At 46.2% G+C, this 223,134-nt stretch carries 242 protein-coding genes, 7 tRNA genes and 1 riboswitch (2 of these 250 running past the window's edge); of the genes, 116 read left to right on the top strand and 133 right to left on the bottom strand.

Annotated features, from left to right (window positions below):
* Window positions 1–15, bottom strand: the beginning of a protein-coding gene (locus tag AC0S1O_RS01910; RefSeq protein ID WP_475394077.1) for an HAD family hydrolase. 552 nt of this gene lie to the left of the window's left edge; the window shows 15 of its 567 coding nt (coding positions 1–15); the start codon lies at window positions 13–15; its stop codon lies off the left edge, out of view.
* A 63-nt stretch (window positions 16–78) separates the two neighbouring features.
* Here AC0S1O_RS01910 and AC0S1O_RS01905 point away from each other — a divergent pair, with 63 nt between their 5' ends.
* Both AC0S1O_RS01905 and AC0S1O_RS01900 read left to right on the top strand, forming a co-directional pair.
* The gene (locus AC0S1O_RS01905) at window positions 79–882 is read left to right on the top strand and encodes a glycosyltransferase (protein WP_475394076.1); all 804 of its coding nucleotides are present in this window, start codon (window positions 79–81) and stop codon (window positions 880–882) included.
* The gene (locus AC0S1O_RS01900; RefSeq protein ID WP_475394075.1) at window positions 879–1,547 is read left to right on the top strand and encodes a glycosyltransferase family 2 protein; all 669 of its coding nucleotides are present in this window, start codon (window positions 879–881) and stop codon (window positions 1,545–1,547) included. Before AC0S1O_RS01905 ends, AC0S1O_RS01900 begins: the two co-directional genes overlap by 4 nt.
* A 5-nt stretch (window positions 1,548–1,552) precedes the next feature.
* Here the strand turns inward: AC0S1O_RS01900 and AC0S1O_RS01895 are convergent, their stop codons facing one another.
* From AC0S1O_RS01895 to thyX, 3 genes are all read right to left on the bottom strand, one after another.
* Complete coding sequence (locus tag AC0S1O_RS01895) at window positions 1,553–2,269, bottom strand: DNA polymerase sliding clamp (RefSeq protein ID WP_475394074.1); 717 nt, start codon at window positions 2,267–2,269, stop codon at window positions 1,553–1,555.
* Window positions 2,270–2,375: 106 nt separating this feature from the next.
* Entirely contained in the window at window positions 2,376–3,209 is an 834-nt protein-coding gene (locus AC0S1O_RS01890; protein WP_475394073.1) for an Mrp/NBP35 family ATP-binding protein, read from the bottom strand.
* Window positions 3,210–3,246: 37 nt separating this feature from the next.
* On the bottom strand, window positions 3,247–3,909 hold the full coding sequence (gene thyX / locus AC0S1O_RS01885; RefSeq protein ID WP_475394072.1) for an FAD-dependent thymidylate synthase: 663 nt from the start codon (window positions 3,907–3,909) through the stop codon (window positions 3,247–3,249).
* Window positions 3,910–3,979: 70 nt separating this feature from the next.
* On the opposite strand from thyX, the gene AC0S1O_RS01880 reads away from it, so the two are divergent.
* Window positions 3,980–4,810: a DNA-binding protein gene (locus tag AC0S1O_RS01880; protein WP_475394071.1), complete on the top strand. Its 831-nt coding sequence runs from the start codon at window positions 3,980–3,982 to the stop codon at window positions 4,808–4,810.
* A gap of 31 nt (window positions 4,811–4,841) precedes the next feature.
* Window positions 4,842–5,459, top strand: a complete 618-nt coding sequence (locus AC0S1O_RS01875; RefSeq protein WP_475394070.1) for a phospholipase D-like domain-containing protein — start codon at window positions 4,842–4,844, stop codon at window positions 5,457–5,459.
* On the opposite strand, the gene AC0S1O_RS01870 is transcribed toward AC0S1O_RS01875, so the two are convergent.
* Complete coding sequence (locus tag AC0S1O_RS01870) at window positions 5,460–6,941, bottom strand: DUF2139 domain-containing protein (RefSeq protein WP_475394069.1); 1,482 nt, start codon at window positions 6,939–6,941, stop codon at window positions 5,460–5,462.
* Window positions 6,942–7,026: 85 nt separating this feature from the next.
* Between AC0S1O_RS01870 and AC0S1O_RS01865 the strand changes: the two genes are divergently transcribed.
* Complete coding sequence (locus AC0S1O_RS01865; protein ID WP_475394068.1) at window positions 7,027–7,824, top strand: ROK family protein; 798 nt, start codon at window positions 7,027–7,029, stop codon at window positions 7,822–7,824.
* On the opposite strand, the gene AC0S1O_RS01860 is transcribed toward AC0S1O_RS01865, so the two are convergent.
* Window positions 7,816–8,757: a 2-hydroxyacid dehydrogenase gene (locus tag AC0S1O_RS01860; RefSeq protein ID WP_475394067.1), complete on the bottom strand. Its 942-nt coding sequence runs from the start codon at window positions 8,755–8,757 to the stop codon at window positions 7,816–7,818. The two genes, AC0S1O_RS01865 and AC0S1O_RS01860, sit on opposite strands and share 9 nt — an antisense overlap.
* Before the next feature lie 75 nt (window positions 8,758–8,832).
* On the opposite strand from AC0S1O_RS01860, the gene AC0S1O_RS01855 reads away from it, so the two are divergent.
* Together AC0S1O_RS01855 and AC0S1O_RS01850 are read left to right on the top strand one after the other, a co-directional pair.
* Window positions 8,833–9,690 carry a tetratricopeptide repeat protein gene (locus tag AC0S1O_RS01855; protein ID WP_475394066.1) on the top strand — a complete coding sequence of 286 codons (858 nt, stop codon included), beginning with the start codon at window positions 8,833–8,835 and terminating at the stop codon, window positions 9,688–9,690.
* The gene (locus AC0S1O_RS01850; RefSeq protein ID WP_475394065.1) at window positions 9,687–11,528 is read left to right on the top strand and encodes a tetratricopeptide repeat protein; all 1,842 of its coding nucleotides are present in this window, start codon (window positions 9,687–9,689) and stop codon (window positions 11,526–11,528) included. Before AC0S1O_RS01855 ends, AC0S1O_RS01850 begins: the two co-directional genes overlap by 4 nt.
* Here the strand turns inward: AC0S1O_RS01850 and AC0S1O_RS01845 are convergent, their stop codons facing one another.
* Window positions 11,529–11,969: a ferritin family protein gene (locus tag AC0S1O_RS01845; protein WP_475394064.1), complete on the bottom strand. Its 441-nt coding sequence runs from the start codon at window positions 11,967–11,969 to the stop codon at window positions 11,529–11,531.
* A 94-nt stretch (window positions 11,970–12,063) separates the two neighbouring features.
* On the opposite strand from AC0S1O_RS01845, the gene AC0S1O_RS01840 reads away from it, so the two are divergent.
* Genes AC0S1O_RS01840 through AC0S1O_RS01830 form a run of 3 tightly spaced genes read left to right on the top strand, consistent with a single transcriptional unit; the run spans window position 12,064 to window position 14,746 of the window.
* Window positions 12,064–13,119: an NAD(P)-dependent glycerol-1-phosphate dehydrogenase gene (locus AC0S1O_RS01840; RefSeq protein ID WP_475394063.1), complete on the top strand. Its 1,056-nt coding sequence runs from the start codon at window positions 12,064–12,066 to the stop codon at window positions 13,117–13,119.
* 5 nt (window positions 13,120–13,124) lie between these two features.
* Window positions 13,125–13,550, top strand: coding sequence for a UPF0179 family protein (locus AC0S1O_RS01835; RefSeq protein ID WP_475394062.1), 426 nt, complete (start codon window positions 13,125–13,127; stop codon window positions 13,548–13,550).
* Window positions 13,544–14,746, top strand: a complete 1,203-nt coding sequence (locus AC0S1O_RS01830) for a redox-regulated ATPase YchF (protein ID WP_475394061.1) — start codon at window positions 13,544–13,546, stop codon at window positions 14,744–14,746. Before AC0S1O_RS01835 ends, AC0S1O_RS01830 begins: the two co-directional genes overlap by 7 nt.
* A gap of 10 nt (window positions 14,747–14,756) precedes the next feature.
* Here the strand turns inward: AC0S1O_RS01830 and AC0S1O_RS01825 are convergent, their stop codons facing one another.
* The 4 genes from AC0S1O_RS01825 to AC0S1O_RS01810 form a co-directional block, all read right to left on the bottom strand.
* Window positions 14,757–15,017 carry a type II toxin-antitoxin system RelE family toxin gene (locus AC0S1O_RS01825; RefSeq protein ID WP_475394060.1) on the bottom strand — a complete coding sequence of 87 codons (261 nt, stop codon included), beginning with the start codon at window positions 15,015–15,017 and terminating at the stop codon, window positions 14,757–14,759.
* On the bottom strand, window positions 15,017–15,205 hold the full coding sequence (locus AC0S1O_RS01820; protein WP_475394059.1) for a hypothetical protein: 189 nt from the start codon (window positions 15,203–15,205) through the stop codon (window positions 15,017–15,019). The genes AC0S1O_RS01825 and AC0S1O_RS01820 overlap by 1 nt, the downstream gene beginning before the upstream one ends.
* A gap of 222 nt (window positions 15,206–15,427) precedes the next feature.
* Window positions 15,428–15,907 (bottom strand): type IV pilin domain-containing protein, encoded by a 480-nt coding sequence (locus AC0S1O_RS01815; protein ID WP_475394058.1) that lies wholly within the window; start codon window positions 15,905–15,907, stop codon window positions 15,428–15,430.
* Window positions 15,908–15,982: 75 nt separating this feature from the next.
* Window positions 15,983–16,492: an archaellin/type IV pilin N-terminal domain-containing protein gene (locus tag AC0S1O_RS01810; protein WP_475394057.1), complete on the bottom strand. Its 510-nt coding sequence runs from the start codon at window positions 16,490–16,492 to the stop codon at window positions 15,983–15,985.
* Between the two features lie 198 nt (window positions 16,493–16,690).
* On the opposite strand from AC0S1O_RS01810, the gene AC0S1O_RS01805 reads away from it, so the two are divergent.
* Both AC0S1O_RS01805 and AC0S1O_RS01800 read left to right on the top strand, forming a co-directional pair.
* Window positions 16,691–17,338 carry an NAD-binding protein gene (locus tag AC0S1O_RS01805; protein ID WP_475394056.1) on the top strand — a complete coding sequence of 216 codons (648 nt, stop codon included), beginning with the start codon at window positions 16,691–16,693 and terminating at the stop codon, window positions 17,336–17,338.
* A gap of 4 nt (window positions 17,339–17,342) precedes the next feature.
* The gene (locus AC0S1O_RS01800) at window positions 17,343–18,746 is read left to right on the top strand and encodes a TrkH family potassium uptake protein (RefSeq protein ID WP_475394055.1); all 1,404 of its coding nucleotides are present in this window, start codon (window positions 17,343–17,345) and stop codon (window positions 18,744–18,746) included.
* A 189-nt stretch (window positions 18,747–18,935) separates the two neighbouring features.
* On the opposite strand, the gene AC0S1O_RS01795 is transcribed toward AC0S1O_RS01800, so the two are convergent.
* From AC0S1O_RS01795 to AC0S1O_RS01785, 3 genes are read right to left on the bottom strand one after another with little or no spacing between them, the layout of a single operon-like run.
* A complete protein-coding gene (locus AC0S1O_RS01795) occupies window positions 18,936–20,966 on the bottom strand; it encodes a PEF-CTERM sorting domain-containing protein (protein WP_475394054.1) in 2,031 nt (676 codons plus the stop codon).
* Between the two features lie 37 nt (window positions 20,967–21,003).
* A complete protein-coding gene (locus AC0S1O_RS01790) occupies window positions 21,004–21,276 on the bottom strand; it encodes a transcriptional regulator (protein ID WP_475394053.1) in 273 nt (90 codons plus the stop codon).
* Complete coding sequence (locus AC0S1O_RS01785) at window positions 21,273–21,818, bottom strand: epoxyqueuosine reductase QueH (protein ID WP_475394052.1); 546 nt, start codon at window positions 21,816–21,818, stop codon at window positions 21,273–21,275. The genes AC0S1O_RS01790 and AC0S1O_RS01785 overlap by 4 nt, the downstream gene beginning before the upstream one ends.
* Window positions 21,819–21,933: 115 nt before the next feature.
* Between AC0S1O_RS01785 and AC0S1O_RS01780 the strand changes: the two genes are divergently transcribed.
* Window positions 21,934–22,296: a MarR family transcriptional regulator gene (locus tag AC0S1O_RS01780; protein ID WP_475394501.1), complete on the top strand. Its 363-nt coding sequence runs from the start codon at window positions 21,934–21,936 to the stop codon at window positions 22,294–22,296.
* Here the strand turns inward: AC0S1O_RS01780 and rpiA are convergent.
* Genes rpiA through AC0S1O_RS01765 form a run of 3 tightly spaced genes read right to left on the bottom strand, consistent with a single transcriptional unit; the run spans window position 22,280 to window position 24,485 of the window.
* The gene (gene rpiA, locus AC0S1O_RS01775; protein WP_475394051.1) at window positions 22,280–22,954 is read right to left on the bottom strand and encodes a ribose-5-phosphate isomerase RpiA; all 675 of its coding nucleotides are present in this window, start codon (window positions 22,952–22,954) and stop codon (window positions 22,280–22,282) included. The two genes, AC0S1O_RS01780 and rpiA, sit on opposite strands and share 17 nt — an antisense overlap.
* A complete protein-coding gene (locus AC0S1O_RS01770) occupies window positions 22,951–23,622 on the bottom strand; it encodes a helix-turn-helix domain-containing protein (protein ID WP_475394050.1) in 672 nt (223 codons plus the stop codon). Before AC0S1O_RS01770 ends, rpiA begins: the two co-directional genes overlap by 4 nt.
* Window positions 23,619–24,485, bottom strand: a complete 867-nt coding sequence (locus tag AC0S1O_RS01765) for an RAD55 family ATPase (RefSeq protein WP_475394049.1) — start codon at window positions 24,483–24,485, stop codon at window positions 23,619–23,621. The genes AC0S1O_RS01770 and AC0S1O_RS01765 overlap by 4 nt, the downstream gene beginning before the upstream one ends.
* 84 nt (window positions 24,486–24,569) lie before the next feature.
* Between AC0S1O_RS01765 and AC0S1O_RS01760 the strand changes: the two genes are divergently transcribed.
* Genes AC0S1O_RS01760 through AC0S1O_RS01745 form a run of 4 tightly spaced genes read left to right on the top strand, consistent with a single transcriptional unit; the run spans window position 24,570 to window position 26,706 of the window.
* Complete coding sequence (locus tag AC0S1O_RS01760) at window positions 24,570–25,385, top strand: RAD55 family ATPase (protein WP_475394048.1); 816 nt, start codon at window positions 24,570–24,572, stop codon at window positions 25,383–25,385.
* A gap of 5 nt (window positions 25,386–25,390) precedes the next feature.
* Window positions 25,391–26,080: a KaiC domain-containing protein gene (locus tag AC0S1O_RS01755; protein WP_475394046.1), complete on the top strand. Its 690-nt coding sequence runs from the start codon at window positions 25,391–25,393 to the stop codon at window positions 26,078–26,080.
* A 9-nt stretch (window positions 26,081–26,089) separates the two neighbouring features.
* On the top strand, window positions 26,090–26,431 hold the full coding sequence (locus AC0S1O_RS01750) for a hypothetical protein (protein WP_475394045.1): 342 nt from the start codon (window positions 26,090–26,092) through the stop codon (window positions 26,429–26,431).
* Window positions 26,428–26,706 (top strand): hypothetical protein, encoded by a 279-nt coding sequence (locus tag AC0S1O_RS01745; RefSeq protein WP_475394044.1) that lies wholly within the window; start codon window positions 26,428–26,430, stop codon window positions 26,704–26,706. The genes AC0S1O_RS01750 and AC0S1O_RS01745 overlap by 4 nt, the downstream gene beginning before the upstream one ends.
* On the opposite strand, the gene AC0S1O_RS01740 is transcribed toward AC0S1O_RS01745, so the two are convergent.
* Together AC0S1O_RS01740 and AC0S1O_RS01735 are read right to left on the bottom strand one after the other, a co-directional pair.
* The gene (locus tag AC0S1O_RS01740; protein ID WP_475394043.1) at window positions 26,703–27,308 is read right to left on the bottom strand and encodes a hypothetical protein; all 606 of its coding nucleotides are present in this window, start codon (window positions 27,306–27,308) and stop codon (window positions 26,703–26,705) included. The genes AC0S1O_RS01745 and AC0S1O_RS01740 overlap by 4 nt on opposite strands.
* A gap of 54 nt (window positions 27,309–27,362) precedes the next feature.
* Window positions 27,363–28,622, bottom strand: a complete 1,260-nt coding sequence (locus tag AC0S1O_RS01735; RefSeq protein ID WP_475394042.1) for a tripartite tricarboxylate transporter permease — start codon at window positions 28,620–28,622, stop codon at window positions 27,363–27,365.
* A 119-nt stretch (window positions 28,623–28,741) separates the two neighbouring features.
* On the opposite strand from AC0S1O_RS01735, the gene AC0S1O_RS01730 reads away from it, so the two are divergent.
* Entirely contained in the window at window positions 28,742–31,726 is a 2,985-nt protein-coding gene (locus tag AC0S1O_RS01730; RefSeq protein ID WP_475394041.1) for a CARDB domain-containing protein, read from the top strand.
* Window positions 31,727–31,734: 8 nt separating this feature from the next.
* On the opposite strand, the gene argS is transcribed toward AC0S1O_RS01730, so the two are convergent.
* The 7 genes from argS to AC0S1O_RS01695 form a co-directional block, all read right to left on the bottom strand.
* On the bottom strand, window positions 31,735–33,390 hold the full coding sequence (gene argS, locus AC0S1O_RS01725; RefSeq protein WP_475394040.1) for an arginine--tRNA ligase: 1,656 nt from the start codon (window positions 33,388–33,390) through the stop codon (window positions 31,735–31,737).
* Between the two features lie 74 nt (window positions 33,391–33,464).
* Window positions 33,465–33,588: transfer RNA gene (locus AC0S1O_RS01720), tRNA-Arg, on the bottom strand.
* 1 nt (window position 33,589) lies between these two features.
* Window positions 33,590–33,742, bottom strand: a complete 153-nt coding sequence (locus AC0S1O_RS01715) for a 30S ribosomal protein S27ae (protein WP_015282997.1) — start codon at window positions 33,740–33,742, stop codon at window positions 33,590–33,592.
* Between the two features lie 2 nt (window positions 33,743–33,744).
* The gene (locus AC0S1O_RS01710; RefSeq protein WP_475394039.1) at window positions 33,745–34,044 is read right to left on the bottom strand and encodes a 30S ribosomal protein S24e; all 300 of its coding nucleotides are present in this window, start codon (window positions 34,042–34,044) and stop codon (window positions 33,745–33,747) included.
* A 2-nt stretch (window positions 34,045–34,046) separates the two neighbouring features.
* Complete coding sequence (locus AC0S1O_RS01705) at window positions 34,047–34,559, bottom strand: GTP-dependent dephospho-CoA kinase family protein (RefSeq protein ID WP_475394038.1); 513 nt, start codon at window positions 34,557–34,559, stop codon at window positions 34,047–34,049.
* Complete coding sequence (spt4, locus tag AC0S1O_RS01700) at window positions 34,531–34,716, bottom strand: transcription elongation factor subunit Spt4 (RefSeq protein ID WP_475394037.1); 186 nt, start codon at window positions 34,714–34,716, stop codon at window positions 34,531–34,533. Before spt4 ends, AC0S1O_RS01705 begins: the two co-directional genes overlap by 29 nt.
* Window positions 34,713–35,303, bottom strand: a complete 591-nt coding sequence (locus tag AC0S1O_RS01695; protein ID WP_475394036.1) for a DNA-directed RNA polymerase — start codon at window positions 35,301–35,303, stop codon at window positions 34,713–34,715. Before AC0S1O_RS01695 ends, spt4 begins: the two co-directional genes overlap by 4 nt.
* A 74-nt stretch (window positions 35,304–35,377) precedes the next feature.
* Between AC0S1O_RS01695 and AC0S1O_RS01690 the strand changes: the two genes are divergently transcribed.
* Genes AC0S1O_RS01690 through AC0S1O_RS01645 form a run of 10 tightly spaced genes read left to right on the top strand, consistent with a single transcriptional unit; the run spans window position 35,378 to window position 48,130 of the window.
* Window positions 35,378–36,019 carry an HAD family hydrolase gene (locus tag AC0S1O_RS01690; RefSeq protein ID WP_475394035.1) on the top strand — a complete coding sequence of 214 codons (642 nt, stop codon included), beginning with the start codon at window positions 35,378–35,380 and terminating at the stop codon, window positions 36,017–36,019.
* Between the two features lie 27 nt (window positions 36,020–36,046).
* A complete protein-coding gene (locus tag AC0S1O_RS01685; RefSeq protein ID WP_475394034.1) occupies window positions 36,047–37,408 on the top strand; it encodes a PAS domain-containing protein in 1,362 nt (453 codons plus the stop codon).
* A gap of 39 nt (window positions 37,409–37,447) precedes the next feature.
* Window positions 37,448–39,280, top strand: a complete 1,833-nt coding sequence (gene tgtA, locus AC0S1O_RS01680; protein ID WP_475394033.1) for a tRNA guanosine(15) transglycosylase TgtA — start codon at window positions 37,448–37,450, stop codon at window positions 39,278–39,280.
* A 24-nt stretch (window positions 39,281–39,304) separates the two neighbouring features.
* On the top strand, window positions 39,305–39,781 hold the full coding sequence (locus AC0S1O_RS01675; RefSeq protein WP_475394032.1) for a Rab family GTPase: 477 nt from the start codon (window positions 39,305–39,307) through the stop codon (window positions 39,779–39,781).
* Complete coding sequence (endA, locus tag AC0S1O_RS01670; RefSeq protein ID WP_475394031.1) at window positions 39,778–40,647, top strand: tRNA-intron lyase; 870 nt, start codon at window positions 39,778–39,780, stop codon at window positions 40,645–40,647. Before AC0S1O_RS01675 ends, endA begins: the two co-directional genes overlap by 4 nt.
* Window positions 40,648–40,680: 33 nt before the next feature.
* Window positions 40,681–43,590, top strand: a complete 2,910-nt coding sequence (locus AC0S1O_RS01665) for a PKD domain-containing protein (RefSeq protein WP_475394030.1) — start codon at window positions 40,681–40,683, stop codon at window positions 43,588–43,590.
* Complete coding sequence (locus AC0S1O_RS01660) at window positions 43,542–44,348, top strand: zinc ribbon domain-containing protein (RefSeq protein WP_475394029.1); 807 nt, start codon at window positions 43,542–43,544, stop codon at window positions 44,346–44,348. The genes AC0S1O_RS01665 and AC0S1O_RS01660 overlap by 49 nt, the downstream gene beginning before the upstream one ends.
* Window positions 44,345–45,676 carry a zinc ribbon domain-containing protein gene (locus tag AC0S1O_RS01655; protein ID WP_475394028.1) on the top strand — a complete coding sequence of 444 codons (1,332 nt, stop codon included), beginning with the start codon at window positions 44,345–44,347 and terminating at the stop codon, window positions 45,674–45,676. The genes AC0S1O_RS01660 and AC0S1O_RS01655 overlap by 4 nt, the downstream gene beginning before the upstream one ends.
* On the top strand, window positions 45,673–46,995 hold the full coding sequence (locus tag AC0S1O_RS01650; RefSeq protein ID WP_475394027.1) for a tripartite tricarboxylate transporter permease: 1,323 nt from the start codon (window positions 45,673–45,675) through the stop codon (window positions 46,993–46,995). The genes AC0S1O_RS01655 and AC0S1O_RS01650 overlap by 4 nt, the downstream gene beginning before the upstream one ends.
* 1 nt (window position 46,996) lies before the next feature.
* Window positions 46,997–48,130: a metal-dependent hydrolase gene (locus AC0S1O_RS01645; protein ID WP_475394026.1), complete on the top strand. Its 1,134-nt coding sequence runs from the start codon at window positions 46,997–46,999 to the stop codon at window positions 48,128–48,130.
* 4 nt (window positions 48,131–48,134) lie between these two features.
* Here the strand turns inward: AC0S1O_RS01645 and AC0S1O_RS01640 are convergent, their stop codons facing one another.
* The 4 genes from AC0S1O_RS01640 to AC0S1O_RS01625 are packed head-to-tail and all read right to left on the bottom strand — an operon-like array spanning window position 48,135 to window position 52,042.
* On the bottom strand, window positions 48,135–49,322 hold the full coding sequence (locus AC0S1O_RS01640; RefSeq protein ID WP_475394025.1) for an NAD(P)/FAD-dependent oxidoreductase: 1,188 nt from the start codon (window positions 49,320–49,322) through the stop codon (window positions 48,135–48,137).
* Window positions 49,319–49,501 carry a DUF362 domain-containing protein gene (locus AC0S1O_RS01635; RefSeq protein ID WP_475394024.1) on the bottom strand — a complete coding sequence of 61 codons (183 nt, stop codon included), beginning with the start codon at window positions 49,499–49,501 and terminating at the stop codon, window positions 49,319–49,321. The genes AC0S1O_RS01640 and AC0S1O_RS01635 overlap by 4 nt, the downstream gene beginning before the upstream one ends.
* 2 nt (window positions 49,502–49,503) lie before the next feature.
* Window positions 49,504–51,045, bottom strand: a complete 1,542-nt coding sequence (gene tes / locus AC0S1O_RS01630) for a tetraether lipid synthase Tes (RefSeq protein WP_475394023.1) — start codon at window positions 51,043–51,045, stop codon at window positions 49,504–49,506.
* 58 nt (window positions 51,046–51,103) lie between these two features.
* Window positions 51,104–52,042 (bottom strand): hypothetical protein, encoded by a 939-nt coding sequence (locus AC0S1O_RS01625; protein ID WP_475394022.1) that lies wholly within the window; start codon window positions 52,040–52,042, stop codon window positions 51,104–51,106.
* 134 nt (window positions 52,043–52,176) lie between these two features.
* Here AC0S1O_RS01625 and AC0S1O_RS01620 point away from each other — a divergent pair, with 134 nt between their 5' ends.
* Window positions 52,177–53,388, top strand: coding sequence for a hypothetical protein (locus AC0S1O_RS01620; RefSeq protein WP_475394021.1), 1,212 nt, complete (start codon window positions 52,177–52,179; stop codon window positions 53,386–53,388).
* Here AC0S1O_RS01620 and AC0S1O_RS01615 read toward each other — a convergent pair.
* Genes AC0S1O_RS01615 through AC0S1O_RS01605 form a run of 3 tightly spaced genes read right to left on the bottom strand, consistent with a single transcriptional unit; the run spans window position 53,385 to window position 55,369 of the window.
* Complete coding sequence (locus AC0S1O_RS01615; RefSeq protein WP_475394020.1) at window positions 53,385–53,906, bottom strand: winged helix-turn-helix transcriptional regulator; 522 nt, start codon at window positions 53,904–53,906, stop codon at window positions 53,385–53,387. The genes AC0S1O_RS01620 and AC0S1O_RS01615 overlap by 4 nt on opposite strands.
* Window positions 53,907–53,910: 4 nt before the next feature.
* Window positions 53,911–54,177, bottom strand: a complete 267-nt coding sequence (locus tag AC0S1O_RS01610; protein WP_475394019.1) for a hypothetical protein — start codon at window positions 54,175–54,177, stop codon at window positions 53,911–53,913.
* Window positions 54,178–54,214: 37 nt separating this feature from the next.
* Entirely contained in the window at window positions 54,215–55,369 is a 1,155-nt protein-coding gene (locus AC0S1O_RS01605; RefSeq protein WP_475394018.1) for a pyridoxal phosphate-dependent aminotransferase, read from the bottom strand.
* A 98-nt stretch (window positions 55,370–55,467) separates the two neighbouring features.
* Here AC0S1O_RS01605 and AC0S1O_RS01600 point away from each other — a divergent pair, with 98 nt between their 5' ends.
* Both AC0S1O_RS01600 and AC0S1O_RS01595 read left to right on the top strand, forming a co-directional pair.
* Window positions 55,468–56,370, top strand: coding sequence for a zinc ribbon domain-containing protein (locus AC0S1O_RS01600; RefSeq protein ID WP_475394017.1), 903 nt, complete (start codon window positions 55,468–55,470; stop codon window positions 56,368–56,370).
* A gap of 6 nt (window positions 56,371–56,376) precedes the next feature.
* Entirely contained in the window at window positions 56,377–56,781 is a 405-nt protein-coding gene (locus tag AC0S1O_RS01595; RefSeq protein ID WP_475394016.1) for a TIGR00304 family membrane protein, read from the top strand.
* Here the strand turns inward: AC0S1O_RS01595 and AC0S1O_RS01590 are convergent.
* The 5 genes from AC0S1O_RS01590 to AC0S1O_RS01570 are packed head-to-tail and all read right to left on the bottom strand — an operon-like array spanning window position 56,772 to window position 60,470.
* Complete coding sequence (locus tag AC0S1O_RS01590; protein ID WP_475394015.1) at window positions 56,772–57,620, bottom strand: coiled-coil protein; 849 nt, start codon at window positions 57,618–57,620, stop codon at window positions 56,772–56,774. The two genes, AC0S1O_RS01595 and AC0S1O_RS01590, sit on opposite strands and share 10 nt — an antisense overlap.
* A gap of 8 nt (window positions 57,621–57,628) precedes the next feature.
* Window positions 57,629–58,744, bottom strand: a complete 1,116-nt coding sequence (gene ftsZ, locus AC0S1O_RS01585) for a cell division protein FtsZ (protein ID WP_475394014.1) — start codon at window positions 58,742–58,744, stop codon at window positions 57,629–57,631.
* Between the two features lie 60 nt (window positions 58,745–58,804).
* Window positions 58,805–59,353 carry a glucose-6-phosphate isomerase gene (locus AC0S1O_RS01580; protein ID WP_475394013.1) on the bottom strand — a complete coding sequence of 183 codons (549 nt, stop codon included), beginning with the start codon at window positions 59,351–59,353 and terminating at the stop codon, window positions 58,805–58,807.
* Between the two features lie 36 nt (window positions 59,354–59,389).
* A complete protein-coding gene (dph5, locus tag AC0S1O_RS01575; RefSeq protein ID WP_475394012.1) occupies window positions 59,390–60,163 on the bottom strand; it encodes a diphthine synthase in 774 nt (257 codons plus the stop codon).
* A 22-nt stretch (window positions 60,164–60,185) separates the two neighbouring features.
* Window positions 60,186–60,470: a hypothetical protein gene (locus AC0S1O_RS01570; RefSeq protein ID WP_475394011.1), complete on the bottom strand. Its 285-nt coding sequence runs from the start codon at window positions 60,468–60,470 to the stop codon at window positions 60,186–60,188.
* A gap of 580 nt (window positions 60,471–61,050) precedes the next feature.
* Between AC0S1O_RS01570 and AC0S1O_RS01565 the strand changes: the two genes are divergently transcribed.
* The gene (locus AC0S1O_RS01565) at window positions 61,051–61,260 is read left to right on the top strand and encodes a hypothetical protein (protein ID WP_475394010.1); all 210 of its coding nucleotides are present in this window, start codon (window positions 61,051–61,053) and stop codon (window positions 61,258–61,260) included.
* On the opposite strand, the gene AC0S1O_RS01560 is transcribed toward AC0S1O_RS01565, so the two are convergent.
* The gene (locus AC0S1O_RS01560; protein ID WP_475394009.1) at window positions 61,236–61,640 is read right to left on the bottom strand and encodes an OsmC family protein; all 405 of its coding nucleotides are present in this window, start codon (window positions 61,638–61,640) and stop codon (window positions 61,236–61,238) included. The two genes, AC0S1O_RS01565 and AC0S1O_RS01560, sit on opposite strands and share 25 nt — an antisense overlap.
* A 73-nt stretch (window positions 61,641–61,713) precedes the next feature.
* On the opposite strand from AC0S1O_RS01560, the gene udp reads away from it, so the two are divergent.
* From udp to AC0S1O_RS01545, 3 genes are read left to right on the top strand one after another with little or no spacing between them, the layout of a single operon-like run.
* Window positions 61,714–62,544 carry a uridine phosphorylase gene (gene udp / locus AC0S1O_RS01555; protein WP_475394008.1) on the top strand — a complete coding sequence of 277 codons (831 nt, stop codon included), beginning with the start codon at window positions 61,714–61,716 and terminating at the stop codon, window positions 62,542–62,544.
* A complete protein-coding gene (locus AC0S1O_RS01550) occupies window positions 62,541–62,993 on the top strand; it encodes a COG2426 family protein (RefSeq protein WP_475394007.1) in 453 nt (150 codons plus the stop codon). The genes udp and AC0S1O_RS01550 overlap by 4 nt, the downstream gene beginning before the upstream one ends.
* A gap of 40 nt (window positions 62,994–63,033) precedes the next feature.
* A complete protein-coding gene (locus AC0S1O_RS01545) occupies window positions 63,034–64,128 on the top strand; it encodes an Ldh family oxidoreductase (RefSeq protein ID WP_475394006.1) in 1,095 nt (364 codons plus the stop codon).
* Between the two features lie 12 nt (window positions 64,129–64,140).
* Here AC0S1O_RS01545 and queF read toward each other — a convergent pair whose 3' ends face one another.
* Together queF and AC0S1O_RS01535 are read right to left on the bottom strand one after the other, a co-directional pair.
* Window positions 64,141–64,548 (bottom strand): preQ(1) synthase, encoded by a 408-nt coding sequence (gene queF / locus AC0S1O_RS01540; RefSeq protein WP_475394005.1) that lies wholly within the window; start codon window positions 64,546–64,548, stop codon window positions 64,141–64,143.
* 34 nt (window positions 64,549–64,582) lie between these two features.
* On the bottom strand, window positions 64,583–65,617 hold the full coding sequence (locus tag AC0S1O_RS01535; RefSeq protein ID WP_475394004.1) for a TDT family transporter: 1,035 nt from the start codon (window positions 65,615–65,617) through the stop codon (window positions 64,583–64,585).
* A gap of 83 nt (window positions 65,618–65,700) precedes the next feature.
* Between AC0S1O_RS01535 and AC0S1O_RS01530 the strand changes: the two genes are divergently transcribed.
* Window positions 65,701–66,057: a cupin domain-containing protein gene (locus AC0S1O_RS01530; protein WP_475394500.1), complete on the top strand. Its 357-nt coding sequence runs from the start codon at window positions 65,701–65,703 to the stop codon at window positions 66,055–66,057.
* Between the two features lie 113 nt (window positions 66,058–66,170).
* Here the strand turns inward: AC0S1O_RS01530 and AC0S1O_RS01525 are convergent, their stop codons facing one another.
* Window positions 66,171–67,343 (bottom strand): glycerate kinase type-2 family protein, encoded by a 1,173-nt coding sequence (locus tag AC0S1O_RS01525; RefSeq protein WP_475394003.1) that lies wholly within the window; start codon window positions 67,341–67,343, stop codon window positions 66,171–66,173.
* A gap of 79 nt (window positions 67,344–67,422) precedes the next feature.
* Between AC0S1O_RS01525 and AC0S1O_RS01520 the strand changes: the two genes are divergently transcribed.
* Complete coding sequence (locus AC0S1O_RS01520; RefSeq protein ID WP_475394002.1) at window positions 67,423–67,836, top strand: 4Fe-4S dicluster domain-containing protein; 414 nt, start codon at window positions 67,423–67,425, stop codon at window positions 67,834–67,836.
* Here AC0S1O_RS01520 and AC0S1O_RS01515 read toward each other — a convergent pair.
* The 5 genes from AC0S1O_RS01515 to AC0S1O_RS01495 form a co-directional block, all read right to left on the bottom strand.
* Window positions 67,831–68,181 (bottom strand): ArsR/SmtB family transcription factor, encoded by a 351-nt coding sequence (locus AC0S1O_RS01515; protein ID WP_475394001.1) that lies wholly within the window; start codon window positions 68,179–68,181, stop codon window positions 67,831–67,833. The two genes, AC0S1O_RS01520 and AC0S1O_RS01515, sit on opposite strands and share 6 nt — an antisense overlap.
* A 69-nt stretch (window positions 68,182–68,250) precedes the next feature.
* Window positions 68,251–69,261 carry an arsenic resistance protein gene (locus tag AC0S1O_RS01510; RefSeq protein WP_475394000.1) on the bottom strand — a complete coding sequence of 337 codons (1,011 nt, stop codon included), beginning with the start codon at window positions 69,259–69,261 and terminating at the stop codon, window positions 68,251–68,253.
* 1 nt (window position 69,262) lies between these two features.
* Window positions 69,263–69,721, bottom strand: coding sequence for a universal stress protein (locus AC0S1O_RS01505; RefSeq protein WP_475393999.1), 459 nt, complete (start codon window positions 69,719–69,721; stop codon window positions 69,263–69,265).
* 88 nt (window positions 69,722–69,809) lie between these two features.
* Complete coding sequence (locus tag AC0S1O_RS01500) at window positions 69,810–70,811, bottom strand: arsenic resistance protein (protein WP_475393998.1); 1,002 nt, start codon at window positions 70,809–70,811, stop codon at window positions 69,810–69,812.
* Between the two features lies 1 nt (window position 70,812).
* Complete coding sequence (locus AC0S1O_RS01495; protein ID WP_475393997.1) at window positions 70,813–71,286, bottom strand: universal stress protein; 474 nt, start codon at window positions 71,284–71,286, stop codon at window positions 70,813–70,815.
* A 140-nt stretch (window positions 71,287–71,426) separates the two neighbouring features.
* Here AC0S1O_RS01495 and AC0S1O_RS01490 point away from each other — a divergent pair, with 140 nt between their 5' ends.
* From AC0S1O_RS01490 to AC0S1O_RS01480, 3 genes are read left to right on the top strand one after another with little or no spacing between them, the layout of a single operon-like run.
* Window positions 71,427–71,840 (top strand): helix-turn-helix domain-containing protein, encoded by a 414-nt coding sequence (locus tag AC0S1O_RS01490; RefSeq protein WP_475393996.1) that lies wholly within the window; start codon window positions 71,427–71,429, stop codon window positions 71,838–71,840.
* Between the two features lie 2 nt (window positions 71,841–71,842).
* A complete protein-coding gene (locus AC0S1O_RS01485) occupies window positions 71,843–73,336 on the top strand; it encodes a radical SAM protein (RefSeq protein ID WP_475393995.1) in 1,494 nt (497 codons plus the stop codon).
* Between the two features lie 10 nt (window positions 73,337–73,346).
* Window positions 73,347–74,732 carry a B12-binding domain-containing radical SAM protein gene (locus AC0S1O_RS01480; RefSeq protein WP_475393994.1) on the top strand — a complete coding sequence of 462 codons (1,386 nt, stop codon included), beginning with the start codon at window positions 73,347–73,349 and terminating at the stop codon, window positions 74,730–74,732.
* On the opposite strand, the gene AC0S1O_RS01475 is transcribed toward AC0S1O_RS01480, so the two are convergent.
* Window positions 74,729–75,100 carry a NifB/NifX family molybdenum-iron cluster-binding protein gene (locus tag AC0S1O_RS01475; protein ID WP_475393993.1) on the bottom strand — a complete coding sequence of 124 codons (372 nt, stop codon included), beginning with the start codon at window positions 75,098–75,100 and terminating at the stop codon, window positions 74,729–74,731. The two genes, AC0S1O_RS01480 and AC0S1O_RS01475, sit on opposite strands and share 4 nt — an antisense overlap.
* Window positions 75,101–75,175: 75 nt before the next feature.
* On the opposite strand from AC0S1O_RS01475, the gene AC0S1O_RS01470 reads away from it, so the two are divergent.
* The 5 genes from AC0S1O_RS01470 to AC0S1O_RS01450 all read left to right on the top strand — a co-directional run bounded on the left by AC0S1O_RS01470 (window position 75,176) and on the right by AC0S1O_RS01450 (window position 79,675).
* On the top strand, window positions 75,176–76,993 hold the full coding sequence (locus AC0S1O_RS01470; protein ID WP_475393992.1) for an oxidoreductase: 1,818 nt from the start codon (window positions 75,176–75,178) through the stop codon (window positions 76,991–76,993).
* A gap of 42 nt (window positions 76,994–77,035) precedes the next feature.
* Window positions 77,036–77,272 (top strand): hypothetical protein, encoded by a 237-nt coding sequence (locus AC0S1O_RS01465; RefSeq protein WP_475393991.1) that lies wholly within the window; start codon window positions 77,036–77,038, stop codon window positions 77,270–77,272.
* 112 nt (window positions 77,273–77,384) lie between these two features.
* Window positions 77,385–78,326, top strand: coding sequence for a transcription initiation factor IIB (locus AC0S1O_RS01460; RefSeq protein ID WP_475393990.1), 942 nt, complete (start codon window positions 77,385–77,387; stop codon window positions 78,324–78,326).
* Window positions 78,327–78,332: 6 nt separating this feature from the next.
* A complete protein-coding gene (locus AC0S1O_RS01455) occupies window positions 78,333–78,899 on the top strand; it encodes a GMP synthase subunit A (RefSeq protein WP_475393989.1) in 567 nt (188 codons plus the stop codon).
* A gap of 32 nt (window positions 78,900–78,931) precedes the next feature.
* Window positions 78,932–79,675: a CorA family divalent cation transporter gene (locus AC0S1O_RS01450; protein ID WP_475393988.1), complete on the top strand. Its 744-nt coding sequence runs from the start codon at window positions 78,932–78,934 to the stop codon at window positions 79,673–79,675.
* Here the strand turns inward: AC0S1O_RS01450 and AC0S1O_RS01445 are convergent.
* Window positions 79,667–80,893: a phosphoglycerate kinase gene (locus tag AC0S1O_RS01445; RefSeq protein WP_475393987.1), complete on the bottom strand. Its 1,227-nt coding sequence runs from the start codon at window positions 80,891–80,893 to the stop codon at window positions 79,667–79,669. The genes AC0S1O_RS01450 and AC0S1O_RS01445 overlap by 9 nt on opposite strands.
* A 60-nt stretch (window positions 80,894–80,953) precedes the next feature.
* On the opposite strand from AC0S1O_RS01445, the gene AC0S1O_RS01440 reads away from it, so the two are divergent.
* The 3 genes from AC0S1O_RS01440 to AC0S1O_RS01430 are packed head-to-tail and all read left to right on the top strand — an operon-like array spanning window position 80,954 to window position 84,077.
* Entirely contained in the window at window positions 80,954–81,790 is an 837-nt protein-coding gene (locus AC0S1O_RS01440) for a universal stress protein (RefSeq protein WP_475393986.1), read from the top strand.
* Window positions 81,772–83,061, top strand: a complete 1,290-nt coding sequence (locus AC0S1O_RS01435) for an ArsB/NhaD family transporter (RefSeq protein WP_475393985.1) — start codon at window positions 81,772–81,774, stop codon at window positions 83,059–83,061. The genes AC0S1O_RS01440 and AC0S1O_RS01435 overlap by 19 nt, the downstream gene beginning before the upstream one ends.
* A 35-nt stretch (window positions 83,062–83,096) precedes the next feature.
* Entirely contained in the window at window positions 83,097–84,077 is a 981-nt protein-coding gene (locus AC0S1O_RS01430) for an amidohydrolase family protein (RefSeq protein WP_475393984.1), read from the top strand.
* Here the strand turns inward: AC0S1O_RS01430 and AC0S1O_RS01425 are convergent.
* Window positions 84,058–85,494: a DNA-directed DNA polymerase II small subunit gene (locus AC0S1O_RS01425; RefSeq protein ID WP_475393983.1), complete on the bottom strand. Its 1,437-nt coding sequence runs from the start codon at window positions 85,492–85,494 to the stop codon at window positions 84,058–84,060. The genes AC0S1O_RS01430 and AC0S1O_RS01425 overlap by 20 nt on opposite strands.
* Before the next feature lie 160 nt (window positions 85,495–85,654).
* On the opposite strand from AC0S1O_RS01425, the gene AC0S1O_RS01420 reads away from it, so the two are divergent.
* Genes AC0S1O_RS01420 through AC0S1O_RS01405 form a run of 4 tightly spaced genes read left to right on the top strand, consistent with a single transcriptional unit; the run spans window position 85,655 to window position 89,368 of the window.
* Window positions 85,655–87,397: a carbon starvation CstA family protein gene (locus tag AC0S1O_RS01420; protein WP_475393982.1), complete on the top strand. Its 1,743-nt coding sequence runs from the start codon at window positions 85,655–85,657 to the stop codon at window positions 87,395–87,397.
* Window positions 87,398–87,430: 33 nt separating this feature from the next.
* A complete protein-coding gene (locus tag AC0S1O_RS01415; protein WP_475393981.1) occupies window positions 87,431–87,700 on the top strand; it encodes a DUF7990 family protein in 270 nt (89 codons plus the stop codon).
* Between the two features lie 9 nt (window positions 87,701–87,709).
* On the top strand, window positions 87,710–88,702 hold the full coding sequence (locus AC0S1O_RS01410; protein ID WP_475393980.1) for an ArsA family ATPase: 993 nt from the start codon (window positions 87,710–87,712) through the stop codon (window positions 88,700–88,702).
* A gap of 3 nt (window positions 88,703–88,705) precedes the next feature.
* Window positions 88,706–89,368, top strand: coding sequence for a hypothetical protein (locus AC0S1O_RS01405; protein ID WP_475393979.1), 663 nt, complete (start codon window positions 88,706–88,708; stop codon window positions 89,366–89,368).
* On the opposite strand, the gene AC0S1O_RS01400 is transcribed toward AC0S1O_RS01405, so the two are convergent.
* The 3 genes from AC0S1O_RS01400 to AC0S1O_RS01390 all read right to left on the bottom strand — a co-directional run bounded on the left by AC0S1O_RS01400 (window position 89,343) and on the right by AC0S1O_RS01390 (window position 91,875).
* Window positions 89,343–90,092, bottom strand: a complete 750-nt coding sequence (locus AC0S1O_RS01400; protein WP_475393978.1) for a GHMP family kinase ATP-binding protein — start codon at window positions 90,090–90,092, stop codon at window positions 89,343–89,345. The genes AC0S1O_RS01405 and AC0S1O_RS01400 overlap by 26 nt on opposite strands.
* 86 nt (window positions 90,093–90,178) lie before the next feature.
* Window positions 90,179–91,348 (bottom strand): bifunctional phosphopantothenoylcysteine decarboxylase/phosphopantothenate--cysteine ligase CoaBC, encoded by a 1,170-nt coding sequence (gene coaBC / locus AC0S1O_RS01395; protein WP_475393977.1) that lies wholly within the window; start codon window positions 91,346–91,348, stop codon window positions 90,179–90,181.
* A 35-nt stretch (window positions 91,349–91,383) separates the two neighbouring features.
* The gene (locus tag AC0S1O_RS01390; RefSeq protein ID WP_475393976.1) at window positions 91,384–91,875 is read right to left on the bottom strand and encodes a hypothetical protein; all 492 of its coding nucleotides are present in this window, start codon (window positions 91,873–91,875) and stop codon (window positions 91,384–91,386) included.
* Window positions 91,876–91,955: 80 nt separating this feature from the next.
* Here AC0S1O_RS01390 and AC0S1O_RS01385 point away from each other — a divergent pair, with 80 nt between their 5' ends.
* Entirely contained in the window at window positions 91,956–93,287 is a 1,332-nt protein-coding gene (locus tag AC0S1O_RS01385) for an MFS transporter (protein WP_475393975.1), read from the top strand.
* A 3-nt stretch (window positions 93,288–93,290) separates the two neighbouring features.
* Window positions 93,291–94,133 (top strand): alpha/beta hydrolase, encoded by an 843-nt coding sequence (locus AC0S1O_RS01380; RefSeq protein WP_475393974.1) that lies wholly within the window; start codon window positions 93,291–93,293, stop codon window positions 94,131–94,133.
* On the opposite strand, the gene lysS is transcribed toward AC0S1O_RS01380, so the two are convergent.
* Genes lysS through AC0S1O_RS01365 form a run of 3 tightly spaced genes read right to left on the bottom strand, consistent with a single transcriptional unit; the run spans window position 94,130 to window position 99,045 of the window.
* Window positions 94,130–95,575, bottom strand: a complete 1,446-nt coding sequence (gene lysS, locus AC0S1O_RS01375; protein ID WP_475393973.1) for a lysine--tRNA ligase — start codon at window positions 95,573–95,575, stop codon at window positions 94,130–94,132. The genes AC0S1O_RS01380 and lysS overlap by 4 nt on opposite strands.
* A gap of 33 nt (window positions 95,576–95,608) precedes the next feature.
* Entirely contained in the window at window positions 95,609–97,465 is a 1,857-nt protein-coding gene (locus tag AC0S1O_RS01370; protein WP_475393972.1) for an ABC transporter permease, read from the bottom strand.
* On the bottom strand, window positions 97,462–99,045 hold the full coding sequence (locus AC0S1O_RS01365; protein WP_475393971.1) for an ABC transporter permease subunit: 1,584 nt from the start codon (window positions 99,043–99,045) through the stop codon (window positions 97,462–97,464). The genes AC0S1O_RS01370 and AC0S1O_RS01365 overlap by 4 nt, the downstream gene beginning before the upstream one ends.
* A 76-nt stretch (window positions 99,046–99,121) precedes the next feature.
* Here AC0S1O_RS01365 and AC0S1O_RS01360 point away from each other — a divergent pair, with 76 nt between their 5' ends.
* Window positions 99,122–100,915, top strand: coding sequence for an ATPase, T2SS/T4P/T4SS family (locus AC0S1O_RS01360; protein WP_475393970.1), 1,794 nt, complete (start codon window positions 99,122–99,124; stop codon window positions 100,913–100,915).
* Here the strand turns inward: AC0S1O_RS01360 and AC0S1O_RS01355 are convergent.
* From AC0S1O_RS01355 to ppa, 4 genes are read right to left on the bottom strand one after another with little or no spacing between them, the layout of a single operon-like run.
* On the bottom strand, window positions 100,897–102,006 hold the full coding sequence (locus tag AC0S1O_RS01355) for a hypothetical protein (protein ID WP_475393969.1): 1,110 nt from the start codon (window positions 102,004–102,006) through the stop codon (window positions 100,897–100,899). The genes AC0S1O_RS01360 and AC0S1O_RS01355 overlap by 19 nt on opposite strands.
* Window positions 102,007–102,016: 10 nt before the next feature.
* On the bottom strand, window positions 102,017–102,523 hold the full coding sequence (cyaB, locus tag AC0S1O_RS01350) for a class IV adenylate cyclase (RefSeq protein ID WP_475393968.1): 507 nt from the start codon (window positions 102,521–102,523) through the stop codon (window positions 102,017–102,019).
* Window positions 102,495–102,692 (bottom strand): hypothetical protein, encoded by a 198-nt coding sequence (locus AC0S1O_RS01345; RefSeq protein ID WP_475393967.1) that lies wholly within the window; start codon window positions 102,690–102,692, stop codon window positions 102,495–102,497. The genes cyaB and AC0S1O_RS01345 overlap by 29 nt, the downstream gene beginning before the upstream one ends.
* A gap of 25 nt (window positions 102,693–102,717) precedes the next feature.
* Window positions 102,718–103,230 carry an inorganic diphosphatase gene (gene ppa / locus AC0S1O_RS01340; protein WP_475393966.1) on the bottom strand — a complete coding sequence of 171 codons (513 nt, stop codon included), beginning with the start codon at window positions 103,228–103,230 and terminating at the stop codon, window positions 102,718–102,720.
* 70 nt (window positions 103,231–103,300) lie between these two features.
* Window positions 103,301–103,362: riboswitch (Fluoride riboswitch) on the top strand.
* A 9-nt stretch (window positions 103,363–103,371) separates the two neighbouring features.
* Here ppa and AC0S1O_RS01335 point away from each other — a divergent pair.
* Genes AC0S1O_RS01335 through AC0S1O_RS01315 form a run of 5 tightly spaced genes read left to right on the top strand, consistent with a single transcriptional unit; the run spans window position 103,372 to window position 106,917 of the window.
* Window positions 103,372–103,725, top strand: coding sequence for a hypothetical protein (locus AC0S1O_RS01335; protein ID WP_475393965.1), 354 nt, complete (start codon window positions 103,372–103,374; stop codon window positions 103,723–103,725).
* Window positions 103,670–104,068 (top strand): hypothetical protein, encoded by a 399-nt coding sequence (locus tag AC0S1O_RS01330; RefSeq protein ID WP_475393964.1) that lies wholly within the window; start codon window positions 103,670–103,672, stop codon window positions 104,066–104,068. The genes AC0S1O_RS01335 and AC0S1O_RS01330 overlap by 56 nt, the downstream gene beginning before the upstream one ends.
* 37 nt (window positions 104,069–104,105) lie before the next feature.
* On the top strand, window positions 104,106–105,338 hold the full coding sequence (locus AC0S1O_RS01325) for an MFS transporter (protein WP_475393963.1): 1,233 nt from the start codon (window positions 104,106–104,108) through the stop codon (window positions 105,336–105,338).
* A 44-nt stretch (window positions 105,339–105,382) separates the two neighbouring features.
* Window positions 105,383–106,534, top strand: a complete 1,152-nt coding sequence (locus tag AC0S1O_RS01320) for a cation diffusion facilitator family transporter (RefSeq protein WP_475393962.1) — start codon at window positions 105,383–105,385, stop codon at window positions 106,532–106,534.
* Window positions 106,535–106,581: 47 nt separating this feature from the next.
* On the top strand, window positions 106,582–106,917 hold the full coding sequence (locus AC0S1O_RS01315; RefSeq protein ID WP_475393961.1) for a hypothetical protein: 336 nt from the start codon (window positions 106,582–106,584) through the stop codon (window positions 106,915–106,917).
* A gap of 1 nt (window position 106,918) precedes the next feature.
* On the opposite strand, the gene AC0S1O_RS01310 is transcribed toward AC0S1O_RS01315, so the two are convergent.
* Both AC0S1O_RS01310 and AC0S1O_RS01305 read right to left on the bottom strand, forming a co-directional pair.
* Window positions 106,919–107,024: transfer RNA gene (locus AC0S1O_RS01310), tRNA-Met, on the bottom strand.
* 2 nt (window positions 107,025–107,026) lie between these two features.
* Complete coding sequence (locus AC0S1O_RS01305; RefSeq protein ID WP_475393960.1) at window positions 107,027–107,725, bottom strand: 30S ribosomal protein S3ae; 699 nt, start codon at window positions 107,723–107,725, stop codon at window positions 107,027–107,029.
* 85 nt (window positions 107,726–107,810) lie between these two features.
* Between AC0S1O_RS01305 and AC0S1O_RS01300 the strand changes: the two genes are divergently transcribed.
* Genes AC0S1O_RS01300 through AC0S1O_RS01290 form a run of 3 tightly spaced genes read left to right on the top strand, consistent with a single transcriptional unit; the run spans window position 107,811 to window position 110,787 of the window.
* Complete coding sequence (locus AC0S1O_RS01300) at window positions 107,811–108,419, top strand: hypothetical protein (protein WP_475393959.1); 609 nt, start codon at window positions 107,811–107,813, stop codon at window positions 108,417–108,419.
* Between the two features lie 36 nt (window positions 108,420–108,455).
* Window positions 108,456–109,607 (top strand): pyridoxal-phosphate dependent enzyme, encoded by a 1,152-nt coding sequence (locus AC0S1O_RS01295; protein WP_475393958.1) that lies wholly within the window; start codon window positions 108,456–108,458, stop codon window positions 109,605–109,607.
* Window positions 109,597–110,787 (top strand): PLP-dependent aminotransferase family protein, encoded by a 1,191-nt coding sequence (locus AC0S1O_RS01290; RefSeq protein ID WP_475393957.1) that lies wholly within the window; start codon window positions 109,597–109,599, stop codon window positions 110,785–110,787. Before AC0S1O_RS01295 ends, AC0S1O_RS01290 begins: the two co-directional genes overlap by 11 nt.
* Here the strand turns inward: AC0S1O_RS01290 and AC0S1O_RS01285 are convergent.
* Window positions 110,774–111,505: an isopentenyl phosphate kinase gene (locus AC0S1O_RS01285; protein WP_475393956.1), complete on the bottom strand. Its 732-nt coding sequence runs from the start codon at window positions 111,503–111,505 to the stop codon at window positions 110,774–110,776. The two genes, AC0S1O_RS01290 and AC0S1O_RS01285, sit on opposite strands and share 14 nt — an antisense overlap.
* Window positions 111,506–111,599: 94 nt before the next feature.
* Here AC0S1O_RS01285 and AC0S1O_RS01280 point away from each other — a divergent pair, with 94 nt between their 5' ends.
* The 4 genes from AC0S1O_RS01280 to AC0S1O_RS01265 are packed head-to-tail and all read left to right on the top strand — an operon-like array spanning window position 111,600 to window position 115,181.
* A complete protein-coding gene (locus tag AC0S1O_RS01280) occupies window positions 111,600–113,210 on the top strand; it encodes a formate--tetrahydrofolate ligase (RefSeq protein WP_475393955.1) in 1,611 nt (536 codons plus the stop codon).
* Between the two features lie 53 nt (window positions 113,211–113,263).
* Entirely contained in the window at window positions 113,264–114,268 is a 1,005-nt protein-coding gene (locus tag AC0S1O_RS01275) for a TIM barrel protein (protein WP_475393954.1), read from the top strand.
* 5 nt (window positions 114,269–114,273) lie between these two features.
* Entirely contained in the window at window positions 114,274–114,810 is a 537-nt protein-coding gene (locus AC0S1O_RS01270) for an SIS domain-containing protein (protein ID WP_475393953.1), read from the top strand.
* Window positions 114,801–115,181: an RNA-binding domain-containing protein gene (locus tag AC0S1O_RS01265; RefSeq protein WP_475393952.1), complete on the top strand. Its 381-nt coding sequence runs from the start codon at window positions 114,801–114,803 to the stop codon at window positions 115,179–115,181. The genes AC0S1O_RS01270 and AC0S1O_RS01265 overlap by 10 nt, the downstream gene beginning before the upstream one ends.
* Here AC0S1O_RS01265 and AC0S1O_RS01260 read toward each other — a convergent pair.
* The gene (locus tag AC0S1O_RS01260) at window positions 115,174–116,283 is read right to left on the bottom strand and encodes a CPBP family glutamic-type intramembrane protease (RefSeq protein WP_475393951.1); all 1,110 of its coding nucleotides are present in this window, start codon (window positions 116,281–116,283) and stop codon (window positions 115,174–115,176) included. The genes AC0S1O_RS01265 and AC0S1O_RS01260 overlap by 8 nt on opposite strands.
* Window positions 116,284–116,455: 172 nt before the next feature.
* Between AC0S1O_RS01260 and AC0S1O_RS01255 the strand changes: the two genes are divergently transcribed.
* Window positions 116,456–117,325, top strand: coding sequence for an archaellin/type IV pilin N-terminal domain-containing protein (locus tag AC0S1O_RS01255; protein ID WP_475393950.1), 870 nt, complete (start codon window positions 116,456–116,458; stop codon window positions 117,323–117,325).
* A gap of 11 nt (window positions 117,326–117,336) precedes the next feature.
* Entirely contained in the window at window positions 117,337–117,681 is a 345-nt protein-coding gene (locus tag AC0S1O_RS01250; RefSeq protein WP_475393949.1) for a FlaD/FlaE family flagellar protein, read from the top strand.
* On the opposite strand, the gene AC0S1O_RS01245 is transcribed toward AC0S1O_RS01250, so the two are convergent.
* From AC0S1O_RS01245 to AC0S1O_RS01225, 5 genes are all read right to left on the bottom strand, one after another.
* The gene (locus AC0S1O_RS01245) at window positions 117,673–118,821 is read right to left on the bottom strand and encodes a tRNA pseudouridine(54/55) synthase Pus10 (RefSeq protein ID WP_475393948.1); all 1,149 of its coding nucleotides are present in this window, start codon (window positions 118,819–118,821) and stop codon (window positions 117,673–117,675) included. The genes AC0S1O_RS01250 and AC0S1O_RS01245 overlap by 9 nt on opposite strands.
* Window positions 118,822–118,922: 101 nt before the next feature.
* The gene (locus AC0S1O_RS01240) at window positions 118,923–119,537 is read right to left on the bottom strand and encodes a MarC family protein (protein WP_475393947.1); all 615 of its coding nucleotides are present in this window, start codon (window positions 119,535–119,537) and stop codon (window positions 118,923–118,925) included.
* 14 nt (window positions 119,538–119,551) lie between these two features.
* The gene (locus tag AC0S1O_RS01235; protein ID WP_015282902.1) at window positions 119,552–119,824 is read right to left on the bottom strand and encodes a UPF0147 family protein; all 273 of its coding nucleotides are present in this window, start codon (window positions 119,822–119,824) and stop codon (window positions 119,552–119,554) included.
* A gap of 10 nt (window positions 119,825–119,834) precedes the next feature.
* Window positions 119,835–120,137, bottom strand: coding sequence for an Lrp/AsnC family transcriptional regulator (locus tag AC0S1O_RS01230; protein ID WP_475393946.1), 303 nt, complete (start codon window positions 120,135–120,137; stop codon window positions 119,835–119,837).
* 50 nt (window positions 120,138–120,187) lie between these two features.
* Window positions 120,188–121,015, bottom strand: a complete 828-nt coding sequence (locus AC0S1O_RS01225; protein ID WP_475393945.1) for a radical SAM protein — start codon at window positions 121,013–121,015, stop codon at window positions 120,188–120,190.
* Between the two features lie 82 nt (window positions 121,016–121,097).
* Between AC0S1O_RS01225 and AC0S1O_RS01220 the strand changes: the two genes are divergently transcribed.
* From AC0S1O_RS01220 to AC0S1O_RS01190, 7 genes are read left to right on the top strand one after another with little or no spacing between them, the layout of a single operon-like run.
* Entirely contained in the window at window positions 121,098–121,379 is a 282-nt protein-coding gene (locus AC0S1O_RS01220) for a hypothetical protein (protein ID WP_048103962.1), read from the top strand.
* Window positions 121,376–121,981 (top strand): METTL5 family protein, encoded by a 606-nt coding sequence (locus AC0S1O_RS01215; RefSeq protein WP_475393944.1) that lies wholly within the window; start codon window positions 121,376–121,378, stop codon window positions 121,979–121,981. The genes AC0S1O_RS01220 and AC0S1O_RS01215 overlap by 4 nt, the downstream gene beginning before the upstream one ends.
* A gap of 21 nt (window positions 121,982–122,002) precedes the next feature.
* Window positions 122,003–122,176, top strand: coding sequence for a hypothetical protein (locus AC0S1O_RS01210; protein WP_475393943.1), 174 nt, complete (start codon window positions 122,003–122,005; stop codon window positions 122,174–122,176).
* A gap of 44 nt (window positions 122,177–122,220) precedes the next feature.
* Complete coding sequence (locus tag AC0S1O_RS01205; protein WP_015282896.1) at window positions 122,221–122,439, top strand: LSM domain-containing protein; 219 nt, start codon at window positions 122,221–122,223, stop codon at window positions 122,437–122,439.
* Window positions 122,440–122,441: 2 nt separating this feature from the next.
* Window positions 122,442–124,220: an RAD55 family ATPase gene (locus AC0S1O_RS01200; protein WP_475393942.1), complete on the top strand. Its 1,779-nt coding sequence runs from the start codon at window positions 122,442–122,444 to the stop codon at window positions 124,218–124,220.
* Window positions 124,221–124,225: 5 nt separating this feature from the next.
* Window positions 124,226–125,818 (top strand): bifunctional N(6)-L-threonylcarbamoyladenine synthase/serine/threonine protein kinase, encoded by a 1,593-nt coding sequence (locus AC0S1O_RS01195; RefSeq protein ID WP_475393941.1) that lies wholly within the window; start codon window positions 124,226–124,228, stop codon window positions 125,816–125,818.
* The gene (locus tag AC0S1O_RS01190) at window positions 125,811–126,374 is read left to right on the top strand and encodes an XTP/dITP diphosphatase (protein WP_475393940.1); all 564 of its coding nucleotides are present in this window, start codon (window positions 125,811–125,813) and stop codon (window positions 126,372–126,374) included. The genes AC0S1O_RS01195 and AC0S1O_RS01190 overlap by 8 nt, the downstream gene beginning before the upstream one ends.
* A gap of 92 nt (window positions 126,375–126,466) precedes the next feature.
* On the opposite strand, the gene queC is transcribed toward AC0S1O_RS01190, so the two are convergent.
* The 3 genes from queC to AC0S1O_RS01175 are packed head-to-tail and all read right to left on the bottom strand — an operon-like array spanning window position 126,467 to window position 128,245.
* Window positions 126,467–127,174, bottom strand: a complete 708-nt coding sequence (gene queC, locus AC0S1O_RS01185; RefSeq protein WP_475393939.1) for a 7-cyano-7-deazaguanine synthase QueC — start codon at window positions 127,172–127,174, stop codon at window positions 126,467–126,469.
* Entirely contained in the window at window positions 127,171–127,647 is a 477-nt protein-coding gene (locus tag AC0S1O_RS01180) for a 6-pyruvoyl trahydropterin synthase family protein (protein WP_475393938.1), read from the bottom strand. Before AC0S1O_RS01180 ends, queC begins: the two co-directional genes overlap by 4 nt.
* A 22-nt stretch (window positions 127,648–127,669) precedes the next feature.
* Entirely contained in the window at window positions 127,670–128,245 is a 576-nt protein-coding gene (locus AC0S1O_RS01175) for a hypothetical protein (RefSeq protein WP_475393937.1), read from the bottom strand.
* A gap of 108 nt (window positions 128,246–128,353) precedes the next feature.
* Between AC0S1O_RS01175 and xerA the strand changes: the two genes are divergently transcribed.
* Window positions 128,354–129,208: a site-specific tyrosine recombinase/integron integrase gene (xerA, locus tag AC0S1O_RS01170; protein WP_475393936.1), complete on the top strand. Its 855-nt coding sequence runs from the start codon at window positions 128,354–128,356 to the stop codon at window positions 129,206–129,208.
* Here xerA and AC0S1O_RS01165 read toward each other — a convergent pair.
* A complete protein-coding gene (locus AC0S1O_RS01165) occupies window positions 129,171–130,301 on the bottom strand; it encodes a geranylgeranyl reductase family protein (RefSeq protein WP_475393935.1) in 1,131 nt (376 codons plus the stop codon). The genes xerA and AC0S1O_RS01165 overlap by 38 nt on opposite strands.
* Window positions 130,302–130,384: 83 nt before the next feature.
* Between AC0S1O_RS01165 and rqcH the strand changes: the two genes are divergently transcribed.
* Entirely contained in the window at window positions 130,385–132,175 is a 1,791-nt protein-coding gene (gene rqcH, locus AC0S1O_RS01160; protein ID WP_475394499.1) for a ribosome rescue protein RqcH, read from the top strand.
* Window positions 132,176–132,230: 55 nt separating this feature from the next.
* Complete coding sequence (locus AC0S1O_RS01155; RefSeq protein ID WP_475393934.1) at window positions 132,231–132,734, top strand: Lrp/AsnC family transcriptional regulator; 504 nt, start codon at window positions 132,231–132,233, stop codon at window positions 132,732–132,734.
* Window positions 132,735–132,738: 4 nt separating this feature from the next.
* On the opposite strand, the gene AC0S1O_RS01150 is transcribed toward AC0S1O_RS01155, so the two are convergent.
* Window positions 132,739–133,965, bottom strand: a complete 1,227-nt coding sequence (locus AC0S1O_RS01150; protein ID WP_475393933.1) for a 3-isopropylmalate dehydratase large subunit — start codon at window positions 133,963–133,965, stop codon at window positions 132,739–132,741.
* Between the two features lie 74 nt (window positions 133,966–134,039).
* On the opposite strand from AC0S1O_RS01150, the gene AC0S1O_RS01145 reads away from it, so the two are divergent.
* The gene (locus AC0S1O_RS01145) at window positions 134,040–134,426 is read left to right on the top strand and encodes a thioesterase family protein (RefSeq protein ID WP_475393932.1); all 387 of its coding nucleotides are present in this window, start codon (window positions 134,040–134,042) and stop codon (window positions 134,424–134,426) included.
* On the top strand, window positions 134,423–135,196 hold the full coding sequence (locus AC0S1O_RS01140) for a carbon-nitrogen hydrolase family protein (RefSeq protein ID WP_475393931.1): 774 nt from the start codon (window positions 134,423–134,425) through the stop codon (window positions 135,194–135,196). The genes AC0S1O_RS01145 and AC0S1O_RS01140 overlap by 4 nt, the downstream gene beginning before the upstream one ends.
* Here AC0S1O_RS01140 and AC0S1O_RS01135 read toward each other — a convergent pair.
* On the bottom strand, window positions 135,177–136,385 hold the full coding sequence (locus tag AC0S1O_RS01135; RefSeq protein WP_475393930.1) for an MFS transporter: 1,209 nt from the start codon (window positions 136,383–136,385) through the stop codon (window positions 135,177–135,179). The two genes, AC0S1O_RS01140 and AC0S1O_RS01135, sit on opposite strands and share 20 nt — an antisense overlap.
* 80 nt (window positions 136,386–136,465) lie before the next feature.
* On the opposite strand from AC0S1O_RS01135, the gene gcvPA reads away from it, so the two are divergent.
* Entirely contained in the window at window positions 136,466–137,785 is a 1,320-nt protein-coding gene (gene gcvPA / locus AC0S1O_RS01130; protein WP_475393929.1) for an aminomethyl-transferring glycine dehydrogenase subunit GcvPA, read from the top strand.
* A complete protein-coding gene (gene gcvPB, locus AC0S1O_RS01125) occupies window positions 137,786–139,225 on the top strand; it encodes an aminomethyl-transferring glycine dehydrogenase subunit GcvPB (RefSeq protein ID WP_475393928.1) in 1,440 nt (479 codons plus the stop codon).
* Here the strand turns inward: gcvPB and AC0S1O_RS01120 are convergent.
* Entirely contained in the window at window positions 139,219–139,767 is a 549-nt protein-coding gene (locus AC0S1O_RS01120) for a UbiX family flavin prenyltransferase (protein ID WP_475393927.1), read from the bottom strand. The two genes, gcvPB and AC0S1O_RS01120, sit on opposite strands and share 7 nt — an antisense overlap.
* A gap of 81 nt (window positions 139,768–139,848) precedes the next feature.
* Between AC0S1O_RS01120 and AC0S1O_RS01115 the strand changes: the two genes are divergently transcribed.
* From AC0S1O_RS01115 to AC0S1O_RS01100, 4 genes are all read left to right on the top strand, one after another.
* Complete coding sequence (locus AC0S1O_RS01115) at window positions 139,849–140,613, top strand: TrkA C-terminal domain-containing protein (RefSeq protein ID WP_475393926.1); 765 nt, start codon at window positions 139,849–139,851, stop codon at window positions 140,611–140,613.
* Window positions 140,614–140,676: 63 nt separating this feature from the next.
* The gene (locus tag AC0S1O_RS01110; protein WP_475393925.1) at window positions 140,677–141,993 is read left to right on the top strand and encodes a cation:proton antiporter; all 1,317 of its coding nucleotides are present in this window, start codon (window positions 140,677–140,679) and stop codon (window positions 141,991–141,993) included.
* A gap of 52 nt (window positions 141,994–142,045) precedes the next feature.
* Window positions 142,046–142,819: an S-methyl-5'-thioadenosine phosphorylase gene (locus AC0S1O_RS01105; RefSeq protein ID WP_475393924.1), complete on the top strand. Its 774-nt coding sequence runs from the start codon at window positions 142,046–142,048 to the stop codon at window positions 142,817–142,819.
* A complete protein-coding gene (locus tag AC0S1O_RS01100; protein ID WP_475393923.1) occupies window positions 142,816–144,348 on the top strand; it encodes an oligosaccharide flippase family protein in 1,533 nt (510 codons plus the stop codon). The genes AC0S1O_RS01105 and AC0S1O_RS01100 overlap by 4 nt, the downstream gene beginning before the upstream one ends.
* A gap of 3 nt (window positions 144,349–144,351) precedes the next feature.
* Here the strand turns inward: AC0S1O_RS01100 and AC0S1O_RS01095 are convergent, their stop codons facing one another.
* From AC0S1O_RS01095 to AC0S1O_RS01060, 8 genes are read right to left on the bottom strand one after another with little or no spacing between them, the layout of a single operon-like run.
* Window positions 144,352–145,155, bottom strand: a complete 804-nt coding sequence (locus AC0S1O_RS01095; RefSeq protein ID WP_475393922.1) for a transaldolase family protein — start codon at window positions 145,153–145,155, stop codon at window positions 144,352–144,354.
* Window positions 145,152–146,093 carry a transketolase family protein gene (locus tag AC0S1O_RS01090; protein WP_475393921.1) on the bottom strand — a complete coding sequence of 314 codons (942 nt, stop codon included), beginning with the start codon at window positions 146,091–146,093 and terminating at the stop codon, window positions 145,152–145,154. The genes AC0S1O_RS01095 and AC0S1O_RS01090 overlap by 4 nt, the downstream gene beginning before the upstream one ends.
* Window positions 146,090–146,935: a transketolase gene (locus tag AC0S1O_RS01085; protein WP_475393920.1), complete on the bottom strand. Its 846-nt coding sequence runs from the start codon at window positions 146,933–146,935 to the stop codon at window positions 146,090–146,092. The genes AC0S1O_RS01090 and AC0S1O_RS01085 overlap by 4 nt, the downstream gene beginning before the upstream one ends.
* Window positions 146,936–146,974: 39 nt before the next feature.
* Window positions 146,975–148,060 carry a DUF763 domain-containing protein gene (locus AC0S1O_RS01080; RefSeq protein ID WP_475393919.1) on the bottom strand — a complete coding sequence of 362 codons (1,086 nt, stop codon included), beginning with the start codon at window positions 148,058–148,060 and terminating at the stop codon, window positions 146,975–146,977.
* A gap of 4 nt (window positions 148,061–148,064) precedes the next feature.
* Window positions 148,065–148,808 (bottom strand): RAD55 family ATPase, encoded by a 744-nt coding sequence (locus AC0S1O_RS01075; protein WP_475393918.1) that lies wholly within the window; start codon window positions 148,806–148,808, stop codon window positions 148,065–148,067.
* The gene (locus AC0S1O_RS01070; protein WP_015282864.1) at window positions 148,805–149,380 is read right to left on the bottom strand and encodes a hypothetical protein; all 576 of its coding nucleotides are present in this window, start codon (window positions 149,378–149,380) and stop codon (window positions 148,805–148,807) included. Before AC0S1O_RS01070 ends, AC0S1O_RS01075 begins: the two co-directional genes overlap by 4 nt.
* 1 nt (window position 149,381) lies before the next feature.
* Window positions 149,382–150,149, bottom strand: a complete 768-nt coding sequence (locus tag AC0S1O_RS01065; RefSeq protein ID WP_475393916.1) for an RAD55 family ATPase — start codon at window positions 150,147–150,149, stop codon at window positions 149,382–149,384.
* Between the two features lie 24 nt (window positions 150,150–150,173).
* Complete coding sequence (locus AC0S1O_RS01060; protein WP_475393915.1) at window positions 150,174–151,358, bottom strand: MFS transporter; 1,185 nt, start codon at window positions 151,356–151,358, stop codon at window positions 150,174–150,176.
* 75 nt (window positions 151,359–151,433) lie between these two features.
* Between AC0S1O_RS01060 and AC0S1O_RS01055 the strand changes: the two genes are divergently transcribed.
* Window positions 151,434–152,111, top strand: a complete 678-nt coding sequence (locus AC0S1O_RS01055) for a helix-turn-helix domain-containing protein (RefSeq protein ID WP_475393914.1) — start codon at window positions 151,434–151,436, stop codon at window positions 152,109–152,111.
* On the opposite strand, the gene hutH is transcribed toward AC0S1O_RS01055, so the two are convergent.
* From hutH to AC0S1O_RS01035, 4 genes are read right to left on the bottom strand one after another with little or no spacing between them, the layout of a single operon-like run.
* Window positions 152,095–153,594 carry a histidine ammonia-lyase gene (gene hutH, locus AC0S1O_RS01050; protein ID WP_475393913.1) on the bottom strand — a complete coding sequence of 500 codons (1,500 nt, stop codon included), beginning with the start codon at window positions 153,592–153,594 and terminating at the stop codon, window positions 152,095–152,097. The two genes, AC0S1O_RS01055 and hutH, sit on opposite strands and share 17 nt — an antisense overlap.
* Before the next feature lie 32 nt (window positions 153,595–153,626).
* Window positions 153,627–154,241 (bottom strand): hypothetical protein, encoded by a 615-nt coding sequence (locus AC0S1O_RS01045; RefSeq protein WP_475393912.1) that lies wholly within the window; start codon window positions 154,239–154,241, stop codon window positions 153,627–153,629.
* Window positions 154,238–155,569, bottom strand: a complete 1,332-nt coding sequence (locus tag AC0S1O_RS01040) for a TldD/PmbA family protein (protein WP_475393911.1) — start codon at window positions 155,567–155,569, stop codon at window positions 154,238–154,240. The genes AC0S1O_RS01045 and AC0S1O_RS01040 overlap by 4 nt, the downstream gene beginning before the upstream one ends.
* Window positions 155,566–156,936: a metallopeptidase TldD-related protein gene (locus tag AC0S1O_RS01035; RefSeq protein WP_475393910.1), complete on the bottom strand. Its 1,371-nt coding sequence runs from the start codon at window positions 156,934–156,936 to the stop codon at window positions 155,566–155,568. Before AC0S1O_RS01035 ends, AC0S1O_RS01040 begins: the two co-directional genes overlap by 4 nt.
* A gap of 114 nt (window positions 156,937–157,050) precedes the next feature.
* On the opposite strand from AC0S1O_RS01035, the gene AC0S1O_RS01030 reads away from it, so the two are divergent.
* Genes AC0S1O_RS01030 through AC0S1O_RS01010 form a run of 5 tightly spaced genes read left to right on the top strand, consistent with a single transcriptional unit; the run spans window position 157,051 to window position 161,098 of the window.
* The gene (locus AC0S1O_RS01030) at window positions 157,051–157,746 is read left to right on the top strand and encodes a hypothetical protein (protein WP_475393909.1); all 696 of its coding nucleotides are present in this window, start codon (window positions 157,051–157,053) and stop codon (window positions 157,744–157,746) included.
* Between the two features lie 42 nt (window positions 157,747–157,788).
* Window positions 157,789–158,757: a TIGR00341 family protein gene (locus AC0S1O_RS01025; RefSeq protein ID WP_475393908.1), complete on the top strand. Its 969-nt coding sequence runs from the start codon at window positions 157,789–157,791 to the stop codon at window positions 158,755–158,757.
* 39 nt (window positions 158,758–158,796) lie between these two features.
* Window positions 158,797–159,531, top strand: a complete 735-nt coding sequence (locus tag AC0S1O_RS01020) for an isopentenyl phosphate kinase (RefSeq protein WP_475393906.1) — start codon at window positions 158,797–158,799, stop codon at window positions 159,529–159,531.
* Window positions 159,528–160,541, top strand: a complete 1,014-nt coding sequence (gene fni / locus AC0S1O_RS01015) for a type 2 isopentenyl-diphosphate Delta-isomerase (RefSeq protein WP_475393905.1) — start codon at window positions 159,528–159,530, stop codon at window positions 160,539–160,541. Before AC0S1O_RS01020 ends, fni begins: the two co-directional genes overlap by 4 nt.
* Complete coding sequence (locus tag AC0S1O_RS01010; protein ID WP_475393903.1) at window positions 160,523–161,098, top strand: ZPR1 zinc finger domain-containing protein; 576 nt, start codon at window positions 160,523–160,525, stop codon at window positions 161,096–161,098. Before fni ends, AC0S1O_RS01010 begins: the two co-directional genes overlap by 19 nt.
* Here the strand turns inward: AC0S1O_RS01010 and AC0S1O_RS01005 are convergent.
* Window positions 161,090–162,295, bottom strand: a complete 1,206-nt coding sequence (locus AC0S1O_RS01005; RefSeq protein ID WP_475393902.1) for a serpin family protein — start codon at window positions 162,293–162,295, stop codon at window positions 161,090–161,092. The genes AC0S1O_RS01010 and AC0S1O_RS01005 overlap by 9 nt on opposite strands.
* Window positions 162,296–162,370: 75 nt before the next feature.
* Here AC0S1O_RS01005 and proS point away from each other — a divergent pair, with 75 nt between their 5' ends.
* Window positions 162,371–163,771 carry a proline--tRNA ligase gene (proS, locus tag AC0S1O_RS01000; RefSeq protein WP_475393901.1) on the top strand — a complete coding sequence of 467 codons (1,401 nt, stop codon included), beginning with the start codon at window positions 162,371–162,373 and terminating at the stop codon, window positions 163,769–163,771.
* Here proS and AC0S1O_RS00995 read toward each other — a convergent pair.
* Window positions 163,765–163,941, bottom strand: coding sequence for a hypothetical protein (locus AC0S1O_RS00995; RefSeq protein ID WP_475393900.1), 177 nt, complete (start codon window positions 163,939–163,941; stop codon window positions 163,765–163,767). The genes proS and AC0S1O_RS00995 overlap by 7 nt on opposite strands.
* A 20-nt stretch (window positions 163,942–163,961) precedes the next feature.
* The gene (locus tag AC0S1O_RS00990; protein ID WP_475393899.1) at window positions 163,962–164,603 is read right to left on the bottom strand and encodes an HAD family hydrolase; all 642 of its coding nucleotides are present in this window, start codon (window positions 164,601–164,603) and stop codon (window positions 163,962–163,964) included.
* 59 nt (window positions 164,604–164,662) lie between these two features.
* Between AC0S1O_RS00990 and AC0S1O_RS00985 the strand changes: the two genes are divergently transcribed.
* From AC0S1O_RS00985 to AC0S1O_RS00975, 3 genes are all read left to right on the top strand, one after another.
* Window positions 164,663–165,841: an aminotransferase class I/II-fold pyridoxal phosphate-dependent enzyme gene (locus AC0S1O_RS00985; protein ID WP_475393898.1), complete on the top strand. Its 1,179-nt coding sequence runs from the start codon at window positions 164,663–164,665 to the stop codon at window positions 165,839–165,841.
* A 108-nt stretch (window positions 165,842–165,949) separates the two neighbouring features.
* Window positions 165,950–166,291: a hypothetical protein gene (locus AC0S1O_RS00980; protein ID WP_475393897.1), complete on the top strand. Its 342-nt coding sequence runs from the start codon at window positions 165,950–165,952 to the stop codon at window positions 166,289–166,291.
* Window positions 166,292–166,325: 34 nt separating this feature from the next.
* Window positions 166,326–167,279: an NAD-dependent epimerase/dehydratase family protein gene (locus AC0S1O_RS00975; protein WP_475393896.1), complete on the top strand. Its 954-nt coding sequence runs from the start codon at window positions 166,326–166,328 to the stop codon at window positions 167,277–167,279.
* Here AC0S1O_RS00975 and AC0S1O_RS00970 read toward each other — a convergent pair.
* Genes AC0S1O_RS00970 through AC0S1O_RS00955 form a run of 4 tightly spaced genes read right to left on the bottom strand, consistent with a single transcriptional unit; the run spans window position 167,274 to window position 171,276 of the window.
* Window positions 167,274–168,014 carry an asparagine synthase C-terminal domain-containing protein gene (locus tag AC0S1O_RS00970; RefSeq protein WP_475393895.1) on the bottom strand — a complete coding sequence of 247 codons (741 nt, stop codon included), beginning with the start codon at window positions 168,012–168,014 and terminating at the stop codon, window positions 167,274–167,276. The two genes, AC0S1O_RS00975 and AC0S1O_RS00970, sit on opposite strands and share 6 nt — an antisense overlap.
* A gap of 32 nt (window positions 168,015–168,046) precedes the next feature.
* Window positions 168,047–169,720: a glycine--tRNA ligase gene (glyS, locus tag AC0S1O_RS00965; RefSeq protein WP_475393894.1), complete on the bottom strand. Its 1,674-nt coding sequence runs from the start codon at window positions 169,718–169,720 to the stop codon at window positions 168,047–168,049.
* Window positions 169,713–170,579, bottom strand: a complete 867-nt coding sequence (locus AC0S1O_RS00960; protein WP_475393893.1) for a CBS domain-containing protein — start codon at window positions 170,577–170,579, stop codon at window positions 169,713–169,715. Before AC0S1O_RS00960 ends, glyS begins: the two co-directional genes overlap by 8 nt.
* A 34-nt stretch (window positions 170,580–170,613) precedes the next feature.
* Window positions 170,614–171,276 carry a haloacid dehalogenase type II gene (locus AC0S1O_RS00955; RefSeq protein WP_475393892.1) on the bottom strand — a complete coding sequence of 221 codons (663 nt, stop codon included), beginning with the start codon at window positions 171,274–171,276 and terminating at the stop codon, window positions 170,614–170,616.
* A 40-nt stretch (window positions 171,277–171,316) separates the two neighbouring features.
* Between AC0S1O_RS00955 and AC0S1O_RS00950 the strand changes: the two genes are divergently transcribed.
* Both AC0S1O_RS00950 and AC0S1O_RS00945 read left to right on the top strand, forming a co-directional pair.
* Window positions 171,317–172,255 carry a radical SAM protein gene (locus AC0S1O_RS00950; RefSeq protein ID WP_475393891.1) on the top strand — a complete coding sequence of 313 codons (939 nt, stop codon included), beginning with the start codon at window positions 171,317–171,319 and terminating at the stop codon, window positions 172,253–172,255.
* 1 nt (window position 172,256) lies between these two features.
* Window positions 172,257–173,261 carry a sugar phosphate nucleotidyltransferase gene (locus AC0S1O_RS00945; RefSeq protein ID WP_475393890.1) on the top strand — a complete coding sequence of 335 codons (1,005 nt, stop codon included), beginning with the start codon at window positions 172,257–172,259 and terminating at the stop codon, window positions 173,259–173,261.
* Here AC0S1O_RS00945 and AC0S1O_RS00940 read toward each other — a convergent pair whose 3' ends face one another.
* The 3 genes from AC0S1O_RS00940 to AC0S1O_RS00930 are packed head-to-tail and all read right to left on the bottom strand — an operon-like array spanning window position 173,262 to window position 176,353.
* On the bottom strand, window positions 173,262–173,993 hold the full coding sequence (locus AC0S1O_RS00940; protein WP_475393889.1) for an SPL family radical SAM protein: 732 nt from the start codon (window positions 173,991–173,993) through the stop codon (window positions 173,262–173,264).
* Window positions 173,980–175,230, bottom strand: a complete 1,251-nt coding sequence (locus AC0S1O_RS00935; RefSeq protein WP_475393888.1) for an Nre family DNA repair protein — start codon at window positions 175,228–175,230, stop codon at window positions 173,980–173,982. The genes AC0S1O_RS00940 and AC0S1O_RS00935 overlap by 14 nt, the downstream gene beginning before the upstream one ends.
* A gap of 34 nt (window positions 175,231–175,264) precedes the next feature.
* Window positions 175,265–176,353 (bottom strand): ATP-binding protein, encoded by a 1,089-nt coding sequence (locus AC0S1O_RS00930; RefSeq protein ID WP_475393887.1) that lies wholly within the window; start codon window positions 176,351–176,353, stop codon window positions 175,265–175,267.
* Window positions 176,354–176,430: 77 nt separating this feature from the next.
* On the opposite strand from AC0S1O_RS00930, the gene AC0S1O_RS00925 reads away from it, so the two are divergent.
* The 6 genes from AC0S1O_RS00925 to AC0S1O_RS00900 all read left to right on the top strand — a co-directional run bounded on the left by AC0S1O_RS00925 (window position 176,431) and on the right by AC0S1O_RS00900 (window position 182,887).
* Window positions 176,431–176,503: transfer RNA gene (locus AC0S1O_RS00925), tRNA-Val, on the top strand.
* Window positions 176,504–176,599: 96 nt separating this feature from the next.
* The gene (locus AC0S1O_RS00920) at window positions 176,600–178,549 is read left to right on the top strand and encodes a DNA topoisomerase VI subunit B (RefSeq protein ID WP_475393886.1); all 1,950 of its coding nucleotides are present in this window, start codon (window positions 176,600–176,602) and stop codon (window positions 178,547–178,549) included.
* Window positions 178,542–179,630 carry a DNA topoisomerase IV subunit A gene (locus tag AC0S1O_RS00915; protein WP_475393885.1) on the top strand — a complete coding sequence of 363 codons (1,089 nt, stop codon included), beginning with the start codon at window positions 178,542–178,544 and terminating at the stop codon, window positions 179,628–179,630. Before AC0S1O_RS00920 ends, AC0S1O_RS00915 begins: the two co-directional genes overlap by 8 nt.
* Before the next feature lie 145 nt (window positions 179,631–179,775).
* Window positions 179,776–181,692, top strand: coding sequence for a hypothetical protein (locus AC0S1O_RS00910; protein WP_475393884.1), 1,917 nt, complete (start codon window positions 179,776–179,778; stop codon window positions 181,690–181,692).
* Window positions 181,676–182,194, top strand: a complete 519-nt coding sequence (locus AC0S1O_RS00905) for a hypothetical protein (protein WP_475393883.1) — start codon at window positions 181,676–181,678, stop codon at window positions 182,192–182,194. The genes AC0S1O_RS00910 and AC0S1O_RS00905 overlap by 17 nt, the downstream gene beginning before the upstream one ends.
* A gap of 279 nt (window positions 182,195–182,473) precedes the next feature.
* A complete protein-coding gene (locus tag AC0S1O_RS00900) occupies window positions 182,474–182,887 on the top strand; it encodes a hypothetical protein (RefSeq protein ID WP_475393882.1) in 414 nt (137 codons plus the stop codon).
* 224 nt (window positions 182,888–183,111) lie between these two features.
* Here the strand turns inward: AC0S1O_RS00900 and ribH are convergent, their stop codons facing one another.
* The 6 genes from ribH to AC0S1O_RS00870 form a co-directional block, all read right to left on the bottom strand.
* Window positions 183,112–183,531, bottom strand: coding sequence for a 6,7-dimethyl-8-ribityllumazine synthase (ribH, locus tag AC0S1O_RS00895; RefSeq protein WP_475393881.1), 420 nt, complete (start codon window positions 183,529–183,531; stop codon window positions 183,112–183,114).
* A gap of 11 nt (window positions 183,532–183,542) precedes the next feature.
* Window positions 183,543–184,031, bottom strand: coding sequence for a riboflavin synthase (gene ribC / locus AC0S1O_RS00890; protein WP_475393880.1), 489 nt, complete (start codon window positions 184,029–184,031; stop codon window positions 183,543–183,545).
* A complete protein-coding gene (locus tag AC0S1O_RS00885) occupies window positions 184,009–184,458 on the bottom strand; it encodes an FAD synthase family protein (RefSeq protein ID WP_475393879.1) in 450 nt (149 codons plus the stop codon). Before AC0S1O_RS00885 ends, ribC begins: the two co-directional genes overlap by 23 nt.
* The gene (gene ribB / locus AC0S1O_RS00880) at window positions 184,446–185,117 is read right to left on the bottom strand and encodes a 3,4-dihydroxy-2-butanone-4-phosphate synthase (protein WP_475393878.1); all 672 of its coding nucleotides are present in this window, start codon (window positions 185,115–185,117) and stop codon (window positions 184,446–184,448) included. Before ribB ends, AC0S1O_RS00885 begins: the two co-directional genes overlap by 13 nt.
* A gap of 70 nt (window positions 185,118–185,187) precedes the next feature.
* Window positions 185,188–185,595: a hypothetical protein gene (locus tag AC0S1O_RS00875; protein WP_475393877.1), complete on the bottom strand. Its 408-nt coding sequence runs from the start codon at window positions 185,593–185,595 to the stop codon at window positions 185,188–185,190.
* A 79-nt stretch (window positions 185,596–185,674) separates the two neighbouring features.
* On the bottom strand, window positions 185,675–185,932 hold the full coding sequence (locus tag AC0S1O_RS00870; protein ID WP_475393876.1) for a hypothetical protein: 258 nt from the start codon (window positions 185,930–185,932) through the stop codon (window positions 185,675–185,677).
* Between AC0S1O_RS00870 and AC0S1O_RS00865 the strand changes: the two genes are divergently transcribed.
* A complete protein-coding gene (locus AC0S1O_RS00865) occupies window positions 185,856–187,469 on the top strand; it encodes a clostripain-related cysteine peptidase (RefSeq protein ID WP_475394498.1) in 1,614 nt (537 codons plus the stop codon). The two genes, AC0S1O_RS00870 and AC0S1O_RS00865, sit on opposite strands and share 77 nt — an antisense overlap.
* Here AC0S1O_RS00865 and AC0S1O_RS00860 read toward each other — a convergent pair.
* The 6 genes from AC0S1O_RS00860 to AC0S1O_RS00835 all read right to left on the bottom strand — a co-directional run bounded on the left by AC0S1O_RS00860 (window position 187,431) and on the right by AC0S1O_RS00835 (window position 191,624).
* Window positions 187,431–187,504: transfer RNA gene (locus AC0S1O_RS00860), tRNA-Lys, on the bottom strand. The two genes, AC0S1O_RS00865 and AC0S1O_RS00860, sit on opposite strands and share 39 nt — an antisense overlap.
* Before the next feature lie 2 nt (window positions 187,505–187,506).
* Window positions 187,507–187,628 (bottom strand) — tRNA-Ile (locus tag AC0S1O_RS00855).
* Window positions 187,629–187,672: 44 nt separating this feature from the next.
* Window positions 187,673–189,172 (bottom strand): ATP-binding protein, encoded by a 1,500-nt coding sequence (locus AC0S1O_RS00850; protein WP_475393875.1) that lies wholly within the window; start codon window positions 189,170–189,172, stop codon window positions 187,673–187,675.
* Window positions 189,173–190,147, bottom strand: coding sequence for a hypothetical protein (locus tag AC0S1O_RS00845; RefSeq protein WP_475393874.1), 975 nt, complete (start codon window positions 190,145–190,147; stop codon window positions 189,173–189,175).
* A gap of 42 nt (window positions 190,148–190,189) precedes the next feature.
* Window positions 190,190–191,053 (bottom strand): type II methionyl aminopeptidase, encoded by an 864-nt coding sequence (gene map, locus AC0S1O_RS00840; RefSeq protein WP_475393873.1) that lies wholly within the window; start codon window positions 191,051–191,053, stop codon window positions 190,190–190,192.
* The gene (locus AC0S1O_RS00835; RefSeq protein WP_475393872.1) at window positions 191,043–191,624 is read right to left on the bottom strand and encodes an L-threonylcarbamoyladenylate synthase; all 582 of its coding nucleotides are present in this window, start codon (window positions 191,622–191,624) and stop codon (window positions 191,043–191,045) included. The genes map and AC0S1O_RS00835 overlap by 11 nt, the downstream gene beginning before the upstream one ends.
* Window positions 191,625–191,696: 72 nt before the next feature.
* On the opposite strand from AC0S1O_RS00835, the gene AC0S1O_RS00830 reads away from it, so the two are divergent.
* Complete coding sequence (locus tag AC0S1O_RS00830; protein WP_475393871.1) at window positions 191,697–192,911, top strand: tRNA (N(6)-L-threonylcarbamoyladenosine(37)-C(2))-methylthiotransferase; 1,215 nt, start codon at window positions 191,697–191,699, stop codon at window positions 192,909–192,911.
* A 56-nt stretch (window positions 192,912–192,967) separates the two neighbouring features.
* Window positions 192,968–193,339, top strand: coding sequence for a cell division protein SepF (locus tag AC0S1O_RS00825; RefSeq protein ID WP_475393870.1), 372 nt, complete (start codon window positions 192,968–192,970; stop codon window positions 193,337–193,339).
* On the opposite strand, the gene AC0S1O_RS00820 is transcribed toward AC0S1O_RS00825, so the two are convergent.
* The 3 genes from AC0S1O_RS00820 to AC0S1O_RS00810 form a co-directional block, all read right to left on the bottom strand.
* Window positions 193,340–194,419, bottom strand: a complete 1,080-nt coding sequence (locus AC0S1O_RS00820; protein WP_475393869.1) for an ATP-NAD kinase family protein — start codon at window positions 194,417–194,419, stop codon at window positions 193,340–193,342.
* A complete protein-coding gene (rsmA, locus tag AC0S1O_RS00815) occupies window positions 194,397–195,113 on the bottom strand; it encodes a 16S rRNA (adenine(1518)-N(6)/adenine(1519)-N(6))-dimethyltransferase RsmA (protein ID WP_475393868.1) in 717 nt (238 codons plus the stop codon). The genes AC0S1O_RS00820 and rsmA overlap by 23 nt, the downstream gene beginning before the upstream one ends.
* Before the next feature lie 64 nt (window positions 195,114–195,177).
* Window positions 195,178–196,053, bottom strand: coding sequence for a PPC domain-containing protein (locus tag AC0S1O_RS00810; RefSeq protein WP_475393867.1), 876 nt, complete (start codon window positions 196,051–196,053; stop codon window positions 195,178–195,180).
* 94 nt (window positions 196,054–196,147) lie between these two features.
* Between AC0S1O_RS00810 and AC0S1O_RS00805 the strand changes: the two genes are divergently transcribed.
* Complete coding sequence (locus AC0S1O_RS00805) at window positions 196,148–196,318, top strand: AbrB/MazE/SpoVT family DNA-binding domain-containing protein (RefSeq protein WP_475393866.1); 171 nt, start codon at window positions 196,148–196,150, stop codon at window positions 196,316–196,318.
* Between the two features lie 19 nt (window positions 196,319–196,337).
* Here the strand turns inward: AC0S1O_RS00805 and AC0S1O_RS00800 are convergent, their stop codons facing one another.
* The 11 genes from AC0S1O_RS00800 to AC0S1O_RS00750 form a co-directional block, all read right to left on the bottom strand.
* Window positions 196,338–196,886, bottom strand: a complete 549-nt coding sequence (locus AC0S1O_RS00800) for a DUF655 domain-containing protein (RefSeq protein WP_475393865.1) — start codon at window positions 196,884–196,886, stop codon at window positions 196,338–196,340.
* Between the two features lie 12 nt (window positions 196,887–196,898).
* Complete coding sequence (locus tag AC0S1O_RS00795; protein ID WP_475393864.1) at window positions 196,899–197,213, bottom strand: RNA polymerase Rpb4 family protein; 315 nt, start codon at window positions 197,211–197,213, stop codon at window positions 196,899–196,901.
* A complete protein-coding gene (locus AC0S1O_RS00790; protein WP_475394497.1) occupies window positions 197,213–197,503 on the bottom strand; it encodes a 50S ribosomal protein L21e in 291 nt (96 codons plus the stop codon). Before AC0S1O_RS00790 ends, AC0S1O_RS00795 begins: the two co-directional genes overlap by 1 nt.
* A gap of 54 nt (window positions 197,504–197,557) precedes the next feature.
* Window positions 197,558–197,809, bottom strand: a complete 252-nt coding sequence (locus AC0S1O_RS00785) for a hypothetical protein (RefSeq protein WP_475393863.1) — start codon at window positions 197,807–197,809, stop codon at window positions 197,558–197,560.
* Window positions 197,810–197,972: 163 nt separating this feature from the next.
* Window positions 197,973–199,556 carry a DEAD/DEAH box helicase gene (locus tag AC0S1O_RS00780; protein ID WP_475393862.1) on the bottom strand — a complete coding sequence of 528 codons (1,584 nt, stop codon included), beginning with the start codon at window positions 199,554–199,556 and terminating at the stop codon, window positions 197,973–197,975.
* A 1-nt stretch (window position 199,557) separates the two neighbouring features.
* Window positions 199,558–200,856 (bottom strand): BREX system ATP-binding domain-containing protein, encoded by a 1,299-nt coding sequence (locus AC0S1O_RS00775; protein WP_475393861.1) that lies wholly within the window; start codon window positions 200,854–200,856, stop codon window positions 199,558–199,560.
* Between the two features lie 13 nt (window positions 200,857–200,869).
* Complete coding sequence (locus AC0S1O_RS00770) at window positions 200,870–202,117, bottom strand: BREX system ATP-binding domain-containing protein (protein WP_475393860.1); 1,248 nt, start codon at window positions 202,115–202,117, stop codon at window positions 200,870–200,872.
* Complete coding sequence (locus AC0S1O_RS00765) at window positions 202,114–202,959, bottom strand: hypothetical protein (protein ID WP_475393859.1); 846 nt, start codon at window positions 202,957–202,959, stop codon at window positions 202,114–202,116. Before AC0S1O_RS00765 ends, AC0S1O_RS00770 begins: the two co-directional genes overlap by 4 nt.
* 160 nt (window positions 202,960–203,119) lie before the next feature.
* Window positions 203,120–204,373 (bottom strand): UbiD family decarboxylase, encoded by a 1,254-nt coding sequence (locus tag AC0S1O_RS00760; RefSeq protein ID WP_475393858.1) that lies wholly within the window; start codon window positions 204,371–204,373, stop codon window positions 203,120–203,122.
* 15 nt (window positions 204,374–204,388) lie between these two features.
* A complete protein-coding gene (locus AC0S1O_RS00755; protein ID WP_475393857.1) occupies window positions 204,389–205,150 on the bottom strand; it encodes a PP-loop family protein in 762 nt (253 codons plus the stop codon).
* Window positions 205,151–205,259: 109 nt separating this feature from the next.
* Window positions 205,260–205,344 (bottom strand) — tRNA-Leu (locus AC0S1O_RS00750).
* Between the two features lie 49 nt (window positions 205,345–205,393).
* On the opposite strand from AC0S1O_RS00750, the gene AC0S1O_RS00745 reads away from it, so the two are divergent.
* Window positions 205,394–205,657 carry a hypothetical protein gene (locus tag AC0S1O_RS00745; RefSeq protein WP_475393856.1) on the top strand — a complete coding sequence of 88 codons (264 nt, stop codon included), beginning with the start codon at window positions 205,394–205,396 and terminating at the stop codon, window positions 205,655–205,657.
* Here AC0S1O_RS00745 and AC0S1O_RS00740 read toward each other — a convergent pair.
* The 7 genes from AC0S1O_RS00740 to mptA all read right to left on the bottom strand — a co-directional run bounded on the left by AC0S1O_RS00740 (window position 205,647) and on the right by mptA (window position 214,115).
* Complete coding sequence (locus AC0S1O_RS00740) at window positions 205,647–206,381, bottom strand: phosphoglycerol geranylgeranyltransferase (protein WP_475393855.1); 735 nt, start codon at window positions 206,379–206,381, stop codon at window positions 205,647–205,649. The genes AC0S1O_RS00745 and AC0S1O_RS00740 overlap by 11 nt on opposite strands.
* 8 nt (window positions 206,382–206,389) lie before the next feature.
* The gene (locus AC0S1O_RS00735; RefSeq protein ID WP_475393854.1) at window positions 206,390–207,205 is read right to left on the bottom strand and encodes a UbiA family prenyltransferase; all 816 of its coding nucleotides are present in this window, start codon (window positions 207,203–207,205) and stop codon (window positions 206,390–206,392) included.
* A gap of 35 nt (window positions 207,206–207,240) precedes the next feature.
* Window positions 207,241–208,302, bottom strand: coding sequence for a radical SAM protein (locus AC0S1O_RS00730; protein ID WP_475393853.1), 1,062 nt, complete (start codon window positions 208,300–208,302; stop codon window positions 207,241–207,243).
* Between the two features lie 41 nt (window positions 208,303–208,343).
* Window positions 208,344–208,460 (bottom strand) — tRNA-Pro (locus AC0S1O_RS00725).
* A gap of 57 nt (window positions 208,461–208,517) precedes the next feature.
* Window positions 208,518–212,516, bottom strand: coding sequence for an Ig-like domain-containing protein (locus AC0S1O_RS00720; protein ID WP_475393852.1), 3,999 nt, complete (start codon window positions 212,514–212,516; stop codon window positions 208,518–208,520).
* A gap of 61 nt (window positions 212,517–212,577) precedes the next feature.
* Window positions 212,578–213,246 (bottom strand): MTAP family purine nucleoside phosphorylase, encoded by a 669-nt coding sequence (locus AC0S1O_RS00715; protein WP_475393851.1) that lies wholly within the window; start codon window positions 213,244–213,246, stop codon window positions 212,578–212,580.
* Entirely contained in the window at window positions 213,243–214,115 is an 873-nt protein-coding gene (gene mptA / locus AC0S1O_RS00710; RefSeq protein ID WP_475393850.1) for a GTP cyclohydrolase MptA, read from the bottom strand. Before mptA ends, AC0S1O_RS00715 begins: the two co-directional genes overlap by 4 nt.
* Before the next feature lie 59 nt (window positions 214,116–214,174).
* Between mptA and AC0S1O_RS00705 the strand changes: the two genes are divergently transcribed.
* The 4 genes from AC0S1O_RS00705 (at window position 214,175) to rtcA (ending at window position 218,502) form a co-directional block, all read left to right on the top strand.
* Entirely contained in the window at window positions 214,175–215,284 is a 1,110-nt protein-coding gene (locus AC0S1O_RS00705) for a M16 family metallopeptidase (protein WP_475393849.1), read from the top strand.
* 61 nt (window positions 215,285–215,345) lie between these two features.
* Window positions 215,346–216,626 (top strand): phosphomethylpyrimidine synthase ThiC, encoded by a 1,281-nt coding sequence (gene thiC, locus AC0S1O_RS00700; RefSeq protein ID WP_475393848.1) that lies wholly within the window; start codon window positions 215,346–215,348, stop codon window positions 216,624–216,626.
* A gap of 24 nt (window positions 216,627–216,650) precedes the next feature.
* Complete coding sequence (locus tag AC0S1O_RS00695) at window positions 216,651–217,523, top strand: rhomboid family intramembrane serine protease (RefSeq protein WP_475393847.1); 873 nt, start codon at window positions 216,651–216,653, stop codon at window positions 217,521–217,523.
* 4 nt (window positions 217,524–217,527) lie between these two features.
* On the top strand, window positions 217,528–218,502 hold the full coding sequence (gene rtcA, locus AC0S1O_RS00690) for an RNA 3'-terminal phosphate cyclase (protein ID WP_475393846.1): 975 nt from the start codon (window positions 217,528–217,530) through the stop codon (window positions 218,500–218,502).
* On the opposite strand, the gene AC0S1O_RS00685 is transcribed toward rtcA, so the two are convergent.
* Window positions 218,493–219,224 (bottom strand): proteasome assembly chaperone family protein, encoded by a 732-nt coding sequence (locus tag AC0S1O_RS00685; protein ID WP_475393845.1) that lies wholly within the window; start codon window positions 219,222–219,224, stop codon window positions 218,493–218,495. The genes rtcA and AC0S1O_RS00685 overlap by 10 nt on opposite strands.
* An 82-nt stretch (window positions 219,225–219,306) precedes the next feature.
* Here AC0S1O_RS00685 and pyrG point away from each other — a divergent pair, with 82 nt between their 5' ends.
* Complete coding sequence (pyrG, locus tag AC0S1O_RS00680) at window positions 219,307–220,911, top strand: glutamine hydrolyzing CTP synthase (protein ID WP_475393844.1); 1,605 nt, start codon at window positions 219,307–219,309, stop codon at window positions 220,909–220,911.
* Here the strand turns inward: pyrG and AC0S1O_RS00675 are convergent.
* On the bottom strand, window positions 220,900–222,027 hold the full coding sequence (locus AC0S1O_RS00675; RefSeq protein ID WP_475393843.1) for a glycosyltransferase family 4 protein: 1,128 nt from the start codon (window positions 222,025–222,027) through the stop codon (window positions 220,900–220,902). The two genes, pyrG and AC0S1O_RS00675, sit on opposite strands and share 12 nt — an antisense overlap.
* A gap of 184 nt (window positions 222,028–222,211) precedes the next feature.
* Here AC0S1O_RS00675 and AC0S1O_RS00670 point away from each other — a divergent pair, with 184 nt between their 5' ends.
* On the top strand, window positions 222,212–223,134 hold the 5' portion of the coding sequence (locus tag AC0S1O_RS00670) for an ABC transporter substrate-binding protein (RefSeq protein ID WP_475393842.1). Its footprint extends 3,337 nt past the window's final position; only the first 923 of its 4,260 coding nucleotides appear in the window; its start codon is at window positions 222,212–222,214; its stop codon lies beyond the right edge, outside the window.

Genomic DNA, 223,134 nt, shown 5'->3' with positions numbered 1-223,134 from the left:
GAGTTTTATGGGCACGGGGGTTAATGGGATTTGAGGATTAAATATTTGGGGAGGAAATTTATTAAATATGAATGGGATATGGGACCCGTGTTCATAAGCATCGTTATAACCGTCAGAAACGAGGAGAGGCACATATCCGATTTGCTCGATTCTCTCATAATTCAGGAGCCCCCCTTTGAAATTGTTATAGTTGACGCCCACAGTGAGGACAGGACTGTGGATATAATAAAGAGGTATCAGGAAGAGTACGATTTCATCCACCTTTATGTCAAGGGGGGAACCCGAGGTGAGGGGCGCAATTACGGGGTTAAAATGGCGCAGGCCGATTATGTGGCCTTCACCGATGGAGATGATATAGTCAACCCGTTCTGGCTCTCGGAGATAAGGAAGAGTTTCAGGGAGGGGGCGGATATAGTTGCAGGAAGGACGATGTACATCGGTTACGGCCCCTGGGAGAAACTTGAACGGGTGGAACTGTATTATAGGGGATTTGACGTGACCTTTCCCAGCTGCAATCTCGCCTATCGCAAGGAGCTTTTTGAGAGGATTGGCGGATTTGACCCATGGTTCATGACTGCCGAGGATATTGACCTGAACATAAGGGCCATTGATTCTGGAGGAAACATCGTTTACAATCCCCGGGCCATTGTGTATCATCGCACCCGAGACTCCTTTTACTCATTTGCCAAGCAGGCGTTCTGGAACGGGTACGGAAGAAAGCAGTTGACAATGAAGCATGGGAACCTGTGGAACAGGTACAAGCCCGAAAGGATGTTCAACCCCTCCCAGTTATCGCTATGGGGGCTTATACGCCTTGGTTTTGCCCTGATGGGTTATCTGGCATGCAAATTGTATGGAGAGAGGTACGGTGATAGGAGATGAAGGTTAGCGTGATCATACCAACCCTAAACGAGGAAGAGAGCATTGGACACGTGCTTGATAAGATTCCAAGGGATCCCAGGTACGAGTGGGAGATAATAATTGTGGATGGAAACTCTAAAGATAGAACAAGGGAAATAGCCAGGGAAAAGGGTGCAAGGGTCATAGTGGAGAACCGCAAGGGCTATGGTCGTGCCTACAAGACGGGATTTGCAGAGGCCAAGGGGGACATAATAGTGACCCTGGACGGGGACGATACCTATCCGGCAGAGCGCATACCCGAACTGGTGGATTATCTGATCAAGAACAATCTGGATTTCATATCCTGCGAGAGGTTCAGCAGGATGCAGAGGGGTGCAATGTCCCTGACCCACAAATTTGGAAACTGGGTTCTCACTCTCACCACGCGTCTTTTATTTGGAGTGAAGATTAGGGACTCACAGAGCGGGATGTGGATTTTTCGCCGCAAAATATTGAAGGATCTTAATCTAACGAGCGATGGTATGCCCTTCAGCGAAGAGATAAAAATAGAGGCTTGGAAGAGATTCAAATGTGAGGAGGTACCCATTGAGTACCGCGAACGCAAGGGCGAGGTTAAACTCAACACATGGAACGATGGACTGAGAAACCTAAAATTCCTTTTCAAAAAGAGATTTGGAAAGAAGTAATAATTTTACTCTCCCTCAATTCTCGGGGCAAGCAGGTACTCACCCTTACCCGCACCGCCAGTTATATCAAACTCTATTTTTATTGGATAATCCGTGCCCATGTAGATGGTGAGATCGTTGGCAGAGTCCATGGCCTTCACAAGTTTAACGAGGTAATCCACGGGATACATGCTCTTCACAGGCTCGTCGCATGATAGTTCCTTTAGCATGTCCTTTGGTATGTTCAATCGGGCCTCGTCCTGATCGCCCTGGGTGTACATCTCAAACTCGGTTGGTGTGATGCGCAGGGTTATGTTATCAGATATGCTCTCTGCGGCCTTTATTCCGTGCTCAAACTCCTTGATTGGAAGCACGACCTTCGCGGGAAGCACGAGATTTGGAACCTTGGGAACGGTTAGTGCACTTGTATCGATGAGGGGCATACTTCTCGTGAGATTTCCCATGAGGAAGGTGAGTTTGCTGCCATCCTTCGAAATCTCAACCACATCCCCTGATGATGCGAGTTTTAGAATGTCCCTGACCTTATCAAGGTCCACCCCCAGTTCTTCCTCTTCCGTATCAAACTCCAGAAAGGCGTCCTTGTTCACATTCAGTACGATCATTGCAACGTGGGCAGGATCCACAGCCTTCACGCTGATCCCGCTGGGATTTACCTCGAATTTCGCCTCGGATACCAGCGTGAGAAGAAGGTTCGTAATCTCTTTCAAATCCTTAATGTTCATTTTTAGCCGCATGTTCATCCCTAAAAGTGATATTGATTTTCACATTATAAATTTTTGGTCTTTAAACTGCTATGATCTGTAAAAATACTTTGCAAAAGAAAGGGGGTTATTTCTCCCCGAGAACCTCGAGGAGTTTATCAACCGCGTCGTGGAACGCCTTTGCTGCCTCAGAATCCGGATACTTCATAACGAAGGGTTCGCCCGTATCACCGCATTTGACGATGCGTGCATCCATGGGTATGCTTCCAATGAAGGGCACGTTGTACTTCTCTGCAGCCTTCTTTCCTCCACCCTGCCCGAAGATCTCTCCGGTCATGTTCTCGATTATTCCCACAACCCTCTTCTGCATCTGCCTTGCAAAGTTTATGGCCTTTGTGGCATCGAGCAAAGCGACCTCCTGGGGCGTGGCCACTATAAGCACACCGTCCATATCAGGTATGAGCTGAGATATGCTCAGGGATTCATCTCCCGTGCCGGGTGGCATATCAATTATGAGAAAATCAAGATCTCCCCATGCAACCTCATCCAATAACTGCTGTATGGCCTTGTGCTTCAACGGACCTCTCCATATTATTGGAGCATCGTCCTGGGGTAGTGCCATCTGGAGGGATATGGCCTTGAGATTTGGTACAGGCTCCACGGGCACGAGCATGCCATCATCGTTAACCGTGAGTTTGGCATTCTGCACCCCGAGCATCTTTGGCACATTTGGACCATGAATGTCGGCATCCAGAAGTCCGACCTTGTAGCCCTTCAAAGCCAGGGTAACTGCTAGATTAACAGCCACCGTTGTCTTGCCCACTCCACCTTTGCCGCTGAGTACCATCAACTTGTGCTTTATCTTCTTCATCTTCTCCGCTATACGCTTTTCTGTCTCCTTGGCCTGCCTTATCCTTTCAAGCTGGGATTGACCTTTTCTCAATGCTTCCTGATCCACCATTTAAATCACCTTGCGTGAGCCATGAAATCCTCATATTTTATAATTGCTGGTCAGATCTGTCCAGGATAAATCTCTCATAGAGGTCATCAAAAAGAATAGGGGCCCTCTCGTGGGCCAGTTTTAGCATTTCCTTTGCCATGGCACGTATCTCCCACTGGGCACTTGGATCGCACCTCAACTCTATGAAATGCCTCAATTCCCGGGCGTTCATGGTTATGATTATCTTCGTCTCAATGCCCTGGGGGAGGATAAATCTGGCATCCTCTTTTCTGACCCTCTTACTCTTCACCATCCTCCTGTATAGACTGGCAGCCCTTTCCAGGAGCTCAAGGTACTCTTCCTCAAACTCACTTCCAAATATGCTCTCCGGAACGATGAATTTTGGGTTTTTCAAACTCACGTATCTCTGGCTCTGCTGGGTATAACTGGCCAGGCGATGCCTCACAAGCTGGTGAGAGCAAACGCGGGATATGCCCTCCACCCGGAAGGTGAAGCAGGCGTGCTCAAAAACGCTCTCGTGCCCCAGTTTTTTCAGGAGATTTATAAGGTGCCTTACCCTTTCTTCATTCAGGGTCCTGAATTCTGGAGCGTGGGATATGGCGGCGCTTTCCGCTATTAATTTGTCCACACCTCCCTCTCGAGGCAGGGAGTAGGCAACAAGTTCAACATTCAGACATTGTGAGCCCCTGCAAATTTCCATGGTGTGTAATGGTATTCGGGATTTAATTGTTTTTGCAGGTACCAATATTTAAATACAAAAACGGAGATTCATGGGCGTGGAGCTGGGCAGGGACGAGAAGATCGTGCTGGCGATAGCACTGGCAGTAATGATTTTCCTTGCATCACTCTTTGCCTATATGTCCCTGATAACACCCAAGAGGGTGAGCGTATCCGATATTGGCAATAACGTGGGAAATTTTGTTGAGATCTCGGGCATTGTGGGAAATATAAGGCAAACACATAGGGGAGAGATCTTAAAAATTTACGATAAGACCTTCAAAAACAGCACAGAAGCGTATCTCCTATTTCATTCCACCCTTTATCCAGGAGAGCGTGTGGTTTTGAGGGGAGTGGTCTCGAAGTACAGGGGCATGGTGGAGATTCTGGTCAAGAGCCAGGATGACTTGAAGATCCTGGACAGGTACCTGAATCTGAATATTAGGGAACTGCTCTTAAATCCAGAGTTTTTCGTGGGCATGAGGGTGAGGGTTAGTGGAGAATTGAATGTTATGTGGATATCCCGTTATATTGAGGTTTCGGACGGGTTCAATTTCACTAAGATATACACTCAGTCGGGTTATTTTGGAGAGAGGGACATTTATGTTCATGGAACTTACTCCCACGGGATAATTTACGAGGATAATATAACCCTCAACTACACCGGTCCCTGCGTGAGCATAGGAGATTTGAAGGATTATGAGGGTGAGAAGGTATGGATCCATGGCACGGTGGTCTCCTATTTTTACTATGGATACTTGGTAAATGGGGGTTACACCCTGAAGGTTTTGGCGGATAGAAGGATTGGAGGTGGAAAGGTAACACTTGAGGGAAAATTTGTGTACATCAATTATTCTGGTCAGTACGGACTCGTGGTGGAATAAGATTAAATAAAATAAGTAGATTTATGGCGCTATGAACAATCGTGCCATTCTTGTTATTGCTGTGACCCTTGCGTTCATCGCGGGTTTCATGTCCGCCGAGATGCTAGTTCAGCGTGAGAATGTGCAGGGATTGCATTACACGGTCATTGAGGGAAACAATACGAAAATAATACCCATTGAGGACAGGCAGTACTATCCCATAGTGATAAACAAGATAAATCAGGCCAATGTGAGCATTCATATAGTGATGTACGAGATGAAATGGTACGGCAATCCGGATAAGGACACCCACAAGGTATCCGCCCTGGGCAGGGCCCTCGTTGCTGCGGAGAAAAGAGGAGTGGATGTGAAGATAATCCTGGACGATGGTAAGGGCTATGGCTTTGAGAATCCGCAGATGGTTGAGTGGGCCAAGGACTGGAGAGGTTATTTTGAATCCCACGGAATAAAGGTGAAATTTGACTGGAGCAATCAAACCACACATGATAAACTTGTGATAATAGATGATTACATAGTTATCGTGGGCTCAACGAACTGGAGCACAAGCGCCCTTGATTACAATCACGAAGCCGACGCACTCATAGAGAGCAAGGCGGTGGCCCAGCAGTACGAGGACTATTTCTCACAACTCTGGAATGTTTATCAATGATCATTTCAACTCAATTCTTATTTTTCCCTGGTAATCCTCTCTTCTCAATTTGAAGGACACAATCCCGGAGAAGGAAGATAGGGCAATCACATTCTTTCCTGCGGTGAGGTTGAATTTATCCTCGTGCGCCTCATTCAGGGGCAGAGCCAGGTCGTATTCGTACACCTTCAACTCGTTGCTCTTGGATGCGTATATTATCATTCTGGGCTCCCTGTATCCATCAAGGGGTATGCCTCCAAACACGCTGTGTTTTGTTTTCTTTTTGGCAAGGGAGGGGATTGCAATCGGGATGGATACACTCACTGCAGGTGGGTCTCTCTGAAGAGAATCGTGGCTGAGCATGGAGAATCCCCTGTGTCCGGAATCGTAGGGAAGTGCATCCTCTGCCCCTAGATTCGGTGCGGTGTTTGTTCCGATCAGTATCTTATCCCCAAGATTTTCCATGCTTGTTATCCTCGCTCCAAATGCTCCCACGATTTTCACCATTGGGGGAGAGATGTAAAGAAGAAGGGTTGGCGCAACAATCGTGTTCGTGAATGTGTATTTTATCCTTTCCTCTACATTTTTTGCGTGGTATATTGCATCGTGCTGCGCGTTATACGCTATCAATATTCCTCCATTCATGTAAAGGGCGTTTGATCTCATTGGGGCCCTGAATGTGAAGAAATCGAGGAGCCTTGCGTATTTGAAACCCTCTCCGTTGGAGGGGTTTCCTATGAGCACGCCACCCCGCGTGAATGCGAATATGCGATTGTACAGGCTTGCCACGTCCCCCAGGGAAGGTATTATGAGATCCTCACCATCAACGGCCTTTACGTTTTTCACGTCGTACTCCTCCCATTTATCCTCCAGCAGATCCAGTTTAAGAATTTTAAGAAGCCCTGTCTTGAAATTATCCGCAGAGCCGAAGAACACCTCATCGTGCATTACATCCCCCTTTAGGGCAGGGGTGCTGGTTAACCTCTCTGTCTCTCCGGAAGAGCGGTCTATTGCGTAAATGCCCAGATTCTCGTGACCATCCTCTCTGGCTATGAGCAGCCTGTCGTTGTAGGGATCGTATATTATGTCGCTTACCTCTCCTGCCCATTTTTCGCTGTGGTGTATGGAATCCTTCCAGATGAGTTTGAGATAATCATCGTCAATGTTGTACTCGTGCACGTGGGAGTACTTGTTTTTGAAATCTATGCGTCCATTTTGAAAACTTGCAGGTGCGTGAACCCAACCACCAAAGTACAGGTACTCATCAACCGTTTCAACGGCGTTATATGTATCTCCCCCAGAGGTTGGAGCCTTGCCCACCATCTGAAAATTGTAAATCTGCTCATCGTAATCCTTCACAAAATGGGCTTCTGCGTCAAACGAAAGCGTGTAGTAGAGCATCTTCCTGTGGTATTTCAGGCCGAATATTCCTCCGCTGCCCCATTCCGGGCCGTAGCTCGGAGGGTAGGAGTGCAAATGGGACACTATCTTTGCCACGGTCATTTTCAATCCCCTCCAGCCCCATATTGTTCCAGGGCTATTAATTTTTTCCCATCAAGTTAATTTACTTTGTGGAGCATGGTGTGTTATGGCCCTGGGCATTGATGTGGGAGGTACGAAAATCCTCGCTGCAAGGGTTGAGGATGGCAAAATTTTGGAGAGGTGGAAGATCGGCACGAGGAACGGGGAGGTGCTAAACACGCTCAAATCCATAATCTCACAGGCGGGAGAGTTGAGGGTTGGCATCGGTGTGCCCTGCTATTTGAGAGATGGCGTGTGCGTTAAATCACCCAATATACCAGAACTCAACGGAAAGTTTCTGCAGGATCGTCTTCCAGGCGTCGTGATGAACGACTGCACGGCCATGGCCTACGGGGAGTACTTTCTGCGCGGAGGAAAATACGATCCTCTACTGCTTGTGGCTCTTGGCACTGGTGTGGGGGCAGGTCTTGTTTACAGGGCATCCCCCTATGTGGGCAGGGGAAGCGCAATGGAGATCGGTCATTTGAAGGGATTTTCAGGGAGGAAATGCTTCTGTGGAAGGCGAGGATGTATGGAAACCGTTCTGGGCGGAAGGTACAACGATCTCCCTTACATGGAAAAAATGGCAAGAATGGGAGAGAGGGAGGGATTGAGGTTCATGGAAGAATACGGGAGGACACTGGCAAGGGGAATTGCAGCGGCAATTCAACTAATTGATCCTGAAATTGTGGTTATTGGTGGAAGCGCTGCCAGGGCCTATGACCTATTTGAAAGCTCCATGAGGGAAGAGCTGCGCAACCTGCTGAGTTTCATCACGCCGGATGATATCATATTTGAGAGGGCCAGGTCCGATGAATCCGGAGCGCTTGGTGCTGCCCTGATTGCGGAGGGAGAGTTAATCTAGGTAATCTTCCCTTCTCACCACATTCTCAGGACTTCCCTCGATGAATCTCTTTATGTTCTCTGCAGCGGAGATGGTTAGTTCTCTCCAGAAACCCTCGTATGAACCCGCGCAGTGGGGGCTGAGTATCACATTCGGTAATTTTTCAAAGGGGTAGTCCTGCCTGAATGCATCGCCGTAGTGCCACCAAGCATCTATTGCTGCCGTGAATTGTGGATGCTCCTTAAGATGCTCATACAGATCTCTCTCAACAACTATCCTTCCCCTGGCCACATTCACAAGAATGGCATCATCCTTCATCATTCTCAATTTTTTTCCATCGATAAGTCCCCTCGTATCCCTCGTGAGGGGCAATGCCAGAACAACAATGTCCGAGTTGGCGAGGAGAAAATCGATCTGCTCGATTGAGCCCACGAAAATGAAATTTTCACAGAATTTGCATCTTCCACTTCTATTCACACCCATCAGGTTCGTGTGAAAGCACCTGAGCATGGAGGCAAGATCCCTGGCTATGTGTCCCAATCCAACGAGTCCCACCGTCTTTCCGCGAAGCAATCTGCTCTCAAGCATCTGCGGGAAATTGCCTCTAAGCATCTCGTTGTGTCTGTAAATCGTGTGTTTTAAGGCCGCAAATATGAGAGATAGGGCATGCTCTGCCACACCCCAAGAGTTTGAGCCAGAGTTTGTGCAGACCATCACATTCTCCGGAATCTTTGAAAAATCAAAATGGTCCACACCTGCGCTGAAGGATTGGATCATCCGCAGATTTTTCAATTTTGGAAGGATCGCAGCCAATTTTCTCCAACTGTGGGCGAGCACGATCTCCACTTCCCCAAGAAACTCGTCATCCGCATCCTCGGGACATCTCACATCGTGTCCAGCAAGGTGCCTTTTGAGCAGTTCAAATTCTCTGCACTGCAGGGCGAGGATTCTCATAAAAAAGCATGCGATGGGGAATACAAAAATCTTCCGATAAGAAAATTTTTATTTCATAACGTGCTATATTGCAGTGTGAATTGCATAATATGTGGGCGGGAATCCGAGCGTCCCGTTTGCAGGGAATGCTCACTGAAAATTATGGAAGAGCATCCCTTCTTGCTCAGGAAATCCCTTCTGTGCAGCGCCTACGAGGAAGATCTCCGCATGGAAATTGAAAGGGGCATGCCCACGGATATGGGCGTTGAAAAACTGAACAGCATGGCGAGGGAGGCGCTTAAGGGAAGCAAACAGGATAATGCACTTCTCGCCAGGGCTGCCCTTCTATTTCACAGAAAATTCTCCTTCTACCTTGAAAATTTTGAAATTGATCAGGAGTATTATCTTCATCTTGCTGAAAGATTTGCCAAGATGGCCGGTGGCGAGGAGGGAGATTATCTTCTTTACCTCATTGAGAGGGAACGTGGGAATTTGAAGGGGGCGCTCAAATTGGTTGATGCCCTCATAAGAAAATACGGGGACAGGTACAAGATTCACAAGGCACGTCTTCTCTTGGAGATGGGGGATAGGGATGCGGCCTTCCTGATCTACGAGGAAATTATAAAAGATGATGGCAATGGGTGGAAGGACCTCGCCGATGCATTTTTTGATTTGGGGGAGTACGGGGATGCAGTGAAGATATACGAGAGGGTCATTGAGAGCGAGCCCGATAGCATGGAAGCCATGTACAATCTCGCCCTCTCCCTGTTTAAATTGAAAAAATATCACGAGGCCTCCGAAATCCTGAAAAAGGTGGTGGAGAAGGATAAATATAATCTTGACGCTTACCTTCTTCTTCTGAAAATCTACGATGAGGAAGGGCTCGAGGGGGAGAAAAGAACTCTCATTGGAAGGTTGAAGCGCCTTGGCTTTCCTGGGGAGGTGCTCCAATGAGAGAGAAAATTGAGAATATGGGCATGGACGAATTTTTCAAACTCTGCAATCGGCTGGTTGTGGAAATGGGATTCAAGATTCGCAACAGCGTCTATCGTGATGATACCGTTGTTTTTGACGCCTATATGCCCGTGCCCGGCAAGAGTTTGCACTACGTGGTTATATTTCTGAAAAGACCCAAGGTCACGAGGAAAGATGTGCTGGATTTAATTGATCTTGAAACCGTTGAGATCAGGTGGATGCTCATAACAACTGGCGTGTTTGAGGGTGTGGATGATCTTAGGAGCAGGGAAGATCTGACCTTCATGGACTGGAACGATTTTGAGAGGCTCATCGTTGAGTTTGGCCTAGAGGAAGAACTAACGAGGGAGGAGAGGGGCAAAGAGGCCAGGGAGGGGCGCTATCTTCCAAGTGCTGGGGAGCTGGCATCTCTTTTGCAGTGGGCCCGCGATTTTCTGGAGAAGGGAAACTACGATAAGGCGCTGGAATATGTGGAAAATGCACTCCGTATAAAGTCCACAACGGAGGGAAGGAAACTCAAGGCAAGGATTTTGGCGGCCCTTGGGAGGAGTGAAGAGGCCATATCCCTTCTCACCTCCATACTTGAGGACAACGTAAAGGACGATGAGGCGTGGCTAATCCTAGGACAGATTCTTGAGAACGAGGGTGATCTGCAGGAGGCTGGAGAGGCCTACTCACAATGCGTGCGTTTCAATTCCCGGAATCTGGCCTGCTGGATCAACAGGGGAAACGTGATGCTCTCAATGAAGAAGTACAGTGAGGCCTTGCTATGTTACGAGAAGGCCCTTGAGATAAGGAGGGATCTGCCTGCACTATGGAACAACAGAGGTGTTGCGCTGAAGTACATGGGCAAGTACGATGAAGCGATGCGCAGTTACAACGCAGCACTTAAAATTGATAGGAATTTTGCAGATGCCCATCTCAACAAGGCCCATCTCTATTTTGATCTGAAGAGGTACGAGGAGGCCAGGAACTCGGTTATGGAGTACCTGAGACTCAGAAGAGACTCCCGTGGGCTCATCCTCCTTGCCAGAATATACATACGGAGGAGCATGAAGAAGGATGCCCGTGAGATTCTGCAGGAGGTTCTTGATATTGAGCCCGGAAATCAGGAGGCAAGGGAACTCCTTGATAAACTGGAGGGTAGAACGCGGGAAGTTAAGGAGTATGAGAGAATTAAGACCATCCTTGCCAAAGAACTCTCTGCCCTGGAAGAGGCACAAAAAACAGCACTTGCGGAGGATAGAAATCTCGCATCCCTTTTTGATAGTGTGAAAAAGGAAATTGAAAATGGAAACATATCCGGGGCTTGTGAGGGCATTATGAGAATCCGTGATGGAATCCACGGACGGGAGTTAAAAAATTTCAAGGATGTTCTGCATCTCAACACCAAAAGATTGCTGGAGATTGCAGGTATGGAGATACCGGAGAATATGGATGAGTTGAGCCCCAAGGAACTTGATATTTTGGGAGAGGAGGCTGTAAAGAGAGTTATGCTCACCGAAGAAAAAACAACGCGGGGACAAGATGTACCAGAGGGCTTTGCGCATCTGCTCTTTGAGGAGTCCAGATGGAAGGATTTGAAGGGCATTGATGATAAGTACGCCCACAATGCCCTGGGGTTGAGGTATTTACGTGCGAGGAAGTATGAATTGGCCGAGGAGCACTTCAAGCGTGCCTGGCTGTTGGATAGGGGATTCAGGGAGGCGGAACTGAACCTTGGTTACGTTTACTACAAACGCGGAGATAGGAGGAGGGCCATGGCCCTGCTCAAGCATCTGGGCTATGAGGAATATATCAAAAAATGGGAAAAATGATTATTTGTATTTGGCAATCAGCTCACCAAGCAATTTGTGGTGCTCCTTCTCGTTCTCCACAAGTCCCAGGGCAAGTTGCTTCAAAAGGGGATGGTTCATCTTTTCCGCCATCTTCTCGTACATGCCTATCATGTCCTTCTCAATTTCAAGGTGCATCTCCGCAAAGCGCTTGACAAGGGCTCTCTGCTCCCCATTTAGTTCAATGTCCTTTATCTCCTTGATTGGCTCGCCCGTTCCCAGTTTTGCAAGTTCCTTCTGCGCATCCACGATCGCCTGCATTAGGTGCTTGTGTATTATTGTGTCAATGGCAATTCTTCCCACGATCTCCTCAACCTTCGTGTATTTGAGCCCCTGTCCCCTTATGAGACCGAGGCCATCCACATAACTGCTCGCTGCCTTTTTCTCAATTTCCGCAGCCTTCTTGACCAGAGTTTCTACCATTTTGATTACCCCCGAAAACAAATAGTTCTCATTCCTTATTAATCTTTGGAATTTATCGCAATTTTAATATGCGAAAAGAGTTTAAGGTGAGTAAATGAGCTTTGAAAAATCAAAGTGGACTCAACTGCCCAGGGAAATATACGCGGGTCATAGGGTCCTGGAGCAGATTGGGCCAATGTGCAGGAGGTTCGGTTTTGGGGAAAATGCTCTTATTGTAACGGGCTCCACCAGTTATGATGTGGCCGGCAAGCGTGTTAAAGAACTTCTTGAGGATTCTGGCTTCAATGTGGAGGTGCACATTACCGATAGGGCCAGCGTTGAGAACCTTGAAAGGCTCAAGCTTCATGCCCAGGATGTGAATTTTCTGGTAGGTGTGGGGGGAGGAAGCAAGATAGATCTGGCGAAGAAGGCCTCCTATGATCTGGGAATGCATTTCATAAGCGTTCCCACCATAGCCACCCATGATGGGATTGCAAGTCCCAGGGCATCAATAAGGGAGAACGGAACAACGGTGTCCATGGATGCCCAGGAGCCCATGGGTATAGTTGCAGATACGGAGATTCTGATTCAGGCACCCTACAGGTATCTTGCCGCGGGTGCTGCGGACGTGATAGGCAACATAACGGCCATAAAGGACTGGGAACTGGCACACAAACTGCGCAACGAGGAGTTCAGCAGCACGGCCTACGGGATGGCCAAGTACTCTGCCGAGTTCATACTTGAAAGTGCCGATACAATAAAACCCAACCTGGAGGAAAGTGCCTGGATAGTGGTGAAGTCCATAATGGCCTCGGGTATGGCCATGAGCATGGCTCACTCTTCCAGACCTGCAAGCGGCAGTGAGCATCTATTTGCCCATGCCCTGGAGAAGATAGCTCCGGGAAAGGCGCTGCACGGCGAGATGGTGGGTGTGGGCACGGTAATGATGATGTACCTGCATGGGGGGGACTGGATGCGGGTTAGGAATGCGCTCAAGGCCATAGGTGCACCCGTAACTGCCCGGGAACTGGGGGTTGAGGAGGAGGACATAATTGAAGCACTAACTAAAGCTCACAGGATGAGAAACAGATATACAATTCTGGGGACGAGGGGTCTGACTAAGGAGGCGGCCAGAAATCTGGCCAGAATAACCGGAGTAATAGGGAGGTGATAGGAATGATTACTCTGATAGGTAAGGATCTGGCAAAGGAGGGTCTCGAATTTCAGTATCTTGGCCCGTTGCTGGAGTGCAGGAGTTGCAAGTTGAAGAACGTGTGCTTCAACCTAGATGAGGGCAAGTGGTACAGGATAACCAAGATCCGCGATAAGGAGCACGACTGCAAGGTCCACGATGAGGGCAAGGTTGTAACGGTTGAGGTTGAGGAGATACCCGTGCCCCTTGCGGTTGAGGCCAAAAGCGTGGTTGAGGGTGAGAGCATAACCTTCAAGCCGGTGAACTGCAAGGAGTACGGCTGTGAGTTCTACGAACTGTGCCATCCCCTGGGCCTAAGAGAGGGGACCAAGGTCAAGATCACCAAGGTTGAAGGGGAAATAGACTGTCCCAAGAAGAAGGGCATAAAGAAGGTTCTGGTTACATGGTAGAGATAGGGCTCGTGGGCAAGCCCAATGTGGGGAAGAGCACCTTCTTCGCCGCTGCCACCATGCACACTGTTGAGATTGGAAACTATCCGTTCACCACAATTGAGGCCAATCGCGCCTTTGCCCACGTTCGCAGGCCCTGCCCCCACGTGGAGATAGGCAGGCCTTGCGCTCCGAAAAAGTCCCTGTGCATTGAGGGCACGAGGTTCATTCCTGTTGAACTCATAGATGTTGCGGGCCTCGTACCAGGAGCCCACGAGGGGCGTGGCCTTGGCAACAAGTTTCTGGACGATTTGAGGCACGCCGACGCGCTTATCCATGTGGTTGATGCCTCGGGCTCCACGGATGCCGAGGGAAATCCCGTTTCTCCGGGTAAGGGAGATCCCTACGGGGACGTGGAATTTCTGGATAGGGAGATTGCCTTCTGGATAGCGGATATAATCTCCCGGGGCTGGATTCGCATTGCCAGAAGATTGGAAGCGGAGAAGGTGAAGATAGAGGTTGCACTTGCAGAGAGATTATCAGGATTGAACATTGGGGAGAAGGATGTGCATCTTGCCTTATCGCACCTTGATCTTGATGAGAAGCCCAGCATGTGGAGCCAGGAGGATATTCTTAATTTAGCGTTTGAGATAAGGAGAATAGCGAAGCCCATAGTCATTGCTGCAAACAAGGCGGATATTGCCCCGGAGGATTACCTGCACAAGTTCATTGAGAGGTGCAGGGATATGGGCTATGAGGCCATACCCGTGTCTGCGGATTACGAACTGGCATTGAGACGTGCCGCCAAGGCGGGGCTTGTTGAGTATTTGCCCGGCGCTGCGGATTTTGAGATTGCCAGAGAGGCCAAACTGAGCGATGCGCAGATAAAGGCCCTTGAGAAGATCCGGGATTTTATGCAAAAATTCGGAGGTACCGGGGTGCAGCGTGTCATCGAGCACACGGTTTTCAATGTTCTGCGAATGATATCCGTTTACCCCGTTGAGGATGAGAACAAATGGACCGACAAGGATGGGAACGTCCTGCCAGATGTGTTCCTAATGCCCCAGGGCTCAACGGCACGGGACCTCGCCTACAGGGTGCACACGGATCTGGGTGAGAATTTCATACGCGCCGTGGATGGGCGAACCAAGAGAATACTGGGCCACGATTACGAACTTAGGGATGGGGACGTGATAAAGATAATTGCGAGGAAATGAGAGGTGAAAATCAATCACTCTCATATATTCTTTCCCGTTTATCTATCTTCAGGATAATTATCTGTCTGTTGGTTTTATTTATTTCGTATAAAATGCGATACTTCCCAACGCGTATTCTATAAATATTGCTCTCTCCCCTTATCTTTTTGTAGGGATGAGCGTAGGGGTTTTGCCTCAGTGCCATAAGGGTGTTTTTTATTTTATTTTTATAGTCCTCAGGCAATTCCAATATGAATTTTGCTGCCTTTCTGGAAAATATGATTTCATACATTAATGCTCACCGAATAACTCATCAAAACTCACATAGTTTCCGTTTTTTATCTCCTTCCTGAGCTCTTCTATCTCCTTTTTCTCCTCCTCTGTGAGTTCTTCATAACCCAGAAAATTGTCGATTTTCGTGTTCAGTTCCCTTATCATCTCCTCAATCTCGTTTAGTTTCTCAAGCACAGCATCTGGCATATTTCTCACCTTCGGTGTTTCATATGCAAAACTCATTTTTAAAGGTTTTCAGTATTTGGAACTTTACAATCCAGTCGAGGGATACGATGTTTGGGGGATCGGGGTTATAGAAAAATTAAGAAGTATGCCGGCACCAGGTAGGAAACCGGGTTCTGGACGTGATATTTCAGAATTCAGAACTCCACGAGCCCGCCGGCGGAGGAGCCAGAATTTGAGGGATAATCAAAAACTAAGGTACGCTTTTGCGTTTCCGTTGTAGCCTTCTAAACTCAAAATTATTTCGTCTCCGGCGTGGAATACCGGTGCGCTGGCTGATGGAGAAACCTTAACTATTCTCACATAGAGCTGGTCTCCGCTATCAAGTTTGTCATTTTTGTTCACATCTATAATCTTTGCCTCATAGTACCATGTCGCTCCTGCAGAGTAATTGCTCCAGGTGTTGTCCCCCACGTATTTCAGGCCTGTTGGAACGCCGTTGTGCATTATTGATATCTTGGCCATATTTATTGCTATTCTCTCGGGCGAACTCATCTCAATGGTCAGATTTATGTTGCGCTCGTTGGAATGCTGCGGATCCACGGTTAGCGTGGCCACGAACTGGGCGGTTGCATAGGGAGTGTTTATCATATTGCTGAAAACCATCAGATATATGGAAGCCACTAATACCACGGTTATTGCAACCATCAATATCGTGCCGATCACGGGCGAAACTCCACACTCCGGTCTCATGAGCAATCACTAAAGATAACAAAAATAAAAAAGGAGATTTTTGGTGGTTTAGGAAGGCACAGTTGCCTGTGCGTTGCCGCTGTAGCCTGTTACGTATATGTATATAGTGAGCCCTGACACGCTATTTGAGCCACCATCTATTACGATCTGATCCCCTGTATCAAGTTTGCCGTTGCCATTTAGGTCAACCATCTTCACAGTATACCCAATTTTATTACTACCCGTACCAAGCGTTATAGTGGCCGAATATCCCGTGGTATTTGATTGAAGAGTTCCACTTCCTGTCACTCCTGTTCCATTCTTGATAGTTATCTTCACATTTGTAGGATTTACCTGGCTTGGCTGTGAAAGCGTGACATCAAACACTGCGATTGTGGAATTGCTCTGCTGTGCATTGTAAGTCAAACTCATTGTCAGGGGTGTATTGGTTGTTCCACCCATGTACCCCGAAACCATCAGCCATACCGTCGCTGCAAGCACTACCGTTATAGCCACCATCAGGATGGTTGCTATAACCGGGCTCACGCCCTCTTCCTTCTTATTATACATCTTCTTCATGTTCAGTCCTCCTGGGCTTTTATGCCCATTTTCTATTAAGAGGAATGCCATATTTAAAGATTTTGGAACAAATATCGAAAAATTCTGGAAAATTATGCACAGGCGTGCCATGACAAAGCATGTTTTTTATTCAAGCAATTCAAGAAAAATGGGGGAAATTGAGAAAATGTTTAAATTCTCCACATAGATAACCTTCCTATGTACATTATTGTCATAGGTGGCGGGAGAATTGGTGAGTATCTGGTAAGCATCCTTGTGGAAGAGGGTCACAATATCGCGCTAATTGAGAAGGATGAGGAAAAGGCCAGGCACATGGCGGAAAATTACGACATTCTCGTTATTAAGGGGGATGGGAGCGAGGCCTCTTACCTTGAGGATGCGGGCATAAACAAGGCGGACGTGCTGGTGGCCTGCACAGGTAACGACCAGGTGAATTTCGTTGCGTGCCAGCTGGCAAAGCACACCTACAACGTGGGCAAGGTCATAGCGAGAACAACGAATCCGAGCAATAAGGTTCTATACGAAAGCCTCGGCGTGGATGTTGTTATAAGCACAACTGAAGTGGCAGCCAAGGCAATGTACGCGGGTATAAAAGGCTTCACCTCTGTGCTCACCTTTGGTGGAGATGTGGAACTTCTCCACGTGCGTGTTGACAAACTCTCCCCCATAGTTGGCAGGAAATTGAGCGAGATACACATGCCCTGGGGAAGCATAATAGCCACGATTTTGCGCAAGGGTCAGATCATCGTGCCCCGCGGAGAGGAGACCATTCAGGAGGGAGACGAACTCGCCATCGTTACGAAGAAGGGTGTGGAAAGGAAGGTGCGCGAGATAGTGCTGGGGTAGATAGATGAACAAGATCATCTACTTCTCACTGAAACTCCTGACGTACATATCCATCTTTATGATAATAGATGCGATTTACGCGCTAATTGTGGATAGAAGCGCTGTGATAGCCCTGTCCTTCCTCTTTCCCGCCACCTGGATAATATTTCTCTGGGTCCCCTTTATGAACAACCCCCCTCCTGAAAAATTGACTCTGAGAGAATCCTTCAAGATTGCGGCTGTGGGCTGGCTCCTCATGTCCTTTTTCGGGGCCATACCCTTCATACTATCCGGTTATCTGAATCCCCTGGATGCCTGGTTTGAGAGCATGTCGGGCTTCACCGCCACGGGATTGACCATGTTTGTGGATGTGCAGTCCCTCCCCCGCAGCATCCTTCTCTGGCGCTCCCTGACAGAATGGATTGGGGGAGTGGGGGTTATAGCGCTCTTCCTCTCCGTTATGTACCGCACGAGTCGCGTGGTGCAATCACTCTACTTTGCGGAGGGGAGAAGTGATAAGACGGAGCCAACGGTGGTGGGCACGGTCAGGAAGATCTGGGGCATATACGTATTTTACACTGCACTTTTTGCCGTGATATTCTATCTTCTAAAGGTTCCACTTTTTGATGCCATAAACATTTCAATGACCGCCCTTGCAACGGGTGGTTTTGCCGTAACCAATAACAGCATTGCAGCATATTCCCCCTATGTTGCCATTGCCATGATCTTTGCCATGGCCACGGGAGGCATATCCTTTGTATCGCACATAAATCTCTTCAAGGGCAAGATCCGCGAGTTTTTCTCCATAGAGGTTAAGGCGATGATCATCATAATTTTCCTCTTTTCAACAATAATGCTCCTTCATCTCTGCTGGTTTGGTGAGAACTGGAGCGAGGCCACGCTTCAAACATTTTTCCATGTGACCTCGGCACTCACAGGCACGGGGTTCAGCATCTCGGACCTGTCTAAACTCTCCGATTTTGACAAGACATTTCTCATCCTATCGATGATCTTTGGAGGCGCCTACGGTTCAACCGCATCAGCTTTGAAACTGATACGCGTGGTCGTTTTGATGTACGGCATAGTTTGGTACATACGCGTTCGCCTTGCACCAAGAAGTGCGATAATTCCATTCAAAATAGGAAAGAAGGTATTTGAGCCTACGGAGGTCAGGGACGTGTCCATTTACACCACAACCTATCTCTTCCTGCTTCTCCTCGGGGCTCTTGTTCTGATGGCCTATGGGAACAGTCTCACAAACTCAATATTTGAAGTTGCCAGCGCCGAGGGTAATGTTGGTCTCACAGTGGGCATAACCTCTCCCTTCATGCCATGGGTTGAGAAGATAACCCTAATTCTTGAGATGTGGTTCGGAAGGCTTGAAATATTTCCCATACTGATCTTCCTTGCGGATATGTTTAAGAAATGAGGTATCCCCCGACATTAACAGCACCTATCATTTTTCAAGGTGCCTGACCCTGCCGGGGGATTATAGGGCACCCTCTGGCCCAAGCATCATTGTGCGATGACACATCGCTCTCCGCCGGGGGCCCTGGTGCCCGGATTATGAGAAGGGAGGGTAAATATAATTTTTTTGGAAAATTGGAAAAGGGAAAAATCATTTTCTCCGCAGGTACAGAATCACAGCAACTGCAAGCAAGGGTACTAGTATTCCAGGGTTTATTTCTGGCACTGCTGAACTGATCTCATAGGCCTGTACGCTATCTCCTGTGGTTATTAGTATTGTGTTACCCTCATTGCTGGCCCTGAGTTCATTACCAAAAATCCGCGGGTTCCACATCATCCTCGTGGTCTTGGTGAGTGTGTGGTCCTCGTAGACCTCTCCCCTCCAGAGAAGAGTTCCGCTCATGCCATCGTAGAATCTTATGAAACTATCATCCATGGGCACGGAGTTATTCTTGGTGTGGTAGTACATGATTATCTCCACATCATTTGTTCCGTCCCCATTCACGTCCCCTGGAAGTATGCATGCCGTTGTCCAGTTGGAGTAATCCATGTTTCCCACGGTGCTGTTTACCCTTATCGTGTGGAGAGCACTTCCGTTTTTCAGGGAAATTATCGTTGCGTTCACGTACACGCCACTTCCATCGTTGTAGTAACCCTTTATGATCACCTCGTTGCCGAACCCATCGCCGTTGAGATCGCTCACCTCAATGAGATAAAATGCGGTGCCTGCGAGACCAACAACACTGTCGTAGGTATTGCTCCAGAGGATACTTCCACTCGCGCCATTTATGGCACTCAGATTAACCCTCTCCCAGTAGGACTTGGTGGTGAAGTTCAATCCGTACAGGTATATTTCGGAGGTGGAATCTCCATTTATATCGCTCTCCGAGAGAGATGGCACGTAAATGTATTCCGATGAAAGCGTTTTCTGGTAAATTGTGGTATTGTGCTCTATGTCAAATGCAACGAGCATTTTATTATCTACAACGAAAACCGCATCTCCATAGGTGTCGTTGTTGAGATCCTGAGTTCTTCTCATAACTGTTAAATTGGAATAGGAAGGTAGAGCATTCATTATCTGTCTGAATCCCATTCCTGCATTGTACCTGGCCACGATACTTCCGCTGGAATTTATGAAGTACACATAGGTTAAGTTTGCGTTGTAATCGTAGGTAATCACCTCCATATCCACATTGTGGTCTCCATTGTAATCCATGAAATTTATGTAGGGTCCAAGATCTCCAATTGGGGATCCGAGAACCACGGCTCCTGGCAAGGTCACGTTCCATAGAATTTGTCCATCTGTTGCCTCCATTCCACTGATCACCGTGTTTCCAGAGGACTCGTTAACCATTATAACATCAGCACCCTGATATGCGATCTTTCCATCATTGAGGCCCCAGCCGTTCAGGTCTGTTGGTTCAATACCAATTGGGTAAAATGCGCTGTATCTTGAGAGTGCCACTTCCTTTTTCTCCCAAACAACGTTTAGATTGTAATCAAGCATGATAGCCTGTACCTCCATTGCAAAGTATCCAAATAAATTACCTGTGTAGAACCCCATGAATAGAAGTCCCTCCCCGTTTGTGTAATTGTAATTCATAATGTTTATCTGGGCGCTGTACATATTTACCGTCACAGAACCGTAGGGTGTGGATATTGTTGAGGGGATTTCTATGTAACCGTATGAGGAATTGCTCAGGTCCTCGTTTAATTTGTAAATGGAGATTCTTCGTGTATCACTGTAGTTGGTGAAGATCATATATTGATACGCAGATACGACATTTCCTGATGAGTCCACATGGGTTATTCCGTAATACTTTGCCTCAATTCCTATTTTATTTCCGTAGTGGGTGGAAGCGATATCCGTGAATTCATTCTTATAAAGCACGGTACCATCTGCACCACTTAAGAGCACTATTGAGTATGTTTTTGCAGTGTAATTATGGATTTCTACAAGGACATCCGGCACACCGTCACCGTTCACATCGTAGTGTATTGAGGAACTAATTGTAGTTTTCTGAATTTCCATTGTGGTATCGTAGGTTGTATCAATTTTCGGTTTGTATTCCCAGAGTTTCTGGGGTGAAAAATTGCCATGTACACTGTACACTGTGCCCGGAACAATGGAGATTATCAAAACCCCCAGCACTAATCCCACAAGTATTGACATGCCCCTCATTTCGCCTCTCCTCCGAAAAACAATGAATTCAAATTATTTAAACTTTTAGCAAAAATCTCGGCTCTTCAATCCAAGTGCTCCTGCATTTCGGGCATTTCTTGGGTATCTTTATCTCTGCCCTGAAGACGTAACCGCATTTATTGCACCTTGCAGGCAGGATAAGCATCCTGCCGTATTTTGGAGATTTTGCAATGTGCCTCAGGTCCTCAATCACTTCATTTACGGGAATATCCATCAATCTTGCGATTTCAGAGGGGCTCAAATCTCCATCCTGCAGGAGTTCGGCAATTCTCTCTCTGCGGGTTCTCACGGAGCATCCCTCCAGTATCTATCTGCCTCGCTGAATATGCACCCGCAGTAACCCTGGCGGTATATTCCCGCCCTCCTTGCCAGTTCTTCTCCTTCCTCAAACCAGGGACGCATATCAATGTAGAGAAATTTCATCCCCGTGCTTCTTTCTACGCTCTTCCCCATTTCCCTTATCAATTCGTGCTTCTGATAGGGGGCCAGGAGGAGGGTTGTTGTGAATGCATCAAAACCCAGTTCCCTTGCCTTAATTGCAGTTTTGTAAAGGCGTTGGGCGTAGCAGTACTTGCACCTGAGCACGTTGCTCCTTTTGCTGAGTAAACTTGCCCTGTAAAGCCAATCTTCAAGTGGATATGAGTAATCGTAGATCACATTTGCTCCGATTTTTTGTGCGTATTCTTTCAATGCTTTCAATCTGCGCAGGTACTCCCTGTATGGCTGAATATTTGGATTGTACCAGAATACGGTGATTTCATACTCATCCTTCAAATGTTTGTAGGGGGCGGCCAGGCAGGGGGCACAGCAAGCGTGCATAAGCAGTTGCATATTTTCAATAATGCATGCCCCAATTAATTATTTTGGCTTCCGAAAATTATAAATATTTAATGGAACATAGAAAACCTTATATAGGAACACTTTAATATATGGTTAGGTGATAGATATGGTTCGGGAGGAGATGACGCAAAACGACGAAAAGCTGGCATCACTGTTGCAGAAGGCTGGATTATCCCGAAATGTGGCAAGAACCCTCGCCTACATGTACCGGAGGGATGAGGTCACCTCTGTGCAGATTGAGAAAAATACGGGCCTCAGACAGCCGGAAGTTAGTATTGCAATGCAATGGCTGACCAAGAGGGGCTGGGTCACTAAAAGGGATATAAAGAAGGAGGGCAAGGGCAGACCTGTTCATGGTTACAGGCTTGCAAAACCTTTTCCTACGATCCTGGAGGAGATTGAAAAGGATCTCAGGGCGAGGATAAATGAGATAGAGAAATTGATAAGGGATCTCAGGGCCTTCTCATAATTTCAACCCCATCTTTTTTTCCCACGACAATTTCGTTGGCCATGCCTACAAACAGTCCTATCTCCACCACGCCCGGAATTTCATCTATTTCTTCCCCCATAATTTTCGGGTTTTCTATTCTATCAAATTTGCAGTCAACAATGTAATTCCCGTTGTCCGTGATGAATGGATCTTTGCCCTGCATCCTCAGGGATGGCTCGCAGCCAAGTGAGGAGAGCACGTTCATGGTCCTTCTGTGCCCGAACTTGATAATTTCAATTGGAAGTGGAAACTCACCGAGCGCCCTTTTCACCTTGCTCTCGTCCACCACAATGACCTCATATTTTGATGCGTGTGCGATGATCTTCTCGCGCAGGAGCGCTCCCCCACCACCCTTTATAAGGTTCAAGTTCGGATCAACCTCGTCAGCTCCATCCACCGTTATGTCTATTTCCTGATACTCGTCAATGCTTCCGAGTTTTATTCCAACACTCTCTGCAAGTTGCTCCGTTGCCCTTGAGGTAGGTATGCCGATTATATCCAGCCCCTCTTTCACCATCTTTCCAAGTTCCAAAATTGTGTATTTCACCGTACTTCCGGTGCCCAGTCCCACAACCTGCCCGTCCTTGATGTATTTCACGGCGTACTCTCCCGCTCTTCTCTTCATATCCTCTCTCATTTTTTTACCCCCAGAATCGTTTTCAAGGGAGATATGAAAATTCCCAATGTGAAGTTTTCCATCCCCGATAGCCTTATTATGATCTCGTAATCATAACTCCCAACTATTTCGGCGCTGTAGCCCCTTATTTCAACTCTCTTTATGAAGTTCTTCTTGAACTCGGAGCCCTGCACGGAGTACATTTCCATCTTTTCGTAGAATCTCTCATTGAGGCATATCATTTTTCTTGTGCCCTTGCTCACCTCCACAAGGTCCAGAGATTTCAAGGTATCCAAGACCCTGTAAGCTGTGGCACGGCTGGCGTGTTTTGAAAGGTAGGGCATATCCCTGCATCTATCCACCAGGGAGCGTACTATGATCCAGCCACTCCTTGTGTTGAGAAGATAAAATAGTGGTACATCCTCCTCCAAGATCAGATCCGAGGGGCAAAATAATTTCTTCTTGTAAATCTTCAAATCCACAAACCCATCACGCATAAGCCTTTTCAGATGCCATTCAACATCCTGCACATCGTACCCCAATTTTCTCATGAGCGAGGAGGAGGTCTGACACGGGGCACGGCTCAGTTCTCTGAATATTTCTCTTCTGTGCCTGTTTGAAAATATGTGGTACCCGCGCTCAATCTCCTCCTCCCTGATAAGTTTTTGAAGTTGAGAGGAAATCTTCAAGAGTATTCCTCCACAATGATGTCTGCCAGTTCATCTATGTTTATGTCCTCGAGATCCCCATCCTCAATGCTCTGCATAACCTTTTTAATTCTGTTTTTCACGATGGGCGAGGCATTTTTCAGTTTTTCCATGACTCTTTTTTCCAGTTCCTCCACCGTGACGCGGGTGCTCTTTATCTTGTAGGTTCCACGCATCACAACCAGCCCGAACCCGCGTACGATTTTGTATGGAAATACCTCCTCGCTGTGCCTGCTACCCCTCAGTTTTATTATTTTCAGGTCTCTCCGGGTATTGTTTTCAATGTACCTGTACCTTAAGTGGATTATTGAATCGGCAAGGTACATGGGTATTGCTGTTTCAGGTGCCGAGAGGTTTGAGGGCCCGTGCTCTTCCAGAGTGGCAACTATTGTACCTATCTTCCTCATCTCCTTGAGCATGAATCCCAGGAGCTCCCTTTGCTCATATCGGGAGGGCGTGGCCCATACCACGGGTGTGAGCGGGTCTATTGCTATTCTTGTATTTGCCCCGAGCCAGGTGGATACAAAATCGGGAAGTTCCTTTCTGATGAATGCCTTGAACTCCTTGCCTGAAGCGTCCACAAATATCAGTTTTTCCTCCTCGATGAAGTACTTTATATCCTCCCACCCCATATTCAGTGCGTCTCTGATTATCTGCTCCTTGTTTTCATCCAAACTTATGAATATGCAGTCCTGCCCCTCCATCAGCCCGCGAAGTATGAATTGGGTTGCAAATGTGGTCTTTCCAGCACCCGTTGAACCTATGACCACAGTTGAAGACTTGTTCATCAGCCCCCCACCTAGGAGGGGGTCCAGGCCAAGGATTCCCGTTTTTATTCTTCCCATAATTTAAGCATTGAAAATTGGTATTTAAGAATTTCTTGAAAAATCGTGCAAAGTTTTAAATTTAAAATTGCTATGATTTGACAGATGAGAATTCCTACATCTGTGGCGGCCTTTGATGAAATCGTGAAGGGCGGGGTACCCGTGGGTTCTGTGGTAATTCTTGCAGGTGAACCCGGTTCGGGAAATGTTGAATTTGCGTACACATCCGCTGCGAAACTCTCCTTGGCTAGGAAGTATGAGGAGCGCAGAAGGTTTTTCATAATTGAGGCGCCAGACATATACGTGCCTCAGGGTACTCTTTACATATCCTTCTCAAAGAGTTCGGAGGAGATTCTTCGCTCCGTTGAGATAACATTTGATGAGGACCTTCACGAGGCGTTCAGGGATAAACTCAAATTCAGGGATCTCTCTGTGGAATACTTCCGTAACAGCGTCGTGCCCAGAAAGTGGATATCTGAAAGCACGGAGGAGTTCTTAAGGAGAAAGGGTGAATTGCTCAGGGAATTCGTGAAATGCATGGAGGAATCCGATGGAAATATTGTAATTGTTGACTCCCTGACGGATCTCGTTACCACACCCCGCATAGATTTCAACAATCTTGTTGACATAATAAGGGGAATTCGTCGGGTTGCAAAAAGATGGAACACGGTGATCTACCTCCTTCTCACCCTTGGAGTCATTGATAGGATGAAGGAGAACCTGCTCTTTGATGCGGTGGATGGTGTGTTTGTGTTTGAATGGCACGGCTCAGGTAAGTACTCAAAGAGGTACCGTTACATGTACGTTCTCAAATTTGAGGGGTTGATGGCACATCTTGAGGAGGAGAGAATTGCCCGGTTCAACACCACTTTAAATAGGAGGAATGGATTTGTTGTTGTTAACACCGAGAAAATTGGGTGATTGAAATGGAGAGGGTGAAAACTGGAGTTGATGGTCTGGACGACATGCTCAACGGGGGCATTCCCAGGGGGCACAGCATAGCGGTCATAGGTGCCTTTGGAACTGGAAAAAGTACCCTGGCCATGCAGTTCATATGGGAGGGTCTGAAAAACGGAGAGAGGTGCATATTTCTCAGTTTGGAGGAAGATGAGGAGAGCATATTGGAAAGTGCAAGAGGTTTTGGATGGGATTTTGCCACCCATGTTGAAAATGGAAATTTGCTAATCATAAAACTTGAGCCCGAGGATGCGAAGAGCAGTGTTGAGCGTCTGGAGGGTGATATACCTGAACTGATAAGAACCCGCAGGGCCTCACGCATTGTTGTGGATTCAATAAGTTTGATCACCATGATGTACGAGACCGTGGATGAAAAGAGAAAAATAGTATTTAAGTTGAGCAAGAGCATAAAGGAAAGCGGAGCAACCGCACTCTTCACAACTGAGGTGGATCCAACAAACCCAATGGTAAGCAGGGATGGCATTGTGGAATACGTTGTTGATGGCGTAATTCTTCTTTCATTCCTTGAAGAATCCCATCGTTTAAAACTCACCATAAGGATTTTGAAGATGCGCAGGACTCAGCATTCCCGCGAGGTTAAGGAGTATGAGATAGGGGATAATGGAATAACGGTTCTCTCGGAGGCTGATGTGTTCTGAGGTGATCCCATGGAGGAGAGGGAATTGAAAAGGATAGCCGCCCTTTATTTTGGACTCACTCCCACGCCAAAAATACCCGAAAATGCGGATTTTGAAGTGCTTAAAGATTTTGAAGGAGATGTTGATGTGGCAAGAAAATTGAAAATCCGGTGGGAAAATCATATGGGTGCAGAGAGCGGGGTGGCCCGTTTGAGTCCCATGGACATAATGTACTATTTGGGTATGAAAAACACAAGGGAAAACTACAGGAGAGCGGTGGATATTTTAAAGGGGCTTGCAAAACTGCATAATCTGCCTCTGTTAAGGGTCGGGGAAAGGTATCTGCTCGTCAACCCAGAGCACAGGAGGTGAGTGAAATCAAGGAGGACATTTTGAGAAATGTTATTGAGAGCATGAAACTTGACCTTTATGTGGAGAGCAAGATCCCAGAGATGCATGTGTGCTTTTTGTGTGGAAGAATAGGCTACAAGAATTTGCCCATGAAAAAGATAGGAGATAAGTGGATATGCATAGATTGCCTAAGAGAACTCAAGGAAGCCCTGGATTCCCTGGAAGAGTGGGAGCAGGAAATAACCCTGCGACAGGAGATCAAAAAACAGATAGAAAGGGAATTTGGTGGAGATTAGACGGCAAAGGTCTCGCCCTTCGTGTATTCCTTCTTTATGAAATCGATTATTATGCTCCTGTCCCCCTTGAGGTGGGACTCGTACCATCTGGGAATTACCTTCAATAGGATCTCCCTGATCTTATCCAGGCTTGCCTTTTTCACGCTATCATCGTAAAGTATGTACTGGCTGTAAATCCTTTTCAGGCCCGAGTATTTGTAGTACTCCTCTCCTTCGAAGAATTCAAAGATCATCTTGATCCTCTCACCCTCCTCTGTGCCGTAATACACTATTTTCAGAGAATCTCCCGTTCTGTTCTGATCCCTTGTCAAATCCACCAGACTTATCTCCGTAACCGAGGAAAAATCAAAATCCTCGCGGAGGTTCCATTTATCAGGGAAAACTATAAACTGACCCCATTCTGAGTGTGGGGGGTCCATTCTGAAATGAACATTTATCTTGTTGAACTGGAGCCATATTCTCCAGAAATCTTCAATGAGATTCATATTCAGTTCCTTCTTCGTCTCCTTCTCGGTGGAAATTGTTTTTATAACCTCCTCTCTCTTCTTCTCTAGTTCGCTTTCAAGTTTCTCATACCAGTTGACCTCTTCTTTCTTTGCCATTTTAATCCCTCCACAGTAATGTTATTGGTGGGATATAAAATTATCGCCCAAATCTCACAGGTATGCCAGAAGTGCGGGTAGAATGATCACCCCCATTAGATGAACACGCATTGTGCCCAGTTTTGGAGGAAGTAGCCCAATTAGTGTTGCCACCACCGCGAGGAGCAACCCGATCGTGCCCGAAAATATGAAAATAAGCACGCCCAGTGTGAGGATCATCGCTCTCGATATAAGCCCGTACCTTGCCCCAAGATTTCCAATTTTAAGTGCAACGGATTTTCCTATTCTCAGGGTTATGAAGAAGGAGGCAATTGAAGCAATAACCACAGTTAGAAGGATAATCACAAAATCTCTGGGAGGAAGGATTGTGAATTTCCATAGGTTCACGGTGATCATCTGGGAGATTGCACTCACAGCCCCACTTCTGGGTTTCAGGATGAGAAAAAGTGCGAGTAAATTGAATATGTAATTTGATGTGTTCACGCTTCCCAGTGCGAAGATAAAATCTTCTGTATCATCGTTCTTCACAAATAATCTTGATAGGACAGCAGCAACTCCCGAAGTGACTCCGGGTAAAAAACCAACCAGGGAACCTGTGATCGTACCGATTAGAGATGAGAAATAATGGTTCTTCAGCACCTGCACCTTCTCAATCTTCTGCTCTGGCACAGTGGTGTGCTGTGAGAGTATCAGGACGGGTATGCCAAATAATCCCGTGAAAACCGGAAACAGTTCGTTAGGTACAAATCTAAATGGCATGTAATTGTTGTTTAGGGGTATGTTTAAAGCCAGGTATCCAAACATTCCTGATAGAAGGAAGATGAATGAAGCAAACAACAGGTACTTCAATCCCTTTTTGCTCTCCATATACAGAATCCCGAGGATTATTGCCACAAGTATTACGGGAGTGTAGTAAGTGAGGTAATTTGAGAGAGCGAGGTCTATGAGAGCGATCTTGAAGAGTGGAATTATGGGCATCGCAAATAACGTGGCCAGCAACGAGCCGAATGTGGATATGTACACCGCACGATACCCCTGACCCTGAAGAAGTAATCTGTGCATCGGTAGCACGGAGAGCGAGGTATCCTCGCTTGGGGCACCTAAAAATGTGGATGGTATGAAATCCACGAAGGTGTGGGTTATCATATTCGCCACGATCATATTTGCCAGAAGAAATGCATCTATCCGTGTTGTGGCATATATGGAAAGGGCTATTATTGCAACGTTGTTCACGTGAAACCCGGGGGTGAGGCCCGTTAATATGCCAAGGGCAATCCCAAGGAAAACGAAGAGGATGTAGAGCAAAACATCCATGCTTGTGGATTTTTTTCATTTATTTAATTTTTCTCGGGAGATTTTTGATTTCTCAGAAAAGTATATAAATAGAAAGTGATTTTACCCCACACCAAAAAGAAAGATGGAGGGAAAACCCTATGAACACCAAAAATTGGAAAAAAGGAGAAGTGATCGCAGCGATTGCGTTATTGCTGTTTAGCGCCCTGGTATTTGCAGGGACAGTGAACGCTCTTGAGCCACAAACCGGTGAATTGAGTTTTGTACTGATATATAAGGATGTTAATACTGGAGGTAGTGATTTTCTTTCTGGAGTGACCGTTTCACTGTTTGATATTAATGGTAAGTACATATCTTCCACAGAATCCTCTTCAAATGGTATAGTGAAGTTTGAGAATGTGCCCTACGGAAATTACGCCCTGAAAACAAATGGGCAGGTAAAGGGTGGATATTTCTACGATAGTGCATTTGCAGTTGTCAAATTCGGAGCCAGTGGATTAACCACCCTTGATGGTAACAGTTTTGGAAGTTTGACCGTTGACAGGTATGCGCTTTCAAATGTGCTAAACCTCACCGTTGTGAAGAATGGAGAGGTCATACCTGCAACAGTATCTGTATACTTCCATGGTTCCGAAATAGCGGAGAAGCAGATAGGCTCCTATGGGCTATTCAGCCTGCCCACGGGCAAGGTGACCTTGAAGATATCATATCTCGATGGTGGGGTGACCAAGGCCTATTACAGGGAACTCAATGTGAATGGAAATATGAATATGACAATAAACGTGGGCAATGCCCAGAAGATCTGGGGTATTGTTGAGGATGCCAGCACTGGAATGCCGGTGACAACAACAGTTCACGTCACGATAATCAATGAGACCTCTGGTGAGTACACGATACTCCAGTTCCCTGGAGGACCATTCAGCTTCTATCTCGTCTCCCCATCCAATTACAAGGTTGTAATAACTGCCGACGGGTATGGAATAAATACCTATATGGCCAATCAACTCGCTCTGAGCCAGCCAAAGAAGATATCCCTCCAGCCCGTTGAGAATGATGTGAATTACACAATCTCTCTGTCTGATGATCTCACAACAATAGATGTGCAGTACAGTATGATGATAACCAATGAAACGATAATACCTTCACTTCCATTCAACAATACGGGAGTGCTCTACTATCAGATGAAGTTCCTGGGTAAGGATATGAACTTTGCAAGGAATTACTTTGAGAATAACGTGGCCAAGTACACGACAAATCTCATAACTCTCAATGGCAATATATATCAACTTTCAACCTACACGGCATCCTGGAATGGAAATATGCTCACAATAAATGCAAATTACGTGAACAACGATGTTTCCAAGAAATCACTCCTGAAGAATGGAATGATTGAACTCACACTATTTGCAAAGAAAACCACTTATCTTGGCGCAAAGTTGGTTTACACCTACAAGATAAACCTCCCCAATTATCTGGAGAGGAGCACTAAGGTTTCAGGAGCGAATGTGACTGGTTATGTGGGCACAATAACAGTTGCCAATGTGGAAAAGACACCTGTGAAAATGGATCTGAAGGAGAGGAAGAGCCCTGCAATGCGCATAAGCCCGCTCAGTTTCAAGTTTGGATGGAATGGAATGAAGAACACCAACTATGTGGTAAATCAGAGTGCAGATAACTACACAATAGTGGTTCCTGCAGGTAAATCGGTGTGGTTCAATGCCTCCCGCGTGGTGTACGATAGAGTGTGGAATATGTTCAATCCAGAGAATACAACCTATACATGGGTATTCGATGGAATGGTGTATAAATCAGGCATGGGAGTTTACAATGTTTCTAAGACCCTTACCACGGGCAAGCACACACTAAAATTGATGGTTGAAGATATTGGTCAGAACACCAACGAGACCAATATCACGATACTGGCGGACGATTACTATCCAACTGTGAATATGGTCATAGAATATCCATCCGGTAAGATGGTTGCAAAGCTAAGTATGCCCACGATGAACACGATAAAGTACAGTGTTTACGGCAAGAACGGTACGGTTAGTATAACAAATGACACAGCCACGATTCCTGTTACTCTGACATTCAATCAGACCCAGGAGATAATATATGATGCCACAAAGAGTTACGATACCTATGATGGAAAGAATAGGGTTGATTTGCCGATAAATGTGCTCTGGAATTTCAATGGAGTTAAGAGCAGTGGCCTTAACAAGACCTATGCGTTCCAGAAACCGACCAGAAATGGCCCATACACAATAACAGTGAGTTTCACAGATGCTGTAAATCATACCTTGACGATAAAGTTCCATGTGATAGTTAAGGACATAACCCCTCCCGTGCCCAAGGTGAACATCACATCCAACGGTAAGGAGGTTACTGAGATAAAGGAGGGAGAGAACGTCACATTTGATGCCTCAGGCAGTTACGATCCGGACAATGGAACGATTGTATCCTATCAGTGGACAATAAAGGATAAGAATTTCAAGGTTGTGAATGCCACTGCGGGTGTTTACAAGATAATAAACGGTACGCTCAACTCTCCCAAACTGACCCTCCAGTTCAAGCAGTTTGGAACCTATTACATAATACTCAACATAACCGATGCTGCAGGAAATTACAAGGTTTACAACAAGACCTTCAGGGTTGCACCAGTCAGACCCGATCTTTCCGTTACAGACGTTCAGGTTAAGGGAGACAGGGTTGAGGGAAGCCAGCTCACCTTCGTTGTGAATGTCACAAACAATGGAAACAAGGTTGCAAAGGTGTATTACATTGCCCTCATAGTGAACGGTAAGGAAGTGGCAAACAAGACGTTCTATAATCTCAGCGCCGGGAGTTATGCAATAGACAACATAACCTACGCATTCTCGGGAGCCAATAACTACTCTGTTACCGTGAAGGTCTACTGTCCCGATGAGCCGGCGAGTTACACAAGTGACAACAAGAAGGTCATAAATGTGGATATTGCCCAGGCTCCCTGGAAGACCCCCGCCATAATAATAGGAATAATAGTGATCATCATAGTACTCGGATACATTGGCTGGATAGCACAGAAGAAGAAGGCCGGCAAGGGCAAATTCACAAAGAGAACAAAGAAAGAGAAAGCAAAGAAATAAACACCTTTTTACATTTTTTCAGGGGCTTCAATCCCAAGAAGCCCGAGCACCTCTTTTATTAATTTTTTGAAACCTGCCACCAGGGCAAGCCTGTAATTTTTTATATCCTCCGATTCCTTAAGAACCGGGCAGTCTCTGTAGAACTGATTGAACTGGGATGCAAGAGCGTAGCCGTATTTTGCCACAATGTAGGGGCTAAGATTCTCGGCCGCCCTGCTTATCACATCGCTGTACCTGGCCATGAGTTTCAGGAGTTTGATTTCCTGGGTATGGGATACCAGAGAGGGATTGTACTCACCACCCCATTCCGCCTTGCGAAGTATGCTTGCAGCCCTGGCGTGGGTGTACTGTACAAAGGGGCCGCTCTCTCCCTCAAAGTTTAGTGCATCTTCCCATTTGAAGGTCATTGGTTTTTCTTCCTGAACGTTGAGGATGTGGAACCTTATGGCTCCAACCGCTATGCTCTTTGCTATGTTTTTCCTCTCCAATTCTCCGTACTCTCTATTTTTCAAGAGTTCCAAAACCCTTCTCTCCGCCTCATCAACGAGGTCATCTAAATATATTACCCTTCCTTTTCGGGTACTCATTTTACCCTCTGGAAGTTTCACGAATGAATAGAAGAGTGCCCTAAGCGATATTTCCCTGTTGAGAAGTTCAACTATTTTCTTTATGGCTTCAAAATGCAGTTTGTGGTCTTCTCCCAGCACGTCAATGTTCTCTCTGGCAATTTGGGCCTTGTAGAGGTGGTACGCTATATCTCTGAGGGGATAAAGTGTGGTGCCATCGCTTCTGAAGAGGAAAAGTTTCTCCTTTCCCTCAATACCCAGTTCCTTCAGGTCCACGTAAAAGGCCCCGTTTTCCTCCTTTATCCTTCCTTTTAATCTTTCTGCCACCTCTCTCGCTTTTTCAATCAGGGAGGATTCCCAAACAAATCGATCGAAGTGCACGTTTATCCTGTTCAAACTTTCTTCAATTCCCGATAGAATGGAGCCCACATATTCTTTTGCCAAAATTCTTAACTCTTCATCCCCCCTCTCGTATTTCCAGATTATCTCCTGAATCTCCTCTTCTATGCTTTCCTCTTTTTCCAATTTCCTGTAGGCCTCCTGATAATAGGACACGTATTTGTAATCGCCCCTTTTTCCCGAGGTTTCCACGCTGAGATTTTTGATTCCCCACAGGAGCGTGGCAACCTGCTTACCCACATCGTTCACAAAGTACTGAACCTCAACATCGTATCCGTACCTGCGCAGGATCCTGGCCATGGTGTCTCCAATTATGGAATTTCTCGTGCGGCCCACGTGCAGAGGTCCCGTTGGATTTGCACTCGTATGTTCAACGATTATTTTTCCCCTGGGCTCAAACTTGAAGATATCTCCCTCAATTATTGATTTTAGGGTGATCTCCGAGAGTTTTTTTGGATCAATCCAGAAATTTATGTAGGGACCAACTGCCTCTATCCTCTCAAAATACTCACTCTTTCCCATTTTTTCCACTATTTCTCTGGCTATCTGGGCTGGATTTTTGCGAAATTTCCTTGCCAAGGTGAAGCATGGAAGTGTGAAATCTCCGAAATCTTCCTTTGCCTCCTCAACTTCAAGTTCAATACCCACATTTTTTAGCAGCCTGTTTGCCTCGTCTCTGAACATTTGGAGAATATTCATAGGCCTTTATATCCATTCCCTAAAAATAAGTTTTGATGATGCGGGACAGCAACGATGATCTTGAAGCACTCCAGCGGGCCCGCCGGGATTCGAACCCGGGTCCGGGGCTATCTGCAAAGCCACTTTCGGGGGTAAAGCACCTTTTCAAAAGGGGCTTTTCCGGAGGCCCCCAGGATATCCAAGCTACCCCACGGGCCCCTTACTTCTTCTTGAATTCAGTGTAGCCACATTTGCCGCAGGAGTAGCGATCTCCGTGGTCAGCCATAAAAACTCCGGGACCGCATTTTGGACAGTAACGGCGCTTTCTCACGAGTTTTCCATCCTTTATTTCATACAATTCTCTTTTCTGCATTTTCATTCCTCCTCTTTCTTCTCAATCAATTTGTTTCTGATCAGAATGTAATCGGGCTCAATCTTTTTCGCATCTTCAACAGAGTCGTATATCTTTGCAAAGCCCCTTGTAACAGGTGAGCCAAATGGAGTGTGCATATCGTTGAGAATCACCCTGCTCTTATCGGCGTTGAGATTTGCAGCAAGGAGGTTCCTAACCTCATCTCTTGTGGGTGTTTTGCTCTTTGGGTGAGAGACCTCGAATCTTATCTCTATCCTGTGAAGCAGAGGATTCTCCTTCTTTTCCAGTATTTTCAGTTCCATACTCATACCTCCATTTTCTTTATCAGTTCCTTAACTTTATCTTTCTCCTCAGGAGTTATCTTTAGCAGGACTAAACCCGTATTGGGCATTCCATATATAACATTAGCGCCGAGAGGTGCAAAAAACACGACGGGTATGACTGCAAGATCCTCCTCCCCATGAACCACGATCTTCACGTGCTTATCTGAGACCATGGCTTTCTTCACGGCGCTCCAGAGTTCCGGGGTGATTGTGCCTGCGGGATTTTCAACTTGAAGCACCTCTTCTCCAAAATTTCTAACATCCTCAAATACCATTTCTCCCCTCTTTGTCCTGTAATCCACAATGGCAATTTTTGGTTTTATTCCCATTTTGAGGAGGGTATGGGTAACCACATCGCCCACGCAGATGATCATTCCCCCTATATTTTTGACCTTATTCTCATCAATAAGAATGCCATGAATCCTCTGCAGCTCTCCCCTGAGATGTTCTGGTAGAATCAGGGGCTTATCTAACTCGTAGGGCGTACTCTCCATTATCCGCACCCATTGCCTGGGCAATCTGTGATTTATTTTTGTCAAGTATGAACACGTATCCGTGCCACTCTGTTGTGGTTTCTCCACCGCATTTTGGGCACACGTCCTCGGTTGTTATGGTGCGGCACTTTCTGCATGCCTTCAGCTCCAACTTCATTTCTTACCCTCCTTCACCTGCTCCTCAATCCATTCGAGTTTGCCAAGCCCTGGCTGGCGCATCGTTAAGCCAATCTTGCTCTGTCTCGGATTTGCATCGTTTATGCTTAGTGCCACCACTCTTGCTAGGACCTTATCCTTCACCTTCAAGTTCCTCTTGCTCTCCTTGCCCACAAATCTCTTATTATCAAGATCAACGTCAATAACATCGTCCATGATCTGGCTTATGTGCAAGAGTCCGTCAATTGGGCCGAATCTTATGAATGCACCGAATTTGAGAACATCCACAACATCTCCAATAACGACTTCCTGCAACTCGGGATGGAACGCCAGGGCCCTGAACCTCACCTTCTGATACACGGCCCCATCTCCGGGAACTATTATGCCCTCTCCCACCTTTTCGAGTGATAAAATCAGCACTATGATGTACTTTCTCTCCGCAGGATCAGATACCTCCTCACGGGGAAATGAGTAAACATTGCCCTCTATCTTCTCCCTCGCAAGTTCCTCCACGACCTTATCAAGGTCCTCTCCCAGCATGGGTGGAGGAATGCGTATAACATCTTCCTGCTCAACGATTAAATACATGCTTGGGCGAAAGTTTAAGGGGTTTATAAATTTTCGCATTGGAAACTTATATATTGGCATTGGCATACCCTGGTATGCTCAAACTGGTGATATTCGACCTTGACCAGACCCTCGTGAACACTCTGCCCAGATTTTACAGGATATTCAATATGGCCCTGGAGCATTTTAATTCAAAGCCCATTGACTGGGATACCTTCATAGAGGATTACGCCAGGGATACGCTGAACAGGCATGTTCCCGTTGAGCCCAGGGAGTTCTGGGATTATTTTCTCTCCCATTACAACGACATAGTTTGCCAGAAGGATGAACCCATTGATGGTGCCCTGGATGTGCTGAAAACCCTGAAGAATATGGGTCTCAAGGTTGTTATAACCACGGGCAGGATGGTGCCCCCGGAGGAGGTGTGGGCTGAACTTCGCAGGTTCGAAATGGCGGATTATGTGGACCTCGTTCTCACCCGTTTAAACAACTACGGGGATGGTCGCCGCAGGACTGAACTCATAAGGGAGGCCATGAAAAGATTCAATGCGGGAAGGGAGGAAACCGTGCTGGTTGCAGATTACTGGCCCGATATGCAATCCGGGCGGGAGGTTGGAATATTCACCATAGGCGTACTCACGGGTCTTGAGAGCGAGGAAAAATTAAAGGAGAATGGGGCGGATGTGGTGATAAAGAGCGTTAAGGATCTTCCCAGAATCTTAGAGGAAAGGTTTTAAATATCTTTTTGAAAATACATTCTATTAATGCAATCCCGCAGATTGAATTACGAGAAGATTTTTGAGGTTGCGAATGTGGGTGCATACAGAACAACTCCAGATGGCAAGGTTGTTTATGCAAACAAATATTTGGCCAATCTTCTGGGCTATGGGAGTGTTGATGAACTTCTGAGAATGAACCTTGGAGATGGTGGTCATTTCTGTCCCGGTTATTCAAGGGACGAATTCAAAAAAAGCATTGAAAAAAATGGGTACTATAAGGGGCAATCCTGCTGGATATCCAGGGATGGAAAAAGGATTCACATCATGGAATTTGCCATACGCATTCGTGATGGTGATGAGGTGTATTACGAGGGCATCGTTGAAAACATAACTCCTCTGGTGGAAGCGTACGAGAGGGAGAAGAGACTTAAGGAAGAGTGGGTAAATCTTTTCAATGCAGTTCCAGATTCCGTGATTATTCTATCCGAAGATCAGACGATTCTGGATGTTAATAAAGCCACAATTGATCTTCTCCATATGCCAAAGGAGGATATTGTTGGAAGGAAGTGCTATGAAATTTTTCATCAGAGCAATGAGCCACCGGAGGGATGCCCGTTTGTAAAGATGATGGAGAGCAAAGATTATTCAGGAATCAGTGAGATGGTCATGGATACAATTGGTGGAAAGTACCTGGTCACCGTTGCACTTTACGATATGGTTGGGGGTGAAAAACGCATAATCCATTTTGCGAAGGATGTGAATCAAATCTATGATATGCGTGAAAAACTCATTGAAAATTTGAGGAGATACAACAGAATTCTCAAGATGATAAACTCGGTCAACAGTTTATTTTTAAAGGAAAGGAATGAGCATTACCTGATCCGGGATGTGTGCCGGGAAATAGGGGATGTTGAATTCGTTGATGGTGTCTGCATTTCAATTCACGATGATGAGCATTCGATGGATATGGTTAGTGAATGCAATCTGGAATGCCCTAAAAATTGGAATTTGGAGTTTGAAAAGAATGCCCTGAAGTTTTCCGTTGAATATGGTGGCAGGAGTTTCGGACATCTAATCATAGCCCTGAATCAAGAGCCAAATTCTGGTGAAATTGAGCTGTTTCGTACAATTGCCTACGATCTGGGTTATGTGATAAGAAGCATAAGATTGGAAATGGAGAAGGAGAGGATGCAGAGGGAGATTGAAAGGAATATGGAGGACCTGACCATATTGGTTGATGGGATAAGAAATCCCCTGGCAGTTCTTATGGGGATTGCGGAGACAGAGCTACCTCCATCTGTGAGAGAGAGAATTGTGGGTGAGATAGAGAAGATAAATTCAGTCACCAAGAAGGTGGACGAGATATGGAAAAGAACAGAGGATTTGAGAAATTATCTGGAAAAATGAAGAGTGTGTTTTTAAATACACACAACCCATGACCTGAATATGGAACTTAGGGACAGAGATGGCCTTGCCAGGATATGCAAATTTCGCAACGTGGAAACGCCAGCATTAATGCCTGTTGTGAATCCAAACAAGATTGTGATCTCTCCAAGGGATATGATGGATAGGTTCGGCATCCAGGCTATAATCACGAATTCTTACATAATCTGGAAGACCCCGCGCCTGAGGGAGAGGGCGTTGGAAGTGGGGTTGCACAGGATGCTTGACTTTCCCGGGCTCATAATGACAGATAGCGGCACGTTTCAGCAGCATGTTTACGGGGATGTGGAGGTAACCAATCGTGAGATTGTGGAGTTTCAAAGGGACATTGGCTCGGATATAGGTACAATGCTCGATGTTTTCACAGAGCCCCATTACACCGAGGAGGAGGTGAAAGTTGCCATAGAGGAGACCGCAAGGCGTGGAAAGGAGGCGCTGAGGTACAGGGGAGACATGCTTCTGGCCGGGCCCATCCAGGGCTCCATTTACCCGAATTTGCGCAAATATGCCGCAAGATTGATGAACAGGTTGAATTTTGATTATTACCCCATCGGTGGTGTCGTGCCCCTGATGGAGGAGTACAGGTACAGTGAGGTGGCCGAGGCCATAATCATAGCGAAGAAATATTTGGGCCCATCAAAACCCGTTCATCTCTTCGGGGCAGGACATCCAATGTTCTTTCCCCTCGCCGCCCTCCTGGGCGTGGATTTCTTCGATTCCGCCGCATACATAAAATATGCCAGGGATGACCGGCTTCTGTTCCCCCATGGTACCGTTCATCTCAAGGATCTGAAGTATCCTCCCTATTTCTCACCTGTGCTTGACAGGTACGATCTGGGGGAGATAAAGAGCATGCCGAAGAGGGAAAGAATAAAGGTTCTTTCAGAGCACAACCTTTACATAAGTGTTGAGGAGATAAAGCGCATAAAGCAGGCCATCCACGAGGAGCGCATGTGGGAATACGCGGAAGGCAGGGCAAGGGAGCATCCCATGCTCCTCAAGGCCTACAGGAAAATTCTGAGGTACAGAAGATTTCTGGAAAAATTTGAACCAAAATCGAGAAAGGGTGCATTTTTTTACATGGGAAGGGAGAGCATGCAGAGGCCCTTTGTTCTTGGAGTTAAGAGAAGGCTCAGGAATTTCGCTCCCCGCAGTATGGTGATTGAACTCCCGCGCCCTTGGAGCGCAAATTTAAGCGCAATTCCAAAGGATGCAGCTGTGAAAACTCCATTCGGTGAGGTACCCTTGGAACTTGAGGACACCTATCCCTTTGCCCAGAGCGAGTTCCCGTGGGATGAGAAAACGAACTTGCCGGAAGATTATGAAACTTTGAGTTACGGAGAGTTTGAAATAAGAAAAATAAAAGCCATTGCAGATTTTCAGTTCGGTAGGGGTGCGGCAGATGCACTTTTCTCGGGTAAGATCAAAATAATGAAGTCAAAGAACACGGGGAAGATAAGAAATGTGATTGTTGATGGGGAGCATGTGGTATCCCTCCGGGCGGAGGATGGATTATTCACGCTCAAAATGCATGGTGCACTCAGATTACACGGGGCCTTTGAGTCTCCCAGAATGAGGATCATAGTCAATGGGGACTCTGCAGAGTTCAACAGGCAGGGAAGGAACGTATTTGCAAAGTTCGTTGTTGGATGTGATCCTGAAATAAGGCCCGGTGATGAGGTGCTTGTGGTGGATGAAAGTGACACCCTGCTTGCTGTGGGAAGGACGATAATGAACTGCTGGGAGATGAGAAATTTCAGGAAGGGCATGTGCGTGAAGGTGCGTGAGGGCATAGATAGGCCAAGATCTGGATTGACCGAGGTTCAAAAATTTTAAATACCTAATGCCATTGAAAGGTGGATGAGAGCACCAAAAATCTGGAAGGTCTGCGTACTCGGTGACAAGTCGGTGGGTAAAACCTCGCTCATAAGGAGATTCGTGTACGACGCATTTGAGAGCGAGATTGAGGAAACCCTCCAATCAAAAACATGCCGCAGGAAGGTGGGAGATGTCACTCTTCTCATCTGGGATGTTAGTGTTTACGAGCAGAACATAAAACCCATTCTATCCGGGGCCAAGGCCATAATAATTGTGGGTGATCTCACACGGAGGGAAACCCTTGAAACCATGGGTCAAATTGCAGAATTTCTTAATGGTCACAAGGCCCAGAAGATATTTGTGGCCAATAAAAACGATTTGAAGTACCGTGCAGAGTTCTGGAAGGACGAACTTGAGGATATGTCGGATGCATTTGGCTATCCCTATTTTCTCACGAGTGCCAAGACAGGAGAGAATGTGGAAAATGTGTTTTCCAGCATAGTGGAAGGGGCATTATGAACCCGGAAGTTTGCGGTAAGATTGCAGACAAACTCCACTCTCGCGGTTTTGGAAGAAGAAATGGAAAATGCCTGCTCCTTTCATGGGTTGAATTTGCTTATCTTTGTGAGAGAGATATAATCAAATGCGATTTTTCCTCAGTATTGAGGGAAGCATCTGGTAAGTTAAGGAATTTCGATATTTTTTACCTGGTTTACAGGGACCTTCGAGATAGGGGCTATGTGCTGGAAGTTAGAGACACCCATTTCAGGGGAAGAAAGAACTACTCAATGAATTTTTATCCAATGTGTGATATGGACTATTTTCGCCCAGAGGATTTCTTATCCAAGGAATTCCCGCTAATGCTTGCGGTGGTGGATACAGATGGGGAGGTAACGTATTATCTAGTGGATCGAGCCGAGCCCCGTGGAGAGTATTTCAACCTTCCCAAAGATAATTTGGAGGTTGAACTTCTTGGTAAGAGGGCCATTCTTTACTCTCCGCATTTTATTGAATCCACCACCTTTGGGAGGAGCGAGGGTGAGTGGGGTCATCTCAGCGTTCTTGAGGCCATGTACCTGTGGGAAAAGGGTTTGTGTGATAAAAAGCCGCGGGTGAAAACCCGCATTTACCGGGTCTATAGGGATCTAAGAGAGAATGGTCTAATAGTGAAATCAGGTTTCAAGTATGGCACCCATTTCAGGGTGTACGAGAAGAGCATGGAGGAGCATTCAAAGTACCTTGTACACGTTATATCCCGAAGCGAGGAAATACAAAAAATAAGTCGGGCCGTTAGAGTTGCCCACGGGGTAAGAAAAATACTGCTTCTCTCTTATATGAAAGATGATAAGGTCTTTTATTTCAAGGTTTCCTGGGTTCGGCCTTAAGGTTTTAATATGTAAAAATGCATGAGGTGAAGAATGGTGGATACTGTCAAAATAAAGGCAATGGTGATCCTCTCCCTGCTTGTAATTGCCATAGGTGTACCTGCAATATACTACGCCTCAACTGAGAGGGGTATGACCAACAACCCTCCCGTGGCCATAATAACTGCTCCCTCCAAGGGATACGTGGGAGCCCCTGTGCAGTTTTCGGCTGCAAATTCCGTGGATGATGGTTTCATAATGTCCTATATCTGGGATTTTGGAGATGGCTCAAAATCTGCAGGTAAGATTGTGCAGCACACATACACCGCTCCGGGAAATTATACCGTTACCCTCATTGTGTATGACAACGATGGGGCATACTCCTATGCACGCAAGAACATTTCCATAATTAGGATGCCCACCAGGGTGATAAAGACCTCCGTGAACCAGTTGCTTGGAAATGTTTCTGAGTATATAGGCAGGGAGGTGAACGTGTACGGCATATTTGCCTACGGCAGAAATTACAGTTTCTTCCTGGTGAACTCCTCCGGTTACAGGGGAATAAGGGTTTATGTGGAGCCAGGTGCTCCCAAACCCCAGAGGATGCAGTACGGTGATTATCTTGAGGTAAGGGCGAGATTCACCGTGTATCGCAACGAGTTGGAGTTGAAGGTTGAAAATAATGGAAGGGATTATGTGAAGATCCTCTCCCATGGGGGGCACAACACCTATGCCACAATAAACCCCTCCGAATGGAAGGGGTACAACAACTCCTTTGTGCATATTGTGGGGAAGGTCAGTGCAGTTTATGCATCATATCGTTATTCCATAGGTAATTTGACCGTTTATGTATCCTTCAATGCTAATTCCACGGGGTCCCCCGCGATTGGGGATGTTTTTGAGGTGCAGGGTTTTCTAACCTACTACCATTCCTACAGGCTCAACGTTAGTTATATGGAAATATACGTGAGAAATTCAACCTCCGACTTCTCCCGTTACGTCAGCTCTTCCTATCAGAATGTGAGCATTGGTGCACTAATTCAAGATCCTGAGAAGTACAACAACTCTGCAATACACATACCCTATGCATATGTCACCTCCTCCTTCGCATCCTGGAGTTTTGATGTTGGTAATGCAACAAACTCCACTTCCTCCCTTCATGTTTACGTTCAGCGTGGCGGTGTTGTGAAAGGTATGATTTTCAACGGTGCCAGGGTGGAGATATGGGGAAATCTGGTTGTTTATCGTGGTTCCTGGGAAATAAAAATAAGAAATGCAACCACTGACCGGGTTTTGGTTCTCAGCAAACCCACGTACAGGGACGTATCCGTGGAAGATTTACTTGCAAATCCCATCGCTTACAACGGCACCAACGTACATTCCTGGGGAATAATTTCCTGGCTCTATGAAAATTCAACTTCCCACTTCACCCTATTCGGGCTATTCTGGAACGGTTCGGAGGTAAAGGTGGTGGGATTTAACGGCTCCAATATGGGTAATGTTAAGGAGGGCTATTATGCCGATGTTTACGGGCAGTTCACATCCTACAGGGGAGAGTGGGAGATAAAAATAAGGCCCAAATCGTACGATTATGTGTCGGCAAGGCCCCAGAGTTACAGGGAGGTCAACATAACCCAGATACTTAAAAATCCGGAAGATTACAACAACACGCTGGTTCACGTGCCATACGCTAAGGTTAAGAGTGTGGTGGCCAGCTGGCTGTTCTGGGTGAGCAACTCCACATCAAATCCTGTGGATATGAGTGTGTACGTTGAGAGGGGCGGCGTGGTAAATGGTACTCCCTACATCAATGCCACCGTGGAAATCTGGGGGATGGTGAGTCAGTACAACCATACATGGGAATTCAAGATCAGAAACAACACGAATGATACGGTTATTGTAAAAAACACAGTTTCCTACAAGGTGGTGGATATAGAAAGCATTCTGGAAAATTCAAGCGCTTACAACGGAACATTGGTTGAGATTCCAAATGCTACCGTTGTAAGTGTGAAGTACTCTTACCTCTTCTGGGTCAGCAATTCAACATCCAATTCCAAGGATATTGCGGTGTACGCCCAGAAGGGTGTGAGCGTTCCCTATGTGGGGGTGGGAGACACCATAAAGATATACGGCAAGGTTACAGAGCACAATGGTACCTACGAGATACTGATAAGGACAGGAACTCAGGATAGGGTTGTGGTTTTGCACTCCTCGGCCAAGTATGTGAATCTTTCCTACGTGCACGAGGTGGATTCCGATGGAGTTCTGGTTCATCTTGGGGAGCAGGTGATAGTCAATGCCACCGTGATTGCAGCTCCCAACGTATTCTCCTACGTATCCTCAAGCAGCGGGAAACCTATTCTGAAGATGTACGTTGAGGACTCTACAGGGGGTGTTCTTGTATTCGGATATGGCCTGAATTACACGAAACTCAATTTGACTGAAGGTTCCAGGGTTCAGGTGCGTGGAACAATAGCCCAGTACAATGGAGAGGCGGAAATAAAGATCACCTCTCTCAATTACATAAGGTATATGGGCAAGGGTCAGGTTCCCGCGCCTTTGAATGTATCCACAGGATACTTCAAGAACTGGACAAATGCCGAGAAAATTGAGGGGATGCTCGTTGAGGTCCATGGTACAGTGACAAGCGTGAGTGCGGCATCGGGTTACTTCTATCTTGATGATGGAAACGGAAGCATAGAGATATACGCGAGGGCCGCTGGAATTGATATATCAAATATATCTGTGGGAGAGAATCTCACCGTAATCGGCGTTGTGGCTCAGTACGACAAGACCTCTCCCTACACGTCCTATTACGAGATTCTTCCGAGGTATTCCTCCGATATTGTGAAGGAAACCAATACGGGCAAGGTTTTAAACATGCCCCTGAAATCAAAATTTGAAGAGGTGCTTGTATGGAGGATAGATACTGTCCTAATTGCGGCAGATACGTTGGATCATTAGAGGTATGCCCCTATTGCGGAACCAAGATCCCCAAGCATACCGGGTATTATTATGCCAAGTACGGCTCTCTCGCCTTCGCCGTGATCGGTATAATATTTCTGCTCATATTTGCACAGAACATGCCTGTACAATACGTTCAAATAAAGGATATAACCCAGACCTACAATTACGGTACGGTGGAGATCAAGGGCATAGTTTCATCTCCTCCCTCATTGATAACCTATAAAGAGGGCTCATCCACGCTCTACATAGATGTGGATGATGGCACGGGGGTGATGAGTGTACATGTTTACAGTCCCACCGTTGAGAAACTTGCCAGGGCAGGGAAGATCCCTGGGTACGGGGATTATGTGAATATAATTGGAGAGGTTTACATAAGGGGGAGCAACGTGTATATGATACTGAACTCTCCTGAGGAAATAACAATAATAAAGCCCAAGCCGGTGAGCATGAGCATTGGGGATATAAATTCAATACAGTATCCTGATGGAAGGTTTGTGAGGGTAAAATTAAACGTTACGGTGGAAAAGGTGTTTGAAACATCGGCAAAGAGTTACATTCTTAATATAACTGATGGAACAGGGTATATGGACCTGTACATCCCTTACTCTGTGGCAAAATTTTCCTCCATGGACATTAAGGAACTGAATGGTAAGAGAATAGAGGTTGTGGGCTCCCTGGAGTGGTACGGCAGTTTTATGAGCGGCTCGTGGGAACTCATTCCCGGAAGCATCAAGGATATAAGGGTGATTGGATGAAGTGCCCGAGTTGTGGTAGAGAGATACCCGATGATTCTGAAATTTGTCCCCACTGCACTGCAAATGTAAAACACAGGGTCAAAATCAAAACTATTTATGTAATTGCCCTGTCCCTGATAATACTGGCATCTGCCTACGGTGTTCTTGCATATTTTGGAGGGGAAATACCCGTTACCAAGATCAAGGATCTGGGGCTAACAGATAATTACAATTTCATAAGGATACATGGGAAGATTGTGGGATATCCCTGGGTTTACGAGAACGATTATAAGGTAACGTCCTTCAGGTTCAAGGTGGATGATGGTACGGGAACAATAACCGTGAAACTTTATGGAAATGTGATTAAAAGAATGGTGGAAGAGGGGAAAATCCCAGCCATGGGTGATGTGGTTGATATAAAGGGCACCTACATGTACAGTTCAAATTCTCTGATCCTCAACGATGTGGACTATCTAATCATTGAGAAACCCAAATCCAGGGAGATATCAATTAAAAACATAACATCTGCTGCACCCTGGGAGTACAGCACTGGGGAGAGTGCGAATGTGGCTGGAAATATAACAAGCGTTAGAGAATTCAGTTTTGGATTTATATGCTCCCTCGATGATGAATTTGATGTGGTAATTCCAAGGGCCTACTACTCCCTTAATGTGCTGAATTTAAGCGCGCTTGCTTCGGGATACGTACGCATCTACGGGGCCCTTCAGTGGTACCAGCCAAAGGCACCCACGGATACCTACAGAACATTGAGCATATCCCAGCTTGTTGGGTCTCCAGAGAAATACAATGGTACCTACGTGCATATTCCCTGGGCCACCGTTGTTTCCAGAAACTTGGAAAACAGCACGATTTACGTTGAATCCAACGGGTCCATTGTGAGGGTCTATGTTCGCTACGGCATCAAGTACTATGCTCCCGGAGATCATGTGGAGATTCAGGGTAGATTTGTGAACTATCGTGGCATATGGGAGATTTCAGTTACAAGGAAAAGCGATTTTGTGAGTGAGCCAAAATGGGAACTCATTGCGGCACCCCAGTACAAGGTCATAGAGAAGAAGAATTATGAGAAAAATGGCCCGATGAACAAATTCTCCTTCAGGGAAATTGAGGGAGTTGTTGTGGATTATCGTGCATTTTCATACTCTGTGAGTATAACCCTTTGGAACGAGAATGGGAGTTATGTGATTTACGTGGAAAACAGGGCAATGCTCAGGAACATAGATTACGGGCAGCATATTCTCGTCAAAGGGATAGTGACCTACTATAACGGTCAGCCCGAAATAAAGGTTAGACCCTTTACAAACGATGTTGTGGAGGTGATAAGTTGACCATAACATTCCTACTTTTGTGCATAGCATTCGTGCTCTTGGGAGCGCTCATAGGTTCTGCACTATCCATGCTGCCTGGCCTGCATGTTTACAATGTGATTGGATTCTTCCTTCTCTTCTATTTCAGTGCATCCTTTGTTCTTAACTCCATGCTCATGGTCCTGATGCTCATAGGTATGCTTGTGACCTATGCCTTTGTCTTCACCATACCCTCAATATATTTCAGCGCCCCAGATGATTCAACCATGTTCGTATTGATGCCCTCCCTAAGGTATTTGAAGGAGGGCCGTGGACATGAGGCAGTGGTTCTGATAGCCACAGGTGCCTTGACAGGGCTCCTTGCAATAGTGTTCTTCGTGCCCCTTTTGATGGGACCTCTCTCAATAGTATGGAACATAGTTTCAAACCACCTCCACTGGATAATAGGGGCTGTGATAGCATACATGCTCCTCTCCGAGTTTCCCAAGGATTTCGGAAGGCACAAGAACCCACTCCATGGTTTGAAGGAGGGTTGGAAAACCATAATGGCGGGTTATCTCACCTTTTTCCTGTCATCCATTCTGGGCATAATCTCTTTCAGCAAAACAATAGTCCCCGCAAATCATGCTTTTCAGAGTTTGATGGCACCCCTCATAGGATTATTCGCCACGTCCTCAATAATTCTGAATTTGATATCAAAATACGAGATTCCAGAACAGAACATACCAAAGAGTGTGGATGCCAAACCCGTTGAACTCTTGCACGGTGCGGTGGCAGGTTCCTCAGGAGGTCTGTTTGCAGCGTTTCTGCCTGCCGTGACTGCCGGTGTTGGAGGTTATATGGCGAGCCATGGTTTTGCCCAGAAGGGGGACAAGAGTTTTCTCGTATCCATGGGCGCCTCTCGCGTTGTTTATTATGTGGGAGCAATATCCCTATTCTTCCTTCCCGTTCTTCACATTCGTCGCGGTGCTCTTGCCATGGGAATAAATCTCTTCTTCACTCCAGAGAGCGTGCAGCAGTTCTACCTTGTGGATATGGGTATAGCGATTGCCGGACTTTACGCCTTCTTCGTGGTAATATTTGCCTCAAGGTTTCTGGCAAAGAGGATATACAAGATAAATCCCAAGGTACTAAATCTCGTTGTTCTCGGCATAGTGGTCTCCATAGTGTTCTTTATGACATCCTGGCAGGGGTTATTGATAATGTCCGTCGCAACAGCCATAGGTTTGATTCCCGTGCTATTCAACTCCCGTCGCTCTCACTGCCTTGCTGTGATACTCGTGCCAATATGGTTGAATATGAGTGGAATAGCCCTTGGAGGGCTCTTTGGGTTGTGGTAAAATGAAGGGATTTGCCCATTTTCTGGCAGGATTAACCACGGCAACCTTCGTTGTGGTAATTGCAAATATGTTCTATGGAAACAATGTGATCGCCAACGAGATTGTGGTGCACAAGGCACTGGTACTGATCTTAGGTGGGATTTTTGGAATATTGCCGGATACCATTGATTTCAGGTTTGCCAAGTACCTGCAGAGGCACGATTACGAGGTGGATATGGACGAGTGGAACCTGGATCCACAGAGGGTTGCAGATACCCTTGCACATGCCATAGATCAGGCTGCAGAAGAGCAGAGAGAGGTTAATGTCATGCTCCACACAATTAAAATCTCTTCCGACCAGTGGAGACAGTACACGGTGCATTTTGACACGAAGAATAAGAAGGTCGTATGTGACATAGGACCAATAATATCTGGATTTGAAAAGAGACCCTACATCACCTCCTACCTGCCTCCCGAGAAGGCCCATGCGGAGGCGGAATTCAAGGCGGATCTGGATTACAATTACGATGCGGTGACCCATGTGGATATTCTTTCCGGGCCTGATTTCTCATTCTTCCCAGAGGGCAAAAACCGGGTGCGTGCAGATTTCATTCCCTGGCACAGGAGATGGGCCCACAGCATAACCCTCGGTGTAATGTTTGCACCCATTGGCTTCATGCTCTATGGTTTCACTCCCATGGGCTGGACCGCCTTCTGGATCATAATGCTCGGTTTCTGGTCCCATATCCTGACGGATCACTTCGGGCTCATGGGAAGCAACATGTTTCCTCCGTTTACAACCAGGCGTATCCCCGGGTTCAAGGTCACCAGAAGTATGAGCACACTTGCCAACGTGTACACGAATTATCTGGACATACTGCTCATAATATTCAATGTGAATGCCCTCAATTATGCCCTATCCGGCAAGGATTACCTCAGGATGCAGTGGTTATCTATGCTTGGAGGCCATCTTGGGTACCTGGAGTGGTACGTTGTTGGACTTATGAACTACATAGTTTACTACATACTTCCACCCATTCTGGCATCCTATGTGCTGGTTGCTTGGATCAGAAAGAAACACGGTGTGAGGGAACTGAGTGAAAAGGAGGCAAGAAGTGCGGAGCAGTTGGAGGAACTTGGAGGTGCAAATGTATAAAAATTTAGAGAAGGTCTTCGAACTCTTCAATGAGTTCGGGGTACTTTTTCTGCACTGCCTCAAGGATCCCTCTCACTGAAATTTTTGTTATCTTCTCCTTGGAAATCACGTCCATGAGTTTGTTGAGAGTGTCGTCGCTCAGCGCGGCAAGTTTCTCCTTTACAAACCAGTTGCGCAGGTGCTTTCTTCCCCATCTCTCCTGCACCATGTTCTGGTACTCCTCAAGGCATTCCCTGCTCGGATTATCTATGCACTTTGCTGCAATCTCTCCAGCGTACTTCCCCGAGATGCAGGCATTTGCTATGCCACCACCGGTTATTGGGTCTATGAGGCGGGCGGCATCGCCCACGAGCATTATTCCGTTGTCAACTATCTTCTTTGGTACAGGGCATGTTGATACGGCTCCGGTCACAATCTGTATTATGCTACCCTTTCTGAGATAATCGTGTTTTTCAATGAACTCGTCCATGTACCTTTTGACCTCTCCCCTGTGCTTCAACTTGTTCAGTGCCACTCCTATTCCAACGTTTGCCTCCTTCTTGCCCTTTGGGAAGATCCATACGTACCCTCCCGGAGCGCAGGAACCTATGAAGAAATGCGTGTAGTTTTCCTCTATGTCTATGTTTGTCATTCTGTACTGTATGCAGGATACAATATCTCTCTCGCGAAGCACCGTGTTGAGTCCTGCCCATCGGGCCACTTGGGATTCGAAGCCATCGGCCGCTATGACTATCTTGGCTCGAACCTCAACCCTCTCTCCGAATTTGCGGATTACTGCACCTTTAACATAGCCATCTTCCTTGATTATCTCCACAGCCGGGCTCTTCATCCATATCTCTGCACCCTCCTTTGCTGCCAGGGATGCAAGGTACTTGTCAAAGTACTCGCGGTTGAGCACGAATCCAACCTCGTTGCCCGCCTGCTCGGCTGTGAGTTCCACGACGCTCTTCTCATCCGGCGAGTATATCTTTGCCCCATCCATGTAGGCATCTATCCACTTATCCTGGGGTTCTATCTCCACCTCGTCCATCCATGCGCGGGAGATTCCCTCCGCACAGCGCACAGGTACCCCTATTTCGGGTCTCTTTTCCACGAGTAAAACTTTCAATCCATGGCGTGCAGCGTACCTTGCGGCCATCGAACCTCCCGGACCTGCTCCTATGACAAGAACATCGTACTCGTACCTCTTCATTCTGACCACCACTCTGCGTCAATTGCGCCTACGGGGCATGCGCGTATGCAGAATCCGCACTTTATGCACTTATCCTCATCTATCCGGACTATCGTCTCATCAAGGAACATGCAGTTTACAGGGCATGAGCCAACGCATGCGCCGCAGTAATTGCACACGGAAGGGTTCACCTTTATCATGTTTATCCCTCAACGCCCACCACGTTGCCGTGCCTCTTTCTGTACTCTTCAAGGCTTATGGAGTACTTCTTCTCTATCTTCTCTCTGAACACTGGGCCTGTGTTGTAGGAGCAGAAGGGTATTATGCTTGGCTCGGGGGTAACGTAGTGGATTACGCACCTGATTGTGCGGTGTATATCGTAGTTGTATGCATCCTGGAAGTGCATGGCACCTATAAACATGGAGTCCCAGTGCAATTTTCCAAGGGAATCCTTGGTTCCCTGCTCAAACACACCTACAATCTCCTTGAGTTTGAATCCACTTGGGGCGTACTCTTTGTCGTAATGTTTTTTGAGAATCTTGTAAAGCGTGAGTATGCTTCCAAGTTTGCTCTTCTTCTCAAAGGTTTCGTTGAACACCAGAGGGGTAATTTCCTCAATGAGTCCGGCCACATCAATGAATCTGGTTATCGGAATGTTCTTTTTCTTCTCGTAGTCGTGGAACACATAGGTGGCGGCACCGCAGGCGGGATGCGTTGTGAACGAAGGTTTGGGATCCTTGAATATCTGGGAAGCGATTTCAGCGAAGAGTGCTGCCACGGGTATCGGGAAGAAATCGGTCTTTTCTATGAAATCAGTCTGCTCGTGAAGATCCCTTATGAGATCACCTGTTGTGTAGCGCATCTTTAGCAACTCACCCTGGGGAATTCTCCCTGAGAGTGATACAGGCTGGAAATTCACGGCGCGAATAACATCAAGATTCTGCAGTCCATATTCCACTATTTTACCCACCTCATCATCGTTCACACCCTTTACCACGGTAGGCACCAGCACGGTTGCCAGTGGTTTCGGCTTGACCTTGCGAAGATTTTCAATGGCCTTCATCTTTGTGGGCAGTAGATTCAGACCTCTGGCCGTGATGTACGTACTCTCCTTGAAACCGTCAAACTGCAGATACACGGTGTGCATTCCAGCATCGGCCATCTTCTGGGCAAATGTTGGATCGTTGGCTATGAGTATTCCATTTGTGGCCACCTGAATCTGGGCGAATCCCAGCTCCTTGGCCTTGCGGATAACATCAAAGAACCTCGGATATATGGTGGGCTCTCCACCGGCAAATTGAATTGCAGGAGTTGGCACAGGTCTCTCCTGCCTCAGGTACTCCATCATTCGCACCACGGTATCAAAATCCGGCTCGTAAACGTAGCCAGCGGCGTTGGCATTGGCGAAGCATATGGGACAGCGAAGGTTGCACCTGTTTGTGAGGTCCAAATTTGCCAGGGCGGTGAATGAGTAATGATGGTCAGAGTATCCATTTATTATATTCACATTCTTTGGGCCCACACCATCAAGTATGGTCCCCCACTTCTCCATCCAGTACCAAACCTCTGCGTCTCCGTAGTAAATATCCTTGAACTCACCGTGCTCTGGGCAGGTCTTTTTGTACCATATCTTACCGTCCTCTTCGTATATGGTTGCGGGTATCACCTTCCCGCACACGGGACATATGCTCTTTGTCTCCTTTGGAAGTCCCTTTTTGAGATTTGATGGTTGTATCACATACATAGTAATCCCCGAATCGATAGATAATCCATACATTTTAAAAATTTTGTAGTTTTTAAAACTACAAACGACGTTTCAACAGGGGGGCGGAAAAGACTATGACCACGGCGAGGATTATTCCTATGCCCAGAGAGAGGGCATGGTCCATGAGGTAGTTCACAGTGTGCTTGATGCCGTTTACTATGCTTGTGGTGTTGAGGGATATGGGTTCTGGGAGGGTGATGTATGGATCCTGCACTATGGTTCCGTTTTTATCCTGAAATATGAAGTACAGAATGAAGTTTGAACCATCGTAGGAGTACAGTGTGTTTATGTTGTCTCCGTACTCCCACATGTACCTGAAGGTCACGTTCTTTCTTCCAAATCCGATCATACCCATATGGTCAGAACCAAAGCGATGCTCCATAACGTGCTTCGTTGGGCTCATCGTTTTCCAGTGTCTTGCGGTTTTATTGCATTCAAACACCCTTGATGTTGAGCCGTTTTTGTGATTTTCCGCATAGTTCATATGCTCTTCCAGAAAAATATAGGCGTTCTTCGTGCTGGTCTTTATTATTGTGCTGTATCTTATCATATTCCTCGTTATGTTAACTCCATTCTTCCTGTAGGTTTTTTCTGCAAGATAGAAGTTCAGGGTCAGGTTCACCCTTATTGGAGTGCCGTGGTGATGAGATCTGCCCTTAATTTCAAATACCTTCCACATGGTTATTCTCGTGTAGTTTCCCATTATGGCGTTGTGGGAACTCATTTTCTCAATGTTCATATTTTCAATTCTCTCAAATTCCATGGAATGGGGTGAGAAGGAGGGGGTTGTTGATATGAATATCCTGGTGAATTTTAGATAAAAGTGCTGGGTGTTGTTTATGGATATGGAAAGGGTCGCATTTTTATTATCAAAAATTATTCTCGTACCTGGATTCTGAGACCCACTGACATCTATGGTTATGAGCGTTGCGGAAAGTAGAAGTATTCCCAGAACAATGGTTATGGTTTTTTTCACGGTTAATGAAATGCAGGCCCCATTTAAATGAATTTTGGTACAAATATCGAATGTTCGAATTTTGTACCACTATTCGAGGATTGTACCATAAATGGTTTATATCCTTGCTCAAATCTTCAATTAGGTGATGAAAAATGAAGAGGATGTGGATACTGATAATTGCGGCTCTTGTAGTGGTACCGGCAATGGCTGGAGCGGTGGCTGCAGCCGGTCACAGCGGTAGTGGTGCAGGCCATGATGACCATAATGGAGGCAGTGCAGGCATGGAGAGGCAGAGAATGCACCATGGGTTGATTGGTGAGTTTCAGTACGACAATGGTATGGTGGTTGGAAAGTATGTCAATTTCACGGTGAATCCCAAAACGGGGGAGATAAGTGACTATTCTGTGAATAATGTTACTGTGTTCACCTCCATAGAGTATAAGAATGGTGGAATGGGAAAAATAAGGATTTCGGGTGCAAAGTTCTTTTACTTCGGGGCGTGGGAGCATTTGAACTGGAGTAAGAGGAATTTGAATGGTGGGTGGAGATTGATTCAGGCGCTGGATACCCCTGTTGGTATTTTGCACATACTCACCCATGGAAGTGATGTCATAACCTATACTCTGGCTCCCGGAATAAATGCAACACTGGATAATTCAACAGTGGTGCTCAGTGGAAAGGTATCGGCTTACATTTTTGTGGCCAATGGAAATGTGAGCGTGGATGAAAATATGGTTACTGTGACCACAGGAACCCACATGGATTCCCATGGAGGGAGACATAGCACTACCAGCGTGCTCTTTATGGAGCCCAGAAATTTGAACATTCCCGGGAAAATGAAGAAAATGCTTATGAGGGAGTTTGAGAGAGGAAAGGTTGGAGGTGAAATGTACATAAATGCCCATTCTGCAGAGTTTGTGAACTACACATCTGGACTTGAAGCGAAATTGGCAATGATGGAGAGAAACCATATACGCATAGATATATCTGCGCAGGGTGTAAATGGAAGCAGGGTTATACTGATAAACATTGAAAATGGAACTTTGAATCTCACGGCGCATCACAGATTGGTGGTTAAATTTGATGGAAGGATCATAAATGAGACAACACCGCAGGAGCTATTCAACGGTGGATATGAGGCAAAATACTGCATGATGGAGGGCAATGGCACAATGACCCTTATGCTCTACGTACCCCATTTTTCAGAGCACACCCTTGATGTGGAAAGCGAGCCCGTTTCTGAAGAAACTTCAACCAGTGGAACAACCCCTCAGAGTATCAGCAATCCCATGCTGTGGATGGGTGTTGGAATTGTGATAGTGGCAATAATTGTGGTGGCTGCGTGGAGAGCAAGGAGCCACTAAACATCTTTCTCCTTTTTTTCCCAGAGTTTAACAAAATTATCCACAAGCGAATCAAGAAAGGATTTTCGGTATTTTATTATCGTTCTCGCCATCATTTTTGGATCCTTTAAAGAATAGTAACTCTCCCTTCCCTCAATCTCCCTCAGCAGGATACCTCCCTTCACAAGTTTGTTGAGGTGATACGATAGGGTGGAGGGGCTTATTCCAACAAAATTGGCAATATCCCTTTGCTTCACCCTTCCATTTTCAAGTAGAAAGATTATGATTTTTCTCACTATTTCATTTCTCAGAAATCCCATTATTTTCCTTTCCTGGTGGCTCATATACGTGTTTGCGAAGAACCTTATGTATCTGCCGTCCTCCCTGGATACTATGAGTTCGTCTTTCAGGAGCACGTTGAGATGGTATTCCAGCATCCCAACAGGCATATCCAGCCTTCTCTGCAGTTCTCTGAAATGCAGTCCGGGATTTAGCACGATTTCCTCGTATATCTTCCTTCTCGTGCTCAGATCATCCATAATTTCAGCCCCTGAGGGCAAGGGCAAAGTAAAGGGATATGAGGATTATCACATCAAGACCCATGAAAATTTCAGGCACGTTCAGGTTCAGGGAATAGTAGATGTTTGCCTCGTAAATCATACCCTTGAGAAGGAATATTGCGAATATCACCGCGGATATAATCGCTGCCTTTAGCCTGTACCTCCTGTAAGCCAACAGGGCCACCAAGAGAAGTATGAGGGACACGAGGATCAGTATGCCTGCCAGTATGTCCGGTGGGAATATGGTCATGGTGCAAGCATGGGGGAATAAAAATTAATACTTTTCCTCACAGTTCCTCTATGAACTCCCTCAATCTCTTGATTCCCTCTTTTAGATTCTCCATTGATGTGGCAAATGAGAGACGGAAGTATCCTTCACCGTGGGGCCCAAACGCAGAACCAGGGGTAATTGCCACCTGTTTCTTGACCATCAATTCCTCGGCAAATACCTTGGAGGGCAAATCAAAATCGTATCTTGGGAATATGTAGAAGGTGCCCTTGGGTCTCTTGACATGCAAACCCTCTATTTTTGAGAGTTCTTCGTAGACAAAATCCCTTCTCCTGCGGAACTCTTCGACCATTTTGTGCACGGCCTCCTTTTCCCTCAGGGCCTGCAAGGCAGCGTACTGGGCCATACTCGGCGCGCAGGATATTGTGTGCTGCTGCATCTTCTCCAGTTGCGGAATGAAGCTGTGGGGAGCAATGAGGTATCCTATTCTCCACCCGGTCATTGCGTGGCTCTTGGAGAATCCGTTGATGATTACTGTGTAATTGAGTAGATCTTCAAACACACCGGGGGAGATGTGCTCTCCCTCGTAGATTATTTTCTCGTATATTTCGTCACTTATGAGGATCAGATCAAAATCCACAACAACATCTCTTATGGCCTTCAGATCCTCGTAGGTCAGAATCGAGCCGGTGGGATTTGAGGGCGAGTTTATTATGAGCACCTTCGTTTTGAAATTTATCTTGCTAACAAGGTCATCAATATCCATTGTGAAATGCTTTTCTTCCACAAGTCTAACACCCACGGGTTTTCCACGGGCAAAATTAACCATTTCTCTGTATGAGACCCAGCCGGGATCGGGAATGAGAACCTCATCCCCGGGATCTATGAAGGTGGATACTGCCATGAAAATCCCGAGTTTTGCAGGTGTGACAATCACATTGTTTGCATCAACATTCACACCATTTTCCATGCGGTACTTCTCTGCAATGGCCTCCCTAAGTTCTGAGATTCCGGTTGGAGGGGTGTAATGGGTTTTTCCGTTTTTCATTGCCTCGTAGGCAGCCTCAATAACCGATGAAGGGGTTGTAAAATCAGGTTCTCCCACGGCCATGGAAATTATGTTGTAGCCCTTCTCTCTGAACTTGTTTGCCAGTTCCACCAGGGACAGGGTGCTTGAGGGGGCCATTTTCTGTATGCGTTTAGAGAAGATCATATGGCCACCTTTATAAACTACGTATATAAAGCACTTTCCATGGGTTTTTGGGTGCATACCTCAAAATCTTTTTATACCAGTACGGGGATAGGAAACCAATGGCCCTTGAGGTGACATCATCCTTGATATTCTTCGTACTGTTCATCGTTTTCTTCATTGTGGGTATAGCTTATGCTCTCATGCTCTTAAAGAAGAGGGCCAATGAGAAAATAATGAGAATGAACGAGAGCAATGTGGAGGATAATGCCTACAACCAGATTCACATTGTAAGGTCCATGGCCAGGGTTATGAAGGATCGCGGTTACAGGGTTGAACCTGTGGAGAGCATGCTTTCAAAGGCGGAAAGGGCCTACGAATCACAGAGGTATCTTGAGTCCCTTGAGATTGCAAACAACGCCAAGAGAATTCTTCTGAGAATGAAGGAGGAAAACTTTGTGGAGGATGGCACGAGCCCCCAGGTTGAGAGGGAACTGGAGATAATAAAGAAGATTGAGAGGGAACCAAGGCAGGAAGAAATGCCCCCCCAGGTCAAGGATTTTGTTAAAAAACTTCCTCCCAATTACCTGCAATCCAAATTTGAGATAGGCGTTGTTGAGGAGAAAATTCTAAGGATGGAAGAGGGGCAGTTGAAGGAGTACGCAAAGCTCTACGTGCAAAGGGCAAAGAGGGCCTTTGACCTTGGCGATTATAATGAGGCACTTCGCTTGGCAGTGAAGGGAAACAGGATAATAGATACTGGGGAAATAGAGCCCAATATGGAAAAGCCACAGGTCGAAAGACCCCACAATGTGGATCTCAAGGTTGAGCCGCTTATCAAGGAAGAGCCGGAAAAAAGTGAGGAACTGCACTGTCCAAACTGTGGGGCAATAGTTCAGCCAGAGGACAGGTACTGCTGGAACTGCGGTGCAAAACTTGTATTCATATACACCTGCCCCAACTGCGGTGCGGAGGTCAGCAGTGAAGATAAGTTTTGCAGGCAATGCGGTTATAGGTTGGGGTGAGTGATGATGCTTCGCAGAGCCTCACTGCTTTCAATTCTTATGGGAGTGGGGCTTCTCCTCTATGCAATCGCTTCTGGAGAGGCCCATGTTGCCCTGCTATTGTTTTTTCCCGTGGTCTATGGTTCCGGGTTTTATTCACTTGTGGGGATCCTCCTCATAATGCTCGGGATATTTCTCCTATTTCTATCGCCCTTTGAATCCCTGGATAGGGGGGCCATAATACATCCGGAAGAATCAGAAAATGGATATGTGGAGAATAAAGGAAAAACAAAGTTTGGCGGGGTGATATTCATAGGGCCAATACCCATAGTGTTTGGCTCTGACAGGGATATGGCTAGGCTCTCTATCTTCATCGGGCTTGTATTGTTTGCGCTTCTTGTGATTTTTTATGTTTTCCTTCTCTACGGATAGGAGATCTTCTTCTTTTTCTTCAGGGCTTCAATGAACTTGTCAACATCCTCGTCCTTCATCTCCGTCTTGCTCTTTGCCTCCTCACTCAGTTGCTGTAAAATTGATTTTTCCTCCTCCTTCTTTTTTCTGTACTCACCCTTTATCTCAATGATTTTCTGGAGCATTTCCTGGGCCTTCTGATGGTAGGTATCGGCCTTTTCCCTGTATTTCAGATACTCCTCGTGCTTCTCGTTCATTTTCTCGGTGAGATATTTCAACTTCTCCTTCAATTCGATGACCCTGCGGTGGTGCTCCTGCTGTTCCTCGTACAATCTTGAGAGCGTGCTTCTCTCTTCATCTTCCAGAATCTTCAGATTGGCGAGTTCCCCTTCAAGGTCATTTACCTCGCCCAGAACTCTGTTCTTTTCTTCAATTTCCCTTCTCAGTTCTTCCTTTCTCTTGGTCAGTTCCCTCAGTTTTTCAATTAACTTGTTCTCCTCCTGAACCTTGTGGGGTTTAATTTGAAGTTCCCTCTCGAGCCTTGCAATCTCCTCCTCAATGCGCACATACTCTGCCTCCACAGTGTTTCCAGAACTTCTGCGAAGTTCGCGCATGTATTTTTTGAGTGCTAAGATCTTCTCCCTGTACTCGTTCTTCTTCGCCTTGTGCTCCTTCATAAGTGCCACGATGGAGTCCCTTGCATCCCTTTCCCTCTGCAGTTCTTCTTTGATTTTCTTCCTCTCCTCGTTTATGAGATCCCTCTCCTCCCTGGCCTCCTTTGCAAGTGTGTTGAATTCATCTCTTCTGGCCTTGTAGAACTGGAATTTTTCCTCAGCGTTTTGCAGGTCTGTTTTCTTCATTGCTCTCACTAATCGATCACGTCAATATCCGCATCCAAGGTCTCTCCAGCAAGGCTCTTTGCCGCCTTGAGAGAGCCGCCCTTTTCAATGAAGTAGGGGGATTTCACACCGGATAGCACAACGAGAACCTGTACCATGTTATCCATCTCGGGATCCACGCTGGCACCCCATATGATCTTGGCCATTGGGTTTATCTTCTTCTGCACCAGATCCACGGCCATCTGAGCCTCGCTCACGCTCATGTGCTCATCACCAACAATGCGAACAAGCGCACCAGTGGCATCGCTTATGTCCGCATCTATGAGCGGAGAGTTTATGGCCTCTTCCACGGCCTCCTTAACACGATCCTGGGTGCTATCGCTCTCACCTATGCCCACCATGGCCACGCCTCCAGATCCAAGCACTGTTCTGAGATCTGCGTAATCCACGTTCACCAGACCTGGCTTTGTGAGAATCTCAGTTATGCCCTTTATGGTGATCATGAGCACGGTGTCTGCAACCTTGAAGGCCTCGTTGAGTGGCAATCTTGGCACCAGTTCCAGAAGTTTATCGTTGGGTATCACGATGGTCGTATCGGAGTACCTGCGGAGCCTCTCAAGACCCCACATTGCGTTCTCCATTCTCAGTTTTCCCTCGGCCTTGAAGGGAAGGGTAACAACTGAAAGCACCAGTGCTCCTGCCTCCTTGGCAAGTTTTGCCACGTAGGGTGCGCTTCCCGTGCCGGTCCCTCCGCCGAGGCCCGCGGTCACAAAAACAATCTCCGCATCCTGAATTATTCTTTCAAGTTCCTCATTTGCCTCCCTGGCAGCATCCTCTCCCACGAGGGGGTTTGACCCTGCACCCAGGCCACGGGTTCTTCTCCTTCCAAGAAGCACCTTCCTGTTGGCGCGTATGTGCAGAAGGTGCTGGGCATCGGTATTTGCCGCTATGAGTTCTGCTCCATAGATGCCCTCTTCCATCATCCTGTTTATGGTGTTGCTTCCTCCACCTCCACAACCGATGATCTTTATGTTTACCCTAATTTTCTCCACAAGTTGCCTCAGGTACTCATCTTCCGGCGCTGTGTAATCCACTGTGCCCATATCACTCTGGGGATTTGTATTAAACTCCTTCAATAATTTCATGCTTATCCCATCCCGGTCCTTTTATAAAGTAAAGTCCACATAATATAAAAGAATTTCCAGTTACCAGCGTGGATTATCGAGGATCTCGTATCCTTTTTTTCCCTCGACCACGATTTTGGCAAATCCCCTCTCTGCAATGCTCCCGTAATCATGTCCCGCATCTCCTGGATATATGGCTAAAAATGCAAAATCCTCTTTGCCCGTATTTATGCTTCTGTGGGCGTAGAATGGGGGCACGTATATTACATCGCCCCTCTCCATTTCAAACCACTGCACCTCATCATCCCTCTGCATCAGGAGCAGGCCTCTGCCCTTCAGGGCAATGTAAAGTTCTGCCCTATCCCTTTTGCTGTGATAATGGCCCTTGGTCATAAAGTACTCTTTCCCCACCTTTCCAGGATGAAGAACTGTTATGGCGTAACTCAACTCCCCCTCATTCTCGTGGGGAACGGCATATACCTCGTAGATAACTGGGTCTTCGCTCTTTATCATATCTTCAAGGGCCTCCGAATCCTGATAGAATCCCCGCATGTCGCTGGCCCTGCGGGTCACGATGTCCTCGTACCTCTCCAGTTTGGCAAGGTTGAAGTCGATCCTGTTCTTGAGCATAAAATAAGAATGTGGGGAAAGGATATAAATTTGCCCCTAATCGAGTATTTCCTCGGGGGCACCTGCCAGTTTTATTAGAGCCTCTGTTTCTGCAAAGTGAAGTTTTCCCGGAATTACGAGGGTGTGCAGTGGGGGACCAAAATCCTCCTTTACGAGATCCTTAATTTTCCCCGCTCGAACAAACGCATCCTCGGAACCTGCACGAGCAACGACTGCGATTATCGTATCTTCCAAGATTACTCCCTCTCCCCTCATTTTTTCCATTTCAAGGAGGATCTGCATGGCCTCATTTGCACTCATTGGCCTAGGATTTATGTCCAAGAGCACGAGGGTGTGCAGTCCCATTCTGATGTTCTCCTTTATGTGATCGTAAACGCTGGTTGGAAAGAAATTCTCCTGGGGGAATGGAATGGATACCGTGCGCCCGAACTTGTAATTCTGCAATCCCAGGAGCCCGGGAGCGGCCGATATTATTGATGCGTTATGCACAATCCTCGTTTCTATACCCCTCTCCTGTGCCATTATTCTTAGAGCCACATGGGTGGTGGCAATCATGGGATCTCCTGCAACGAGAAGAACAACCTTCTTATTTTTAGCCTCCTTCATAATTATTTCTCCATTCTCAACCTCGTTTCTGCCAAGGAGCGTTATTCTCTTTCCGTAGAACCTTTCAAGGTCCTCAATCCCCGCATTTATGAGTTTTGAGGTGTAGAACTCTGCAAATACCAAATCCGCATCCTCAATTGCCCTCTTTCCCCGGAGAGTTATGTCCTCCACGCCTCCCAGTCCGAGACCTACGAATGTGAGCATGGGAGCATATGGCATCCCTATTTTAAATCTTCTCGCATCTCTCTATCTCTTCAAAAATTTCCCTCTTGAATTGGGCGAATCTTTTGTCAATCCTTATGGAGGCTGCGATGATCATCGCCGCGCCTAGGATTATCATTCCGAGGCGCCAGAGCCCGGGGAAATAGGGATTCCCAACACCAAGGGCAATAAGGATGAGCCCGAGAATGAGCAGCAGTGGATCCCAGCCCCATATTCCATATTTATCGCTGGTGAGAAGCCGGAGAGATGTCAAATACTCCACGCGATCCTTCAAATTCCCATCCCCCATACTCATAAGATTTCTCCGCCGTATTTAAATGTTCGTGCTTTCCACACACCTTGAGGTTGAGTTTAAACGAGAGAATAAAGAGGACTGCGAAGGAATGCGCATTTTTCGAGTTTCCACACCACATGGTTGATTTTAAACGAAAAGAAAAATATACCCGAGTATGCACGCTTTTGGAGGTTTCCACACCACATGGTTGATTTTAAACCGAATTTACAGATATAGAAATACACGCATTCTATAAAAATATTCTCATGGGTGAATTTTGTCAGGACGGAGATAATGCATCTTCTTTAAATACTCCTGACGCAAAATAAGAGAAAATTATAAAAAATTTTTATGGAAAAAAATTGAAAGGAAATATCGTTAAAAACCCATTTTGCACGAAATAGGTTTTATTGATTGTATTTTAAAAATTCAGTTTTATTTCAAAAATCATATTTTACTTTAAATACTCCCGACGCAAAAATCTAATTAAGGATGAAAAACATACCAATATGCCCCGATGATGAGTTCAGCCTTAACTGATGATGATGAGAGACGGGCGGGCTGAGGGGTATCATTTTCAAAAATTAAAATCTAAATGGATTTTGATGTGCAATCCTTTTTAAGGGATTGGAATGAGAGAGATATGATGGCCGTGGCTATGAACATCGAAATTTCGGAAGAGAGAGGCGTGGATATGATTTCTCTTCTCTCTAGAGCATTTCTCCGCGCGGGAGGGTTTACCAGGGTGGCCCTGGCCCGGGCCCTGCTTATTCTTATGGATCAGTCCTTCAGGATTATTTCGTAGGTAACCTCGCAACCGCTTCTTTTCAGCATCGCACTGACAGGGCAGTAGCGATTCTGCGAGAGTTCCACAGCCTTCTTTGCCTTCTCGTAGTCCACGCCCCAGAATATGTACTTTATGTGAACCTTTGTGTAAACCTTGGGATGCTCCTGGGCCCTCTCGCTCTCAATCTCAATCTCAAATCTTCTTGGCTCGTTTCTCATCTTCCTCAAAATTGCCACCACGTCCATGCCCGTGCAGCCCCCAAGGCTCATCAGAAAGGCCTCCATGGGTGCAGGCCCCTTCTGCTCACCAAGATATTCGGATTCCAGGACTATGCTATGGGTATCCGTCTCTCCCACGAATCTCATTCCCTCAATATGTCTCATCACTATCTTTGCCATGGGGTCCCGTATGCTGCACGTGCTAAAAAATTTTGTTGAAAAATATTTGTATTGGCACAACTTATGGTTCACCATGCGTCTCTCCTCGTCCAACAATCCCCAGGATAGCAGGGGTATGCAGTACCATATCCAATGCAGGCCCGGAGATGTGGCAAGGTACGTTCTTCTTCCGGGAGATCCGGAGCGTGTGGATGTGATCTCCTCCCTCTGGGATGAGAGGAGAGAGGTAGCATACCATAGGGAATTTAAAACCCATACCGGAAGGTATAAGGGCGTGGATATCTCGGCAACCTCCACGGGCATAGGTTCTCCTTCAGCAATCATAGCCCTTGAAGAACTTGCAAGAATTGGAGCGGATACATTCATTCGTGTGGGCTCCACGGGGGCAATTCAGCCAAATATAGATGTGGGGGACATAATCATATCATCCTCCGCAGTTCGTCTTGAGGGTACAAGCAAAGAATATGTGCGTGCCGAGTATCCTGCCAGTGCGGATTATGAGGTTCTCCTCGCCCTGATAGAGGCGGCAGAGAGCCTTGGTTTCAGGTACCATGTGGGAATAACTGCCAGCACAGATTCATTCTATCTTGGGCAGAGCAGGCCCGGATTTAAGGGATACGAGCAATCCTTCTCAAGGAGCATAATCGATGATCTGCGCAGAGCGAATGTTCTGAACTTTGAGATGGAGGCCGCCTCAATATTCACTGTGGCAAACATATATGGCCTTCGCGCTGGAAGTGTTGCCATCGTGTTTGCGAATCGCATAACCGATGAATTTGAGGTCGTCCCTCAGGAGCCCGTGGCAAAGGTGGCAAACGAGGCCGTAAGGATTCTCAATGAATGGGACCAACTCAAGGAACGCAGGGGAAAGAAGCACTTTTATCCATCACTGGTGGGTAGATGAGCCCCTACCTCTACATCTTTTTGATATCCATGCTACCCTTTGCTGAACTTCGGGGCGCTATCCCCCTTGGAATTTACTGGGGCCTCTCTCCTCTGTTCGTTTTCATAATTTCCATAATTGGGAATATGATACCCGTGCCCCTCATTCTCCTCTTCCTGGAGGGGATTGAAGGGTACCTGAGAAAGAGTGAAAAAATAGCCCGTGCATTGGACTGGATCTTTGAGAGAACCTACAGAAAGGCGGATAGAAAGGTCCGCCGCTGGGAGTACCTTGCCCTCATATTCTTCGTTGCCGTACCGCTCCCGGGAACGGGGGCGTGGACTGGGAGTCTCATAGCCTACCTTTTCAAGTTTGATGTGAAGAAATCCATGTTGGCAATTTTTGTGGGAGTTTTAATAGCAGGTGTTGTGGTTTTGATTGCCTCCCTGGGTCTCTTTGCCTCCCTTTGATATGGAAATTCGTATATAGGGGTTTGAATATTCCTCTACTATGTTCGAAAAAACGGTTGTTGATGAAAACTATGTGAGGATTCCAAGGGATAAACTCTTTGATTTCGTTGTGGAAATTTTCAAGCGCCTTGATGTGCCCGAGGAGGATGCTAAGATCGTGGCCGATAATCTCATAATGGCCGATATGCGCGGCATTGAGAGCCATGGTGTTCAGAGGTTGAAGAGGTACGTTGATGGTATAAGGGTTGGAGCGGTGAACGTGCATCCAAATATAAAGATTGTTAAGGAGAGCCCTGTATTTGCCGTGCTTGACGGTGATGAATGCCTTGGTCAGGTGGTGGCCCACAGGGCCATGAAACTAGCCATTGAGAAGGCCAAGAAGGTTGGAGTGGGCATTGTAGGTGTCAAGAACAGCAACCACTACGGAATAGCAGGATACTATCCTCTCATGGCAGCGAGGGAGGGACTCATTGGGGTGAGCATGACAACCTCTCGCCCTTTGGTTGCGCATACGGGTGCAATGGAGAAGTTTATGGGCACAAGTCCTATTGCCGTGGCTGCACCTGTGGATGGCGAGAATCCCTTCCTCCTTGATATGGCCACAAGCGTTGTGCCCAGCGGTAAGGTTGAGGTGTACCGCAGGAAGAACAAGCCCGTGCCAGGAGAGTGGGCCATAAGCACCGAGACCGGAGAGATAATACACGATCCAAACGAGATTCTGAGTCCCCGTGGCACCATCTTGCCCCTAGGAGGGCTCGGCGAGTTGAGCGGTGGACACAAGGGCTATGGACTGGGAGCCATAGTGGATATATTTGCAGGCATCCTCAACGGTGCAACCTGGAGCAAGCATGTTGGGGGCACAAGCGATAAGCACAGCGATGTGGGGCACTTCTTTATGGCCATAGACCCTGGTGCCTTCGGGGATGCCGATGAGTTCAAGAAAAATATGAAGAAGTATCTTGATGAACTTCGCAACGCAAAGAAGCATCCAAAATTCGAGCGCATATGGGTTCATGGCGAGAAAGGTTTCTTGACCTACGAAACGAGATTGAAGATTGGAGTTCCAATATACAAGAAGGTACTTGACGAGATGAACGCGATTGCGGAAGAATTGGGAGTTCCCAAACTTCCCTGAATTTTTATTTTTTTAAAATCTCAGATGTGGGTGCTCCTTCCCTCTCCTTATTGCCTCCAATATATCGTCCCCATTTTCCCTGCTCCAGAATCTTCGCACCGTGGTATATATTCCACCGCGGTTGTTCACGTAGAGTTCCACATAAACCCATCTCGGCTCCACGGCTTTTTTGAAATCTTCAAGAATTTTGTTTGCAAGATGCTCGTGCCATATCCCGTAGTTACGGTATGCCAGAAGATACATTTTCAGGGATTTCAATTCGGGCAGTTTTTTATCCGGTTCGTACACTATGCGAAGAATGTAGTAATCAGGTAATCCCGTTTGAGGACACACAGCACTTAACTCCGGATAAACGTACTCCACCGCCTCCCGTGTATTTGGATATTCGTATTCTGCAGTTTCAATTTCTGGGAACTCCATGGCTGAGGTTATGGCTTTTACATTTTAAGTTTTTCTAAACTTTAAGGGATTCACAGTCATCTATCTTCCCTGTGATTATGCGATGCAGGGTGAATATGAATGTGAGCACCCAGAATATAGCCAGGATGATGTACATGAACCAGTTGAAGTATATGAGCAGAGAGTAGTTCTTGTACTGCTGGTAGTAATAGGATGCAACTATGAAGGCGCCAAGGGGGAATGTGAAGGCCCACCACGCGCTCTTATAGGGCAGAGAAATTCTCTTTGCATAGTATATTGTGGTTGTCAATGAGAGCACGAACCACCAAACCCCGTAGCCCCAGAACAGAGAGGCGAAGAAAACTCCTATGCTCTGAAATTCTGTTGATATTGGGGGCGATAGAAGTGCAGTTATGGCCGCTCCAATTGGTCCAAGGTTGATCCAGAACATTGGCATCGTTGCTGATTGGAGCGGGGCTGAGATTATGTATCTCAATAGCCATATTGTCTGGAGCCCTATGTACATGAAGAATGCCACTCCAAACGTGAAGTCAAAAATTATGTTTATGGACTGCAAACTCAAATCTGAGAGGTAGGGTATTGCTGCCCTCCCTGCACCCAGGACGAGAAATAGGCCTGTTGTTTTTATGAATATTGAAGGGTTTATGTGCTCAAGTTTTATGCTTCTGTTGAAAAACACGAAGAACATGTAGAGGAAATTGTCCAGGATGACCTCAATGGTACCTGCAATCCAGAATGCAAGCCCTATCTCCGGCATTTTTTCAATGATGAAGAAATTTGTGGATAGAACAAGCATTCCCACCCCAAAGGTCACGTAGAAATTTGACCTAAGTGGATGCTGAAAATCTGCAAGGGCATCTTTTGGATATATGATCCATCTGGCCACCCAGGGAATCAGTATGGCTATAAACATAAGTACGTTTATGCTAACTATAATCTTTGATAGAAGAACCATCGCTTCGTTTCCATCTGCCAGAAAATAGGTTGAAGTTGCGAACACGCCGGTTCCCATAACCGCCGAAAACCACGCCGGTGAGAAGCATCTGAGTTTGCTGTTTTCCTCTCTCACAGGGGGTAATTTGAATAAACTATTTAGAGTATTGTCCTCAAAATGTTTATAATATATCTGGCATTTACAATTGCGTGGTTAGCATGTACATCTCTCATATTGATGATGTGAAGAAGGAAAAAGTGCACATGGTTGGAATGGACGGCACAGAAACAAAGGATGTGTGGATTCAATGGCTCATAAGAGAGGAGCAGGGAGCCGAGAATTACGCGTTGAGGTTATTTACCATGGGTCCGGGAGGAATAATTCCAAAGCATCAGCATCCCTGGGAGCACGAGATATTTGTGCTTGAGGGCGAGGGCATAATAGGTGCGGGAGAGAAGGAGGTAAAGGTTCACCCAGGAAATTTTCTGTACATAGAGCCCGATGTGCCCCACTGGTACAGAAATGAAAGTGCAAAAGAATTTAAATTTCTCTGCATAATACCCATAAGAAAATGAAAGGATTGAAAAGAAAAAAGGCCCCAAGTGACGAGGCTCTACTCTCCCTTTTGCTGAACGAGATACTGGACGAGCGGGCAAGGAGCATCTGGGAGAAAATAAAGGATATGTGATCAGGCCCTGTAGCCCAGGCATATGTCTGCCAGATTCGTTCCCGTGTGGCCGGTTACTATCAGATCAGCCAATTTTTTTAGAATCTCGTAGGAGTTGTGCTCCAAAAGCATCTCCTCTTGGTTCACACCCATATTTTTGATTCTTTTTAATGTGCTCCCATCAACTATGCCCCCGGCGGCATCTGTTGGACCATCAATGCCATCTGTGCCCATGCAGATGAATCCTGCATTTTCTCCATCTATCTCCCTTGCCAGATAGAGGACCAGTTCCTGATTTCTACCGCCTTTACCTTTGGCCGTGACCTTCACCACGGTCTCTCCGCCCCAGATTGTTATTCCATCACCCATGTCTTTTGCGATGATCTTTGCCATTTCCCTGGGCTCTCCTCTGAGAATTATGTTGGAGATTCTTGCCTTCAAGTCCATTTTTTCCGCAATATTCTTTGCCTTTACCAGTGCATACCTGTTATCCGCAATAACAAGGTTCTCACAATCACCATACTCTCCATATGTGGGGCCTGAACCCACAAATTCTGGGGAACCGACAACATCGGATATTATTATGGAGATACACTTTGCAGGGTCCACGAATTTCAGGAATTTTCCACCCTTCACGCTTGATAGGGAGGTGCGAAGTTTGTTTAGTTCAATTATGTCCATTCCACTCAACATTGCACCCTTAACAATTTCATTCTCCTCTTCCAAACTCATCCCATCCCTTGGAATTTCAAAGAGAGAGGAGGCCCCTCCTGAAACAAGCACGATCACGAGGTCATTCTCACCAGCGCTCTTGACAAGATTCACTATTTCCCTGGAGGCTTTGATAGTCCCCGTATCTGGGAGGGGGTGAGATGCCACATTCACCTTGATTTTTTCCAATTTTGCACCATACGGGCTGTTTATAATTCCTGCGCAAATTCTCTCTCCCAGAATTTTCTCCATGGCACGGGCCATTGGCACCGCGGCTTTGCCAAACCCAACGATAAAAATACGCCGAAAATTCAGAGGTATTTCTTTTTCCATGATGAAGAGTGAGTTGCCCTCGATTCTTACGTTCTCCTCTACGATTTTATCTGCTCTGATCTCTTCAAGCAGTGAATCTGCAAGGGAGAGCAGAATTTCCCTCACATCTCTGTTCCCATGCTCAATCAACAATTCTTTGTTCTTTATCACGGATCCTCATGCCATCAAAATTTTAAAATTGATGCAATATTTCAAAAAAAATTGAAATACTTTCAATGCATTATCCCCCATGGTGGTAAAAATGGGTGATAAAAAATTCGATTACTGGTTTGGAGTTCCGCGTAAGGAAATAAGATGGTATCCCAAGATAGACCCCGCTGTGTGCATAGGATGTGGATTATGCGCCGTGGTGTGTGGCAGGGGAGTTTATGCCTACGATCTGGTAAGTGGAAAGCCCATTGTTGTGAAACCCTATAATTGCCTTGTTGGGTGCCAGACCTGCGCCAATCTGTGTCCTGTTGGTGCCATAGAGTTTCCCCCTCCAGAGGTTGCCCAGAAGGCGGCCAAGGAGTACAAAATATTCATCAAGGTTAAGGAAATGCTTCGGGATAAGTTTGCAAACCAGTTGATAGAAACAGCCAAGGAGTATCAGGAGGAAATGGCAAAACAGCAAAATCGGATGGAGAAGGTTGAAAGTTCATAGTTCCTTACATATCTCCCTGTAATATTTTTTGCCCAGTTTTGTGAGTGAGTATATTACGTAGTTTCCCTCCTTCCTTCCTGATATCAGGTTTGCCCTCTTCATTATGGATAGATGGTATGATAATTTGGAGTAGGTTAGGTTCACAACATCCTTTATCAGACACACGCAGGATCTCTGCTCACCAAGAAAGCATAGAATTTTGAGGCGAATGGGATCTCCAAGGGCCGCATGCAGTTTTGCTTTTTTGTTTAGATTTTCCCTTGAAGGTATGTTTTTCAGTACACTCTCCAACCCTCCCTTTTTATCAAGCGACTCCTTTAGCCATTGGGGAACATTTTTTGGCATTGTAATACAAAATGATTGAGATTATTTTAACTTTGTGCATTTTTGCACGGTAAAAAAGGGTGAGAGAGGTTAAGTGGGAGTGGCATTCTTCTTCCCATAGAAGTTTTTCAAGCGCTTGGATATGAACTGTATGTATGAGACCATGAAGGGCACCTGTACGAGAACGCCTCCGATTGCAACGCTCATCGCTGCCGTGGGGCCGTAGAGCATGAATGCCAGGGCCATGGCGATGGACTCGTTCTTTGCCACGGATGTCACCGTTAGAGACGCACTGTCCGAATAGTTGAATCTGAACAGTCTGGGAACTAAAATGGCTATAAGCATCATCACTGCGAAGAACACTATGGAAATCACCACAACGAATGCGAGCACGTGCCAGTACGTTATGATATTTCTGCCGTTTATCACGAACAGGAAGAATATCATAAACAGCACGCCCAGAAAGGAGAACCCTTCAAAGGAGGGCACGATTTTCAGGTATTTCTCCTCGCCCATTTTTCTTTTCAGCGCAATCCGGGTAATCCAGCCGAGGAACATGGGTATGAGAATGACCAGGGCAATCTGGCGCATCATGAATGCCAGGGGTACTGGCACGCTTCTGCCCATGAACGCGGTTGCCCACAGGGGCACTGCCACTATTGTGAGGAGATAACTTATGGATATTATTCCCAGCGTGAGTTCCACATTACCACCCACGAATGCCGTGGCTGCAGTATTCATGGCCGAACAGGGGCTTATACCCACGAGAAGAAGTCCCGCGCCAACCCGGGGATTGGAGGATAGGAGAAGAATCACGAAGGACCCGATGATGAGTGGTGATACGAAGAAGTTGAGAAGAAGCGAGGTGCCGATCCTCTTTGGTCTTTTGAATATTTCCTTCAACTCTCCAAGTTTCAGGTCAATCATCATAGGGTACAGCATCCAGAAAAGCCCTATTATAATGGTGAATTCCAATTTCTTTGCCAGAGCGGGAGGAGTGAAGTACCCCGCAACTATGCCGAGAATCATCGCTATGCCCACTGGAAGGGCTATGTGGCTAACCATCCATCTGGTTATTCTTATGAATCTCTCAAGCGCCATTTTACTTCCTCCTTACCAGAAGAACTGGAATGCAGGAATAGTGGATCACATTTTCAGCCACGCTCCCAACAAAGGCCTCCCTAAGTGCACTGTATCCGTGGGTTCCCATCACTATGAGGGATACCTCTTCTTTTTCCGCCAAATGCACAATCTCCTTTGAAGGGTTGCCTATTTTTACCACCGTTTTAACATTCAGGCCCGCCTCTTCAAGCGCCTTCACTGCGGGCTGCATTCTTTCCCTTGCTCTGCTGATTGCTCTCTTTTCTGTCTCTTCCTCGCATTCCTTCACATTCTCGTGTTTGAATAGGCACCCTTCAACCATGGCCTCCATGTCCCTTTCGTCTATTACGTGCAGTACGATAACCTCTTCCGTGCCTGCCTCTTTCAATTTCTTCACGTATCTCAGAGCATTTTCTGACACTTCGCTAAAGTCCGTCGGAAACAGTATTTTTCTGAACATTTTAATCACCTTTTAGGTGCACCTAATTCAATTTTTTTTGAAGCATGGGGGCTTTGTATTAAAATTTTTCTTAAATAAAAAAAAGAGGTTAGTGTTTTTTCTTTTTCCAGAATTCCGCGATCCTTTTCCACATTTTCACGTAGCCCACCAGGAAGGGTATCTGAATGATGGGGGTCACGGCAGGTGCTATGGCCATCAAACCAACACCTGCGCTTACCGCAATTGCCATCGCCGTACCCTCGTTCTTCCCCACGGAGGGGAATGTTATGGCCATATGATCCTCGTACCTTATTCCCAGTGCCCTGTTCAAATAGGTCAGGAGGCCAAGGGAAATGAGGTAGTATAGTATCAGGGGAATCAGGGCAACGAGAACCATCTCTGGCTTCTTTGCTATTAGTTTTGCCTTCTCCATGAATATGAGGAAAACTATGAGGTACATTCCAATGAGGGAAATGGAAGGAAACAGGGGTTTTAGTTTCAGAAATCCCTCGGTTCCACGGGATTTCAATAGGTAGGCCCTCGTTATTATTCCGAAGAACATCGGCACGAATACCACCTCAATTATCGTTATTATCAGGAGCATCGTTGGCACGGAGATGTGCGAGGAGGATGCGTAAATCCAGAGCCATCCAGGCACTGTTATTATTGCCAGAATGAAACTGAAAGCCACGATTATCGTTGCCAGTTCAAGGTTACCCTCAGATAAGCCGGTGTATGCGATGCTCATTGACGAGCAGGGAACCACCATGGCGAGCATCAGACCCAGGGCGAGTTGCGGATTCAGGGGATATGCCAGGGAAACAAGGTATATGAGAAACCACATAAGAACAGGGGCTATGATCAAACCCATGGTGAGTCCTATGGCGAGTTGCTTGCCCTGCTTCATCGAATTTTTCAATTCTCCGAGGCGCAGGTTAACCATCATCGGGTAAATCATGGATATGACAACTGCCAGATTGAGCCAGTGAAAAACCTCTCTGTATTTTTTCACGTCCATATGCATTCCGATGATGAAGCCAAGAATCATTGAGATGGTGACATAAACCGGAAGAAACTTGTCAAGGTGATTTTTCAGGCGAAGATAGTCCATCTCACTCGCCCCTGTGGGTTTTTATCACCAGCACAGGTTTCTTTGTTTTTTTGAGCACACGCATTGTCGTTGAGCCGAAGAGTTCGTGGGAGTATCCGAGTTTGCCGTGGGATGGGAGGAGGATGAGCGATACATTCTCCTCATCTGCCACCCTCACAATCTCCTCGTATGGTATGCCAACACGCACCACAATCTTTATGCTTTCCGCATTGAGCATGTTTTTTATTTTCTCCCTGTGCTCCTCCATTTTCTTAAGCGTTTCTTCCTTGATTTTATGCAAAACATCCCTTATTTCGTTTTCCTCTCTCTTGTAGAGAAAGGAGTATCCATTGAGCAATTCCTCCACAACTCCCTCGTCTATGACATGCAGGTATATGCACTCCTTCACGGGCACTTCGTTCTCCTTCTCAAATCTTTCAATGGCCCTTCTTGCTCCTTCGCTAAAGTCTGTCGGAAACAGTATTTTTCTAAACATGCACATCACTCCTTTATTATTTCAATTTTTTTTGAAATACTGGAACCCATCATCTTATTTAATTCTTTGCTTGTCAGAAACCCTCTATTGCACGGGCTCGTATGGAAATGTTTATATTTGTTATGATAATTATCATAACTATGAGAGATTTGACAAAAACAAAGGCATACAAGACACTTCGCAACCTGTTGATTCACTGGGGATTCACAAATATGGAGGCGTCCATATACGCACTCCTCGCTCTATACCAGAAGCCAATGGGTGCCAGGGAAATTGCCGGCAAGTTGAACAGGGCCTATTCCTCGGTGGTCAATGAACTAAACAAACTGCTGCGCTATGGGCTCGTGGAGAGAAGCAAGGGGGATCGCTGTTACAATTACTCAGCAATGGTGGATCTTATAGGAATCATTCACATGGAAAGAAGGAAACTGATAGGAATGCTATCGGACATAAGGAACTCCCTCGAAAGCATGGGGAAGGAGAGGTATGATGAGTTTATAAATCATCTGGAGGAGGCGCTGGATTATCTGGGAAAACTTGAAAAGGAGGTGTGAAAATGGGAAACTATATGGATGAAGGAGAGATAATCGACTACCTGCACAGGGTGATGGATCATAAATTCACCAAGTTCATACTGAAGGAGATGACAGAGGTAAAAAAATTGGAGCACTCATTTGCCATCTATGCGGGGGTAGAAAAACCCCGCGGCGTAAGGGATAGGATGCACGCTAAAATTGTGGGTGAGGCCCTTGAAAAGGGTGCTGAAAAATTTGGGGCAAAACCCGAAGCAATAAAGGATTTCTTAAAGGATCCCTATATGCGTAAGGGTTTTGCGGTCATAATAAGAAGCGTTGCAGAATATGGGATCACAAAACCGCAGAGGCTGATAGCCCCGTTTATGGTGGTGTGGAACTTCACAAAGCAGTGCAATCTCAAATGCAAGCACTGCTATGCAAATGCCACTCCGTATCCCGCACCGGATGAGTTGACCCTCGAGGAGAAGTTGCAGGTTGTGGACCAGCTTGATGAGGCTGGTGTGGCAGCCATATCATTCTCCGGTGGAGAGCCCTTGACAAATAAGGATTTTCTAAAAGTGGCGAGATACGCTGCCTCAAAGGGCTTTTATCTTTCCATAGCCACCAATGGCACCTTGATTTCAGAGAAGATGGCCCAGAAGCTGAAAGAGGTGGGAATAAGGTATGCAGAAATAAGCCTTGATGGGCCCACTCCTGAAATACACGATGAGTTCAGAGGGGTGAAGGGGGCTTTCAAGGCGACGATTCGCGGGATAAAGAATGCCAAGGCTGCCGGACTGGAGGTTGGAATAGCAACAACTGCGACGCATGAGAATCTTGACAGCATCCCAGAGATAATCAAACTGGCCAGAGAGTTGAAGGTGGACAGGGTCATCGTTTTCAATTTCATACCCACGGGGAGGGGAAAGAACATAATACGTGAGGATTTAACCCCCCAGGAGAGGGAGGAACTTATGAATTACCTTTATCAGGAATGGCAGAAGGGGGATCTGCAAATATTCTCCACGTGTCCAGCGTACTCCCGTATCTCCCTCACTGCCATGGAAAGTGAAGGTGGCTCCAAGGTTTCCCCAACCCACTTTGCCGAGATGGAACTACCCGCTGAATTTGGTGGTGCTGCAAAGGCTCTCACCGAATTCATAGGTGGATGCGGTGCTGGCCGCATTTACTGCTCAATAGAGCACAATGGGGACATACAACCATGCGTGTTCCTTCCAATTAAGGTGGGCAATGTTCTGAAGGATGGATTTGCAAATGTGTGGAGGAATAGCGAGGTATTCAACAAACTCAGGGACAGGGATGCTGAAAACTACGCTTGCCATACCTGCCCGTTCAGGTACGTGTGCGGGGGATGCCGTGCAAGAGCATATGCGTATTATGGAGACATACTCGCCCCAGATCCCGGGTGTGTGCTGATGGAGGAGGAATGGAGCAAACTTGCCCAGAAGTACGATCTTAAAATGGACGATCTGAAGATAGAATACGCTGCAAAGAATATGGAACTGGCCAAGTGAGGCGATATTTATGAGGATTCTTCTGATCTCTCCGCCCACCATTAGTGCAATCAAGGCCATCGTTGGCACCACCGGGCCACCACTGGGACTGGCCTACCTGGCTTCAATGGTTCGTGATGAGCATGATGTTAGGATAGTGGATTCCCTGGCCGAGGATTACAGTTACGATGATGTGAAAAGAATTCTGAAGAGTTACGACCCGGATATTGTGGGTATAACTGCCACCACCTCAATGATTCCAGATGCCTACATTGTGGCGAGGATGGCAAAGGAGCACAACGAAAACGTTAAGGTCGTTATGGGTGGGCCCCATGTTACCTTCGTGCCTGAAATGACAATTAAGGAATGTCCCTGCATAGATTACATTGTGCGTGGTGAGGGTGAGATAACATTCAAGGAACTCGTTGATTCCATTGCGTGTAAAAGGGATGTTTCCAGCATCCCCGGCTTGAGTTTGAATATGGGCGGCAAGGTGAAGAATAACCTTCCCCGGCCATTGATAAGGGATGTGGACACGATACCCATGCCATCCTACGATTTGCTTCCCATGGACAAGTATCAGGCGGATGGTGTGAGGTTCGGCACTGTTATGACCAGCAGGGGATGTCCTTTTAACTGTGCATTTTGCTCCTCCTCTTTGCAATTCGGTAAGAGATGGCGTGGCCACAGTGATGCCAGGGTAATAGAGGAACTCAAAATCCTGAGATATGAGTACGGAATAAGAGAAATAGAGTTTCTGGACGACACATTCACCTTGAACAGGCCCAGGGCCATAAGGATCACCAAGAGAATAATTGAGGAAGGTCTGGATATATCCTGGACCGCATCCTCCCGCGTTGATCTGTTCACCGATGAGGTGGCAGAAGCGCTTAAGAGGGGAGGATGCCACACCGTTTATTTTGGCATAGAGTCTGGATCCCAAAAGACGCTGGATTTCATAGGCAAAAGGATAACTCCTGAGCAATCCCTGGCTGCTGTGAGAAAGGCAAAGAAGCATAAACTTCACGCTCTTGGGGCATTCATAATTGGATTTCCCTATGAAACCAAGGAGGATGTGAAAAAGACAATAAAATTCTCAAAGAAGGTTGGTGTGGATTATGCCCAATTCACGGTGGCAACGCCCTATCCCGGAACGAGGCTCTGGAACCTTGGGCTGGCCAACAAGTGGATTCTCACATTTAATTGGCGCAAGTACACAACCCTTGATCCAATTATGAAGTTGAAACACTTCACCACGGCGCAAATAAGCAGGATGCTGCAGTGGGCCTACATATCCTTCTATCTCAGACCCGTGTATCTCCTCAAGGACCTAGTTCTCCAGAAGGGCTTCATCTTCAAGAGGGCCATACCAAACGCCATAAAGGTGGCAAGGCAGGGTCTTCTCTCAAGATCTTAATGTTGGTGGCCAAAATCCCCCTTCTCCTTCCAGTTTTTCTCCACTTCAATCTTTCCTTCGATGAACGCTTGCACAACATCGCCCACGCGGCCGTAGGCACCCAGAATTACCCTGATTCCTAGTTGATTGAAAAAATCCACCGCACGCTGGCCCATTCCGTATGCTATCACTATCTCTCCACCATTTTCCTTTATGAATAAGGGAATATCTCCTGGCCCGTGTTCCTCGAAGGGTGTGGCCACGGATTTCACATTTTTTATCTCTCCATTCTCCACGTGCACGAATGTGTAGTAGGGGGTGCGTCCGAAATGCATGCTCACCTCGCTGTCCAGACCTTCAGATCCCGTGCTGGGAATTGCAATAATCATATGTGGGAAATTCATGCGCTCCACATAAACCTTTTCCGAAAAGGATTTAAAGATAATTTGAAATACTTTTTCGGCATGCCGAAAGACATGTACGATGAAATCTTCACTCCGATTAAAATAGGAAAGGTTGAGGTTCCAAACAGGGCCATATTTCCGCCCATATCCACCAATTTCGCCCGCGATGATGGTCATCTAACTGATTTGTTCATCAGGCATTACGAGCGCCGTGCCCGTGGCGAGGTTGGATTAATAATCGTGGAAAACTCCTGCATCTCCTTCCCGGAGGGAAAGCACGGGGCCTACGAGCCACGCATAGATTCCTGGGAGTTTTACGAGGACTGGCACGAAATCGCCAAAAGGTTGAAGAAATATGAATCTCGAATCTCTGTTGAGCTCACCCACGAGGGCTGGAAAAAGAGGGGCGTGGATTTTCTGAGCGAGGAGAAAATATGGGGAATAATAGAGCATTACGGCACGGCAGCCGAAATTGCCTGCAAGGCGGGATTTGATATGGTTGAGGTGCAGGGTGCCCACGGACTCATAGTGAATCAATTTTTATCCCCGCTCACGAACAATCGTGATGATGACTGGCGCACCCCCGAGAAATTCGCCATAGAAATAAGAAAGGAAATAGCAAAGCGTTGCGGTGGTGATTTTCCCGTGACCATACGCCTAGCGGTGGATGATTTCAAGGAAGGAGGCATAACCCTTGAAGAGGGGAGCAGAATTGCGAAGGTTCTGCAGGACCATTATGACATGATTCAGGCGGACATAGGATTGGGCCCGAAGGAATTGCGCCTTGAGCCGATGCCGTTCCAGCAGGCGTGGCGCGCTTATCTTGCAGAAAGGATTCGTCCCCTCAGGGTGCCTGTGGCCGCGGTTGGCATGATAAGGGAGCCGCAGGTGGCTGTGGATGTGCTTCGCACAAAGGCGGATATGATTGTTCTGGGCCGCACATTAATTGCGGATCCTGACTGGCTCGTGAAGGTCAAGGAGGGAAGAGAAAAAGAAATAAGAAAATGCATAGGTTGCAGCGAGTGCATAAAGGCCCGGCACGATGAGGATACGAGGATAAGATGCGGTGCCAATCCGCAGGTTGGAATGGAAATAGAGATAGAACCCGCCAGGGAAAGAAAAAGAGTGGTGATTGTTGGTGGTGGCCCTGCAGGACTGGAAGCTGCGAGAATTGCGGCAATGCGCGGGCACGAGGTTCATCTCTTCTACGATGAATTTGGAGGCACGCTGAACCTTGCAGCAATGCCGCCGGGTAAGGAGAAGATAAAATGGATGATTGAGTATTACCGTGAGGAACTGAAAAAATACGAAATAAAAATGTACCACAAGCGCGCGTTGAAGCAGGATGTTCTTTCTCTCGCTCCTGATGTGGTTCTCATTGCAACAGGCTCTCGCCCGATCGTACCCTGCCCGCCCGTTCGCAATTTTGTGTATCTCTACGATGATGTTCTGCGTGGCGATGTGAAGTTCCACGGAAAGAGAATTGCGGTTGGGGGTGGTGGCCTCGTGGGCTGTGAGACCGCAAATCTTCTAGCTGAGGATAATGAGGTAACGATAATTGAGATGCTTCCAGAGATTGCGATGGGTATGGAGACCCTTTCTCGTAGATATCTCCTCCACGAACTCAAGGAAAAGGGAGTGAAAATTCTCATCTCAACCAAGATAGTGGATGTATCACGGGATGGGAGGATAATAGTTGAGCGAGATGGCGAGCAGTTTGTGCTTGAAGCTGATGCTCTGGTGGCTGCATTTGGCTCTCGTCCATTTGTGCCATTCTCGCTGGAAAATATTCCCACGGTCATTCTTGGAGATGCAAAGAGCGTTCGGAACATTTATTCTGCTGTGCACGAGGGTTTTGAGGCGGCTATGAGAATATAAATTTTCTGAATTCATCTTTTTTCTTATCTAAAGAGGGGATGGATGAAGATGATCCACCCTGTTCTATACTTCCTGGAAACTTTTTTAAAACAGCCGAAAACTCTTCTGGAAAAGGAAATAAGGCCTCTAAAACATATGGCGGAATCTATTGTAGCCAAGAGTAAAGATGATGAGTTTAACTACAAGATGAAGGAACTCCTGGATAATCTGTCCAAACTGGAGTGTGTTTTGGAGCACATAATAGATATAGAAACGGAGGTTGAGTGTACCAACAGATAGACCCTCTTTTGCCTGGATTTTTGTATTAATGTTGGGAATCTGAAAGGAAATAAAAATTTCTTTCGAAAGTTTTATATAGGACGCCCGCTACGCATAGGCACAGAGTATTTATATGGGTGATATGATGGCAAGGAGACCTAAGGAAGAATACATAAAGCAATGTCCAGAGTGCGGTTCCACCCATCTTATATGGGATTATGAACGTGGTGAACTTGTTTGTGGTGATTGTGGTGCTGTGATTGAGGATTCCTTTATTGACCAGGGGCCAGAGTGGAGGGCCTTTGATGCGGAGCAGGATGAGAAACGCGCCAGGACAGGGGCACCTCTCACATTTCTGAGCCACGACAAGGGCCTTGCCACAGAGATATCCTGGAGCAATAAGGATTCCTACGGAAAGAGAATACCTCACAAGAATCGGGCCCAGATCTACAGGGTTAGAAAGTGGCATCAGCGCATAAGGGTGAGCAACGCCGCCGAGAGAAACCTATCCGTGGCACTTCAGGAATTGAACAATGTGTCAAGCAAGATGGGCCTACCAAAGGATGTGCGTGAGACTGCGGCCATAATATACCGCAAGGCCGTTGAAAAGAATCTCATCAGGGGAAGGAGCATAGAGAGTATCGTGGCAGCCAGCATCTATGCCGCATGCCGCAAGGTGGGGATGCCTCGCACCCTTGACGAGGTGGCCAAGGCAAGTGAACTGAATAAGAAGAAGATAGGTCGCGCTTACAGGCACCTCACCAAGGAATTGAATTTGAATCTCAAGCCCACAACGGCGAATTCCTACATCACGCAGTTCTGCAGCAAGTTGCGCTTGGATAAGAACGTGGTCAATAAGGCCGAGGAGATTGTGCAGAAGGCAACAGATGTTGGCATAACCTCCGGAAAGGGGCCCACGGGAGTGGCGGCTGCGGCCATCTACATAGCGGCCAATATGCTCAACGAGCCCAGGACTCAGAAGGAAATTGCAGAGGTTGCAGGTGTGACTGAAGTGACCATAAGGAATCGCTACAAGGAGATTTCAACTGCTCTAAACATGGAAATTTCAAAGTGAGGCATTATGAGGGTGTATGTCATTGACAACGGTGGTCAGTGGACCCACAGGGAATGGAGAGTGCTGAAATACCTGGATGTGGATGCGGTCATAGTTCCAAACACAACTCCGCTGGAGGAGTTGCAGGATGCAGATGCCTTGGTTCTTTCAGGGGGCGCTCCGAGCATAGCTTACGAGAAACAAAAACTTGGAAATCAGGGCCTATATCTTGATCATCTGGACGTTCCTATTCTTGGAATATGTGTGGGTGCTCAACTAATAGCAGAGCATTTTGGAGGTAGGAGTTCAACTGCAGAGTATCCCGAATACGGCAAGACGGAGATAATAGTGGACGAGCCAGACGACCTGTTTCAGGGAATCCCAGAGAGTTTCATTGCTTGGGAGAGCCATAACGACGAGATAAAGGAACTCGGCCCCAATCTTGTGGGACTTGCCCATTCAAAGAACTGCAGGTATCAGGCCATAAAGCATAGAACGAAGCCTATATACGGGGTGCAGTTTCATCCGGAGGTTCAGCATACCCAGTACGGTGAGGAGATCTTTAAAAATTTCCTCAATCTCGGCAGGAGATAAAGGTTAAATACATCTAAAACCTTCTTTTTTTGATGAGGATACACATTGTGGAGGAGCGGGTTCAGCAGAGACCCAAATTCAGGGAAGATTCTGGTAAGTACGTCCTTGTTCTGAGACTTCACGGATTTGAAAATGAATACAAGCCCCATATGGTGTATTTAAGCTGGGGGGATGGTGAAGATCTGTTAACATTGAAGACCGGCAAGGATACTCTTGATGAAATAAAGGGTTATCTGGTGAAGAGGGACACTCCTCTGGACGTGGTATGGAGTTTGATACAGTATGAATACAGAACCATGGAGCGTCTGGAAAACAAGGTTGAAGCGTTGCAGAACAAATCCCTGCATGAGTACTCATCATCCACCCTTCAGGAGATTTTAAAGGTAAAGAAGACCCTTTTTGCCATCCATAAAGATTACATCCGTATGAGAAATGTACTTGAGTGGGCTGTGGAAAAGGGAAATGAAGATGCATCCCAGATTCTGCGGGATGTGAACGAACTCATAGATGGCATAGAATACCTGGTTGACGGTGCCACTGTGGCCATACAACTTATGCAGAACACGGTGACCATGAAGATGAATGAGGTGATGAAGATTCTCACCATAATAGCCACTATAATGATGCCTCTCACCCTGATCACCGGGATTTATGGAATGAACTTCAGAAATATGCCGGAGATCCAGTGGGAGTATGGTTATTTTTATTCCCTCGCCCTGATGTTTCTTGTTGCGATTTTCATGCTTTACTATTTTAAGAAGAGGGGATTACTTTGATGTGAATCTTGAGTATGACTCCTTCAGGGCCTCTATGACTGGCATCCTCTCTCCAGATAGGAAGCTTATGAGTGAGCCTCCTCCCGTGCTCACATGATCAAAGTAATTTTTCAGTCCATATTTTTCTAGGGCTGCAATGGTATGTCCTCCTCCGGCAACCTTGAATCCCTTGCTTTCTGCTATGCCTCTCATTACCATGACGGTGCCCACAAAGAATTCGGACAATTCGAACACTCCCATGGGACCGTTGAGCACGGTTCCCTTTGCCTCCCTTATCATGCTCTCGTACTCTGTGGCGGTATCCAGTCCTATGTCAAATATTGGGTACTCGCTGGGGAGCATGCTCACGGGCATGCCCTTTCTCTTTCCGTTTTTGTTTACAACAACATCCACGGGAATTTTTATTCTTTCTGGGAATCTATCAAGAAGATTCTTTGCCAGGTCTATAAGTTCCTGGTAATTTTCATACTCCCTCTTTATGAAATCCCATGTGCCTGGACCAACATCCACCCCGCTTGCTATTAGAAAAATGGATGCCACGACACCACCAGTGAGAACAAAGTCCACGATATCCCTTTCAAGAAAATTCTTTGCAACCTTTATCGAATCGTCAACCTTTGCGCCTCCAAGTACCGCCACCTTTGGATGCTCATTCAGTTCTATGAATTTGCGCAGCATCTTTATCTCCCTATCCATCAGACGCCCCGCAATCATGGGCATCTTGGAAGCAAAGCCTATCAAACTCGTTTGGGCCCTATGGGCGGCTGCAAACGCATCGTTTATGAAATAATCTGCCATGGAAGATAGTTCCTTCACTATGTGCGTATGTTCAAATCCCTTTTTCAGGCAGTACTCTTCCGAGTAAAATCTCGTGTTTTGCAGGAGCAGGTAATCTCCATTTTTCATATTTTCAATCTCTTTCAAGGCGTACTCGCCAAATAGATCCGGGACAAATTTCACCCTTCTGTTCAATATTTTTGTGAACACATCCGCGTGGGCCTTCAGGGGGGTGAAATCCATCTTTCCCGGCCTGCTCTGGTGGGCTAGAATTACAACCTTGGCATCCTTCAGTTCTGCCAGTGTCTGCCTATGGGCTTCAAATCTTGAATAATCCAGTATTGTGTTTGTGGCCGGGTCCATGGGAGAGTTCACATCAACCCTCACGAGAACAACCTTGCCCCTGAAATTGAAGTCGTCCATGGTGAAGTAATCCTTCATGGTGGGTAATTGACCTGGGTATTTATTATTTTTTGGAAGGGCTTAAAGATAAATACTTTGATGAAGATAACATCCCCGATGATCAAGAAAATTCTGATTCCTACGGATGGTTATGGGCTTGAGGACCATGTTATAAGGTACGTGGCGCGGACATTTCCATTTGCGGATTTCCATGTGATAAGTGTTGTTAACACCTATGAGAGGGGCGTGCAGATGACCGATATCCTTTACAGGGAGATGAAGGAGAGCGCCAGAAGGGCTATTCAGCATGCGGAGTCCCTCCTGGAAGAGGAGGGCATACATCTCATACACACCCATATTCTTGAGGGATTACCCTCAAGGGAGATTGTGAAATACGCAAAAATTCATGATTTGGATATAATAGCCATGCGCGTGTACTGCAGAAAATCGACCGCCTCTGCACACAGGATGGGCTCAACAATAAGGAACGTGCTTAGAATAAGCACAATTCCCGTTCTAACCCTTGCGGAAGAGTGCCGAAGATATGAGATAAAAAACATCCTTCTTCTCACCGATGGCACGGGCATTTCAAAGAGGGCTGAGAACTATGCAATCCTGCTTGCATCCTCTTACAGGGCAAGGCTTGAAGCCCTCTACATAAGGGAGGGAAATGAAGATGCCTCAAGAAAATTGGATAGTGTGGTGTGGAGAGCAAAGTATCTGGATGTGAGTGTAAAGCGCTCCATTGAGAGTTTCAAGGACAGGGATATGCTAATGAGGCATTTTGCCACCAGCGATCTTGTTGTGATGGGCGTGGGCCACAGACGCATTTTCCGCAGGCACATCGGGCACATGGCTCAGATTGTGGCCACCCACTCTCCAATTCCAGTGATTTTTGTCAGTGCTCTGAAGAAGAGGTGGTTCAAACGGGCATAGTGCAGATTGTTGCACTATTGATCTTCATATTCAGTTACATTTTAATATTCAGCGGTAAGGTTGATAGAACTGTTGCCGCACTTTTCGGAGTGTTCCTAATGCTAACGGCAGGATACACACTCCATTTTATGAATTTTGAGAAGGCACTTGAATATGTGGACTGGGGTGTGATCCTTCTCCTTTTTGGGATGATGACCTACGTGGGGCAACTGGCAAACACTGGATTCTTCAAGTACGTTGGAATAAAAGCCATACAACTATCCCGTGGCAGGGTATGGCTCATCTTTCTCTATTTAACCCTCATAACAACCTTTGTTTCAATGGTTATAGATAATGTCACCACGATCCTTCTTATGATACCTCTCACTGTTGAGGTTGCCGAATTGCTCGAAATTGACCCGGTACCAATAATACTTGGAGAGGCCATATTCTCGAATGTGGGAGGAGTGGCCACGATGATAGGAGATCCTCCAAACATCTTGATAGCCTCCGCATCCAAATATTCCTTCAACGCTTTTTTTGTGCATCTCTTCCCTCCAATCCTATGTGCCCTCTTTCTATCCCTTATCATTTCCCGATATCTCTACGCTAAATGGATAAATACCAAGGCCCGGCACATAGAGGACCTTATGAAGCTCGATCCTGAAAGTTACATTAAGGACCCGAAAACCATGAAATATCTTCTCATACTTCTTGGCTTTATGATCCTATTTTTTGGGCTTCAGGATTACACACTGGTATCTCCAGCCCTGGTTGCGATGGTTGGTGGTACCATGGCCCTTTTAATCACCATGGAAGACCCAAAGAAGGCCTTTGAATCTGTTGAATGGCCAACTCTCATATTTTTCATATCCCTATTTATGCTTGTGGGTGGGTTGAGCGAAACCGGGTTGCTTTCAGAAATGGCAGATGCCCTGTCCTCCATCTCCAGCAACCCTCTCATTGCCTCCATAATCATTCTCTGGGTTTCCGGGCTGACATCCTCCGTGGTGGATAACATTCCAATTACAGCAGCGCTCATACCGGTGGTAGGAAGTATGGCTAGCACGTATCACACCGGACTTCTCTGGTGGGCCCTTGCCATGGGAGTCGGGTTGGGCGGAAACATCACGCCCATTGGTTCATCCGCAGGTGTGGTTTCCGTATCACTGTCAAAGAGGTACGGTTATCCTGTATCTGATAGAGAGTGGTTCAGGTTTGGAACCGTCGTGGGCCTGTTGACGATGCTCGTTGGAACCCTATTTTTATTCATTTTGCAATATATGGGTTAGTGAAAAACTTTTTAATAACAAGGTGATTTGGAACCGTGAGAGTTTACGGAAACATTCTTTGGCAGGGAAGGTTTGAGAAGGGAACGGTGGTGATCAAGGATGGATACGTTGAGGATTTTAGAAGGGAGAGGGATTACGATATCCGTGGCACTGTTATACCTACCTTCATAAATATGCATACCCATATTGGGGATTTCTGCGCCCAGGAGGAGCCCATAGGAGGTATTGCGGAAATTGTTGGCCCCGGAGGGTATAAGTACAAGGTTCTGAGGAACAGGAAGAAGGTGTATCGGGGCATGAGAAGGGCAATGAAATATATGCAGAGAGAGGGCATATCCCATTTTGTGGATTTTCGTGAAGGTGGGGATGAGGGGGTTGAACTTCTTTTGAAGGCCTCTGGAGGATTTAAAATAAAGCCAATAATATTTGCGAGAAGTATCAACCCTGAGGCCCTGGGCGTGGGACTCAGCAGCATAAGTGATTATGATAGGGATTTTATAATCAAAATGGTCATGGATGCAAGAAAAGAGGGAAAATTATTCGCAATACATGTTTCCGAGAGGGTAAGGGAGGACATAGATTTCGTTCTCTCCCTTAATCCAAGTTTCATCGTGCACATGCTTGAGGCAAGTGATGAGGATTTACAGAAGGTGGGGGAAAGAGGAGTGCCTGTTGTTATCACTCCCAGATCAAATCTTTTCTTCGGTAAGATCCCAAACATACCGCGTTTATTGAAATATGGAATCATCCTTGCATTGGGCACCGATAATGGGATGTTCTCCCTACCCTCAATGTTCCGGGAAATGGAAATTGCATACAAATTATCCAGGGTTTACGGCCATGCATCTCCCGAGGAGATATTGAAGATGGCAACTGAAAATCCAAGGAAGATACTGGGGATTGTGGATAATCAGATTGGAGAGAGGGCAAGATTCATAATTTTCAGAAGATTGATGACCCCCTACGAATTGGTGAATAAGGCTTCACCCATGGATATCAAAAGGATAATATTTTGACCTCATCCGTATGGAAATTCAGCAGAGCGACCTTTCCCGGCACTGGGTTGAAGTTCATCATCTTCTGGTACTTTGTCTGTGCCTGCCAGCATGATGCGTTTATCATATGCACGCCCTTGTAATTGCTGTAGGTGAAGGCGTGCACATGTCCAGTTATGAAAACATCCGGTACGAGGTCTATGGCCAGGAAATCCCTGGGGAGTGGGGCTATGGGTACTTTGCCTCCGTAACTCGGTCCAAGATGCCTCATCTCCAGTATATGACTCATTATTGGTGCAATATTTTCATAACTGGCCCCCGGTATGAGTTCCACAAGGTCGTTTAGGGTTGCTCCGTGATAAATCAGGAAGGTGTATCCATGAATTGAGAAGACGGATGGGTTGCTTAGGAACTCAACATTTCCATTGAAAAGAGACTGGATATCATGGGGAAGCGGTGGCTGGGGCTCGGTGTTTCGCACAAGATCATGGTTTCCAGGGATCATAATGACCTTTATGTAATCAGGCAAATCTGCAAGGTAATTTGCCAGGGCCTCATATTGCTTGTAAATGTCAATTATTTCAAGTTCCTCCTCCTGATTCGGGTATATTCCTATTCCGTCCACGAGATCTCCGCCGATTATCAGGTATTTTACTGTCTCTGCCCCATCTCTCCCGCTCTTTAGCCAGGTGATGAATTTTTCCCAGTTCTTGCGTAGAAACATTTTACTACCTATGTGAACGTCCGATATTATAACGGCGCCTATGGGTTCCTCAATTCTTCTATTCTTCTGGGGTTTTCTAAATCCAGGTCTGACTATTTCCTTTACATACACGAAATTTCCATCCTCACGGTAGGTTCCCACCACGCCAACAACTTCATCGTTTAGCAGAAAATCCTCCCCCTGGTATATGCATTTCACCTTTCCGGTGGGGTCTTCAAGGTAAAAACTGAGAGATCCCCTTGAGGTCCTTCTCAACTCGTCCACGAGTCCTATTATTCTCACCTCTCCCCCGCTTATATTTGTTATGTCCGTGGCTCCCCGCATGAGGAAATTCCTTCTAACATACTTGGATAGTCTCTTGTACCTGTCCAGGAAAAGAGATCTGAAATCGTCAACCTTTCCGGAACTCTGGGTGTATCCGGGATCTATTAGAATTTTAAAATCCCAGTCATACTCGTAGGCCTCAGGCCTTGTGAATGTGCTTTTTTCCGCTGGCTTCTCCACGATCTTTTCCTCTGATTTTACCTCCTCTACAACCTCCACTTTCGGAGGGAATATGGAGGAAAGGCTCACAAAGGTGGAATTCCCGTATTTTGATAGGAATGAGGGCAGGTAGTCAACTCCACCATTCTCTATTATGTACTCCACAACTTCTGGCTCAACAAGAATCTCATGTTTGAGCAATTCCTCAACAATAACCTTCCTTAAATCCATTGGTTCACCCTAATCTGGGAATAAAGATAAATTTTTTCTTTTTGGAATGGTGGATAAATAAGGGCGCATAAAAATGCCAGGGTGCAAAATTTTTTATATTATTATTTCGAAAATCATAAATACGGGATTGTTCATATATATCATTGAGGGAGGACTGAAAATGAACTCGGCAGTACTTGTATTAATTGCTGTAGTGATATACATTGTTCTTTACTACACCTATGGTAAGAGTTTGCAGAAAAAGGTTGTAAGAGCTGATCCCAACAGACCGACGCCTGCACATACGAAATACGATGGTGTGGACTATGTGCCCGCACATCCCATGGTTTTATACGGGCACCATTTTGCCAGCATAGCGGGTGCAGGTCCCATTGTTGGACCCGCGATGGCAATGGCCTGGGGCTGGCTTCCAGGTCTTCTCTGGGTCTGGTTTGGAAATGTTTTCATTGGTGCAGTACACGACTACCTTTCCCTCATGGCCTCGGTGCGCTACGATGGAAAATCAATACAGTGGGTATCTGGAAAGTTAATGGGCCATGGCACGGGTGTATCCTTCCAGATGTACATATGGTTCACACTGATGCTGGTGGTGGCAGCTTTCGTTGCGGTTGTATCAAAACTTCTCACCACAGTGCCTCAGGCAGCCACTGCGACGATGCTTCTTCTTGTTGTTGCGGTGTTCCTCGGATGGTTGATGTACAGGGTGAAGTTGAATTTCTATGTCAGCACTGCCATAGGTCTCTTTCTCCTGGGTCTGGTGGTGTGGATTGGCTACAATTATCCTCTGATATTTGTCCAGGGTCAGACCAAGTTTGGAACAGCCGCGTACATGCAGGCCTACAGGTACTGGGTAATCATAATGTGGGTGTACATAATAATAGCATCCTCTCTGCCTGTTTGGATATTGCTGCAGCCCAGGGATTACATAAACTCCTACCTTCTGTGGTTCGGCCTGGCGATGGGAGCAATTGCCTTCATAGGGCTTTTCAAAACGGTGAGCGTGCCCGCCTATACCATGTGGTCTGCCAACGTTGTGGGAGGCCTGCCCTCTCCATTCTGGCCAACGATTCCACTGGTAATAGCATGTGGTGCTTTGAGCGGTTTTCACTCTCTAGTTGGATCGGGCACCTCTTCCAAACAGTTGGACAATGAGATTCATGGCCTCATGGTTGGATACGGTGGTATGTTCACGGAGGGTTTCCTTGCCACACTGGTGATTGCCTCAATTGGAGTTTATGGACTTCAACTTACGGGCCTCACAGCGGCCCAGTGGGGTGCCAAGTATATCAGTGTTGGCGGTCTTGGAACCTTCATAGCCTCCTACGCCCAGGGGGCCCATGATTTCTTCGGATTGAATCTAACAATAGCAAAGACCTTTGTTGTACTGTGGGTATCTGCGTTTGCCCTCACATCTCTGGATACTGCAACGAGACTTGGGAGATTCTCCTGGCAGGAACTATTCAGCATGGTCACAAAGGATACCTCTGCGGGATGGTACAAGGCAATAACCAACAAGTGGGTTGCATCCTTCATCATATCCGCCTTCGGGGTATACTTGGCATGGGGTGCATCCTACAAGGTGCTGTGGCCTGCATTTGCAGGTATGAATCAGATGCTTGCATCAATTGCCATGATGACTGCGGCACTGTGGGTCGCCAAGATTCAGCGTGCAGGTAACTGGACTTGGGCCGTCCTCATACCTGCCCTGTTCCTTTGGATCACCGTTACGGCCGCACTGTTGTGGTACCTTGTTGTTGTGGTGCCCCACATGACCAATCTTGGCACGGAGATTGCGGTGGGTATAATAACGGTCATCGGATTGCTTTTGAACTTCGTGCTTGCCTACGAGTTCTACCTGTCCTGGAAGAAACCTGCAGAGGAGTTCGGTGTGGCTCCTTCCTAACCTTTTTATCTTTTTTTGACCATGGGGGATAATATGCTAAAAAAAATCAAGTACTTCTTTGAGGGTTTTCTTGGTTCTTTCAAGGCGCAGTCCACGGAGTTCATAGAGTTTGAAGAGAGGGAACTTGAGAATGTATTTGCAATTCTTCTGATGGGGTCCTTTGTGGGCATTCCATCACCACCCACCACTCTGGTAATGCGCATAATGCCCCACATGGTTCGTGAGATATACGTTATGCAGAGAAGGGCGGTTGATATGGATGATATTTTGGGGGAGATGGCCGGGCTGATGGATATTGAATGAGGTGTTTATATGAGAGAGTATTTCAAACCCAAGAAAGGATTTCGCGTTCTTTTCTTCATAGGTAAGGGTGGTGTGGGCAAGACCACCTGCTCCTCCGCGGTGGCAGCCTACCTTTCCTCTCTCGGTTACAGGGTACTCATAGTTTCCCTTGATCCTGCCCACAACCTTGGGGATGTGTTCATGCTTCCCCTTAACGATAAGCCCAAGGAGATAGGGAAGAACCTATTTGCCATGGAGTTGGATATGGAGAGGGTAATCAAATCTTATCTGAAGCATCTTGAGGACAGTATGAAGTATATGTATCGTTATCTCACGGTAATAAATCTTGAAAAGTACTTTGAGGTGCTAAGTTACTCTCCCGGCATTGAGGAATACGCCACCTTGGAAGCCATAAGGGATATTCTCTTGAAGGGAGATGAGTGGGATATTATCATTTTTGATACCCCACCAACTGGATTGACTCTGAGAGTATTAGCCCTTCCCCAAATAGCCAAGATTTGGAGCGAGAAGTTAATAGACATAAGGAAAAAAATTCTGGATAAGCGTTTGGCCATAGAGAAAATTCAGGGAGAACGAAAATTCGTGATTGAGGGAAAGGAATACAGACTCCCCTCTCGGGAGAGAGACGATGCTGTTCTGAAGGAATTGGAAAAATACAGAGGGGAGGTTGATTTTGTTCTAAAAATATTGACAGATGATGCCCGTACCTCAGTGGTTGGAGTGATGAGTCCTGAGATGCTATCACTCTACGAGACAGAGAGGGCCAAGGAAAGTTTAAACAAGTTCAAAATCCCTCTGAATCTTATTGTAGTCAACAAGGTTATAGAGTTGGAATTGGATATTCCCCAATTGAAGGTGAAGATGGATACCCAGAAAGAGACCTTGTATAAGATTTTTCAGAAGTTTAAGGGTATTGATATAATCAAAATTTCCATGCAAGAAACGGAGCCCAGGGGGTTTGAGAAGTTGAAAAAATTTGGAAAATTGATCGTGGAGGAATGAAAAATGGATACCTATACGAGCATGCTCCTGATTTTCATAATAATGATCCTTGCCGCTGTGGCATCCATGCAATTCTACAGGGGCAGAAAGAAAAACATAGCGCTTATGGAAAAATCAATAAGGATAATAACAGAGATTACAGATCCAAAGGACAAAAATTTCACCTGGCTCGGTGGATATGTTGGGTACAGGGCCTATTTCAAGGTTCAGAGGGATAATATTGAGGAATTCGATTTTACGGTAACCCTCGTGCCCAGGCAGAGCGCATTTTACTATCCCTTGGCCAAGATAACCACCAGGCATGACAGGATATACATTGTCATATATCCATACACCAAGATAAGGAGAGAGGCGCATCTGATTCAGGAAGGTTACTATCACCTTGCCCCACGTATAGAAAACGAGCCTGTGCTAAGAAAGGAGGAAGTTTACATAGGGCATGAAAATGAGCGCGTGAAGTTCAAGGCACTATTTGAGAAAAAGGAGGATCTTGATAAACTGAGAAAACTGGTGGATTCTCTTTCAAATCCAAGGGATGTGAAGCATGTATCTTTAACCCCGTCTACAAATGTGGTGTACGTGTTTATGAAGTTGAATGTGGATACCCTTGATAAGGATGTGGGGAGGATTGTAAAATTTGTTAACGAGGAGATTGTGGAGAACTGAGAATTCCTGCCCTGTCTCCCAATTTCACGCGGTATGATGGATACTCCTCAATCAAATTTTCCTTGCAATCTCCAAATATCACAGCCGAATTACCGATCATGGCCATGGTGGCACCCTCGCACTCCTGTAGGAGGTTCCTTCCCTCCTCATTTATGAGCCCGGTGTTCAGGGCAAATTCTCTTGCAATTTTTATGGCATTTTTTAGAGAGGGGGCCCTTAAGAATTTCTCCATGGCCTTGCGTCCCTCCTTTTTTATTCGCCTCCTCATCTCTTCCTCCCCTATTACTCCCTTTGTTTCTATGCCCTCGTCAAGGATAACTATGGTCATGGGAGTATCAGGGAAGAAAATCCGGTCCACAATGCCGTAGGGCTGGATACCCCCCCTTATGCGCGCGGTGAAGCCCCCCTCGTACTGGGATGCCACATCTCCCAGCCCACTTTGTCTTTCAATCTCTATCATGTGGGCCACCTGGGCTGCGTGCATATAGGTTCCGTTCTTCATTCTCTCAATGGCCAGCGCCGTGCTCAGGGCTGCAGCCGCACTCATACCGAATCCCTGGGAAACGGGCAAATCGGTGAAACTCTCTATCTTTCCTGAAAACCCATAAATTTTTGCAATATCTTCCTGTATTGAATTTTTGATCTCTCTACCGTTCAGGTAAATCTCCAGTTTATCGCCTTTACTCACCTTGGTTACCATGCCCTTTGATATGCACACACCCACTCCCCTTGAACCTCTCCTGAGAGGATCCTTTTTTTCGTCTCGAATCTCGAAAAAAAGCGTAATGCTTCCTGGGGAGAATGCCCTTATCATATGGATTCCGCCATAAGTTCAACTATTCTCTTTGCAAGCCTTTCCTTGGGCCCCTCAAATTCTTCCATGTCCTCGTCGCTGAAGATCACAATTGCCTTTGTGCGGTCTTCCTTAACATCCTCCAGAAGGTTTGCAATGACCATATCCAGGGAGTATTCCTTCATTCTCTGCCTCGCCCTTTTTATGAGTTCTTCACGGCCTATTTCACTTTCCGCCTTGAAACCTACGAGGAAACCTTCAAATCTCCTTCTGAGTTCTCTCAAGAATTTTGGATTTTCCTCAAAATCAACCCTGCTGAATTCTTCAAGGCTCTTTATCTTTCCCTCCCTCCTTTCTGGTTTGAAATCCGGTAGGGCGGCAGGCACCACTATGGCATCGTAGTTGATCATCTCATCAATCATATTCAGAAGGTCTGAAATAGAGCCGAATCCCCTGAAATTCATGTAGGAGGGTACCTGGACTGAATGGAGGCCGAGAAGAAGGGTGACATCCGCTCCGTAATAATACGCATATCGGGCTATTTCGATCCCCATTCTCCCGGTGGCAAGGTTGGTTATTATCCTGAAATTGTCAAATTTTTCGTAGCCAGCACCCCCAATCACCATGATTCTCTTTCCTCTGAGTTCTTTATGAAGAGAGTGAATCACCTCTGCGACTATTCTCTCCAGATCCGGCATTTTGGCCTTATCCTCCTCAAATTTCGGTTCTATGAAGGTTGCATACTCTCGTAGTTTTTCCATATTTGCCTGCAAAATTGGATTTTCGTACATGCTCTGGGACATTGATGGAACAAATATTGGATTTTTATTCAAATTTGCAAGTATGAGCGTGCTCACGGCATCATCCGATATGCCACATGCCGCCTTCGAGATTATGTCTGCCGTGGCTGGGGCAACGAGAATTGAATCAAAATCGTAAAGATGCTCATCCAATCCTGAGAGTTCTGTGATGGGGTGATGCCCTGTGGCAAAGAGCAAGGCATCCTCTCCAACGAATTTGAGGGCGTTTTTGGTCATGTAGGGGTACACATCAGCCCCGTGCCTCAGCAGTTCCCTTGCAAGTTTTACGGTCTCAACTGCGGCAATGCTGCCTGTTATGCATAGTGCAATTTTTTTATTTGACAGGAGATCGCTTTTCTCACCCCTGATCCTCTCCCAGGGTTGCATGGGTGTGAATGGCATTCTCAATATAAAATGTTGGCTCATTTTTTCCAGTTTTCAATTTTCTGTCTAAGCAGGGCCATAACTCTCTCCGGATTTGAGGTTGAAAATACGAACTCTCGGTATCTTGACTCTCTGAGCGTGATAACAACACGGGGCTTGTTTTCCACTATGTATGCTACCACAGGCATACCGTTTATCCTTGCGTATCTTATGCCCCATCCTCCGTATCTCATTCCATGCCTGTCATCCTCCCGGCAATTCTCTATGTATTTCCATTCAAATATCTTTTTGAATATGCCGAAGGAGACAACGAGGCAATCTGGCAGAATCTTTATGCTCATAACTGAAAAATTGGCTCCTATGAACCCTATGATAGCAAGAACAACCAGGGTCAGGATTATTGAACCCAGGAGGTGCTGGGTGAATGAGTAATACATCAGGTACATGAAAAAGGCACCTATGATGATGAACATGACCGCGTTGAGTTTTGATACAAGTTTCTCCTCATACACTAGGGCTTCAGTCACCATATTCATCTTAATTCGCACAACCTAATTAAGATTTCCCAGGAATAACAAAATATTTAAGCACAAAGGAAATTATCTCTACAATGACTCCTAAGAAAAGAGGTGTATCATTTAAAGTGATTTTGGCCATTGCCTTCGTTGGATTCAGCATGAGCACCGGTTGGGCAATAAACAAGGCATTATCCTTCAAGCTTTTGCAGAGCTATACCACGGATCCCTTTGTCATAGGTTCAATACTGGCATTGCAGGGATTGATGGGAATAGTTGTGCCTATTCTTATGGGATATTACAGCGACACCTACCGCTCCGGAAGGGGAAGGAGAACCACATTCATCCTGTGGGGAGCCATAGCGTCCACACTCTCGATCTTCGCTGTGTACTTCTCATTCATCGCATCATCCCCACTCCTTCTGTTCGCCCTTCTTCTTGCCGTGTTCTACTTCTTTATGTACTTCTTCGTGGCCCAGTACCGCTCCCTTATGCCCGATGTTGTTCCCAGTGGCCAGCGTGGTAAGTCCAGCGGTGTGATAACCTTCTTTGAGTGGGGTGGTAATCTGCTCCTCTTTGGGCTGGTTGCAATAATCTCCTCCCTTGCCCTCAGTAAGATTCCAAAGGCAGATACCAGCATTGATGCTATGATGATGGCCCATTACCTCTGGATCCCCTTTGCCATAGTGGGCTTCTTCCTGGTGGTATCTGGATTGATAGTATACTTCCGCGTTAAGGAACCCGCCTATCCAGAGGAGGCCCCCGAGGAGAGTTTGGGGGAGTATCTCAGGGCCATACTCGCCGACAGGGATTTTGTGAAGTTCTACTCTGCCCAGATTCTCTGGTGGCTCAGTTTTGAGTTCATTGCTGTGTTTCTCTACGGGATACTTGAATCAATTCTCCACACCCAGAAGGTTCTCACTCTGGGAGCGGCAATAATGGCCCTTTTCAACATAACCGTTCTTGTGGGTGCCCTCATTGGGGGATCACTTTACGACAGGATAGGCAGGAGAAAGTCCATAGTGATTGGTGGGATTGTGTTCCTGGTACCCTTTATCTGGGGCTGGTTTGTAACCACAAGTGTGGAGATAACCGAGGCCATGGGTATTGCAGGTATTGGCTGGGGTATGCTCATGGCAACATCCTGGCCTGTGATTGGAGATCTCCTGAACAGGTACGAAAAGGAGTTCTTCAACGGCAGGTACTATGGATTCTTCGAGGCCACAAAGTCATTCCCCATACTTATAGCAGGTGTGGTCGGTGGTGCCATAGTGCACCTAGCGGGAGGGAATTACAAGGTTCTGTTCCCCGTTGGAGCCTTATTTGTCATAATAGCCCTTCCGCTCATATGGGCAATGAAACATCTGGACAGGGGGAAGAACGAACCATCAATGGAAGATGCCATAGAGGCCACCGAGGAGCTGTGAAAAATGATATGGGTTATAATCTCCATTTTAATTTTTATTGTGTTTATTTTCCTGCTTTTCGCAGCCTTCGTGGGATACAAATTGGTCACTCCAGCCAGGTTCAGGGATTCCTGGACTCCCAAGGATTTTGGTGCCCAGTACGAGGACATAGAACTCAGAACTTCAGATGGACTCAAACTGAAGGGATGGTTCATAAAGGGGGATGAAAGATGCGTGGTCCTCCTGCATGGCTACAGCGTCAGCAGGTGGGACAGGGTTTACATGAGACCAATGATGGAGGAACTCTGGAAGGGTGGATATTCTGTGCTCACCTTTGACTTCCGTGCCCACGGGGAAAGCGATGGAAAGCACACAACCATAGGGGATAAGGAATTTGAAGATGTGGTTACAGCCATAAATTATGCAAGGAAAAGATGTGGGCACATCTATGTTGTGGGATACTCAATGGGCGGATTTCTCGCCCTAAAAGCGGCCACATTGGAGAGTGTGGAGAAGGTGGTGGCCGATAGCCCGTACATATATACGGATAGAACAGGTGCAAGGGGACTCAAGTACTTTGCCAACCTGCCGGAATCCCTGTATGCCCTTGTAAAGCCCTTTGCCATTCTAATATCCGGAGCGAATTTCAAAAACACGAACCCGTTCCTGTTTGCGAAAGATCTCAAGGCGAAGGTTCTCATAGTGGCCGGGAAAAATGATCCCCTTGTTAGGGTTGAGGAGATAAGGGAGTTTGTGGAAAGATCCGGGAAGGATATTGAACTATGGGTAACCGATGCCGCCCATGTGAGGAGCATCCAGATTGACAGGGACGGTTATGTTAGGAGAGTTTTTGAATTTCTCTCCTAGTCCTTTTTTGGAGCCAGTATGGGAAAGAGTATGACCTCCTTTATGCTCGTATTTCCCGTGAGAATCATTGTGAGGCGGTCTATGCCTATGCCCACGCCGCCCATGGGTGGCATTCCCCACCGGAGAGCCTCTATGAAATCCTCATCGTACTGGTGTGCCTCCTCATCTCCCAGTGTGCGACGCTCCACCTCCTCCCTGAAGAAATGCTCCTGCAGTTGAGGATCGTTGAGCTCGGTATATCCATTTGCAAGTTCCACACCTCCAATGTAGAGTTCAAATCTCTCAATGAGTCTCTTATCCCCACGATGCAACTTGCACAGGGGAGTGGTTTCCTTGGGATGATCTATGACGAAAACGGGTTCAATGAGATCTTCTTCGCACACCCTCTCAAACAACTTGCCCAGGGCTAGGCCTCGGTTGTACTGGGGCATCTTTATTTTGTATTTCTCAAGCAATGCCTTTATCTCCTCATCGCTCGTGTTATCATCAATTCCCCTTCCGGCGAGCATATCAAGCATCCTCTCCCGACGGAAAGGTCTAGTCAGATCAATCTCATGCTCTCCAAATTTGACCCTCTCCACGCCCATCTGCTCTGCAACATGCTTTATCATCTCCTCTGTGAGATCCATCATATCTTTGTAGTCCACGTAGGCTTGGTAGATCTCGATCATGGTGAATTCCGGATTATGGGTCGTGTCTATATCCTCGTTGCGAAAATCCTTGCCTATTTCAAACACCCTGTTGTACCCGCCAACTATCAGGCGTTTCAGATACAACTCATCGGATATGCGGAGGTAGTAATCCCTGTCTATGGCATTCACATGCGTCTTGAATGGCTTTGCATTGGCCCCTCCGTAAACGGGCTGAAGGATGGGAGTCTCCATCTCCAGAAATCCCCTGTCCCAGAGGAACTTGCGAATCTCCTTCTCAATCTCGCTCCTCCTTCTGAATGTCTCAAAGGCCTGCCGGTTGAACATAAGATCCAGATACCTCTGCCTGTACCTCTTCTCCACATCCCCTATGCCAAACCACTCGTGGGGCAGGTCGTAGAGGGCCTTGGAGGCTATCTTTATCTCCTTTGCCAGAACGCTTAACTCGCCCCTCTTTGTTCTCATCACCTCCCCCTTTACCCACAGAAAATCCCCCCGATCAACATATTTCTTCAGGAATCTGTACTGCTCCTCTCCCAGAACATCCTGGCGGAAGAAGCCCTGAATCTTCGTTCCATTATCGCGTAAATCTCCAAATGCAAGTTTGCCGTGAAACCTCAGGGCGTACAACCTTCCGGCAACGGCAACCTCCTTGCCCATAAATCTATCCGGGTCTCTCACGATCTCCTCAATGTAATTGGTTATGGGCGTGCTCTGGGGATAGGGCTCCACACCCATGCTCCTCAGTTCCTCCACCAGTTGAAGGCGCTTTATGTAGTCCTTTCTCTCCATGCTTGGGGATATGGCAAGGGTGATAAATAATTTTCATTCTTCATCGAGCGTTCTGCTCTCTATGGATCTCACGTACTCAGTGGTGTACATTTCCTGGGAGAGTAAATACAGGGAGTAAACCAGGAGCCATAGGGCAATAAGGGGAGGTGCCACGAGCCACCATTTATCCAGGTATCCTGTGAAGTAGGCATTGGTTATCATCCAGCCCCATGTGGGTATTGCGTAATTTCCAAATCCTAAAAATGATATGCCAACTTCCAGCAAGAGTGCCATTGTCGTGGCGCTCAATGCGTAGACCATTGAAATTCCCTTTACTTCCGGGAGTATGTGTTTGAACATTATTCTCCAGAATCCGGCCCCGGAAACCTTGGCACTTTCAACGAATGGTTTTTCCTTTATCACCTTTGTGTAGTTTCTCACAGCCCTGGCCTCAAGTGGAGATAGTGCAAGGATGGATGCTGTGATTGTGGCCATTATGTGATGCTGTATTCCGAAAAGGTAAATCATGAGGGCTGCGTATCCTATTGCGGGTATGAACAGGAAAGAATCGGATAGGAGAAGAAGCAAATCGTCAGGTAGTCCGGAGAAATAACCGGCCGTTAGTCCCCATAGTGTTCCAAGAATCAGCACAGCGAGCCCGCTAACAAATGCTATGTAAATCTCATTTCTGAATCCCCAGAGTAACTGGGAGAGTACATCTCTTCCAGCGGAATCCGTGCCCAGCAGGTACTTTTTACTCGGAGGAAGCGGTGTTATGAGTTTTCCAGAATAACTGTACTGCACGATGGATTTTTCGTTGTTCAGCAATGCAAACAGGTACGGCACTAGGTCCTGCTCTCCCAGTGCTATTTTTGTGAAATTCCCCTTTGTGCCCCATTGCACCGTCCCGTCTCCGGTGAGAACAAAGATGAGCCTTCCATCCTTGAGAATTGCACCCATACCATCCACAAATGGTGAGAGTGAGTACTCCCTTATATTGCCTATTTTCCACAGAAAACCCTTATCGCTTAGGGTGTTGACCTTTCCCACTATGCCCTGTGGAGAATAGGCGTATAGGGATTGTCCGTAGTAGTGCAGGTGTGTGATCTTTACTGCCATGCTTATATCTGTGGAGGGAGTTCCATTGGCCATAAAAATTCCCATTATGAGGGTTCCTGATGCCACGTATATCCTGTTGTTTCCATAAACGGGAATATATATGGGATTGGAGGTGAAATTCCCATCAATGCTCCAGATAATCTTTCCGTGATCGTTGAGGGCTATCAAGCGATCCTGGGTGGATATGTAGAAATTTTTGTAGGAATAATGTATCCCCAGAACCCTTTTTTCAAGGGAGAAATTCCACACTAATGATGGCCTTCCATTTTCGTAGGGATTGTATGAATAGGCGTACATTCCCGTGGCATTCACCGCGATAAACCCCGTGTATTGAGAGAAAGGTATCTGGATGGGATAAACGTTGCAGGTATTTCCCACATCAATTCTGTACAGTTTTTCCTGCGTTGGTGAGTAGAGGTAAACCGCATTCTCCGTGTGAAATATGGGCATACCGTACTCTCCAACATGGAGTATTTTTATCTCCGACAAATGGGAGGAATTGATGTTGAAAGTTCTCACAATCCTGTGCTGAACCATATCGTAATGTATGAAGAGTCCGTTTTTACTCAATGCAAATATGTCGTATCCGTATATTGTGAAGTTGTCTATGGATGCTGATAGGTTGAACTGATTCACGATCTGGGGAACGAAGATGTCTTGAGGAGGTGCGTGGAATCCTGTTGGATTGCGAAGGGGTAAGGCGGGCACGATCAATGCTATTATGATGTAAACTGTGAGTATTCCAAGGGCGATTTTACCCGTTCTGCTCAGTTTCAACCCTTTTCCCTTCATCTTCTCACCCTCGGATCCAGATAGTAGATAACGATGTCTGAGAATATTGATGCTGCAATCATAACAAGGGAAAAGTAGATGATTGAAATCTGAAGTTGGAATGGATTTCCGTTCACAGTGCCCTTGAAGAGTAAATACCCCATTCCCTTGATCTTGAATATAACCTCCAGAAACACCTGTGCGGTGAGTATCCACCCAAAATTCAGCACAGAATCAGTAATTGTTGGGATCTCCGTGCTTCTTCTAACAAATTTTCTTATCTTCCTTGGATCGAATCCAACCGCTCTGAATGTGTTCACATAGGGTTCCCTGTATTCCTTCACTGCGAGGGCCCTTGCTATCAGATAGGGCCTCGCCAGTGTGAGCAGGGTGAGGATGGAGGATGCGAAGAGAATCTGAAAGAACTCCTCAAACCATCCCCTGGGTGCAACCAGTGTGGTGTAAATCAGGGGATAATTCTCAAAGAGGTGCAGGAACTGATAGGTTGCATAAAAGGTTGGTATGGAGTAAAGGGCCAGAAACAGGGCGGCGTAGAGATCCAAACTTCTTGAACCCTTTTTCCTCACGGCCAGATATATTGAAATCAGGTACGAGAAGAGAGCCGTGAGAATGAATATGCCAAGTGAGATCACAAGGGCTTTTTGCAGGGATAGTCCCTTCAGTCCCCATTCAACACCCTTGGTTATCCCCCCGGTTAGTAGAAGATGCCACCAGTTCAGGTACTGATCGTACCACGGGCGATCGAGATGATAGTACTGTATGATTTGGAATCTCGTAACTATGGTTGATATTCCTCCTACCCTGACCGATAGGGGTGGACCTGCAACCCAAAGGATGTAAAAAAGTATGGTGAGAACTATGAAAAGGGATACTAAATTTCGAAGGGTGCTTCTTATCAGGAGCTTTATGCCCTTGCTCCTTCCACCCCTGAACTTGTATGCGGCCAGAACGAAAATACCAATGCCAATAACAACCAGGGAATCTGCAAATATCCCCATCCAGAAATATTTCGTTTCTCTGAATTCAATGATAACCCTATTCCTGAATTTCCCGGAAATGACGTTGTTCCTCATATGGGCATCAACAAGATTGCTTCTCAGCACGCTATCGTTTTTTGGGAGGGTCATTTTGAAGTATCCCTGGCAGTGGGGCAGTTTCAAAACAAATTTATGATCACTTGTCCCGTTAAGGTAGAAGTGGAAGGTTATGCTTGTGATGATTCTTGATTTTCCGTTCACAGGCATTGGCTTTGAGTAGTTCACCGCTATTTCGTGAACATTGGCCAGAGGGTGCCTACCGTCCAGGGTGAGGTTTCCTATGAGGTAATAATAATCCCCTGCTGGTGTGAGGTTTAATTGCAGAAGATTATCCTTCAAGAGGTTGCTCAACTCAATGCCGCTCAAGTTTCCCGATGAGTCCAGATCATATTTTTTCTTTGTGCTCTCATTCAGGTACTGCACGATCTCAATTGTTCCGTTGTACCTGTCGCTTATCTTTGCATCTACAGACACATCATGGGCCTGGGCCAGAGGTACCAATAGAACAAGGAGCAGGACGATGATAGCAATGGATTTTTGCATTCTCCCCGTGATGTTCCCGCAGATATAAAGTATTTTCTTAGAAATTGTTTAAATAATAGCACAACTTTTCAAACCTATGAAATTCGTTCCAGACACAAGCGTAATAGTTGATGGGAGATTCGTTGAGTTCCTGCAGAATGAGGAGGTGGAGGAGATAATCATTCCAGAGGCCATAGTGGCTGAGGTGGAGCATCAGGCCAACAGGGGTATGAGCATTGGTTTTTCCGCCCTGAGCGAATTGAAGAAGATCCGTGAGATCTGCGAGCAAAGAGGCATAAACCTCGTATTCTGTGGCTCCCGACCCGAGGATTGGCAGATCCGCCGGGCAAAGGAGGGGGAGATGGACAATATGATCAGGGAGTGTGCCTTCCAAAATGGTGCGACCCTTGTTACTGGAGATTCTGTGCAAAGGCACATTGCTGAGGTCAAGGGCATACCCGTTATCTATTTGGAACAGAGGAAGGAGATAAAAATAAGAATTGAGGATTTCTTCACCCCGGATACCATGAGCGTGCACATAAAGGCGGATGTGGGTGCCTTTGCCAAGCGTGGAAAGCCGGGAGAGTTCAAGCTGGTGAAGATAAGGGAGAGCATAAGCCCGGAGGAGGTTGAGGAGATCGCCTACGACATAATTGAAAGGGCCAGAAGGGATGAGAGGTCCTTCATTGAGATGGATATGAAGGGGGCCACCGTCGTGCAGTTGAAGGAATATCGCATAGCCATAACCCGTGCCCCCTTTTCGGATGCCATGGAGATCACAGCAGTTCGCCCGATTGTGAAGTTGAGTCTTGAGGATTACAACATAGGTGAGAAGTTGAGGAGGAGAATTGAGGAGCGGGCCGAGGGCATACTGGTTTCCGGCTCTCCAGGCGCTGGAAAGAGCACATTTGTTCAGGCCATTGCGGAGTACTATGCCTCCCTAAACAGGATAGTCAAGACCATGGAGAAGCCCCGTGATCTGATTTTGAAGGATGAGATAACCCAGTACACATCCCTTGAGGGAAGCATGGAGAAGACGGGAGACATCCTTCTCCTCGTTCGTCCAGATTACACGATATTTGACGAGATGCGCACCACCTCGGATTTCAAGGTGTTCACAGATTTGCGCCTTGCTGGAGTGGGTATGGTGGGCGTTGTGCACGCTACCCGTGCCATAGACGCATTGCAGCGTTTCATAGGGCGTGTTGAACTTGGAGTGATTCCCCAGATCGTAGATACCATAATCCACATAGAAAAGGGTGCCATTGCTCAGGTCCTCACCCTTAGGTACACCGTTAAAGTGCCCAGCGGTATGCATGAGGAGGACCTTGCCAGACCTGTCATAGAGGTGAGGGATCTTGAGGAGGAGAAACTCCTTTACGAGGTTTACTCCTTCGGGGAGCAGATAGTTGTCGTTCCCGTGAAGGAGGAGGAAAAGGGAATATACAAACTTGCTGCCAGGGGCATAGAGGAGGAGATGCGCAAACTCTTCCCAGGATTGAGGGTGAAGGCGAAGGTTGTTAGCGATAATCGAGCCAAGATATATGTACCTCCCTCAGCCATATCATCGGTCATAGGAAAGAGGGGCAAGAGGATCGCTGATATAGAGGAACTCCTTGGCATATCCCTCGATGTTGAGCCCCTTGGGAAAGAGAGGATAAGGGAGGAGAGAATCGAAGTTGAGGTGGAGATGAAGAAAAAGACAATCCGGCTGCATGTGGGAGAGCACCTTGCCCATTCCAAGGTCTCCGTATTCGCAGATGGGCAGAGGCTCTTTGATGTCACCGTGTCCCGCGAGGGCTACATAAATTTGCGAAAGAGCACGGCCAACGGGAAGAAGGTAATGGAGGCGTTGAAGGATGGGGAAAGCATCTATGTGGTTCCTCTATGACTCCTCCTGGCTTTGAACCCGAATGCTATGAGCAGTATGGATAGGAAAACGGGTATTCCTGTGGCTATATAGAGCTCAGAGATACTCAAATTCCCCCTTTCAGGGCCATTCTCCCTCAAATTCAGTATTTCCTCCCTGGATGCACTCTTGGATGCGTACTCTTTCATTCCGAATGTGTATTTTGAGAGAGTTATATTTTTGTAGGAATCATTATCCATAATGCCCCTGTTTTGGAGCATCGTTGCAAAGGTTATTGCATCGTAAAATGTATCATTTGAGTGGTAGAGAATGCCCGCACTCCTCATGCCAATCTCCATGGGAAGGAGTTCTATTATTCCTGATCTTCTGATGATACTGCCCCGTGCCTCCATATGTACTTTCATCTCGATGCTTCCGGATATCTCTTTATTTATAGTTTTATTCAAATTTGTGGTTATATTGTTAGTCTTTGAATATCCAACACCGCTCGCAATAATCTTTCCATGGAAATTTGCGGTGGTGTAATAACTTACGTTCTCTTCCTGCTCAAGGGGTATATAGGGAAGGGGCTTTGAGTAATTTATCTTCAGATATATATCGTATTTCAAGGAGTAGTCGTTTCTCTGCACAACTCTCCCTGCGAACGGTAGGGTATAAATGATCTCGCCCCGAACCTTCTCTGGGTGCTTTGTGTAGAGGTGGATGCCTACCTCCTTTATACCGTAAAAATTCTGGGTTTTGCCCTCGTGCGTTGTATTGTATCTCTCAAGAAGAAAGTATCCCTCGTAGTTAATCCATCTTTGAACAGTTAAATTTTCCCACACCATATTCTGTGATATCCGAGCCATATCCAATTTTCCGTTCAGGTACGAGTTTGAATAGAACATCCCGGAGAACGAGCAGTTGTACATATTCCCGTGCATCTTCGGATACTCTATATATATGCCCAGAACCCTTGCTCCCATCGCAACTCCCGTGAAATTCTCACCTTCCAGATCCTTCCCGAAGTTAAGAGACCAGAGGTATCCGTGTCCCTGGGGTGAAGCCCCTGCATTGGTAATCAGGGAGAGTGCCAAGATCAGCAGGAAAATGGTAAAAATTCTTTTTTTCATACTCTTCACCTCATCTTTCTTTTTCAAGGAGCATTTCCAGATACGATTTCGTGATGAACACCTCTATTTTCAGTTGTCTGGCAAGGGCTAGGACCCTATCCCTGCACGGGTCATACTCACCTATGCATTCAATCTCCACAAAATTGCCCAGATTCTCCACATCATCCACGCATACGGTTAGTTCTCCCAAAGAATAATATTTCCTTCTCTTCCTAACAGAGGCAACAAATCTGAATCCTAGTTTTTCAAGCAGATACCTCGCCTCCCGCGCATCCCCAATTTTCAGATTGATCTCCTCTCTGCTCTTCGTTTCCTTATCCACTTTTGGTCCCTTGTAGGTTAGCGTGCCATCGTTTCTTATGCGCAGTGCCTCATCCGTCTTGCTAAAATCCCTGCAGGGATGATTGAAGTACAGGTCCTCCTCCTCCACAACTCTCGCCAATCTCGCACCCATATTCAAAATCTCTCTTTCAAGAGATTCGAGATCATCAATTCTTGCCTTTATCTCTACTTCCATCCTTCCTCATCTCCCTGAGCCAATCTTCGTATTCATCCTCTTCAATCTCCACAACAAGTGAGCCAATATACCCGCAATTCTCACATTTGAACTTCTCCCCGGTGACCATTCCTGCTACGTAGTGAATTCTCGTGCTTCCACAAACGGGGCATATCTTTATTTTGGCCACGGGTTGGATAGGGATGTTTGAATATTTATTTTTTCCCTCTTCTCTCAATGGCTTTCATTATGGCTCTCTTTGCCTCGTCAACCCCCTCAAATCCTATTATGCGAACCCACTTGTTCTTCTCAAGTTCCTTGTAATGTTCAAAAAAGTGCTGAATCTGCTCAAGTATGCTTGGGGAGAGGTCCTCTATGCTCTTAACCTCCGCACTCCTTGGGTCCACATCGGGATGCGGAACCGCCAGAATCTTTCTGTCTGGTCCGTGCTCGTCCTCGGTTACAAGCATTCCTATGGGTACTGCCTTGACGATTACCCCGTGGGGAAATGAATCGTAGGATATGATCAGGCAATCAATGGGGTCATTATCCTCTTCAAGGGTTTCAGGTATGAACCCGTAGTTGAAGGGGTAAAATGATGCGGTGTGAAGCACTCTATCCACCTTTATCACGTTCATCTCAAAATCGTACTCACACTTTATATTGCTCCCCTTGGGTACCTCTATGAAAACGTAAATATCTTCCGGCGAGTTCTCTCCAGGTTTCATGGGCTCTCAATGCTCTCATCGTATTTTATTTTCACGTTTTTGGGTTAATTATTTATACCATCATTTATTGGTGAAACCCGGTGATGGGGCCCACCACAATCGCCCGACGGGGCTGATGGCTCCTTTTAAAAGGTGGTCCCTATGGAGGTAGAGGTTCCAAAGGATGTGTTTGAGAAGATTCGCAATATGCGGGAGGATGATTTGAACAGGTTTCTCTATGAGAGGGTGGCCTCTCTGAAGAGGTATCTTGATATGAACGACGAGGAAGCGCTTTTGAGGAGAAAAAGAGAGATAGAGGACAGAATAAGGAAAATGAAGAATGAAATAGCAGAACTCACCGAGTTCTGTGAGAAAGCCCTGAGGGATCAGGAGAGAATGTCCATCTGGATTGATGAACTTGATATTGAGAACAGAAACCTTCTTGAGGAGATGAGAGGAAATGGAGATTACATTTCGAGCGGGAAAATTAAAAAGGAAAAGGTTCAGGATCGATAAAAGGGCCTCTGAGATAATAAGGGAGGTATCCTCCGTTTACAATCTTCCGGAGGAGGAAGTTGTGCTTATGGCGCTCACAGAGCGGTGGGAGAGGGAATCCAAGAACGAGAGGATTGAAAAGCTGAGAAAGGATATTGATGCTCTCCTTGCCGAGATGTTCGAACTTGAGGGGAGATGGGCATCCGTGAGGTACAGATCCCATACCTATGTGAAGGAAAACAGGGGTCTGGCGATAGTGCTTGCTGGAAAACTTGGAGAGAACAAGAGTTTGAGAAATTTACTGAAAAAGAGAAGGGCGCATGATGACATCCGAAGGGTGGTTGATTTTTACCTCTGGCTCTGAGGTAAAGATTAAATAACTGCATTTGCATTGTCATGCATTGATACCCAAGGACAGGATGTTCTACAAGTTTGCCGTCTACGGATTCTTGAAGAACCTGAGGTTATTTGAGCCCTTCATACTTCTGTTTTTTCTTGGTGCGGGGCTTGATTTCACAGAAATAGGTGTTTTGATAGCCATAAAGCAGGTATCGGTGTACATTCTCGAAATCCCCACGGGGGTGTATGCAGATGCCATGGGTCGTCGCAGATCAATGCTTATGAGTATGCTCTCCTACATGATATCCTTCTCCATATTCTTCCTCTTCTCCAGTTTCTGGCTGTTCGCTCTTGCCATGGTCCTCTATGCCCTGGGTGATGCCTACAGAACAGGTACGCATAAGGCGATGATTTTGGAGTATCTGAAAATAAGGGGCATATCTGATAGGAAGGTTGAGTACTATGGTGCCACCCGCTCGTTCTCTCAACTCGGCTCGGCTCTCAACGCCCTGCTGGCAGGGTTCATTGTATTTTACACTGGAAATTACAGGGACATATTCATAATAACAATAATCCCATATGTTCTCAACTTCATAAATCTAGCCACATACCCGAGGATTTTGGATGGCGAGATAACGAGGGAACTTGGCAAGGGAAGGGTTGTGAGGCAGTTCAGGAGAACAATCTCCGATTTCAAAAATATGTTGAAGGATAGGGTTGCCCTTAGAGCCATTTTGAATTCCTCATTGTTCTCTGGCTCTTACGAGGCTGTAAAGGACTATCTGCAGGCAGTTTTGAAGGTATTTGCCCTGTCCCTTCCAATTTTTATGTACCTCGGACAGGATAAGAGAACTGCGGTGGTAATCGGTGTTGTTTATTTCTTCATCTATCTTATGAATTCCTACGCTTCCCGCAATGCCTACAGAATAGTAAAGCGGGTTGGAAATCTGGCAAGGGCCATAAACTCAACTCTGATACTTGGTGCGGTGACCATACTTCTTGCAGGAATATTCTACCACTGGAATCTGCTTGTCCTCTCCATACTCCTGTTTTTGCTCATCTACGTTCTTCAAAACCTGCGCAGGCCCATGAACGTCGGATACATTGCAGAGCGTATAAAGAGCAGGGTTATGGCTTCTGGCCTCAGCGTTGAATCACAGACAAAGACCATAATAGCAGCATCCCTGTCCGTGCTCATGGGATTTTTTGCGGATCTATTTGGTGTGGGCTCCGCCCTTGCTCTGGTAGGGTTTTTCGTGCTTCTCTTGGCCCCTCTGGTGTTTGTCAGGGATTGAGTTTTGAAAAGTTATAAGTAATTGTATCCTATGCTTAGAATCAGGTGATTTCCTTGAACGAACTTGTTGATGGTGAGAGGGTGGCCCGGAATGTGACGATAGTTACCTTTTTTCTTGCTCTGGGAAAACTTGCCGTAGCCATGCTCACCAACTCGGTTGTTATACTTGCCGACTCCTTCCACAGTTTTTCTGACATTGTTCCCATAATGGCTGCCTGGTTTGGACTTAAAATAGCCCAAAAGCCGGAGAGCGAGAGTTTCCCATTTGGCTATTACAAGGCCGAAAATCTTGCGGCTCTATTTGCAAGTTTGTTCATATTCTTCCTTGGATTTGAGATATTATCCGAGAGTTTGAACAGACTGCTCTCAGGAGTTTCAAGGGTGACCAACGATTGGCTTGGAATTTCTATGATAGCAGTTGCCATAATCACATCCTATTTTCTTTACAGGTACCAGTTCAAGGCTGCAAAGAGAACGAGATCCCAGGCACTAATGGCCAATGCCACCGAGACAAAAATGGATATTTTCTCCGCTTTTCTCGTTCTATTCGGATTTGTATCTTCAATTTTCTCCATTCCCTATGTGGAAGGTGCGGTTGGAATAATCCTTTCCATATTCGTGTTTTACGCTGGATACGAGAATTTTCGCGACTCTGCCCTTGCCCTTATGGATGCTGGAGTGAGCAGGGAGGATGTTGAGAGAATAAAAAATGCGGCCCTGTCCGTTCCCAGGGTTAAGGGGGTGAAGGAGGTGAAGGCCAGGCACTCTGGCCCGTTTTTGATGGTTGAACTTGTTATTCTCGTTCCGGAGGGGCTTGATGTGGATAGGGCCCACAAAATTGCAGACGATGTGGAAAAAAGGGTAAGAGCCCTGGATATTGTGGACCATGTTATCGTGCACATTGAGCCAGAAAAATCCGAGATACTGGTGGCAAGGCCGGTGAATGAGGATGGTTCCTTTGCAAGGGTTTTTGGCTCGGCCCCCTATTTTGATATATTTCGTGTTCTGGAGAAAAGGAGAGAGAAGATTGAACGTATGAAAAATCCTGGGTTCGGACTGTCCAAGAAGCGTGGGGTTAAGGCGGCCTTATCCTTAATAGAACGTGGTGTTGACGTGGTTGAGGTTAAGAATATTGGGGATGATTCACGAAAAATACTTGAAGATGCGGGAGTGAAGGTCAGGATAATCCCGGACTGATTTCTCCACTTCCAAAGAATTAAATTTCATAGGAGCATGATGAAGCGATGAACTGGAACGAGTTTGTGAAATCCCTGGTGAAGTATTCGATTCTCACTGTAATAGGCCTGATAATCACACCCTATCTCGTTATGATTGTTGGACTGGCAGTGATGCTTGTTGGGGCCTTTTCAACGAGCCCGACCATAAACCTTCTCAGGTTCAGAACAAAGAGGATATTTAAATCCGCCGAGGTTGATGTTGAGGATATTGAGGATCCAGACAAGATTTACAACGTATCCTGGAGGGAGAGTTTGTTCATTCTCCTCTCCGGATTTATTCTGTTTTTAATAGCCCTAATGGTTGCCAGTTTCGGATGGAGGGGAATAATATACATGCTCTGAGTGCCGGGGCCGGGGTTTGAACCCGGGACCTTCGGATTTCTCAGGCTTGGAGGTGGAGATTCAATACCCTATGAGTCCGACGCTCCACCAGGCTGAGCCACCCCGGCGTTTAAGAAACCTCTTCCTCAACCTCTCCCTTGATTTCCTCGGGGGCCTCAACTTCAATTTCCTTCTTTTCCTCCTCACGCTCCAGTTCAATGACCTTCTCTTCGGGGAAGTGCAGAACTTCCGTTTTGCGGACCTCAATTCTGCGAACAGGGTAAATGGGTTTCAGGGCCTTGGAAAGATCCCTTTTGACCTCATCGCTGAGGAGGTACTTCACGTATTCGGAAAATGTCAGTTCCGTGGCCTTTGCAAAAAGATACTCGGAAATTTTCTTCCTCAACTCACTCTTTATTGAACTCTTAATCCTCCTATCGGGAACGGCGATTACCTTGACCCTTATCTTGTAACCATCTGCAGTGAGAACGGGGAATATGGCATCAATCCTGCTACGCCTCCTCCTCACCATACGGCGTATGTAATCGTTGGTCATATCGTGGCCTATGAACCTGGTATATGCGTTTGTACCCTGAATCCTGTTGATCTTGAAGTAGAGTTTAACGTGCATTTTCTTAAAGTCGCCCGTGAGATCGTACAGGGTTGATTCTGCAATTCTGCCAATGACCTTTTCCGGATCGTTGGCTGGAGTCATACCGATCTCCTTTGAACTGAACGTCTCTGGCGCTATTATTGTGTACCATACCTTTGATCTCCATTTATCACGAATTCTCCTGGCAGCGGCCCTTTCCGCTCTTCTGCTTGCCATGGGTAATCACCTTTGCGAAGGTAAATGGCCTTTCCTTTAAATAATTTTTGTAAATTTCTAAATACGATTTGGGCCATGGAGGTGCATGCAAAAACGCATAAAGAGTATTATTGTGTTTCTCCTGCTCGTTCTGATAATTGCCCTCATCTATCACCCTGGGTTGGGGAGCAGGGTTTATGTTACAGAGGAGGGGCATTCACATTACACCCTTACTCCAGGGAGCAACACAGGGAGTTTTAGCGCCACAACGGTGCTTAACAATGGTTCTGGATACCTCACCTTGAGGGTATCGATTGATAGAATCACCAAATTTCCCTGTGGTAATTCATCGGCCCTTAGGATCCTGCTCTCCCTCAATGCCACAGGGCACATGCCCCATGGGCTCGTTCCCAAGGACGTGGTATTTGCCGTTAGAGGCTCTGGAAATCGGACTATGTACTACTCCTTCCTTATGAAAAACAATTCAGGATTCAATGCAACCCCCTGGCCTCAGGAAGCATCCATTGGCAGTCCCGATGCCTGGAGTCCCAGGAGCGTTTATGATGGATTCAAGCCCCATGCCTCCAATTTCGCTGCCGCGACTGAATTGCTATGGGTAATCAAAAATCCGGGTCAAGGAGGTGTTATCCGCATAATCGTCCGTTTATACGGATTTAAAAACTTGATAACAAGTGAGGTTGATATTGGGGTTTGAAGGCAGATTTATATGCTCTGAATGAGATACAGGCACATGCTTGTTTGTACAGAATGTGGAGAGAGATACAATATTTCCTCCTCCATTCAGAGATGCCCCAGGTGCGGTGGGCCTCTTCAACTGGATTTTACGAAGGGATCTATTCGAGAGGGCGGGAGTGTATGGGAGAGGTTCAGGGATTTCTATCCTTATGTGCGGCTGAATAGGGATTACAGTATGGGGGAGGGAGACACACCTCTGCTACTCTCCCAAGGAATATCCCGAAAACTGGGAAACGAGATTTATTTGAAAAATGAAGCGCAGAACCCAACCTGGAGTTTCAAAGATCGGGGCACGTTCGTTGCACTCAATCGCGCCATCTCCCTAGGATTCAAGAAAGTAGGGGTTGTCTCCACAGGGAACATGGCCGCAAGCGTATCCGCCTACGGTGCCAGGGCAGGGCTTGAAACCTATGTCCTTTTATCCCCAACCATATCCCGGGAGAAAATATCTCAGATAGGAGTCTATGGATCAAAAATGCTTCTGGTGGATGGAAATTATGGAGACCTATACTTTGAATCTCTGAGGGTCGGGAAAAAGATGGGTATATACTTTATGAATTCCGATGATCCATTCAGGGTTGAGGGGTACAAGAGCATAGCCTTTGAGATCGGAGAGGAGATAGATGTAGATTATGTGGTGATTCTCACAAGTTCTGGGGGCTTAATTCGGGGAGTGATGAAGGGCTTTGAGGAGTTGAGAAACAGTGGCATTGTGGATGCAATTCCAGTACCCGTGGCGGTTCAGGCGGAGGGGTGTGCACCAATATGCAGGGCGTTCCATAATGGTAGTCGGGTTGAAAGATTTGATGAGCCAAGAACAATCGCCCATGCCATTTCGAATCCATATCCTCCAAGCGGAAACGAGGTATTGAGGTTGCTCAAAAGGTACGGGGGCACCTGCATATCTGTTTCGGATGAGGACATCATCAATGCTCAAAGGGATCTTGCGCATGAGGGAATATTCGTGCAGCCAGCATCCGCCACTGCTCTGGCTGCCGTCAAGCACCTGAAAATAAGGGGTAAAAGAATTGCACTTATACTCACCGGCTCCGGGCTAAAGGCAAAAATGGAATACCATGGGCGCATATACCAATGCAAACTTAAAGACCTTGAGAAATTCTTGGAGGTGATGGAAGATGAACCCTGAAGAAATGGTGGAGTTGCATAACGAGTACAGGAAAAATGTGCTGAACATGCAGGCATCTGAAAATTACCTATCCCCCAGGGTCCGCAGGGCTCTGGCATCCGACATGGCATCCCGCTATTCCATGGTTTTCGATATGGAGGTGCATGGCAGCGTGGTGCATAACGCCTACGGGGGAACGAAATATCAGGAGGATATGGTGAATTATGCATCGGATATGGCAAAGAGGGTATTTGGATTCAAATACGCCAGTGTAAAGCCCATATCGGGGCACATAGCAGCCATGAGTGTGCTCATATCCATTGTGGAGAGGGGAGATAAGATAATGGCCATACCTCCCGAACAGGGTGGTTACGATGGTTACTCTCAACCCTACATGCCAGATATGTTTGGCCTGAAATTCGTGCAGTTGAATTTGAAGGATCTTAAATATGTGAATACGGAGGATATAAGAAAAGAAAAGCCCAGACTCATCATCTTGGGGGCGAGTTACATTCTCTTTCCCTACAATTTGGATGAGATCCTTGATGCGGCTGAGGATGTGGGAGCGAGGGTAGTTTACGATGCCTCCCATGTTCTTGGACTTTTACCCAGCGGTTTTCAAAAGGGCATAGAGAGGTGCGATGTGGTTTACGGCTCAACCCACAAATCCTTCCCCGGGCCCCAGGGTGGTATAATACTTACCAATGATGCAGATCTTGGCGAAAAAATTGAGAAAAATATGACATGGCGTACGCAGGACAATTTTCATACCAATCGGGTTGCGGCACTTGCCCTTGCACTTGAGGAATTCAAGCCTGTGGCGAAGGAGTATGGAGATAGGGTGAGGGAGAATTCAAGAATTCTGGCAAGCATGCTTCACTCATTGGGACTTGAAATACGCTTTCCCATGGATTTCACAGACTCCCACCAAATACTTCTTGGAGAAAATGCCCTTGATAAATTCAATTTAACTCCTCCCGAGATGAGTGGAGTACTTGAGAAAAATGGTATCATAGTGGATGCCGTTGGAAGAATCGGAACCGCAGAACTCACTTGGAAGGGGTATGGCAGGGAGGATATGGTGCGCATAGCCGAACTCATTGTCCGCGCATTGAAGGGAGAGGATGTGGCAGAAGAGGTGCGTGCTCTCGTGGAAAAATGGGATGGAAAAACCATGGGTGAAAGGGCTATGGGATTATGAGGGTACCCACATCTCCACCCTCAAGGGCAAGTTTCAGAGTCCCATCCCTTCTGAGGTTTATTATCCTTATTTTTGTATTTTTAACTCTCAGTGCCTCAAGAAGTTTGTTTTTCATTCCACCGGAGAAATCGCCTGTGTCCCATAGTGAGAGGGAGTGGGCCTCGTCCTTTCTTATTCTTTCAATAACATTCCCATTCTCGTCAAGTAGGCCATCCACATCCGTGCCGTATATTATTTCATCTGCCCCCAGGCGCAGGGCAAGTTCCGTGACGATTTTATCTCCTGAAACCACTGTTAAGCCCGATGATTCGTCAATCACCCCATCCCCCCTCAGCACGGGAATGAATCCCAGTTCAACGAATCTTTTAAGGCAATTTAAGTTGAAATGAATGAATTCTCCATCCCTGGCCCTCGCCACATCGGTTATGGATACTTCCACAGCAGGATGTCCGTTCGCAACGAGAGTTTCCACAATGACCTTTGTTATTTTTGACACCTCAGAGCGTAGATGAGCCCACTGGATATGGTTGCCCTGCAATCCCTTGAAAAGTTTGTACTCCTTGGCCAGTTTATGACCCACGTATCCAACGCCGTGCACAATCACGTACCTTTCATCGGGAATGAGTTCCCTTGCCACCCTCTCTGCAACCTCTACAACGTGGTCATCTCCATTTCTCTTATCCGTCAGTGCAGAGCCTCCTATCTTGATTATTTTCATTGCCCTCCCTAAGGGATTGCACTTTAAAATATGTTTTGGAAATCCACAGAATTGTGGCACAGGATTTAAATAAGAGGAATAATCTTTCTCAACCATGTTGCCCATAGATGAAGTTGCCTCAAAGGTAGAGATAGAGAACCTCATCCACTACGGAAATTACAAGGCAAAGATCCCTCTTGAGGAGATCTGGAGGAGGGAAAGGAGGGCCAAGGTGATTCTGGTAACTGCCATAAATCCCACTCCCCACGGAGAGGGTAAAACAACAACGTCCATAGGCACCAGCATGGCATTCTGGAGGATGGGAAAGAGTAGTATTGTAACCCTGAGAGAACCTTCCCTTGGACCCGTTTTCGGTATAAAGGGAGGTGGCACAGGAGGTGGAAAAAGCACCGTTGCGCCCAGTGAAGATATAAATTTGCACTTCACCGGTGATTTTCATGCCATTCAAATAGCCCACAACCTTCTTTCCACGGTGATCAACAATGCAATATTCCACAATGTTGAGCCATGCCTTGACAGGAAGAAAATTCTCTGGAGCAAGGTTATGGACCTGAATGCCAGGGAGTTGCGGGGCATAGTTGAAGGCCTTGGTTCCAATGGCGGGGCTGTTATGGAAAACCATTTTGAGATAACCTCTGCAAGTGAGATATCCGCCATAATCGCAATTGCCAAGAATTACAGGGATTTGAAGGAGAGATTATCCAACATCCTTGTGGGATTCAAAAACGATAAAAGTCCAGTGTTCGCTCGGGATTTCAATGTGGTGGGAGCAATGGCCGCCGTGCTTAGAGATGCCCTGCTTCCAAATCTTGTACAGACATCGGAGGGCACACCTGCGGTTGTGCATGCGGGTCCCTTTGCCAATATTGCCCACGGGCATAATTCGCTCCTGGCCGATGAGATTGGTATGCGCTATTCAGATTACCTTGTAACGGAGGCCGGATTTGGCTCTGATCTTGGTGCCGAGAAATTTGTGAACATTGTTGCGAGGATGGGTGATTTTGATATCAGTGGTGCCGTGCTCGTTACCACGGTTAAGGCGCTGAAGTACCATGGCGGGGTGAAGAAGAAGCACCTTGATGAGGAGAATGTGGAGGCCCTGGAGAGGGGTGCATCCAACCTTCAGAGGCACATAGAGATTGTGCGGAAACTTGGATTCGAGCCCGTTGTTGCCATAAACCACTTCCCGCAGGATACGGAACGCGAGTTGAGCAGGTTGCAGGAAATAGTGGAGGATATGGACGTCAAATTTGCACTCAGCGAGGTGTTTGCCAAGGGTGGGGAGGGCGGAATTGAGATTGCCAAGCATCTTGAGGGCATAGAGCCCAGGAAGCCGCGGTTCACATACAAACTTGATGAGCCCATAAGGGAAAAGGTTGAGGCCATAGCCACCGAGATATATGGTGCCAGCGGTGTGGTATGGGAACAACAGGCGAAGAAGGATCTTAAACTGATTGATAAACTTGGATTCAACGATTTCTACGTGTGCATGGCGAAGACACAGTATTCTTTAAGTGATAATCCAAAATTGCTGGGGACACCCGAGAATTTTGAGGTGCATGTTCGTGCTTTGAAGATCTCCTCCGGAGCGAGGTTCGTGGTTCCGCTACTCGGCGATATAAACACCATGCCCGGTCTTCCCACAAAGCCGGCTGCGGAAAATATTGATCTCACCGATGATGGCCGTATAGTTGGTCTCCACTAATTTTTTATTCGTTTTGCGAAAAGATTATTACTTTCAATGCAATATACGCACAGATGTATCGTTTTGGTCTTGCCGGAATACCGTTATCGTGCAAGGGACGCACGTTGAAGGATGCCATAGAGGATACCCACAGGATGGGTCTCCATGCCATGGAGATTCAATTTTTGCGTGTCAATGTTCAGGAGAGAAGCGTTTATGATGAGGTGGGTTTGAAGCCCAGGGAGATTGAAAATGCCCTTATTGTGGAGGTTCTACGTCCTGATGAGGAGGGCAACTATCAGCCCATCGGTATAGATACGCAACTGGAGGAGGACGATATTCTTCTTGAACTCTTCTGGAACCTCGCCACAAGTTATGGAGAGTTGAAAAAACTTGGGAATTTGGCCAGGGAACTAGATGTGCAGTTGAGTTTGCACACCCCCTATTATATGGACCTTGTTTCAAACACAGAACTGACTGAGAAATCGATGGATTACATAATTTGGGGAGGGTTGCTTGCCAACGAGATGGGGGCAAAATACGTTGTCAATCACATCGGTCTGTACGGGGATCTCAGCAAGGCTCAGGCGATGAAGAACGTTGTGGCCAATGTGAAGAAGATAAAGGCAAGGTACAGGGAACTCAAACTCAAGCCAAAACTGGGATTTGAAACCTCTGGTAAGCAGGTGGTTTTTGGAAGTTTGGAGGAGGTAATTTCACTTTCAAAGAAGGTCAAGGGAGTTTTGCCCGTTGCCAATTTTGCCCACATACATGCCAGAACAAATGGTTCACTAAAGGATCAGAAAAAATTCGAGGAGGTATTTGATAAACTTGCACCCTTCTGGAAGGATGAGTACTATGTGCATTTTGCAGGAGTTTTTTATGAGAATGGCAATGAGACGGCCATAGTTCCCATAAAGAAGGGAGACCTCAAATTCGAAACCCTTGCCAATGTCTTGCTCAACAATGAATATAACATTACAGTTATCTCTTCCTCCCCGCTTCTTGAGCATGATGCCGCATACATGCGCGTTATAATGGAACGTGTTCTTGCCAGAAGGCTTGCAAAGAAGAAGTGATGCGCATGTTCCATGAGGCTTACAGGTACATAATTGAGAGCATAAATGAGTCGTTGGATGCCGTTGATATTTCCCTGGTAAACAGGGCCGTGGAGATGATATCCTCCGCAAAGCAGATCTTTGTTTACGGCTCCGGCCGTTCGGGTCTCGTGGGCAAGTTCTTCGCCATGCGCCTGGTGCAGTTGGGGCTTGTTGCTTATTTCATTGGTGAGACCATAACTCCCGTGGTCAATCCTGGAGATGTGGTTGTGCTCGTATCCAATACCGGGCGCACACAATCAACGCTCCTCGTGGAGAGTATTGTAAAGAGGATCAACGCTAGGGTGATTGCTGTAACATCCGATGGGTCCTCCCCCCTTGCGGAGAATGCAGATCTCACATTCATAATCAAATACAGTAAAACAAGGGGTGAACTTGCTCCCATGGGTACTCTCTTTGAAGATGCATCCGTTGTATTCTTTGATTCGCTCATAGCAGCGCTTATGAAGAAACTTGGCCAGAGTGAGGAGAATATGAGGAGGCGCCATGCCATATGGGTTTAGAGATCCTGATTGAGGCGGAACTGCACCCAACGGAGGATGTGGAGAAGATTAAAAATGCCATATTGAATATATTTCCAGATGCCAAATTGGAAATCCTCGCGGGAGAGATCAGGGGTATATCTCACAGTGTTGATACCCTGGGAAAGATTCTGAAGGAGATGAGAATAAGGGATGCGGCTCGCAGTGTTTTTCTGAGCAATCTATACGATGATGAGATCGTTTTTTCAATAAGCAAGCAGGCGGCCACTGTTGGAAAGGTGAATTTTTCCGTGGGCAATGTGCCTCTTGGAAATATAAAGATAATAATGAGGGGCGAGAATTTAAGGGAGATAGTGGATATGATTGCCCCTGACACGAGAAAGCTCAGTTGAAGTAGTTTGGCTCATCTGGATTATCATCTCCCACCTTTATTTCAGTGCCGCAAATGACGCATCTAACAGTGTTTTTATCAACGTACTGGAATACTCTACCTCCGCAGTTTGGACATACTAGGTTGGTCCATGAAACGTTTGTACCCCTTTTATTATCCTGCTGCTTGCCCTTCCCAGATTTTTTCCTGGAGAAGTAGTTTATTGTTCTGATAGTGTAGGATACGAAGAAAATCAAACCCAGAATTGCCATGGCCAGCATCAGGAATCCGAAAAGGTAGGAGAATCCCTTTTCCAGTCCCATCGGTATGCTTATGAAATCGGTCATGAAGTGCAGCATTATGGATGCGTATATACCATAGCGAATGTAGAGATAACCCAAGACAAGGCCACCCACAAATGTTGGAACCATTTTCCAAAATCCCCATGCCGACACGTGGGCCGCTGCAAAAACTATTGCGGAGAGCACGATGAATACGGCTTCAACGGTGGTGATTTTTCCATAACCACCAAATATGCGTATTGGGGACACCCTTTTTCCCTTGATAATGTAAAAGAGATACACAGGTATGCCCAGGAACGCGGTTCGGACGATAAGTTCTTCGTACACAGAGGCATGGAGCAAACTCAGCATTTGCTGCCATATAGGCATCTTCCCGATTCCCGGTGTGTGGGGTGTGTATCCGAACATGAGGAAGATGTAAACAACGAGCATGCTGAAGAATATGTTCAATGCGTACAGTTCCGAGAGTTCCTGGAATGGGTTTCTTCTGTAAGCAGAAGGATTTTTTACAAAACTTCTGTAATATGGTACTATCCCGTAGAAGAGCATGAGTATGACCGATGCCGATATTGCAGATGCCAGAAAGATGTACCATGCATAACCAAAGAAACCCTTTAGATAGAAAATCAACACGGGGGTGGGCCATACTGGAAATGGTATAACCACATAAATTGGAATGGCAAAATAGGTATCGTGTATGTACGGAACAAGGTAAAACAAACTGTAGAGCATGTAAGCGAAAATTGTGATTATTATTGTCAGTGCTATCAGTGAGGCTATGAAGGATGATATTTCCTTCAGGGTATGAAGTGGGGATCTCATAAAGAGGAGAATGGCTGGTTTGATAAAGTTTTTTCGTGATTTTGTTCCATAATAGATAATCATGAGAAAAGGTATTTAAAATCAGGTCAAATTATCATTAATCGTTCTCAAAAATGAGAATGTCTCCATGCTATCACCTGCGGGCACAGGGCCCTCTTAGGAGAATGTCAAAATGAAGAAGGTGTATAGGAGAGAAAAGGGCGAAATGGGCGTGGGCACACTCATAATATTCATCGCAATGATCATAGTGGCCGCGGTGGCGGCAACAGTGCTGATACAGACGGCATATATGCTCCAGCAACAGGCCATGGAAACAGGGGACATAGCCGTACAGGATGTCGCCACGGGTTTCAAGGTGATCACCATTCAGGGCATAAGAAGTGATGTGATGTACACAAACGAAACTCTGGGTAACATATCCTCTGGAGACACGGTGTTCACAGGAACCCTGAAACATGTGCCGGTGAATCCCCACAGCGTGGTTATTACCAATGGGACCTTTGTTGTTAAGGACGATGGTACAGGAAACCTCGTGCCAGTGGTTGGCAATGTGAGCGGGACAATAAACTACAATACTGGAGAGGTGAAACTGATACTCCCACAGGCAGCCACGGCAAGTAGTGAGGTAAATGCCACCTACGGCTCGGGATACAGTCCAACAATAACTTATCTGGAAATCAAGGTTGGGCTCATGGCAGGAAGTCCTCCGATCTCGCTCTACAGCGTGCTCGTGGAAATAACCGATGGGTACACAGATGCCACCCTGACCTATGATCCAAACGCCCAGAATTTCACGGATCTCACAAACGGAACATTCGGAGTGCAGATAGCGAGGGATATGCCACCATCCAACTGGGAGAGGGATAGGGTTATAACCTCCGGAGATGTGATAAAGATACTGATAAATGCATCGGCTGTGGGGCTTTACCTGGCTCCCCAGACCAGCGTGATGATAAAACTCATACCAAAGCACGGAGTGCCGAATCTGGTGGAATTTGAAACCCCATCCACGTACACAACGAAGTACATAAATCTCTGGTGAGGAGGTGAAAAATGATACTTGAAAGGATAGGGGATGATCCAAGAAAGCACGTGCTGGCGATGAAATGGCTTGCGTACATGATGCAGCACGTTGATCATCAGGGCCTGGAGAGGGTACTGGATTACTACGAAAAAATAGGATGGATAGGCACCCGTGCCAAGGAAGAATTAAACTCCATCGCCTCGGGTCTTAAATCCACGGGAAAGGGAGAGTGGACCCTGCCCTTCAGGGTTCACCTCACCTCCCTGCTTTTCATATCCAAACTGGCTGATATGCCAATTGAGAGGGAACTCACAGGTATCAATGCCTACATTGACAGTTTGATAAACAGCCCGGAGGAAATTCTCTCAATCTAGGATTTCTATAACATCCAGCCACAGGACCTCCACCTTTTTGCCAAGTTTCTCCGCCAGGCTTGGAGTTGTTCTTCCTCCATCACCGTGCATAAGTTCCTTTATGTACGTACCGCTCTGGGCAAGCACCTCCACAACCCATGTATCTCCCTCTCCTTCCACAAGTTTTATCTCGTAGACCTCTCTGATTCTAACCTTGTCAGCCCTCCGATGCTTTACCCTTGTTGGGGTACGCTGTGAGATTTTGCCCACTAGAGATGCCAGCGTCCTTTCCATATCCCCCTCATTCGCATCCACCTTGATTCCAACCCTGTACCTTTTTCTGGGCGCGGCTCTCTTTATTTTCTGAATCTCATCCTTCGTGGCAAATCTCAAATCCATAACCTCTACCTTTCCGCTGGAGTTGATCTCTTCCTGTATTTTTTGCAGATCCACCCTTCTCCTTCTGGGTGCCTTTATTTCAACTATGAAGGGTCTGCCATTTCCAAGCATTCTCGCATCAATGTCTTCCCTTCCCATTCCATGGAGAGCATGACCAGAACCTCCGGTGATTTTCATAATGGGCGCGGCTATTATCTCCTCCACGCTCTCCTTATATTTTCCAGAGGGCCATTTTGTCTGTGGTATGCCACGCACCAGTTTTCTGTATCTTCCATAGATGAGAAGAGGTTTTATTTCAAGGCGCACATCATCGTATTCAGTGTCCACTATGACAGTTATATCCGGACTTTTGGTGGTGGCCTCCTTACCGGTAAGGGACATAACAATTTTTCCCAGTTCCCGGTTGAATTCTCTGTTTATGGGCTCGCCCACGCTCCCGAATTTCATCCTGTACTCCTCATCCCTGGCTATGGTCTCTCCTGAAAATCTGGAGCCTATCATAAAGGTATCATACTCATAATCCTTGAGTATTTGGGCAATGTAGTGGGCATAATCTTCGAGCCGGGAAAATATGTTATTGCAAACCTCACAGTTTTCGGGAATCAATGTTTCAACATCCACGTTGTTTTCCATTGCAAACATAACCCTTATGGCCTTCCCCCTCTCTTCGTTGCTCAACCCGTGCCCAAGCAGGGCGTATATCCTTCCCAGGCAGTGATTGCATATTGGAAGTTTTGCAGTTTCAATATTCACCTTATCCATGGGCCCCTCATAGCGCAAATGATAAATTATTTTTTCTCATATTCCACATGCCCAGGAAACCGGTGGGCTCGAAGAAATGAGAGTCCATCGCTCCCCCTGGGCTATATTCCGAAGTACTGAGATATTCCGTCGAGTATGTACTGGACTGCGAAGGCAGCAACCAGGAGACCCATAACGCGGGTGAAGGCCCTGGCGCCCTTCTCCCCCATTATTCTTGAAATGTAATTTGCACCCAGAAATATCAATGCTGTCAGGAGGATTATGGCTATTATGGATACCGCAATTGATATGCTCTCTCCTGGATACTTTCCCATAAGAATGATCACGAGGGATATGGCACCGGGACCGGCGAGCATGGGGGTTCCCAGGGGCACGATGCCCACATCTCCTGTCTCCTCATGGAGTGCAGTTTTCTTGTTTGTGCTTCTTGGTTTGTCTCCCTCCTTCACCATCTCAATACTCACCATGAGCATCAGAAGACCTCCCGCAATCATGAGGGCTTCAATGGATATTCCCATAAAATCGAGGATGTATATGCCCAGGTACTCAAAGAATATGAGAAGAACTATGGCTGTGATGGAGGCCTCCTTTACTATTCTCCTCTTCTGCCCCTCGCTAAGCCCGGCTGTCAGGGACATGTAAAGAGGGAGGGCTGCGAAGGGGTCTATAACGGCAAATAGGGGTATGAAAATGTGAAGGAAGGTATTCAGATCCATAATTTGACTCCCGATCAGGACGATATCTCCTTGGATAGGGTTTCCAGTTTGCCCATTATCATATAAACCATAGTTCTACCGTGAACGGGTATGTTGGGATCATTTGCAATCTCATCAAGGGCGAATATGGCGCTTGCAATACGTACATCCAATGCCTGGCCATTCTTGGTAAGAATATCCTTGGCATTTGAAATACCCTTCCTTATATTTCTTGGGAGCGAGGTATCTTCACTCAACTCCTCCAGCATACCAACTATCTCCTGGTAAAGTTTGTCTTTTTCGCTCATATTTATCACCTCATTCAAATTTTATTCCTCTCTCCTTGTAGGTGTTCACAACCATCATGGTTTCGGTCTTCATAACACCATCAAGTTTGGAGAGTTTGTTCACAATGAAATCCTTCAACTCTCCGTAGGAGGGGAATTTCACCTTAACGATAATATCATACTCCCCGGTGACGAGAAAAACATCTTCCACGTTGGTAAATTCCCTTGCCTCGTTTGCAAAATCCTCAATACTCTTTGTGTCAACCTTCACCCCAATAAGCGCGGTCACAATCTGATTGTTGTAATAAGCACTCATTATTGAGTCATCTTCCATGGAAATCACCTCGGTCTTAATATCCTTTCACATATTTATATTTTCCCGACTTAGGGGAAAACGCAGCATGTTTCCATGGGCCTTACCTCTATGCCCTTATCCCTCATGTACCTCATTGTTTTGAGGGAGGGAATAACTATTCCCTTGAAATTCAGGTCAACCGCCTCCCGTTCCAGATTCACGAATTTTCTTGGACGCATGCATCCCAGCACCACTCTCCTGGGATTGATCTTTTTTGCCGCATATCTGAGCACATCAATTGCGTCCTCCTCTTTTACCTCCACGTTCTCCATGGGTGTGCCCTTCGTGGGAATGAGAACTATAAGCACGAGATTTGAGAACCTTTTCAAATCTGCAATGAAATCCACGGTGCCGTATTCCCATTCCACCTTCCCAAAATTGAGCCCTATTATTATGTGGGGGGAGTAATTGAGGGGGGAATCATCGAGCATTTCAAGTGCACGGAAATAATCATCCTCGCTCCTATTCAATCCCAGAACTTTTCTTATTGCTTCAGTTGATCCCACAACGTCAAAGGATATGTGGTGTGGAGCCATCTCTTCAAGGTAGTTCATATCCTCCCTGTCAATTATTCCGGTGTGCACGTTAACCAGAAGATCAGTGTTTTCCACAATCCACCTCACCGCATCCTTGAACCTTCTCAGGGGTACCTTTCCGTTGGGCATGGAGCCCCCGCTCAGAAGGAAACCGTTAATACTTTTTTCTTTATCCTTAACAAATTTCAGCAGTTTCTCTGGAGTTTCCACGGGTACCATATGCTCAAGGTACTTCCCGTTGCAGTGCTTGCAGTGCAGTGCGCAGAATTTTCCCGTCACGGAGAGCGAAGGAAACCTATTTCCAGGGTAATATATGTACACCCTTCGACAATTGCGAGGGAGTAAATATGCATTTTGGTGCAATGGCAAAAATTATTTATCTCAATAGGGTATTGGAAAGTTGATGGGTAGAAGGTACAGGGTTGCAGGCCAAACTTACGTGGATAGGGTGTACGTGCCCTACGTGCTCATCCCGCTCTGGCAACTGAAGTTGAGGGAGAAATACGGCATAGAGGTTGATAAGGAAATTGTGAGAATTCTCGTGGAGGCAAGGTACAGCAAATCAACGTGGAAGTGGCGCAGGGCAATGAAGAAGGTTGCTGAGGAACTGAAAAACAGGGGAATATCGGCGACCCATGCCTCTGAACTTGCACATCGTCTTGTAAGGGCAGTGGCAACTCAATGAAGAAGAAAAAACTGGAAATTCTGCTTGAGGGCGTGGATAAATACAGAAACCCCAAGCCCTTTTTTGAGCAGTATTTCACTCCGGCTTCCATAGCATCTGATATTCTTTTTCTTGCCCATTCTCTTGGTGATATTGAGGGAAGGGAAATTGCGGATTTTGGTGCGGGTACCGGCATATTTTCCATAGGCGCCTGTCTTCTGGGAGGAGATGTGTATGCTGTGGAAATTGATCCGGAAGCGGTTGTGATTCTGGAGAAAAATGCTGAAAAATTCAAATGCAATTTTCAAATTTTTAATGATGATGTTGAAAATTTTGATATGCATGTTCACACCGTTATACAGAACCCCCCATTTGGCTCGCAGAGAAAGCATGCAGATCTCCCATTTCTCAGAAAGGCCATGGAAGTTGCCCGTGTGGTTTATACTCTGCACAATGCCGTAACTGCGGGTTTCATAGAGGAGAAAATTGAGGAATTTGGGGGAAGGATAACCCACAAAAGGGTTTACAAGTTTCCCATACCAAGGATGTTCCATTTTCACACACACGACCGGGTTTACGTTGATATGGTGCTTTACAGAATATGCGTAGGAGAATTTAAATAGGGGATTACATATTGGCAATTTATGGATTCAATTAAGGAGCCAGAGCCTAGGGCTGAAGACGTTGCCAAACTTGAAAATGAGGTAAAGGCTTTGAGGAGGGAGGTCAGTGAGATGAAGGAACTCATTCGCAGTCTCTTGCAGGTCCTTATGGAGAATGTGGATGAGGATGAGGAGGATCTATACAACTACACCTAAAAAAATTTATATGGGGGTGCTCATTGGGTAGGAGGTGATTGAAAATGACAATGCCTTTGAAAATGCTTGAAAATTTCATGAACAAGAGGATATCCCTGCTTTTGAAGGACAACAGGGTGCTTGAGGGCAAACTTGTGGGTTTCGATGATTACATGAACATGGTCCTCATGGACACGGAGGAAAAGACGGAGGAGATGACCCGCAGGTTGGGCACGGTGATTCTCAGGGGAAATAATGTGGTCAGGATGTCCCTAATCGGATGAGAATGACCGAGAAAATTGAAGTTATCTGTCCCCACTGCGGGGGAATAATAGACGAAAAAACCCTCACCTGCAAATCCTGCGGCAGGAAGTATACTAGGAAGGAGTACGAGGAATTGAAGAACGAAATTCTTTTGAAAAGCTGGTTGCTGGGTGACGATCTTAAGGTTATTGAAGAGGATCGCAATATGCTTGATAAATGGCTTGAGGGTGATGAGGAAAGCTTCTTTGGTTTTATGGAGGAGAAGGGCCGTGGTGAAGAGGCCCAGGAAGTTAAAGCCAGGGTGGAGGAGGCAAAAAAAGCCTCAACTGGCAATGTGGATGTTGATAAACTCATTGAGGAAAATATAAAACTGAAGAGCCTGCTGGATGTGGAATTTGCTAAGAGGGAGGAGTTGGAGAGAGAGATTGAGGCCCTCCGGAATGAGATTGAAGAACTGAAAAGAGAGGCCTTGAAACCCCTGCCTGAGGATATAAGGGAACTGAAGAAGAAGGAAATTGAACTCAGGGAGGAGATAATAAGACTTGAGACCGAAAAGAAGAGGAAAATGCTCGAGTTGGAGAGAACTCCCGTCATTGCCCTATCTCCTGAGGAAGTAGAGGATCTTAAAAAGATCATCAAGGAGGGTAATGTTGAGGAACTTGTGAAGAAGATAGATGAGCTTTCCAGGGAACTGGCTGAGAAGGACAAGCAACTTGAGGATCTGAAGGCGGAGATCAAGATAAAGGAGGACGAGATGAAGAAACTTCAGGAGATGCTTAAGTACAAGGAGGAAGAACTGATAAGAAGGGAAGAGGATCTTCTTTACAGGGAGAAGAAAATTGAGGCACAACTAAAGCAGCTGCAGATGATAAAGAAAGAGATAGGGAATATGGATGAGATAATGTTAAAGCGCAGGTTGGAGGATCTGCAAGAAGAAATTCAGAGGAAAGAGGAGGAGTTGAGGGCCAAGGAGAAGTACCTGCGCATGAAGGAGAAGGAGATAGAGGCAAAATTAAAGGGTCTTGCCGAGGAGGAAGTTGCCCTTGCCGAGGAGGAGGTTAAGATAGAAATTCGGGAAAGAAAGGTTCGCACAGGTACAAGGCGTCTAGATGATCTCCTCTATGGAGGATTTCCCATGGGCTCCAACGTTCTAATTTATGGACCTCCCTACAGCAGCAAGGAGGTTCTTGTGTATTCCTTTATAGCGGAGGGCCTTCGTAAGGGTATTCCTGCCATATGGATTCTCACGGATATCACGGTTGAGGGGATTCGTGAGGATATGAGTTACGTTCTTCCAACCTACGAGCAGTACGAGAAATTGGGACTCGTGTATTACATAGATGCGTATTCCAAGAGCATAGGGGACACCACTGAAATAGAGGGAGTCGTATATCTGGATTCCCAGAACGATGTGGATGGTATAATGCGTGCTGTGGATGATATTGTGAAGAAGATAAAGGAGAAGAGCAAGTACTACAGGCTTGCATTTCGCAGTCTGTCCACGGTGATGGCTTACCTTGATCCTCAAGCACTCCTTCGGTTTTTACAGCCATTCACAACAAAGAGAAAGAGGGACAATGCCGTTTCACTCTACCTTCTTGAGAAGGGATTGCACAGTGAGAATGAGATTCAGATGGTTGGATACACCATGGATGGTATGATTGAGTTCAAGATAGAGGCACATAAGATATATCTCACGGTGCATGGCATAACCGAAGTGCAGAGCAGGAACTGGATAGAGGTTACGGCCAGCAAGAGTGGTATAACCCTTGGTTCGTTTACCCTCGGGCATATAAGGTGATATTTTTGATAGTCCTTGGGATTGAGGGCACGGCACATACAGTGGGTGTGGGTATTGTCACAGAGGATAGGGTTCTCGCCAACGTATCCCACATGTACAGACCTCCTGAGGGTGGAATTCATCCCAGAGAGGCAGCGAACCACCATGTGCAGTACCTTCCAAAAATTCTTGAGGAAGCTCTGAATGTTGCAGGCATATCTCCTGAGGATATAGATGGTGTGGCATTCTCTCAGGGTCCGGGGCTTGGTCCCTGCCTGCGCACAGTGGCCACTGCAGCCCGTGTGATGAGTTTGAAGTTGAAGGTGCCCTTGGTGGGTGTGAATCACTGCATAGCACATCTGGAGATAGGAAGGTTCACCACAGGTGCAGAGGATCCTGTTATGCTCTACGTATCCGGTGGAAACACCCAGGTTATATCCTACGCCTCCGGCAGGTACAGGGTGTTTGGAGAAACCCTGGATATTGGCGTTGGAAATATGCTTGACAAACTTGCGAGGGAAATGGGTGTGCCCTTTCCCGGTGGCCCCAGATTGGAAAAACTTGCCCTTCAGGGGGAGAAGTACATCCCGCTGCCCTATTCTGTTAAGGGTATGGACATGGCCTTCTCAGGCATTCTGACCGCTGCAATTAACAAACTGGGTGAGGAAAGAAAAGAGGATATTGCATACAGTGTGCAAGAAACGGTCTTCGCCATGCTCACAGAGGTAACGGAGAGGGCACTCACGCATCTTAGAAAGGATGAAATTCTCCTAGCCGGTGGAGTGGCAAGGAACAAGCGTCTTCAGGATATGCTGAGGGTTATGGCTGAAGAGCGCGGTGCCCATCTCTACGTACCTCCCGGAGAGTTTTGTACAGATAATGGGGCAATGATCGCCTACTTGGGTTTGCTTTTTTTGAAGCATGGGGTTTCCATGAATGTTGAGGAAACTCAGGTAATCCAGAAATTCCGCACGGATGCGGTGCAGATCCCCTGGGAAGTCAGGAGGCATAGGAGGGAATACGTAGAGGCACCCGGGGCAGAGGCTATAATCTCCCGTGAGAAATTCTTTGACCGTAGGGTTGTGAGAAAAACAAGGCCGTCCAAGGGGTATCGTATAGCAGCCCTGGATGGGAGAATAAGGAAATTGCGTACAAGAAAAGAGGCAAGGATGATGCACGAGTTGAAGAGGCACGGTGTGAGGAGCCCTGTGATTTATGATCTGGACGATTACGAAATTGTTATGGAAGAAATAGATGGTGCAACCTTAGCAGATGTGCTCAACGATATGCCCCAAGAGGATGCAAGGAAAATAATCTTTAAAATAGCGGAAACCGCCGCGATGATCCACACTGCGGGATTCTCCCATGGGGATTTCACCACAGGGAATATGATACTTTCAGGTGAAGATATCGTGATCATAGACTGGAGTATGGCCGAGCAAAATGCGACCCTGGAGGATATGGCTGTTGATCTTGAGATGTTTGAAGAGACCTTCAAAGCCGCGCATTTTGTCCACAAAAATCTTCTGAAGGATTTCTTTTCCCGTTATCGCGGGTTGATGGGTACTGAGATCTTGAGGCAGGTGGAGGGGATTAAAGGGAGGCGAAGGTATGTTTAAAATAATAACCCACAATGTGCACAAGTATCAGGAGATGAAAAAGATAATTCCCTCGCTTGAAATGATCAATATGGAGTACCCGGAGATTCAGGCCGATAGCCTTGAGGATGTAATTGATTTTGCCCTGAATTACCTTGCCGATGAAATAGAGGGGGATTTCATAATTGACGATTCCGGATTGTTTATACATGCCCTCAATGATTTTCCCGGAGTTTATTCCGCTTACGTTTTTCACACACTTGGAAATGAGGGTATTCTAAAATTGATGGAAGGCTTTGAAGACAGAAGGGCCACATTCAAGACCGTTATAGGGATGCACATTGCCGGTGAGAATTTCAAATTTGTGGGTCTCTGTCATGGTAATATTGCCAAAGAACCCCGTGGCACCAATGGATTTGGATACGACCCCATATTCGTCCCGGAGGCATCTGATAAAACATTTGCGGAAATGAGCACGGAGGAAAAGAACAGGGTATCTCACAGGGGCAAGGCCTTAAGAAAGGTTAGATCATTTCTTGAAAGATTTGCCCCTGGCACAGTTGATGCAGAGTCCTAAACTTGCCACATAGTGATCCTCACAAACGGGTCTTCCGCACATTTTGCACACATGCGTTGCAGGTGCACCGCAGATATAGCATCTTCCAAGTATCATTTTTTCCTCCTTAGATATTCAAGGTAGAATTCAGGATAATGTTCGTACTCAAGTGGATCCTCGTAGCCTGCCTCCATAAAACCCTTCAGGCGCAGAAGGCAGGAATCGCATCTTCCGCAGGCCTTCTCTCCTCCTCTGTAGCAGGACCACGTTAGTTGGTAGGGCACTCCAAGTTCCATGCCCTTCTTTATTATTTCCGCCTTGGTCATGTGGATTATAGGGGCTATTATTTTTATGGGCTTTCCCTCCACACCTCTCTTCGTACCAAGATTTGCACACCTTTCAAAGGCCTCCACGTACTCGGGTCTGCAATCGGGGTATCCTGAATAATCGATGGCGTTTGCCCCGTAGAATATGGCATCGGCATCTATCACCTCTGCATAGGCGAGGGCATAGGAAAGTAAAATTGTATTTCGTGCGGGCACATATGTTATTGGAATTTCCTTCTCAATATCCTCCACATTCCTTGATGGGACTTCAATGTCATCCGTTAGGGCACTTCCCCCTATCTGCCTGAGGTCAATCTTGAGAATTTTGTGGGGAACCCTGTAATATTCTGCAATTTTCCTTGCACTCTCCAGTTCCCTTGAATGCCTCTGCCCATAGTCAAAGGATAGAGCATGCACTTCGTACCCCATATCAAGGGCCATTGCAAGCACCGTTGATGAATCCAAACCCCCTGAGAGCAAAACAACGGCCCTCATGGGTTCACCTCCATATAGTGACATGCACCCTGGCCCGGCCCTTCATCAACGCACACCTCAATGCCCTTCACATTTCCTGGAAAATTTATCCTTCGAGATATTATTTTTGAGAAGTATATGGCGAGTTCTTCGGCTGTTACCAGGGGTATGTCCAGAAAGGCAATTTCATCCCTCGGAAATGCATATTTTTTCCCTTCAAACGAGACTTCAACGGTATCCCCAATTATTTTGTGCCCTATGTACCTGGTATCTCTGGGGAGAAGAAGCCTGTGATCCAGTTCATCGCATATGCTCCGTACCTCTCTCTTCAAGTCCACAAAGTCGTATAGAATTCCGCCCTCTGGCTCTCCGAATATTCTTATCCTCACCCCGTAATCATGCCCGTGTATGCGGGAGCATTTGTGATGTGAGGGAATGAAATGCGAGGCGGAGAATTTGAATCCAACTTTCCAGCCATCTATTTCAAGCATCATACTTCCCAATGCGGTTATTGATTTATAATTTTTCTCCCTCTTTGATCTCTTTCACAATCTTTGTTCCCTCTGCTGTGAGCAGCAGATCGGAGGATATGAACCCCATGAATTTAAGGTCCTCTATTATTTTTTCAATCTCCCCAATTTCCATGTCCAGAAGATAGCTGATCAGAAGGTTGTCCTTCATTCCTGTGTAGAGGAGAAGTAGAATTTTCTTATGTTTTTCTGTGATCTCCACAATTTTCTCTCCTATCATCTTTGTGAGTATGGCCCTGAGTTTCAGAGTAACATCAAAACTTGCAGATATGAGTGATGTCAGTATGTGCCTTTTATCTCCAAATTCGTAGTGCTTTATTTCAAGAATATTTGCCCTTGACCAGCCCATGGGTGGCGATATGCGGGGGTATTTATCCCTCTCGGCAAGGGATACTATTTCGTCGTACTTGACCTCAATGAACCTGTCAAGTTTTTTGAAGAGAATCCTCCTGTTTGTCAGGTAAATCCTGCCCAGTATCCACTTCTTATCATCATATACTGATCTATCCCTGCCGTATCCAACGATGTAGTAAACCTGTGCCTGGGCTATGAGTTTCTCCATCTCACTTTTATTAGTGCTTCTTTTTATATCTAATTTTTGGATTGATTCTCACCGTGCGATGAAATTATTTGCAAAAGTTTTAAATACCATGCCTTCTTAGTATGACTAATGTCTGACAAATTTGGAGACTATGTTGACAACGAGGTCAAAAAATTTGCCCAGTACCTGAGGGGAGAGAAGAGGAGCGAGAACACGGTTAAGGAGTATGTGCATTTTGTGCGTGATATGCTTCTCCATATTGGAAAGAGGGCCGAGGAAATAACTCTTGGAGATTTGAACAGGTACAAGATGTACCTATCCACAAGAAAGCATTACAGCAAGAATTCCCTCTATCTGGCGGTAAAGGCCATAAGGGCCTATTTCAAGTACAGGGATCTGGACACGGCCAGTAAACTCACCGCTCCCAAGAGGCCAAGGCAGATGCCCAAGTACCTGAGTGAGGAGGAGGCAAAGAGATTGATTGAAGCCTCCAGGGAAAATCCCAGGGATTACGCCATAATCTCGCTTCTCGCCTATTCCGGGCTCAGGGTCAGTGAACTTTGCAATTTGAAATTTGAGGATGTTGATTTTGATGGGCGCATAATATACGTTCGCTCTGGAAAGGGTGATAAGGACAGGATAGTTGTTGTCAGTCCCCATGTGATCGAGGCACTTCAGGATTATCTCCTCACCCGGGATGATGATATGGTTTACCTCTTCTCCTCGCGCAAGAGTGAGAGGATATCCCGCACTCAGGTGTTCAGGATTGTTAAAAGATACGCCAAGAAGGCGGGTATAAGGAAGGAGGTCACCCCGCATGTTCTTCGCCACACGCTTGCAACCACAATGCTTCGCAGGGGTGTGGACATAAGGTTCATACAGCAGTTCCTCGGGCACAGCAGTGTTGCCACCACGCAGATTTACACCCATGTGGATGATGCAACCCTCAAATCGGTTTACGATAGGGTCTTGCAGGAATACTGAGGTACTTGAGCAGGGAGGGTTTTTTTCTGAGCACCTTCATAACAACCCGCGAGGGATAGTCAATATCACCCTCTTCGTTAATCACCTCTATTATCTTATCATCGTTCAAATCATTCACAATCGCGTTGAAATCCTCGTCTCTTATCTTTCGGTATATCCTGTGCAGGTATGCCGCTTTTTTCAGTTCCCTTCCTATGCTCCTCTTCCAGCATACCTCGTACTCTCTAAGTCCTGTCTCTCCGTAATCTCCGATTTCTAGTGCCCTGGAGATCACCTCTATTGCACATTTTGAAGCCATAAGCCCAGGGTAAACTCCACCACCGCTGGTGGCCTTCACATGACCGGCAGCATCGCCCACGATGATCATACCATTATCGTAGGTCCTTTCCACGGTGCCTATGGGGATACCCCCTCCTGAGATGGATAGGGCCTGCACCCTCAATTTCTTCAGGAATCTCTTGAGGTAAATCCAGGAATTTCCATAACTTGCAAGACCTATTTTAACGAGATCGTCAAACAGGGGTATGATCCAGGCAAAAAATCCCGGGGCAATGGAGGAACCCAGAAATATGTGCACATTCTCCAGATCATCCACGGGATAATGGGCGATTACCTGTGAGGCGCCTAAAATTTTTGGACTTTTTATGTTCATGCTCTTCCTCACGACGCTGTTTATCCCATCTGCTCCCACGATTATCCTTGCCCTGTACTCTCCTCTTTGAGTCCATATTCTTGGATGCTTAACTCCCCTCACCCTCTCCCGCAGATGAATTTCTGCTCCCTTATCAGCGGCCATTCTTGCCATTCCCCTGTCAAATTCAACCCTATTCACCACGTAAGCCTTCACATCATCCTTTCCTATTTTCAGGGTTTTTCCATTTGGGGCGTGGATTGTAGCTCTCTTTGCGGCATGCAGAACACCCATTTTTGGTACGATTTCAAATATGTGGGTTGAAAACAGGCCCGAACAGTGGGAAGGATTACCTATTTCGGGATGCTCTTCAAAAATCGCAACTTCGTAGCCCAGGGAAGATAGTTGCCCCGCAATGAACAGCCCTATGGGCCCAGCACCCACAATCGCAACATCAAGCACGTATGAGTTAATGCCTCTCTGTAAATAATTTTTGTGCCAAAAATCTTTATTTCATGGTGAAATGGGGGATTATGAAGGATGCGATGCTGTCCCTTGATATTCACGCGTGGCTCAAAGAAAACAGGGATGTGATAGAGGGTGGATTTTTCAAAAAAATATATCAGATCGGGGAGAGGGAGTTTCTTTTCAAAATCTACAAGGGCGAGACCCGCCCGCTCTATGTAAATCTCCGGGGCTGGATATTTTTTCAGGCCAGGGAGACGCCCCTGGAGCCAAGCATGTTCGTAATGTTCCTGCGCAAACGTTTTTCGGGCAAGAAGATACTCCGATTTTACCAGTTGAATTTTGACAGGATAGTTGTTTTTGAAACCCAGGACGGTTATCAACTGATTCTGGAACTCTTTGGGGAGGGAAACGTTGTTGTTGTGAAGGATGGAATAATTGAAAGGGCCTTTGTGGAGAGGGAGTGGAGACATCGCAGGATCATGCGGGATGAGAATTATACGCCTCCACCACAGGCACTTCATCCCCTTCAGGATCTCGATCTCCTGTGCGAGGAGATTGAGAATTCAAAGTACGATGTTGTCAGAACAGTGGCGAGAAAATTCAACCTTGGAAGGTACGCCGAGGAGGCATGCCTGCGTGCCGGTGTGGAGAAGAGCGCAAAAACCCTTGAAAGGGAGGAGTGTGAGAATCTTAAAAGGGCAATAAGGGGACTCTTTAATTTTGAGGGGGGATTTCTCTACGAGGATTTCTTCTCACCCATCCCTCTGAAGATGTACCCCTCCCCCATGGCGAGATTTGATACCTTCAACGAAGCCCTTGTGAAGTATCTTAAGAGCGAGCATGCTGTTGATAGTCCTGAGGTTCTGAGGATAAAGCGCAGGATAAGGGAGATAGAGGAATCCATCGAAAAATTCGCACGTGAAGAGGAGAAGAACAGGAAGATTGGAGAGTTGATATACGCTCATTTTGGGGAGGTTGAGCGTGCCCTGAGTGAGGCCAAGGGGGCGGAGATTTCCTATGGGGCAAGGGGAAAGACCATGGTGCTTGAGATTGAGGGCGTTCCCGTTGAACTTCGCGTAGATAAAAGTGTAGGTGAAAATGCGAGCCTGTACTATGAGAGGGCAAAGAAGATGAGGGAAAAGATAAAGGGGGCCCAGCAGGCCCTTGAAAAGGCTAAGGAGGAACTCAAGAGTGCCAAAAAAAAGGAGGAGAAGAAAAAGAAGGAGATAAGGAAGTCTAGGCGCAGGTTCTGGTTTGAGAAGTACAGGTGGTTCATAAGTTCAGAGGGCATCCTGGTTATAGCAGGAAGGGATGCCAAGACCAATGAGGAGGTAGTGAAAAAGCATCTGGGTGATAGGGATCTCTACATGCATGCTGATATCCACGGTGCCCCAAGTGTGGTGATCAAATCCGAGGGAAAGGAGATAGGGGAAAAGACCCTTTACGAGGCGGCCCAGTTTGCTGTTAGCATGTCAAAGGCCTGGAACGCCGGATTTGGAAATCTCAGCGCGTACTGGGTTTATCCCTCCCAGGTTAGCAAGATGGGAGAGAGCGGGGAGTACGTTGCCCGTGGTGCCTGGGTTGTACATGGCAGGAGAAATTACATTCACAAGGTTCCACTGCGCCTGGCTGTGGGCGAGATTGAGCATCAGGGAGTTAAAATGGTCATGTGCGGTCCTGTATCAGCAATCTCTGCAAGGAGCGAGAGATGTGCGGTAATAGAGCCGGGAGATTTGAAGAAGAACGATTTTGCCAAGCAGGTATCCTCTGAATTTGGCATTCCCGTGGATGAGGCCCTCCGTTTGCTTCCCCCCGGAAAAATCAAGGTTGTTGAGATCAAAAATTTAAAAATCATAAATTTGCGTTAAGGAATTGAAAAATTTAAATACGAAAAGCGTTATTATGTTAACGAAAGGTGGTATTATGGAGCCATTAAGATGCAATTTGATAGCAAGATGGAAATCGCTTGATAGAACCTTGGTGCCTGTGGATGATCTTGATCTATCAATTCTCTGTGCCCTGAGGGAGAATGCCAGGATATCGAATCTTGAACTTGCCAAGCATCTGGGAGTTAGCGAGGCAACCGTGAGAAGAAGAATAAAGATTTTGGAGGAGAAGGGAATAATCAAGGGTTATGCGGCCCTTGTTGATTGCCATGCTGTGGAGAACAGCATAAAGGCCTTCGTGTACATAAAGGTGGATAAGAGGCATATTGACGAACTTGCCCAGGAACTTATGAAGGAGAACAGGTTGATAACCCTCTACAGGATACTTGGAGAGTACGACTTGTTGTGTGAATGCCTGTTTTTGAGCATGAAGGAGTTGCAGGAGTTCACAGATAGAAAATTGAAGATGGAGGGAGTAATCTCAACGGTTACCCATGTGGTTTCCAAGGCCTATAAACCCTGTGAATGGGTTGGTCTCTGATTTTTTATTTCGGTATTGTGACCTTTCCAGTCACGGCGCTGGCTGCCGCTATGACAGGAGATACGAGGTACAATTTGCCAGGCCCCTGCTTTCCAGGGTAATTACGATTTGTGGTACTGAGATACGTTTCCTCTCCAATGAGCCCGGCCATGCCCTCTGCACATCCACCGCATCCCGGATTTGTGAGCACTGCTCCCGCTTCTGCAAATATCTCCCATATTCCCTCCCTCATCAATCTGAGCCAGATTTCCCTTGTGGTTGGAGTTATGGTGAGGGGGACCTTCACCTTCTTTCCCTTCAGAACCTTTGCGGCTGCCACGAGATCCTCATACCTGCCATTGGTGCATGAGCCTATGAACGCACCATCAATCTCCATACCTTCAAACTCACTCACAGGATGCACGTTGCAGGGATTTGGGGGTGCGGCCATGAGCGGTTCAAGACCATCAACATCTATGTGCACCTCCTCCACGTACTCTGCATCCTTATCGGCCTTGATGGGCTTGAAATCCATGCCTTTTGCATCGTAAAATGCCTTCAGTTTTGCATCCATGGGCGTGAATCCCACTATTCCTCCAATTTCCGTTGTCTGGGATGCCAGGGTTATGCGACCATCAATGCTCAGTGCATCTATTGCCTCCCCGTAATATTCTATTGCCCTTCCCAGGGCACCCGCCGGACCGAGTTCTCGCATAACAGCGAAGGTGAGATCCCTTGCCACTGCTGGCCAGGAGTATTTTCCCTCAACCACGATTTTCATTGTGCTCGGCACCTCAAACCATGTTTTGCCCGTTTTGAATGCAAAGGCAATATCCTTGTCACCCATTCCCTGGCCGAACACGCCCACAGCTCCCAGGATGTTGTAATGTGAATCTGTGCCCACAGCGGTCATTCCTGGTTTCACAACTCCCCTGTCTATGAGCACATGAGTTCCGATCCCCTGGTTTATGTCAAATACCCTTATGCCCGCCTCCTTGGCGAACTTCCTGCAAATGTCCTGGGCGAGGGCATATTTCAGGGTTTTGGCAGGCACGCTCAGATCGAAGGTGAAAAATGTGCTCTCTGGCTTTGCCACATAATTTCCGGAGAAATGTTTGCGAAGGTGCTTCACCACGTTTGGACCACCAAATTCCCTTGCGGTTATGATATCCAGATCAATCCACACGATTTTCCCCGGCTCAACCTTTTCCTCACTGTGCGCCTGGAGAATTTTCTCAACTATTGTTGGCATAATTGGAAAATGGAGGGCGAATAAATAATACTTTTGCTGTTAAATGTTTTTAATCTTCAAATCCATGCCCCTCTATGGAAATCCCCGAGAATGTGGAATATGAGTACGAAATTGAGGTCACGGAGGAACTTACCGCAAGGCAAATTGGCTTGAGTGTGCTCGTCTTCTCCACCCCATCGCTTGTCCAAACCCTGGAGATTGCGGCTTTAAGATGCGTGGCAAGGTATCTTGATGATGCCCATACTACAGTGGGCACTGGAATTTGCATAAAGCACATGAAGGCCACACCTCTTGGAGATCGTGTGAAAGCAAGGGCAAAACTGATAAAGGTAGAAGGACCAAAACTGGAATTTGAGGTTGAAGCATGGGATTCCAAGGGTAAGATTGCAGAGGGCAGGCATTACAGGTATGTGGTGAACAAGGAGAAATTTGAGGCCAAGATCAGGGAGATGATGGGATGAGAATTCTCCTGGCCCAGATGAGGCCGGAATTTGATGTGCGTAGAAATGCTGATAGATTGCTGAAAATTGTAAACTCCCACAGGGCCGACATTTACATATTTCCAGAACTGTACCTAACGGGATACCTCCTACGCGACAGGATCTTTGAAAGTGCCCTGAGTGTGGATGACGAGATCTTCTCAAAAATCAGGGAAATTTCGGAGGATAAAATCATAATCTTTGGATTCCCTGAAAGGGATGTGCATATGTACAATTCTGCGGCCATTGTACACAATGGTACTGTGGATGTAGCCAGGAAGATTTACCTTCCAAATTTCGGGCCCTTTGAGGAGAAACTTTACTTCAAATCCGGCTCAGATCCCTTGGTGATCGAGACGGAGTTTGGAAAATTGGGCGTTCAGATTTGCTATGATGCTTTCTTTCCCGAAATTGCGAAGATTCAGGCGCTCAAGGGAGCAGATATGATAGTGAACATATCGGCGAGTCCCATAACCTCCAGGGCCATGTTTGAGGCCATAATTCCGGCAAGGGCCATAGAGAACACTATCTTCTTCGCCTATGTGAACTGGGCTGGATTGCAGCGCACCATGGAGTTCTGGGGCGGCTCGATGCTCTACTCTCCCAGGGGGAAAATGCTCTACAAGGCGCCATATTTTGAGGAGAGCATAGGAATCGTGGATGTGGATATGCACGAGATAGATATTGCAAGAAGACTCAGGCCAACGCTCAGGGACACAAAGATTGAGTTTTTCAATCCACGATATCCATGAGTTTCTCAGCCCTTCTGTTCAGAAGTAGATAGGTTCCTATGAGCGCAACATATATTCCGGAGAAGATTAGAATGTGGATTATTCCGAAAATTGAGATCAGGAGGCCCATCATGCCCATTGAGATCAGGGCCGCGCCCTGAATTATGGCACCCTGAGCGCCGAAGACCTTACCCCTGTACTTGTCCTCAATGGCCTTCTGAAGTATGGCGTTGGTGGGGCTTGAGAGCAGGGAGTTCATTGCCCCGATTCCAAAGGCAACCAGCACGGCCATGAGGAAAAATGGAAGCACAGCCATAATGGATATCAGAAATCCTATGAGGATTACTCCCAGGCCTATTATGTGCACGTTCTTCATTTTTCCTGCTATGAATCCAACGAGGACGGAGCCGATGACCGCTCCGATGCCAAAGGAGGTTTCCAAAATTCCAAGGCCCACGATGTTCATGTGCAGAACATCCCTTATGTAGAGGGTGTAAATCACATTGAGCCCACCAACAACAAGCATTATGAGCCCGAACAGGGTGACGAGAAGTCTAACAACTCTATTTTTTGCCATGTATCTGAACCCCTCAGCCATCTCGTTGAGGGCCTTCTTTCCTGCCTTTTCAATCCTCTCCCTATGGCCTATGAGAAATATCATCAGGGCTGAGAATAGATAGGATGCGGAGTCGAATATGAATGTGGTTGTGTATCCAAGCAAAGCAACCAGGGCTGCTCCCAGGCCGGGGCCTATGACAACCGCAAGCATGTAGGTCATCTGGGATAGGGAATTTGCCTCAATGAGTTTCTCCTCCTTCACAATATTTGGTATGAGTGCATTCCTTGCGGGATAGAAGAATCTGGACACCGTGGAGAGAAGGAATATTAGCACGAGGAGATGCCACAGTTGGGTGGAGAATATGAAGGCCAGGGCTATAACACTGCGAATTATATCTGCCCAGATCATGGTGCTCTTTCTCTTCCACCTATCTACGAAAACGCCTGCAATGGGCCCGAAAATGAGAACGGGGAGAGAGGCAAATATGAAGAACAGGGAAACATCCGTGGCGGTACCATTCCACTTGAAAACTATCAGAGCCGCAAGACCTATAAAGGCGACTTCATCTCCAATGTTTGAAACCACCTGTCCTATCCAGAGTTTCAGGAAGTCTCGATTTCTCAGAACTCTTTTCATTCCTTCAAGGGTCACGAAGGATTTATTGAACCCTCTTATTTTACCTTTGCCCCACAAAAAGAAATATTTATGGTGAGGTAGGCAATTCCCATCCCATGGACAGGGATATTGAGGATATGCTTAAATATATGGGCCTTGATTCCTGGGAGGCCCTCTTTGAGGACATACCGGAGGAGGCCAGAAAGGAGGGCATAGACATAGAGGGTATGGAAGAGTATGAACTTTACAGGTACGCAAAGAAACTTGCCGAGAAGAACAGGGATTTCTTCCACATGCCCAATTTTCTCGGTGCAGGCGTGTATTTTCATTACATTCCACCCGTTATACTGGCTCTTGCTTCAAGGGGAGAGTTCTTAACGTCCTACACCCCATACCAGGCTGAAGTGTCTCAGGGAATGCTTCAGGTTCTCTTCGAGTACCAGAGTTTGATGGCTGAACTGACAGGCATGGATGTTGCCAACTCATCAATGTACGATGCCTCCACATCCTTAGGTGAGGCAGCAAGGATGGCCTACAGGATAAATCGCAAGAGGGAGATTCTCGTTCCAGAGAACCTGCACTGGGAGAAGGAGAGCGTCCTGAAAAATTACATAGCGGGTCTGGGAATGAAGATAAGAAAGTACCCGCTAAACGAAAGGGGAATGGTTGATCTTGATTCCCTGGGTGAGATGATGGGCGATGATGTATCTGCCGTTTATGTTGAGAACCCCAATTTCTTCGGGGTCATAGATGAGAATGCCCCCGGGGTTAAGGAGATCATTGGAGCCAGGATATTCATAGTGGGTGTGAACCCCATAAGTTTGGGCATTCTCAAACCTCCTGGAGAGTACGGTGCGGATATAGTGGTAGGTGAGGGTCAGATTCTTGGCAATCCCATAAGTTTTGGAGGTCCGCTACTGGGCATATTTGCCACGAAGATGAAATATGTGCGCAAGATGCCTGGAAGGTTGATAGGTATGACAAGGGATAAGGATGGTAGAAGGGCCTTCACCATGACCCTTCAGACAAGGGAGCAGCACATTCGCAGGGGAAAGGCCACGAGCAATATATGTTCCAATGAGGCCCTATGCGCCCTGCTCAGCACCCTCTACCTTGCCTATCTGGGCTCAAATGGTCTCAGAGCCCTGGCAAAGAAAAATATGGATAACGCGAGAAAATTGATGGATAAGTTGAAGAATGCGGGATTCTCTGCTCCCCATTTCAATGCCTCCCATTTCAACGAGTTCCTGCTGGATCTCCCAGATAATCCCCACAGGATCAACGAGAAATTGCTTGAAAGGGGTGTGCATGGAGGGTACCCCATAAACGACGGATGCTTCCGGGGCATTGGCAATGCGATGCTTCTTGCGACTACCGAGATGCACACGGAGGAGGATATGAATAAATTTGTACACGCCTTAAAGGAGGTGCTCTGAATGTACAGGCAGGCAAGGTACAACGAGCCGCTATTGTTTGAGATGCAGGGTAGAGAGCATGGGAGCATAGAGGTGAATGTGCCTGAAAATTTGAGAAGAGAGAAATTGGAGATTCCAGACATACCGGAGTATGAGGTTGTCAGGCACTACACGAGGCTCTCACAGATGAACTACGGGGTGGATATAAACACATACCCCCTGGGATCCTGCACAATGAAGTACAATCCCCGCCTGAACGAGGAGATTGCAAAATGGTTCTCTTATTTGCATCCCTATCAGCATGAGAGCACCGTTCAGGGAGCATTGCAGATAATGTACGAGTTGCAGGAGATGCTTAAAAAGATAACGGATATGGATGGGTTCACCCTGCAGCCAGCCGCGGGAGCCCACGGCGAGTTCACAGGCATGCTCATTGTGCGTGCCTATCATGAACTGCACGGGGAGTTGGAGAAAAGAAGAAATGTCTTGATTCCAGATTCGGCCCACGGCACAAACCCCGCAAGTGCCGCCATGGCAGGATTCAATGTTATCGAGATTCCTTCAAACGAAAAGGGCATGGTGGATATTGAAGCGTTGGAAGCGGCTACAGATGATACCACAGCAGCGTTCATGGTCACGAACCCGAACACCCTGGGTATATTTGAGGAAGAAATTCTGGAAATAGCAAGGATAATGCACAAGAATGGAGCCCTGCTGTATTACGATGGTGCAAATCTCAATGCAATAATGGGCATAACCTCTCCGGGCATTATGGGCTTTGACATAGTGCATCTCAATCTGCATAAAACGTTCAGCACGCCCCATGGCGGTGGCGGTCCTGGAAGTGGACCAGTGGGTGTGAAGGGAGATCTTGTGGATTTTCTGCCCGTTCCCATTGTGCGCTATGATGGTTCCAGATACTATCTTGATTACAACGTGAAGCATAGCATAGGTAAGGTTCGTTCCTTCTACGGAAACTTCGGAGTCATTGTCAAGGCATGGGCATACATAAAGCGCCTGGGTGGGGAGGGGCTAAAGAATGCGGCGATCCGCGCGGTTGTGAACTCCAACTATCTCAAGGAACGCATAAAAGAGCATTACATTCTCCCTCACAAGAGTTTGAGGAAGCACGAATTCGTTGTCAGGCCCAAGAAGGCCCGGGCCCTTGATGTTGCAAAAAGACTCCTTGATTTTGGCATACATGCCCCCACAGTATACTTTCCCCTCATAGTGAACGAGGCCCTTATGATCGAGCCCACGGAGACGGAGACGAAGGAGAATCTTGATAGATTTGCGGATGTTCTCATACGCATAGCCAGGGAATCCGAGGAAAATCCGAAGGTTCTTGAGGAATCGCCTCATAATGCGGCCATAGGGCGTGTGGATGATGTTCTGGCCAACAGAAGGCCCGTGCTAACCTGGAAAATGTATGAGGAGATGAAAGACAAGTTGGATTACTGAGGAGAGTAGGGCTCGTAGAGCCCATGCTCAACTCCCAGAGAATCAAGGATCTTGCCAACGATGTAGTTCACCACATCCTCCACATCTCTTGGCCTGAGGTAGAATGCAGGCACGGGGGGAAGGATAACAACGCCCAATTTTGAGAGTTTGAGCATATTTTCAAGAACTATCGGGCTCAGAGGGGTTTCCCGGGGAACCAGCACGATTTTTCTTCCCTCCTTCAGAGCAACGGATGCAACACGTGTTATCAGGTTATCAGCTATGCCCGTGGCGATCTTTGATAGGGTATTTGTTGAGCAGGGAGCGATGATAAGAGCGTCAAATTTTGTGGTTCCTGAGGCTATATCCTCGTTCATACTGGAATTATCGTAAACCCTATTGGCAAGGGATTTCACATACTCCAAGGAGTATGGGGTCTCGTATTCTATTATCTTTTCTGCATTCTCTGAGATTATCAGGTACCTCTCAGCGTTGAGATTTTGCAGAAGCCTTATTCCCACGATGGCTCCCGAGGCCCCGGTTATGCCTATAATTATGCGCATAGAAGCATATCATCTTAAACCTTAATAAACTTTCAGCAAAATTTAATTATTCTCCCTCCTATATGTACTGGGTGATTCAGGTTGATAGCCCTCATATCCCTGCTCATCGTGATTCTCTTCTCAATAATCTTCGTTAGAATCGGAGCCGTTGCCCTGGAGATGACGGGGTTATCCAGGGAGGTGGCCACATTTCAGGCACAGAGCGCCTACACGGGTGTGGGATTCACCACCAGTGAGTCTGAGTACGTTATGTCCCATCCTGTGAGAAGGAAAATAATTCGCATATTGATGTTTGTGGGCAGTGCTGGAATAGCATCTGCAATGGCCATGCTCTTCCTGAGCTTTGTTGGGAAGAATGCCCAGGAAACGGTGGATAGCCTGATTTACCTTGCAATAGGCTTGATCTTGCTGTTCCTCTTTGCGAGGTCCAAACTGATTGACAGGGGATTGAGGTACATAATAAAAAGGGCCCTGAGAAAATTCACAAAGCTCCACGCCTACGATTACGAGCTCCTCTTGGGCTTATCCAAGGGCTACACCATCGGTAGGTTCAAGATAAGAAGAAACTCTTGGCTTGCAAAAAAGAAATTGAAGGATTTGAGATTGAACGAGGAGGGCGTGCTCGTTCTCGGGATAATAAGGAAGGTTGGGGGTGAGGAGAGGTACATAGGTGCTCCAAGAGGTGAGGTTCAACTCATGCCCGGTGATGAACTCATATGCTACGGGCCAGAAGAAACGATAAAGGAACTATCCCATAGAATCAAGGGAAAGAGGGGTGATGAGAAGCACATAGAGGCAGTGGAGAGGGAGAGGATAAGGGAGATGGAGGAGAAAATGGCCATATAAGTGCCTATGCCTCAGTAATACGTATATATGTAAATGTTATCACCCTAAATTAGGTGATGAAAGATGAATTTCAATATATCACTGGTGTTGCATTCCACGGTGGATGTGGTTGCCTACGTGGTTCTGGTTGTGCTGATACTTGGGATTATTGCCCTGCTCATAAGTAGGAGAACCCATATTTCATACATCCCTATTCTCATAATCTTCGGCATACTTGCCGGACCGGTGTTCGGTCTGATTGACAGAAAATTGGCACTGGCCATGTTCGAGTATGCCAGGGTTTTTGGCCTGTTTATGATCTTATTTGCAGAGGGATACCATCTCTGGCGTTCACTTCTTGTTAAGAACTTCACCACCATAGCCATACTTGATACCCTTGGTCTTCTGATAACTGCCTTAATTGCTGCCTTTGCCTTCTCTATGATCTTCCACCTGCCCTTTGCCGTTGGTTTTCTTTTCGGGGCCATAATCTCTGCAACTGACCCTGCAACGCTGATTCCACTTTTCAAGCAGCATCATGTTGACAGGAATATAGAGACGGTGATAGTTACTGAATCCATATTTAACGATCCCCTGGGCATAGTGCTGACCTCCGTGGCCCTGGTTTTTGTTATGCCCCAGGCTCCAAGCGCCCATATTGTTGAGCAACTTGCCACATACGTCACTCTTTACCCCGCCGCAATCCTTTATTTCCTCTATCAGGTTGGAATGTCCATATTTCTCGGTGTTGTAATTGCCTATGCCGGATATGAGGGTATAAAGAAGGTAAAATTGAGAAAATCTCCCTATGTGGAGATCTTGGCCATAACCCTGGCCTTCGGTGGATTTGTTCTGGGTGAGGTTCTGAATGCCTCTGGATTTCTCGTGGCCACTGTTATTGGAATACTGCTTGGGAATTACGACGACTTCTTCCATGACACCAGTCCTGAGATATCCCATGCCATAAGATGGCACATGCATTTCAACGACGTGCTTGCCATGCTTGGTACCATATTCATCTTCATACTCCTTGGAGCAAGTTTGAAGTTAAGCGTAATAACTCCGAGCGTTCTCCTTTACGGCACGATACTGGCACTTATAATAATCTTTGTGGCAAGACCTTTGGCCACCCTGCTTATACTACCTAAGTGGAAGTGGAAGAAAACATTGTTCATAGCCCTTGAGGGACCAAGGGGCGTGGTACCCTCTGCCCTTGCGGGTTTGCCTCTGGCACTTGGATTGAGGTACAACAATCCCCAGATGATCCACTGGGGCGAGATCATCCTCAGTGCAACTGTGATAACAGTGCTCGTGACGGTGATCATAGAAACCCTGTGGGTTCCCCTCCTCAAAAAGAAACTTCTGGAGGGCGATGGCTCTGCAAAGTCCCATAAATCTTGATTAAATGCATTATTTTTTTATCTTTTGAGCACATACTCTTCTGGGTGATACCATGCCTAAGATTGGTATAATCGGTGGTTCTGGAGTATACGGGGTTTTCATTCCAAAGAAGGGCGTGAAAGTCCACACACCCTATGGCTTACCTTCAGGAAATGTTGAGATTGGTGAGATAAATGGCGTGGAGGTTGCCTTTTTGCCAAGACACGGAAAGGGCCATTTCATTCCACCGCACAGGGTTAACTACCGGGCTAACATCTATGCTTTACATTCTTTAGGCGTTGAGAGAATAATTGGCATAAGCGCCGTGGGCTCTCTCCGGGAGGATTATAAACCTGGAGACATAGTCATAACGGACCAGTACATAGATTTCACAAAGAAGCGGGAGTACACATTCTACGATGGCCCAAAGGTTGTGCACATAAGTATGGCGGATCCATTCTGCCCAGAGTTGCGGAAAATATTCATTGACGTGGCAAAGAACCTCGGCTATCCTGTGCATGATAAAGGGACATACGTGTGCATTGAGGGACCGAGATTCTCCACAAGGGCCGAAAGCAGGATGTTCAGGCAGTTTGCGGACATAATAGGTATGACCCTCGTTCCTGAGGTGCAACTCGCCAGGGAACTGGAAATGTGCTATGTGAACATATCCACGATAACCGATTACGATGTTTGGGCTGAGAAACCGGTGACAACTGAGGAGGTGATGCATGTGATGAAGGAGAACGAGGAAAAGGTGAAAAAAATGCTGGAAGAGGGCATACCTAAGATTCCCGTAGAGAGAAACTGCCCCTGTAAGGATGCCCTGAAAGGGGCGGAGATATGACCGAGCATACTGGAATCGCAAGGAAATCGCTTTTTCTATTATCATACAACATTTTTGGGGGAGTTCTGGGTTATGTTACCCTATTCTTTGCCCTTAGATTTGTGGGTCAGTATGCCTGGGGTATTTATGGCTCAGCCCTTGGAATTGCCGGAATATTAAGTGTCATCTCCTCCCTGGGAGTGGATTCTGCCCATGTGAAGAAGGTCACCCAGAAAAAGGAGAAAGAGGAGTGTATGGGGGCATATATCCTCATAAAGGGATTTCTCGGACTAATATTCTTGGTTGTATCCTTCGGTGGATTTTACGTTGTTGGTAATTTTTTCGGTTATAAATTCGAATCTCCTTATCTCGAGAAGGCTGTCTACATAGCCATTCTCGGCATGCTTCTTTCCTCATTGGCCAATATTTTTAGAACAACTTACCAGACCAAACTTGATGCGAGAAAATCCGTTGTGCCTTTATTCGTGCAGGTGCTGGTGCAGGATATTTTGATAATAATATTTGCCGTGTATTACAAGATTAACCCTATGATTCCTATAGGATACATTGGTGTGCTATTCACCTATGCATATCTGATGGGGGTGTTTTTTAAACTTCTCATATATATTGGTTGGGCCGTTGGCGATGGTATATCTGTAAAAAGACCCAGTTACTCTTTGGTTAGAGAGTACGTTCTCTTTGCCATACCACTCGCCCTGCTGGGAGTTGTTGGCACGATCCAGGCCTATACAGACAGAACAATGCTTCAGTTCTTCTGGAATAGTGCAGAGGTGGGAGGCTATTTCTCCGTGCAGAAGATTGCCCTTTTTGTCACATATTTCGGAGGATCTGTATCATTTTTCCTTTATCCAGCCCAATCTTCCTATTATGAGAGCAGAAACCATTATCAGTTCTTCAAGGTCACTTCAAAGGCAGAGCGCTATCTCTCCCTGATCTCAGCACCATTTGTTATGTTCACCGTAGCCATGGCCCCCGAGATTTTGAATATATTCCGCTCATCTCTTATTCCATATTCCACCCCACTCATAATTCTGATCATATACGCGTATCTTGGAGTCATAAATAGACCCTACGGATCCCTACTCACCTCTGCAAACCGGCCCCACGAGGTTATGAAGGTTGGCATTATTCAGGCATCGGTGAATGTCGTTCTAAATACTCTGTTCATTCCAAAATCCATAATGGGTGTTCCTCTTTTTGGGTTGAGAAGCACAGGGGCAGCTCTGGCAACGCTTCTATCCTTTCTAATAGGATTTGTATTTTTGAGGTACAAGGCCTATAAAATCCTGGGAGTGAAATATGAGAGGCATATACTCCTGCATATCCTTGCGGGAGGTGTAGCGGCACTTGTTATATTTATCATAAAAATTCATGTGCCCCTTCTATCGTGGTACTCTGTGGTTGGCTCCTTCATACTGTTTGCTATGATATATGTTGGAATTCTTTATCTCCTCGGAGAATTTGGTAGAGAAGAAATAAATTTTGTGCTCAGAATGTTCAATATAAATCTAAAAAGGGATAAAACCTAAAATTTATTTGAAAACCTCTTTGTAGCCCGCCTTCTCTGCATCCTCACTGAACTTCTTCACTCCCTCTTCCGTCTTGGGATGTAGAAGCATGCTCTCCAGAACGGCAAATGGAATTGTTGCAATGTCAGCGCCGCTGATCGCAGCCTCCCGCACCTGCCTTGCATTGCGGATGCTGGAAGCAATGACCTCCGTTTCATAATCGTAATTTTCCAGTATGATTACCGTTTTTTCAACGAGATCGGAGCCGCTTTTTATACCGTTGTCGTCAACGCCCTTTCCATCCCAGGGATAGTAATCGCCCTTCTGAAAATCCCTGCCAGCCACAAGCCCAAGTTTTGTGGTACGAATGTAATCATCTATTCTGCCTGCAAATGGGCTCACATACCTCGCACCAGCCTTGGCAGCCAACAATGCCTGCTCGGGGGTCATTATGAGAGTGCAGTTAACAGGGATTCCTCTCTCGCTCAGTGCCTTTATGGTTTTCAACCCCTCATAATACCCCGCATATGTGTTTATTGGGACCTTTATCACAACATTGCCCGCAATATCGTTGAATTTATTGTAAAGAATCTCGGCCTCACGAATCATATCTTTGGCTTTAACACTCATCACTTCGAGACTCACCGGCCTGTCCTCTCCGGCAACCCTCAAAATTTCTGCAATGTAATCTTCCAGTTTCATACCCTTTGCCTCAGTCTCCACCGCCTTGCGAATGAGCGATGGATTAGTGGTTATTCCATCCACTATACCCCAAGAAATCGCTTCCTTTATCTCTTTCAAACTTGCAGTGTCTATGAATATCTTCATTTTTTCACCTCCTTAATGAAAGAGAGCATCTCCTTCGCTATCCCTTTATCGTCCATTCCGTAATATTCGAGGAGAGCGTTCCACTTCCCACTTCTACCGAATACATCCTTCATTCCGTGTCTTCTCATAGGTACAGGGTAATTCTCCACGAGCACCTCTGCAACCGCCGAGCCAAGACCATTGTAAATATTGTGGTCCTCCACAGTCATTATCATTCCAGTTTCTCTCGCTGCCTTCACTATCATATCAACATCTATCGGCTTGATGGTGCTTATGTTGATGACCCGCACGTCCAGCCCCTCCTTTTTGAGAATCTCTGCTGCCAGAAGAGAGTATGATACCTCAATACCCGTGGCGATTATCGTGGCATCATCTCCATCTCTCATCACTCGAGCCTTTCCAAACTCAAACTCTCCTTCGGTTAGATTAGGCAATGCCGTCCTTGTTAAGCGAACATAGAATGGTCCTGGTTCCGAGGCAACGAATCTTATCACGCTGCGCACTTCGTTTGAATCCACGGGCACAATTACACGCATGTTGGGAAGGCCCCTCATTAATCCAATATCTTCAATCATCTGGTGAGATGCTCCGTCCTCCCCCACTGTCACTCCGCCATGCGTTGCCACAATCTTCACATTGAGTTTTGGGTAGGCAATGCTCTGCCTTATCTGGTCATAAGCGCGTCCTGTTGCGAAGACTGCAAAAGATGATGCAAAAACCGTCTTACCACTCCGCGCGAGACCGGCGGCAATGCCCATCATATTCTGCTCCTGTAAGCCAAGATTGAAAAATCTCTCTGGGAACTCCTTACCGAACATTGCAGTCTTGGTTGATGTGCTCAGATCAGCATCCATAACCACAATATCCTCACGCTCTCTCCCCAATTCAACGAGCGTGCTCCCGTATGCCTTTCTTGGAGACTCATACTCCCAGTTCATATTGATCGCCTCTCTTCCTCAAGTTCTTTCAATGCCAATTTATATTCTTCCTCACTCTGCGGAGGCTTGCCATGATACTTGGCGGTGTTCTCCATATAACTAACTCCCTTGCCCTTCACGGTATGCGCTATGATTACCGTCGGCCTTCCCTTCGTTTTTCTAGCCTCTTCCAGAGCGCGGATTATCTGAACAACATCATGACCGTTGATGGATATCACTCGCCAGCCAAATCCACGCCACTTTTCTTCAAGGGGATCAAGGGCAACCATGGTATCTGTAAAATCATCCAGTTGAATTTTATTGCGATCCACTATGGCCACGAGATTATCCAGCTTGCGCGTAGCCGCCGTCATTGCCGCCTCCCATACATTGCCCTCCTCTATCTCACCATCCCCCAGAATTGTGTAAACTCTGTACTCCTTTTCATCAAGTTTTGCAGCGAGTGCCATGCCGATTGCGGCGCTCAGCCCCTGGCCCAGAGAGCCGGTGCACATGTCCACGCCGGGAACCATGAGCGAAGGATGCCCCTGCAGGAAGGAATCCACCCTTCGGAATTTAAGAAGTTCATCTGTGGGAAAGAATCCACGCATTGCAAGTGCAGCATAGTATGCTGCGGAGGCATGCCCTTTACTCAGCACGAATCTATCCCTCTCTGGCCACTCTGGATTCTTGGGGTCAACGCGCATCTCGTGAAAATACAGCACGGCAAGAATATCTGCAGCGCTTAATGCCCCGCCGGGATGCCCGGATTGAGCAGCATATATCATCTTTATGCTCCAGGTGCGGATTTCATTGGCTTTCAGTTTAAGCTCCCTTATCTCCTCATCAGAAATATTTGTCATTGTTGAGGGTATTTCCGCTCGGTTAATTATAATTTTCGCCTAAGGTGGAACAAACCTCCTCAACCTTTGCAGCATCTCCAATTTCTCCTTCCTGCCCAGGGATGCCTCCTCTATGCTCATCTGCAAGATTTCTATGCTCTTATCGTATGCCTTCCTGTCCACGGGCTTTGGCACACCATCCTTTCCTCCAAGGGCAAAGGAGTATTTTACCGGATCTTTCCATGAAACTTCCGCACCGTATATTATTTCCGCTATGTAGGCAAGGGCACGAACCGTGGATGGACCTATACCCTTCATTCCGATGAGTTCTTCGTAATTTCTGGGTTGAATTTCGTATGCTTTAAACAGGGCATTCCAATTTATGTGCCAGGGCATTGTTAGCACCTTTACATTGGAGAATTCGTCCAACGTTTTTTGTCCCTTGGCGCTCACATCCGCAATCATGTTCCTCATCTTTTTTGGATTATCGCGTACCACGTCCACGGATATTTTTCTGGCCTCCTCGCTCACCCTTGCGCTCATATCAAGCACCCGAGATTCTATTGAATCTGCAATTATTCCCGTGCGAGGTTCGTTCACATAACTCTTAATTCCATATAGCCAGTGATAGCGCCTTGCGTACCTCCTCTCTGGATTCATGCCCTGCTGTATAACCACCCAGTTTCCATGCTCGTCCAGAATCATTGTGTGATGGTAAAGTGGATATCCATCCTGAAGCACGGTGTTGTCAACCTTGGCTGCCATCTTGCTTGCGTACTTTATCTCTTCAATTTTCTGGGATGAAAGTCCCATCTCATATCCCAGATTCTCAATTTCCAGCGGTGTGCTTCTTGATATTCGGCCCTTGCCACCCACCACCACGAGGCCGTCCTCCACACTTAACGCCTGCTTTAAGGCGCCCATGGTTACCGTTGTTGTGCCAGAAGAGTGCCAGTCAAATCCTATCACGCAGGAGAATGCCTGGAACCAGTAGGGATCTGCAAATCTGCGCAGTACCTCCCCTGTGCCATATTCATGGGCAATGATCCTAACTATCTCTCCAGACAGGCGAACCATTCTGCCAAAAAGCCATCTGGGTGCGTGGCCCGGATGGAGGGGCAGATTGGCAAATCCACTTCTCTCCATTTCCTCACTTCAGGAGCACTATTCCCTGCTCATTCACATCGTATTTGAATATTCCCACCTTCTCTGGATGGTTGCGCACCTTCTTGATAAGCAGGTACTTTTCAAATCCTTCGTCGCTCCTCTTCATCTCCATCTCAAGTATCACATCCACGATCTCCTCAATTCCTCCGTGCACTGAGCCCTTGTTTCCAGGGGTGAGCATGGTTATTAGAACAACACCTCCGTAGTACTGGGCGTGGGCCTTTATGGTTCTAAGTGAGGATATTACCTTGGTCTTCTCGTACCTGTTGAGGAAGAAATCTAGGGAGTCTATGACTATGCGAAATGGAGGTTTGAGTTTTGAAATCTCGTAGGTTACCTTGGTTAGGAAATTCACCTCCTTCTCCTCCCTCTTTCTTGCAGGTTTGAAGATCTCGTTTATGGGAATTCCCTCCTCTCGGTACTTGCTTATGACCAGTTCTTTTTCCAGAACCTTGTGATAGTACTCCACCCCAATGTTTATGATCTTTATGTTCGTATCCCAGCCAAATTCCTTCATCGTTGCAATTATGTCCTCATCTCTCTCAATGGTTGTGAAGTAAATCACGTTTTCCTTGGAAGCGCCAGAGGCTGCGAACTGCTTGGCAAAGAGTTCCGTGCCGGATCCTGGGGAGCCGTAGAGCAGGATTGTGTATCCCCTGGGAACACCACCCATAAGGGCCCGGTCAAGGGTGCTTATCCCTATGCTTGTGGTCTCATATACGCTCATCTTCCCTCCCCTCCAGCATCAAAGGCATCATCACAGATCAGATTCATCATGCTCACGATATCCTGGGTATTCTGCTCCTTCATGGATATTATGACCATGTAGGATTCCCAGCTTCTCAGGGATGTTACGAATATGTGCAGGAACTCGCTCAGAATCTTCAAATCGTTGTGTATTGCCATGGAATTTACAGAGTCGAGCACGACGATTGCCTTCTTGTCCCCGTATTTCCTGTGCAGGTAATCTATCTTTAGCATAACATTTTCAAGCATTGTTGGGCTTTCAATGTATAGGAACCTATCGCTCATCTCACCGGCATTGGCCATCAGGTGGGATATGGTATCAACGAAGAATATGCGGGATGTATCAACACCCAGAATTTCAAGGAGCCCTACAATGTTCTTGGAGGGCATGGTGGAGGATATGTAAAACACGTATAGATCGTGCTTTGTGGCAAATATATCAACTATGGCGCGAAGAGCGTCAAAATACGTGTTAACGCTAACGTAAAGGGCTAGGGATGACGCCGGTGGGAGTTCGTCAAGTTTGTCAACTATGCTTGAAGTAATGCTCATTTCAACGCACCTCCACGCTGCCTCCTTTCAAGAGGGGGGCAAGAAGTATTCCTATGGGGGTTAGATCGAGCACGTATTTTGCGCGGGAATGGGTTGTACCCCTCATCTTTATTACCTGTATCGTTCGAAGCAGATCTCCGCGCCTCTCAAGGTTGCCCATGAATATTATACCATCCGCAATTGCCTCCTCAACCCCGTACTGGGAATAGCCGGCGGAGGATGGAAGAAGTTCCGATACAAGGAGCGTGGTGCATCCCATATCAGATAGGTCCTTGCCAAGCTGGAGTATGAACTCTCTTATCTGCTCCTTGGATGTGAGACGATAGCATATTGAGGTTATGCTATCTATGACCAGTCTCTTTATTCCAAGTTCCTTCACCATTTTCACAATCTGGGATGCGAGAATGTTCACATCCTCGAGGGTAAATTCAAGTTTCTCAAGGCCGAGTTTGACGTATATCTCCTGGAGGTCCACGAATATGAGTTTCTTCTCTTCAATGAGACGCATGTCAAAGAATTCGTAGGTGCGCATATTTTCAATCAGTTTTTCCGGTACCTCTGTGACTGATATGTACATTGAGCGTTCACCCATAAGCGCGCCCCTAACAAGGAACTCCAAACTCAAGGTGGTTTTTCCCGTCCCGCAGGATCCGGTTACAAGGATGGTATTGCCCCTCGGAATTCCCCCGTTGAGCACATTATCCAAACCTTCGATTCCGGTCTTGCACCTCTCCCTACCTGTTATCATTACCAGATAGTAAACCCTCATTCCTATATCTAATTTTCTAAACGGCTATCTATTTTTCACGAGCAGAAGAAATGCCAGGATTCCTCCAAGGAGATAGAGCACGCCAGATAATGCGAACAACAACCACGGGGTTATCTGGTATATGTAGCCTCCCATGGCGCTTAAAACCATGGCGGATATGTATGATAGGAAAAGGAAAACGCCTGTGTACCTTCCCCGATTTTCTATGTTCACATAATCCGCTATCAGTCCGTTGCTTGCTGGCTGGCTGAACGCCTGGGATAGACCTATGAGGATTGCGTAGGTGAACAGGGCAACCGTGGAGGGAACTATGAAGACTAAGAGTGCCGCCGCTGCCATTAATTCACCCAGCATGTAGAACCTCTCTTTACCACGGGAATCGGCTCTCTTTCCAATGGGTATGCCAACGAGCACGACGATAACCGTGATCATGGCCATTGCTATGCCGTAGATGAGAGAGGAGGTGTATCCGTAGGCGTATTTCACAACGAAGTATCCGACCATGCCTCCAGCGGCGGATGTGATCATATTTATGAGCAAAACTCCCCTTGCACCCCTTCCCAGGTTCTTAAGGATCCTGAAACTCTCAATGAATTTCTCCCTGCTCTTCTTCGGTTTTATTGTCTCCTTAAGTTTTATTCGAAGCAGGGCTGCCATTATGGAGAGGATGAACAGCACGATGTATCCAATTCTCATGCCCGGCACCGTGCCGTAGGTGTAGATCAATGCCCCTCCTATTATTGGACCAAATATGCCGGGTATCATGGATATATTCGTGATGGCAAAACCCTCCGCTCGGCGATGGGAGGGTAGGGAATCCATCATCATTGAGAAAAGTGCGGGCTGGTAAAGAAGGGCCACATTTGAAATAATGAGCCCCACCACGATCCATTGCCAGGAGGGTGCCAGGGCAAATATGAGCGTTGAAAATGCCATTATACTCGTGAATATCACGATCACCTTTCTCCTTCCAAAGGCATCTGCCAGATACCCTCCCGGAATCTGGAGCAGGGCCATCATACCGAAGGTGAGAGCGCCCATGAGTCCGAGGATAACGTTGCTTGCTCCCAATGCGGAGAAGTAGATTCCGTTGAATCTCATGACCAGACTGTGACCGAAGTTGAGCAATATCCATGTGGTGAACAGAACCCCAATATTGCCCCTGAGAATTGTTCGCAGATCAGAGTACAGATTTTTCAGGCCATTCATTTGCATGTGCATGCATATGCTATTATTTATCCTTTCCGTGAAGAAGATTTAAATTACATAGGTGCATGGATTATTATGGACCTTCGAGAGAAAATTGCCGGGGAGATAGTCCTCTCTTCCAGACCCGGGGCAACCATGCGTAAGTGGAGGGAGATGTTTGAAATATCCCAGCAGGAACTGGCAAAGTATCTCGGGATATCCTCCTCGGTGATAAGCGATTATGAATCCGGTCGCCGCAAATCCCCGGGTGTTGTGATGGTTCGCAAGTTTGTCAATGCCCTTATTGAAATTGATGAATCAAGGGGAGGAGTGAAGATAAAGGAACTCTCAAGCACCTATGGGGAGGAGGCGATAATAGACATGCGTGAATTTCCCTACGAGATAAGCGTGGGCAATTTTATGAATATAATTGATGCTGAAATTGTGAATTCTGAACTTGAGGCGAAGCGCCCCATTTATGGATACACCATCCTGGACAGTTTGAAGGCCATACTCCATTACAATTCATTTGACTATCTCAGGGTTTACGGATGGAGCATTGATAGGGCTCTCATATTCACTGGTGTACATTACGGGCGATCCCCGATGATTGCAATTCGTGCTCATCCTCTAAAGCCAAGTGCTGTTGTCTACGTGAGACCTGGAAAGGTTGATGAACTTGCCGTTAAACTGGCGACAATTGAAGAGATTCCCCTGGCTGTTACCTACCTCGATGTGAAGGAAATAGAAAAGAGGCTCAGAGAGATAAGTTGATTTTTCCTTCCACACTTTTCACAATTTCCTCACTGTCAATTTTTCTTTTTATTCCTTCTATTATTGGGGAATATACCGTATCCGTTTCAAATTTCTCAACTCCAAGTGCACCCATTGCCCTCTGGATGGCGGTAGCGGAAAAGCCTCCAATGTGGAGGGCCTGATTTGCGCAGAGGTATTCAATGGCAACTATGTACTTCACGTTTTCCACAATTTCCCTCAATTTTATGGCAGAGTTCATTCCCATGCTCACATGGTCCTCCTGATTGGCACTGGTCGGTATGGTATCTGCGCTTGCGGGATACGAAAGAATTTTATTGCGGTTGCACAGGGCGGCTGCGGTGTACTGTGGGATCATCAGCCCTGAGTTTGTGCCGCTGTTCTCGATGAGGAACGGGGGGAGGTGGCTCAACTTTGAGTCCACAAGCCTAGCGATGCGTCTCTCAATCATATTGCCCAGATCCGTTAGGGCTATTGCAAGAAAATCCATGGCCAGGGCAATGGGCTCACCGTGGAAATTTCCTCCAGAAATGGGCTCGTCGAATATGAGCGGATTGTCTGTGGCTGAATTTATCTCCCTCTCCACCACATCCCTCACGTGGTTGAGGGTATCCAGAATGGCTCCATAAACCTGGGGCGTGCAGCGCAGGGTATAGGCATCCTGGACCTTTTCTATCCTTGCCCTCGCCACGATCTCGCTATCCTTAAGAATCTCCCGAAGTATCTCGGCTACCCTGATCTGCCCAGGATGGGGTCTTGCTCTCATTATCCTTTCATCCAGAGCCCTATCTGTGGCCTTAAGTGCCTCAAAACTCATGGCAGCGCTTATAAGGGCGTTCTTCATTATATTGTAGGAGTCGTAAACTGCAATTGCAGCATGGGCTGCCATCATTGCGGTTCCGTTCAGAAGTGCGAGCCCCTCCCTCTCTTGAATTTCAACGGTTTTTATTCCTGCTTTTTCCATGGCCTTCTTTCCGTCCATAATCTCTCCCTTGTACTTTGCATACCCTTCACCTATCATTACCAGGGCAACATGGGCCAGGGGCGCAAGATCCCCGCTTGCACCAACGCTTCCGAATTTGGGAACAATTGGGGTAACTCCTGAATTTAACATGGCAATAAGAGTTTCAATGATCTCCACTCTAACTCCTGAGAATCCTTTCAAAAGGCTGTTGGCTCTTATGAGCATTGCAGCCCTGACTATCTCCTCGGGAAGAGGATCACCCACACCTGAAGAATGGCTTCTTATGAGGTTTATCTGCAGATTTTTCAGATCTTCCTTGGGAATTCTCACATTCACCAGTTCTCCAAGCCCTGTGTTTATCCCGTACACAACACGCTCTTCTTCCAGAATTCTTTCCACAATTTCCCTTGAATGCTTAACCCTTTGAATGGAGGATTCAGAAATTCCAACTCTCTCTCCAAATCTGGCAACCCTTACAACATCCTCAACGGTCAGGTTTTCCCCGTTTATTTTAAGCATGGTTGGAGAATGCGTCGAAGGATTAAAAATTTTTATTTTTTGAACCTCTTTATTGCAAGGGCAATAGCCACGATGACGGCAAATATGGTTGCTCCCGTTAAAAGATAGAGTTCAAGGGGTATGCCCTCCTCCTTTTGGGGCGGTGCTGGGTACTCTGCGTGGTCCAGGAATATGAATTTTTCCTTTGAGAGGTCGGCAATTCCCGCGTAGGCATTTATGGTTAGATTGCCTGTCAGGTTCTGGAAGTAACCCTTTGGAATGATCCATGTAAGGGCGGAGGTGTTTATTGTGTAATCCACAATATGCGGCTCTCTGTTCACCATTATGTAACCCATTGCCTTTGAGCCATTTTCGGTGGCAAGGAAGCAGTGGACGTAGTTTCCAAAATTGTCGGTGATATTCACATCGTATTCCTTCAACCATCCCCTTTCGGGGACAACATTGATCATTCCCCATACGACCATGGTTATGGTCACATTTTTTTCGTTTATGTGGGAGTATACCTCTGAAATGTCGTAGTCCACGAACTTATCCGTTATCTTTGGGGAATTTATTTTGAAATTGGGATACTCTCCCTGGCCGATGGTGGCGAAGATGGATAGAAAGATCACCGATGTCAGGATTACTGGAATGAGTTTCCCCATCATTTGCTCACCGGTGCGATTTTCACATTCTCAAACACGATATCTGGCATTGTTCCATTGCCCATCATCACTATGTTTTTCTGGGTGCTGGAAATATCCTTCACGTTCTTCAGAAGGGTGTAAATGTTACCTGACATCATGAACACCGTAGAACCGACAATTTCCCCATCTTCAACCCTGAATGCGGGATTTGCCACCACGCTGAAATCCCCAGTATCTGGATTGCTTGAATGCGCACCCTGGAACCCCGATACAATCAGACCATTTTTCATCTCGGAGATCAAATTCTCCCTGGGTTTCTTTCCCTTCTCTATTACGAGGTTGTGGGCACCTATGCTTATCCCTCCAGTTGCCAGACTTCTTATTCCATTCCCGGTGCTCCCCTCGCCGCTGACATTTCCCCAGTAATTGTCCCAGAGGAAGCCCCTGAAGACGCCGTTTTGAAATATCACATTTTTTCTCGCGGCCACACCCTCATCATCCGCTATGATTGGAGATATGCTTAGAGGGTGCCATGGGTCATCCACAATGTTTATCCTCTCATGCAAAATTTTCTCGCCAACCCTATTTGCTATGGGGGATGTGCCCTTTACCTTCTTTTCACCGTTTAGTGCTGGCAAAAGGGCGAAGTATATAAGTTCTGCAAGTGCCAGGGGCTCAAGCATAACATCGCTCTCCCCATTTTCGGTCTTCACAACCCTGTAGGCGTATTTAAGTCTCTCAAGTATGGAATTCACCACAGCATCAGTGGAAATATTTGTATCCCTTCGAACATCAAACTCCATGATTCCCGGGGTGACCGTACCATCTTTCCTACCTATGGCGTAGAGGTAGAAGAACGTGCCACCGAATTCCTGAAGCACATCCACCCCATGTGAGTTCACTATCCTATTTTCGGACCAAAAACTTCCGGCGGCACCTCCCGCAACCATGGCATTTTCATCCCTCATTTTTATCTCCTTTATTGTTTCATTGGCCATATCTACCAGAATGTCGGGACTCATATTTTTTAGGTCATCGCTGACCTCAATTTTCACGCTGGCGTATTTTTGCTCCCCGGGCAGGCTAACCCACCTTCCATCGGGTTCGTTCATTCTGGCGTTCTTTGCAGCCATCTCTATGCCTCTCTTTATCTCGTTTTCATCCTCGCTATCCACTATGTATATGCCCACCCTTTTATCCTTAACTCCCCGAATCACTGTTATGGTTCTATCGCTCGTGGATGATAGGGATACCTGATTGAGTTCAACGTCCACGGAGGTTTCCCTCTTCCTGTATGTTGCAATTTCAATCTCATCAAAGAATTTCTCACCATATCTTATGAGATTCATTGCTGACCACCTACCACTATACCGCGATCAAATCTCATATGCGGGCCTCCGCTGCTCACATAGGCGGTTTGACCCTTTCCGCAGCGTCCCATCTCAAGCCCGAAATCCTTTCCAACACCGGTTATCTGCTTCAATGCCTCTATGGCTATGCCGCTTATTGATGTGTCCCTTATGCTCTCTGCAATCTCTCCGTTGCGGATCACATAGCCCTCCTGTACACCCACCTGAAATGAGGAATTCAGCTCTGCCTGGCCGCCGCGGAAATCCACGAGGTAGTATCCGAATTTTATGCCTTCTAGAAGTTCTTCAAGGCTCATATCTCCCCTCTCAAAAATGGTGTTTCTCATTCTGATTATTGGGGGTACAGAGTAATTTTCAGCCCTTGCATGGCCATTTGGCTTCATTCCGAATTTTGCGGCATATTCACGATTAAGCATGATCTCGTTGAGCACACCATTCTTTATTATGTGAACATCCCTGACCCTTGTGCCCTCATCATCGTACACGTTGTTTCCAAACCCATTTTCCACGATTCTATCGCTCATACTTACAAATTCAGGGGCTATCCTTTTCCCTATCAGATCCCTGAAGGGAGAGTTTATCGTGAGATCCGCCTCTGCAAGATGTCCAAGGGCCTCGTGGGCTATTATTCCCACTATTATGGGTCCCGCCACCACGGGGAATTCTCCACGCTTTGCAGGCACGCCGTTTAGTTGGCCCCTCAATTTTTTGAGTATCCTTTTTGCAATCCCCTCGTTGTGCTCCTCCTCAAAAAGTTCCCAGCCCCTGTCAACACTGCCCACCTCGTCTCTGGCGGCTGCCATTCCCTTCTCGTTTTTTCCAGTGGCCCATACGTACTGCCACACATAGTCCATATCCCAAACAATTCTCGTTCCCTCCGAGGTGTAGAGAATCTTCATTCCCGAAGCATCCTGATATCGGATATGGGTGGATGCAACCTCGGGAGCTTCTTTTATGCGTTTCTCCAAATCCTTCATTCTCTTGACTTTCTCCTCAATATCCACATCGCTTGGCTTGATTTTCATCTTTGACTTGACTTCATCCTGCACAATCTCAATATCGGCCAGTTTGATTTTTTCGTGTCTGCCAAGAGCAGATGCCTTTGCCATACGATAGGCATTCTCAATTGCATCCTTCAGATGCTCAAATTTATTTGTGGATGAGAATCCCCAGGCACCGTTTGCGAGAACTCTAACTCCAAAGCCCGAGGATTTTAGGGATGTGAAGGTTGGAAAAACACCATCCTTCAACTCAATGCTCAATTTTGATAATTCTTCACCTCTTATTTCTATATACTCTGCCTTTACATTCTTTTCGGCCCATGTCATTATGCCATCTAAATCCATCCAATCACCTGAATGATGGATATTTCCGAATTCTATAAATTATTTTCCCGCAGAAAATCTTTTAATTTATGTTAGGGTGAAAAATTTTTATAATTGTGTTTTCATAAAGTTTAATTGGTGGTTTCCATGAAAATATATAGCGAAAATCTTGAGAAGTTGGGAATTGATTTAAAAAATAGATTGCTTAATAAACTGAAAAAGGCAGATATGGAAAAAATATTAACAAAGTTGTTGTCTAAGAAGAAGGCTGGTGAACTGGTAAATCTAATGTCTGATACAAGGTATTTCTCTTTGGAGGAATTGCTAGGTGTTTTAGAGAAGTATGACAAAAAGAAATTTCTTGATATATTAGATGAACCTACAAGTGAAAAGGATATGGCAATTCCAATAGTTAGAGAATTAAATAAGATGGGATATAAGGTATCTCAGGAAGTACCTCTACCTAAAGTTGGAAAATCCCGATCTAGGAAGATGGATGTAGCAGGATATAAAAGGAGAGGTTTGCGTAAAAAAGTATTAATTTTTGGAGTTGAACTCAAAAGCGAATCATCAAGATACGGAATAGATAAAGCTTTTAGTCAGGCAAGGGATTATCAAGATTACTGTGAGATCGTAGTTGTTGCTTTTTCACCTCTTATGTATCTTAAATATGCAGATGTAATTGAAGACAAAGCCAAGAGAGAAGAATCGTTGGGAGTGTGGATTGTGGGCAAAACCGGAATATTATATAGACTAAAAGAACCCATTCCTATTGGTGATGTTAGTGATAAATACCAGCAGTCAATTGTAGAGTATATTGATTCTCATTAGTTATGGCACAAATCTTAATATCTCTCTAGCCCATATTCAAAGGTGAAGCGGGTAACGGTAATAGCCCAGAAATCGGAAATAGATAAGGTGAGGGATGCTGCCGGAGATTTGATTTACAATGTTGAGCCGTTGGAGAATGACCTTATTAGGATTGACATATACGTGAATGATGCACTGCTTGATGAACTCATACCCAAGTTGCAGGATTCGGTGGATTTAAGGCACAAGGAGAGCTTAATAGAGGTTTCATCTCCCGATTTTGTTATATCCTCATCTCTGAAAAGAAAGGAGAGGAGAGTAAGGGGTGAAGAGCGGGCCACCGTGGAGCAGTTGCTTGCATCTTCAAGGAAGTACACAAAAATAGATTTGGGAAAGACCTCACTCACGGTCATTGCAGGCATAATCGCTCTAATAGGGTTGTTTATGAACAATGTTCCCATAATAATAGGAGCCATGCTCCTCTCCCCACTCCTGGGTCCAATTTACAGCTTCGTCATAAACACATCTGTTGGCAGGAGCAGGGATGCCTGGCTAAGTTTGCTCAATATGGGAATCATGCTCCTCTTGGTCATATTCACATCCTTTCTGGCAACTCTGCTCATATCCCTCTTTATGCCCCTCTCTCTTACCTCCGAAATCCTGCTCAGGTTCGATACAAATCCCATCTATATTCTCATGGCCATCCTGCTGGGCTTCGCAGCCGTGTTCGCATATGCCAAGGGGTTATCTGAGAGCATTGCAGGGATAGCAGTGGCCGCGGCCCTTGTTCCACCGCTTGTGGTATCTGGAATTGCACTTGCCCTTTACCTTGATCAGGCACCCAAACCCCTGATTTTAAGTTTGGAAAACATAGTAGGTCTCATGGCGGGGGGTCTTCTTGCCATAATTGCCCTTAAAATTGAGCCGCGCCGCTACTATGAGAGGGCAAGGGCGAGGAGTATGATGCATCGTCTCTATATAACCCTAGGGGCCCTCCTCGTGATTCTTTTCCTCATATCTCTCGGGACCTGACCGGGAAAGTATTATTTATCCCCAGTTCTTTTTCCATTTATGCTCCTGGTTAAGATGGGAGGCAGTGTCATTACAGACAAGCATGAGTACAAGAAATTTAGGGAAGAAACTGTGCGCAGGATAGTTGAAGAATTGCCCAGGGAAAATCTGATTATCGTGCATGGTGGTGGCTCATTCGGGCACGTTCTTGCAAAGAAGTATCGAATAACAGATGGGTTTGAGGATGAAAAGAGGTTGGGATTTGCAAAAATAGGCGCCGATATGATTGAACTTGATATGAGGATTCTGAACGTGCTTCATGATCAAGGCATACCTGCAGTATCCATACCGCCCCACGCCTTTCACATATTTGGCAGGGAAATGAATATGGAGATATTTGAATCCTACCTGTCCCTTGGACTTGTGCCTGTCACCTACGGGGATATAATCCTTGATTCTTCGCAGGGCATAAACATATGCTCCGGAGATTATCTAATGCTTCAACTTGCCCGAGAATTCAGGCCTGAAAAGGTCATATTCCTAACGGACGTGGATGGCATCTTCACCAAGGATCCATCCCTGCCAGATGCAGAACTCATCAGAATTTTGAAAAGAGGCGTGAATCCCCGCACCGGCATAAGGGTGGCCGATGTAACGGGGGGAATGGCCTACAAAATATCCATTATGCGGGAGATTGCAAAGGTGAGCAGGGTCTATGTTCTCAACGGTTTCCATCCTGAGAGGATAGGCAAAGTTTTAAATGAGGAGGAATTTGTGGGAACGGTGGTTGAATGATAGAGAATCGCAAACTGGAGCACATAAAAATATGCTCCGAGAAGAGCATCGTGGCGCATCACAATTACTGGGACGATATCCTGCTCAAGCATGAAACCATACCGAGGGTGGATATGGAAGATATTCGCTTAGATGTGAATTTTTTGGGCAGGAAATTGAATTATCCAATAATAATAGATGCCATGACCGGGGGCCATAGGATCGCAAAGGTGATAAACGAGAACCTTGCCAAGGCGGCTGAGGAACTCGGCATAGGAATGGCTGTAGGTTCCCAGAGGGCGGCCATAGAGAATAAAGAGCTGGAGGACACATATTCCATAGTTGCCCAGTACGATGTTCCTCTTCGCATAGGGAATCTGGGGGCTCCGCAATTTGCCCTTGGCTACGGAGAGGAGGAGATAAGAAAGGCCATGGAAATGATAGATGCCCATGCCCTGGATATTCATTTCAACTACCTGCAAGAGGCCATTCAGCCTGAGGGTGATACGAAGGTTTCAGGCTTAAAGGAGAAAATGAAAAACCTCGCAAGGAAGTATCCGCTCATAGCCAAGGAAACTGGAGCCGGGATAAGCAGAAGTGCGGGCAAATTCTTCAAAAATGCAGGATTTAAGGCGATAGATGTTAGCGGGGTGAGTGGTACAAGTTTTGCAGCTGTGGAGTACTATCGTGGTGGTGCCGAGGGCGAGTTGTTCTGGGACTGGGGACTGCCAGCACCATATTCTCTTCACATTTTGAGAGATCTGGATATGCCATTGATAGGAAGCGGGGGCATAAGAAACGGGCTTGATGCTGCCAGGGCCCTCGCCCTTGGTGCCAGCGTGGTTGGTATTGCAAGGATCCTTCTCAAGCCCGCCATGAAATCCCATGAGGATGTGGTTAAAGTATTGGAGAGAATAGTGAAAGAGATGCGCATAGCAATATTCCTTTCAGGATGCTCAGGCGTGGAAGATATGAAAAATGCAGAATATGTGGTAAGGGGTGAACTTGCCCTATGGTTGAAACGATTCTAGATTCTCCCTGTCCCATATGCGGAAAGAAAACCCTCCTTTACAGGGCGGAAGAACTTGAGCTGCCTCATTTTGGTAAATGCCTTCAAACAACCATAGTGTGTAAGAGTTGCGGATTTCGTCATGCGGATGTGATGATGCTTGAAGTTCACGAGCCCATGGAGTACAAGGTGAAGATAAAGGATGAGAAAGATCTTTACATAAAAGTGGTTCGCTCAACATCTGGAACGGTAATAATACCTGAAATTGGCGCAAAACTGGAACCCGGGCCACTGTCGGAGGCTTTTATAACAAATGTGGAGGGGCTTTTAAATCGCTTTGTGGATATCCTCGTGCAGCTCCTGCACGACACGCCCGAGAAGGAGGGGGCAATTCTCGAACTTCTAAGAAAGATAGGATACATAAGGCATGGGAGAATGGAGGCCACACTTATCATCCAGGATCCCCTGGGCAACAGCGCGATAATAAGCGATAAAATGGAGAAAAGGAAGTTGAGTGAGGAGGAGGTTAAGAATCTCAAACTCGGGGAGTTCACGGTGGATTTGAAGGATTTAAGATGATGGATTTACAACCTCGCCCATGAATAGTATTGCTCCAGTAATATCATCTTGAATTATGAACACGAAGGGATGATCGGCATTGAAGATGTATCCATGGGGAATAACCGCGCTTGCTTCTGCAATAACTCCTGTGGCGGCAGCCGCCTCTGTGCCATTCTCTCCCACCATTATATATGCCTTGTGAAATACATTGCTTAGGTAGATATCATTCCCTATGCCCTGAAAATTTGCATTTTTCGTGAAAGCGCTTCTGAGCCCCATTCTTTGAAGTATTTTCTTTAAATTGAAGTGTGAGGTGAGTTTGAATCTTGGGAGAGTAACCTTAACTCTGTGCACAGACATTTTCTCTCTCCATTCCTTTATTTTCTCAGCGCTTAAATGAATATCCGCACTCTTGCTTTTTGGCAGAATGATGAGCATTGAAAGCCTGTGGCCCCTGTATGGCATTTTCAGAATCTGAAAGTTTTTATCCTCAGCATACTCAAAATTTCCCTGGGTGTGCATCATTGGCACCTCAACCCTGCCATCTTGGGTGTAGAAGTAATCATCGTATGTCATATTGGGATCGAATTCTTGCATCCACATTGCTTTGAGGTATATGGCATTCGCTAGGACGAGCACGGTTAAAGGATTCAAACCATTCCTGGGAATCAACTCTTTTATCTTTCCATCAGTGTAATTTTCCACCCATGAATTTATTATTTCCCTCGCATCTTCGGCATATTTGTAATTCAACTTCTGCTCATGGGCATCGTAGTACTCCCTTATGAGCGAGATGTAACTCTCGTTTATGGGATACTGAATGCTAGGCCATATTGAATTTGCAATTTTGAGCGTGTATTGGGTATTATTGCACAGGTTGTTAAGGATATATTCTATGCTCTCGTGCAATATCGTTTTATTTTCGGGGTAGCCCAGAACCTTTCGCATCTCATTGGCAGTTTCTCCCATTGCTCCCTCGTAGGCCATGGCAAGGGTTATCCATATGCTCAGGGGCGAAAAAACTATGTTTTTTCCTTCCAATTCGTTGAACAATTTTAAGGCGAATATTGTGCTTATATTTGCAATAACCTCCGCATTTCTTAAGGGGGAATGCCCGTATTCCTGCATGTTTTCTGGACGAAAGATGGATGCTCCTATGCCTGCAGCGAGAAATATGAGAATGAGGAGTAAAGAGGCGAATTTCTTGGAGGCCATGGTTCATACTACCTCTGCTCCTATTTGAATGTTTTTAATGAGAATTTTTAAATAAACCCATACTTTTCTCGCCATATGGAGTTTCCAAAGGAGAATTTCAGTGAGTGGTACAACGAGGTCATAGAGGCCTCGGGACTTGTGGATAAGAGATATCCCGTGAAGGGTATGCATGTGTGGCTCCCCTACGGCTGGCAGCTTATGAGGAATATAGATGAGTACTTTCGCAGGATCTTCACCGAGCATAAGCATCAGGAGGTTTACTTTCCTCTCTTAATTCCCGAAACCGAGTTCAAGAAGGAGGCAGACCACATTGCGGGCTTTGAAAACGAGGTTTACTGGGTCACCCATGGAGGCCTAACACCCCTGGATGTGAAACTCGTTGTCAGGCCAACAAGTGAGACGGCAATGTACCCCATGTTCTCCCTCTGGATTCGCAGCCATGCGGATTTACCGCTCCGCATATTTCAGATTGTGAACGTTTTCAGGTACGAGACAAAACAGACGAGGACATTCATACGTGTTCGGGAGGTGCATTTCTTTGAATCCCATACCGCCCATGCCACTGCTGAGGAATCGGAGGAGCAGATAAGGGACAATATTGAGATATGGAAAAAAATAGCGGAGAAACTTGCCCTTCCATATTTGCTTGTTCGCAAAACCGATTGGGACAAGTTTCCTGGGGCGGCATATTCCATTGGGGCAGAAACCATTATGCCCTCGGGGCGTACATTGCAGGTTGCAACCATACATCAGTATTTTCAGAACTTCTCAAGGGCCTACGGGATAGAGTACCTGAAGGAGGACGGAACCCACGATTTCGTGCATCAGACCACCTTTGGGATGAGTGAGAGACTTATAGGCGCGATAGTGGGTATCCACGGGGATGATCGTGGCCTTATTCTGCCTCCAGAGATCGCCCCGATACAAGTGGTTATTGTCCCCATAGTCACAAAGAAAAAGGAGGATGTGCTTGAAGAGGCCAGGAAAATAGAGGAGGAGTTGCGTGGATTTTTCCGTGTGCATCTTGACGATAGGGATAATTACACTCCCGGCTACAAGTTCTACGACTGGGAACTGAAGGGTGTGCCCCTGCGCCTTGAAATCGGTCCCAAGGATATTGAGAGGAATCAGGTTGTTCTTGTTAGAAGAGATACCCGGGAAAAATTGAGCGTGATGAGGGAAGAATATATTGATAAAATTTCAGAACTTCTGCAGAGCATCCAGAGGGATATGCGGGATAGGGCTGAAAAGGAGATGATGGGCAGGATAAAGAGGGCAGAAAGTATTGAGGAAATAAAGGAGAGTGGGGAAGTATCCATGGTCTACTGGTGTGGCTCCGAGGAATGCGGACACAAAATAGAGGATGAAACGGAGAAGAAGATAATAGGCATATCTCTGCAGAACCACGAGCCGGGAAAATGCATAGTTTGTGGAAGAGAAACGAATAAAATGGTTTACGTTGCAAAACCCTACTGATCTTCAACCCTTGCCAGAAGTGCACCCAGTATTCCAAACACTATGAGGGACACGCTGAGGGAATACACTCCCAGATCCGTCCAGGCATCGTACAGGAAGGACCATGAGAAGTAGAACACCACACCAATCGTCAGTAGTATCCAGCTGAGGATCCATAGCCAGCGAACCATAAGAATGGGAAGATAAGGCACTATAAAAAGTTTTTATTCAGCAATTCTCTTAGAGAAGTGATCGTGAAATCCGCGTACCTGCATTTTCTTCCATTCCTGCTTATGTGTACAGCCACACATCCAGCCCTCTTGGCGGCCAGCATTTCTTTTTCTCCATCCCCTATAACTATGCATTTCTCACAATGCAGTTTCTCTTTTATTATTTCTATGAATCTTGGGGAGGGCTTTAACTCGTCTATGTGGGTATAGTTCTCGTAATCCTTTCCGATGATGAAATCGAAGTGCTCAAGGAGATTGAATGTGGAAAGCACAAATTTTATGCACTCTTCGCTTGAAACGCTCCAGGCGCATTTTTTGCCCTGCAGGGATTTCAAAACATCCGTATCTGGATAGGCTTTCAATCTCCCCTCAGCAAGCATCTTTTTTCTGTACTCCAGGTTCCTTTCGTCCACCTCTCTCCAAAAGGTTGAAGCCTCTACATCGTAATTTTCGCTGTATCTCCTGCTCACCTTGCCCTCAATTATTTTCTTCCACGTATCGAAGGATAATGGAATTCTATATCTCGCAGCCACGGGTCTCGCTATGAAATTGTACCACTCCTCCATATCAAAATCCACATATTCCACCAGGGTATCATCCACATCAAAGATGAAGCATGGCATATTTGAGCATGGGGAGAAGGTTTTTATTTCTTGTTGCCTTTTTCATCACGGGTGATATTATGAGTGAGAAAACCTTGCATCTCAAAAAAATGCTGGAGGAGATGAAAGAGCGTGGTGAGACCTGGGAACTTCTGCGCCTTTTTGGACCTTCCACGCACAAGGTGGTCGTTGAGGGAAAGGAGGCCGTGATGCTCGCCTCAAACAATTATCTTGATCTGGCCAATGATCCAAGGCTCAAGGAAGCAGCCAAGGAAGCCATAGAGAAGTACGGCTGGGGTGCTGGAAGTGATTGGAGCATTGCCGGCTACACGGATCTGCAGGAGAAACTGCACAGGAAAATAGCGGAGTTCAAGGAGACCAAGGCCGGCCTTGCATTTCAGACGGGATTCGCCACCAATGCTGGCACTCTGGCAAAGATAGTTGGTAAGGGCGATGTGGTTGTGAGCGACGAACTCAATCACGGGAGCATAATTGATGGCATACGCCTATCCAGGGCGGACAAGGTTATCTACAAGCACCTTGACATGGGAGACCTGGAGGATAAATTGAGGCAGGTGCACGATAAATACGAGCATATCCTCGTTGTGACGGATGGTGTTTTCAGCATGGATGGAGACATTGCGCCAATGGATGAAATTGTTAAGCTTGCGGACGAGTATGGTGCCATGACCTATGTGGACGACTCCCATGGCGAGGGCGTCCTGGGCGAGGGTCGTGGCATAGGGCACCATTTCGGCGTGCAGAAGAAGATTGATTTCCAGATGGGTACATTCTCCAAAGCCCTTGGCTCCATGGGCGGCATGCTGGCAGGAGAGGATTATTTGATGGAATATGTTTACAATACCGCACGCACTTGGCTTCTCAGCGCCGCTTACCCCCCTGCGGTTACCGCGGCGAACATAAAATCCCTGGAAATTGTGATGCAGGAGAAGGACCGCGTGCAGCGTCTCTGGGATAACCGCAATTATTTCAAGAAGGAACTTGAGAGTCTGGGTTTTGACACGTGGAAGAGCCAGACACCCATTGTGCCCGTTATGGTGAGAGATTCAAAGAAGGCCAAAGAGCTGGCTCACATGCTCTTCGAGGATGGCGTCTTTGCATTGCCCATAGTGTTCCCAATGGTTCCGAGGGGACTGGAAAGAATAAGGAATCAGGTGAGTGCAGGGCACACCAAGGAAGACCTTGATCACGCCCTCAACGCCTACGAAAAGGCTGGAAAGAAACTTGGGCTGATATAAGTTAATATACTTTTTCTTCATTTTCCCTTTATATGAAAAAATTTGCCTTCCTCCTTATTGTTGCACTCCTTTTATCGTCCATATACTCCGTTCCCTATGCCCATTCGGATGAATATTGACTTTCACACATTCTTTTCCATTGCTTACTCAAAGAATTACAACTCATCAAGGATGCTCAATTACTGGAACAATTCCAGGTATGGCAACTACTATGAATGGTGGGCCGAGAGAAATGATACAAACGATAAGAATGGGGATGGAATTGTTGATTATCCCTGGGTCATTGATGAAAACAACACGGATTACAGGCCTCTTAAGAATCCGGTTGTGTGGAATGTGGGTACAAACAGAGAAAGTGGGAAAGGTGAGTGGAAGTTTTACATCATTCCTGCTGCCATTGTCTTATTTTCAGTATTCTTGCTTGCCCTGTGGAAAAGACGAAATGTTTAATTCTAATTGATCTATACCCCATTGGTGAATAAAAATGAGAAGGATTCTCGTGACCGGTGGCTTAGGGCAAATAGGTTCCTCGCTGGTTCCATTTCTCAGGAAGAAGTACGGCAGGGAGAATGTTATTGTGGCGGATATAAGGGAACCCGAAAATCTGGAAGATCTTGCCCCCTTTGTGAAACTTGACATAATGGATAGAAAGATGCTTGACAAGGTCATAGAGGAAGAGGATATTGACACTATTTACCATCTTGCAGCCATTCTATCTGCCAAGGGCGAGAGGAATCCTCAACTGGCCTTCAGGGTCAATATAATTGGCCTGTACAACATTCTTGAGGCGGGCAGAGAGCATTCCTTGGAGCGCATAATGGTTCCAAGCTCCATAGCCGCCTTCGGACCCGAAACACCGAAGGATAACACGCCCAACGACACCGTTCTCAGGCCAAGGACAATGTACGGTATAAGCAAGGTCACAGGAGAACTTCTTGGCCTCTACTACTGGGAGAAGTACGGACTTGATGTTCGCGGAGTGCGCTATCCTGGGATAATAAGCTGGAACGCCATGCCCGGTGGGGGAACCACGGATTACGCCGTGGAAATATTCCATTATGCCTTGAGAGGAGAGAAGTACGTGTGCTTTCTCCGTGAGGATACCGTGCTTCCAATGATGTACATGCCCGATGCAATCAGAGCCATCACAATGCTGGCGGAGGCTCCGAGCGAGAATCTAAAGCATCGCACGGATTTCAACGTCCAGGCCATGAGCTTTGCCCCCAGAGATCTCGTGGAAGAGATAAGAAAGTACATCCCCGATTTTGAGGTGGAATACAGGCCTGATTACAGGCAGAAGATTGCAGATTCCTGGCCGAGAAGTCTGGACGATTCTCCCGCCAGGGAGGAATGGAACTGGAAGCCCGAGTATGATATGGAGGCAATGGTCAAGGATATAATTGAGAATCTGAGCAAAAAGATGGGTGTGGAATTATAGGGATTTCACGAACTCCTCCACACTCTTACCCCTTTCTTTTGCCATTTTCTTCATCATTTTCCATATTCCTGAACCGTACTGCGCCGCCTTCTTCTCCCTTTCCACAATCTCCTTAGGCACACCGAGGATTTTTGCAGCCTCTCTGAGTATCCACTTTCTCCTGTTATTTTTTATTTTCATATCCATTGGTATGTTTTCCGAAAACTCCATGATTTTTGGATCCAGATACGGAGTTACGAGTTCCTTGCCCAGCAACGTGGCCAGCCTCATCTCCCTTGGTTTGGTTTTTTCCAGCAATTTTTTTATATCCTCCTTCATAAGTTCCCTGTTATTCAGGTATTTGTGGTAACCTCCAAACAACTCGTCACTTCCCTGACCGGTGTAAATAATGCGTTCATCTGCATTTGCGCATACGAAGTAAAGTGGCAGTTCGAACGAAACTTCCACGGCACTTATACCTGGCTCAATTCTCTTCAGAAATAATATGCCCTCGATGAGATTGTACTCATCAATTTCAATCAGTTTAAGGGGCATCTTAAGGGCATTCGCAGCAGTTTTTGCGTTTTCAAAGTCCCTGGAACCTTCAACTCCAACGGTATAGAGGTTAGGTTTGCATTCTCTCAAGATGTATGCCAGCACGCCACTGTCCAGTCCTCCTGAGAACGCTATGGCTGAATCCTCACTGCACTCCATGTCTCGGAGAAGTGAGGCCAGAACCCTGGCAAAATCTTCCATAAATTTGAAAAGGGGAGGAAATATTTATAAATTCATATCTCCGAGAATTTCACCTGCTCTTCAACAAGGCCCCTTATGATCTCTGGCAATTTTTCCATGGAAATTCTCTTCTGCTCCGCACTATCCCTTTCCCTGATCGTCACGGTCCTGTCCTTCAGTGTTTGATAATCCACCGTTATGCAGAAGGGCACTCCTATTTCGTCCGCGCGGGCGTATCTGCGTCCTATGGAGCCCGAATCGTCGTAGTAAGAGTTTATGCCCCTGTTTCTCAAAATTGCAAGTATCTCCCTTGCCACATTGTCCAGATTATCCTTTGCCATAAGTGGAAAGATCCCAACCTTGAGCGGTGCGATTCTGGGTTTAAGTTTCAGCACCTTGTATCCGGAATCCTCTCTCTCGTAGTAAGCATGCTCAAGCAGGGAGTAGATGAGCCTGTCAATTCCGAATGATGGCTCGATTACGTTGGGAATGAACCTCTCCCCACCTATAGTCTCATCCACGGTCACGACCTCATAGGCATCCTTGGGTATTTTCACCCTTCTTCCGTTGAGATCCACTTCTATATTTCCATCAACGAACTCCATTTCTTCAATGATCTCAGCGATTTTCTTTGCATCGCCCTTGAACATGGGTCCAAGGATCTCCATTCTGGGCCTGAGTTTTTTTATTTTTATCTTTTTTGGCTCTTTGAACCTGCGCAGGGCGGTCAAATCCCTTCCCGAATAGGTCATATGCCTGCGCAAATCGTAATCTCCGCGATCGGCAATACCTATTACCTCGGTCCATCCGGAGGAGAGGAGAATTTCGCAATCCCAGGTATCCCGGGCATAATGGGCAAGTTCCTCCTTGAAGTGCTGCCTGAATCTAACGCGCTTGAGATCCACTCCCAGTTTTTCGAGGAACTTCAAAATCTTTCCCATATAGTACGCTATGTATGGACTCATTATTCGTCTTTCAATTGCCTCCTTAACCTTGACCCTCAAATTTTCCCCATCTCTGGTGAGAAGTGAAAGCTCCACATCCTCTATCTCCCCTGGCAATGTGGTCTCGTATGGATCCACAAAAAGTTCAATTTCTGCCATGTTGAACTCTCTCAATCTCAGGAGCCCTTGGCGTGGACTTATTTCGTTCCTGAATCCCTTTCCGATCTGGGCAACTCCAAAGGGCAGTTTCTCCCTGTTGAGACGGTACATTATTGAAAAATTCACAAATATGCCCTGGGCGGTTTCCGGACGTAAAAAGGCGTTTTTATCAAGCCCAACCTTGGTGGGGAACATCAGATGAAATCTCTCGGGATCTGTGAGTTCTCCACCGCAATCGGGGCAGCGCACGTTGTTCTCCTTTATTGCTCTCTTAAGACCCTTCTCATCAAGTTTTTCCGGGTTTTCAACGATGCCTTTCAGCAGTTCGTCCGCTCTGAATGAATGGCCGCATTTCTTGCAGGTAACCATATAATCCGTGAACTTCTCCGCGTGACCGGAGGCTATGTACATCAGTTCCGGCCCTATGTTTGGACCATCAAGCATGAGCAAACCGTCCTTGATGACGAATTCCTCTCTCCACAGGCGGAGCAGGTTCTCCTTGATGAGTGCTCCCAGGGGTCCATAATCGTAAAATCCACTTAATCCCCCATATATCTCGTAGGCCTTCCAGTAAAAACCCCTGCGCTTGGCAATTTCCATTATGCTAACCCGCACATCATTCATAATCCACACCCACGAGGGATGCAACCAGATCACTGTCGAAGATCATGGCGATCAGATCATCGTGCGTGTTTCTAACGGGCAGCTGTGAGAAATTGTTTTTGCGCATTATTCTTGCTGCCTCCCACACGGGAGATTTTGAGAATATGGATACCGGGTTCTTGATCATGACCTCCTCAACAGGAATCTTTGGGAGGTTAACCTTCTCCTCCATGTAGAAGAGTTTGATCACATTTCTCAATCCTTCCCAGTTCCAGGAATCCTCGTCATCCCCGAGTCCCAGTTCCGAGATGGCCACGCTCTTATCAACCTCGGCCTTCTCAAACAGATCCCTGTCGGTGACTATTCCTATGAGTTTTCCATCATCATCCACCACGGGGAAGGCGGGAAGTGAGGAAAGGCTCATGGCGCAGAACACAACGGGTAGTGGGGTGCATTTGTGAAGGGGGAAACATGGCTTGGTGACGTATTTCTCCACGGGTTCTGATATCCTGCGCTCTTCAACAACGCTTAGGAAGTCCTGTGGGGTGAGTATCCCTATCACATTTCTCTCCTCATCAACAACAACTATGTGCCTTCTTCCGTATCTCAGCATTACAGATGCAGCGTATTCAATGGTATCATCCTCGCTGACGGTGGGCACGTCCCTCCTCATAAGAAGTGCAACCTGCTCCTCCCCCGGATTCTCAAATATGTCCCTGCGGGAAACTATGCCCAGAAGTTTTCCCTCCTCGTTCACCACGGGCACGCCCGTTATGTTGTGCTTGACAAGGGTGCGAAGCACATCCTTCTTGGTTCCAGGTGCCTTGACACATACTGGATTTCTTGACATAATGTCCCTGACCTTTTCTTTCAAACCCATCACCACCTACCTAAAAAATTACTCGTACATAAACTTATTTGAGATGCTCCAAGAAATCGGCCAGATCTGAGAGATTGTTGAAGGTGAGATCTCCGCCAACTCTTGCCCTTGGCGTGGCTCCGTATCCTCTGCGCCTTATGTGTGCCGTTTTTATTCCCAGTTTTCTGCATGGAGCAATGTCGTGGTAGGCGCTCTGTGCCGCATGGAGCCATTCATCCCGGGGAACGTTGAAGACCCTGAGGGCATATTCAAAAACCCTTGGTGAGGGCTTGTAGGCGCCCACCATCTCTGCTGTTATGATAAAATCAAATTTCACGCCCACATTCTCAACGGTCCTTGCGATGAGATCATTGTCCACGTTGGATATTATGGCTATTTTTGCCAGGTTCTTTATTCTTCTCAGTGCATCCCTTGAGTCCTCAAATGCAGGCCATTGAGGTAAACTCTTTACCAGGGAAAGTTCCTCCTCGGGAGAAATCTCTCTGCCCAGCGAATTTGCAAATTCAATCATCACATCCCTCAGTATCTCTTTGTACGGCCTGTAGCGTTTTTCCAGTTTTGACTCTATTTCAGCGTACATATTCAGGATTTCCTCATCGCTGAGATGCTGGTCCGGAAAGACCTTTCTTATGGCATCCAATATTCCCCTCTCCCAATCAATTATGGTACCGTAACAGTCAAAACTTACAATGCGCATAGAGGAAAAATACCTTATACATTAAAAATTATCTCCCAGGGTGAATCGCAATTTAAGGGCAGTAAAATGGTTCCTGAAATCCTATCTTGATTACGACAGACCCGTGTACGGGTCCTTCAAGGTGACCCACAGGTGCAATATGCAGTGCCCATTCTGCAACGTTTGGCGCGATAGAACCCCCGATTTGCCCACCAAGGATGTTTTCAGGATAATTGACAGACTTGCCGATAGCACGGTCACGGTTTTGAGCCTTGAGGGAGGAGAGCCCACATTGCGCAGGGACATTCTGGACATAGTGAAGTACGCCCATGACCGCTCATTTTACCTGTTCATGACCACCAATGGCACACTGCTCCACAAATTGCCCCTTGAGAAGTTTGCCAAGTACCTTGATTTTCTCCACATATCAATTGATGAGGGCCATAACAATCTTTACCTCTTTGACGAACTTCCCAAGTACACCTCCCGCATAAAAATAACGGTGCAGACCGTGGTTACGAGGAACGATGTGAAGGCAATGCGCTGGAAGGTTGAGAAGGCCCATGAGGCAGGTGCAAGGATACTTCTCATGCCAGCCGTTTACCTTCCAGGAGCAGAGAATTTGAGCCCCGACAAGAGGGAAATACATGATGAACTGGTTAAACTGAAAAGGGAGTTTGGAAGCACGATTGTTACGAGCGATGCCTTCATAGATAGCCTGTTGAGAACCTATACCTGCAAGTCATTTTCCGTGATGATAGAGGCAAACGGGGATATAGTTTATCCGTGCAGTGTGATTGGCTGGAAGGTTGGGAATTTGCTTGAGGAGGATCTGGAGAGCATACTCCTTTCAGATGAGGCGAAAAGGGCTAGGGAAACAATGTATGCGTGCAAGAGAAGTTGCATGCTCTACCTCCATGCGGAGACCTCAAATTTCAACAATGTTTTTAACCTTGGAAAATATGCATGGAGCACGATAAAGGGATACATGAGGCGATAGTATGGTTGTAGGTGTGATACTTGCTGGAGGATACGGGAAGAGACTGAAGCCCATAACCGATTACGTGCCAAAGCCGCTGGTGGAGATAAAGGAAAATTACACGATTCTGGATAAGCAGATTCTTGATCTGAAGTATGCGGGCGTGAACGAAATCTATCTCCTTGTTGGATATCTCTGGGAGAGAATAAGGGAGAGGTACGGTGATGAGTGGAAAGGCATACGCATTCATTACCTCGTGGAAGATGAGCCCCGCGGCACTTTATGGGCCCTTGCAAATGCGTTTTCAAACATAGATGAGGATTCCGTGGTCAGGAACGGAGACGTGGTGGCCGATTTCAACATAAGGGGGATGATTGAGGGTGCAAGACGCAATGAAAATGCACTGCTCACCATAGCGGTTACTAGAATGCGCTCTCCCTATGGAGTTATAGATTTCAAGGAAGATCTGATCCTATCCTTCAGGGAAAAACCCCTTCTTGATTATTACATAAACGCTGGACTGTACTACATAAAGAGGGAGGCCTACCCCTATTTTGAGAGGGAGTACACGGATAAGGCTGTTGAGCGCACGGTTTTCCCTCTTCTTGCCGAGATGCGCCGTGCCTACGTTTTCCGGGAGGACAATGTTTTCTGGCAGAGCGTGGATAGCCTGAAGGACCTGGAAAGGGTGCGTTCCGAGTACAAGAACCGTGAAGACAAGCCCTGGGGCTATGAGAAAGTGATCATTCTCACGGATAAGTACATGGTGAAGGAACTCTACCTTCGCAGGGGGTACAGTACATCCCTGCACTACCATCCAAGGAAGGATGAGACGATGCACATAAAGTATGGAAGTGGGTACATAGAAATAGAGGGAGAAAAGCATGTTGTGCGTGAGGGAGATGTTCTGCGCATACCTCCGGGGAAGAAGCACAGAATAGTTGCAACGGAGAACATGCTCCTATACGAGTATTCCACGCCCCATCCAGAGGATACGGTGCGGGTTGAGGATCAGTACGATCGATGATCACCACCCGAAATAGTATCTCAGGCCCGAGGTTTTTGCGATTCTGTTTATTTTTATTTTCAAATTCTCCTCCCCATTCGTTAAAAAATCAGGTACATGCATTCCCTTCCTCATTCTGAATCTGTCAAAGATAACATAATCAATACCTATTTTTCTAAGATGGCCCAGTAACTCCCTTAGGTGGGGAAGCAGGAACCTGGGAAATATTGGTCCTATGAATGCGTAGGTGATGTTCTTTCCCGCAAACTCCTCAAGAACCTGGATTCGCTCGTCCACAGGCGATGCGTAGGGCTCGATTTTTCTGCGCATATCCTCAACGGGAGTCGTTATGGTCACCCCTATTTCCGCGCTCATATTTTTCAGGATATCCTCATCTCTCAGGATAAGGGAGGATTTTGTGAGTATGGATATTTTGGCATTGTGCTTTTTTAGAACCTCAAGGGACATTCTGGTTATCTCGTACCTTCGCTCTGCCGGCTGATAGGCATCGGTAACAGTGCCCACCTCAATATGTCCCCTTTTTCTCCTCAATTCTCTATCCAGGATTGTGGGTAGATTTCTCTTAACGTAAACTGTGGTGTTCCATTCCTCAAGGGGTATGTAGAGCACGTAGGGGGCGTAGCAGTACACGCATCTATGCTCACAGCCCCTGTATGGATTGAGTGCATAATCCGTGTTTTTGAGTTTTGATTTTGAAAGGGCATGCTTTACATGGATCTCAACGTACTTCAAAGTCCTCAAGCCTCCTCTGATATGCAAATCTCCTCAGGAGGGTTGAGCCCTTAAACCATGCATCTCTCCGTATGTGGAACTGGGATAGGGCGTAATTCACCGCTTCCATCTCCGTATCGAATTTCACTGGGTCGCTTCGCATTGCATTTCTCACATTTTCACGTACATGCCACACTCCAACAGGCATAATGTAATCCGGCTGTGCCTCCCGCAGAACTATGACCTCGGCCTGCCTTTTCATCTCCACTAATTTCTCCGATACCGCAAGACGTGCGGCGTAGTAGCAACCCCCAATCTCGGCGTACTCCCTCCTGCCGCCATAGAATTCGTGGCTTGATACCATAAATGTCCTTTTTCCGTAGGGGTTCCAGAGCGTCCCGGGATACCACGCCTCCACAAGTTCGTAACTCCAGGCCCGGGGCAGGAAAATGACGAGGAAGAGATTTCCCATTTTGTGGGATTTGAAAACAAGAGGTTGCTCTATTATTGGGAACTCTTTGACCCTCTTTACCAGTTCCTTTGAGAGTGTATCGTCCACTGCCGTTATGCTCCACCTTGTGGGCACGATTTTTCTCTCTATGCCCATTGTGCCCATGCTGAACGCTCTCTGGATCAGGGAGATATTCACACCCTCCCTGTAGAGTTCTATGATTGCATCCTTCGCTGGAATCTCGTCGTAGTAAACCCTTTCCAATTTTGGATTAACCCTCACATTTTCGTACTCCAGTTTCCTCAATTTTCCTGCAGGGCCGAAGGGCTGTACCTCGCTTCCCACCAGCACGCGTCCCCTTGGGATTTTCTCAAATGAAACTTCGGAATCCACATGCCTATCGGCCATACTGAGTTCCTGCAAGGATACGAGAAAGTAGGATGGATCCCTAGCCTCGTTCACATTTATCTTTTTCATGCCCCTCACAAGGGATGTTCTCATTTCCGCAAATTCCCTAACGCTCATATCTATCCAGAATTGGGGCATATCCATATATTCGGTCTCTCCTATTTCTGGTGGTACCAGTGGTCCAACGTTGACCCTTGGATATCCGTACCTCCCAACGAACACGCCCGGGGGTGAGGAGCCGTATATATCCTTTTTCAGATACCTTTTTGTTTTGAGCATGGAGTAGTATCTCACCAGAAGCGGGCACTCACTCTTGCCACAGAGCATCTTTGTGCCTTTGCATATGGCGCATATGCCCTTTTTTGCAAGTTGTTTCACAAGGTTCTCTCTCTTTTTCACAGGAAGAAATCTAAACCGTGGAATTTAAAACTTTTCAATTTTTCTGCTTTGCGAGGTAATTTAGCAGGTGTATTGTCTCCGCAGTCAGGGGCACGCTGCTGCCTGCTCTCAATGTGCCCCTTGCGAGCATAACCAGGAGCCTGGTGTTTCCGTTGGTGAGCTGGTATATGCGTTTGAATGAATCCTCTTTCACATCTGGAAGTATCTTCCTGGCATCCTCATAATCAAGGGCTCCCAGATTTATCTCAACAACCTTTCCTTCCTGAATGTCCCTCAATGAGTAGAATCTGTTGTAGAAGGGCGTGGCTGAGGGCATGGTTACGATTATTCTGCTCTCGCCTATGTCCTCGCCTATCAGTGCGCGCATGGCCTCCACAAAATCATCGTCCACCATGTGGTAGTTGTCAAAAATTAGGAGTATGGGCGAGTCCCTGAGACAGTCCAGAACATTGGCTCTTCCAAAGAGATGCTGGAATATCTCCCTTATGGACCTCCAGGTTCTACCATCGTAGAGTTTGAGCCACACAATTCCGGTGGATATATCTGCGAGGTTTATGAATTTCTTGACCAGTGCTGTTTTTCCTATGCCTCTCGGACCCACGATGCTCAGAACCCTTCCATTTTCGTACCATTTCTCCATTATCTGGAGCTCTTCTCTTCTGTCCACAAATTTCTCGTATTTAAAATCCTCCTCGAAGAATACCACCCTTTTTTCCATTCCCAGTCTTATTTTCTCTCCCCTTTCAATGGCCCTTATTATCTCCATCGTGCTTTTTCCGGTTATTTCTTTTATCTCTCCTATGCTCAGGTATTTTCCCTGAACCTCAATTCTCTCTCCTTCTAAATTTTTTATGATCTCCTGGGCCCTTATGATTCCTCTGGAGGTTAAAAAATAAATGCTGACCCTCTTTTTCTTGCCCTTAACATGCCCCTTCTTGGATTCGACGAGCCCCTCCTCAATGAGTTTTTTCATGTTTCTGGGCACGTGGGTCACGGATATACCTATGCCCTCTGCAATCCCCTGCTGGGTCATCTCCACGGGGTACTCGTACCTCTCCCCGTACTTTCTGTAAGCGTAAAGATGAACCAGTATCTTCTCGGGTATTGTCAGTTTTAGGGGCATTGTACAGTGATTGTACTCATCCTTTTTAAAATTGCCCCTCAGAAAAGATTATAAATGCTTTTCCTATTGCCTTATAGGGGCCCGTGGTCTAGCGGTTATGACGTCGCCCTTACAAGGCGAAGGTCCCCGGTTCGAACCCGGGCGGGCCCACTATGAAGGGGAACCAAGGTTCCCTTTCAAAACCTCTCCTTTTGTTCGTTTGGGAAAGAATTTAAAGGTGTATGCATATTGGCAATGGGATGCGCTATGGGTATTGCACACAAAATGGCGAGGAAGCAGAGAGAGATCAGCGTTGCTGAATTTTTCGAGAAGAACAAGCAGATTCTGGGCTTCGATTCCTTAACCAAGGCTCTTGTTGTGAGCGTGAAGGAGGCCGTTGATAACGCCCTGGATGCCTGCGAGGAAGCGCAAATTCTTCCCGATATTTATGTGGAAATTGATCAGATGGGAAGGGATGAATACAAAATTATTGTGGAAGATAACGGGCCTGGAATAATTCGCAGAAACATACCCCTCGTTTTCGGCAAACTCCTTTACGGCTCAAGATTTCATGCCATAAGGCAATCAAGGGGGCAGCAGGGTATAGGCATAAGCGCAGTTGTGCTCTACGGGCAATTGACCACAGGCAAGCCAGCCCGTGTGGTCTCCAAGATTTCGGATGAGGAGGTCGCCTACGAGGTGATTCTATCCATAGATACCAAGAAAAATGCCCCTCGCATAATAAAGGAGAGCCCCCTCCTGTGGGATAGGGAGCACGGAACAAGGATAGAGGTTGTCATAAGGGCAAGGTACGTTAGGGGAAAGCAGAGCGTGTATGAATATTTGCAGCAAACGGCGATTGTCAACCCCCACGCCCAGATAACCTTCGTGGAGCCGGATGGGAAGAGGACTATTTTCAAGAGAGCCACGGATAAGTTGCCACCTCCAACCAGGGAGATAAAACCGCATCCCCATGGAATCGAGTTGGGAGAATTGCTCAACATGGCCAGGCATACCAAGGCCTATCGCCTGACCTCATTTTTAACAACGGAATTCAGCAGGGTGAGCCCAAGGGTTGCGGAGGAGATATGCAAAAAAGCCTATCTTTACGGGGATATGAGGCCCCAGGAGCTGAGCATAGAGGAGGCAAAGAGACTTCTTGAGGCATTTCGCAGGGTAAAACTTATGGCTCCGCCCACCGATTGCCTCTCACCCATAGGCGAAACTCTCATAAAAAAGGGCCTTAAAAATGTTCTGGGCTCTCTCAGACCGAGTTTCTACGCCCAGCCTGTGACAAGAGAGCCCAAGGTATACGGCGGAAATCCCTTCATTGTGGAGGCGGGTATGGTTTATGGAGGCGAGTTACCCAAGGATCAGCCCGTGAGAATACTGAGATTTGCAAACCGCGTTCCTCTGCTCTACCAGCAGGGTGCCGATGTTATAACCAAGGCCATAGCCAGCGTGGACTGGCGAAGATACGGGCTTGAGCAACGGGGCGGTCAGGGTATTCCCGTTGGACCTGCCATTATTCTCGTGCATGTTGCCTCCACACGGGTTCCCTTTACCTCTGAGGCTAAGGAGGCCATTGCGGAGGTGCCCGAGATAAGGGAGGAAATTGAGCTCGCCCTCAAGGCGCTTGGAAGGCAGTTGAGGCTTTACAATGTGAAAAAGCAACGCAAGAGCAAGATGACCGAGAAGTTCTTCCTCGTCACAAAGATCCTGCCTGAGATAGCCAGGAAGAGTGCTGAAATTGTAGAAAAGCCCGTGCCAAAACTGGAGCCTGTGATATCGAAGATAATGGATGTTGTCTGGATTGATGAGGAGATGGTGAAGGAAAATGGAAGAACAAGGGTGAATGTTAAGGTGGCCAACTACACCTCTAGGGCTTTGCACTTCACCCTTTATGGGGATTATCCCTTGGGGAATCTTGTGGATACCGATGGAATTGCGGAGGAGGATTATGTGAGATGGGATGTGAATATCGCCCCCGTATCATACAGGCATCTCTACTTCGTTCTTGAGGATGCCGATAGGTACGGGGAGACAAATTACTATGTGGATGGCATAAATCCAAACATCGTTATAGGTGCCGAGCCCCTGCCTGGAGATTGGAATATAAAGTTGAGCGAGATTGAGGAAATTGTTGAAGAGAATGATGTTGAGGAGGAAGAGGATCTAATGGATGAACTTGAGGAAGAGGTGAGTGATGATGAGTAGTCAGGAGGCACTGGAAAGGCTTTATCGCATTGCCGAGGAGATATATGAGGATCTTGCCAGGGGAGAGATTCCAAAGATGAAACTGGCGGCCAGGAACAGGAGCAATATAGTGTTCAACTCCCGCTACGGGGTATGGAAGTACGGGGATTCAAAGATCACCAGGAGTGCCAAAAAACTTGATGGAGCTTATATGCTTCTCCGCACCCTCTACGTCATGGAATTCATAAAGGAGATGATTCGCGATAAGAAATCCTCCACGCTGAGGGAGATGTACTACATATCCGAGGGCTGGAACCTCGCAAAATTCCACTCCCAGGATGAGAGTAACAAACTTGCGGAGGATCTTGAGGTCATAACAGGCTTCATGCGAGAGGATTTCAAACTTCGCCCCGAGGAGGATGGTGCGAGTGTAATTGGCAATATAACCATTGAGGAGATAAATCGTAAGGGAAAGCCCATGCGCATAAATTGCAGGGATGATGTGGGCGATAGTGGATATCTCATACCCTACAACGTGGAGAAGGACAAGTTGCGATTTGTGGACTTTGATGCCGATTTTGTGATAGGCATAGAAACGGGGGGTATGTTTGACCGTCTCGTTGAAAATGGATTCGACGAGAAGGCCCGTGCAATCCTTGTGCACATAAAGGGACAGCCCGCAAGGAGCACGAGAAGATTGCTAAAGAGAATGAACGAGGAACTTGGATTGCCCGTGGTGATCTTCACAGATGGTGACCCGTGGTCCTTCAGGATATTCGCATCCATTGCCTACGGTGCAATAAAAACGGCGCACATAAGCGAATATTTGGCCACTCCTACAGCGGAGTTTGTGGGCATAACTGCCAGTGATATATTGAATTATGATCTGCCAACGGACAAATTGAACGATCGCGACGTGGCCGCTCTGGAATCCGAGTTGAAGGATCCCAGGTTCCAGACACCATTCTGGACAGAGGAGATAAAATTAATGCTAAAGATAAAGAAGAAGGCGGAGCAGCAGAGCCTGGCAAAGTATGGTCTGGACTATGTCACGGATACTTATCTTCCTGAGAAGTTAACGGAGCTGGGTGTGATGAGTTAATCTTCAAATCTTTGAGCCAAATCTCGCATGCAAAACATTTAAGTAAGATGAATTGGATACATAGCATGGGTGATTGGTATGCTGAGGAGGGTAATGCTTATGGGAATGGTTTCTCTCCTTCTACTGAGCACGGTGGGGGGGGGTAATGGGTAGTGCCAATGCAGAGAAGATGAGAGGTGAGCGAGGGCATTTTATGGGCACGGAATTCAGCAACGGAAGGATAGTTATGGAGATAGGCGAGGATTATGCGGTTATGAAGGATGCGAGAAACGGAAATATTCTGGTGGAAAGAATCTATCCCGATGTGCAGGTGAGAGAGGGTAAAGAATGGGTGAGTTTGAAATTCAGGAATGATTTGAGGGTCAATGAGCATAAAGGCTGGCATAGTGTGGCCATATTGATGGAGCATGATGGAAACCTAAGTGTGAGGGGATATTTGCAGTACGCCCAAAGGGACGCATTCAGGAGGTACGCTCCACTGTATCCGAGTATGCGATTATGGTTTAGCGAGAGTGTGGAGTACAGGGTGATTTGGAGATATGAAGGTGTGCACATAAGGAACTTTGAGGTAATAGACAACGGCACGGGATACACGAGGGCACCATACTTGCATGGGCACGGAAGGATCGTGCTTTACAATGGTACGGTGAATAAAAGGATGGTATTTGAGAGAGATGAGGATATCCTTCTTGGATGGAATGATGGGTACAAAGAATTCGGGCTCAACTGGGAATGGTGCAAGGAGAGAGTAAATAGATTGGTGATAGACGGAGAGGGTGAGGAAGTGAATATTGAGATAGAATCGGAGCCTGAGTATTCTGTGTTGGGCAACGGAGATCCGCCGTATCCCATACCGGATAGTGGAACAGGGAGTGGCAAAGATTCAGATGGAGATGGGTTGTATGATGCTATAGAGGAAGGGGGATGGGATGTCACATGGTATGATGCTACTGGGCAACGGCACACCGAGCATGTGACATCGGATCCGAATAATCCGGATACTGATGGAGATGGGTTGGGCGATTATTATGAATGGCTCTACGCTTTAAATCCAAGGAACGAGGATACGGATGGAGATGGAATGAGTGATTATTACGAAGTTTATTACGGTGAGCCGGCAGGTGGTTGGCAGGAACCAAATTATTACAATGCCAGATACGCGGTGATAATTGTTGGCGGAGGATATTTGGATCCCCATCAGGCCGACTATGACACTTATTTACCTGCCTTCTGGAACGATGGTAAAGCGATGTACGATAAACTGGTAAATGATTATCATTACTCTCCCGCAGATGTGTATTTGATGTCATCGAGGTGGTATGTTTCTGGAGAAGGGTGGAAGGGTCATGATACAACCACGGATGCCATTGTTGATGGTGAGGCGATGTGGAATGTGTTAGGCAAATTTGACATCAAAGACGCACTGGATGATATTGCAAGTAAGATAACGATGCACGATTCTTTGTTTATTACCATTATCGCGCATGGTGGTTATTATAATGAAACCAGAGGATTTTTTATGGTGAGATCGGGAGTTTCAGATTCAGAAGCAGAAAATAATCCATCATCCCAGAGGGCCGAGATTAATTGCGACTACTCTTATAATGAGAATTTAGGAGAGTATCTAAATTTGCATTTTGGTGGAAACAATGGAATTCCTAGGAAATATGCGGTTATGACCATTGTCCTACAGACCTGTGATAGTCAATCAATGATGTATAATCTGGAAGGAGACAGACGAATTGTAATTGCCGCAGCTAAATGGGATGAAGAAGCATGGACGGAAGTAGGTGGAGATGCTCACTGGGCATTTTTGTATGAAGGACACTGTATAGTGATGTTAAATGAATGGAATATATGGAAAGATGAAAAATATTCTGGATTTATATTATCATTGGGCTCAATAAACTCGCCACATCCATTGAAATACGCATTTGATAAAGGATATTATGCTGCAAGACACAATTATCTCAGTGAATTAGGTGGACTTTTTTATAAGGATGGACGAAGTACACCACAGTTGAAATATAAGGAGTGTGATCCCGATGAAATATATTTATAAGTCCAAATCAAAAAATATATTTGTTTTAACTGTTCCTGCACTTATTTTTTCCTTTTTAATAGCGATCATACCTTATGCATTTGGGAATTATAAAATGTATGGGGTTGCACCAAGTTATCTATTATTTTGTTTTGTATTTTGGAGTATATCGCTAATGCTTATACATTTCGAAAGTGAATATATACTTAGAAAGGATGCGCAATTGAATTCAAATAAAAAACAAACTTATATTTTGATAATTACGGCGATAATAATTACAGCATTGACCATAATTTTTACTCTTGCAGGATACATATTAGTTCTTTTTTCGTATTCTTCTACAGCTACTACTATAATAGAATATCTTTTGCCCCTAGTAATTGTCCTTCCTGCAATACAATACTTTTCAATTTTTTTATATTTTCTTGGTCGTCGTATGATGTTGATTATGTTTTTAGTGCCTAACTCAATAATTATTGGTGGTGGTCTAATATGGGTAGTTATAGATCTCCTCTCTTCATAATTATTATGAATATGATATGAATATGAATAGAGAAATATATCTGCATATATCTGCAGACATGTACGACAGCTCTTTATTAAGGAGGTGTATCTATGAGAAAGAACAAAAAGGATTTAAAAGAACAGCGGGACATACAGATTGTAATAATGATAATTTTGCTTTACTTTATTGCTTTTTTAATCTTTATGTATTTTGTAGTGTTGAATGGGGGGTGTGCATAAATGGATATTGAAAAGCAAATAGAAGATATTAAAGATAGTCAATATTGCTCTTGTTGTAGTGCTCATTATTGCCGCATACTTTGTTATATTGAAAGCATCTACATGGTGTCATAGTCAACCAATCACCACAGGCAAATTAATTTATCTTGATAATATGTCCAGTCATGAAAATCCGGATATTGGAATATATCTTAAACTTTATCTTGAATATCCTGCATATGCGAAATTTGGAGATAAGGGTTATTGTGGATTTTTAGTGATAGCAAATAAGAGTAGTGGAGTTTGGATATCCCTTGAAAACAAGACGGGAAATGAAGAAAGAGGATTCATAGTTAATGTAGAAGATAAAAATGGGAATGGTGTTATTGATTCTGGAGACATATTTCACATATATGGCCGTCCTTTGAATGGATATAACATTATGTTTGGGATAGTGGAAATAGGTGGAAACATACATAACTACATACCATAGAGGGATTGTGAAATGAGTATCAGAGAGGGAAAGAGAGAAAAATACGCCATGATGATCATCGTGAATCAGGCTTGCTACAGCGGAACTATGATGGATCATTTGCATAGGGAAGATTAGAATATTGATTTCTTGCTGCATATATTGACTATGGTTATTGTACCTCAATTATGAGTGGAGCAAATTATTTAGGAGTTATATTGCAAATATCAGGATAGGTTATTCCCTCACCCAACTTCCCTTAGGCGTTTGACGAGTTTCACCGCTGCTTCCACGGCATCCCTGGCCTTCTCTATGCGTGCCTCCGCTTGGAGCCTGGATTCTCCCGGGCCGGATATTCCGAGTGTCACGGGCTTGCCAAATTCCACGCTTAGATCCTCTATTTTTCTTGCAGCGTTCTGCATAACTATTTCATCGTGCTCTGTCTCCCCCTCTATAACTGCTCCCAAGGTCACGACAGCATCTACATCCTTCTTTTCAAGCAGTTTTCTAACGAGCAGTGGGATGTCAAATGTTCCCGGGGCCTTCAACACATATTTCACCTCAGCACCCAGAAACTCCGCGTGCTCCTTGGCACGTTCAAGCATCATCATTGTTATGTCATAGTTATACTCACTCACAACAATTCCCAGATTTATTTTCTCCATTTTTTCACCTCCTAATGTCTCATTCCAGATTTTGCACCTTTAATCGGGCCTGCATCCTCAAACCCCTGCCTCTGGCCCGTGCCGGCCATCTTTCTCAATTTTTCTGGTTTGAAGAGCATCCAGTAAGCATTTTGGGCATGCTCCCTCGCCCTTCTCTCGGCTAGCCATGCAAGTTCCCTTTCGTCCTTGGCCTCATCCTCGTGCACGAAGACCTCAATTATGTGCTTATTCGTGAGCAATTGAGCGTAAATCAATCCAAGAGAGGCCTCGTGGGCACACTGCTTGTCAATTGGCTTTGCTCCAGGCATGCCGAGTGCAATAACTATGTCGCAACCCTCCTCCTCTATGAGTTTCTTTGCCTCCACGGGAAGATCCTTCACCCCAGGAACCGTGCGTCTTATTATCTTGAATCCCGTTCCCATCTTGCGAAGTTCATCCTCCGCTGCGGAGCCCATATCGTAGCGGGCAAATGTGGTATCAACTATTCCTATTTTTCGCATAAAGCTCGTCACTCCTCTCAACTATCTTGTAAATTATCTTTCTCGTCCCGTTCAAATCGCTATCTCCGTATTTTTTCAGCCTAACCACTTTCACATTGAGTCCCCTCTTCCTGCATTCCTCCTCTATTTCCTTCTCACTGAAATTTTGATCGTAGCCAAGAACGATTATATCCGGTCTTATCTCCTCCACGGTCTTGTACATATCGTCCTCATGCCCGAGAATTGCGCGATCCACTGGTTTCAGGGACTCAACAAGGAATCTGCGGACCTCCTCTGGCATTATGGGTTTGTGCTTGAACTTTTTAGCCGTGGAGTCCCTGGCAACTACGACAACGAGCTCATCTCCCAGTTTCTTTGCCTCTTGCAGGAATAGCACATGCCCCGGATGCAGGATATCGAACACTCCTGAAGCCATCACTCTGACCATTTCTCCCAGGCCTCCAGAATCTCTTTGCCCTCTATGAACGGGATATTGTGTTCTTCTGCAAATTTTTTTGCCTGTGCCTTGTTTAGGGAATTGTCATCATCCCCCAGGGTTTCCACTATGGTTGCTGAGGGGATGAGGCCCGCCATCTGCATCAGAGTGGTTGATAGCTCAGTATGTCCGTGCCTATCTTTCAAATTAGATGCGATTAAAAGATGCACATGGCCGGGTGAGATGAACTCCTTACCGAACTCCTCCATTGGATTGTCCATAAATTTGAGTTTTTCCAGAAATAGGGCGAATTCCTTGATTGTCTTTGCCCTATCCTTATCCGGAATGCCCGTGAAGTTTTCCCTGTGGTTGATTGTTATGGAAAAGGAGGGCATCTTATCGTATTTGACCTTTGGGCTAAGATACTTGAATATTTCAAATCCGCTTTTTTCAAAGATCTCATGGAGGTATGGAAGTCCCAGGATATCCGCGTACTCTTTGGGTAGGGTTGTGCATATCAGGCCTCCACCCTGACGACGCATGAATCTTACCTTTGAGGGGGTTATGAATTGGGATGCAAGGACTATATCCGTCTCCTCCTCACGCCCATCCTCATCGTAAATCAGGACGAATCCGCCCTTTTTCAGCGCATTTATTGCTCTCTCTATCACAGGTACAGCATAACTCATTTTATTAAAAATGTGTCGTCTATAACTCAAAAATAAGTAAAAGGAAAATGGATTACTGTGGTGGCGGCGGAATTGTTTGCTGTGATGCCCGGATCAAATTGTCGTATTTTATGTAAGCCAGGAGAAGCAGAATTCCGGGGATCAGGCCACCAAATATGAAGCCCAGAATCATCCATATCAGCGTCTTGTCCTTTGCCTCCTTGTATTTGCGTTGATCCACGAGTTCGTTTATTTTCTTGCAATTGCTCCATATTAGCAAATCCACTATTCCAAAGATTATTCCCGTAATGCCCACTAGCACGATGAGTCCCGGTATGCCCCATATGAGATTGATTATCCCGAAGATGAGTGCTATGATTCCTGTTATTCTAACAAGGTCCTTTATACTCTGTGCCTCCGGTGGCGATGGCTGGGCATAGTACTGTTCACTACCCTGATTTTGGTTTTCAAAACCTTCCATTTTTTGTCCCCTCTTGAAGTAGATATTATTTCACCTATAAAATGATTTTCCCCACGTGGGAAGTAATAAATATCGAAATTCACTTATGGCAATCAATGAAGTTTCGCACCCTGGCCGTGGTATTGCTCCTTCTCGTCCTACTATCCTTCACTCCAAATTTTTCCCATTCCCAGGAGAGTAACCTGCCCAACTGGACATTTATGGTGTATATGGATGCGGATAACTCTCTGCACTCATTTGCCCTTGATAACCTTGGAGCGATGATGGCTGTGGGTTCAAATGCCAATCTGAATATTGTGGTTCTGTACGATTCCATAAAATACGGGGATTCGGCCATTTACTACATTCAGCGCGGACAGATAAAGGTGCTGGAGAAACTGGGGGAGGTGGACATGGGTTCTCCCCAAACACTCCGATATTTTCTGAACTGGACAATGGACCATTATCCTGCCAAGCATTATTTTCTTGATCTGTGGGATCATGGCCATTTTTACGGTGGCGTATGTGAGGATCATGGTGATTGGCTTACCCTTGGGGAGATGAGGGATGCAATAGGTTATGTTGAGAGGGAAAGAAATAGAATGGTGGATGTGATAGGTTTTGATGCCTGTAGAATGGGGATCATGGAGAATTTTTACGCTCTCAGGAATCTCACACATTACGTTGTCGCCTCAGAAAAGGACGAGCCTGCAAGTGGCTGGCCCTACGATACGATTCTGGAGAATATGAGCAACGAAACACCATCTCAAGCTGCCAGAAGTGTGGTTGATGCGATGTACAGATGGTCAGAGGAGTACTTCTCCAAAAAGGGCCTCTCAACGACGATGGTTGCTGTTAATATGACCCGATTTGAATCGTTCATCAATGTTTTCAATGATGACCTTAAGAGCATGCTTTCTGTGACCCCATACTATTATGCCGAGATCCTGAATGCCTCCCGAAGCGCCGAGAGGTATGAACTTTACTCGGATATGGATCTTTACAGTTTCGCGAAAAATCTCAGGGAGATAAATGATTACAAGATTGATAAATTCGCGGAGGACACAATGCGATGGCTTGACAACATATCCTATTACAAGGTCTGGAACTGTCCCCATCCGGTGAATGGAATTGGGGCGAATGAATCCCACGGGATCGGCATATATTTTCCCACATTTGGCGTGGCGGAATCCTACCGCACCCTGGATTTTGCCAGGGATACCTACTGGCCCGTATTCCTTGATCTGCTCTTTAATCCCTATGTGATTGAGAGAGAGAATGGCACGATGGAATACTCCCTTAAGGAAGGCAACCTGCAAATCTCATACGATGTTAATGTCTCCATGGTTGAAATATACGTTGTCTCCGGTAGTGGGGTTTACAATCATACAATTCTTTCCCCATCTGGAAATTTTACGCTCAACCTTACCTATGGGGCCTACCACGTTTACCTTTACGGCTACGAGAGGGGCTATGTTGTATGGGCTAGGACCTTTTCTGTGAATTGTACAAAAATTGTGAAGGTCAAGGGAGTTTTTTACATCAATGGCTACGTTGCAAAGGGGGCAAAAATAGTGCTTGAAATAAACAACAGGACTTACAGCACAGTGCAGAATGGCACAGGATTCGTGTTCTTATTGCATTATCCCACGGAGATAAACTCCCAGAGCCAGATGGTTTTTAAAGTTACGTATGGTTCATTTCATGGCACATACCTGATAAGGCCCGAATCCCTGAGAGGAAATGACACATTCTACGTCTCCATAAATTCATTCTCTCCTCTCTTTTTCCCCTACACGGCACTATGGGCAGGAATATTAATTGCAGGAATTATCGTTGCAATACTCTGGAAAAAGCGGGCCAGGAGGGATTCGAACCCCCGACCACGGGATTAAGAGTCCCGCGCTCTACCTAGCTAAGCTACTGGCCCAGTGGGGCTGGCAGGATTCGAACCTGCGACCGCCCGGTTTCTCAATGCCCCTTTACGGGCAAAGCCGCTTTTTCAAAGGGGCTTTTATGAGCCGGGCGCTCTAACCTGGCTAAGCTACAGCCCCAAGGCAAGGGGGCATAATCCATACATCATTTTAAAATTTTCGCTTTATCCGAAGAACACGATGTTTCTCCTGTTTCCACTTTTTCTCTCCCTGTCGACTATATCTTCGAATCTATCAATTTTTATTGGCACTGCAAATTTTGTGAATATGCTACTCACTATGGCCTCACCCTTGTCCAGCGAGGCTATCATCTTATCGTCCTTGCTTAGGTCTTGGGCTGCGGAACCTATAATTGCTTTCCTCTCAGAGGCCATTTCATTACCAAGAATGATCTTCGTGTTAAGATTTGCCAGGATCTCGCGGGGTATCACGGAGGAGAGCTGTGTGATTGCAACAATGCCTATCTTGAATTTCCTACCCTCCCTCGCGATGGTGCCGAATATGTTGCTCTTTCCCTCACCCAAAACACGGGGCGCCTCCTCAATTATCACGGAGATCACGGGTTTATCCTCTATCTCACCTCCCTCCTTGTAGCGCTTGTACCTTGCGAATACTTCGTTCATTATCATCCCGGATATAAGAAGTTCGAGGTTCTGCGAGAGTGAGGACGTGTCAAGAATGACTATTTTTCCCTGCTCAAGATAGTCGCATATGTCCTTTATTGTGCTCTCCCCCTCGTTTATGGAGAATATCTTTCCCCTCTCGTACATCTCGCCATTCTCGTTCACATCTATTTCGAGGGCCACTTTCACCTTTCTCTGCAGAACGGCCCTAGTTGTATCGCTCATCCCCTCTATCCTCTCCCCTGAAAAAAGAAGTTCTATCCATTCCTTTCCTCCCCTCTGGTAAAGCAGATAGAGTGCGTCCTCCTGTGCAGGAGTGAACTCCACAATCTCCTTCAGGTGCCACGGTTTCACCAGTTTTATATTGATCCTCAGGGCTCTCTCACCCAGCGGTGGATTTATTGAGTAGTACACCACATTCTCCCTCGCCTCCGGATGCTCCCTAAGTCCGTACCTCTTACCTTTGCTCGTGTAAGAGTAGTACTCGTTGTGGGCGTCCAGAACCAGTATGCCGGCGTAGCCCTTGCCTATTAAGTTCCAGAGAATGACCTTGACGAGATTGCTCTTTCCACGTCCAGTGGTTGCGGGAATCAGAATATGGTGGGTGAGCACATTTTTTCCGTCAACATAAACGGGTACATCAAGCACCTTTGAACCGCTTCTTATCCTTCCCAAATAGAGTGGATTTTCAGGCATCTCCAGGAACTTGAAATCCTCCTCAGAGGCCCTTCTCAGCACATGGAAAAATTCTGGCAGGTGCTTCGGTATGCTTCTCTTCTCCAAGTCAAACACGGGCTTGGCTCTCACGAGAATGTAGTTTCTCACCTCCTTCTCGTGGATTTCAGTGGAACCGTATCCCTCAAGTTGCATGCCGCTCATTCTTGCCAGATCTCTGTGCTCAAGCAGACTTCCATACTCAAGGTCCACAACCTGAAGAAGGATATCGTCCGCAACGAGCAGATCTCCGAGTTCTATTCTCTCTCCATGCTTTTGCCTGATCCATATCTCTCCATAACTTCCTCCAATTATCTGTCCAACCATTCATTTCACCTCGCTAATTATATCATGCGCGTTGAGCGCGTTTGCCTGCATACGGGTGAATTCGTCCGCATGGTTGTAAAGGATCTGTGAGTACATTTTAGCCTCCTCATCTTCAATTCTTGCGTTCACATCCGCATCAATGAGCCCGTAGGGATACCCGAGGAATGTGGGATCGTTTGCCATGGGTACAAGGGCTCCCAGGGCTGAAGGGGCGTCCTCCTCTGGATAAACCTCAACACGGAAAACGTAATCGCTGAAGGGATGCAGTTTAACTGCTAACATATCACCCTTTATGGTTGTTATGCCCATTGCTATGGGGTGATAGTACCATGGTGCCTGGATACCCATCTTTTTTGATAGGTGGTGGATTGAAGCCATGAGTGAGTATCCCCGGGTTGTCAGGAGGGAGCAGGTCTTTGAGAATCCAACAATGGTCTTGTTTTTAAATACCCTGTTGGCGTACTCGTACTCCCTGGTAGCCCCTGTTTGAAGTGAACCGTCTCTTACGAGAACATCGCATCTATCCATTATCCTGCCCAGCAGGATCCACTCGCCAATCCTCCTTATGTAGGCACCTATTGCCTTTATCTTGTCTCTCTCGTCTATCTCATTGGCACCGAGCACAATCTCCTGGGGAAGGAGGGACGAGGATTCAACATCGTAGATCTTTACCACATACTTATCCTCTTCAATCCTGAAATTCACATCAACGATGAATGTGTACCTTCCGAATTCAATTTTTTTCACGTTTTCAAATATGGAATAGTAGAGGCGGACAAGGTGTATGGACTGACCTGGAGCGAGGTAAATCGCGTTGTTGCCTCCATCCACAAATCCTATTTTCAGGTCTCTTACCTCCTCCAGTGGATGAAAGTTCTTGACCGAGAATTTTACAGGGGTGGCGCCCTTTATTGCGGGCTCACCATAATCCTCTGGTTCATTTCTTATGCCTATCCTTGAGAGTATTTCAAGCATGTGCCAACGATGAACTTTGGTGTTTATAACCTTTTTGCCGAATCATCTCGTTGTTACTATTACCTCATCAGATGTGAGGAGTATCGTATGCTCTGTCTGGGCAACCATTGCCTTTTTTCTCTCCTGCAGAATTGGAAAGTGATAAAGTATGCCCAGGAAAGAACCCTTTTTCAGAATGCCCTCGTAATTCTCGTATTTCTCGCACCATCTCGCTGCAAAGGGCAGTGTGCGAAACTCTTCAAACATACTTGCATAGGGCTCTTTCAATTTTGAAGTTCTCTGGAATATGTATATGTTCCCTCCTGGACCGTTGCGCACGTAGCCACGACCGTTGGTGGCGAAGGGCTCTATGGCGAAGGCCATTCCAGGGTTAAGGGTTGCCCTGCTTCCATCGTCGTAGTTTGGTATGCTGAGTCCATGGTGCAAATCGTAAACGTCCAAGCCATGGCCCGTGAGGTTGTGTACGGGTTTATATCCGTAGAAACCTATGGTTTCCTCTATGACCCTCCCAATCTCCGAGACCCTTATTCCGGGCCTTATGCTCTTTATCGCATTCTTAAGGGCCTCAGCGGATGCTTCAATCAAATCCTCCCATCTATTGCTCCCCACCTCCACAGTCACTGCTGTGTCGGATATGTACCCGTCTATGTGCGCTCCAAGATCAAGTTTGACGAGATCTCCTTTTTTGAAATATTTATTGTCTCCCTTTACGGGTGAGTAGTGGGCTGCCATAAAATTCACAGAAAGGTTCACGGGAAATGCGGGCTTCGCCCCGGCATCCCTTATGTATTTTTCCACCTTTTCTGCCACCTCATAATACGAAATGCCCTCCCTTATCAACTCCTTACCGTACTCCCGGGCCTCCTTGCCTATCTTTCCAGCCTCAATATATTTTTTAATGTCCATTTTCCTCACCGAGAACCTTGAGTATTGAGGAAAAAGGTATGGCACCTTCCCTTATCAACTTAACCCCATCAACCAGGCTCACTATGGTGGACGGCTTGCCCATGAGTTTTCCGCAATCCACACGATACTTCACGTTCAATTTCATCGTGTCCTCTATGCTCTCGGGTGCCCTCTCACCGCTTACATTGGCACTTGTTAGCGTTACCGGGCCTATCTTTTCCATGAGGTATATGGTGAGGGTGTGGGCAGGTATGCGCACGGCCACCGTCTCATCGAGCCAATCCACACCCCTGTTCTTGAGAACGAGGGTTAAGGGTCCTGGCATGAATGCCCTTACCAGTTTCTCCGCCTGTGGGGTCAGTTCTGCGATCTCCCGCATCATCTCAATGCTGGCAACTCCCACGGGAATCTTCTTCTCAAAACTTCTTCCCTTCAGATTGTAAATCTTCTCCACATTGCCATATATGCTCATGCACAACCCATACAGGGTGTCCGTGGGCATAACAACTGGATCCTTTCTTGCATACTCGGCTATCCTATCCACACTTTCCTTTCTGCAGGGGAGTATCACACCTCAATATCGGTTATGAGTATTAAAAACCTTCCCACAGGAAGTTTTTTATCTCTCCCACCATGGGGAAGTGTGAAGGTGTACGTTGAGGCCTATGGCTGCTCTCAGAACATTGCGGAGACACATATGCTCGCTCAGGCCATGGGAGAGATCGTGCCCAGGCCCGAGGATGCGGACAGGATTGTGATAGGCACCTGTGTTGTCATAGAGCACACCGAGAACAGGATGCTGAGGAGAATAAAGGAGTTAAAAGGATACGGGAAGGAAATCGTTGTTTATGGATGCCTTCCCTCCGCCCGCAGGGAACTTCTGGAGGATGGAGTGATCCCGATAACCACCTGGGAATTTGAGCGTGCGGGGGAGATACTCGGAACCCACAGGAGCCCTATGGATGAGGTTTTCCTATGGGATGCAGTGGCCACGATTCCCATAGCCAACGGATGCCTTGGAAAATGCACCTACTGCATAACCAAGATTGCCCGGGGACACATAAGGAGCAGATCCTTTGAATGGGTAATCTCCAGGGTCAAGGAGGCCCTTGATAGGGGTGCCGTTGAGATCCGCCTCAGTGCCCAGGACACGGCCGCCTACGGGAGGGATACCGGCACGAACCTGGCGGAATTGGTGAATGAGATAACATCCATAGAGGGAAAATTCTTTGTGCGTATAGGGATGATGGAGCCCAGGGAGACCCTTGAAATTCTGGACGAATTGATTGACTCTTACAGATCTCCCAAGGTTTACAAATTCCTTCACATTCCCGTGCAGAGCGGAGATGATGAAATTTTGAGGAAGATGAACAGGGGCTACACCGCGGAGGATTTTGAGAGTATAATTGAGGAGTTCCGCAGGGAGATCCCTGGAATCACAATATCCACGGATGTGATTGTGGGCTTTCCGGGAGAGACCGATGAGACATTCTCCCACACTCTTGATATGATCCAGAGAATCAGGCCGGATATCCTAAACATAACCCGCTTCTCTCCAAGACCAAAAACACCCGCTTACAGGTGGAAGAGACCGAGCACGAACAAGGTGAAGGAGTGGAGTCAGAAGATAACAGATTTGCATCTCAGAAATATGGAGGAGAGAATGAAATCCTATGTTGGTAGGGAAATGGAGGTGGTGGTGCCGTCAAGGGGCAAGAGGGGAAATTTCCTTGCCCGAAGTGCGAATTACCTTCCAATCGTTGTTAAAGATGCCGAGATTGGCAGATTCTACCGCCTTAAGGTTTTGGGTTTTGAGAAGGCGCATCTGAAGGGTGAGATTGTCGCGAGGTTAAATTAATTACGGAAAAATTTTTATTACTTGAAATTCTTACCCTAATATAGAGGTGGTTTAAAATGCCGAGTTTTCTAAAGAGAAAGTTAAAACCAGAGGGATTCGGGGCTCCAGAGCCGAGAAAGTATATTGATTTGAATGAGTACGATACTGGAATAGATATATCCACCACCGGTCCAATGGTCAGGGTGGCTGAGATTTACAGGTACGAGGATTTGAGGCACCTATCTGATTTTGTTTATAATGGAGATATCCTCATTCTGGATTATGCCTCCATAGCCAACGATGATCTCACGCTTCGCAGGATAATAAACGAGTTGAAGAGCATTGCCAAGGACGTTGGCGGGGACGTTGCAGGCATTGGCAAGAACTACCTTATGATCACCCCTGGAGGAATAAAAATAAGCAGGCAGAAGATTCGGGGTACTGGATAATCACTCCACCTTTACCAATTTATATTTTCCATAACCCACGAGAACTTTGTAGTAGCCCGTAAATTTTGACTTATTTTCCAGGTCCATTCTGAGTTTCTTCATGTCCTTCATTTTTGTGGGGGTGGCTATGATTATTATGTTTTCCTTTCCTATTCTTTCAAGAACTCTCTCGCTGAACTGCTGATTGCCTCTGCCAAATATGAATCCCTGTGCACCAATGGGAGTAATTATTATTTTTGCTCTTGGATATTTATCTAGAAGTTTGAGGATCTCCATTTCTCCGAGATCCATTGCTATGATCTTTCCATTGTAGAGAGCGTCCACACCCAGAAGGGTTTTCTCAAGTCCCATGACCTCTGCAATTTTTGCCACAGTGGTGCCCGCACCCAGCAGGTAGAGAGTGTCCTTTTCCAGATTCTCAATGATGAATTCTGCTATGCTTTTTTTGTCCTCCTCTTCCTCCTCTCCGTAGTACTCGCTTTTGCTGTTCTGCACGAGTTCCGGGGCATAGGGCACCTTAGCGTATCCGAATAATCTTATGGATAGGACATCGTTTCTGTATGCGTCCTCATCAATGTCAAGAATTTCCGCGTCTTTCAATTTTGTCATGCCCTCTGCAAATAGATCAACCAATCTAGCTGCATCCTGTGCCGATACTGCGAATACTGAAGAGTACATCTTCACTCCCGAGGGAACTCCAATTATGGGAACTTTTTTATCTGCAACGCTTGCAACATCCCTTGCTGTGCCATCACCTCCCACGAAAACTATGAGATCTACTTTTTGCTCAAGAAAAATCCTTACGGCATTTTTTGTATCTTCAGCGCTGGTTTTTTCTGGGGCTTTGTAGATTACCCTGTACCTGAATCCTCGTTTTTTTAGTGCAAATTCGCCCATCTCCCCCGATGGAACCAGAAACTCGGGAGCGCTTTTTAGATTTTTTAGAAATGATTCCGCCTTCAGCGGTGCGAGCTTTTTTGCTCCCCTTCTTATTGCCTCCTCAACCATGCCATCCGTGCCCTTCAGTGCGACCTTTCCACCCATCCCGGCTATGGGATTAATCACAAAGCCTATGCGCATAATTTGCCACCTCGCATATTGCCTCCGGGCTCAGTTCTTCTGCCCTCATCTCTCCATAGGGCACATCTCCCAGGATATTCTTTATCTTTTTTCTTCTCTGGCTAAATATTTTTTTAACCACGCAATCCAGAATTTCAGGATCTGCGCAGAACCTGTTCTCTTTTTTTATGCGCACCACTGCGGAATCAACCCTGGGTACGGGTCTGAAATTGCCCCTTTTCGCTACCTTCAGAATCTCCGCCCTCCCGTGGTAGTACATCATAACGCTGAGCCTGCCGTACTTTTTGCTACCCTCCCTGGCAACTAGGCGCTCTGCAAACTCCTTCTGCACCATTATTATTCCCTCTTCAAATTCATAATCTAGGATTTTGAAGATCAACGGTGATGAGATGTGGTATGGAATGTTGGCAATGACCTTTGTGAATGCTGGAAAATTGACCTTCATAGCATCTCCGCAGATAATCTGCAATCTTCCAGATTTTACCTCATCTGAAAACATGAGAGCCAGAGCATCGCAGAGTTCTGGATCTATCTCTACTGCAACAACCCTACTCCTTTTGAGTAAACGCCCAGTTAGAATGCCCCTGCCCGGGCCTATTTCCAGCACGATATCCTCAGGAGCGAGGTCTGCACTTTGCACGATGAAATCCGCAATCCTTGGATTTACCAGGAAGTTCTGACTGTACCTTGGCACGGGTCTTCATTGCATTCGGGTATTAAAAGGCAGTGATAAAAAAAAGAGAGTATGGGAGGTTTTTTTACTTTTTGCGTCTTACAAGTTTTATTATCAGGACTATAATCAGGACTATCACTAGGATTCCTATGACAATCCCTATTATGCAGGTCATACCTATTGCTGTGCCTACTTCCTCTGCTGTAGAACTACCCTTTTTCATTGTGGGAGTTATTGTAAATTGAATATTTCCATTATTTCCAATCTCAGCTGAGCTAACCCTTATATATATTGTTCCAGAGTTGCCAAGGAGTTTTGTATTAACATAGCCTGTAGTTCCTGAAGAGGAATCTATTATGTTTCCTTGTGAATCATATAGGTCAACCATTATTTCTCCACCACTGCTTGAGAAACTTACGTTTAAAATTTCTCCTTTTGGAACGTTGATCTTGTACCAGATAGCCTCTGTGTTATATTCAATGGTACCTGATACTTTCTGGCCATTACTGATTTCCATAGCTGCGCTCATCATATCTGAAGGTACAAATTTCACAGTAATTGTATAATTAGAAGGAGTAAATAAGTTCATATTTTCCAGTTTAATGTAAACGGTGTATGTGGTATTTGATTTGGCATCATAAAATGCTTTATCGTTTTCACCATTGCTGGCTGATGCGGTTCCAAGCACTCCAGATTCTTGTTTCTCTGCATTGTATAGTGTCAGAGAGACATCCGAGTTGTCCCCTGCGGTTAGTGTTACAAGAATTGCCTTGTGAGCAGGTACATTTACTTGGTAATAATAGTCTTTGATTATTGTTCCAGTATAGGTTCCCTCGCTTATCACTTTTGCATCTTCAAAACTTGTACCCTCTGCCGCTGCATACGCCATAAAAAATCCGGCGAAAAATAGAGCGGCGAACATTCCTATTGCAAGGATTCTGGTCACTTTCAACAGAATCACCTTCTGGTAATTCTTTAAACATTATTTAAAGTTTTCCATTAAATCTTGTTTCATTGTAACCTTTATTTATCCTTAAATTTATTGTAAGGAAAGTATGGCCAAAGAATTTTTTGCAACAGCAAAAGTTACTGTAAGAAAACAAATAGCTATACCAAAGAAAGTTCAGGAAAAATTGGGTGGAATAGAGGAGGGTGATTACATATTATTTTATGAAACTCCTGATGGAAAAATATTCATAAAGAAGGGAAAGATTAGACCTCTGTGATTTGTAATAAAACCTCTATTCATTTTGCCACGAAGATCTTGTACTTCTCGTGCCTGTGCTGCAGTTCGTATATAATGCGATTCACTATGAGCTTTACAGGATGGTGCGTCAGTTTAACGCGATTGCGCAGATCCTCAAAGTCCTTGAATGGACCCTTCTTTCTCTCCTCCAGGATGGCCCACATTGTCTTCTTTCCCAGCCCTGGAAGGAGTTCAAGCATGTGCAGGCGTGTGGTGATTGGATGTGCCTCGTTGAAGAATCTTATGAAATCCTGCTCTCTGTTCTTCACAATTTCCTCAAGCACGTAGGGCAGTTCGCTCTCCGCCGCGTGGGTTAACTCGGCATAGGCAATGCGTCTTTTCACGTGCTCAATTTTTTCTCTCTTCGTCATATCCTTGCCTATATACACTCTCTCCCCAATTATTATTGAAACGTTGGGCTTGGGAATAAGTTCGAATAATTTGAATTCACTCTCTCCCACGGCTATGGCCAGAGGAGTGCGCTTGAAGCTCTTTTCCTCGGGCCTACCCTGTGGTAAATAATCCAGAATGTATGCATAATCTTCCAAATCAAACCCCCCTTATCTGTATTTGGCCACAATGTCCAAAATCTTCTTCACATCTTCGGGAGGAAGAACGATCTTCTCCTTTGTGTAAAGGACCCTCACCTGATCGGGATGAACGGGCAGTATATCCGCTATTTTGACGGCATGCTTTTCATCAACAAAATCCAATTGCATGAGTTCTTCCACAAGTTTTCGAGCATCCTCAGGGCTCAACTTTGCAAAGGTTTCCGCATGTGCCAGGGCAGATTTTTGAAGAGAATTTAAATCCCTCTTCTCGTTTTCTTCAGTAAGTAGTTTCTTCACCTCAGAAAGGGTGAGGTATTTTGCCATCACTTCACCTTCCTGAGATGCACGGGGTGCACGATGAGCGTTTTGTATTTTCCTCCATCCCTGATTCTAACCTTATAGGCACGACCCTGCATGCCCACAATCTCTCCCGTATAACCGTGGAACCTGTGATGGGGAAAACCATGATGCACAGAGGGATCTATAACTATGGCTGCCTTTTCCCCAATCTCATATTTAGCAAGGTATCTTCGAATGGGAGGCATGCCTCTCTCCCTAACCTTCTTCCTCATCTTTTTACGCGACCTTGCCCTTGGGCCATGTGACATCTTCATCTTCATCACCTTGTTGGGTTGGGTATAAAAGATATGCCATATATAAGTTTTCCCTCAAGGGCCTTTTTCTGCTTCGCTCTGCATCACCTGACCCCTGTCGTTGTATATAACAAGTTCTGTGTAGGGATCTCCAGCTGCCAGAACTGCCAGTTCCTTCGCATACTCCCTTGCTTCCTTCAGCGTGTCAAAATCCTCAAGCACAGTGGCTGTGTAATCCCAGAAATCAAGCAGAACAACCCTGTACTTGCCCTCTGGGATCTTTAAACGCACATCCTCCAATCCATGGCTCAGGAAAGCTTCCTTCATAATTGCCCCTTGGATGCGCGGTATTTATTTTTTGTTGCGAAGGGTTTTTAAGGTGGAGTTGAAGGTAACGGTTGGCAGGTATCTGAAGTCCTGAGCGACAGCGAAGGATTTGGACGAAGTGCCGAAGCCGTATGTCCGCTGTTAGGCGAAGCGGTTGCAACGCTCATTTTACGCCCTCCATTTTATCTCGTATGCTTTTGGGTAGGAAGTAGTAAAAATAACCTTTTGCGGTATGACTTTTGAATTTTGCTGTAGATGCTCTGGATTTTTCAGATTTTACATAAATCTTATCACCTGATACGTGAATCACTTTCCAAACTTTCCCAGCAAGCACAAAAATATCATCAATAGGATATTGTATCTCACCAATGATTTGTTCAGAACTAACATCAACTACTTTTAATGTTTTGATAGATGGTATATTTGAGTGTATTTTACCTTTTTCACCTAAATCCATCAATTTGGTTGTTGCATACCACTTGTTATATCTTTTTTCTATCCATCCTTTTTTTGCCAAGTGTGTCAATATGTCTTTTAAATCGTCTTCTGAACAAAACCCATCAAAAAGTTCAAAGAAATAGTTACTATCTAATCCGCTTGGGTTTGAATATAAACATGAGAATATTTGTTGAACAACTACAGATAAATCAGGTGAATATTCCATTGGTTCTACATATCCTTCAATCGCAACCTTAAACATCCTCTCAAACATTGTTTTCTCCTCCTCAGAATTAAATATAGCAAAAACCCTGCACTTTTGCGTGCGCCTATTACCCCTCCCAATTCGCTGAAGCAATGATGAAACACTCCAAGGAACTTCAGCAAGTACAACCGCATCTATGTCTCCAATATCAATACCGATCTCGAGTGTCATAGTAGCAATACAAACCCCATATTGAGTTTCTTTCATAAAACTCTCTGCTTCCTCCCGAACCTGCTTGCTTAAACTTCCATGATGGACAACAACTCTATGGTTGCCCCATAGTTTTCTACATTCTTCTGCAATATTCTCCACAGTAGCTCTCTTATTACAGAAAATTAGCAACTTTTTTAAATTCTCCTCTCTTGCGTGATCAAAAACTTCTTTAAGAGAGCCAACAAGCGTATATTCAATTTCCCGTTTTCCGGGGTTCTCAATAATTTCGAAATCAGTTAAATACCTACTACCTACATCTTCGGGATTAGCAATAGTAGCAGATAGGGCGTATATGTTGAAATCTGTTTCTACAATGTGTTTTAATCTCTTTAAAAGTATTCTGAGCTGATCTCCTCGGTAGGTATTATCAAGAAGATGTATCTCATCTAACACGACAGCTTTTACATTCTTAAAACTTGAGGAATATCTGCACATCAATGAATCCAAAGACTCAGGAGTAGTTATTAAAAAATTTGGAGGTTTATTTGGATTAAATTGAGGCCTATCTCCTGTTTTTAACGATAATGATATGTTGAGTTCTTCTAATTGTTCCTTTAATCGGTAATACATGTCATTTACTAATGCTCTAGTTGGAGAAATATAAAGTATTGACAGACCTCCCCAATTCTCTTTAAGTAATCTTTCGATTAATGGTGCTACAACTGCTTCTGTCTTTCCGCTCGCTGTAGAGGACACTATGATGGCATTTTTCCCATTTAGAATAATAGGGATTGCTTTTTCTTGAATGGGAAGTAATTTCCCAAACCTACCAAAAAAAGTTATCCAAGTTCGTCTTAATTTATTCTTTAATTCTCTTTGAACATCAATCATTTCAGGAATCCTCCATCGTTTTATCTGAATGATAGCGCTTGAGGTCTAATATCTCAATTATACCTTTTATGAACTCTCTTGTTTTGTCTGTGGGTAGTATGCTTAAATCCTTTAAATCCTTATTGTGCTCAAAATGGTATGCTACTTTGTAAAAGTTATTAATTGATTCCCAAACTTTTGAAAGCACTTCCTTGTTGAGATGTTCCAATTCTATTTTGACTATATTATTTAATGTCTCTCTGTAAATAGCCAATGTGGGGGCAAAACCAAAAATTATTTTTACACTAGAGGGATTCCTCCATATAAAGGGTAATCGTTTGTATCCACAATACTGCAAACCTGTATATTGTCCCCACCATCCTTTGTATGTTGGATGTTCATAGAATGCACCTTTGCGAACTTCTTTTAAGAGATTTTCGTCATTACCTGCCATAAAAATAAGTCCTCTTAAGAAATTCCACACTTTATTGTTTTGATATGACGAGTACCAGTATGAATCTACATTTTCTGCTTCATCGAATAATATTAAAAAACCTTTTAATCCAATTATCTTCTTAGCCGCCCATCCAATTCCAGACAACAAATAACAATATATGTTTGCGCAGGTAGAGTAGTTATACATGGGAGGATATTGATTCCAGGTGGGCTTCCCTTCTATCCACTCCCATACATCCTCATCATCGGCACCATTTCTTATTTTTTTAATAACCCTGCTTAAATATTCATGACTTTCTACCTCATAAAAACGAGAACTATTGGCTATTTGTCTTAAAAATTCTCTAAAATTACCATTTTTTTGTCTAAATTTGAAAGATGAGATTATCTTTTGATAGACAACTCTTGGCTTGTGAAAAGATACTTCATTTGGATCCAACTCAACCACAGAAACTGCCCAATTGTCTTTCAAAGCAACTGAGTAAATATATTCTAATAAATGTGTTTTCCCAACTCCGTATTCGCCAACAACAATGAGAGCACCGCTATCTTTGTCATTAAGCCATTTTATAACTTCATTTACTTCTCTTTCCCGTCCAAATGTAAATTCCTCTACGTATTTGTGAGGAACAATACCCAATCTTAAAGCCTCAATTATTTGTCTTGCTTCAAATTGCTTTTCGGAAAGTACTCGTTTCGTTGGCTTATGCTTTACCAAAATAGGAGCTTCAGATAAGAATCTAACTTCATCCCTTCTTACCCATCTCCTAATTCCATCTTCGAATGCCACATATAGCTCAAATCCCCCATATCTTTCCCTCAGTATTTTTCCTTTTCCGTAAGTTTTGTGCTCTATCAACTGCATATCACATCCCCATCTACATACCTATTTCTTCTGGTGTAACAGGCTTTCCCGTTTTGCGTAATTTATGAAAAGCTTTAATTATGTTCTGGACAAATAGCCTTTTATATCCTATTTCCAGCTTTCTTTTGTAAGCAGCTTCGGCAATATTTTTTATTGTTTCCTTAAGTACATCATCATCAAATTTTACATTGTAAGCTATTTCATAAATTCTGGCTAATTTTTCACCGATCTCTTGTAAAAGTTCAACGGGTTTTATTGGGATATTTTCAAGATATATTTTAACTCCGGTTGGGTTTATTTCTGTATCAAAAATTGTAGCAACTCTCTGCCGTAAAGCCTCATAAATTTGTGATCGCCCTTCAAGAAAATTTTCATCTGGCACCGCATAGAACCACATAGTATTCTTGAAATTGGCATGTCCACATTCATCTATCAGCTCTCTCAAGTTATTTAAAAGAAGACTTTTTTGTTTGGAAGACATACTTGGTGTTTGCTCAGCTTCGTCCATTAAAACAATAAGTCCTGAATACCCTATTTCTTGTATCCATTGGACAAGTGACCGAATCATTTTAAAGGCTGTGCTTTTATCAATCTTTTCAAAAATTTTAAAGTCTTTCAACATAGTTTTAGTGGGATTTTCACCTTTCAACCACTGCATTATTAACGTAAAATCTTCCTCACGTTTTTCAGATAAAGCTATAAATGCTTCCTTCACAGCATTTCTAAAGCTTGTGCTCTCATAAGGTCCCAATGATGATGCATATGTATGTAGTTCTTTTAATACAGCATCACCAGACAACCTTTCGGAAACTTCTTGATATTTCTCTCCATACCACTTTTTTACAACAGCTTCTATACCTCTATCATACCCTGACAAAAGTTGCTCTGGTTTCTGAGGATAAACTAAGTTTGTCACTATGGCTTTATATACTTGTTCTAATTTGTGAAACGGGGTTTGTTCAGGACTCAGGATTATGTGGGATGTCATGTAATTGTAATTCCATGCTTTCTCTCTTATATTATACAAAAAGTGTGTTTTCCCACCACCATATATGCCAACTACCATTTTAAACGCTGAACCACCATCTCTTATGAAACTTCTAAGATATTCTTCATCTATGGTATTCAGGTAAATATCCAGTCCTGCCGTAAAAAACTGGAAGCCATACTCTGGTGGATTACCTTGGCCACCTACTATCTCTATAATCTTCCTTGCTATATTTGAATCCAGCATTTTATTTTGAGTTTCCATTTCGTTCATATTTTCACCTCCCTAAACTTGATGTGTGATATGTAGTTACCATCACCTTTTTCATTGGACGGGATCCAAAGAAAATCAGATTTTCTTCTGGTATATGCTCGTGTAGCGGTGATAAGGTTTAATTCCACATTGTTAAGTCTTCTTTCTTTCAATCTATATAGGTCGTAACTAAAGAAAACACGACTATATTCCTTATAATTGTTCTTTGTTGGATTTGTTCTAAACTTTCTATCTTGAATCAGAAATGCATATTCAAGAAGAATGTCTGAAATGGGTATAGATTCACCCAGCTTTTTATTTTGGCGATACAAAGAAACTTTATATGCTTCATATATTTTTGATAGAAAATCATCATCGTTAAAATGTCTTTGCGTAATTTTATCGTGTATATTTTTTAATTTTTTAACTATATCTTCAGGAACTAATTTGCATAGCTCTAATTTTTCCTGCTGTGGACCATACCATATTAAAACTTTGAAGTTCTCCAAATCTACTTCAAGTGTGTAGAAAGATACTTTAAGTAAAGGATAATGACCTCTCAGCTCAAAACCTACTTTTCTCAGTTCATTTTCCAAGTTCTGCCCAAAAGTCTTTTTTACATTCTCCTTCCACTCAGGAATTTTTGATTTAACATCTACAATATCTCGTTTGATGTTTTCTTTTACAAAATCGTCTAATTTGCTCTGCTTCAACATTTTTTCAATTTTAAACACCTCTTGTTTTATTTTATCCAAATTGCTTATGGGGTCATTTTGATACTTATCAATGTTCTTAATAATCTTCAATAAATTTTGGATGTTACTTTTCTCTTTAGAGAGAATTTTTGTGATTTTTTCATACATTACTTAATCACCTCCTCATTATTATCTTGTTTTAATGCAACCGTTTCGCCTAACATGGAATATACGAAATTCGTATAATTTCGGATATTGGTGTTATCTGGAAATTCCACTTCATACAACTCCATCGGAAAAGTTATGGATTTCGAGAATAAAAACCTTATCACGAAGCATCCCCGTTTACCCTTTTGAACTTCTCTCTGCCGGTGAGGGGCATGGTGGCATCCACTCCAATTTTCGTGGTGAGGTGCTTTTTTCCGTAGGCGCTGGGATCCAGAGAACTTCCCCGCACATTCTCAAAGAGAAGCATATCCCTGTCCCCCCGGAACCTGGTGGCTATGGCGAACTCAACATCCTCAGGATTTCTTATATCTATGTCCTCGTCCACGATGACCACATGCTTCATACTCCTGTGTCCTCTGAATGCGGCCTCTATTGCCCTTTTTCCATCATCCTCGCTCCTCTTCCTTATCTTCACCACCCCATGCAGCCAGGAGCATCCTCCGGGAGTGAGATAAACGTCCAAAACATCCACACCCGCATTTTTTATCTCCCTGTATATTGTGGGCTCGCGGGGTATGCCCATGAGGTTATAATGCTCGTACCCTCCGGAGAGCAGTAAATGGAAGATTGGATCGCCACGATGGTAGAATCTCTCGAAGATCACCACGGGCTGCCTGCGCACCATATCGTAGGTGCCTGTGATGTCCACGAAGGGCCCCTCATCCACATATTCATCTATTATCCTTCCTTCAAGCACTATCTCGGAGTTATAGGGCACAAGTATGCCTCCAGGCAATCGCATCATTCTCTCTCTCTTTCCCATGGCGATACTTTTTATGGCAGATGCTATCTTCATCTCATCGGTATCGTAGTCCACCGATGTGGCTGCTGCCAGAAGCACATTGGGCTCGTTTCCTATGCTCACCGCTATCTTCAATTCCTCACCGTGCTCCACGGCATCCCTGTGCATCCTGTAAAGATCCCTCTCCACAAGCCTTATGGCTACCCTTTTTTCATCCAGGATCATCATCCTGTGGAATGAGGCGTTTCTCTTTCCATTATGCTCTGAGAAGACTATTCCCGATGTTATGTATCTCCCCCCATCCCTGGGGTAATATTTTGGGAAGGGGAAGTCCAGAAGCGAAAAATCCTCGCTTTGCATGTCAAAATCTGCAATTTCATAATCTTTCGGGCTTTCAATGCTTTCAAGCATGAGTGGTATGAGCTTCATATTGAACATTACCTCAAATCTCCACCTCTCACTCCAGAGATTTGCCACGGCATCGTAGCCGTTCACATCCTCAAAATAAAGTATTTTCTTTCTCTCTTTCTTCATTTTTTCGGCCACATCATCTAGGGTTAATCCCTTGAATTTTAGCATATCTCCAAACAGCTCAATGTAGTCGGCAAGCATAATGGCATTATGCATTCAAATCTTATAATCATTGCCGTATTTTGCCCGCAATTTGCAGAATGCACACACCTCTCCACTGGTTGGTTCGCCGCATTTAATGCACTCTCTAATCTCTCTTTCCTCACTGGGGAAAAATTCGGCCATGTTCCACACGCTGAGAATCATCTGGTACCTGAAATTCTTCTTCTTCGCCTCTATATCGTAAAATATTTCCTTCCAGCCGGAGAACTTTGCCAAGGGGCACTTCTCAGGAGAGTAGGGCACGGAATTCATCTTCGCGTAAATCTCGATCTCCCTATCGCCCAAAAGGTACAGGGGTCGAATCTTGGGCAGAAGTTTGGGATGCTCCGCTGGGAGATATGGAACCATGTTCCTGTTCCACACATAATTTTTCGCCAGGGTGTTCTTGAAGAAGAAATCAAGAAAGTCGTCCATATTGTGGCCCGTGGCCACTACGCCCGCTCCATTTTCCCTGGGCACCTTGTTCATAAGGTACCTCTTCACAGTGCCGCAGGCGGAGCAGGGCTTGCGATGGATATCTGAGATTCCAAATCCGTATTCCTCCCGCAGATTTGTCACAATTAGATCCACGCCATACGTTTTTGCGGCCTCTCGCACGAGTTTCTCCATTCTCTGTGAGTATTTGCCTATGCCAAGATTGATGAAGTATCCGAAAAAATCATAATCGTGCTTGGCGAAGTAATGCAGGAGCACCATGCTATCCTTCCCGCCGCTTAGCGCCAGGGCGATCTTTCCCCCTATTTTGTATTTTTTCATAACTTTCTCTACTCTCCTCTCAAAGAGGCGGTTGAAATCCTCACGACATAGGGGCATGCCGAATGCATAAACCTCTGCATCTTTCCCACATATCTTGCAGCGCATAATATGCGGGGGGTGGGATTTGAACCCACGAAGGCCTGCGCCACCGGATCTTAAGTCCGGCCCCTTTGGCCAAGCTCGAGAACCCCCGCCCAGCGAGAGAAGGGAAGAAATTATATAAATCCTTTTCCTACTTGTGCCGTGGTTGTGAAGGATAGGGTTGGGAGAAGGAGGTACATCCTTCTGAGGAATGAGCCGAGGCTCAGAAGGTTCATAAACGAGATAAGGAAAATAGATGAAAGGGCGAAAATCGTTTATTACGATGAGAATTTTGCGATCCTCAGGTGCAGGCACTGGTACAAGGACAAAATTCTCCGCCTTTTATGGGAGCACGGGTTCCTCACCTACGCCACTTCAGGCACTGTGAAGAAGACCAAAAAGATTATGAGAAGCATCAGAGTTTGATGGCCCGAACTATTTTGGATATGGCGCCCTTTATATCTTCAACCTCTTCAACCAGGGTGCCCGTGACTATTATGTCTGCACCGGCTCTGACTATCTCTCTAGCATCCTCCTCTTTTCTTATTCCACCCCCAACTATCAGGGGTATTTCTATGCTCTCCTTTACAACCTTTATCATTGAAGGTGGAACGGGTTCTGGAGCGCCGCTACCGGCCTCAAGATACACGAGTTTCATACCGAAGTACTGGGCAGCAAGGGCGTAGGCAGCAGCATCCTCCGGGCGATCTCTTTTTATCAATTCTGCCCTTCCCACACGGCCCACGGTCATACCCGGCTCCACGATGATATATCCCATTGGAATTGGCTCTATGCCAAGTTTCTTTATTATGGGTGCTCCAAGTACCTGTTGCCTTACCAGAAATTCTATGCTCGTTGAGTTCAGGAGGCTCATGAAGTATATTGCGTCGGCGTACCTGGATATCATGTGCGCTCCTCCTGGGAAGAGAATCACAGGTAGAGGCACTTTTTCCTTTATCCTTATGACCGTTTTGTCCACGTCCTCCGGCCTTATGTGCGTTGACCCTCCTATCATTATTGCGTCTGTACCGCCCTGGTAGGCCTCGTGGGCAATTCTTGCAGCCTCGTCCGGACTCTGCTCTGCAGGGTCTATGAGGGTCATGTGCATCTTCTTGCCTATTCTGTCCATTATGTAATTGAGCACATTCATATTCTCACCTACGTCAAACCTCCAATCATGTACGCTATCAGTCCAACTATCATTGCCAGCTTGGCGTTTTTCTGCCCTTTATGCGGCTCCCTGAATTGGATGATCGCAGCATATATGAAAATTGCGTCTGATATCAGCACGGTGATGAGGTAATACAAACTCATACCGAGGCAGATGTAGGGTAGAGGACTGAGAAGCACCGCAAGGACGAAGAATACAAGAGCCATGAAAGAAGCCGTTCTTTTGCCAACCTTTTTTGGAAGAGTGTATCTGTTTATGTCTCCCCCCATATCCTCCACATCCTTCACTATCTCCCGCCCGAGATTTGAGGAAAATGCCATCAGTGCGAATATGGTGATTCTCAGAACGTCCCTGAAAATGGCCCCTCCAAATATGAATATGAGCCCTACCAGAATGCTTATGGTGACATTGCCGCTCAACCCCAGGTTCTTGAGTTTGGATTCGTAGAGGTACATGGAAATCTCGGCCAGAACTGCTATCAAAAGGGTCCAGAGATTGATAAGGGCGGAAAAAATCAGGGCGAGAATGAACATAAAAGTTCCAAAATAAAGGGCATTCTTGGGTGAAATCTTGCCAGAAGGTATTGGCCTTTCCGGATGGTTGATCAGGTCAACTTCCCTGTCGTAGTAATCGTTCAAGGCATTACCCCCGGCTACTGAAAAGAAAAGCACCAGCATGCCGAGTCCGATTTCGCGCCAGTAGTTGACAAAATCCATACCCTTCAGTATTATGGCCACCATTATTATTGCCACGGAAGCCATGACGCAGTTAATCGGACGCATCAATTTTATGTAGGGATTCACGGGGGAAAATAGGGATTATGGATTATAAGGGTTTCTCAATTCAATCTCATCTTCTCCACTTGCAGTCTATCCCATGTGGGATACTCCTCCACCTCGTAGGCATCCCAGGGGATCTCGGAGGCGATTTCCTCAAGAATGTATGGCGAGATTTCCACTCTATTTCTCTCGTGATTTATCGCCATAAGGTTCTCAGGTATTTCAAATTCCTCACGCAGAATGCGGTAAATCTCCTCAAGATTTTCGCCTTCAATTATACCCAGTATGAGAGTGGCATCCTCGGTTAATTCCTCATACTCTTTCTTTATGTTCCTGGCCCTTCGCATCAGCCGGCGGCGCATCTGCACGCCATCCTTGAATGAGGAGGAGCAGTAATGCACCACGATGTCCCAGTCCATCTTCACGATTTCATAGGCGAGTTCTTCACTTCCCTTTACGGCGGAGGAGACATCGTTTTTTGGCTCATACCCTCTCGCGTTGAGTTCCCGATAATTTGTCTCCGAAAACTCAAGTTCGTTGAGATTCACGAACACGCCCTTATCGTTTGCGAATCTCAAGAGTTCTATAAGCCCTTCCTTCATATCCGGCAAAACCGGCACCTCAATGCCAACATCCATGCCTGCGGCGAGGGCCCAGTCAATGCGCTTCTCGTAAATCGATCCCTGCATCTTTTTCCATAGTTGCGGCGGGGGGTGAAAGCGTATCTCATTTAAACCTGCGAATGCGAGTTTTTCTATTTTTTCTCTACTTCCAGAGGCTGTGTAGAGATGTATGTGATGCTCCTTGCCGAAATTCTCCTTGAGAAGATGAATGTAATGCACAACGCGATCCACAACTTCCATGGGGTCCCCGCCGGTGATTCCGGTGCCTTTAGCATCAATGAGGCGAGCTTCAAGCAAAACATCATCATCGCTTCGCACAGGCATCTCGTCCGCAAAGATGACATCGCGATTCATCTTCCCACTGCTCAATGGGCAGTAGAAGCAGCCAGCATGGCAGATGCCCGTTACGAATAGAACCATCTTTGCTCCTTCCTCGCAGAGTTTGCATCCCTCGACCACGGGCTTGTTCGTCGCAGAGCCATTTGGAAGCAGTATCATACATCCCGGTAGATGGGGGTGCTATAAAAATGTTGGTTCAGTGGGGCCGCCGAGATTTGAACTCGAGTCTCCGGCTTTTCCAGGGTTGCAGGAGGTAGAGGAACTCGCTGGTGGTTCCCTCCCGAAGCCGGAAGGATGCCAAGCTACCCCACGGCCCCAGCAAGAAGGTAAATTACAAAAAAGGTAATAAAGTTTTAGAAAAAAAAGGGAGAGGATTATTCCTCCGTGGCTTCTTCCTCGTTTTCCTCTGTTTCTTCCTCCGTTTCCTCTTTTGTCTCTGTTTCTCTCTTTGATTTTGCCTTGCTCCTCGTCACGGCGATGGCTATGATCACTATTATTATGATTATGATCAGTATGGATATTCCTATGGTGACTCCTGTCAGTCCTCCGAAGTTGAGTCCTGAGGATGCTGGCTTCACGTTGAACGTCACCGAAGCAGTTTGACTGTTGCCTGCCTTATCCACGGCCTTCACGTAAACTGTATGTGAACCCTCTTTCAGGGAGGTGAAGTTGTAACTGGTGTTGAGCCCAACCTTTGTCCATGTGCCATTGTCAATCTTCACTTCGTAATATGCGATTCCTATGTTGTCACTTCCACTCCAAGAAACCACCACGTACTTTGCAGTTATGTTGGAATTGGCCGATGGAGATGTTATCTGAACTGTTGGAGGTTGTGTGTCCACCGTGACCTTTACTTCGGCAACCTTGTAGTTGCCCGCCTTATCCACTGCTTTGATGTATATTGTGTGCTGCCCATCCTGCAGATTAAGCGTGTATGAAGTTGCATTGCCCACCTTCTTCCACTGGCCATTGTCCACCTTTATCTCGTAGTATGAGATTCCTATATTGTCAGAGCCCTTCCACTGCACAGTTACGCTGGAACTGTTGGTGATCATGTTGTTCTCAGGGCTTGTTATTGTCACATTTGGTGCAACGGTATCAACGTTGAAACTGAATGATGTTTCGTTGTAATTCCCAGCCATATCGTAAACTCTCAGCAACACGGTGTGAGATCCATCTGTCAGGTTAGTCAGGGTGTAGGACATAACATTTCCCACATTTATCCAGTTGCCATTATCCAGGAGAATCTCTGTGTAGTTAACCGCCACATTATCGCTGGCAATCCACTTCAGTGTCAGGGATTTTTGATTTATCCAGGCTCCGTTTGAGATGCTCATATTCCACTTCACTGTTGGCTTTATCGTATCTATTGTGAAACTCACCACCGCGGTGTTCTTATTTCCTGCAGCATCGATTCCTATAACAGTTATCTTGTGGGATCCGTCCCTGAGTCCATTGGCTGTGAACTGGGTTGCACTTCCCACGGACTGGGGCAGATTGTTATCAACAGCCACCATAAAGCCTACCTGATTCTGATCCTTGTAGGTCCACTTCACTATAACGTTGCTCGTGTTCACGTAGGAATTCTGTGCTGGAGAGACTATGGTGATCGTTGGCGGGGTGGTATCAACGTCAAATGTCACCTCTGCCGTGGCGTTGTTGCCTGAGAAATCATAGGCCACAACATAGGCCGTGTGCTTTCCGTCCTGTAGGTTCTGGAACGTGTAATGGGTTGTTGTATTTGAAACCTTGACCCACTGGCCACTGTCAATTTTAACCTCATAATACGCTATTCCTATGTTATCCGTGCCGTTCCAGTATATGGTTACAGATGAGGTTCCGAAGATCTTACCATTGGGTGGATTGTTGATTGTTACCGTGGGCGGCACGTTATCCCAGGCCCTCATAAGTGGATAGTAATCCTTGGCACTTCCTCCCGGAATTGGATATGGAGTGTCTCCGAATCCGTTGTGATCTGCATCTGTTCCGTTGTAATCGCTCCAGAAGTTACCACCGATGGGTGGTGCAAGTGACCAGGTATTGTTCTGGTTATCGTAGGCCTGGTGTACATTTGATACAAAGTTGTTGTGATACACGGTTATGTTGTGGGAGTAAACAAGTTTGACTCCGTAGTAGTTTCCTGTGAATGTGTTGTTATTTATCACGCTGTAACTTGTCTTGTAGGCCTGCACACCATACTCGTTGTAGTTGAAGTAATTTGCAAATATGGTTACATCCTTTGAGTACCTTATGGATACGCCCCACCTGGCATTTTTTATGAGGCTGTGCAGGAGACTCACGTGGGAGGAGTCCTCAATGAATATTTCGTCTGTTCCGTTCAGGGTTATGTTTGTTAGGGTTATGTTTGTTGACTGGTAGATTCCGATGTATCCAACATCCAGGTTCTTCAAGGTGATATCCTTACCTGCAATGTAGTACATGGGTTTGCCCATCACCGTGTTATTTGGATAAATGGTCTGCTTGTAGTATTGCAGATTTGATGAGTAGGATATGTACATTGGATGGGTGTTGTTCATGAACTGGTTTGATGCAAGGGTATTTTCGTAGGATTTTGTGAACTTTATGCCATAGTAATTATCGTACAACTTATTCTCCATAATGTATCCGTTGGTTGTGTTGTACAGGTATATGCCTGCGCTGGATGCGTTGTGGATGTAGCTATGGGCTATGACGAAGTACGCTGTTGTGTTTCCAATGTATATCGCATACTTTGATCCATTTGCGTTTATATCCCACCAGGCTATCACGTAGGGATTGCTCTGTGTTCCATTTCCACCGATAACTCCATTTGCTGGAGTGAAATCTGCATTTGAGTTTATTCTTATCGTATGGAAGGATTGAATTGGTCTTAGATACGCTCTCACTATTGCGGCCTGGCTACTGCTCTGGGTTGCGGGTACATCGGGTGAGTTGGGAGATACTTCGTATGGCTCTCCCGGAATATACACGTTCTTGTAATATTCTATGTGGAAGGAAGTTATGACCATCTCCTTGCTCCACTTGTGTGCGTAAAGGAAGAACTCGTTGGTGGAATTCATGCTCACATTTCCCATGAAATCTGTCAGGTCCACCGCCAGGAATGTGGGGAACGGGAGGTCTCCTCCATTGTAGGAGGTTATGTTTCCAAACACGGAATTTTCTATCTGTATGGGATGTGAGGGCGATCCAATTCCCAGATCTATGGGCGTAATTCTCGTACCCCTATGGTTTGGATCAAGGGTCCATACGGCCAGCAATTTTGGCTCGTAGTGCTGCCTTGGAACCATAAAGTACAGTTGTGGCCAGCCCTGCCCCATCATAAGTATCTTGTACAGGGCCTTGTAGGTTATCCAGTAGTATCCACTTGCGCCCCAGCCGGTGCCCCAGGAGTTCACGATTTTAAATGCACCTTTATCTCCATTGTCCGTTATAGAATCGTTGTAACCCACTATGGTCTGGGCATGATCAGGGGCATTATTGTCATCATATTCACTGTAAGAAATGATGAAATTTCCCCCCTCTTTGAAGATGGTATCTAACTTATCAGCGTAAATTCCAAAGTTCACAGGATATCCCTCTGATAGAAGGGTCTTTATGGTATTTGTGAGGTTCTCAACCTGCTGGGGTGTGGGTGGTGTCTGTGTTCCTGCGGATGTGTTTGTTACATTCTCAACATCTATCATATAACCATCGGCAATTCTGTACTGGGGGGCCTCCCTCCATGCCGCTTCGTCTCCCCAGGAGGTGTAATCGTGGTCGTTGTAGGGCATGGTGTACATGGATGCTCCACCAAGTCTGTAGAGAACCATCATATTTGTAATAAAGCCTGAACCCTGATCGGTACCGCCATTGACCTTGTTGTAGGTCCATGCCGGGCTCATGAGATGATGCTTATCGTATCCTGTGTGGGCATCGGTCCAGTTGTGCACGTATGCCTGAAGCCAACCTTCATTGTAGTAGGTGACAGCCCATGCTGCACAGGAGCCCTGCTGACCCTGATTACCCACAGCGGGGAATCTGGGATCCTTGGATAGATCAATATGGGTTGGCAAACTTCTCGGAGCAGCCACAGCTGTGACCACAGGCAAGTTTCCAATTGCAGAATCAATGGCCCTTGGCGGTGAGGGTTTAAACCCGGTAAAATGCCCATTTACCACATTTAGACTTTCGGAGTTTTCTATCTGCTTTGCCCTCTCAATCATCCTCTTGGCATCCTGGGGATTGAGATAATGCCACTGCAACGCAAGTGGCGCATCTATGGGTTTGAAGAGTTTCTGATGTGTGGATGGCGTATTTGCCGCACTGGCCATCACTGAAACACTGCTTAGCAATAAAATCCCTATCATTATTAATACTACCAGCGCTTTTTTCATATATAGCACCCACGGGTGTATGATAATTATTATTAATATTTTTTTCGTAACCGTGCAAAGGTCATTTTAAAATTCTTTCGAGAATGCTCTCTATCTTCTCTTCATAGATGGCCATATTTTTTAGGGTCTCCTCGTGGGAGGTTTCGCCTCCAACATAATTAACCACAACGCAGAGGGGCTGGTAGCATATCTCCAATTCCTTGGCGAGTTTTGCCTCCGGAGCCACTGTCATACCAACAACATCAGCACCTAAAATCTTGAGCATTCTTTCCTCGGCCCTCGTTTCAAACTGAGGGCCCTTCATCGTGGCATATGTACCTCCAATTTTCACGCCCTCTATTTTTGAAATTTCATCCCTCAAATCTGGGCAAAATGGCTCGTACATATTAATGTGCACGGGTTTTTCATCGTGGTAGGTCCACACGCTGGTGGTGAAATCCAGGAGATCATCTGGCAGCATGAGGCTCCCGGGCGGAAGATCCTCTCTCAGGGATCCAACGGAACTTATTGCTAGAATTTTTTCCACATTCAATTTTTTGAATGCCATTATGTTTGCATGGTAATTCACCATGTGCGGTGGTTTGGGTGGATTTCCATGGCGTGAGACGAACACGAAGTTATCTCCCTTTACAACGGGCACATCGCCGTAGGGAGTGCCAACCTTTCTCTTCTTCCCTTCCAACCCGCCAATTCCCTCGTACAAACCGCTGCCTCCGATGATCCCAATCATTCCCTCAGCTCCCCCAGCGTGGTTACGCGCTCTGCGAAGGCGTTGTGCTTGTGTATGCTCTCCTCACTCTCGCTCCTCACTATTATCATTGTCTCATCTGGCAACTCTCGGTATTTTTTGAGAATTCTGTGAAGGATTTCCCGTACCACATCCTCCACGAATCTGGGGTTCTCATGGGCCTTCAGAACGACTTCCCCCTCATCTCTGCGCTTTAGAATCTCGTATGTGGGGGAGGACATTGAGCCTTCTATTATATCTATGAGATCGTTTGCCTCAATCTCATAGCCATCTGGAATCTCAAGCATAACCGTGGCAATGTTTCTCTGATTGTGCGTTGGAACAGGAATGTTCTGAGGGATGTTTTCTCCGTATTTCTCCTTCAAAATTGCACGTACGGTTTCCATGGCGCAGGGGCATGCGGTCATACCAACAACCTCCACACCAATCATTTTTTTAATTCCCTCATAATCCATGGTTGCCCTTCCAATGAGCCCGTATCTCTCAATGGTTTTCCTGCCCAGGGGAGTGCTTCGCTCGAGAAAATAATCTGCCCGGAGATTAACCTCGGCGTATGTGGCGTACTCATGCCTTTCCTTTACCTTCTTCACCATCCTGCTGGCCAGATTCTCTATGCCTGTGCATGGCCTTGCAATGCTCTCCTCCACGATTTCTGATATGACCTCTATGTTTCTGGACATATCCGAGCCCTTTTTGGAAGGGGGCAGGTCCACGAATATATCAATGGTGGTAACCAGGGTTATGGTTTGCCCATCTCTCCTGACGAATATTGGCTTCACCACGTTCTTTACGCCCACACGTGTGATTTTGTACCTCTTATCGGGCCTGAGCCCCTGAACATCGGGATACATAGTCGCACATTGTCCCCAAGGATAAAAAGATTTTTATGCACCACCTCATCTTAAGGCTTATGAAAATTTATCATGTCAAAAATACTCGAACTCAAATTTTCAAGGCATTGCTAAGTGTGAATGTGGGCTGGAGCCATGAGCCAATGGGCATGGAGGGCATATCACATTTTCTTGAGCATGCTGTATTTCTGGGAAATGAAAGGCATCCAGAACCTGATGAGGAGAGTGGAAGGTTTGGAGTTATGCTGAATGGGGAGACCCTGCCGGATAGAACCGTGTTCTTTTTCAACTCTCTTTCCGAGAATGCGGAGGAAATTTTGGATACTCTCCTATCCCTCGTCTTCAAACCATCCTTTCCAAGGGATAGGGTGGAGGAGGAGAGGAAAAGCAGGATAGTGCCCGCTATCGTTAAGGAAAGTGATTTCACGCCATGGGAACTCGCATATGAGTGGGCGAAAAATCTGATTTTTGAATGGGATTTCAGAAAGAGTATGGGAACCCCGGAGAGTTTGGATGGGTTGGGAATAGAGGAACTGAAAGAATGGCACTCCAGATACTACGCATCCACAAATGCAGTGCTTTTGATTTCCTCACCCGTTGAGGTTGATTTTGATGTACCGCGAGGAGGGGAAATTCCCCGGAGAAGGAGGATAAATCACGGGGAGCGGGATATTGTGCTTGAAAGAGGAATAGAAAACGCTGAAATGGTTTTCGCCTTTCCGTTTGAAGGATACGATCCAAGGACATTCTTGCTTTCCTTTATCCTTGGAAACTATCCAACATCCAAATTCTGGCATACCTTTCACAGGGATGCCTATATGGTTGAATCCCGCCTTGAGTGGCACGAAAGTGGGGGATTTTTCCTCTACCTCGGGGCCAACGATAGTAATTATGGGAGAATAAAAAAGAAATTCGCGAAATTCATTGAGAACCTGCGCATATACCCTGAGGATCTTGAAATTGCAAAGAGGGTTGCAAAACTTGAAATTCTTGAAAGGGCTGAAAGCGCATATTCCTTAATGCACCTTTTAAGTTTGGATCCACAATTGAGTTTTGGAGGTTATAATGGAATTTTGGAGCACCTGGAAGATTTGGAAGTTGAGGATTTGAGGGATTGTGCATCAGCCGTGCTGGATTTGGAAAATGCAAGGAGCGCTGTGGTTATATGATTACCCGAATTTGATGAGAAACACTTATCTATGTGGCCACTATGCACTATCGGTGACATTCATGCAGATGAAGGATGCGAGGAATGGAATAATAACGGATGAGATGAAATATGTGGCGAAGAAGGAAGGAGTGGATGTAGAAAAATTGAGGAGAAATGTTGCCAGGGGTTATGTTGTGATTTTAAAAAATTCAAATCACGAAGTGGAGCCCGTGGGTGTTGGCTCTGGATTGCGTGTGAAGGTCAATGCCAATATAGGCACCTCAATGGACATTGTGGATGTTGAGGCCGAGATTCGCAAGGCAAGGATCGCGAAGAAGTATGGTGCGGATACCATCATGGACCTCAGCACAGGAGGAAATCTCAACGAGATTCGCAGAAAGATAATGGATGCCGTGCCCATTGTAATAGGCACGGTGCCAATATATCAGGCGGCCTGGGAGATGCTTGAGAAGAAAAAAGCCATAGTGGAAATGAGCGAAGACGATATGTTTCGCGCCGTTGAAACCCACCTTAAGGATGGTGTGGATTTTCTCACGATTCATGTTGGCGTGACCAGAGAAGCGGTGGAAAAGATGCGCTCCCATCCTCGAGTGGTGGGTACGGTATCCCGCGGAGGCACATTCCACGCGGCGTGGATCCTTCACCATGGACGGGAGAACCCATTTTACGAGAATTACGATTACCTCCTGGAATTGCTCGCTGAATACGATGCCACAATAAGTTTGGGTGATGGCCTTCGCCCGGGAGGCCTGCCGGATGCAACCGATTTTCTGCAGATTCACGAACTCTACACCATAGGTAAATTGGTTAAGAGGGCGCGGGAGCATGGAGTGCAGGCCATGGTTGAGGGCCCGGGGCACATCCCAATAGATCAGATCGAGGCAAATGTGCGCATGGCAAAGATAGCCACGGATAACGCGCCCTTCTATGTTCTCGGCCCCCTCGTCACGGATATAGCCTCAGGCTACGATCACATAACCGCAGCCATAGGGGGTGCCATAGCCGCCAGGGCCGGCGCGGACTTTCTCTGCTACGTTACTCCGGCTGAGCATCTCGCGCTGCCCAACGAGGAGGAGGTCAAGCAGGGCGTTATAGCAACGAGAATCGCAGCGCATGCTGTGAATTTAACAAGATTTGAAGATGAATACGATTGGGACTATCGTATGTCCGTTGCCAGAGGCAAACTCAGATGGGATGAGCAGCTGAATCTGAGCATAGACAAGGAGAACGCCATAAAGATTCGCAAGGAAAGGTATCCTCATAGCCCGCAGGTGTGCACCATGTGCGGCGAGCTGTGCGCCATCAAATTGCTCAGGCAGTACCTCGGGGAGAAAGAATAATAAGCAGGTATGAGATAAAGGCACGTGCTTCTGGAAATATTGACCCTTGCGGTAATAATCGTGTTCACGCTTCTTGCATTCCGCAAAAATGCAGTTATGTTTCTCTCAATATCCTTTGTTCTCGTTTACCTTATTGAACTCTATGCCTATTCCACTGGCAAGATTCTATCGTATTTTATGGAATTTGCCTGTAAATCCGGGATCTTTGATCTGGGAACGTTCACCGCCATATACGTTCACAGTTTGAACCCCGGTCACATATTTTTCAATATTCTCATCTTCTTCCTCGTGGGATATCCCTTTGAACGGAGAATTGGAAGTTTCAGGTTCACATCCATATTTCTCCTTTCTGGAATAGTTGCCAACATTGGTTATTCTTCATTCCTTTATTTTTACCACATAAACTCCTTCCTCATCGGTGCCTCCGGAGCCATATTTGGCATAATGGGTGCCTTCCTGATTCTCTACCCCAATGATGAAATCACGATGTTTCTTGGCCCAATTCTTATGCCAAGGGTGAAGGTGAAATACGCGGTTCTAGCCTTCATGGCAGTGGAGTTCTTGGCCACCCTTTTCTGGGTGAACGACAATGTTGCCCATGGGGCCCATGTTATTGGCGCTGTTACCGGCGCGGTTCTTGCCTATGCCATTAGAAATCATATGCCTGTACAAAGAACGTTTTCTGGCCCAGTATCAAGAAAGGTTGATTATGCTCTTTTTGATAAACTGGCAGATACTGAGGATCTGAAAAGGGTGTACAGGAGGATAAGGGAGGAGCAGGATGAAATAGTACGCGATTCGTGGATTCTCGAGTTCTTTCGCAAAAAGTACGGGGATGCGCGAATGGAGGGAAAGTACGTGAAGGCAGGTGGGAGAAGGTACAAGGTTTTCAGGTGATTCTATGAAGATTGATGGTTCCTATGGAGAGGGTGGCGGCCAGATACTTCGCACCTCTGTGGCTCTGGCGAGCATAATGGGTGAAGAAATTGAGATATTCAACATAAGGGCCAAGAGAAGAAATCCGGGGTTGAGACCGCAGCATCTTTGGGGCATAAAATTGCTTGCCCGAATGAGCAATGCGATGGTTGAGGGGGATAGGGTTGGATCCACAAGAATAAAATTCTCTCCAGGGGCATTAAGGGGAGGCACCTACGAGGTGGACGTGGGCACCGCTGGAAGCATCACATTAATCCTCCAAACAACCCTATTACCTGCAATTTTTGCAGATTCACCCACAGTTCTTAGGTTAAGGGGAGGCACGGACGTGCCCTTCTCTCCACCCATTGATTATTATCGCTTCGCCCTTCAACCCATTATTGATAGGATGGGTGCAAGTGTGGAGATCAATGTGGTGGAGCGTGGCTACTATCCCAGGGGAGGGGGAGTTGTAGAGGTTCGTGTTGAACCGTCCCAACTGAAGCCCCTGCATATTCTTGAAAGGGGTGCTTTTGTGGAAAAAGAGGCCCATTTGAATGTGAGGAATTTGCCAATGCATGTGGTTGAAAGAATGAGAGGAGAACTCAGGGGCTTCAAGATGGTGGAAGATATAGCCAGTGGACCAAGCACCGGATGCGGTCTGGTTCTTCTGGCAAAATACAAAAACACGATCATTGCGGGAGATCACCTTTGCAGAAGGGGTCTTCCAGCGGAGAGGGTTGCACATTCAGCCCTTGAAAAATTGAATATGGAGATCCAATCAAAAGCCACCGTTGATGTGAACATGGGGGACCATCTTATTCCCTTCGGATTCTTGGCCGGAGAAGCCGAGTATGCGGTCAGGGAAATAACGGGACACATACACACAAACGCCTGGGTTGTTCAGCAGTTCGGTGGAAAGATGGAAATAAAGGAAAATAGAATACGCATTTATGCGTAAATGTAGTCCTTGGGCACCTTCTTTACCCTCTCTGCCTGCTCCCTTATGTGTGATAGGTTCTTCTCTATTTTTTCAGCCTCCTCGTAAAGGGGTTTTGGATCTATCTTTACTGCACCCATTATCTCGTTGAGAACCTCTACGATTTTTGCGGCTGCCCGGGCATCCGGATAATTGGGATGTGCCTCTGCAAGCAGGGCAATGACATCCGTACCCCTTTTCTTTCCCTCGGTTAGAAGCACGCCGGTCACGCCCGTTATTACGCCCTCTTCAAACTTCAAAACGTTATCCGGCAGTTTCTTACGTGCATAGGATGTGCTTGTAACCGCATAGACATCCACATTCTCCTTTCTCTCCTCCTGTATGAGCCCCTCTGGGGTTATCACGGTGGATATTTTCTGCTCATCAGCCCAGTCAAGCATCAGGGTTGCCAGGGGTTTGAGAATTGAGGTTGGTATTTGAAACTCGGATATGAAGACGGCTATTTTCAGGTCTTCCTTGACCTCTCCCCCGTAAATCCTAACCGGGCTCAGGGGAATTCCATCTCTAATAAGCGCCACAGATGGGAAATATGTGCTATCCACGATTGCAATTTGCTCCAGATTAAGGGCATCAATCACGTAATTTGCCACGATTGAACTCACAAGCCCAACAGAGGGAAAGCCATCAATCACTATTCCATCCCGAAGGTTGAGTTTCTTAAGTTCGTAGATTTGCAGGTCCATGAATGTGTATATGAAGAATTGGATAAAATATTTTGCTGCCAAATCGCAACATTAACATAGGGCGAGGGTATTTGGGATTTACATGAAGTACATTGTTGTGACGGGCGGAGTGATATCTGGGCTTGGTAAGGGTATAACAACAAGTTCTCTGGGCAAGATTCTTCAGGCGCGGGGTTTGAAGGTCACGGCCATAAAAATAGATCCTTACCTGAACTACGATGCGGGTACGATGAATCCCTATCAGCACGGGGAGGTTTTCGTGCTGGATGATGGGGGTGAGGTTGATCTTGATCTTGGAAATTACGAGCGTTTTTTGGATACAAATTTAACATCGGACCACAATATCACCACGGGCAAGGTCTATCTCACCGTCATTGAGAGGGAGCGGAAGGGCGAGTACCTTGGCAGCACCGTTCAAATAATCCCACACATAACTGAGGAAATAAAGAGGAGAATAAAGAGAATAGCAATGCAGACCATGGCAGATGTTGTGCTCATAGAGGTGGGGGGCACGGTTGGAGATATTGAGAGCATGCCATTCCTTGAAGCCATGAGGCAACTTCGTATGGAGGAGGGAGAGAGGAATGTGTTCTTCGTTCACACGACCCTTGTTCCGGTGGTGAGTGTGGTTGGTGAGCAGAAAACCAAGCCCACACAGCACAGCGTGAAGGAGTTGCGTTCTCTGGGCATCCAGCCGGATATGATTGTGGGAAGGTCCAGAGAGCCACTTAGTGAGGAGACGAGGAGAAAAATATCCCTATTCTGCGATGTACCCTACGAGGCGGTTATAAGTGCCCCTGATGCACGCTCCATATATGAGGTTCCCCTGATTTTTGAGGAGCAGGGTGTTGGTGAGTACATACTTGGAAAGATGCAGATCAGGGGCCGAACACCGAGATGGAAGGAATGGAAAAAATACCTTGAAAGGCTTTTCAACCCCAAGGATGAGATAACAATTGCAATTGTTGGAAAGTACGTTCATTTAAAGGATTCATACATCAGCCACAAGGAATCCTTCACCCATGTGGCCTCATTCCTGCGCTTGAAGATAAATCTAAAATGGATCGATAGTGAGGATTTGGAGGATGAAGGCACCACGCTTCTTGATGGGGTGGATGGTGTACTCATACCTGGAGGATTCGGACCCAGGGGTACGGAGGGGAAGATCATGGCTGCCCAGTATGCGAGAGAAAACGGAATACCTTTCCTGGGGGTGTGCTTTGGTTTCCAGCTTGCCACCATAGAATTTGCCAGACATGTTCTCGGTTATGAAGATGCGAATAGCACCGAACTTGCAAGGACAGAGTATCCCGTTATAGATTTGCTTCCCGAGCAGAGGGGTGTGGATAAACTTGGAGGAACCATGCGCCTGGGTGCCCAGAAGATAATCATTGAAAGGGGAAGCATGGCCTACAGAATCTATGGAACAACTGAAATATACGAAAGGCATCGCCACAGGTACGAGGTAAATCCAGATTACATTGAAGAATTTGAAAAGCACGGACTGCATTTCAGTGGCAGGGATGAGAGTGGAATTAGAATGGAGATATTTGAGTTGAAAGGGCACCCCTTCTTCATGGGATCGCAGTTTCATCCGGAGTTCAAATCAAGACCTCTAAAGCCCTCGCCGTTGCACCTGGCACTTGCCAAGGCGGCTTTGGAGTACAAGAAAGGATCACAGGTATAATTTATACACATCCATCAATTTTTTGTAGGAGTTTTCCCAGGTGTACTGCTCAATGGAACTCCTTGAGTTACTTTTCAATTTCTGGTAGAGATCCTCATCTTCAAGGAGGGTTTGCAGTTTCTCCCTCAGATCCTCCACGTTTTTTGGCTCTGCCAGCAATCCGTTGTGCCCGTGTTTTACTATCTCAGGTATTGCCGTTGTTCTGAAAGAAACAACCGGTTTGCCTGCAGCCAGTGCCTCGGCTATGCTCATTCCAAACCCCTCTGATATGCTGGGAAGGCAGAATATGTCAAAGGAATCGTAATAGAGGGGTATTTCAAAATCCCGAACCTTGCCGGCGAATATAACACGATTTTCCATCCCATATTTTTTCACCATTTTGCGGAGCACATCCTCTATGCCAAGTATTCCCGAGGTCCTTGGATTCGGATTGGGACCCACCAAAACTATGTATGTGTTTTTCAAACCCTTGGCCGCCTCTATGAGGTACTGGGGTCCCTTTCCGGTGCTCAACCTTCCCACAAATCCTATTATTTTTGCGTTTTCAGGGATTTTGTGCTTCTTTCTCGCATATTTTCCGTCGCTCCTTCCGAATTTATCTATTTCAACTCCCGGATGCACCACGTGGATTCTCTCCCTTTCTATTCCTATTTCCACCAATTTGCTCTTTGTGTACCTGCTCGGGGTGATGTAGGCGGTGTAGGGTAGTTTTATTATGTATTTTTCAAAATTTTCGTAGAGTTTTGATCCCTCCCAGCCCGAATATTCTTCGTATTTTCCTATGTACACGTCGTGGATGTGTCTCACTATGGGAACGTGAGAGTTTATCCTGTGAAGATATGAAAGTGCGGGAGCGGCGATGTAGGAGTGGGTGTGTATCAAATCTGGCCCTATCTTCTTTATCTTGTGCAGAATTGCGGTGGCCATTCCAATTTTTGATAGCCTGTGGTATGCAACTCCGTTGATTCTCTCAAATCTTCTAGTTCCTGGTAGGGTTGTCGTTATCACGTGGCTTTCATGCCCTTCCTCTCTCTCCATTGAGGAGTACCTCGCAACCACCAATTCCACGCCTCCGATGTGGGGCAGTGCAATATCTGTGACATGGACGAATTTCATCTCAGATGCATGGGCTTAAGGGTTTTAATCTTTCCCAGAGAAACATTTAAATTCCAGATTTTCAAAAAATTTATATAGGAAAATTTCCATAGAGGGGCTGACCAGTGCACTCCTCTATAATCCAATAGGTGGAGTGTAGAAAATTAGGGAGGATGAAAAGATGAACGAAAGAAGTATGAAAAAAATGTTGTTAGTGACAGTAGTGCTAACAGTGATGGTGCTCAGTGGCTTTTCAGTGCTTTCGTGGGGAGCCAATGCCGCTGTCCCACAGACAAGGGCAGATACCAACGGTAATCTCATAGTTGCTTTCCAGAATGATATTCCAAACCTGGATATATTTGATCCAACAACGAACACTGTTTGGAAGTCAGATGCACTTGGGTGGGCATTTGAGAGTTTGTACTCTTACACGCCTGACCTGATTCCTTATCCCGTGATTGCAAAGAGTGCGATGGCAACCACGCCGGATGGATTGAACATAACAGTGGAGTTGAGACACAATGTGACATTCCAGGATGGTACGCCGCTCACTGCAAAGGATGTTGTTTTCAGCTACCAGACCCTTGCCTGGAACTCTCTGTACAAGACAAGCCTGCAGTGCCTCATTTGGCCAACCGCCAAGTGGCCTCGCTGGGATGGAAACGGTACATCCTATGTGGGTGTTGTTGCCAAGGATAAGTACACTGTTGTGTTCCACCTGTATACTCCTTATCCCCTGTTCTATCAGGTTACTCTGGGTAACACCCTTATACCGGAGCATATCTGGAAGAACCATCTTGTTGCAGCAGGTCCCGGTGGAAGCAATGATATGACCCTGGATACCAGTTGGAATGCTCCTGGTGCCACGATAGGTACAGGACCCTTCAAGTTCGTCGAGTGGAAGCCAGGTAACTACATCAAGATTGAAACGTATACTCACTACTGGGGTAAGGGTATGTACACGCCCTGGAGAGGTAAGGAGTGGCCCTGGTATCCTCAGTACATCAAGACCATAACATTCAGAATCTACAACACCCTGGATACTGCTGTTCTCGCCCTGAAGAGGGGAGATGTGCAGTACATTGACTGGTCCATACCGCCAGGTTATTACAACCAGTTGAAGACCGA

The sequence above is a fragment of the Candidatus Aciduliprofundum sp. HYA1 genome (assembly GCF_056175085.1).
The sequence above is the reverse complement of the archived record's forward strand: the minus strand, read 5'-3'. Positions and strand labels throughout refer to the sequence as shown.

Bases quoted from the DNA above. Each gene is read 5' to 3' on its own strand.
- AC0S1O_RS01905 (WP_475394076.1), top strand. From the start codon at position 79: ATGGGACCCGTGTTCATAAGCATCGTTATAACCGTCAGAAACGAGGAG.
- AC0S1O_RS01900 (WP_475394075.1), top strand. From the start codon at position 879: ATGAAGGTTAGCGTGATCATACCAACCCTAAACGAGGAAGAGAGCATT.
- AC0S1O_RS01895 (WP_475394074.1), bottom strand. From the start codon at position 2,269: ATGAACATTAAGGATTTGAAAGAGATTACGAACCTTCTTCTCACGCTG.
- AC0S1O_RS01890 (WP_475394073.1), bottom strand. From the start codon at position 3,209: ATGGTGGATCAGGAAGCATTGAGAAAAGGTCAATCCCAGCTTGAAAGG.
- thyX (WP_475394072.1), bottom strand. From the start codon at position 3,909: ATGGAAATTTGCAGGGGCTCACAATGTCTGAATGTTGAACTTGTTGCC.
- AC0S1O_RS01880 (WP_475394071.1), top strand. From the start codon at position 3,980: ATGGGCGTGGAGCTGGGCAGGGACGAGAAGATCGTGCTGGCGATAGCA.
- AC0S1O_RS01875 (WP_475394070.1), top strand. From the start codon at position 4,842: ATGAACAATCGTGCCATTCTTGTTATTGCTGTGACCCTTGCGTTCATC.
- AC0S1O_RS01870 (WP_475394069.1), bottom strand. From the start codon at position 6,941: ATGACCGTGGCAAAGATAGTGTCCCATTTGCACTCCTACCCTCCGAGC.
- AC0S1O_RS01865 (WP_475394068.1), top strand. From the start codon at position 7,027: ATGGCCCTGGGCATTGATGTGGGAGGTACGAAAATCCTCGCTGCAAGG.
- AC0S1O_RS01860 (WP_475394067.1), bottom strand. From the start codon at position 8,757: ATGAGAATCCTCGCCCTGCAGTGCAGAGAATTTGAACTGCTCAAAAGG.
- AC0S1O_RS01850 (WP_475394065.1), top strand. From the start codon at position 9,687: ATGAGAGAGAAAATTGAGAATATGGGCATGGACGAATTTTTCAAACTC.
- AC0S1O_RS01845 (WP_475394064.1), bottom strand. From the start codon at position 11,969: ATGGTAGAAACTCTGGTCAAGAAGGCTGCGGAAATTGAGAAAAAGGCA.
- AC0S1O_RS01840 (WP_475394063.1), top strand. From the start codon at position 12,064: ATGAGCTTTGAAAAATCAAAGTGGACTCAACTGCCCAGGGAAATATAC.
- AC0S1O_RS01835 (WP_475394062.1), top strand. From the start codon at position 13,125: ATGATTACTCTGATAGGTAAGGATCTGGCAAAGGAGGGTCTCGAATTT.
- AC0S1O_RS01830 (WP_475394061.1), top strand. From the start codon at position 13,544: ATGGTAGAGATAGGGCTCGTGGGCAAGCCCAATGTGGGGAAGAGCACC.
- AC0S1O_RS01825 (WP_475394060.1), bottom strand. From the start codon at position 15,017: ATGTATGAAATCATATTTTCCAGAAAGGCAGCAAAATTCATATTGGAA.
- AC0S1O_RS01820 (WP_475394059.1), bottom strand. From the start codon at position 15,205: ATGCCAGATGCTGTGCTTGAGAAACTAAACGAGATTGAGGAGATGATA.
- AC0S1O_RS01810 (WP_475394057.1), bottom strand. From the start codon at position 16,492: ATGAAGAAGATGTATAATAAGAAGGAAGAGGGCGTGAGCCCGGTTATA.
- AC0S1O_RS01805 (WP_475394056.1), top strand. From the start codon at position 16,691: ATGTACATTATTGTCATAGGTGGCGGGAGAATTGGTGAGTATCTGGTA.
- AC0S1O_RS01800 (WP_475394055.1), top strand. From the start codon at position 17,343: ATGAACAAGATCATCTACTTCTCACTGAAACTCCTGACGTACATATCC.
- AC0S1O_RS01795 (WP_475394054.1), bottom strand. From the start codon at position 20,966: ATGAGGGGCATGTCAATACTTGTGGGATTAGTGCTGGGGGTTTTGATA.
- AC0S1O_RS01785 (WP_475394052.1), bottom strand. From the start codon at position 21,818: ATGCAACTGCTTATGCACGCTTGCTGTGCCCCCTGCCTGGCCGCCCCC.
- AC0S1O_RS01780 (WP_475394501.1), top strand. From the start codon at position 21,934: ATGGTTCGGGAGGAGATGACGCAAAACGACGAAAAGCTGGCATCACTG.
- rpiA (WP_475394051.1), bottom strand. From the start codon at position 22,954: ATGAGAGAGGATATGAAGAGAAGAGCGGGAGAGTACGCCGTGAAATAC.
- AC0S1O_RS01765 (WP_475394049.1), bottom strand. From the start codon at position 24,485: ATGGGAAGAATAAAAACGGGAATCCTTGGCCTGGACCCCCTCCTAGGT.
- AC0S1O_RS01760 (WP_475394048.1), top strand. From the start codon at position 24,570: ATGAGAATTCCTACATCTGTGGCGGCCTTTGATGAAATCGTGAAGGGC.
- AC0S1O_RS01755 (WP_475394046.1), top strand. From the start codon at position 25,391: ATGGAGAGGGTGAAAACTGGAGTTGATGGTCTGGACGACATGCTCAAC.
- AC0S1O_RS01750 (WP_475394045.1), top strand. From the start codon at position 26,090: ATGGAGGAGAGGGAATTGAAAAGGATAGCCGCCCTTTATTTTGGACTC.
- AC0S1O_RS01740 (WP_475394043.1), bottom strand. From the start codon at position 27,308: ATGGCAAAGAAAGAAGAGGTCAACTGGTATGAGAAACTTGAAAGCGAA.
- AC0S1O_RS01735 (WP_475394042.1), bottom strand. From the start codon at position 28,622: ATGGATGTTTTGCTCTACATCCTCTTCGTTTTCCTTGGGATTGCCCTT.
- AC0S1O_RS01730 (WP_475394041.1), top strand. From the start codon at position 28,742: ATGAACACCAAAAATTGGAAAAAAGGAGAAGTGATCGCAGCGATTGCG.
- argS (WP_475394040.1), bottom strand. From the start codon at position 33,390: ATGAATATTCTCCAAATGTTCAGAGACGAGGCAAACAGGCTGCTAAAA.
- AC0S1O_RS01715 (WP_015282997.1), bottom strand. From the start codon at position 33,742: ATGCAGAAAAGAGAATTGTATGAAATAAAGGATGGAAAACTCGTGAGA.
- AC0S1O_RS01710 (WP_475394039.1), bottom strand. From the start codon at position 34,044: ATGGAACTGAAAATACTGGAAAAGAAGGAGAATCCTCTGCTTCACAGG.
- AC0S1O_RS01705 (WP_475394038.1), bottom strand. From the start codon at position 34,559: ATGGAGAGTACGCCCTACGAGTTAGATAAGCCCCTGATTCTACCAGAA.
- spt4 (WP_475394037.1), bottom strand. From the start codon at position 34,716: ATGAAGTTGGAGCTGAAGGCATGCAGAAAGTGCCGCACCATAACAACC.
- AC0S1O_RS01695 (WP_475394036.1), bottom strand. From the start codon at position 35,303: ATGTATTTAATCGTTGAGCAGGAAGATGTTATACGCATTCCTCCACCC.
- AC0S1O_RS01690 (WP_475394035.1), top strand. From the start codon at position 35,378: ATGCTCAAACTGGTGATATTCGACCTTGACCAGACCCTCGTGAACACT.
- AC0S1O_RS01685 (WP_475394034.1), top strand. From the start codon at position 36,047: ATGCAATCCCGCAGATTGAATTACGAGAAGATTTTTGAGGTTGCGAAT.
- tgtA (WP_475394033.1), top strand. From the start codon at position 37,448: ATGGAACTTAGGGACAGAGATGGCCTTGCCAGGATATGCAAATTTCGC.
- AC0S1O_RS01675 (WP_475394032.1), top strand. From the start codon at position 39,305: ATGAGAGCACCAAAAATCTGGAAGGTCTGCGTACTCGGTGACAAGTCG.
- endA (WP_475394031.1), top strand. From the start codon at position 39,778: ATGAACCCGGAAGTTTGCGGTAAGATTGCAGACAAACTCCACTCTCGC.
- AC0S1O_RS01665 (WP_475394030.1), top strand. From the start codon at position 40,681: ATGGTGGATACTGTCAAAATAAAGGCAATGGTGATCCTCTCCCTGCTT.
- AC0S1O_RS01660 (WP_475394029.1), top strand. From the start codon at position 43,542: ATGGAGGATAGATACTGTCCTAATTGCGGCAGATACGTTGGATCATTA.
- AC0S1O_RS01655 (WP_475394028.1), top strand. From the start codon at position 44,345: ATGAAGTGCCCGAGTTGTGGTAGAGAGATACCCGATGATTCTGAAATT.
- AC0S1O_RS01645 (WP_475394026.1), top strand. From the start codon at position 46,997: ATGAAGGGATTTGCCCATTTTCTGGCAGGATTAACCACGGCAACCTTC.
- AC0S1O_RS01640 (WP_475394025.1), bottom strand. From the start codon at position 49,322: ATGAAGAGGTACGAGTACGATGTTCTTGTCATAGGAGCAGGTCCGGGA.
- AC0S1O_RS01635 (WP_475394024.1), bottom strand. From the start codon at position 49,501: ATGATAAAGGTGAACCCTTCCGTGTGCAATTACTGCGGCGCATGCGTT.
- tes (WP_475394023.1), bottom strand. From the start codon at position 51,045: ATGTATGTGATACAACCATCAAATCTCAAAAAGGGACTTCCAAAGGAG.
- AC0S1O_RS01620 (WP_475394021.1), top strand. From the start codon at position 52,177: ATGAAGAGGATGTGGATACTGATAATTGCGGCTCTTGTAGTGGTACCG.
- AC0S1O_RS01615 (WP_475394020.1), bottom strand. From the start codon at position 53,906: ATGGATGATCTGAGCACGAGAAGGAAGATATACGAGGAAATCGTGCTA.
- AC0S1O_RS01610 (WP_475394019.1), bottom strand. From the start codon at position 54,177: ATGACCATATTCCCACCGGACATACTGGCAGGCATACTGATCCTCGTG.
- AC0S1O_RS01605 (WP_475394018.1), bottom strand. From the start codon at position 55,369: ATGATCTTCTCTAAACGCATACAGAAAATGGCCCCCTCAAGCACCCTG.
- AC0S1O_RS01600 (WP_475394017.1), top strand. From the start codon at position 55,468: ATGGCCCTTGAGGTGACATCATCCTTGATATTCTTCGTACTGTTCATC.
- AC0S1O_RS01595 (WP_475394016.1), top strand. From the start codon at position 56,377: ATGCTTCGCAGAGCCTCACTGCTTTCAATTCTTATGGGAGTGGGGCTT.
- AC0S1O_RS01590 (WP_475394015.1), bottom strand. From the start codon at position 57,620: ATGAAGAAAACAGACCTGCAAAACGCTGAGGAAAAATTCCAGTTCTAC.
- ftsZ (WP_475394014.1), bottom strand. From the start codon at position 58,744: ATGAAATTATTGAAGGAGTTTAATACAAATCCCCAGAGTGATATGGGC.
- AC0S1O_RS01580 (WP_475394013.1), bottom strand. From the start codon at position 59,353: ATGCTCAAGAACAGGATCGACTTCAACCTTGCCAAACTGGAGAGGTAC.
- dph5 (WP_475394012.1), bottom strand. From the start codon at position 60,163: ATGCTCACATTCGTAGGTCTCGGACTGGGAGGCGTGGAGGACATAACT.
- AC0S1O_RS01570 (WP_475394011.1), bottom strand. From the start codon at position 60,470: ATGGGGGATGGGAATTTGAAGGATCGCGTGGAGTATTTGACATCTCTC.
- AC0S1O_RS01565 (WP_475394010.1), top strand. From the start codon at position 61,051: ATGGATTTTGATGTGCAATCCTTTTTAAGGGATTGGAATGAGAGAGAT.
- AC0S1O_RS01560 (WP_475394009.1), bottom strand. From the start codon at position 61,640: ATGGCAAAGATAGTGATGAGACATATTGAGGGAATGAGATTCGTGGGA.
- udp (WP_475394008.1), top strand. From the start codon at position 61,714: ATGCGTCTCTCCTCGTCCAACAATCCCCAGGATAGCAGGGGTATGCAG.
- AC0S1O_RS01550 (WP_475394007.1), top strand. From the start codon at position 62,541: ATGAGCCCCTACCTCTACATCTTTTTGATATCCATGCTACCCTTTGCT.
- AC0S1O_RS01545 (WP_475394006.1), top strand. From the start codon at position 63,034: ATGTTCGAAAAAACGGTTGTTGATGAAAACTATGTGAGGATTCCAAGG.
- queF (WP_475394005.1), bottom strand. From the start codon at position 64,548: ATGGAGTTCCCAGAAATTGAAACTGCAGAATACGAATATCCAAATACA.
- AC0S1O_RS01530 (WP_475394500.1), top strand. From the start codon at position 65,701: ATGTACATCTCTCATATTGATGATGTGAAGAAGGAAAAAGTGCACATG.
- AC0S1O_RS01520 (WP_475394002.1), top strand. From the start codon at position 67,423: ATGGTGGTAAAAATGGGTGATAAAAAATTCGATTACTGGTTTGGAGTT.
- AC0S1O_RS01515 (WP_475394001.1), bottom strand. From the start codon at position 68,181: ATGCCAAAAAATGTTCCCCAATGGCTAAAGGAGTCGCTTGATAAAAAG.
- AC0S1O_RS01510 (WP_475394000.1), bottom strand. From the start codon at position 69,261: ATGGCGCTTGAGAGATTCATAAGAATAACCAGATGGATGGTTAGCCAC.
- AC0S1O_RS01505 (WP_475393999.1), bottom strand. From the start codon at position 69,721: ATGTTCAGAAAAATACTGTTTCCGACGGACTTTAGCGAAGTGTCAGAA.
- AC0S1O_RS01500 (WP_475393998.1), bottom strand. From the start codon at position 70,811: ATGGACTATCTTCGCCTGAAAAATCACCTTGACAAGTTTCTTCCGGTT.
- AC0S1O_RS01495 (WP_475393997.1), bottom strand. From the start codon at position 71,286: ATGTTTAGAAAAATACTGTTTCCGACAGACTTTAGCGAAGGAGCAAGA.
- AC0S1O_RS01490 (WP_475393996.1), top strand. From the start codon at position 71,427: ATGAGAGATTTGACAAAAACAAAGGCATACAAGACACTTCGCAACCTG.
- AC0S1O_RS01485 (WP_475393995.1), top strand. From the start codon at position 71,843: ATGGGAAACTATATGGATGAAGGAGAGATAATCGACTACCTGCACAGG.
- AC0S1O_RS01480 (WP_475393994.1), top strand. From the start codon at position 73,347: ATGAGGATTCTTCTGATCTCTCCGCCCACCATTAGTGCAATCAAGGCC.
- AC0S1O_RS01475 (WP_475393993.1), bottom strand. From the start codon at position 75,100: ATGATTATTGCAATTCCCAGCACGGGATCTGAAGGTCTGGACAGCGAG.
- AC0S1O_RS01470 (WP_475393992.1), top strand. From the start codon at position 75,176: ATGCCGAAAGACATGTACGATGAAATCTTCACTCCGATTAAAATAGGA.
- AC0S1O_RS01465 (WP_475393991.1), top strand. From the start codon at position 77,036: ATGAAGATGATCCACCCTGTTCTATACTTCCTGGAAACTTTTTTAAAA.
- AC0S1O_RS01460 (WP_475393990.1), top strand. From the start codon at position 77,385: ATGGGTGATATGATGGCAAGGAGACCTAAGGAAGAATACATAAAGCAA.
- AC0S1O_RS01455 (WP_475393989.1), top strand. From the start codon at position 78,333: ATGAGGGTGTATGTCATTGACAACGGTGGTCAGTGGACCCACAGGGAA.
- AC0S1O_RS01450 (WP_475393988.1), top strand. From the start codon at position 78,932: ATGAGGATACACATTGTGGAGGAGCGGGTTCAGCAGAGACCCAAATTC.
- AC0S1O_RS01445 (WP_475393987.1), bottom strand. From the start codon at position 80,893: ATGAAGGATTACTTCACCATGGACGACTTCAATTTCAGGGGCAAGGTT.
- AC0S1O_RS01440 (WP_475393986.1), top strand. From the start codon at position 80,954: ATGAAGATAACATCCCCGATGATCAAGAAAATTCTGATTCCTACGGAT.
- AC0S1O_RS01425 (WP_475393983.1), bottom strand. From the start codon at position 85,494: ATGGATTTAAGGAAGGTTATTGTTGAGGAATTGCTCAAACATGAGATT.
- AC0S1O_RS01420 (WP_475393982.1), top strand. From the start codon at position 85,655: ATGAACTCGGCAGTACTTGTATTAATTGCTGTAGTGATATACATTGTT.
- AC0S1O_RS01415 (WP_475393981.1), top strand. From the start codon at position 87,431: ATGCTAAAAAAAATCAAGTACTTCTTTGAGGGTTTTCTTGGTTCTTTC.
- AC0S1O_RS01410 (WP_475393980.1), top strand. From the start codon at position 87,710: ATGAGAGAGTATTTCAAACCCAAGAAAGGATTTCGCGTTCTTTTCTTC.
- AC0S1O_RS01405 (WP_475393979.1), top strand. From the start codon at position 88,706: ATGGATACCTATACGAGCATGCTCCTGATTTTCATAATAATGATCCTT.
- coaBC (WP_475393977.1), bottom strand. From the start codon at position 91,348: ATGCAACCCTGGGAGAGGATCAGGGGTGAGAAAAGCGATCTCCTGTCA.
- AC0S1O_RS01390 (WP_475393976.1), bottom strand. From the start codon at position 91,875: ATGGTGACTGAAGCCCTAGTGTATGAGGAGAAACTTGTATCAAAACTC.
- AC0S1O_RS01385 (WP_475393975.1), top strand. From the start codon at position 91,956: ATGACTCCTAAGAAAAGAGGTGTATCATTTAAAGTGATTTTGGCCATT.
- AC0S1O_RS01380 (WP_475393974.1), top strand. From the start codon at position 93,291: ATGATATGGGTTATAATCTCCATTTTAATTTTTATTGTGTTTATTTTC.
- lysS (WP_475393973.1), bottom strand. From the start codon at position 95,575: ATGGAGAGAAAGGACTACATAAAGCGCCTTCAACTGGTGGAGGAACTG.
- AC0S1O_RS01370 (WP_475393972.1), bottom strand. From the start codon at position 97,465: ATGAAGGGAAAAGGGTTGAAACTGAGCAGAACGGGTAAAATCGCCCTT.
- AC0S1O_RS01365 (WP_475393971.1), bottom strand. From the start codon at position 99,045: ATGCAAAAATCCATTGCTATCATCGTCCTGCTCCTTGTTCTATTGGTA.
- AC0S1O_RS01360 (WP_475393970.1), top strand. From the start codon at position 99,122: ATGAAATTCGTTCCAGACACAAGCGTAATAGTTGATGGGAGATTCGTT.
- AC0S1O_RS01355 (WP_475393969.1), bottom strand. From the start codon at position 102,006: ATGAAAAAAAGAATTTTTACCATTTTCCTGCTGATCTTGGCACTCTCC.
- cyaB (WP_475393968.1), bottom strand. From the start codon at position 102,523: ATGGAAGTAGAGATAAAGGCAAGAATTGATGATCTCGAATCTCTTGAA.
- ppa (WP_475393966.1), bottom strand. From the start codon at position 103,230: ATGAAACCTGGAGAGAACTCGCCGGAAGATATTTACGTTTTCATAGAG.
- AC0S1O_RS01335 (WP_475393965.1), top strand. From the start codon at position 103,372: ATGGAGGTAGAGGTTCCAAAGGATGTGTTTGAGAAGATTCGCAATATG.
- AC0S1O_RS01330 (WP_475393964.1), top strand. From the start codon at position 103,670: ATGGAGATTACATTTCGAGCGGGAAAATTAAAAAGGAAAAGGTTCAGG.
- AC0S1O_RS01315 (WP_475393961.1), top strand. From the start codon at position 106,582: ATGAACTGGAACGAGTTTGTGAAATCCCTGGTGAAGTATTCGATTCTC.
- AC0S1O_RS01305 (WP_475393960.1), bottom strand. From the start codon at position 107,725: ATGGCAAGCAGAAGAGCGGAAAGGGCCGCTGCCAGGAGAATTCGTGAT.
- AC0S1O_RS01300 (WP_475393959.1), top strand. From the start codon at position 107,811: ATGCAAAAACGCATAAAGAGTATTATTGTGTTTCTCCTGCTCGTTCTG.
- AC0S1O_RS01295 (WP_475393958.1), top strand. From the start codon at position 108,456: ATGCTTGTTTGTACAGAATGTGGAGAGAGATACAATATTTCCTCCTCC.
- AC0S1O_RS01290 (WP_475393957.1), top strand. From the start codon at position 109,597: ATGAACCCTGAAGAAATGGTGGAGTTGCATAACGAGTACAGGAAAAAT.
- AC0S1O_RS01285 (WP_475393956.1), bottom strand. From the start codon at position 111,505: ATGAAAATAATCAAGATAGGAGGCTCTGCACTGACGGATAAGAGAAAT.
- AC0S1O_RS01280 (WP_475393955.1), top strand. From the start codon at position 111,600: ATGTTGCCCATAGATGAAGTTGCCTCAAAGGTAGAGATAGAGAACCTC.
- AC0S1O_RS01275 (WP_475393954.1), top strand. From the start codon at position 113,264: ATGTATCGTTTTGGTCTTGCCGGAATACCGTTATCGTGCAAGGGACGC.
- AC0S1O_RS01270 (WP_475393953.1), top strand. From the start codon at position 114,274: ATGTTCCATGAGGCTTACAGGTACATAATTGAGAGCATAAATGAGTCG.
- AC0S1O_RS01265 (WP_475393952.1), top strand. From the start codon at position 114,801: ATGGGTTTAGAGATCCTGATTGAGGCGGAACTGCACCCAACGGAGGAT.
- AC0S1O_RS01260 (WP_475393951.1), bottom strand. From the start codon at position 116,283: ATGAGATCCCCACTTCATACCCTGAAGGAAATATCATCCTTCATAGCC.
- AC0S1O_RS01255 (WP_475393950.1), top strand. From the start codon at position 116,456: ATGAAGAAGGTGTATAGGAGAGAAAAGGGCGAAATGGGCGTGGGCACA.
- AC0S1O_RS01250 (WP_475393949.1), top strand. From the start codon at position 117,337: ATGATACTTGAAAGGATAGGGGATGATCCAAGAAAGCACGTGCTGGCG.
- AC0S1O_RS01245 (WP_475393948.1), bottom strand. From the start codon at position 118,821: ATGGATAAGGTGAATATTGAAACTGCAAAACTTCCAATATGCAATCAC.
- AC0S1O_RS01240 (WP_475393947.1), bottom strand. From the start codon at position 119,537: ATGGATCTGAATACCTTCCTTCACATTTTCATACCCCTATTTGCCGTT.
- AC0S1O_RS01235 (WP_015282902.1), bottom strand. From the start codon at position 119,824: ATGAGCGAAAAAGACAAACTTTACCAGGAGATAGTTGGTATGCTGGAG.
- AC0S1O_RS01230 (WP_475393946.1), bottom strand. From the start codon at position 120,137: ATGGAAGATGACTCAATAATGAGTGCTTATTACAACAATCAGATTGTG.
- AC0S1O_RS01220 (WP_048103962.1), top strand. From the start codon at position 121,098: ATGGGTAGAAGGTACAGGGTTGCAGGCCAAACTTACGTGGATAGGGTG.
- AC0S1O_RS01215 (WP_475393944.1), top strand. From the start codon at position 121,376: ATGAAGAAGAAAAAACTGGAAATTCTGCTTGAGGGCGTGGATAAATAC.
- AC0S1O_RS01210 (WP_475393943.1), top strand. From the start codon at position 122,003: ATGGATTCAATTAAGGAGCCAGAGCCTAGGGCTGAAGACGTTGCCAAA.
- AC0S1O_RS01205 (WP_015282896.1), top strand. From the start codon at position 122,221: ATGACAATGCCTTTGAAAATGCTTGAAAATTTCATGAACAAGAGGATA.
- AC0S1O_RS01200 (WP_475393942.1), top strand. From the start codon at position 122,442: ATGACCGAGAAAATTGAAGTTATCTGTCCCCACTGCGGGGGAATAATA.
- AC0S1O_RS01190 (WP_475393940.1), top strand. From the start codon at position 125,811: ATGTTTAAAATAATAACCCACAATGTGCACAAGTATCAGGAGATGAAA.
- queC (WP_475393939.1), bottom strand. From the start codon at position 127,174: ATGAGGGCCGTTGTTTTGCTCTCAGGGGGTTTGGATTCATCAACGGTG.
- AC0S1O_RS01180 (WP_475393938.1), bottom strand. From the start codon at position 127,647: ATGATGCTTGAAATAGATGGCTGGAAAGTTGGATTCAAATTCTCCGCC.
- AC0S1O_RS01175 (WP_475393937.1), bottom strand. From the start codon at position 128,245: ATGGAGAAACTCATAGCCCAGGCACAGGTTTACTACATCGTTGGATAC.
- xerA (WP_475393936.1), top strand. From the start codon at position 128,354: ATGTCTGACAAATTTGGAGACTATGTTGACAACGAGGTCAAAAAATTT.
- rqcH (WP_475394499.1), top strand. From the start codon at position 130,385: ATGCTGTCCCTTGATATTCACGCGTGGCTCAAAGAAAACAGGGATGTG.
- AC0S1O_RS01155 (WP_475393934.1), top strand. From the start codon at position 132,231: ATGGAGCCATTAAGATGCAATTTGATAGCAAGATGGAAATCGCTTGAT.
- AC0S1O_RS01150 (WP_475393933.1), bottom strand. From the start codon at position 133,965: ATGCCAACAATAGTTGAGAAAATTCTCCAGGCGCACAGTGAGGAAAAG.
- AC0S1O_RS01145 (WP_475393932.1), top strand. From the start codon at position 134,040: ATGGAAATCCCCGAGAATGTGGAATATGAGTACGAAATTGAGGTCACG.
- AC0S1O_RS01140 (WP_475393931.1), top strand. From the start codon at position 134,423: ATGAGAATTCTCCTGGCCCAGATGAGGCCGGAATTTGATGTGCGTAGA.
- gcvPA (WP_475393929.1), top strand. From the start codon at position 136,466: ATGGACAGGGATATTGAGGATATGCTTAAATATATGGGCCTTGATTCC.
- gcvPB (WP_475393928.1), top strand. From the start codon at position 137,786: ATGTACAGGCAGGCAAGGTACAACGAGCCGCTATTGTTTGAGATGCAG.
- AC0S1O_RS01120 (WP_475393927.1), bottom strand. From the start codon at position 139,767: ATGCGCATAATTATAGGCATAACCGGGGCCTCGGGAGCCATCGTGGGA.
- AC0S1O_RS01110 (WP_475393925.1), top strand. From the start codon at position 140,677: ATGAATTTCAATATATCACTGGTGTTGCATTCCACGGTGGATGTGGTT.
- AC0S1O_RS01105 (WP_475393924.1), top strand. From the start codon at position 142,046: ATGCCTAAGATTGGTATAATCGGTGGTTCTGGAGTATACGGGGTTTTC.
- AC0S1O_RS01100 (WP_475393923.1), top strand. From the start codon at position 142,816: ATGACCGAGCATACTGGAATCGCAAGGAAATCGCTTTTTCTATTATCA.
- AC0S1O_RS01095 (WP_475393922.1), bottom strand. From the start codon at position 145,155: ATGAAGATATTCATAGACACTGCAAGTTTGAAAGAGATAAAGGAAGCG.
- AC0S1O_RS01090 (WP_475393921.1), bottom strand. From the start codon at position 146,093: ATGAACTGGGAGTATGAGTCTCCAAGAAAGGCATACGGGAGCACGCTC.
- AC0S1O_RS01085 (WP_475393920.1), bottom strand. From the start codon at position 146,935: ATGACAAATATTTCTGATGAGGAGATAAGGGAGCTTAAACTGAAAGCC.
- AC0S1O_RS01080 (WP_475393919.1), bottom strand. From the start codon at position 148,060: ATGGAGAGAAGTGGATTTGCCAATCTGCCCCTCCATCCGGGCCACGCA.
- AC0S1O_RS01075 (WP_475393918.1), bottom strand. From the start codon at position 148,808: ATGAGCGTATATGAGACCACAAGCATAGGGATAAGCACCCTTGACCGG.
- AC0S1O_RS01070 (WP_015282864.1), bottom strand. From the start codon at position 149,380: ATGAGCATTACTTCAAGCATAGTTGACAAACTTGACGAACTCCCACCG.
- AC0S1O_RS01065 (WP_475393916.1), bottom strand. From the start codon at position 150,149: ATGAGGGTTTACTATCTGGTAATGATAACAGGTAGGGAGAGGTGCAAG.
- AC0S1O_RS01060 (WP_475393915.1), bottom strand. From the start codon at position 151,358: ATGAATGGCCTGAAAAATCTGTACTCTGATCTGCGAACAATTCTCAGG.
- AC0S1O_RS01055 (WP_475393914.1), top strand. From the start codon at position 151,434: ATGGACCTTCGAGAGAAAATTGCCGGGGAGATAGTCCTCTCTTCCAGA.
- hutH (WP_475393913.1), bottom strand. From the start codon at position 153,594: ATGCTTAAAATAAACGGGGAAAACCTGACCGTTGAGGATGTTGTAAGG.
- AC0S1O_RS01045 (WP_475393912.1), bottom strand. From the start codon at position 154,241: ATGATGGGGAAACTCATTCCAGTAATCCTGACATCGGTGATCTTTCTA.
- AC0S1O_RS01040 (WP_475393911.1), bottom strand. From the start codon at position 155,569: ATGAATCTCATAAGATATGGTGAGAAATTCTTTGATGAGATTGAAATT.
- AC0S1O_RS01035 (WP_475393910.1), bottom strand. From the start codon at position 156,936: ATGGATTTAGATGGCATAATGACATGGGCCGAAAAGAATGTAAAGGCA.
- AC0S1O_RS01020 (WP_475393906.1), top strand. From the start codon at position 158,797: ATGCTCCTGGTTAAGATGGGAGGCAGTGTCATTACAGACAAGCATGAG.
- fni (WP_475393905.1), top strand. From the start codon at position 159,528: ATGATAGAGAATCGCAAACTGGAGCACATAAAAATATGCTCCGAGAAG.
- AC0S1O_RS01010 (WP_475393903.1), top strand. From the start codon at position 160,523: ATGGTTGAAACGATTCTAGATTCTCCCTGTCCCATATGCGGAAAGAAA.
- AC0S1O_RS01005 (WP_475393902.1), bottom strand. From the start codon at position 162,295: ATGGCCTCCAAGAAATTCGCCTCTTTACTCCTCATTCTCATATTTCTC.
- proS (WP_475393901.1), top strand. From the start codon at position 162,371: ATGGAGTTTCCAAAGGAGAATTTCAGTGAGTGGTACAACGAGGTCATA.
- AC0S1O_RS00995 (WP_475393900.1), bottom strand. From the start codon at position 163,941: ATGGTTCGCTGGCTATGGATCCTCAGCTGGATACTACTGACGATTGGT.
- AC0S1O_RS00990 (WP_475393899.1), bottom strand. From the start codon at position 164,603: ATGCCATGCTTCATCTTTGATGTGGATGATACCCTGGTGGAATATGTG.
- AC0S1O_RS00985 (WP_475393898.1), top strand. From the start codon at position 164,663: ATGAGTGAGAAAACCTTGCATCTCAAAAAAATGCTGGAGGAGATGAAA.
- AC0S1O_RS00980 (WP_475393897.1), top strand. From the start codon at position 165,950: ATGAATATTGACTTTCACACATTCTTTTCCATTGCTTACTCAAAGAAT.
- AC0S1O_RS00975 (WP_475393896.1), top strand. From the start codon at position 166,326: ATGAGAAGGATTCTCGTGACCGGTGGCTTAGGGCAAATAGGTTCCTCG.
- AC0S1O_RS00970 (WP_475393895.1), bottom strand. From the start codon at position 168,014: ATGGAAGATTTTGCCAGGGTTCTGGCCTCACTTCTCCGAGACATGGAG.
- glyS (WP_475393894.1), bottom strand. From the start codon at position 169,720: ATGAATGATGTGCGGGTTAGCATAATGGAAATTGCCAAGCGCAGGGGT.
- AC0S1O_RS00960 (WP_475393893.1), bottom strand. From the start codon at position 170,579: ATGGGTTTGAAAGAAAAGGTCAGGGACATTATGTCAAGAAATCCAGTA.
- AC0S1O_RS00955 (WP_475393892.1), bottom strand. From the start codon at position 171,276: ATGCGCATTGTAAGTTTTGACTGTTACGGTACCATAATTGATTGGGAG.
- AC0S1O_RS00945 (WP_475393890.1), top strand. From the start codon at position 172,257: ATGGTTGTAGGTGTGATACTTGCTGGAGGATACGGGAAGAGACTGAAG.
- AC0S1O_RS00930 (WP_475393887.1), bottom strand. From the start codon at position 176,353: ATGCCCCTAAAACTGACAATACCCGAGAAGATACTGGTTCATCTTTAC.
- AC0S1O_RS00920 (WP_475393886.1), top strand. From the start codon at position 176,600: ATGGGTATTGCACACAAAATGGCGAGGAAGCAGAGAGAGATCAGCGTT.
- AC0S1O_RS00915 (WP_475393885.1), top strand. From the start codon at position 178,542: ATGAGTAGTCAGGAGGCACTGGAAAGGCTTTATCGCATTGCCGAGGAG.
- AC0S1O_RS00910 (WP_475393884.1), top strand. From the start codon at position 179,776: ATGGGTAGTGCCAATGCAGAGAAGATGAGAGGTGAGCGAGGGCATTTT.
- AC0S1O_RS00905 (WP_475393883.1), top strand. From the start codon at position 181,676: ATGAAATATATTTATAAGTCCAAATCAAAAAATATATTTGTTTTAACT.
- ribH (WP_475393881.1), bottom strand. From the start codon at position 183,531: ATGGAGAAAATAAATCTGGGAATTGTTGTGAGTGAGTATAACTATGAC.
- ribC (WP_475393880.1), bottom strand. From the start codon at position 184,031: ATGCGAAAAATAGGAATAGTTGATACCACATTTGCCCGCTACGATATG.
- AC0S1O_RS00885 (WP_475393879.1), bottom strand. From the start codon at position 184,458: ATGGTCAGAGTGATGGCTTCAGGAGTGTTCGATATCCTGCATCCGGGG.
- AC0S1O_RS00875 (WP_475393877.1), bottom strand. From the start codon at position 185,595: ATGGAAGGTTTTGAAAACCAAAATCAGGGTAGTGAACAGTACTATGCC.
- AC0S1O_RS00865 (WP_475394498.1), top strand. From the start codon at position 185,856: ATGATGGCTGTGGGTTCAAATGCCAATCTGAATATTGTGGTTCTGTAC.
- AC0S1O_RS00870 (WP_475393876.1), bottom strand. From the start codon at position 185,932: ATGGCCGAATCCCCGTATTTTATGGAATCGTACAGAACCACAATATTC.
- AC0S1O_RS00850 (WP_475393875.1), bottom strand. From the start codon at position 189,172: ATGGTTGGACAGATAATTGGAGGAAGTTATGGAGAGATATGGATCAGG.
- AC0S1O_RS00845 (WP_475393874.1), bottom strand. From the start codon at position 190,147: ATGCTTGAAATACTCTCAAGGATAGGCATAAGAAATGAACCAGAGGAT.
- map (WP_475393873.1), bottom strand. From the start codon at position 191,053: ATGGACATTAAAAAATATATTGAGGCTGGAAAGATAGGCAAGGAGGCC.
- AC0S1O_RS00825 (WP_475393870.1), top strand. From the start codon at position 192,968: ATGCCGAGTTTTCTAAAGAGAAAGTTAAAACCAGAGGGATTCGGGGCT.
- AC0S1O_RS00820 (WP_475393869.1), bottom strand. From the start codon at position 194,419: ATGCGCATAGGCTTTGTGATTAATCCCATAGCCGGGATGGGTGGAAAG.
- AC0S1O_RS00805 (WP_475393866.1), top strand. From the start codon at position 196,148: ATGGCCAAAGAATTTTTTGCAACAGCAAAAGTTACTGTAAGAAAACAA.
- AC0S1O_RS00795 (WP_475393864.1), bottom strand. From the start codon at position 197,213: ATGGCAAAATACCTCACCCTTTCTGAGGTGAAGAAACTACTTACTGAA.
- AC0S1O_RS00790 (WP_475394497.1), bottom strand. From the start codon at position 197,503: ATGAAGATGTCACATGGCCCAAGGGCAAGGTCGCGTAAAAAGATGAGG.
- AC0S1O_RS00785 (WP_475393863.1), bottom strand. From the start codon at position 197,809: ATGAAGGAAGCTTTCCTGAGCCATGGATTGGAGGATGTGCGTTTAAAG.
- AC0S1O_RS00780 (WP_475393862.1), bottom strand. From the start codon at position 199,556: ATGATTGATGTTCAAAGAGAATTAAAGAATAAATTAAGACGAACTTGG.
- AC0S1O_RS00775 (WP_475393861.1), bottom strand. From the start codon at position 200,856: ATGCAGTTGATAGAGCACAAAACTTACGGAAAAGGAAAAATACTGAGG.
- AC0S1O_RS00770 (WP_475393860.1), bottom strand. From the start codon at position 202,117: ATGAACGAAATGGAAACTCAAAATAAAATGCTGGATTCAAATATAGCA.
- AC0S1O_RS00765 (WP_475393859.1), bottom strand. From the start codon at position 202,959: ATGTATGAAAAAATCACAAAAATTCTCTCTAAAGAGAAAAGTAACATC.
- AC0S1O_RS00760 (WP_475393858.1), bottom strand. From the start codon at position 204,373: ATGCTTGCCGACTACATTGAGCTGTTTGGAGATATGCTAAAATTCAAG.
- AC0S1O_RS00755 (WP_475393857.1), bottom strand. From the start codon at position 205,150: ATGAAAAAATACAAAATAGGGGGAAAGATCGCCCTGGCGCTAAGCGGC.
- AC0S1O_RS00740 (WP_475393855.1), bottom strand. From the start codon at position 206,381: ATGAATGTGCTCAATTACATAATGGACAGAATAGGCAAGAAGATGCAC.
- AC0S1O_RS00730 (WP_475393853.1), bottom strand. From the start codon at position 208,302: ATGATACTGCTTCCAAATGGCTCTGCGACGAACAAGCCCGTGGTCGAG.
- AC0S1O_RS00720 (WP_475393852.1), bottom strand. From the start codon at position 212,516: ATGAAAAAAGCGCTGGTAGTATTAATAATGATAGGGATTTTATTGCTA.
- AC0S1O_RS00715 (WP_475393851.1), bottom strand. From the start codon at position 213,246: ATGATTGGGATCATCGGAGGCAGCGGTTTGTACGAGGGAATTGGCGGG.
- mptA (WP_475393850.1), bottom strand. From the start codon at position 214,115: ATGTATCCCGATGTTCAGGGGCTCAGGCCCGATAAGAGGTACAAAATC.
- AC0S1O_RS00705 (WP_475393849.1), top strand. From the start codon at position 214,175: ATGAAAATTTATCATGTCAAAAATACTCGAACTCAAATTTTCAAGGCA.
- thiC (WP_475393848.1), top strand. From the start codon at position 215,346: ATGCAGATGAAGGATGCGAGGAATGGAATAATAACGGATGAGATGAAA.
- rtcA (WP_475393846.1), top strand. From the start codon at position 217,528: ATGAAGATTGATGGTTCCTATGGAGAGGGTGGCGGCCAGATACTTCGC.
- AC0S1O_RS00685 (WP_475393845.1), bottom strand. From the start codon at position 219,224: ATGGACCTGCAAATCTACGAACTTAAGAAACTCAACCTTCGGGATGGA.
- pyrG (WP_475393844.1), top strand. From the start codon at position 219,307: ATGAAGTACATTGTTGTGACGGGCGGAGTGATATCTGGGCTTGGTAAG.
- AC0S1O_RS00675 (WP_475393843.1), bottom strand. From the start codon at position 222,027: ATGAAATTCGTCCATGTCACAGATATTGCACTGCCCCACATCGGAGGC.